At 46.3% G+C, this 230,686-nt stretch carries 197 protein-coding genes, 4 tRNA genes, 1 other RNA gene and 1 pseudogene; 113 read left to right on the forward strand and 90 right to left on the reverse strand.

Annotated elements, in window-relative coordinates:
- The first annotated feature begins 61 nt into the window (after positions 1 to 61).
- From guaB to L1N97_RS12335, 4 genes are all read left to right on the forward strand, one after another.
- Complete coding sequence (guaB, locus tag L1N97_RS12320; protein ID WP_226751108.1) at positions 62 to 1,531, forward strand: IMP dehydrogenase; 1,470 nt, start codon at positions 62 to 64, stop codon at positions 1,529 to 1,531.
- Positions 1,532 to 1,589: 58 nt separating this feature from the next.
- On the forward strand, positions 1,590 to 3,167 hold the full coding sequence (gene guaA / locus L1N97_RS12325; RefSeq protein WP_229586598.1) for a glutamine-hydrolyzing GMP synthase: 1,578 nt from the start codon (positions 1,590 to 1,592) through the stop codon (positions 3,165 to 3,167).
- 1,236 nt (positions 3,168 to 4,403) lie between these two features.
- Complete coding sequence (locus L1N97_RS12330; RefSeq protein ID WP_236129996.1) at positions 4,404 to 5,108, forward strand: aspartate/glutamate racemase family protein; 705 nt, start codon at positions 4,404 to 4,406, stop codon at positions 5,106 to 5,108.
- 39 nt (positions 5,109 to 5,147) lie between these two features.
- Positions 5,148 to 5,855, forward strand: a complete 708-nt coding sequence (locus L1N97_RS12335) for a lipase family alpha/beta hydrolase (protein WP_236129997.1) — start codon at positions 5,148 to 5,150, stop codon at positions 5,853 to 5,855.
- Positions 5,856 to 7,172: 1,317 nt separating this feature from the next.
- Here the strand turns inward: L1N97_RS12335 and L1N97_RS12340 are convergent.
- Positions 7,173 to 8,231, reverse strand: coding sequence for a S66 peptidase family protein (locus tag L1N97_RS12340; RefSeq protein ID WP_236129998.1), 1,059 nt, complete (start codon positions 8,229 to 8,231; stop codon positions 7,173 to 7,175).
- A 203-nt stretch (positions 8,232 to 8,434) separates the two neighbouring features.
- The gene (gene srmB / locus L1N97_RS12345) at positions 8,435 to 9,658 is read right to left on the reverse strand and encodes an ATP-dependent RNA helicase SrmB (RefSeq protein ID WP_229586610.1); all 1,224 of its coding nucleotides are present in this window, start codon (positions 9,656 to 9,658) and stop codon (positions 8,435 to 8,437) included.
- A 76-nt stretch (positions 9,659 to 9,734) separates the two neighbouring features.
- Here srmB and L1N97_RS12350 point away from each other — a divergent pair, with 76 nt between their 5' ends.
- Entirely contained in the window at positions 9,735 to 10,448 is a 714-nt protein-coding gene (locus tag L1N97_RS12350) for a tRNA1(Val) (adenine(37)-N6)-methyltransferase (RefSeq protein ID WP_236129999.1), read from the forward strand.
- A gap of 8 nt (positions 10,449 to 10,456) precedes the next feature.
- Here the strand turns inward: L1N97_RS12350 and fldB are convergent, their stop codons facing one another.
- Entirely contained in the window at positions 10,457 to 10,975 is a 519-nt protein-coding gene (gene fldB, locus L1N97_RS12355; protein WP_236130000.1) for a flavodoxin FldB, read from the reverse strand.
- Positions 10,976 to 11,096: 121 nt separating this feature from the next.
- Between fldB and xerD the strand changes: the two genes are divergently transcribed.
- From xerD to yghX, 6 genes are all read left to right on the forward strand, one after another.
- Positions 11,097 to 12,014, forward strand: coding sequence for a site-specific tyrosine recombinase XerD (gene xerD / locus L1N97_RS12360; protein ID WP_236130001.1), 918 nt, complete (start codon positions 11,097 to 11,099; stop codon positions 12,012 to 12,014).
- A gap of 18 nt (positions 12,015 to 12,032) precedes the next feature.
- Positions 12,033 to 12,764, forward strand: a complete 732-nt coding sequence (gene dsbC, locus L1N97_RS12365; protein WP_236130002.1) for a bifunctional protein-disulfide isomerase/oxidoreductase DsbC — start codon at positions 12,033 to 12,035, stop codon at positions 12,762 to 12,764.
- A 96-nt stretch (positions 12,765 to 12,860) separates the two neighbouring features.
- Positions 12,861 to 14,594, forward strand: coding sequence for a single-stranded-DNA-specific exonuclease RecJ (gene recJ, locus L1N97_RS12370; RefSeq protein ID WP_236130003.1), 1,734 nt, complete (start codon positions 12,861 to 12,863; stop codon positions 14,592 to 14,594).
- Between the two features lie 115 nt (positions 14,595 to 14,709).
- A protein-coding gene (gene prfB / locus L1N97_RS12375; protein WP_236130004.1) for a peptide chain release factor 2 occupies positions 14,710 to 15,808 on the forward strand; the annotation gives its coding sequence in 2 pieces (ribosomal slippage) (positions 14,710 to 14,784 and positions 14,786 to 15,808; 1,098 coding nt in all).
- 42 nt (positions 15,809 to 15,850) lie between these two features.
- Positions 15,851 to 17,371: a lysine--tRNA ligase gene (gene lysS / locus L1N97_RS12380; RefSeq protein ID WP_236130005.1), complete on the forward strand. Its 1,521-nt coding sequence runs from the start codon at positions 15,851 to 15,853 to the stop codon at positions 17,369 to 17,371.
- Between the two features lie 246 nt (positions 17,372 to 17,617).
- A complete protein-coding gene (gene yghX / locus L1N97_RS12385) occupies positions 17,618 to 18,508 on the forward strand; it encodes a YghX family hydrolase (protein ID WP_236130006.1) in 891 nt (296 codons plus the stop codon).
- Between the two features lie 85 nt (positions 18,509 to 18,593).
- Here yghX and L1N97_RS12390 read toward each other — a convergent pair whose 3' ends face one another.
- Positions 18,594 to 19,097, reverse strand: coding sequence for a lactoylglutathione lyase family protein (locus L1N97_RS12390; RefSeq protein WP_236130007.1), 504 nt, complete (start codon positions 19,095 to 19,097; stop codon positions 18,594 to 18,596).
- A gap of 89 nt (positions 19,098 to 19,186) precedes the next feature.
- Between L1N97_RS12390 and L1N97_RS12395 the strand changes: the two genes are divergently transcribed.
- Complete coding sequence (locus tag L1N97_RS12395) at positions 19,187 to 20,065, forward strand: LysR family transcriptional regulator (RefSeq protein ID WP_236130008.1); 879 nt, start codon at positions 19,187 to 19,189, stop codon at positions 20,063 to 20,065.
- 303 nt (positions 20,066 to 20,368) lie between these two features.
- Here the strand turns inward: L1N97_RS12395 and L1N97_RS12400 are convergent, their stop codons facing one another.
- From L1N97_RS12400 to L1N97_RS12410, 3 genes are all read right to left on the reverse strand, one after another.
- A complete protein-coding gene (locus L1N97_RS12400) occupies positions 20,369 to 20,590 on the reverse strand; it encodes a hypothetical protein (RefSeq protein ID WP_236130009.1) in 222 nt (73 codons plus the stop codon).
- A gap of 275 nt (positions 20,591 to 20,865) precedes the next feature.
- Positions 20,866 to 21,078 carry a hypothetical protein gene (locus L1N97_RS12405; RefSeq protein ID WP_226751123.1) on the reverse strand — a complete coding sequence of 71 codons (213 nt, stop codon included), beginning with the start codon at positions 21,076 to 21,078 and terminating at the stop codon, positions 20,866 to 20,868.
- Positions 21,079 to 21,089: 11 nt separating this feature from the next.
- Positions 21,090 to 21,314, reverse strand: a complete 225-nt coding sequence (locus L1N97_RS12410; RefSeq protein WP_229586696.1) for a hypothetical protein — start codon at positions 21,312 to 21,314, stop codon at positions 21,090 to 21,092.
- Positions 21,315 to 21,556: 242 nt separating this feature from the next.
- On the opposite strand from L1N97_RS12410, the gene tadA reads away from it, so the two are divergent.
- Positions 21,557 to 22,090, forward strand: a complete 534-nt coding sequence (gene tadA / locus L1N97_RS12415) for a tRNA adenosine(34) deaminase TadA (protein ID WP_226751125.1) — start codon at positions 21,557 to 21,559, stop codon at positions 22,088 to 22,090.
- Positions 22,091 to 22,262: 172 nt separating this feature from the next.
- Here the strand turns inward: tadA and mltF are convergent, their stop codons facing one another.
- Positions 22,263 to 23,699, reverse strand: coding sequence for a membrane-bound lytic murein transglycosylase MltF (gene mltF, locus L1N97_RS12420; RefSeq protein ID WP_229586707.1), 1,437 nt, complete (start codon positions 23,697 to 23,699; stop codon positions 22,263 to 22,265).
- Positions 23,700 to 23,862: 163 nt separating this feature from the next.
- Between mltF and purL the strand changes: the two genes are divergently transcribed.
- The gene (purL, locus tag L1N97_RS12425; protein WP_236130010.1) at positions 23,863 to 27,753 is read left to right on the forward strand and encodes a phosphoribosylformylglycinamidine synthase; all 3,891 of its coding nucleotides are present in this window, start codon (positions 23,863 to 23,865) and stop codon (positions 27,751 to 27,753) included.
- Positions 27,754 to 27,976: 223 nt separating this feature from the next.
- Here the strand turns inward: purL and L1N97_RS12430 are convergent, their stop codons facing one another.
- The 5 genes from L1N97_RS12430 to L1N97_RS12450 form a co-directional block, all read right to left on the reverse strand.
- Positions 27,977 to 28,894 (reverse strand): histone deacetylase family protein, encoded by a 918-nt coding sequence (locus L1N97_RS12430; RefSeq protein WP_229586711.1) that lies wholly within the window; start codon positions 28,892 to 28,894, stop codon positions 27,977 to 27,979.
- The gene (locus L1N97_RS12435) at positions 28,894 to 30,738 is read right to left on the reverse strand and encodes a bifunctional acetyl-CoA hydrolase/transferase family protein/GNAT family N-acetyltransferase (protein WP_236130011.1); all 1,845 of its coding nucleotides are present in this window, start codon (positions 30,736 to 30,738) and stop codon (positions 28,894 to 28,896) included. The genes L1N97_RS12430 and L1N97_RS12435 overlap by 1 nt, the downstream gene beginning before the upstream one ends.
- Positions 30,739 to 30,885: 147 nt before the next feature.
- Entirely contained in the window at positions 30,886 to 31,581 is a 696-nt protein-coding gene (locus L1N97_RS12440; protein WP_236130012.1) for an OmpW/AlkL family protein, read from the reverse strand.
- A 134-nt stretch (positions 31,582 to 31,715) separates the two neighbouring features.
- A complete protein-coding gene (locus tag L1N97_RS12445; protein WP_236130013.1) occupies positions 31,716 to 33,464 on the reverse strand; it encodes a DUF3300 domain-containing protein in 1,749 nt (582 codons plus the stop codon).
- Positions 33,465 to 33,580: 116 nt separating this feature from the next.
- Complete coding sequence (locus L1N97_RS12450) at positions 33,581 to 35,287, reverse strand: lysophospholipid acyltransferase family protein (RefSeq protein WP_229586734.1); 1,707 nt, start codon at positions 35,285 to 35,287, stop codon at positions 33,581 to 33,583.
- 231 nt (positions 35,288 to 35,518) lie between these two features.
- Here L1N97_RS12450 and L1N97_RS12455 point away from each other — a divergent pair, with 231 nt between their 5' ends.
- Positions 35,519 to 36,439: a 2-hydroxyacid dehydrogenase gene (locus L1N97_RS12455; protein WP_229586737.1), complete on the forward strand. Its 921-nt coding sequence runs from the start codon at positions 35,519 to 35,521 to the stop codon at positions 36,437 to 36,439.
- Between the two features lie 299 nt (positions 36,440 to 36,738).
- On the opposite strand, the gene smrA is transcribed toward L1N97_RS12455, so the two are convergent.
- From smrA to L1N97_RS12470, 3 genes are all read right to left on the reverse strand, one after another.
- Entirely contained in the window at positions 36,739 to 37,314 is a 576-nt protein-coding gene (gene smrA, locus L1N97_RS12460; protein ID WP_229586745.1) for a DNA endonuclease SmrA, read from the reverse strand.
- 65 nt (positions 37,315 to 37,379) lie between these two features.
- On the reverse strand, positions 37,380 to 37,673 hold the full coding sequence (locus L1N97_RS12465; RefSeq protein WP_226751135.1) for a hypothetical protein: 294 nt from the start codon (positions 37,671 to 37,673) through the stop codon (positions 37,380 to 37,382).
- Positions 37,674 to 37,857: 184 nt separating this feature from the next.
- Positions 37,858 to 39,186 carry a M20/M25/M40 family metallo-hydrolase gene (locus L1N97_RS12470; protein WP_236130014.1) on the reverse strand — a complete coding sequence of 443 codons (1,329 nt, stop codon included), beginning with the start codon at positions 39,184 to 39,186 and terminating at the stop codon, positions 37,858 to 37,860.
- Between the two features lie 125 nt (positions 39,187 to 39,311).
- Here L1N97_RS12470 and L1N97_RS12475 point away from each other — a divergent pair, with 125 nt between their 5' ends.
- Complete coding sequence (locus L1N97_RS12475; RefSeq protein ID WP_236130015.1) at positions 39,312 to 39,728, forward strand: response regulator; 417 nt, start codon at positions 39,312 to 39,314, stop codon at positions 39,726 to 39,728.
- A 66-nt stretch (positions 39,729 to 39,794) separates the two neighbouring features.
- Positions 39,795 to 40,091 (forward strand): ArsR/SmtB family transcription factor, encoded by a 297-nt coding sequence (locus L1N97_RS12480; protein ID WP_226751138.1) that lies wholly within the window; start codon positions 39,795 to 39,797, stop codon positions 40,089 to 40,091.
- A gap of 97 nt (positions 40,092 to 40,188) precedes the next feature.
- Here the strand turns inward: L1N97_RS12480 and rpsT are convergent, their stop codons facing one another.
- Positions 40,189 to 40,458, reverse strand: a complete 270-nt coding sequence (rpsT, locus tag L1N97_RS12485) for a 30S ribosomal protein S20 (RefSeq protein ID WP_226751139.1) — start codon at positions 40,456 to 40,458, stop codon at positions 40,189 to 40,191.
- Between the two features lie 176 nt (positions 40,459 to 40,634).
- Between rpsT and murJ the strand changes: the two genes are divergently transcribed.
- From murJ to L1N97_RS12585, 19 genes are all read left to right on the forward strand, one after another.
- A complete protein-coding gene (gene murJ / locus L1N97_RS12490) occupies positions 40,635 to 42,212 on the forward strand; it encodes a murein biosynthesis integral membrane protein MurJ (RefSeq protein ID WP_236130016.1) in 1,578 nt (525 codons plus the stop codon).
- Between the two features lie 53 nt (positions 42,213 to 42,265).
- On the forward strand, positions 42,266 to 43,216 hold the full coding sequence (gene ribF, locus L1N97_RS12495) for a bifunctional riboflavin kinase/FAD synthetase (RefSeq protein WP_236130017.1): 951 nt from the start codon (positions 42,266 to 42,268) through the stop codon (positions 43,214 to 43,216).
- A gap of 14 nt (positions 43,217 to 43,230) precedes the next feature.
- The gene (ileS, locus tag L1N97_RS12500) at positions 43,231 to 46,059 is read left to right on the forward strand and encodes an isoleucine--tRNA ligase (RefSeq protein WP_236130018.1); all 2,829 of its coding nucleotides are present in this window, start codon (positions 43,231 to 43,233) and stop codon (positions 46,057 to 46,059) included.
- Positions 46,059 to 46,550 (forward strand): signal peptidase II, encoded by a 492-nt coding sequence (gene lspA, locus L1N97_RS12505; protein WP_236130019.1) that lies wholly within the window; start codon positions 46,059 to 46,061, stop codon positions 46,548 to 46,550. The genes ileS and lspA overlap by 1 nt, the downstream gene beginning before the upstream one ends.
- Positions 46,547 to 46,978 carry an FKBP-type peptidyl-prolyl cis-trans isomerase gene (gene fkpB / locus L1N97_RS12510; RefSeq protein WP_236130020.1) on the forward strand — a complete coding sequence of 144 codons (432 nt, stop codon included), beginning with the start codon at positions 46,547 to 46,549 and terminating at the stop codon, positions 46,976 to 46,978. Before lspA ends, fkpB begins: the two co-directional genes overlap by 4 nt.
- Before the next feature lies 1 nt (position 46,979).
- Complete coding sequence (ispH, locus tag L1N97_RS12515; RefSeq protein WP_236130021.1) at positions 46,980 to 47,909, forward strand: 4-hydroxy-3-methylbut-2-enyl diphosphate reductase; 930 nt, start codon at positions 46,980 to 46,982, stop codon at positions 47,907 to 47,909.
- 12 nt (positions 47,910 to 47,921) lie between these two features.
- Complete coding sequence (locus L1N97_RS12520) at positions 47,922 to 48,971, forward strand: sensor histidine kinase (protein ID WP_229586828.1); 1,050 nt, start codon at positions 47,922 to 47,924, stop codon at positions 48,969 to 48,971.
- Positions 48,968 to 49,678 (forward strand): LytR/AlgR family response regulator transcription factor, encoded by a 711-nt coding sequence (locus L1N97_RS12525; protein ID WP_229586830.1) that lies wholly within the window; start codon positions 48,968 to 48,970, stop codon positions 49,676 to 49,678. The genes L1N97_RS12520 and L1N97_RS12525 overlap by 4 nt, the downstream gene beginning before the upstream one ends.
- Before the next feature lie 132 nt (positions 49,679 to 49,810).
- The gene (locus tag L1N97_RS12530) at positions 49,811 to 50,368 is read left to right on the forward strand and encodes a GspH/FimT family pseudopilin (RefSeq protein ID WP_236130022.1); all 558 of its coding nucleotides are present in this window, start codon (positions 49,811 to 49,813) and stop codon (positions 50,366 to 50,368) included.
- Between the two features lie 46 nt (positions 50,369 to 50,414).
- Positions 50,415 to 50,843, forward strand: coding sequence for a type IV pilus modification protein PilV (gene pilV / locus L1N97_RS12535; RefSeq protein ID WP_229586834.1), 429 nt, complete (start codon positions 50,415 to 50,417; stop codon positions 50,841 to 50,843).
- Complete coding sequence (locus L1N97_RS12540) at positions 50,840 to 51,826, forward strand: PilW family protein (protein ID WP_236130023.1); 987 nt, start codon at positions 50,840 to 50,842, stop codon at positions 51,824 to 51,826. Before pilV ends, L1N97_RS12540 begins: the two co-directional genes overlap by 4 nt.
- A gap of 5 nt (positions 51,827 to 51,831) precedes the next feature.
- A complete protein-coding gene (locus L1N97_RS12545; protein ID WP_229586845.1) occupies positions 51,832 to 52,335 on the forward strand; it encodes a pilus assembly PilX family protein in 504 nt (167 codons plus the stop codon).
- A gap of 187 nt (positions 52,336 to 52,522) precedes the next feature.
- Positions 52,523 to 55,681: a pilus assembly protein gene (locus L1N97_RS12550; protein ID WP_236130024.1), complete on the forward strand. Its 3,159-nt coding sequence runs from the start codon at positions 52,523 to 52,525 to the stop codon at positions 55,679 to 55,681.
- Between the two features lie 5 nt (positions 55,682 to 55,686).
- A complete protein-coding gene (locus tag L1N97_RS12560; RefSeq protein ID WP_329605557.1) occupies positions 55,687 to 56,100 on the forward strand; it encodes a type IV pilin protein in 414 nt (137 codons plus the stop codon).
- A gap of 80 nt (positions 56,101 to 56,180) precedes the next feature.
- The gene (locus L1N97_RS12565; RefSeq protein WP_236130025.1) at positions 56,181 to 56,663 is read left to right on the forward strand and encodes a type IV pilus modification PilV family protein; all 483 of its coding nucleotides are present in this window, start codon (positions 56,181 to 56,183) and stop codon (positions 56,661 to 56,663) included.
- 6 nt (positions 56,664 to 56,669) lie between these two features.
- Entirely contained in the window at positions 56,670 to 57,629 is a 960-nt protein-coding gene (locus tag L1N97_RS12570; protein WP_236130026.1) for a PilW family protein, read from the forward strand.
- Positions 57,630 to 57,671: 42 nt separating this feature from the next.
- Positions 57,672 to 58,049, forward strand: coding sequence for a hypothetical protein (locus tag L1N97_RS12575; RefSeq protein ID WP_229586876.1), 378 nt, complete (start codon positions 57,672 to 57,674; stop codon positions 58,047 to 58,049).
- On the forward strand, positions 58,046 to 59,095 hold the full coding sequence (locus L1N97_RS12580; RefSeq protein ID WP_236130027.1) for a hypothetical protein: 1,050 nt from the start codon (positions 58,046 to 58,048) through the stop codon (positions 59,093 to 59,095). Before L1N97_RS12575 ends, L1N97_RS12580 begins: the two co-directional genes overlap by 4 nt.
- On the forward strand, positions 59,095 to 59,496 hold the full coding sequence (locus tag L1N97_RS12585; RefSeq protein ID WP_236130028.1) for a type IV pilin protein: 402 nt from the start codon (positions 59,095 to 59,097) through the stop codon (positions 59,494 to 59,496). Before L1N97_RS12580 ends, L1N97_RS12585 begins: the two co-directional genes overlap by 1 nt.
- Positions 59,497 to 59,514: 18 nt before the next feature.
- On the opposite strand, the gene L1N97_RS12590 is transcribed toward L1N97_RS12585, so the two are convergent.
- Positions 59,515 to 60,012: a GspH/FimT family protein gene (locus L1N97_RS12590; protein ID WP_236130029.1), complete on the reverse strand. Its 498-nt coding sequence runs from the start codon at positions 60,010 to 60,012 to the stop codon at positions 59,515 to 59,517.
- Positions 60,013 to 60,094: 82 nt separating this feature from the next.
- Entirely contained in the window at positions 60,095 to 60,928 is an 834-nt protein-coding gene (nadE, locus tag L1N97_RS12595) for an ammonia-dependent NAD(+) synthetase (protein ID WP_236130030.1), read from the reverse strand.
- 462 nt (positions 60,929 to 61,390) lie between these two features.
- Here nadE and glnB point away from each other — a divergent pair, with 462 nt between their 5' ends.
- A complete protein-coding gene (gene glnB / locus L1N97_RS12600) occupies positions 61,391 to 61,729 on the forward strand; it encodes a nitrogen regulatory protein P-II (RefSeq protein WP_226751160.1) in 339 nt (112 codons plus the stop codon).
- Here the strand turns inward: glnB and L1N97_RS12605 are convergent.
- Genes L1N97_RS12605 through L1N97_RS12615 form a run of 3 tightly spaced genes read right to left on the reverse strand, consistent with a single transcriptional unit; the run spans position 61,726 to position 66,131 of the window.
- Positions 61,726 to 63,237 carry an FAD-binding domain-containing protein gene (locus L1N97_RS12605; RefSeq protein WP_236130031.1) on the reverse strand — a complete coding sequence of 504 codons (1,512 nt, stop codon included), beginning with the start codon at positions 63,235 to 63,237 and terminating at the stop codon, positions 61,726 to 61,728. The genes glnB and L1N97_RS12605 overlap by 4 nt on opposite strands.
- A 3-nt stretch (positions 63,238 to 63,240) precedes the next feature.
- Positions 63,241 to 64,605, reverse strand: a complete 1,365-nt coding sequence (locus L1N97_RS12610) for a DASH family cryptochrome (protein WP_236130032.1) — start codon at positions 64,603 to 64,605, stop codon at positions 63,241 to 63,243.
- Positions 64,602 to 66,131 (reverse strand): cryptochrome/photolyase family protein, encoded by a 1,530-nt coding sequence (locus L1N97_RS12615; protein WP_236130033.1) that lies wholly within the window; start codon positions 66,129 to 66,131, stop codon positions 64,602 to 64,604. The genes L1N97_RS12610 and L1N97_RS12615 overlap by 4 nt, the downstream gene beginning before the upstream one ends.
- A 128-nt stretch (positions 66,132 to 66,259) precedes the next feature.
- Here L1N97_RS12615 and L1N97_RS12620 point away from each other — a divergent pair, with 128 nt between their 5' ends.
- Positions 66,260 to 66,907: a ZrgA family zinc uptake protein gene (locus L1N97_RS12620; RefSeq protein WP_236130034.1), complete on the forward strand. Its 648-nt coding sequence runs from the start codon at positions 66,260 to 66,262 to the stop codon at positions 66,905 to 66,907.
- A 176-nt stretch (positions 66,908 to 67,083) separates the two neighbouring features.
- Here the strand turns inward: L1N97_RS12620 and L1N97_RS12625 are convergent, their stop codons facing one another.
- Entirely contained in the window at positions 67,084 to 67,629 is a 546-nt protein-coding gene (locus tag L1N97_RS12625; RefSeq protein WP_236130035.1) for a DUF3299 domain-containing protein, read from the reverse strand.
- Positions 67,630 to 67,696: 67 nt separating this feature from the next.
- Here L1N97_RS12625 and L1N97_RS12630 point away from each other — a divergent pair, with 67 nt between their 5' ends.
- The 3 genes from L1N97_RS12630 to L1N97_RS12640 are packed head-to-tail and all read left to right on the forward strand — an operon-like array spanning position 67,697 to position 70,148.
- Positions 67,697 to 68,389 (forward strand): ABC transporter ATP-binding protein, encoded by a 693-nt coding sequence (locus L1N97_RS12630; protein WP_236130036.1) that lies wholly within the window; start codon positions 67,697 to 67,699, stop codon positions 68,387 to 68,389.
- Entirely contained in the window at positions 68,383 to 69,639 is a 1,257-nt protein-coding gene (locus L1N97_RS12635; protein WP_236130037.1) for an ABC transporter permease, read from the forward strand. The genes L1N97_RS12630 and L1N97_RS12635 overlap by 7 nt, the downstream gene beginning before the upstream one ends.
- An 8-nt stretch (positions 69,640 to 69,647) precedes the next feature.
- A complete protein-coding gene (locus tag L1N97_RS12640) occupies positions 69,648 to 70,148 on the forward strand; it encodes a DUF1543 domain-containing protein (protein WP_236130038.1) in 501 nt (166 codons plus the stop codon).
- Here the strand turns inward: L1N97_RS12640 and L1N97_RS12645 are convergent.
- From L1N97_RS12645 to L1N97_RS12655, 3 genes are all read right to left on the reverse strand, one after another.
- Entirely contained in the window at positions 70,099 to 71,130 is a 1,032-nt protein-coding gene (locus L1N97_RS12645; protein WP_236130039.1) for a metal-dependent hydrolase, read from the reverse strand. The two genes, L1N97_RS12640 and L1N97_RS12645, sit on opposite strands and share 50 nt — an antisense overlap.
- Positions 71,131 to 71,165: 35 nt before the next feature.
- On the reverse strand, positions 71,166 to 71,975 hold the full coding sequence (locus L1N97_RS12650; protein WP_236130040.1) for a PEP-CTERM/exosortase system-associated acyltransferase: 810 nt from the start codon (positions 71,973 to 71,975) through the stop codon (positions 71,166 to 71,168).
- Between the two features lie 616 nt (positions 71,976 to 72,591).
- The gene (locus L1N97_RS12655) at positions 72,592 to 73,500 is read right to left on the reverse strand and encodes a LysR family transcriptional regulator (RefSeq protein ID WP_236130041.1); all 909 of its coding nucleotides are present in this window, start codon (positions 73,498 to 73,500) and stop codon (positions 72,592 to 72,594) included.
- 151 nt (positions 73,501 to 73,651) lie between these two features.
- On the opposite strand from L1N97_RS12655, the gene L1N97_RS12660 reads away from it, so the two are divergent.
- The 3 genes from L1N97_RS12660 to L1N97_RS12670 all read left to right on the forward strand — a co-directional run bounded on the left by L1N97_RS12660 (position 73,652) and on the right by L1N97_RS12670 (position 75,968).
- Positions 73,652 to 74,092, forward strand: coding sequence for a DoxX family protein (locus tag L1N97_RS12660; RefSeq protein ID WP_229587006.1), 441 nt, complete (start codon positions 73,652 to 73,654; stop codon positions 74,090 to 74,092).
- Positions 74,093 to 74,202: 110 nt separating this feature from the next.
- Positions 74,203 to 75,147: a glutathione S-transferase family protein gene (locus tag L1N97_RS12665; protein ID WP_236130042.1), complete on the forward strand. Its 945-nt coding sequence runs from the start codon at positions 74,203 to 74,205 to the stop codon at positions 75,145 to 75,147.
- A 17-nt stretch (positions 75,148 to 75,164) separates the two neighbouring features.
- Positions 75,165 to 75,968 (forward strand): DODA-type extradiol aromatic ring-opening family dioxygenase, encoded by an 804-nt coding sequence (locus L1N97_RS12670; RefSeq protein WP_236130043.1) that lies wholly within the window; start codon positions 75,165 to 75,167, stop codon positions 75,966 to 75,968.
- Here the strand turns inward: L1N97_RS12670 and L1N97_RS17080 are convergent.
- From L1N97_RS17080 to smpB, 3 genes are all read right to left on the reverse strand, one after another.
- Entirely contained in the window at positions 75,907 to 76,173 is a 267-nt protein-coding gene (locus L1N97_RS17080; protein ID WP_442967241.1) for an integrase arm-type DNA-binding domain-containing protein, read from the reverse strand. The genes L1N97_RS12670 and L1N97_RS17080 overlap by 62 nt on opposite strands.
- A gap of 137 nt (positions 76,174 to 76,310) precedes the next feature.
- Positions 76,311 to 76,670, reverse strand: a transfer-messenger RNA (tmRNA) gene (gene ssrA / locus L1N97_RS12675).
- A 158-nt stretch (positions 76,671 to 76,828) separates the two neighbouring features.
- The gene (smpB, locus tag L1N97_RS12680; RefSeq protein WP_226751171.1) at positions 76,829 to 77,311 is read right to left on the reverse strand and encodes an SsrA-binding protein SmpB; all 483 of its coding nucleotides are present in this window, start codon (positions 77,309 to 77,311) and stop codon (positions 76,829 to 76,831) included.
- 125 nt (positions 77,312 to 77,436) lie between these two features.
- On the opposite strand from smpB, the gene L1N97_RS12685 reads away from it, so the two are divergent.
- The gene (locus L1N97_RS12685) at positions 77,437 to 77,868 is read left to right on the forward strand and encodes a type II toxin-antitoxin system RatA family toxin (RefSeq protein WP_229586267.1); all 432 of its coding nucleotides are present in this window, start codon (positions 77,437 to 77,439) and stop codon (positions 77,866 to 77,868) included.
- The gene (locus tag L1N97_RS12690; RefSeq protein WP_236130044.1) at positions 77,861 to 78,214 is read left to right on the forward strand and encodes an RnfH family protein; all 354 of its coding nucleotides are present in this window, start codon (positions 77,861 to 77,863) and stop codon (positions 78,212 to 78,214) included. Before L1N97_RS12685 ends, L1N97_RS12690 begins: the two co-directional genes overlap by 8 nt.
- 279 nt (positions 78,215 to 78,493) lie before the next feature.
- On the opposite strand, the gene L1N97_RS12695 is transcribed toward L1N97_RS12690, so the two are convergent.
- From L1N97_RS12695 to nadK, 3 genes are all read right to left on the reverse strand, one after another.
- Positions 78,494 to 78,844: an outer membrane protein assembly factor BamE gene (locus L1N97_RS12695; protein ID WP_229586271.1), complete on the reverse strand. Its 351-nt coding sequence runs from the start codon at positions 78,842 to 78,844 to the stop codon at positions 78,494 to 78,496.
- A gap of 67 nt (positions 78,845 to 78,911) precedes the next feature.
- Complete coding sequence (gene recN, locus L1N97_RS12700; protein WP_236130045.1) at positions 78,912 to 80,585, reverse strand: DNA repair protein RecN; 1,674 nt, start codon at positions 80,583 to 80,585, stop codon at positions 78,912 to 78,914.
- 91 nt (positions 80,586 to 80,676) lie between these two features.
- Positions 80,677 to 81,558 (reverse strand): NAD(+) kinase, encoded by an 882-nt coding sequence (nadK, locus tag L1N97_RS12705; protein ID WP_229586275.1) that lies wholly within the window; start codon positions 81,556 to 81,558, stop codon positions 80,677 to 80,679.
- Positions 81,559 to 81,763: 205 nt separating this feature from the next.
- On the opposite strand from nadK, the gene hrcA reads away from it, so the two are divergent.
- The 3 genes from hrcA to L1N97_RS12720 all read left to right on the forward strand — a co-directional run bounded on the left by hrcA (position 81,764) and on the right by L1N97_RS12720 (position 86,323).
- Positions 81,764 to 82,783 carry a heat-inducible transcriptional repressor HrcA gene (hrcA, locus tag L1N97_RS12710; protein WP_236130046.1) on the forward strand — a complete coding sequence of 340 codons (1,020 nt, stop codon included), beginning with the start codon at positions 81,764 to 81,766 and terminating at the stop codon, positions 82,781 to 82,783.
- A 39-nt stretch (positions 82,784 to 82,822) separates the two neighbouring features.
- On the forward strand, positions 82,823 to 83,398 hold the full coding sequence (gene grpE / locus L1N97_RS12715) for a nucleotide exchange factor GrpE (protein ID WP_226751178.1): 576 nt from the start codon (positions 82,823 to 82,825) through the stop codon (positions 83,396 to 83,398).
- A gap of 162 nt (positions 83,399 to 83,560) precedes the next feature.
- Positions 83,561 to 86,323, forward strand: coding sequence for an FAD-binding and (Fe-S)-binding domain-containing protein (locus L1N97_RS12720; RefSeq protein WP_236130047.1), 2,763 nt, complete (start codon positions 83,561 to 83,563; stop codon positions 86,321 to 86,323).
- On the opposite strand, the gene L1N97_RS12725 is transcribed toward L1N97_RS12720, so the two are convergent.
- A complete protein-coding gene (locus tag L1N97_RS12725) occupies positions 86,320 to 88,767 on the reverse strand; it encodes a putative bifunctional diguanylate cyclase/phosphodiesterase (protein ID WP_229586281.1) in 2,448 nt (815 codons plus the stop codon). The two genes, L1N97_RS12720 and L1N97_RS12725, sit on opposite strands and share 4 nt — an antisense overlap.
- Positions 88,768 to 88,991: 224 nt before the next feature.
- Here L1N97_RS12725 and L1N97_RS12730 point away from each other — a divergent pair, with 224 nt between their 5' ends.
- From L1N97_RS12730 to L1N97_RS12745, 5 genes and pseudogenes are all read left to right on the forward strand, one after another.
- On the forward strand, positions 88,992 to 89,381 hold the full coding sequence (locus L1N97_RS12730; protein ID WP_229586283.1) for a response regulator: 390 nt from the start codon (positions 88,992 to 88,994) through the stop codon (positions 89,379 to 89,381).
- An 18-nt stretch (positions 89,382 to 89,399) separates the two neighbouring features.
- Positions 89,400 to 91,853: an ATP-binding protein gene (locus L1N97_RS12735; RefSeq protein ID WP_229586285.1), complete on the forward strand. Its 2,454-nt coding sequence runs from the start codon at positions 89,400 to 89,402 to the stop codon at positions 91,851 to 91,853.
- A 17-nt stretch (positions 91,854 to 91,870) separates the two neighbouring features.
- Positions 91,871 to 92,341: pseudogene (locus L1N97_RS17085) on the forward strand (GAF domain-containing protein); the annotation flags it as partial.
- A 51-nt stretch (positions 92,342 to 92,392) separates the two neighbouring features.
- Positions 92,393 to 94,657, forward strand: a complete 2,265-nt coding sequence (locus tag L1N97_RS12740; protein ID WP_420778858.1) for a PAS domain-containing protein — start codon at positions 92,393 to 92,395, stop codon at positions 94,655 to 94,657.
- Positions 94,650 to 96,290: a diguanylate cyclase gene (locus L1N97_RS12745; RefSeq protein WP_236130048.1), complete on the forward strand. Its 1,641-nt coding sequence runs from the start codon at positions 94,650 to 94,652 to the stop codon at positions 96,288 to 96,290. Before L1N97_RS12740 ends, L1N97_RS12745 begins: the two co-directional genes overlap by 8 nt.
- Before the next feature lie 54 nt (positions 96,291 to 96,344).
- On the opposite strand, the gene luxS is transcribed toward L1N97_RS12745, so the two are convergent.
- The gene (luxS, locus tag L1N97_RS12750) at positions 96,345 to 96,854 is read right to left on the reverse strand and encodes an S-ribosylhomocysteine lyase (RefSeq protein WP_229586291.1); all 510 of its coding nucleotides are present in this window, start codon (positions 96,852 to 96,854) and stop codon (positions 96,345 to 96,347) included.
- A 212-nt stretch (positions 96,855 to 97,066) separates the two neighbouring features.
- On the opposite strand from luxS, the gene dnaK reads away from it, so the two are divergent.
- From dnaK to L1N97_RS12780, 6 genes are all read left to right on the forward strand, one after another.
- Positions 97,067 to 98,974, forward strand: a complete 1,908-nt coding sequence (gene dnaK, locus L1N97_RS12755; protein WP_226751186.1) for a molecular chaperone DnaK — start codon at positions 97,067 to 97,069, stop codon at positions 98,972 to 98,974.
- Between the two features lie 64 nt (positions 98,975 to 99,038).
- Entirely contained in the window at positions 99,039 to 100,169 is a 1,131-nt protein-coding gene (gene dnaJ, locus L1N97_RS12760; RefSeq protein WP_236130049.1) for a molecular chaperone DnaJ, read from the forward strand.
- A 102-nt stretch (positions 100,170 to 100,271) separates the two neighbouring features.
- Positions 100,272 to 101,084, forward strand: coding sequence for a M48 family metallopeptidase (locus L1N97_RS12765; protein WP_229586295.1), 813 nt, complete (start codon positions 100,272 to 100,274; stop codon positions 101,082 to 101,084).
- 166 nt (positions 101,085 to 101,250) lie between these two features.
- Entirely contained in the window at positions 101,251 to 101,913 is a 663-nt protein-coding gene (locus L1N97_RS12770) for a hypothetical protein (protein WP_236130050.1), read from the forward strand.
- Between the two features lie 281 nt (positions 101,914 to 102,194).
- On the forward strand, positions 102,195 to 103,040 hold the full coding sequence (locus L1N97_RS12775; RefSeq protein ID WP_236130051.1) for an HprK-related kinase A: 846 nt from the start codon (positions 102,195 to 102,197) through the stop codon (positions 103,038 to 103,040).
- 68 nt (positions 103,041 to 103,108) lie between these two features.
- Positions 103,109 to 104,137, forward strand: coding sequence for a nucleotidyltransferase domain-containing protein (locus L1N97_RS12780; protein ID WP_236130052.1), 1,029 nt, complete (start codon positions 103,109 to 103,111; stop codon positions 104,135 to 104,137).
- Here the strand turns inward: L1N97_RS12780 and L1N97_RS12785 are convergent.
- Positions 104,134 to 105,450, reverse strand: a complete 1,317-nt coding sequence (locus L1N97_RS12785) for a Na+/H+ antiporter NhaC family protein (RefSeq protein ID WP_236130053.1) — start codon at positions 105,448 to 105,450, stop codon at positions 104,134 to 104,136. The genes L1N97_RS12780 and L1N97_RS12785 overlap by 4 nt on opposite strands.
- 213 nt (positions 105,451 to 105,663) lie before the next feature.
- On the opposite strand from L1N97_RS12785, the gene L1N97_RS12790 reads away from it, so the two are divergent.
- The 6 genes from L1N97_RS12790 to greA all read left to right on the forward strand — a co-directional run bounded on the left by L1N97_RS12790 (position 105,664) and on the right by greA (position 114,849).
- Positions 105,664 to 107,535, forward strand: a complete 1,872-nt coding sequence (locus L1N97_RS12790) for an MFS transporter (protein ID WP_236130054.1) — start codon at positions 105,664 to 105,666, stop codon at positions 107,533 to 107,535.
- A gap of 132 nt (positions 107,536 to 107,667) precedes the next feature.
- Positions 107,668 to 108,822, forward strand: a complete 1,155-nt coding sequence (locus L1N97_RS12795; RefSeq protein WP_236130055.1) for an iron-containing alcohol dehydrogenase — start codon at positions 107,668 to 107,670, stop codon at positions 108,820 to 108,822.
- A gap of 111 nt (positions 108,823 to 108,933) precedes the next feature.
- Positions 108,934 to 109,743, forward strand: coding sequence for a 4-hydroxy-tetrahydrodipicolinate reductase (gene dapB / locus L1N97_RS12800; protein WP_236130056.1), 810 nt, complete (start codon positions 108,934 to 108,936; stop codon positions 109,741 to 109,743).
- A gap of 250 nt (positions 109,744 to 109,993) precedes the next feature.
- A complete protein-coding gene (gene carA, locus L1N97_RS12805) occupies positions 109,994 to 111,124 on the forward strand; it encodes a glutamine-hydrolyzing carbamoyl-phosphate synthase small subunit (RefSeq protein ID WP_236130057.1) in 1,131 nt (376 codons plus the stop codon).
- 30 nt (positions 111,125 to 111,154) lie between these two features.
- Complete coding sequence (gene carB, locus L1N97_RS12810; protein ID WP_236130058.1) at positions 111,155 to 114,376, forward strand: carbamoyl-phosphate synthase large subunit; 3,222 nt, start codon at positions 111,155 to 111,157, stop codon at positions 114,374 to 114,376.
- A complete protein-coding gene (gene greA / locus L1N97_RS12815) occupies positions 114,373 to 114,849 on the forward strand; it encodes a transcription elongation factor GreA (RefSeq protein WP_226751199.1) in 477 nt (158 codons plus the stop codon). Before carB ends, greA begins: the two co-directional genes overlap by 4 nt.
- Before the next feature lie 100 nt (positions 114,850 to 114,949).
- Here greA and L1N97_RS12820 read toward each other — a convergent pair whose 3' ends face one another.
- The 5 genes from L1N97_RS12820 to L1N97_RS12840 all read right to left on the reverse strand — a co-directional run bounded on the left by L1N97_RS12820 (position 114,950) and on the right by L1N97_RS12840 (position 119,951).
- Entirely contained in the window at positions 114,950 to 116,104 is a 1,155-nt protein-coding gene (locus L1N97_RS12820; RefSeq protein ID WP_236130059.1) for an RNA polymerase sigma factor, read from the reverse strand.
- Positions 116,105 to 116,108: 4 nt separating this feature from the next.
- Positions 116,109 to 117,068 (reverse strand): alpha/beta fold hydrolase, encoded by a 960-nt coding sequence (locus L1N97_RS12825; protein WP_236130060.1) that lies wholly within the window; start codon positions 117,066 to 117,068, stop codon positions 116,109 to 116,111.
- A gap of 130 nt (positions 117,069 to 117,198) precedes the next feature.
- Complete coding sequence (locus L1N97_RS12830) at positions 117,199 to 118,356, reverse strand: metalloprotease (protein WP_236130061.1); 1,158 nt, start codon at positions 118,354 to 118,356, stop codon at positions 117,199 to 117,201.
- A gap of 100 nt (positions 118,357 to 118,456) precedes the next feature.
- Positions 118,457 to 118,530: transfer RNA gene (locus tag L1N97_RS12835), tRNA-Gly, on the reverse strand.
- A 203-nt stretch (positions 118,531 to 118,733) separates the two neighbouring features.
- Positions 118,734 to 119,951 (reverse strand): FIST signal transduction protein, encoded by a 1,218-nt coding sequence (locus L1N97_RS12840; RefSeq protein WP_236130062.1) that lies wholly within the window; start codon positions 119,949 to 119,951, stop codon positions 118,734 to 118,736.
- Between the two features lie 169 nt (positions 119,952 to 120,120).
- Between L1N97_RS12840 and L1N97_RS12845 the strand changes: the two genes are divergently transcribed.
- A complete protein-coding gene (locus L1N97_RS12845) occupies positions 120,121 to 122,799 on the forward strand; it encodes a DUF2339 domain-containing protein (RefSeq protein WP_236130063.1) in 2,679 nt (892 codons plus the stop codon).
- A gap of 11 nt (positions 122,800 to 122,810) precedes the next feature.
- Here L1N97_RS12845 and L1N97_RS17035 read toward each other — a convergent pair whose 3' ends face one another.
- Positions 122,811 to 124,541, reverse strand: a complete 1,731-nt coding sequence (locus L1N97_RS17035; RefSeq protein WP_236130064.1) for a DEAD/DEAH box helicase — start codon at positions 124,539 to 124,541, stop codon at positions 122,811 to 122,813.
- Positions 124,542 to 124,640: 99 nt separating this feature from the next.
- Between L1N97_RS17035 and L1N97_RS12855 the strand changes: the two genes are divergently transcribed.
- Positions 124,641 to 125,036, forward strand: a complete 396-nt coding sequence (locus L1N97_RS12855) for a hypothetical protein (protein ID WP_236130065.1) — start codon at positions 124,641 to 124,643, stop codon at positions 125,034 to 125,036.
- A 3-nt stretch (positions 125,037 to 125,039) separates the two neighbouring features.
- Here L1N97_RS12855 and yhbY read toward each other — a convergent pair whose 3' ends face one another.
- Positions 125,040 to 125,336 (reverse strand): ribosome assembly RNA-binding protein YhbY, encoded by a 297-nt coding sequence (gene yhbY, locus L1N97_RS12860; RefSeq protein WP_226751207.1) that lies wholly within the window; start codon positions 125,334 to 125,336, stop codon positions 125,040 to 125,042.
- Between the two features lie 82 nt (positions 125,337 to 125,418).
- On the opposite strand from yhbY, the gene rlmE reads away from it, so the two are divergent.
- The 17 genes from rlmE (at position 125,419) to L1N97_RS12945 (ending at position 142,894) form a co-directional block, all read left to right on the forward strand.
- Entirely contained in the window at positions 125,419 to 126,048 is a 630-nt protein-coding gene (rlmE, locus tag L1N97_RS12865; RefSeq protein ID WP_229586329.1) for a 23S rRNA (uridine(2552)-2'-O)-methyltransferase RlmE, read from the forward strand.
- Between the two features lie 59 nt (positions 126,049 to 126,107).
- Positions 126,108 to 128,027: an ATP-dependent zinc metalloprotease FtsH gene (gene ftsH, locus L1N97_RS12870; RefSeq protein WP_268964744.1), complete on the forward strand. Its 1,920-nt coding sequence runs from the start codon at positions 126,108 to 126,110 to the stop codon at positions 128,025 to 128,027.
- 80 nt (positions 128,028 to 128,107) lie between these two features.
- A complete protein-coding gene (gene folP / locus L1N97_RS12875; RefSeq protein ID WP_236130066.1) occupies positions 128,108 to 128,944 on the forward strand; it encodes a dihydropteroate synthase in 837 nt (278 codons plus the stop codon).
- Positions 128,944 to 130,278, forward strand: coding sequence for a phosphoglucosamine mutase (gene glmM / locus L1N97_RS12880; protein ID WP_229586333.1), 1,335 nt, complete (start codon positions 128,944 to 128,946; stop codon positions 130,276 to 130,278). Before folP ends, glmM begins: the two co-directional genes overlap by 1 nt.
- A 104-nt stretch (positions 130,279 to 130,382) precedes the next feature.
- Entirely contained in the window at positions 130,383 to 131,120 is a 738-nt protein-coding gene (gene tpiA, locus L1N97_RS12885; RefSeq protein WP_236130067.1) for a triose-phosphate isomerase, read from the forward strand.
- Between the two features lie 2 nt (positions 131,121 to 131,122).
- Positions 131,123 to 131,458: a preprotein translocase subunit SecG gene (gene secG / locus L1N97_RS12890; protein ID WP_236130068.1), complete on the forward strand. Its 336-nt coding sequence runs from the start codon at positions 131,123 to 131,125 to the stop codon at positions 131,456 to 131,458.
- Between the two features lie 9 nt (positions 131,459 to 131,467).
- Positions 131,468 to 131,552 (forward strand) — tRNA-Leu (locus L1N97_RS12895).
- A 64-nt stretch (positions 131,553 to 131,616) separates the two neighbouring features.
- Positions 131,617 to 131,693 (forward strand) — tRNA-Met (locus tag L1N97_RS12900).
- A gap of 286 nt (positions 131,694 to 131,979) precedes the next feature.
- Positions 131,980 to 132,435 carry a ribosome maturation factor RimP gene (gene rimP, locus L1N97_RS12905; RefSeq protein WP_229586339.1) on the forward strand — a complete coding sequence of 152 codons (456 nt, stop codon included), beginning with the start codon at positions 131,980 to 131,982 and terminating at the stop codon, positions 132,433 to 132,435.
- Positions 132,436 to 132,468: 33 nt separating this feature from the next.
- Complete coding sequence (nusA, locus tag L1N97_RS12910; RefSeq protein WP_229586341.1) at positions 132,469 to 133,965, forward strand: transcription termination factor NusA; 1,497 nt, start codon at positions 132,469 to 132,471, stop codon at positions 133,963 to 133,965.
- Between the two features lie 25 nt (positions 133,966 to 133,990).
- A complete protein-coding gene (gene infB / locus L1N97_RS12915; protein WP_229586343.1) occupies positions 133,991 to 136,675 on the forward strand; it encodes a translation initiation factor IF-2 in 2,685 nt (894 codons plus the stop codon).
- A 106-nt stretch (positions 136,676 to 136,781) separates the two neighbouring features.
- Positions 136,782 to 137,216, forward strand: a complete 435-nt coding sequence (gene rbfA, locus L1N97_RS12920) for a 30S ribosome-binding factor RbfA (protein ID WP_236130069.1) — start codon at positions 136,782 to 136,784, stop codon at positions 137,214 to 137,216.
- Positions 137,216 to 138,136, forward strand: coding sequence for a tRNA pseudouridine(55) synthase TruB (gene truB / locus L1N97_RS12925; protein WP_236130070.1), 921 nt, complete (start codon positions 137,216 to 137,218; stop codon positions 138,134 to 138,136). The genes rbfA and truB overlap by 1 nt, the downstream gene beginning before the upstream one ends.
- A 113-nt stretch (positions 138,137 to 138,249) precedes the next feature.
- Positions 138,250 to 138,519, forward strand: coding sequence for a 30S ribosomal protein S15 (gene rpsO, locus L1N97_RS12930; protein ID WP_229586349.1), 270 nt, complete (start codon positions 138,250 to 138,252; stop codon positions 138,517 to 138,519).
- A gap of 173 nt (positions 138,520 to 138,692) precedes the next feature.
- Positions 138,693 to 140,813: a polyribonucleotide nucleotidyltransferase gene (gene pnp / locus L1N97_RS12935; protein ID WP_236130071.1), complete on the forward strand. Its 2,121-nt coding sequence runs from the start codon at positions 138,693 to 138,695 to the stop codon at positions 140,811 to 140,813.
- Position 140,814: 1 nt separating this feature from the next.
- Entirely contained in the window at positions 140,815 to 141,711 is an 897-nt protein-coding gene (nlpI, locus tag L1N97_RS12940; protein ID WP_229586351.1) for a lipoprotein NlpI, read from the forward strand.
- On the forward strand, positions 141,689 to 142,894 hold the full coding sequence (locus L1N97_RS12945) for a hypothetical protein (RefSeq protein ID WP_236130072.1): 1,206 nt from the start codon (positions 141,689 to 141,691) through the stop codon (positions 142,892 to 142,894). Before nlpI ends, L1N97_RS12945 begins: the two co-directional genes overlap by 23 nt.
- On the opposite strand, the gene L1N97_RS12950 is transcribed toward L1N97_RS12945, so the two are convergent.
- From L1N97_RS12950 to leuS, 14 genes are all read right to left on the reverse strand, one after another.
- Positions 142,891 to 143,253: a PilZ domain-containing protein gene (locus L1N97_RS12950; RefSeq protein WP_236130073.1), complete on the reverse strand. Its 363-nt coding sequence runs from the start codon at positions 143,251 to 143,253 to the stop codon at positions 142,891 to 142,893. The two genes, L1N97_RS12945 and L1N97_RS12950, sit on opposite strands and share 4 nt — an antisense overlap.
- A 206-nt stretch (positions 143,254 to 143,459) precedes the next feature.
- Positions 143,460 to 144,437 carry a lipoyl synthase gene (gene lipA / locus L1N97_RS12955; protein ID WP_229586357.1) on the reverse strand — a complete coding sequence of 326 codons (978 nt, stop codon included), beginning with the start codon at positions 144,435 to 144,437 and terminating at the stop codon, positions 143,460 to 143,462.
- 1 nt (position 144,438) lies between these two features.
- Positions 144,439 to 145,092, reverse strand: coding sequence for a lipoyl(octanoyl) transferase LipB (gene lipB / locus L1N97_RS12960; protein ID WP_324295608.1), 654 nt, complete (start codon positions 145,090 to 145,092; stop codon positions 144,439 to 144,441).
- A gap of 77 nt (positions 145,093 to 145,169) precedes the next feature.
- Positions 145,170 to 145,451: a DUF493 family protein YbeD gene (gene ybeD / locus L1N97_RS12965; RefSeq protein WP_226751225.1), complete on the reverse strand. Its 282-nt coding sequence runs from the start codon at positions 145,449 to 145,451 to the stop codon at positions 145,170 to 145,172.
- A gap of 84 nt (positions 145,452 to 145,535) precedes the next feature.
- On the reverse strand, positions 145,536 to 146,699 hold the full coding sequence (locus tag L1N97_RS12970) for a serine hydrolase (protein ID WP_236130074.1): 1,164 nt from the start codon (positions 146,697 to 146,699) through the stop codon (positions 145,536 to 145,538).
- Between the two features lie 39 nt (positions 146,700 to 146,738).
- A complete protein-coding gene (locus L1N97_RS12975) occupies positions 146,739 to 147,599 on the reverse strand; it encodes a septal ring lytic transglycosylase RlpA family protein (RefSeq protein WP_236130075.1) in 861 nt (286 codons plus the stop codon).
- A 1-nt stretch (position 147,600) separates the two neighbouring features.
- Positions 147,601 to 148,722, reverse strand: coding sequence for a rod shape-determining protein RodA (gene rodA / locus L1N97_RS12980; protein ID WP_229586363.1), 1,122 nt, complete (start codon positions 148,720 to 148,722; stop codon positions 147,601 to 147,603).
- The gene (gene mrdA, locus L1N97_RS12985; RefSeq protein ID WP_236130076.1) at positions 148,715 to 150,586 is read right to left on the reverse strand and encodes a penicillin-binding protein 2; all 1,872 of its coding nucleotides are present in this window, start codon (positions 150,584 to 150,586) and stop codon (positions 148,715 to 148,717) included. Before mrdA ends, rodA begins: the two co-directional genes overlap by 8 nt.
- Positions 150,587 to 150,588: 2 nt before the next feature.
- A complete protein-coding gene (rlmH, locus tag L1N97_RS12990) occupies positions 150,589 to 151,059 on the reverse strand; it encodes a 23S rRNA (pseudouridine(1915)-N(3))-methyltransferase RlmH (protein ID WP_226751230.1) in 471 nt (156 codons plus the stop codon).
- A gap of 6 nt (positions 151,060 to 151,065) precedes the next feature.
- Complete coding sequence (gene rsfS, locus L1N97_RS12995; protein ID WP_226751231.1) at positions 151,066 to 151,386, reverse strand: ribosome silencing factor; 321 nt, start codon at positions 151,384 to 151,386, stop codon at positions 151,066 to 151,068.
- A gap of 63 nt (positions 151,387 to 151,449) precedes the next feature.
- Positions 151,450 to 152,088 (reverse strand): nicotinate-nucleotide adenylyltransferase, encoded by a 639-nt coding sequence (gene nadD, locus L1N97_RS13000; RefSeq protein ID WP_229586367.1) that lies wholly within the window; start codon positions 152,086 to 152,088, stop codon positions 151,450 to 151,452.
- Positions 152,078 to 153,118 (reverse strand): DNA polymerase III subunit delta, encoded by a 1,041-nt coding sequence (holA, locus tag L1N97_RS13005; RefSeq protein WP_236130077.1) that lies wholly within the window; start codon positions 153,116 to 153,118, stop codon positions 152,078 to 152,080. The genes nadD and holA overlap by 11 nt, the downstream gene beginning before the upstream one ends.
- Positions 153,118 to 153,531, reverse strand: coding sequence for an LPS-assembly lipoprotein LptE (locus L1N97_RS13010; RefSeq protein WP_229586371.1), 414 nt, complete (start codon positions 153,529 to 153,531; stop codon positions 153,118 to 153,120). Before L1N97_RS13010 ends, holA begins: the two co-directional genes overlap by 1 nt.
- Positions 153,532 to 153,595: 64 nt before the next feature.
- Positions 153,596 to 156,181: a leucine--tRNA ligase gene (gene leuS, locus L1N97_RS13015; protein ID WP_236130078.1), complete on the reverse strand. Its 2,586-nt coding sequence runs from the start codon at positions 156,179 to 156,181 to the stop codon at positions 153,596 to 153,598.
- Between the two features lie 152 nt (positions 156,182 to 156,333).
- On the opposite strand from leuS, the gene L1N97_RS13020 reads away from it, so the two are divergent.
- The 6 genes from L1N97_RS13020 to L1N97_RS13045 all read left to right on the forward strand — a co-directional run bounded on the left by L1N97_RS13020 (position 156,334) and on the right by L1N97_RS13045 (position 161,800).
- Positions 156,334 to 156,798: a zinc ribbon-containing protein gene (locus tag L1N97_RS13020; protein WP_229586375.1), complete on the forward strand. Its 465-nt coding sequence runs from the start codon at positions 156,334 to 156,336 to the stop codon at positions 156,796 to 156,798.
- Between the two features lie 241 nt (positions 156,799 to 157,039).
- The gene (locus tag L1N97_RS13025) at positions 157,040 to 158,524 is read left to right on the forward strand and encodes a SulP family inorganic anion transporter (RefSeq protein ID WP_236130079.1); all 1,485 of its coding nucleotides are present in this window, start codon (positions 157,040 to 157,042) and stop codon (positions 158,522 to 158,524) included.
- A 13-nt stretch (positions 158,525 to 158,537) separates the two neighbouring features.
- Positions 158,538 to 159,386: a universal stress protein gene (locus L1N97_RS13030; RefSeq protein ID WP_229586378.1), complete on the forward strand. Its 849-nt coding sequence runs from the start codon at positions 158,538 to 158,540 to the stop codon at positions 159,384 to 159,386.
- A 167-nt stretch (positions 159,387 to 159,553) separates the two neighbouring features.
- Entirely contained in the window at positions 159,554 to 161,005 is a 1,452-nt protein-coding gene (gene nhaD, locus L1N97_RS13035) for a sodium:proton antiporter NhaD (RefSeq protein WP_236130080.1), read from the forward strand.
- Between the two features lie 56 nt (positions 161,006 to 161,061).
- Entirely contained in the window at positions 161,062 to 161,412 is a 351-nt protein-coding gene (locus L1N97_RS13040) for a putative quinol monooxygenase (protein ID WP_229586382.1), read from the forward strand.
- Positions 161,357 to 161,800 carry a DCC1-like thiol-disulfide oxidoreductase family protein gene (locus L1N97_RS13045; RefSeq protein WP_236130081.1) on the forward strand — a complete coding sequence of 148 codons (444 nt, stop codon included), beginning with the start codon at positions 161,357 to 161,359 and terminating at the stop codon, positions 161,798 to 161,800. Before L1N97_RS13040 ends, L1N97_RS13045 begins: the two co-directional genes overlap by 56 nt.
- On the opposite strand, the gene L1N97_RS13050 is transcribed toward L1N97_RS13045, so the two are convergent.
- From L1N97_RS13050 to L1N97_RS13075, 6 genes are all read right to left on the reverse strand, one after another.
- Positions 161,797 to 162,753: a hypothetical protein gene (locus L1N97_RS13050; protein WP_229586386.1), complete on the reverse strand. Its 957-nt coding sequence runs from the start codon at positions 162,751 to 162,753 to the stop codon at positions 161,797 to 161,799. The genes L1N97_RS13045 and L1N97_RS13050 overlap by 4 nt on opposite strands.
- 1,075 nt (positions 162,754 to 163,828) lie before the next feature.
- Positions 163,829 to 164,611: an HvfC family RiPP maturation protein gene (locus L1N97_RS13055; protein ID WP_236130082.1), complete on the reverse strand. Its 783-nt coding sequence runs from the start codon at positions 164,609 to 164,611 to the stop codon at positions 163,829 to 163,831.
- Positions 164,608 to 165,453: an HvfB family MNIO-type RiPP peptide maturase gene (locus L1N97_RS13060; protein WP_236130125.1), complete on the reverse strand. Its 846-nt coding sequence runs from the start codon at positions 165,451 to 165,453 to the stop codon at positions 164,608 to 164,610. Before L1N97_RS13060 ends, L1N97_RS13055 begins: the two co-directional genes overlap by 4 nt.
- A gap of 7 nt (positions 165,454 to 165,460) precedes the next feature.
- A complete protein-coding gene (locus L1N97_RS13065) occupies positions 165,461 to 166,015 on the reverse strand; it encodes an HvfA family oxazolone/thioamide-modified RiPP metallophore (RefSeq protein WP_236130083.1) in 555 nt (184 codons plus the stop codon).
- Between the two features lie 149 nt (positions 166,016 to 166,164).
- A complete protein-coding gene (locus tag L1N97_RS13070) occupies positions 166,165 to 166,887 on the reverse strand; it encodes a cytochrome c biogenesis CcdA family protein (RefSeq protein WP_229586392.1) in 723 nt (240 codons plus the stop codon).
- Positions 166,888 to 166,902: 15 nt separating this feature from the next.
- Positions 166,903 to 167,307, reverse strand: a complete 405-nt coding sequence (locus L1N97_RS13075) for a TlpA family protein disulfide reductase (RefSeq protein WP_236130084.1) — start codon at positions 167,305 to 167,307, stop codon at positions 166,903 to 166,905.
- Positions 167,308 to 167,483: 176 nt separating this feature from the next.
- Between L1N97_RS13075 and L1N97_RS13080 the strand changes: the two genes are divergently transcribed.
- A complete protein-coding gene (locus L1N97_RS13080) occupies positions 167,484 to 168,002 on the forward strand; it encodes an RNA polymerase sigma factor (RefSeq protein ID WP_236130085.1) in 519 nt (172 codons plus the stop codon).
- An 18-nt stretch (positions 168,003 to 168,020) separates the two neighbouring features.
- Positions 168,021 to 168,650, forward strand: coding sequence for an NrsF family protein (locus L1N97_RS13085; RefSeq protein WP_236130086.1), 630 nt, complete (start codon positions 168,021 to 168,023; stop codon positions 168,648 to 168,650).
- Between the two features lie 14 nt (positions 168,651 to 168,664).
- Here the strand turns inward: L1N97_RS13085 and L1N97_RS13090 are convergent, their stop codons facing one another.
- Positions 168,665 to 168,940, reverse strand: coding sequence for a hypothetical protein (locus tag L1N97_RS13090; protein ID WP_229586399.1), 276 nt, complete (start codon positions 168,938 to 168,940; stop codon positions 168,665 to 168,667).
- 131 nt (positions 168,941 to 169,071) lie between these two features.
- Here L1N97_RS13090 and L1N97_RS13095 point away from each other — a divergent pair, with 131 nt between their 5' ends.
- Positions 169,072 to 171,462, forward strand: coding sequence for a Lon protease family protein (locus tag L1N97_RS13095; protein ID WP_236130087.1), 2,391 nt, complete (start codon positions 169,072 to 169,074; stop codon positions 171,460 to 171,462).
- A 129-nt stretch (positions 171,463 to 171,591) separates the two neighbouring features.
- Here L1N97_RS13095 and L1N97_RS13100 read toward each other — a convergent pair whose 3' ends face one another.
- The 11 genes from L1N97_RS13100 to L1N97_RS13150 form a co-directional block, all read right to left on the reverse strand.
- Complete coding sequence (locus L1N97_RS13100) at positions 171,592 to 173,256, reverse strand: S8 family serine peptidase (protein ID WP_236130088.1); 1,665 nt, start codon at positions 173,254 to 173,256, stop codon at positions 171,592 to 171,594.
- A 300-nt stretch (positions 173,257 to 173,556) separates the two neighbouring features.
- Positions 173,557 to 175,101, reverse strand: a complete 1,545-nt coding sequence (gene lnt / locus L1N97_RS13105) for an apolipoprotein N-acyltransferase (RefSeq protein WP_236130089.1) — start codon at positions 175,099 to 175,101, stop codon at positions 173,557 to 173,559.
- Between the two features lie 5 nt (positions 175,102 to 175,106).
- Complete coding sequence (locus L1N97_RS13110) at positions 175,107 to 175,976, reverse strand: HlyC/CorC family transporter (protein ID WP_229586404.1); 870 nt, start codon at positions 175,974 to 175,976, stop codon at positions 175,107 to 175,109.
- 33 nt (positions 175,977 to 176,009) lie between these two features.
- Entirely contained in the window at positions 176,010 to 176,471 is a 462-nt protein-coding gene (gene ybeY, locus L1N97_RS13115; RefSeq protein WP_229586406.1) for an rRNA maturation RNase YbeY, read from the reverse strand.
- The gene (locus L1N97_RS13120) at positions 176,468 to 177,466 is read right to left on the reverse strand and encodes a PhoH family protein (RefSeq protein ID WP_229586478.1); all 999 of its coding nucleotides are present in this window, start codon (positions 177,464 to 177,466) and stop codon (positions 176,468 to 176,470) included. The genes ybeY and L1N97_RS13120 overlap by 4 nt, the downstream gene beginning before the upstream one ends.
- Before the next feature lie 65 nt (positions 177,467 to 177,531).
- Positions 177,532 to 178,956 carry a tRNA (N6-isopentenyl adenosine(37)-C2)-methylthiotransferase MiaB gene (gene miaB, locus L1N97_RS13125; RefSeq protein WP_236130090.1) on the reverse strand — a complete coding sequence of 475 codons (1,425 nt, stop codon included), beginning with the start codon at positions 178,954 to 178,956 and terminating at the stop codon, positions 177,532 to 177,534.
- Between the two features lie 96 nt (positions 178,957 to 179,052).
- A complete protein-coding gene (locus L1N97_RS13130) occupies positions 179,053 to 179,901 on the reverse strand; it encodes a DMT family transporter (RefSeq protein ID WP_236130091.1) in 849 nt (282 codons plus the stop codon).
- Between the two features lie 106 nt (positions 179,902 to 180,007).
- The gene (locus L1N97_RS17040) at positions 180,008 to 184,501 is read right to left on the reverse strand and encodes an EAL domain-containing protein (RefSeq protein ID WP_236130092.1); all 4,494 of its coding nucleotides are present in this window, start codon (positions 184,499 to 184,501) and stop codon (positions 180,008 to 180,010) included.
- A 141-nt stretch (positions 184,502 to 184,642) separates the two neighbouring features.
- Positions 184,643 to 185,590: a cobalamin biosynthesis protein CobD/CbiB gene (locus L1N97_RS13140; RefSeq protein WP_236130093.1), complete on the reverse strand. Its 948-nt coding sequence runs from the start codon at positions 185,588 to 185,590 to the stop codon at positions 184,643 to 184,645.
- A gap of 12 nt (positions 185,591 to 185,602) precedes the next feature.
- Positions 185,603 to 186,313 (reverse strand): 5'-methylthioadenosine/S-adenosylhomocysteine nucleosidase, encoded by a 711-nt coding sequence (gene mtnN / locus L1N97_RS13145; protein WP_236130094.1) that lies wholly within the window; start codon positions 186,311 to 186,313, stop codon positions 185,603 to 185,605.
- A 100-nt stretch (positions 186,314 to 186,413) separates the two neighbouring features.
- Positions 186,414 to 187,298 carry a pirin family protein gene (locus tag L1N97_RS13150; RefSeq protein ID WP_236130095.1) on the reverse strand — a complete coding sequence of 295 codons (885 nt, stop codon included), beginning with the start codon at positions 187,296 to 187,298 and terminating at the stop codon, positions 186,414 to 186,416.
- Positions 187,299 to 187,485: 187 nt separating this feature from the next.
- On the opposite strand from L1N97_RS13150, the gene L1N97_RS13155 reads away from it, so the two are divergent.
- A complete protein-coding gene (locus L1N97_RS13155) occupies positions 187,486 to 188,025 on the forward strand; it encodes a porin family protein (RefSeq protein ID WP_236130096.1) in 540 nt (179 codons plus the stop codon).
- A gap of 136 nt (positions 188,026 to 188,161) precedes the next feature.
- Positions 188,162 to 188,512 (forward strand): HopJ type III effector protein, encoded by a 351-nt coding sequence (locus L1N97_RS13160; RefSeq protein ID WP_236130097.1) that lies wholly within the window; start codon positions 188,162 to 188,164, stop codon positions 188,510 to 188,512.
- A 60-nt stretch (positions 188,513 to 188,572) separates the two neighbouring features.
- Here L1N97_RS13160 and L1N97_RS13165 read toward each other — a convergent pair whose 3' ends face one another.
- Both L1N97_RS13165 and L1N97_RS13170 read right to left on the reverse strand, forming a co-directional pair.
- Entirely contained in the window at positions 188,573 to 188,767 is a 195-nt protein-coding gene (locus tag L1N97_RS13165; protein ID WP_226751264.1) for a hypothetical protein, read from the reverse strand.
- A 150-nt stretch (positions 188,768 to 188,917) separates the two neighbouring features.
- Complete coding sequence (locus L1N97_RS13170) at positions 188,918 to 189,580, reverse strand: DUF2726 domain-containing protein (RefSeq protein WP_226751265.1); 663 nt, start codon at positions 189,578 to 189,580, stop codon at positions 188,918 to 188,920.
- Positions 189,581 to 189,769: 189 nt separating this feature from the next.
- Here L1N97_RS13170 and aceB point away from each other — a divergent pair, with 189 nt between their 5' ends.
- Positions 189,770 to 191,371: a malate synthase A gene (aceB, locus tag L1N97_RS13175; RefSeq protein ID WP_229586425.1), complete on the forward strand. Its 1,602-nt coding sequence runs from the start codon at positions 189,770 to 189,772 to the stop codon at positions 191,369 to 191,371.
- A 40-nt stretch (positions 191,372 to 191,411) separates the two neighbouring features.
- On the opposite strand, the gene L1N97_RS13180 is transcribed toward aceB, so the two are convergent.
- Positions 191,412 to 192,350, reverse strand: coding sequence for a LysR family transcriptional regulator (locus L1N97_RS13180; RefSeq protein WP_226751267.1), 939 nt, complete (start codon positions 192,348 to 192,350; stop codon positions 191,412 to 191,414).
- 196 nt (positions 192,351 to 192,546) lie between these two features.
- Here L1N97_RS13180 and L1N97_RS13185 point away from each other — a divergent pair, with 196 nt between their 5' ends.
- Positions 192,547 to 194,139, forward strand: coding sequence for an isocitrate lyase (locus L1N97_RS13185; protein ID WP_236130098.1), 1,593 nt, complete (start codon positions 192,547 to 192,549; stop codon positions 194,137 to 194,139).
- A gap of 120 nt (positions 194,140 to 194,259) precedes the next feature.
- On the opposite strand, the gene L1N97_RS13190 is transcribed toward L1N97_RS13185, so the two are convergent.
- Positions 194,260 to 194,952 (reverse strand): tRNA-uridine aminocarboxypropyltransferase, encoded by a 693-nt coding sequence (locus tag L1N97_RS13190; protein ID WP_236130099.1) that lies wholly within the window; start codon positions 194,950 to 194,952, stop codon positions 194,260 to 194,262.
- A 126-nt stretch (positions 194,953 to 195,078) separates the two neighbouring features.
- Between L1N97_RS13190 and L1N97_RS13195 the strand changes: the two genes are divergently transcribed.
- Positions 195,079 to 195,987 (forward strand): pseudouridine synthase, encoded by a 909-nt coding sequence (locus tag L1N97_RS13195; protein ID WP_236130100.1) that lies wholly within the window; start codon positions 195,079 to 195,081, stop codon positions 195,985 to 195,987.
- Between the two features lie 9 nt (positions 195,988 to 195,996).
- Here the strand turns inward: L1N97_RS13195 and L1N97_RS13200 are convergent, their stop codons facing one another.
- The 3 genes from L1N97_RS13200 to L1N97_RS13210 form a co-directional block, all read right to left on the reverse strand.
- Complete coding sequence (locus tag L1N97_RS13200; protein WP_236130101.1) at positions 195,997 to 196,452, reverse strand: YaiI/YqxD family protein; 456 nt, start codon at positions 196,450 to 196,452, stop codon at positions 195,997 to 195,999.
- 18 nt (positions 196,453 to 196,470) lie between these two features.
- Entirely contained in the window at positions 196,471 to 198,201 is a 1,731-nt protein-coding gene (gene aceK, locus L1N97_RS13205) for a bifunctional isocitrate dehydrogenase kinase/phosphatase (protein WP_236130102.1), read from the reverse strand.
- A gap of 108 nt (positions 198,202 to 198,309) precedes the next feature.
- Positions 198,310 to 199,746, reverse strand: a complete 1,437-nt coding sequence (locus L1N97_RS13210) for a YfcC family protein (RefSeq protein ID WP_236130103.1) — start codon at positions 199,744 to 199,746, stop codon at positions 198,310 to 198,312.
- Positions 199,747 to 200,034: 288 nt separating this feature from the next.
- On the opposite strand from L1N97_RS13210, the gene L1N97_RS13215 reads away from it, so the two are divergent.
- Positions 200,035 to 202,062 carry a fused MFS/spermidine synthase gene (locus L1N97_RS13215; RefSeq protein WP_236130104.1) on the forward strand — a complete coding sequence of 676 codons (2,028 nt, stop codon included), beginning with the start codon at positions 200,035 to 200,037 and terminating at the stop codon, positions 202,060 to 202,062.
- Positions 202,063 to 202,115: 53 nt separating this feature from the next.
- Here the strand turns inward: L1N97_RS13215 and L1N97_RS13220 are convergent, their stop codons facing one another.
- The 3 genes from L1N97_RS13220 to gltB form a co-directional block, all read right to left on the reverse strand.
- Entirely contained in the window at positions 202,116 to 204,044 is a 1,929-nt protein-coding gene (locus L1N97_RS13220; protein ID WP_236130105.1) for a hypothetical protein, read from the reverse strand.
- A gap of 337 nt (positions 204,045 to 204,381) precedes the next feature.
- Entirely contained in the window at positions 204,382 to 205,794 is a 1,413-nt protein-coding gene (locus L1N97_RS13225; RefSeq protein ID WP_236130106.1) for an FAD-dependent oxidoreductase, read from the reverse strand.
- A 10-nt stretch (positions 205,795 to 205,804) separates the two neighbouring features.
- Positions 205,805 to 210,268 (reverse strand): glutamate synthase large subunit, encoded by a 4,464-nt coding sequence (gene gltB / locus L1N97_RS13230; protein WP_236130107.1) that lies wholly within the window; start codon positions 210,266 to 210,268, stop codon positions 205,805 to 205,807.
- A gap of 591 nt (positions 210,269 to 210,859) precedes the next feature.
- Here gltB and L1N97_RS13235 point away from each other — a divergent pair.
- Positions 210,860 to 213,160 carry an ATP-binding protein gene (locus L1N97_RS13235; protein ID WP_236130108.1) on the forward strand — a complete coding sequence of 767 codons (2,301 nt, stop codon included), beginning with the start codon at positions 210,860 to 210,862 and terminating at the stop codon, positions 213,158 to 213,160.
- Here L1N97_RS13235 and arcA read toward each other — a convergent pair whose 3' ends face one another.
- Both arcA and L1N97_RS13245 read right to left on the reverse strand, forming a co-directional pair.
- The gene (gene arcA / locus L1N97_RS13240; protein WP_226752290.1) at positions 213,161 to 213,868 is read right to left on the reverse strand and encodes a two-component system response regulator ArcA; all 708 of its coding nucleotides are present in this window, start codon (positions 213,866 to 213,868) and stop codon (positions 213,161 to 213,163) included.
- 186 nt (positions 213,869 to 214,054) lie between these two features.
- Complete coding sequence (locus L1N97_RS13245) at positions 214,055 to 215,683, reverse strand: sensor histidine kinase (RefSeq protein WP_236130109.1); 1,629 nt, start codon at positions 215,681 to 215,683, stop codon at positions 214,055 to 214,057.
- Between the two features lie 135 nt (positions 215,684 to 215,818).
- On the opposite strand from L1N97_RS13245, the gene L1N97_RS13250 reads away from it, so the two are divergent.
- Positions 215,819 to 216,220: a DUF3293 domain-containing protein gene (locus tag L1N97_RS13250; RefSeq protein ID WP_226752292.1), complete on the forward strand. Its 402-nt coding sequence runs from the start codon at positions 215,819 to 215,821 to the stop codon at positions 216,218 to 216,220.
- On the opposite strand, the gene L1N97_RS13255 is transcribed toward L1N97_RS13250, so the two are convergent.
- The 3 genes from L1N97_RS13255 to trmB are packed head-to-tail and all read right to left on the reverse strand — an operon-like array spanning position 216,217 to position 218,293.
- Positions 216,217 to 216,534 carry a hypothetical protein gene (locus L1N97_RS13255; protein ID WP_229586446.1) on the reverse strand — a complete coding sequence of 106 codons (318 nt, stop codon included), beginning with the start codon at positions 216,532 to 216,534 and terminating at the stop codon, positions 216,217 to 216,219. The genes L1N97_RS13250 and L1N97_RS13255 overlap by 4 nt on opposite strands.
- Positions 216,535 to 216,548: 14 nt before the next feature.
- Positions 216,549 to 217,556, reverse strand: a complete 1,008-nt coding sequence (locus L1N97_RS13260) for a methyltransferase (protein WP_236130110.1) — start codon at positions 217,554 to 217,556, stop codon at positions 216,549 to 216,551.
- On the reverse strand, positions 217,556 to 218,293 hold the full coding sequence (gene trmB / locus L1N97_RS13265) for a tRNA (guanosine(46)-N7)-methyltransferase TrmB (RefSeq protein WP_236130111.1): 738 nt from the start codon (positions 218,291 to 218,293) through the stop codon (positions 217,556 to 217,558). Before trmB ends, L1N97_RS13260 begins: the two co-directional genes overlap by 1 nt.
- A gap of 142 nt (positions 218,294 to 218,435) precedes the next feature.
- Here trmB and mutY point away from each other — a divergent pair, with 142 nt between their 5' ends.
- The 6 genes from mutY (at position 218,436) to rlmM (ending at position 222,819) form a co-directional block, all read left to right on the forward strand.
- On the forward strand, positions 218,436 to 219,494 hold the full coding sequence (mutY, locus tag L1N97_RS13270; RefSeq protein WP_236130112.1) for an A/G-specific adenine glycosylase: 1,059 nt from the start codon (positions 218,436 to 218,438) through the stop codon (positions 219,492 to 219,494).
- 12 nt (positions 219,495 to 219,506) lie between these two features.
- Positions 219,507 to 219,773, forward strand: a complete 267-nt coding sequence (locus L1N97_RS13275; RefSeq protein ID WP_236130113.1) for an oxidative damage protection protein — start codon at positions 219,507 to 219,509, stop codon at positions 219,771 to 219,773.
- Between the two features lie 68 nt (positions 219,774 to 219,841).
- On the forward strand, positions 219,842 to 220,780 hold the full coding sequence (locus tag L1N97_RS13280) for a transcriptional regulator GcvA (RefSeq protein WP_226752298.1): 939 nt from the start codon (positions 219,842 to 219,844) through the stop codon (positions 220,778 to 220,780).
- Entirely contained in the window at positions 220,773 to 221,393 is a 621-nt protein-coding gene (locus tag L1N97_RS13285; RefSeq protein WP_236130114.1) for an alpha/beta family hydrolase, read from the forward strand. The genes L1N97_RS13280 and L1N97_RS13285 overlap by 8 nt, the downstream gene beginning before the upstream one ends.
- On the forward strand, positions 221,365 to 221,736 hold the full coding sequence (locus L1N97_RS13290) for a DUF423 domain-containing protein (protein ID WP_236130115.1): 372 nt from the start codon (positions 221,365 to 221,367) through the stop codon (positions 221,734 to 221,736). Before L1N97_RS13285 ends, L1N97_RS13290 begins: the two co-directional genes overlap by 29 nt.
- A 3-nt stretch (positions 221,737 to 221,739) precedes the next feature.
- Complete coding sequence (gene rlmM / locus L1N97_RS13295; RefSeq protein WP_236130116.1) at positions 221,740 to 222,819, forward strand: 23S rRNA (cytidine(2498)-2'-O)-methyltransferase RlmM; 1,080 nt, start codon at positions 221,740 to 221,742, stop codon at positions 222,817 to 222,819.
- Here the strand turns inward: rlmM and L1N97_RS13300 are convergent.
- Positions 222,816 to 224,003 carry an endonuclease/exonuclease/phosphatase family protein gene (locus tag L1N97_RS13300; protein ID WP_236130117.1) on the reverse strand — a complete coding sequence of 396 codons (1,188 nt, stop codon included), beginning with the start codon at positions 224,001 to 224,003 and terminating at the stop codon, positions 222,816 to 222,818. The two genes, rlmM and L1N97_RS13300, sit on opposite strands and share 4 nt — an antisense overlap.
- A 389-nt stretch (positions 224,004 to 224,392) precedes the next feature.
- Here L1N97_RS13300 and L1N97_RS13305 point away from each other — a divergent pair, with 389 nt between their 5' ends.
- The 5 genes from L1N97_RS13305 (at position 224,393) to L1N97_RS13325 (ending at position 230,666) form a co-directional block, all read left to right on the forward strand.
- Complete coding sequence (locus L1N97_RS13305; protein ID WP_236130118.1) at positions 224,393 to 227,503, forward strand: TonB-dependent receptor; 3,111 nt, start codon at positions 224,393 to 224,395, stop codon at positions 227,501 to 227,503.
- A gap of 126 nt (positions 227,504 to 227,629) precedes the next feature.
- Positions 227,630 to 228,262, forward strand: a complete 633-nt coding sequence (gene udk / locus L1N97_RS13310; RefSeq protein WP_226752304.1) for a uridine kinase — start codon at positions 227,630 to 227,632, stop codon at positions 228,260 to 228,262.
- A gap of 18 nt (positions 228,263 to 228,280) precedes the next feature.
- Positions 228,281 to 229,489, forward strand: a complete 1,209-nt coding sequence (locus L1N97_RS13315) for a NupC/NupG family nucleoside CNT transporter (RefSeq protein ID WP_236130119.1) — start codon at positions 228,281 to 228,283, stop codon at positions 229,487 to 229,489.
- Positions 229,490 to 229,506: 17 nt separating this feature from the next.
- Complete coding sequence (locus L1N97_RS13320; RefSeq protein ID WP_236130120.1) at positions 229,507 to 230,454, forward strand: isopenicillin N synthase family dioxygenase; 948 nt, start codon at positions 229,507 to 229,509, stop codon at positions 230,452 to 230,454.
- Between the two features lie 126 nt (positions 230,455 to 230,580).
- A tRNA-Leu gene (locus L1N97_RS13325) sits at positions 230,581 to 230,666 on the forward strand.
- Positions 230,667 to 230,686: the final 20 nt, after the last annotated feature.

The raw sequence follows: 230,686 nt of genomic DNA on the forward strand, positions 1-230,686 counted from the left end.
TTCCGCTAAAATTGCACCGCAACATTCCCTATCTTTTCATCCACACAGCGAGATTGTTGCAATGCTCAGGATCATTAAAGAAGCTTTAACCTTTGACGACGTGTTATTGGTTCCGGCGCACTCAAATGTGCTACCCCACACCGCTGATTTACGCACTCAGTTAACCAAAACAATCACGCTTAGCATTCCTATGGTTTCCGCTTCAATGGACACTGTAACGGAAGCACGCCTTGCTATTGCCTTAGCGCAAGAAGGCGGCCTTGGTTTTATTCATAAGAATATGACCATCGAAGAGCAAGCAGCTAATGTACGCAAAGTAAAAAAATACGAGAGTGGCGTAGTATCCGATCCGGTTACCGCACTAGCGGATATGACGGTGCGTGATGTTCAAGCCTTAGCCGAACAACATGGCTTTTCAGGTTTCCCCGTTTTAGACAAACAAGGCGAGTTAGTCGGTATTGTTACCGGTCGCGACATGAGCTTTGAAGCAAATTTGCAAGCCAAAGTAACTGCGGTGATGACGCCACGGGAAAAACTGGTTACGGTAAATGAAAACGCGCCACGGGAAGATGCCTTAAAACTGATGCACCAACATCGGATTGAAAAGGTGTTAGTGGTCGATGATCATTTCAAATTAAAAGGCTTAATTACGGTTCGTGATTATTACAAAGCCGCCAGTAAGCCCAATGCCTGTAAAGACGAATTAGGTCGTTTACGCGTGGGTGCTGCGGTCGGTGTAGGCCCAGGTACAGATGAGCGCATCGCGGCGTTAGTTGAAGCCGGTGTGGATATTCTGTTAATTGATACCTCGCACGGTCACTCTGAAGGTGTGTTAGAGCGTGTAAGACAAACGCGTGCTCAGTATCCCGATCTTCAAATCGTGGCAGGTAATGTCGCAACAGCCGAAGGCGCTAAAGCGTTAGCTGAAGCGGGTGCCAATGCAGTTAAAGTAGGTATCGGTCCAGGCTCAATTTGTACTACGCGTATTGTTACTGGCTGTGGTGTACCACAAATTACCGCTATCTCTGATGCCGTTGAAGGTGTGCAAGGTTTAGATGTGTGCATTATTGCCGATGGCGGTATTCGCTTCTCTGGTGATATCGCAAAAGCTTTAGTGGCTGGTGCAAACTGTGTGATGGTGGGCTCTATGTTTGCCGGTACGGAAGAAGCTCCAGGCGAAGTTGAGCTATATCAAGGGCGTTATTACAAATCTTACCGTGGTATGGGCTCATTAGGCGCAATGGCGCAGCGCAATGGTTCATCAGACCGTTATTTCCAAGGCAGCAATAATGCCGAAAAACTGGTACCTGAGGGTATTGAAGGTCGAGTGGCTTACAAAGGCCCAATCGAAACCATCATTCACCAGCAAATGGGCGGTTTACGCTCTGCTATGGGCTTAACCGGAAGCCCAGATATCAACACGCTACGCACCAAGCCACAGTTCGTTAAAGTAACGTCTGCAGGGATGGGTGAATCGCACGTGCATGATGTGCAAATCACAAAAGAAGCACCAAACTACCGTTTAGGGTAACTGTTTTTTGCTATCAGGGCTGACTTAGGTCAGCCCCTGTACTTTTTAAAAGGTTAGTATGAACAAGAATATTCATCATCATCGCATTCTGATCCTCGACTTCGGTTCTCAATATACCCAGCTGATTGCCCGCCGCGTGCGTGAAATTGGTGTTTATTGTGAGTTGTGGGCGTGGGATGTTACTGAAGCACAAATTCGTGAATTTAATCCAACCGGTATTATTCTATCGGGTGGCCCAGAAAGCGTGACTGAGCAAAACTCGCCACGTGCCCCGCAATATGTGTTTGAAGCGGGTGTGCCCGTGTTGGGCATCTGTTACGGCATGCAAACCATGGCTGAGCAGTTAGGCGGCAAGGTGCAAGGCTCTGATCTACGTGAATTTGGTTATGCTCAGGTTGAAGTGGTTGCACCGAATGATTTATTCGCCAAGATTGAAGATCACATTGGCGCTAATGGTAATGCCTTATTAGATGTTTGGATGAGCCACGGTGATAAAGTGGTTGAAATCCCAGCTGGTTTTGAAACCTGTGCCAGCACGGCCACTTGTCCACATGCCGGTATGGTGGATGAGGCGCGTCAGTTTTACGGTGTGCAGTTTCACCCAGAAGTCACGCACACCCGCCAAGGCCTAAGGATGTTACAACACTTTGTTGTAGACATATGTGGTTGTGACCGCCTTTGGACACCCGCGACCATCATTGAAGATGCGGTGATCCGTTTAAAGCAGCAAATTGGTGATGACCAAGTTATTTTAGGTTTATCCGGTGGTGTCGACAGTTCTGTTGTGGCCATGTTGCTGCACCGCGCTATTGGTAAAAATTTGACCTGTGTCTTTGTTGATAACGGCTTGTTGCGTTTAAACGAAGGCAAGCAAGTGATGGATATGTTTGGTGATCACTTTGGCTTAAATATCATTAAAGTAGACGCCGAAGATCGTTTCCTAGACGCCTTAGCCGGTGAAAACGAGCCAGAAGCTAAACGTAAAATTATCGGCCGTGTGTTTGTTGAAGTGTTCGATGAACAATCGCAAAAACTTGAAAACGCCAAGTGGCTAGCGCAAGGCACTATTTACCCTGACGTCATTGAATCCGCCGGCTCTGCCACAGGTAAAGCCCATGTGATTAAATCGCACCATAACGTCGGTGGCTTACCGGCGCATATGAAGTTGGGCTTAGTTGAGCCGTTGCGTGAATTATTTAAAGATGAAGTGCGTAAAGTTGGTTTAGAGCTGGGTTTACCTTATGACATGTTGTATCGCCATCCGTTCCCAGGCCCAGGTTTAGGGGTTCGGGTATTGGGCGAAGTGAAAAAAGAATACTGCGACCTACTGCGCCGTGCTGATGCGATCTTTATTGAAGAGCTGCATAAAGCCGACTTATACAACAAAGTCAGCCAAGCCTTTACGGTTTTCTTGCCGGTAAAATCGGTAGGTGTGATGGGCGATGCGCGTAAGTACGATTGGGTGGTATCACTGCGTGCCGTTGAAACCATCGACTTTATGACTGCGCATTGGGCGCATTTACCTTATGATTTACTGGGTAAAGTGTCTAACCGTATTATCAATGAAATCAACGGCATTTCTCGTGTGGTCTATGATATCAGCGGTAAGCCACCCGCGACGATTGAGTGGGAATAAGTTTTATCGTTTAAACTGTTCAGTTTAAATGGTTTAAAAGGCGCTGAGGCGCCTTTTTTGTTGGGACTTTATTCGGGGGCAAATAGCAAGACTCTATTACGAAACGATTAACGTTTTCGCCATTGGCGAGGTACTTTCTTTTGTTTCGCCAAAAGAAAGTACCCAAAGAAAATGCGCCCCCACGTTGCTGCGAAAGCCCGGCTCAACCTAACCCGACCAAGGCGACGAGGTAACTCGTTCGGCACTACCGTGCCTCGCTCAAACACCCCTCGTCTTAAAACCTTGGCCGAGCTAGGTTGCCCGGCTTGCAACGTAAGGGGATTAACAGCGAAAAGCGGTTGCGCATTTTTTGCATTCGCAGAGATAAATGTTGGTCGAGTTAATAGCGAAGTACATGTTGGCTTAAGACGTCCTTTTCAGGGATGAAAAAGAGGAGCGTACAGGGAGGTATTTACCGCGTGCTCCAGCCGAAGCTTTACGGAGTGTTTAACGTTTTCGCCGAGGGCGAGGTACTTTCTTTTGTTTCGCCAAAAGAAAGTACCCAAAGAAAATGCGACCCCAATTTCGCTCGAAAGCCCAACTGCTCATGCGCTGTCCAAGGCGAAAACGTAACTCGCGCGGCGCTACCGTCGCCGCACTCAAACACCCGTTTTCTTAAAACCTTGGTCAACGATGATCAGTCGGCTCGCTACAAAGGGGGAATGAATATCCAAAGCGAAGATCTAGGGTCGGAGCAGAGCGAGTTAATAGCGAAGTAAACTTTGGCTGGAGACGTCTTTTTCAGGGATGAAAAAGAGGAGCGTACAGGGAGGTATTTACCGCGTGCTCCAGCCGAAGCTTTACGGAGTGTTTAACGTTTTCGCCGTTGGCGAGATACTTTCTTTTGTTTCACCAAAAGAAAGTACCCAAAGAAAATGCGACCCCACGTTGCTGCGAAAGCCCGGCTCAACCTAACCCGACCAAGGTGACGAGGTAACTCGTTCGGCACTATCGTGCCTCGCTCAAACACCCCTCGTCTTAAAACCTTGGCCGCGCTAGGTAACGTAAGGGGATTAACAGCGAAAGCTGCGATGATCCTCAAAATGCTTTTAATAGAGCGTTGTTGTTATTTATGTATATCGGGAAACGCCTTACAGACCTATAAGTAAACTGCTGTTTTAATGGCGTATTAATGGTATTGCAGAGAAAGGCCTTTTGCGTCATGGTATTGCTTCTGATAACCATTGGCGGTTTAACATGAAAACGATTGGTTTAATTGGCGGAATGAGTTGGGAGTCAACCATACCGTATTATCGGTTGCTTAATCAGGGGGTTAAGCAACAGCTGGGTGGGCTGCATTCGGCTAAATGTATTTTATACAGTGTCGATTTTCAGCAGATTGAACGTTTACAACATGCGGGTGATTGGCAAGGCGCCGGTGAGGTGTTAGCTGAAGCGGCTGTAGCACTGGCTGCAGCAGGTGCAGAGGTTATTGTGCTCTGTACCAATACCATGCATAAAGTTGCTGCTCAAATTGAAGCTGCAGTGGCTATCCCGCTATTACATATTGCCGATGCCACCGCAACCGCCTTGAGGCAAGCTCATTGTAGCCGTGTTGGTTTGCTGGGAACTAAATTCACCATGGAGCAGCCTTTTTATCGAGAGCGCTTAAGTGAAAAGTACGGTATCACAGTGCTGTTACCCACTGAAACTGAGCGGGATAGTTTGCATCAGATTATTTATCAAGAGCTCTGTCAGGGAATACTTAAACCGGAATCAAAGCAGTTAGTGCGGCGGATGATGGCCGGTTTAGCCTTGCAAGGTGCTGAGGGAATTATCTTGGGTTGCACTGAAATAGGTTTATTAGTCAGCCAAGCCGATGCCGCTGTACCGTTGTTTGATACCACGGTACTGCATGCACAAGCGGCTGTAGCATTCGCGTTAGCCGATACGGTGAGTTAAGCTGATAACACTACGTCGAACCACATAAAAAGAGACAGTATGAATTACCTGTTTGCCATAATTTTGCTTTGCTTTAGCGCGCTATTACAGGCTAAAAAGTGCGTGATTTTATTACACGGCTTAGCGCGTAGTGCTGATGCCATGCAGGTGTTAGAAAAACGCTTACAGCAGGCCGGTTATGTGGTCAGTAATGTCGATTACCCCTCAACGCAGTACCCTATCGAGCAATTAGCTGCATTGGCCATTGGGCAGGGGCTTCGTTATTGCCAGCAGCAATCCGCACAGCCAGTGCATTTTGTTACGCATTCGCTAGGTGGCATCCTTGTGAGATACTATTTAACGCAGCAGCCTATTGCTCATCTTGGCCGCGTGGTGATGCTTGGTCCGCCTAATCAAGGCAGTGAGGTCGTGGATAATTTAAAAGATGTGCCCGGGTTTGAATTATTGAATGGCCCAGCAGGTCAGCAGCTTGGTACGGATGAAGCGAGTATGCCGAAACGCTTAGGTCCGGTCGATTTTGAGTTAGGCGTGATTGCCGGTACGCAAAGTATCAATTTGTTGCTTTCGACAATGTTGCCCAACCCGGATGATGGCAAAGTGTCACTGGAGTCAACTAAAGTTAAGGGGATGACAGATTTTATTGCCTTACCGACTACGCATCCGTTTATGATGAAAAACGATGCGGTGATCGCGCAAACGTTGTATTTTTTGCAACACGGCGAGTTTGAACTGCGTCAGTCAGAATGATGGCTTTTTGCATCATTAAATAAATGCTTAACGTTTTCGCTGCTGGCGAGGTACTTTCTTTTGTTTCGCCAAAAGAAAGTACCCAAAGAAAATGCGACCCCACTTCCGCTCGAAAGCCCGGCTGATCATGCGTTGTCCAAGGCGAAAACGTAACTCGTGCGGCGCTAGCGTCGCCGCACTCAAACACCCGTTTTCTTAAAACCTTGGTCAACGATGATCAGTCGGCTCGCTACAAAGGGGGAATGAATATCCAAAGCGAAGATCTAGGTTCGGAGTAAAGCGAGTTAATAGCGAAGTAAACTTTGGCTGGAGACGTCTTTTTCAGGGATGAAAAAGAGGAGCGTACAGGGAGGTATTTACCGCGTGCTCCAGCCGAAGCTTTACGCAGCGTTTAACGTTTTCGCCGTTGGCGAGATACTTTCTTTTGCGTCGCCAAAAGAAAGTATCCAAAGAAAATGCGACCCCACTTCCGCTCGAAAGCCCGACTGCTCATGCGTTGTCCAAGGCGAAAACGTAACTCGCGCTATGCTTCGTCGCCGCACTCAAACACCCGTTTTCTTAAAACCTTGGTCAACGATGATCAGTCGGCTCGCTCTAAGGGGCGCTCATATTCTAAGCGGTATTCGCTTAGTTGAGCAGTTTGTATCAATTGCAACAGTGAGATTATCAGCATCATTTTTGCTGTAGTGGCAAATCAGGTTGAACGAGTTGACAGCGAAGTAAACGTTGGCTGGAGACGTCTTTTTCAGGGATGAAAAAGAGGAGCGTACAGGGAGGTATTTACCGCGTGCTCCAGCCAAAGCTTTACGCAGCGTTTAACGTTTTCGCCGAGGGCGAGGTACTTTCTTTTGTTTCGCCAAAAGAAAGTACCCAAAGAAAATGCGACCCCACGTTGCCGCGAGAGCCCGGCTCAACCTAACCCGACCAAGGCGACGAGGTAACTCGTTCGGCACTACCGTGCCTCGCTCAAACACCCCTCGTCTTAAAACCTTGGCCGCGCTAGGTTGCCCGGCTTGCAACGTAAGGGGATTAACAGCGAAAAGCGGTTGCCCATTTTTGCATTCGCTGAGATAAATGTTGGTCGAGTTAATAGCGAAGTACATGTTGGCTTAAGACGTCCTTTTCAGGGATGAAAAAGAGGAGCGTACAGGGAGGTATTTACCGCGTGCTCCAGCCGAAGCTTTACGGAGCGTTTAACCTTTTAGCCGCGGTCGAGAGGCTTTCTTTTTTTTCGATAAAAAAATATCTCACCACAAGGTCAGATCTTTACTCGCCGGTGAGACTGCTAGGAAATACCCTAGCAGTCAGCTTGTTCGGTTAGCGTTGAAATACCGGCTCGAGTAAGCGTAGGGTGCCGGCATTGGCATCCATTTCTACTTTTGCGCCTACCGGCAGAATAAATTGCTTGGGAATATGGCCAATCATCGCGCCGCGATAAGCTGGAATACCTAGCGGTTTAATAAAGTCGGCAAAAATCTCATCCAGCGTTAAGCTGCCCCAGCCATTGCCTGGGGTGCAGCGGTTACAATCGCCAAACACAAAGCCTTTGATTTTATCCAGCGCGCCCATCAATTTTAGCGTGCTCATCATGCGGTCAATGCGGTAGGGCTGTTCTTCAATGTCTTCTAAAAAGAGAATCTTATCTTGAAAATCAGGTAAGTAAGGCGTGCCAGCTAAGGAGGTCAAAACCGTTAAGTTACCGCCCATTAGCTCGCCTTGCGCCTTACCTGGGGTAATCACGCGAGTGCGGTTTTCGCGGTTAACCAGTTCACCTTTGCTTTCTTGTTCGTTTTGGTAAGTGAGCAATTCTTGCTGGAAAAACACTCGTTCGAATTGATCCACATTAAAGGCATTCCAACTACCAATACCATTGGGGCCATGAAAACTCACTAAACCGGCTTTAGCCAGCAAGGCATTATGCAGCGCAGTGATATCGGAATAACCGAGTAACGGCTTAGGGTTGCGCCGGATCATCTCATAATCAAGCAGCGGCAGAATACGCGCAGCACCTGAACCACCACGGGCACAGATAATGGCTTTTACCTCGGGATCGGCAAACATGGCGTTCAGATCACTGGCGCGATCCGCATCACGGCCAGCTAAATGACCATGACGCTCGGTATAAAAACGGCCGGCTTTAACGTTAAAGCCCAGCGCCTGCAGTACTTCAGTGGCGATAACTAAATCTTCTTGGTCGGCAACGGCGGCGGACGAGGCAATTAAGCCAACGGTATCGCCTTTTTGTAACCGTTTCGGCAAGATACGACCGTTAGTGGTTAAGGTTGTGCTGGCCGCTTGTGCTGTGAGGCTACAACCGACTAATGGCAGTACGCTAAGTGCGGCTGCACTGCTTTTTAGAAATTGACGTTTATCCACCGACCGCTCCGCTAATAATAATTTATTCCTATTGATAGCATGCTTTTGGAATAATTACAGCGGATTTGACTAAAAATTGCGTTGATGCGTTGGGCTAAAAAGATAAAAGGGAGTGGGGTAACGAACCTGGTGTTGAAAAGCATTGGGCGAGGGGAAGAAGGCCAATAAGTGCGATTACCTATTGGCCAGAAACAACGTAGCTATTATTTTTTAGGCGCTTTTTTTGCCAGCTTTTTGGCCGCTAATTTACCTGGCTTTTTCTTTTTACTTGCGACTTTCGCTTCTTTATTTTTGGCGCGAAGCCCTTCAATGTTTCGACGTTTAAGTTTTTGCTCAGTATAGCGTTCTACTTTGGCAACAATACTCATATCGTGTGCTTCGACTAACGAGATCGCCGTCCCTTTTTTACCGGCGCGACCTGTGCGGCCAATACGGTGCACATACACATCGGCGCTACGTGGCATATCAAAGTTAATCACATGGCTGATGTCGTCAATATCCAAACCGCGCGCCGCTACGTCAGTCGCCACTAAGATGCGTACTTGGTTATTGGTAAAACGTGCTAAAGCTTGCAGCCGTTTATCTTGCGGCATTTCACCTTGTAACCAGCAACAGCGTAAACCGGCCGTTTCTAATTGCCCCGACAACGTGGCTAAACGCTCACGGGTTTTCACAAAAACGATCGCCTTGGTCACGTCTTCTTGCTGCAAAATATGAATTAACATGGCGAGTTTGTGGTTAATGTCATCGGCTAAATGACACCATTGCAGTATTTTGGCTTTTTCTTTGCGCGACGGGTGCGCTTCAATCCGCTCTGGCTCTTTTAACGAATGACTGGCGAAACGCTCTAATGTGGCGCCTTCTAAAGTGGCAGAAAACAGCATCGTTTGCCGGCGGCGGCGCGCTTCTAACACGATACGGTTCATCTCGCCAACAAAGCCCATATCGAGCATCCGATCCGCTTCATCGAGGATCAGAACTTCCACTTCATCCGCTTGAAAGCTTTCTTCATCGAGATATTCAATCAGTCGACCAGGGGTGGCGACTAAGATGTCATTGTTTTTTTCAAGCGTATCTTTATGGCTACCATAGTTCACACCGCCGGTAATTAAACCGATGTTCAGAGTCGTATGTTGGCTGAACTGACGGAATTCATCATACACTTGGTAAGCGAGTTCGCGGGTTGGTGTCATCACTAACACCCGCGCAAAACCCGGATCGCGGCGCGAGAAATCTAATAAATATTGAATAGCGGGTAACACAAACGCCAACGTTTTACCCGTGCCGGTTGGGGCAGACGCCATAATATCGCGGCCCTCTAACGCCAGTGGCAGCGCCAGTTGTTGGATCTGAGTGGGCTCGCTAAAACCGGCCGTTTCGAGTGCGCGATTAAGGGCGTCGTCGAGTTGAAACTCGGCAAATGACATGGGTAGTACCTCAAAGTTATGCTGTTTCCTTATGACATCGGCTGGCACTCAGGCTAAACTGGCGCGCGGAGGACGTATGTCAGCAGGTTTTCAATGTAAACAATTTACTATTGCGCATCAGCATTGTGCGATGAAAGTCGGCACTGACGCGCTGCTATTAGGGGCCTGGGCCCGGCTGCCAGCCAAGGGTGCTATGTTAGACATTGGCGCAGGCAGCGGTATTCTTAGTTTAATGTTAGCGCAGCGCAGCCAGGGTAAACAGGCAATTACTGCCATCGAGCTGGATGCTGCCGCGGCGGCACAGGCTGCAGATAATGTGCAACACAGTCCGTGGCCATCGGCCATCACGGTGATAAAGGGCAATATTCTAACCTATCAACGCGCGCAACGTTACGCTTTAATCGTGTCAAACCCACCTTTTTTTCAAGCGGCTTTGCCCAGTATAGATCCATTACGACAACAAGCCCGGCATACCGATAGCTTGCCCTTTAGTGCCTTGTTACAACAAGCGGAAACGTTATTAAGCCCCGAAGGGGAATTTTGTTTAGTGTTACCTGCGGTAAGTCAGCCGGCTTTTGATGCAGCAGCAACCGAGGGAGGCTGGCATTGCTTGCGCCGCTGTGCCGTGCAAAGTAAAGCGAACAAGCCGGTCAGTCGTTACTTACAGAGCTGGCGCTTTGCTGGCGAGAGGCAAGCAGTTGAGCTAAGCAGCTTACTGATCCACGCTGAAAACGGCACTTATTCAGCAGAATATCGCGCCTTGCTACGGGATTTTTATTTGAAGTTTTAACCTGATGCTTAGCCGATGGTGGCGATTTCGGTTAACACCTGTTCGACCCAGCTTTGCAGCCGGGCATCAGTTAACTCATACTGATTTTCATCATCCAGCGCTAAGCCATAAAACCATTCGCCATCCGGCGTAAGCGCTTTTGAGGCGATAAATTCATAACCACTGTTTGGCCAGAAACCTACTCGGGTGATAGCCTGTGGTGCCAGCGCCTCATGTAACATGCCCAGCGCATCTTGAAACCATTCTGCATAACCAATTTGGTCGCCCATACCGTACAGGGCGATTATTTTTCCGCTTAAATCAACTTGACTGATCTCAGGCCAGCGTGCTTCCCAGTCTTCTTGAATTTCGCCGAAGTCCCAAGTTGAGAGGCCTAAAATCAAGATGTCGTAATCTTGCATGGCGGCCAAACCGGTATCTTTTAAGTTGTGGAGCGTTACTAACTCGGGGCCGAGTAGCGCTTGAATTTTCTCTGCCACCATTTCGGTGTAGCAGGTGGTGGAACCATAAAAAAGACCAATGTTCATCTGATAGCACGTGTAGTGAAACATGGTGCTATATTATCAGACTTGCCTGCGCTCGCCCATACACTATGCCTTGATGGCTAAATCCGCTACTATTGGCACACCTGAGATCGTTAAGCTTGCTATGAGCCAAACAATACATGCTGCCTTGACAGCCGATACGCAGCAGCGTATTCAACAATTTTTGGATCAACTTTATTTAGAGCAAGATGCCAGCCCGCACACGTTAAGTGCTTACGGCTCGGATCTGCGGCATTTTGCGCTGTTTTGTCAGCAGCAAAATATCAAACTGCTCAGTGTTAGCGGTGATGATGTGAATGCGTATTTAGCCACGCGCTACGATCACGGGATCAGCCCGCGTTCTGCCTCTCGGGTGCTAAGTAGTTTAAGGCGTTTTTATCGTTACTGGCAGCAGTTGGCGTTGATAAGTACGAATCCGCTGGAGCATCTATTAAATCCAAAAATTGGCAGTAGCTTACCGAAAACCCTATCAGAAGCCGATGTTGATGCTTTGCTAGGTGCACCGGATTTAAGCGAGCTGATCCAATTTCGTGATAAAGCCATGTTAGAGTTATTATATGCCACCGGCTTACGCGTGACCGAGTTGGTTAGCTTAACCATGCAGCAACTGTCTGTGCAACAAGGTGTGGTGCGGGTGCTGGGTAAAGGTCGTAAGGAACGCTTAGTGCCTATGGGGGAAGAAGCACAGCATTGGCTAAGTCGTTATTTACGCGAAGCACGGCCACAGCTGTTAGGGGGTGCGCAAGATGTGCTGTTTCCGAGTAATCGACAACAAATGATGACCCGACAGACCTTCTGGCACCGTATCAAATTTTATGCAACAGTGGCGGGCATTAAGGCAACCTTGTCACCTCATACTTTACGACATGCGTTTGCCACGCATTTACTGAACCATGGGGCCGACTTAAGGGTCGTACAGATGTTATTGGGCCACAGTGATCTGTCGACAACACAAATTTACACGCATGTTGCGCAAGTGCGCTTGCAGCAACTGCATCAACAACATCATCCGCGGGGTTAGTGCGGAACAAGGAACACTATGACATTCGGTATAAAAACTTTAGCGGCATTATTTATCGCCAGTAGCCTACCGCTGACCGCTTTAGCAAATGAGGCTAAAATTACGGAATCGTTGGCCCAAGTTGGGCTAACGGTGCAACAAGTCAGCCCTTCGCCAATGACTGGCGTATCGCAAGTACTGACCGATCGTGGTTTGTTCTTTATGTCAGACGATGGCCGGTTTTTGGTTGCCGGTAATGTGCTGGATATGCAAAATTGGCAGCAAGTTCGTGGTCAAAAAGTGCCGACTAACTTAAAAGAACAGTTAATGGCTCCGATAATTGTTAAAAAGCTGGCCGAGCAAAAAGACAACGTTATTGAATATAAAGCCCCGAAAGAAAAATATGTGGTGCATGTGTTCACCGATCCCAGTTGTGGTTATTGCCGCAAATTACACTCAGAAATGAAAGAGTATTTAAAAGCCGGTATTACGGTGCGTTACTTGGCTTATCCCCGTGCTGGTGTTGCTTCAGAAGTGGGTTTACAAATGCAGCACATCTGGTGCGCCAAAGATCAACGCGGTGCCATGGACAATGCCAAGGTGGATAAAACGGTGGCTAAAGCCATGTGTCAAAACCCTGTAGCCACGCATTACGAGCTGGGACAGTTTATCGGTGTTACCGGCACTCCTGCGGTGATCCTGCCTGATGGTCAGTTGATCCCAGGTTATATGCCCGCAGAAGCCATGATTAAAGAACTTAGCGCAGGTTAGAGCAAAATTAGCCATTACTTAGCAGATATTGTGCGCTATGGGTTGCCCAACACGGCAACCCGAGTAGCAAAGGTCCATACGCTCTAGGAGTTACGCTTGCAGCAAAAACAGATCCTGCGCCGCGCCTTGCCCACGGTAGCAGCCGAATTAGATAGCAGTTTGCATCCGGTGTTACGTCGGTTGTATTTAGGCCGAGGGGTACAGCATGCCGATGAATTGCAACGGCATGCCGCTGCCCTGTTGCCGTTTAATTTATTAAAGGGTATCGAAACTGCTGCTGCACTGTTAATTGAAGCACTTGTCCAGCAACAACGTATTGTTATTGTCGGTGACTTTGATGCCGATGGTGCTACCAGTACCGCAGTGCTGATGAGCGGTTTAAAAGCGTTTGGCTTTAAATACCTCGAGTATATGGTGCCGAATCGCTTTGAATACGGTTATGGTTTAACGCCAGAGCTGGCTGAGATCGTGGTGGCGCAGGGCGCAGAACTGATCATTACCGTCGACAACGGTATTTCGGCAATAGAGGGCGTTGCCTTAGCTAAAAAAGCCGGTGTGAAAGTGCTCGTCACCGATCACCATTTACCCGGTGCCGAATTGCCCCAAGCCGATGCGATTGTTAATCCAAATCAACCTGGCTGTACTTTCCCGAGTAAAGCGTTGGCCGGTGTTGGCGTGGCCTTTTACTTATTGTTGGCCCTGCGCGCGACCTTACGGGAGCAAGGCTATTTTCAACAGCAGGGTTTAACTGAGCCGAATGTGGCGGAACTGCTGGATTTAGTTGCCTTAGGTACGGTGGCCGATGTGGTGCCACTAGATACCAATAATCGTATTTTGGTGCATCAGGGCTTAATGCGCATCCGTGCCGGTAAATGTCGGCCGGGTATCCAAGCGTTAATTGATGTGGCCAATCGCACTGCCTTAAAACTTACAGCAGCAGATTTTGGTTTTGCGCTAGGGCCGCGCTTAAATGCCGCCGGGCGCTTAGATGATATGGCGTTGGGTATCAGTTGTTTACTGGCGCCGTCGATTGGTTTAGCACGGCAATATGCGGCAGAGCTTGACGCGTTAAATGCTGAGCGACGCAACATCGAACAAAGCATGCAGCAAGAAGCGCAGGCATTTTTAAGTCAGCTGTCTTTTGATGGTAGCGAGTTACCAGAGTGTTTATGTTTATACCGCGCCGATTGGCATCAGGGCGTGATCGGTATTTTAGCCGGCCGCATTAAAGAACAATTTAACCGGCCAACCATCGCTTTTGCTCAAGGTGATAACGGTGAACTAAAAGGCTCGGCGCGTTCGATACCCGGCTTACACATGCGCGATTTATTAGAAGAAATTGCCAGCCAGTACCCTGGGTTAATTAAAAAATTTGGTGGCCATGCCATGGCCGCCGGTTTAACTATTGCTGAAGAGCGTTTAGACACCTTTAAGGTGGCGCTGAGTTTTACCGCGAAAAAATATTTAACACCCGAGCAGTTAACCGCCGTGATCATGAGTGATGGCGAATTAGAACGTGATTGCTTTGAGCTCGATTTTGCGCAGTTACTGCAAAATGCCGGGCCTTGGGGACAGGCCTTTCCTGAGCCGGTCTTTGATGGTGAATTTAAACTGCTCAGTCAAAAGATGTTAGCCGACCGCCATTTAAAAATGTTACTGCAAGGCCCTGGCGGCAAGTTAGTGGATGCCATTTGGTTTAATGCCGATAACAAGGCTTGGCCCAATGTGAATATTCAGCAGGTACGCTTGGCTTATCAGTTAGATATTAACGAATATCGCGAGCAACAAAACTTGCAATTAATTGTGCGGCATATGGATGCCGTAAGCTAAGTTGCGGCTAGTTAAGCGCTTGTGCTAATTTTCCAGATAATAACTGCCCTAAGTGGCAGTTTTTTTGTTATAATCCGCGCCAATTTTTTGGTCGAATTACAGGTTTAACCACAACATGTTTGAAGTAAATCCGGTTTATAACAGTATTAAAGATCTGACTGAACGCACTAATGTGCTTCGGGGGTATCTTTGACTACGATGGCAAAAAAGAACGCTTAGAGGAAGTCTCGCGCGAACTGGAAGATTCTGCCATTTGGAACACACCGGATAAAGCTCAAGCATTAGGTAAAGAACGCTCGGCACTAGAGCAAGTGGTGGGCACTATCGATATGCTAGACCAAGGCTTAGAAGATGTCGCGGGTTTAGTGGAATTAGCGGTAGAAGCTGAAGATCAAGCGACCTTTGATGAAGCAAAAGGCGAATTAGCCGACTTAGAAAAACAATTGGCCTTACTGGAATTTCGCCGGATGTTCTCAGGTAAAAACGACGAGAACCATTGTTACCTCGACATTCAATCAGGCTCTGGTGGTACGGAAGCGCAAGATTGGGCCAGCATTCTCATGCGTATGTATTTACGTTGGGGTGAAGATAAAGGCTTTAAACCTGAACTTTATGAAGTGACCGATGGCGATGTGGCCGGTATCAAAGGGTGTACTATTAAATTTACCGGTAATTATGCTTATGGATGGTTACGTACCGAAACGGGTGTACACCGTTTAGTGCGTAAAAGCCCGTTCGACTCGGGTAATCGCCGCCATACGTCGTTCGCTTCGGTGTTTGTGTCACCGGAAATTGATGATGATATTGAAATCGATATCAACCCAGCCGATTTACGCATTGATACCTATCGCGCCTCGGGTGCGGGTGGTCAGCACGTTAACCGTACCGATTCTGCCGTACGGATCACGCACTTACCGACCAATATTGTGGTGCAGTGTCAAAACGATCGCTCGCAACATAAAAACCGTGACAACGCCTATAAGCAATTACGTGCTAAGTTGTACGAGTTTGAATTACAAAAACAAAATGCCGAGAAGCAAGCACTCGAAGACACTAAGTCGGATATCGGCTGGGGCAGCCAGATCCGCTCTTATGTGTTAGATGACTCGCGCATTAAAGATTTACGCACCGGCATTGAAACGCGTAATACGCAAGCCGTGCTAGACGGTGATCTGGATAAATTTATCGAAGCCAGCCTAAAAGCTGGTTTATAAACTATAACTGACTTATTTATAAACTCACTCAGGAATCAAAAAATGTCTGAACAGCATACTCAACATGAAGAAATTCAGGATGTTAACAAACTGATTGCTGAGCGAAAACAGAAGTTGGCGGCGATCCGCGAGCAAGGTAATGCCTTTCCTAACGATTTCCGTCGCGCCCATATTTCTGATGAAATTCACGCTAAATATGATGCGTTAAGCAAAGAAGAGTTAGAAGCGGACAAGGTGGAAGTGAGCCTTGCCGGTCGTATTATGACGCGCCGTATTATGGGTAAAGCCAGTTTTTGTACGCTGCAAGATATGGGCGGCAAGTTTCAGGTGTATGTGGCGCGTGATAGCCTGCCAGAGGGGCTGTACAACGAGCAATTTAAAAAGTGGGATTTGGGCGATATCGTTGGCGTTAAAGGCCATTTATTTAAAACGCAAACGGGCGAGTTAACTGTGTGGTTAAGCGAAATTCGCTTGTTGACGAAAGCGTTACGTCCGCTACCAGATAAATTCCACGGTTTAACCGACAACGAAGCGCGTTATCGCCAGCGTTATTTAGATCTGATCTCGAACGATCAATCTCGTAAAACCTTTTTAGTGCGTAGCAAAACGGTGTCTTATATCCGCCGTTTCTTCAATGAAGAAGGCTTCTTAGAAGTTGAAACACCGATGCTACAGGCCATCCCCGGTGGTGCCTCGGCACGGCCATTCGAAACACACCACAATGCTTTAGATATGCAGATGTTTTTGCGTATCGCCCCAGAGTTGTATTTAAAGCGCTTAGTGGTCGGTGGTTTTGAAAAAGTATTCGAGTTAAACCGTAACTTCCGTAACGAAGGCGTTTCAACGCGGCATAACCCAGAATTCACCATGTTAGAATTTTACTGGGCTTATGCTGATTACAACGATTTAATGGATTTAACGGAGAAGTTATTCCGTGGTTTAGCATTGGATGTGCTAGGTAGCACCGAAGTGCCGTATCAAGGTGAAGTATTCGATTTTGGTAAGCCGTTTGCGCGTATGTCGGTTACCGAGTCTATTTTACATTACAATCCAGAGCTAACGCTTGAGCAGTTAACCACGCGTGAAGCGGTAGCTGAGTTAGCGAAGTCACTGAAAATTGACGTTAAACCTAACTACGGTCACGGTCGTATTTTGATGGAAGTGTTTGACGAATTAGTTGAAACCAAACTGCGTCATCCTACTTTTATCACCGAATACCCCGCAGAAATATCGCCACTGGCGCGCCGTAACGACGACAATCCAGAAATTACCGATCGTTTTGAGTTCTTTATTGGTGGTCGCGAATTAGGTAACGGTTTTAGCGAGTTAAATGACGCTGAAGATCAAGCCGAACGTTTCCGTGAGCAAGTCGCACAAAAAGATGCTGGTGATGATGAAGCGATGTTCTACGACGAAGACTTTGTGACTGCGTTAGAGCACGGTTTACCGCCTACAGCAGGCCAAGGCATTGGTATTGACCGCTTGGTGATGTTACTGGCCGATGCCGCGTCTATCCGTGATGTGATCCTGTTCCCACATATGCGGTTACATCACGAAAAGTAAGCGCAAGATACACAATAACGATAAGCCAGGTTAAGCCTGGCTTTTTTATGCGTTGAACAAGGACTTCCTTGCGTTAAATCCCCCCTGAGCTAAGCAAACTAACTGCTAAGCTAAAGCGTAACTTATCATTGAAAGCTTCGGCTGATGTCGCACTGTGCTCAAAGGTACATTGCAGTAGCCTGTCGCGAGCTGTTGCCCTGAGGTAACACTGCAAATAAGAATAACCTTTATCTACAGGAGAGCCTTATGCCTCGTTTAACCGCGGCCGATTTCAGCCCCGAATTGCTAGAACTGTATGATTTTTATGTGCATGGCCAATTAACCCGGCGTGATTTTCTAGAAAAAGCCACCAAATATGCTATTGGCGGTATGACAGCCTTAAGCATTTTATCGGCACTCACGCCTAATTATGCGCTGGCCGAGCAAATCTCCTTTAACGATCCAGAAATTAAAGGCAGCTACATTACTTACCCATCACCTAACGGCCACGGCTCAGTGCGCGGTTATATGGTGGTGCCTGCAAATCATAGTAAACCAGTAGGCGGCGTTTTAGTGGTACATGAAAACCGCGGTTTAAACCCTTACATTGAGGATGTGGCAAGGCGCTTAGCCAAGGCGGGTTTTGTCGCGCTGGCGCCAGATGGTTTAAGCTCGGTGGGCGGTTATCCGGGAAACGATGAAGTGGGACGCGAGTTACAGCGCCAAGTTGATCCAGAAAAGCTGATGAATGACTTCTTTGCCGGTATTGAGTTTTTGCGTGACAGCGCACTCACGACCAATAAAATTGGTATCACCGGTTTTTGTTACGGTGGAGGTGTCTCAAATGCTGCTGCAGTGGCTTACCCAGAATTAGCGGCGGCGGTGCCATTTTATGGGCGGCAAGCACGCCCAGAAGATGTGCCTGCTATTCAAGCGCCGTTGCAGCTACACTTTGCTGAAACCGATCCACGGATTAATGAAACCTGGCCGGCCTATGAAGCCGCATTAAAAGCCGCGGGCAAAATCTATGAAGGGCATTTTTACCCTGGCACAAACCATGGTTTTCATAACGACTCAACACCACGTTATGACGAAGCCGCTGCTAATTTAGCGTGGCAGCGCACCCTAGGCTGGTTTAACCGCTATTTAGCTGATTAGTTCGGTCAAAATACTGGCAATAAAAAACGCGATTGGCATCCTGGCTAATCGCGTTTTTATATTGTTTTATGTTAGCGCTGTGAGTTTAGTAAGCGCCGGCACTGTAGATTAATTCATAGCTGTGGCTATAAATTTCTAAAATATTCCCAAACGGGTCTTCCATATAGATCATGCGATACGGCTTTTCGCCCGGATAGTAATAACGTGGCTTCGGCATGCGCTTTTTACCCCCAGCTGCAACAATACGTTCTGCCAATTCTTCAACGTTTGGATCTTGCACACAAAAATGGAAAATACCGGTTTTCCAGTATTCAAAGTTGTTTTCCGGGTTTTGCTGATTGGTGAATTGAAATAACTCTACGCCAATGCGATCGCCGGTGGATAAATGGGCGATGCGAAAACTGCCCCAGCCGGCACCAAACACGTCAGTACACATTTCACCAATGGCACTCGTGTCTTCTGTGATCTCAGTGGGCGTCATAATCAGATACCAGCCGAGTACTTCAGTGTAAAACTTTACTGCCGCTTCCAGATCAGGCACTGAAATACCGATATGTGAAAAATTTCTTGGATAAGTATTGCTCATCATTTAGCTCCTTTTTAACAGTGATCACAGTATATAAAGGCGCTATAATTATTTGAAATTATCATTTTTAATTAAAATAAGTATAAAACGTAATGATTAATCCGCAATGGTTACGCAGTTTTTGTACCCTAGTTGAAGTAGGGCACTTTACCCAAACCGCACAACGCTTGCATATGACGCAATCGGGTGTGAGCCAGCATATGCATAAATTAGAACAACAGCTTGGCGTGACGCTGTTAGATCGCCATGGTAAACAATTTACCTTAACGGATGCGGGGGAACGGCTGTATGTTGAGGCGCGTGAGTTGGTCGCGGCTTTGTCGAGTTTGCCGCAGCGCTTGGGGCATGATCCCGCTTTTCAGGGAGAAGTGAGACTGATGTCGCCGGGCAGCGTGGGCTTAAAGCTGTATCCGCATTTACTGAGCTTACAACAGCAGCATCGACAACTGATAATTGATTACCGTTTTGCGCCTAATCGCAGTATTGAACAGGCAGTCGCCAATGGCGAAACCGATATCGGTATTATGAGTTGTGCCGCCACACTCAGCAACGTCAGTTATGAAACCTTAACCACGGAGCCATTATTGTTGGTCACTCCGGCAGGTTGTGCTGATCTTAGCTGGTCCCATTTGCAACAACTTGGTTTTATTGATCATCCCGATGGCGCTCATCATGCGGCGCTGTTACTTTCGGCTAATTACCCAGAGTTTCAAGGCGTATCATTTATTGCAAAACAGGGCTTTTCCAATCAAATTGCTCTGATTTTAGAGCCTGTCAGTCGGGGGTTAGGCTTTACAGTATTACCGGCCTATGCAGTAGAGATGTTTGCGCAGCAAAGCCTCATTCAAGTTCACTCCCTGCCGCAGCCAGTCAGTGAAACCTTGTATTTAGCCACCCGTGCTCAGCAACCGTTGGCGAATAGAGTGCATACGGTAATCAAAGCGACTCAGGCAGGTTTAACCTGTCCATAGCGTGAATGTAAAGTCGTGATGTGAAGCGCCAGCGTGTATCATGCGCTCAGATCTTTAATTTAGCCTCATTCGGGCATTGCAGGGGCAACTGTTAGTAGTCAAAAATAAGCTCTGCATTTTAGACCTGATGTAGCGATGCGATCGTTAGATGGCGTCTCAGGTACGGCAAGCGTACCTGAGACGGGAGCGTTGTAGAGGGAGAGATCAAGGGAGTAGGTTTTGCTTTGGCTGTTCAAAGCATTTTTATCGCGTGCCTAACAATTAAGACTATCCCTTGAAGAGGCATCGTAATTAACGGATTACTTAGAACGATTGTGGCTGGCGCTTATCACGCACTAACCACCATACCAGATAGCCTAAAATCAGCAGGGGTAATACGGTGACGGCTAAGCTAATACCAATACCGATAATGGCAGCGATAACACCCACGACAACAGCAAATACCGTGGCTAAGATAGCGAGCAATGTAGGTAAGCAGTAAATACCGATAGCAATAATTAGTATGGTCGCGAGTGTTCTGTTCATGAGTCATTCCTTTTGATTAAGTGGTTTACCGCTGGGTTCAGCATGTTCCTTGTATAACAATCAAAAGTTATGCCAGAAAATAAATTAATTTATTTCAATAGCTTATGATTTAAGGTTGGAGGTTGTGACAAGTTAATCACACAGATGTAGTGATTTTGACTAAGAGTTGGTTAAAAATTTAAACGCTAAAATATTAGCTCAAACAAAAACGCCGATAATCATATCGGCGAGTGAACTTGTACTGGCAACATGCACCTTTACCTTTGGGGCAGGTGCTAGAGTTTATTGATTTTTTCTTTTAACTGATAGCTAGGCTCGGTGACAATGCTTTCGAGGGTGGCCACGCGATTTTTTAGTTTAGCAATCTCATTTTGTAACGCGCTAACATCTTCGTTGTTATGTTTTGCTTTGCCTTCCATATAGGTTTTATAGCCGGAAACGGCACAGCCACAGACGATAGCGATGGCGGCAATTTCAAAAGGTCCCATTAGTCACTCCTTTAACGATTTAAACGATTAATTTCTTCACTTAACTGATATTTCTTATCAGTGACGATACTTTCTAAAGCGGCAAGCCTAGCTTTAACATGTTGTAGCTCTTCACGTATTTCTTTATCACCTTTGCCTGATGCTAAATGTTGATACTTGTAACGCATTTTCATTGCATCATAAAAGCAGCCACCGACAATCGCGACGACGACAATAACCACCACTCCGATATCCACTTTTTTGTTCTCCTATGCGTTTGCCTAAGCTTTATGTTAACGAGGCTAATCTGTTGACTGATTCATTGGCTGTGTAAAAAACTAAAAATACTGCAAACAAAATGCCAAAGTTTAAATTGTTTAGTATCAATGTGTTATGTTTTGTTATTTTGCAAGGGTAGTGTATTCCCCAAAATAATGGTCAGCCTGACTTCAGTCTAGTGGTAAAATTCGCCAACGATAGCAAAACTTTGTAAAACTTTATGACTGATGAAGATTGGATGCGCCACGCCTTAATGTTAGCCGCTCGAGCAGAAGCCGCAGGCGAAGTACCGGTGGGGGCCGTGCTGGTGAAAGATCAGCAAGTGGTTGCTGAAGGCTGGAATCAGATGATCAGTTCGCACGATCCGTCGGCACATGCTGAAATGTTAGCCGTGCGCCAAGCGGGCCAATTACTGCAAAACTATCGGCTACCAGAGTGTACCTTGTATGTCACGCTAGAGCCGTGCAGCATGTGCGCCGGTATGTTGGTGCATAGTCGTATTAAACGGCTGGTGTTTGGTGCCAGCGATTATAAGACGGGAGCGGCCGGCTCGATCATGGATTTGGTGTGTCATCCCAAGTTAAACCATCAATTAGAGGTGACCGCTGGGGTGTTGGCTGAAGAGTGTTCGATGATGTTATCGACGTTTTTCCAGCGGCGTCGCGCTGAGCAAAAGAGGCTTAAACAGCAGAAGGGGCCGTTGGAAATTGTTGAAAAGACGTTTGGTAATGACGGCGACGTCGATTTAACTTAACGGTTTTCACACTGCGTTTCAGGCGTCGCCGACTTGACGAGACGGTCAGTAAACGCCGCCGCCGTTTTAGCGACGGTCTTTTTTTATTTAGCATAAGGTTACCTAAAGTGTTTACGATTTTGTTAATAGTATGACTGCGTAAGCTCAGTTACAAGCAGCCGGTATGAATTTATTATGAAGAGGGTGGTGCTAAGGCAGACGACTCTTCAGATCCATTCGTTTCTTCGACCAGTTTTTGACGTTGTTGTTCCATTCTATCTTCCAGTTGCTGCCGTTCGTCCACGCCCACAAGGGTGTCGTAATAGCGACGAATATTTTCGACATACATTACCGCTTCATCACCGCGGGCAAAGCCAAAACGCGTATGTTGATACACCGACTTTTTGCGTAATAAAGGTAAGCGCTGTTTCACTTCAAGCCATTTATCCGGATCGGCGCCATCTCTCTGGGTTAAACGTCGCGCATCTTCAACATGACCCCAGCCAATGTTATATGAGGCTAAGGCAAACCATAAACGGTCTGGCATCGGGATCCGCTCTGGAATTCGCGTTAATAACAGTTGCAGATAACGACTGCCCCCATCAATGCTATCTTGTGGGTCGAGCCGACTATCTACGCCCATTTGCCGAGCCGTGGGCATGGTTAGCATCATTAAACCGCGCACACCCGTGGGGCTGCGGGCTTTCGGGTTCCAGTGCGATTCTTGATAGCTTAACGCTGCCAATAAACGCCAATCCAATTCACCGGCATGTTGAAGAAACAGTGGTTTGAACTTCGGTAAGGTGTGGTCGATAGCCTGAATAAATTTAATGGTATCAACGTAATCAAACAGCTCAACATGGCCAAAATAACGATCCTCTAATGTCACTAAGTCGCCATTTTGATAAACGTGACCAAAATATTCGATCAAGACACTGTATAGGCTGTCATCTTGGCCTTTTTGAAGTAGCCAACCCACCGGCAAATTTTCATTGAGAGTAAAGGCAATACTGAGTTGCGGAAACAAACGGCGGTTGACCGCCAGTTGGTTTGAATCGGTCAGGGTATAGTTGATACTGCCGTCGATGACTTTTTGCAGTAATTCATCGGCATCTAATTCGGGATCTTCTACATACTGAAAGTCAGCGTTTTCTTGTTGTAAAATGGCCAGGCTTTCGGCATGACTACTGGCTTTCATCACCACAACCGGCCCGGCTAGATCGGCAAATTCACGCGGCCAAGTTGCTCCTTGTCGGTACACCACTACTTCATTGATCCAGCGATAAGGCGGTGCGGCACGAAAGCGTTCAGTACGTGAGGGCGTTAAGGTTAGACCTCCGGCGATAAAGTCAACTTGGCCGGTTTCCAGTTTATCGAGTAACTCATCCAGGTGAAAACTGGGGGCTAAACTCAGCTCGACACCGAGGCGGTCGGCCAGTGCTTTGGCCAGTTCGTATTCAAACCCAGTAGGGCCATCTACCCCAATATAATAACTTGTCGGGCCATGTAAAATACCCACTCTCAAGCTGTTGCGCTGATAAATGTCGGCCAATTGCCCGGTTGTCTCGACCGCCGGTGGCGTGCAAGCAAACAGTAAGCAACAGCAGAGTAATAACAGCGTTTTGTGCATAATGGCGGTCCAACCTCTTTGATGAATGGCTGTTATAGCAAACTTCTTGCCGTCAGTCAGGTTTTTCGCATATCCCTCGACGCGAATTTTCTTTATAATATGCCGCCTTTTAGGGTTTAAACGCCCTAGGTTCCACTGTCGTTCAACCAACGGAAATAAGCCTATGTTGATCCTGCGTGGTGCGCCTGCACTGTCCGAATTCAGAATTCAAAAGTTACTCGATCTTTGTGCCCAGCAAAATTTACCGGTAAGCGGAATTTATGCTGAATATATGCATTTTGCTGATCTTGCTGCACCGTTAAGTGCAGAGCAACAGGACACATTAGATAAATTATTGAGTTACGGCCCCACGGTCACCAGTCATCAACCGACCGGTTTGTTGTTACTCGTGACGCCGCGGCCGGGTACCATTTCGCCATGGTCATCAAAAGCGACCGATATTGCCCATAACTGTAACTTACCGCAGGTTAAACGCCTCGAGCGCGGTGTGGCGTATTATCTCCTAGCTGAGGCCTTAACTGCAACGCAGTTAACGCAGGTACAAGCCTTATTGCATGATCGGATGATGGAAACGGTGTTTACTGAGCTGCAGCAGGCAGAAGCATTGTTTGCTAAAGCTGCGCCAGCAGAGCTGAGTTCAGTTGATATTTTAGCCGGTGGTCGCGAAGCGTTAGTGCTAGCCAATCAGCAAATGGGTTTAGCGCTGGCGGAAGATGAAATTGACTATCTGGTCACTAACTTTCAGCAATTAGGCCGCAATCCGAACGACATTGAGCTGTATATGTTTGCTCAGGCTAACTCAGAGCATTGCCGGCACAAAATTTTTAACGCTGATTGGACTATCGACGGCGTAGCACAGCCTAAATCGCTGTTTAAAATGATTAAGAACACTTTCGAGCATTCGCCAGATTTCGTGTTATCGGCTTACAAAGATAACGCGGCAGTGATGGTCGGTTCAGAAGCGGGGCGCTTCTTCCCGCAAGCGGGTAGTAATGAATACCAGTATCACCATGAACCGATCCATATTTTGATGAAGGTTGAAACGCATAACCACCCAACGGCAATCTCTCCTTACCCAGGCGCGGCAACGGGTTCGGGTGGCGAAATTCGTGATGAAGGTGCTACCGGTGTCGGCTCAAAACCCAAAGCGGGCTTAGTGGGTTTCTCAGTATCTAACTTGCGTATCCCTGGCTTTGAACAGCCGTGGGAAACCGATTTTGGTAAGCCAAACCGTATTGTTAGTGCACTCGATATTATGCTGGAAGGGCCACTGGGTGGCGCGGCCTTTAATAACGAATTTGGTCGCCCAGCGATCAACGGTTATTTCCGTACTTATGAAGAGCAAGTACACAGCCATAATGGTTTAGAGGTGCGTGGTTATCACAAGCCGATAATGATTGCCGGTGGTTTAGGTAATATCCGTGAAGATCATGTACAAAAAGGCGATTTAGCACCTGGTTCTAAACTGGTGGTGCTAGGTGGCCCGGCCATGAACATTGGTTTAGGCGGCAGTGCGGCTTCATCAATGACCTCAGGGCAATCGAACGAAGATTTAGATTTTGCTTCCGTACAGCGCGAAAACCCAGAAATTGAACGTCGTTGCCAAGAGGTGATCGACCGCTGCTGGCAGTTAGGCGCCGATAACCCTATTTGCTTTATCCACGATGTGGGTGCCGGTGGTTTATCCAATGCATTCCCTGAATTAGTGAGCGATGGTGGTGTGGGCGGTAAGTTTGAGCTACGTAACGTACCGAACGACGAGCTGAGCATGTCGCCATTACAAATTTGGTGTAATGAGTCGCAAGAGCGCTATGTGATGGCCATTCCGGCTGACAAACTCGCGGTGTTTGAAGAGATTTGTAAGCGCGAGCGCGCACCTTATGCAGTCGTCGGTGAAGCCACTGCAGATAAGCATTTAACCTTAAGCGATCAGTATTTTGGTAATACGCCAATCGACTTGCCGTTAAATGTGTTACTGGGTAAAGCACCGAAAATGCACCGTGAAGTGCAAAGCTTACAAGCCGTTGGCAAACCGCTCGATCGCAGTGCCATTACTATTGCCGATGCCGCCGAGCGTTTACTGCGTTTACCTACCATTGCCGAGAAAACCTTTTTAGTGACCATTGGCGATCGCACGGTAACCGGCTTGGTGGCACGTGATCAGATGGTTGGCCCATGGCAAGTGCCGGTGGCTAACTGCGCAGTTACCGCAGCAAGCTATGATACTTATCACGGTGAAGCGATGGCGATGGGTGAGCGTACGCCAGTGGCACTGCTTGATTTTGCTGCCTCTGCCCGTTTAGCGGTAGCAGAAGCCATTACCAATATCGCGGCCACTGATATTGGCGATTTAAACCGGATTAAATTATCAGCAAACTGGATGGCCGCGGCCGGTCACCCAGGTGAAGATGCCGGTTTATACGCCGCGGTTAAAGCGGTAGGCGAAGAGTTATGCCCAGCATTAAATGTGACCATTCCGGTCGGTAAAGACTCGATGTCGATGAAAACGCGCTGGCAGCAAGACGGTGAAGAAAAAGTCGTCACTGCGCCATTGTCGTTGGTGATTACCGCTTTTGCTCGCGTTGAAGATATTCGTAAAACCGTTACGCCACAGCTTCGCACTGATTTGGGTGACAGCAGCTTGTTGTTAGTCGATTTGGGCCAAGGAGCCAACCGTTTAGGTGGTTCTTGTTTAGCGCAAGTGTATAAGCAATTAGGCGATACCGCGGCGGATTTAGATAGCCCAGAGTTATTGCTGAATTTCTTCCATGCGATGCAGCAATTAACCCGTGAGCAAAAACTGCTGGCCTATCATGACCGTTCAGACGGTGGTTTATTGGTTACGCTGGCCGAGATGGCCTTTGCCGGTAAAGCCGGTCTGCAAGCAGATATTAGCGGCTTAGGCGCTGATGCGCTTGCTGCACTATACAGTGAAGAGCTCGGTGCGGTGATTCAGGTGAAAACCGCGGATGTAGCTTATGTACAGCAAGTGTTAGCAAAGCATAACTTAGCGCCGTTAAGCCACTTATTAGGTGCAGTCAGTGCCAGCGATGAGTTTGTGATCACGCAGCAAGGTAAAACCGTCTTTAGTGATAGCCGTAGCCGCTTACGCCGCATTTGGGCGGAAACCACCTATCAGATGCAAGCGCTGCGCGATAACCCCGCTGGTGCTGAGCAAGAAATGGCGGCAAAAGCCGATCAGCAGGATCCGGGCTTAAATGTAAAATTAAGCTTTGATGCTAACGTTGATGTTGCCGCGCCTTTTATTTTAAAAGGTGCTGCACCGAAGATCGCCATTCTGCGTGAGCAGGGCGTGAACTCGCAACAAGAAATGGCCGCGGCGTTTAACCGTGCCGGCTTTAATGCGGTTGACGTTCACATGAGTGATATTTTAGCCGGTCGCGTGAAGTTGGCCGACTTTAACGGTTTAGCTGCCTGTGGCGGTTTCTCGTACGGTGACGTATTAGGCGCCGGTGAAGGTTGGGCCAAGTCGATTCTGTTTAACGCGCAAGCACGGGAACAGTTCCAAGCCTTCTTCGAACGGCAATCAACGTTTGCTTTGGGTGTCTGTAATGGTTGTCAGATGATGTCGAATCTGAAGAGCCTGATCCCCGGTGCAGAGCACTGGCCGCACTTTGTTCGTAATAAGTCTGAGCGGTTTGAAGCACGTTTTAGCTTAGTGGAAGTGCAGCAAAGCCCGTCGTTGTTCTTTAGCGGTATGGCTGGTTCACGTATGCCAATTGCGGTATCGCACGGTGAAGGCCATGCGGAATTTGCCAGCGCGGCGGCCTTTGCTGCGGCCAATCAAAGTGGCAATGTGGCGATGCGTTTTGTCGATAACTACGGTCAGGTAACAGAGCAATATCCGGCGAACCCGAACGGTTCACCTGCCGGTATTACCGCCCTGACCACCACCGATGGTCGCGTGAGTATTATGATGCCGCACCCAGAGCGGGTATTTCGTACCGTTGCGAACTCGTGGCACCCGGATGATTGGCAAGAAGATAGCCCATGGATGCGTATGTTCCGTAATGCGCGAGTGTGGTTAGGTTAACCTTTCGCTAAATGGAAAAAACGCCAGCAAAACGTGCTGGCGTTTTTGTTTCAAGTGATGACATTTTACGATATGTGCACCCGGCGTTGCTAACTCCGTGCGACGTTATAAGCCTTAGACCCACCCAATGTAGCTTTATCTTTAGCTTCCCGGCAAAAGACGCCTCCAGCCAAAGTGTGCTCAGTACTGGCCTAAATGTTAGGTGTCGCTGCTGTTTTGCTAGTTACATCATCCCTTTTAAAAAAGCCACCACACTGCGGCCGAGGGCGCTAAGTGCATAGCCGCCCTCTAGCATGGCGACAATGCGGCCTTCGCAATGCTTATCCGCCAGTTGTTTTAACTCGGTGCCGATCCACTGGTAATCGTCTTCGCGCAACATAAAGTGCGCCATTTCATCTTCGGCATGACCATCGAAACCCGCAGACACTAAAATGAGCTGTGGCGCGAACGCATCAATAGCCGGTATCCAATGCTCAGAGACTTGATCGCGCCATTGCTGGCTACGACAGCCACCGGCAAAAGGTAAATTGATGATGTGCTCATTCTCGGTATCCGCCCCGGTATATGGATAAAGCGGATGTTCAAAAGAGGAGCAAAACAGTACCCGTGGTTCGTGCTGGAAAATATCTTCGGTGCCATTACCGTGGTGGACATCAAAATCGACAATGGCTATGCGGGATAAACCATAGTGATTGAGTGCATGTTCAGCGGCAACCGCAATATTGTTAATTAAACAAAAGCCCATGGCTTGCTCACGGGTGGCATGATGGCCGGGTGGACGTACGGCACAAAATGCTTGTTCATTATTGCCCGCCATAACACGGTCGACCGCATTGATACCACTTCCTGCGGCATGCATGGCGGCTTCAAGGCTTTTCGGGCTCATCACGGTGTCAGGATCTAACCAAATATGCCCCTCGGTCGGCGCTTTGGCAAAGAGTTCATCCACATAATGTTTACCATGGGCTAAATACAAACTTTCACGACTGGCTGGGGTGGCATCAAACTGCATAACCACATATTCCATTCCCGAGCGGATGATTTGATCATTAATGGCCGACAGCCGTTCACCACACTCGGGGTGTTCGACGCCGTTGTCATGGTAATAGCAACTTGGATGACTAAAAATGGTAATAGCCATCAGTTTTCTCCTTTTGCGGGGATGGTTAATTTTAAATAGGCTTCTGTGGGGTCGTCACTTTTTAAACGCATAAAACCGGCATTTTCAAACACTTTTAGCATGGGTTTATTTTCAGAACGAACAAAAGCCTGCATGGAGTTAAGACCTCGGCTGGTTGCAATATTGATCATCTCGGCCAATAAGCGTTTAGCCATACCGCGGCCTTGTAATACTTCGCGAGTCACGAAGGCCACTTCGCAGCTATTTTCATTTGGGATCAAGTAATAACGTCCCACCGCTTGGATCTCCACCACCGAGCCTTTTTGTTTCACAATACACAAAGCCAAGTCTTTTGATTGATCAACGCTCACTAAGGTACAGGATTTTTCTCTGCTCATTTGTGTTGGCACAGAGTTGTAGCGCATTTGCAGCGTTTCTTTGGTGTGTGAATAAAAGAACTCTTGCAAACGCCGTTCATCAGACGGGTTTAGCGGCCGAATATCAAATTTTTCGCCATTAAAGGTTAACTCTTTAAAGCCGACTGGGCCAAGCTCAGGCACATCAACCGGTGTTTGTAATTGATAATGCGGGACCCAATAATTTTTGCGAACTTCGGCTAATAACTGATTCCGAAACTTTGGGTGTGCCACTCGAATTAACTCAAGCGCGCGCTCACGAATACTTTTACCGCGCAGTGAAGCAACGCCAAACTCGGTGACCACATAATGCACATGCGCACGGGTGGTAACTACGCCGGCGCCTTCTTTGATATGTGGCACTATGCGCGAAATGGTGCCGTTTTTCGCGGTAGAGGGCAGGGCAATAATTGGTTTACCGCCTTGGCTCATGGAAGCACCGCGGCTAAAATCGACCTGCCCACCGACGCCACTGTAAAACATATGGCCAATCGAATCAGAAACAATCTGACCGGTCAGATCCACTTCAATCGCGCTGTTAATCGATACCATGCGATCGTTGCGGGCAATATTAATCGGTGAGTTAACATATTCGCTGGGATAAAAACCGATATGAGGGTTTTTATCGACAAAGTCGTATAACCTTTTTGTGCCCATACAAAAGCTGGTGACGCTTTTGCCCGGGTGAAAGGTTTTACGCCGATTATTAATCACGCCTTTTTTAATCAAATCTAAAGCGCCATCAGTTAATAACTCGGTATGTAAGCCTAAATCTTTGTGATTGCTTAAATAACGTGTGACCGCCGCGCAAATTTTGCCGACACCAATTTGAATGGTGGCGCCATCTTCGACCAGTAGTGATACATATTGGCCGATCCGCTCGGTGCGCGCATCTAATTCGGGTGGTTCGATTTCCGGTAAGGCTTGTTCGGCATAGAAGAACGCATCAATGTCATCTTTATGAATAAAGGATTGGCCATAGGTTGTTGGCATCGCTGGGTTAACTTGCGCGATGACTATTTTGGCGGCTTTCGCTGCCGCCGAAATGACATCGACTGCCACCCCTAACGAGTGATAACCGTGCTCATCAGCAGGGCTGACCATAATTAATGCCGCATCTAAAGGTAAAATACCGTCCGTGAACAACGCCGGGATGTCTGTCATAAAGCAGGGGGTATAATCGGCACGCCCTTCTGCGACCGCTTGGCGAATAGTATGACCGCCGATAAATAGGGTATTTACTTTGAACAGATGCTGAAATTCGGGAGAGGCCCAACGGTTGTCAGAGAAGGTCACCAATTGCACAATTTCAATATCGTGCAGACTTTTGGCATTAGCAATTAAGTCATCAATTAATAACGTGGGGACAGCAGCATGCGAGCCAATAAAAATACGGCTGCCAGATTTTAATAACTGTTGCCAATTCAATGAAATGGTTTTTTGCGCCATGTGAACTCCGCAGCGAAAATGCTAGACCTTACTGTAGTCTAGATTGTGCAGCGGGAACAGACCCAACTTTGGTCGGATGCAGCTGGCTGCAGCCTTTGGTAAACCTGCTGGCAAGCGCCAGCAGGAGAGATTTAGCGCTTGAAAGTATTATAAGGTCCAGCGTAAGCCAATCATCGCAACAAAGGGATCAATATTGACATCCACTTGTTGAATGGTATTACCTTGTACTCGAACTTGCGCATCGGTATCGATGTCCATTTTACTGATCATCAGATGCAGCCCTAAGTTTTCGGAGAACTTGACATTAACGCCGGCTTGCGCCGCTAAACCCCAAGAGTTTTTCAGTTTGATGGTTACCGCATCACCACTGTTCGCTGCACCTAAAGCCACCAAGGTTGACACTAATTGTTGATCGGCTTCGGTATTAAAAAAGTTAGTGTAATTTACCCCTAAACCAACAAAGGGTTGAATGTGATCGCTACCTAAATCAAAGTGGTATTGCGCTAATAGCGTCGGGGGTAAATGTTTGGTTTTACCAATGTTTAGACCGTCTAAGGCGCCATCACCGCTGATTTTATGTGTAAAAGGCGTAGCCGCAATCAGTTGCACTGCCCAATTGCTTTCAAAGGTATAATCGAACGTTAAGCCAAGTTGGGTATTGTTGTTAACTTTAACGCCGGTAGAGCCTGCAGGTAAACCGGCAACGCTTTCCACAACATCAAGATGGCTGCTGCTATCTTTTGGCTGCACGCTAATTGCACCCACATTGACAGAAAAATCAGCTAAGGCGGTGCCACTAAACAGGGTTAAACTTAAGGCTGCTGCGGTAAAGATTGCTTTCATGGTGTTCTCCAGATAATTAACTGGCGCCATTGTGCGCTGTTCGTCTGCAGATACTTTGGGCTGGATCAAAAAAGCCTGTCGGTAGACAGGCTTTTTGGTTGGCAGTTTGTTTTAAATCAATAAAAAGGCCGCCGCTAGTTAAGTTGTTGTTGACGAGATGAATTGGCCTCCACTCGGGCAGACTGATTAGTATCTGGGCGCTGCCGGATCCGTTGTTCTTGCACGGGCCGTGCGCGTTGTTCTTGCGCTGGACGTGTTACAGGTTGAACACGCTGCTCTGGCGCATTGCGATTAACCGATTGCATACGTTGTTCTTGCACTGGACGTGTCACCGGTTGTACGCGTTGCTCAGGTGCATTGCGATTAACGGATTGCATACGTTGTTCTTGCACTGGACGCGTCACCGGTTGTACGCGTTGCTCTGGCGCATTGCGATTAACCGATTGCATACGTTGCTCTTGCGCTTGACGCGTCACCGGTTGAACGCGTTGCTCTGGCGCATTGCGATTAACCGATGGCATACGTTGTTCTTGCACTTGGCGTGTTATCGGCTGTACCCGTTGTTCTGGCGCGTTGCGGCTTAAGACACTTTTAATGCGTTGTTCCTGTTCAGCGCGGTTAACGGGCGGGATGCGTTGCTCAGGTGCATTTCGGCTCATCGATTGCGGCTGTTGTACGGTAGATGTGGCACGCTCAATCGGTTGGATCCGCTGTTCGCTTTGGCGATTAAAGGGTTGTATGCGTTCAGAGCCGACTCTGTCTTGCTGGCCTTTGACCTGAGAGGTCACAGGCGCAGGGATCGGTTGGGTCCGTTGCTCATTCTCTGCCCACTTCTCAGCAATCCGGCCAGTGTTGCGTTCTCGCTCATTCGGTCGGGTTGTCGACGCATTGCTGCGCTGCGCTTGTCGAGCCGCTTCTTGTTCACGTCTTACATTACTTTGACGTAAACGACTGTCGGCAGGGATAAAGCTTCCGCTGTTGCGTTCAGGCTGTACATTCGGACGATTCGAATGCTTACGCTCGTCACGCCAGTGGTTATTGCGGTGTACGATCTGGGGTTGACGATAATACACACCCCGGCGATGGTATTGATCATGTTGCCAGCGGGGGGCTTGGTGGAAATGCTGGCGCTTAGGGTAATAGCGTGGCGGTTGATAATAGTAATTATGTTGCACTACGACATGGCGATGCTGCCAATCGAAGATGCTGAAATAAAATGATGGCCGGATCCGAAAACCCGAGCCCCAGTAAAAGCTCACTTGATTACGGTATGCAGCAGGGCCATGCCAATAGACCGGTGGATGGGTAGGCCACCACCAGTTACCATAGACAACGCGGGTGTCGTAGTAGGGCACATAAATCACTTCGCGCCGCGCCGGTTCAATCACAATCACCTCACGCTGACGTTCTACGATGACATGTTCACTATTACGCAGTGAACCTTGCGCATAGGCGCGTTCACGTAAACGTTGGATACTGGCTAATAAGGCTGCTTCGTCGGTTAAAAAGGCTTCACCAAGTTGCTGTGTCCACTGCAGATCTTCATTTAAGCGGTTTAGCAATTGAGGAAAGGCCGTTAACGCTTGAACGCTAGGATCCCAATCTTGTAAGCTCGCCGCTTCAACCGCCATTTCTGCCGTAAGGTTGGGGTTTTGTTCTAACCAACGTGCCGCTTGCACCACTTCTAATGGATAGGTGGCGGCGATCAGCACATGCGTCAGTACACTGTCGGGATACAGGGCCACTGGGGCCAGCATTTGATCAAATTCTGCATCACTGATTTGCACAGTGGCATTGTTACTTTGCGTTTGCGAAGCACAGCCGGTGCTCACTAATAGCAGGGTGAGCAATAACACCGATTGCAAAGCTCGATAGACTTGCATAATTCCTCCTCAGTGCTGCGTTTGGCAACTGGCCCACAACACTCTTTGGTGTAGCATACACTCAGGTTATAAAGGAGGATGGCTGAATCTTGGCTGAACTTTACACAATCTTGGCACTAGTCTAGATAGCGAGCGCGTTTAGTTGCTGTTACTAAGGATAAATCGACTAACACTAAGCCATCAACACAATTGGCAAACTCAGGATCAACGCCAAAAGCTAAAAACGTTGTGCCACCCGGGGTGCAAAGCTCACTGTATTGCTTATAAAGCGTAGGTACACTGACTTTCATATTCGCTAGTAAATGTTTTAATTGGCTAAAGTCTGCAGCATAGTCGTTACCTGTAAAATGTTGGGCTAATTGCTGCACCGTTGGCGCCGCTAATGGGTAAGGGCGTTTTGCTTCAGCGCTTGGCATAGCCGACCCAAAATACAAACCATAGAAATACACTAATAAATCTCTGGCCGGTACGGGATAGCTATTTGACAAACTCACGCCGCCAAATAAATAACGCACCTGCGGATTTTGTTTTAAATAGGCACCAATGCCATACCATAAATATTCTAGGCTGCGCTTACCCCAATAGCGTGGTTGCACAAAACTTCGACCTAACTCTAAACCCTGAGCTAAGTAAGGCTGCATGGACGGAGAAAACTGAAATAAGGTTTGGGTATATAAGCCTGTTGGCCCTTGTTCTGCTAATACCTTGTTAGTATCAGCCAAGCGGTAAGCGCCTACAATTTCTAAATCTTCGTTATCCCATAACAGTAAATGAGCATAGTGGCTGTCAAAGCGATCAATATCTCGGCGTTGCCCGGTGCCTTCCCCGACGGCTCGAAAAGCTAGCTCTCTTAAGCGTCCTATTTCCCGCATGATGGGCGAGCTTTGTTGATGTTGATATAAGTAAATTAATTTCCCATCACGGGTTTCACCCAACCGTTGGCACTGACTCATTGCTTTTTTTAATACCGCTCTTGGTTCAGGCCGCGCTATTGCGGTTTGCGTGATGAAAAGTGAGGGGCGATCGGTAGCAAGCCGGTATAGCTGCTTTTTGAACAGTTTTACTTTTACTGGGACCGGCAATGATAACTGGCTAAAGCTGTTACAGGGGATTTGTTCGCCAATACGAACCGCCATGGTTCTCCCTTTTTGTTTAAACATCTCTCTTACCAGTAACATGCTGGCTAGGGGTTTGTATAAAGCTGAGGCAGCATAAAAAACCCATGAATTTCGTGCGGTCAGATGCAGTGGGACTATTGGTGCATTAGCCTGGCTGGCTAAGCGTAAAAAGCCACTGTGCCATTTACCATCGCGAACACCTTGCGGGCGTAAGCGTGATACTTCGCCAGCGGGGAATATTATCAAGGCCCCAGCTGCGGCTAGATGCTGTTGAATCGCCTCAAGCTTGTGCCGTTCTGTACCTCCGTTAAGGTTATTAACGGGCAACAATAAGTTTTGCATTGGCGCTAAGCTCATCAGCAGTTGATTGGCCATGATTTTCAGATCTGGGCGCAACCCACTGACCAGTTTTAACAGGGCTAAACCGTCTAACGATCCTATTGGGTGATTAGCAATCAGCAACACTGGGCCGGTCGAAGGGATATGATCTAGCTCATCATCACGCACGCTATAGCTAAACTGAAAGTATTCTAATACTTGCTCAACAAACTCCATGCCTTGTAAATGTGGATAGCGAGCGGCAAAAGCTTGGAATTCCTGCTCGTGCAATAAATAGCTGAGGAGCATTTTGCCGGGGCGATACCACCAGGGCTTTGGCTGATTGGACATGAAGTGCTGTTCTAATAGTTGCTCTACGTTAAGCATGGTTTATTCCCAAGGCAAGATAGACTGGCGATCTAGACGAATCCTTGTAGACTACTCATCGCAGATGACAAATAAGTGGCAGTTTTGTGGCAGTTTTGACACAGTAAACACATGAAATGCTGTAGCTGTTTTCGCAGTGAATGGGGATATTTAAGCGCTATCTTAGCGACCCATTTAACAGTGCTATGCTAAGATAAAACATTAATAACAAGTAGCATTATAGGGGTTGTTTTGAGTATTGCGCTGATTATTCCCGATAGAAAACTAGATGATTTACAGCAACGTTTGCAGCAAGCCTTACCCACAACGCCAATTGAAATTTGGCCCGATATCGCACAGCCAGAACACGTGACGTTTGCCGTGGTATGGAAGCAACCCGCAGGCTCGGTGGCCAGCTTGCCGAATCTTAAAGCTTTACAAAGTTTTGGTGCCGGTGTTGATGGGATCCTCAGTGATGCCAGCTTACCGCGTTTACCTTTGGCTCGGATTGTCGATCCGGCGTTAACCGAGGCCATGCTCAGTTATCTGGCGGGCATTGAAGCGTATTACCGTTTAAGGCTCGATCTGTTTCAGCAACAACAGCAACAAGCCTTGTGGCGACCGAAAAGTCCGCGGCGTTTAAGCACATTGTGTGTACTTGGCTTAGGTGAACTGGGTACGGCCACGGCATTGCATTTTAAAGCTCAAGGTTATCAAGTGAACGGTTGGTCGCGCCGCCCACAACAATTAGCTGGTGTTCATTGTTTTGCGGGTACCGAGCAATTGGCTGCTGCCGTCGGCTCAGCGGATTTGCTGATCTGTTTATTGCCTTTAACTGCACAAACTGAAAACCTGTTAAATGCTGACTTTTTTGCCATGATCAAGCCTGGTGCCATTCTGATTAATGTGGCGCGAGGCGCCATCGTCGATGAGCAGGCGCTGCTCGCCGCGTTAGACAGTGGGCAACTAGCGGCCGCCTGTTTAGATGTGTTCCGTCAAGAACCCCTTGTAGCGGAGCATGCGTTTTGGCGGCATCCTGCCATTATGATTACACCGCATATTTCTGCGGTGACTAAAGTGGAGACCGTGGTGGCGCAAATTGCGGAAAACTACCAACGCAGTTGTCAGGGGCAACCGTTAGTCAATGAAGTCGATTTACAACAAGGCTATTAACCCTATTGATAATAATGACTTGAATAGTAGTATTATCTTTATTAGACTGATTCTGCTAAAGAGATTTTGCAGTACTTAGTAAAAATAGAGAATAAGAAAAAGTAATTTGAGGTTTATTATGAGTAAAGCGTCCAATCGTGGTTTTGGCTTTACCACACTCGCTATTGCCGTGGTCCTTATGGCGTTGACAGCGTTTTTTACCAAAGCTGAAGCATTCAGTTGGTTGATCTAAAAAAAACAGGGCTGGTTATCCAGCCCTGTTTTTTTATACCTGATGATCTTATCAATTCGACGCGTCGCTATTTAGTATGCCGTTCACGGTTCTCGCGCTTTTGCTCCGCATTTTTTTGCAATAACACATAGGTAGCACTGTAACCCCCATGCTGGCGCTGCGCGGTATGAGCGGCTAATACGGGGGTAAAACTGGGTAACCACTTAAAAACATAGCTGCGCAAAATAGCAGGGTGTGGCTTACTGTTTCGGCCCATACCATGCTGGATCAATAAAGTTCTGACGCCACGTTTATGGCAGTCGGTAATAAATTGCAGTAACTGACTACGGGCTTCTTGCAAGCTTTTACCAAGCAGGTTAAGCGTAGCATCTAATTGATACTTGCCTAAGCGCAGATTGCGATACACACCTTGTTGTACGCCATCTTTACAATAGGCAAATACGTCGTCGGGCTTAACTAAATCAACGTATTCCATGCTCAAATAGTGCGGATCGTACTCCATCTCTTGTTCAGCGGCTTTGCGTCTGGCCTGCTGCGCTAAGGTAGGACTGAATTCGCCATTTTGTTGAAGTACCGCATCTTGCGGTAGGGGTTTAACATCGGCCATTTCGCTCAGAAACAGCTCAAATTCGTCTTGTGACATGCCTGACTCCGATGCTTACTGCTAAGGGCCGAGTATAGCCTGTCAGGCTGCTGGAAAAAAGCCGCTTATTTTGTTTGCGCTTGTAACTCAATATTCGCCAGATCATTGGCGGTTGCTGCGGCGGCTTGGGCTTTTTTACGGGCAGCAGCAAAACGCAGCAGGTAATAAGCATTGATCAATAAAACTAATAGGTTGGAAATCACCCCTTGCGGAATGGCGATGTGGCTGTAATACACAAACAATAAGCTGCAACCGATTAATGTAGCTAATCGAAGCCAGAACACATCTTTAATAAAAAAAGCGCCGATACAAATTGTTAGGCCAATCCAGCTGATAATGTCGTAGAACAGGTTTTCCATGTTAATGCTCCGGCATAGTGTGCGCAATGGCGCGCATTATGAGCAGAGTCGAGCGATTACTCAACTAAGATAAATTACATTTTTCAGATTAGTTTATGTAATGGATTTTTTGCTGGATTTGCCAAAGGCGATAACGCGAGTATAAAAGGAATAGCGCCGCAGCGAGCGGCGCTGATGTCACGAATTACTGACGTAAATTAACCTGACTATTGGCAATTTCACGCGTCATAATTAACCATGCTTCGAGGTTTTGCCGCAATGCAGTAGGATCAATTTTATCCAGTGTATCATTTGGGGTATGGTGATAATCAAAGTAATCCGTACCATCCTGCATCAGGCTAGCAACGGGTACGCCTTGTGCTTTTAACATCGACACATCTGGCCCCCCTGACGCGGTGTTCGGCCCCATAGCGATACCCAGCGGTGCTAACTTTTTTTGCAGTTCACGGGCAAAGGCTAATGCTTGTTCACCCATACCGGTGTCAAAGCGCCAAATACGACCTGCGCCAAAGTCTGATTCTGAAGCAAACACATGGGTGTGTAATTGCTGATGGTGTTTAGCGGCATAAGCGCGGGCGCCAATTAAACCGCCTTCCTCATTACCAAATAACACCACACGAATGGTACGCTCAGGTTTCTCTTGCTTTAATAAAGCGGCTGTTGCCATCACGATACCCACACCGGCGCCATCATCTAATGCGCCAGTACCTTCATCCCAAGAATCTAAGTGTGCACTGATTAGCACGATTTCATCGGGGCGTTTGCTACCCTTGATCTCGGCAATCACATTGTGGCTGGTCACAGTACCTGGGAGATTATTACTCATTTGCATGTTTAGCGTCAGTTCTGGGTTAATCGTCAGCATCTTGCTCAATTGCTGCGCATCGGGTACGGAAATGGCTGCCGCAGGAATACGTTCAATGCCTTCTTCGTAACGCATTTGACCGGTGTGGGCAAAACGGTTATTGCTGCTACCGACTGAGCGGATCACTAAGGCTTTTGCACCAAGTTTTGCCGCTTCAACTGCACCCGTGGCGCGTGCCCCCACGACTTGGCCGTAAAAACCACCGCGAATATCTTTCTCTAAGGCATGATTAATAAAAACAATACGATCTTTCACTTTAGAGGCGTCCGCTTTTTTAAGCTCTTCTAAGGTATTAAACATGACAACTTGGCTGTTGATGCCATCAAACGGGGTACCGACTGAACCACCTAAAGCGGTGACCACTAAAGATTGATGAAAAGGAGCTGCCACTTTTAAGCTAGCTTGCCCACGCTCCCAGTACAGCATATCAAAGGGTTCGCGCCAGACTTTATCAAAACCCAGTTCGGTAAATTTTTGCTCTGCCCACAGCACCGAGCGCATATCGGCTTCACTGCCGGCTAAGCGCGGGCCCACTTCCACCGTTAACGATTCAACTAATTTGTAAGCTAAATCTTTATCAATAGTTACATTTTGTGCATGCACATTTAGGCTAAAAGCTGCTAGTATTGTTGTTATCCACACTTTCATGGTTTGTTCCCGCTGTTTGGTTTTGACTGATGTGGAAACGTTATCATGTTTTACGGATGAAACCTATGTAACTCGCTGGACGTCAGTTTTTGCTCGACCAGCCGAAAAATGGAGACGCTGCAAGGATGCAAGCATTTATTCAAACCTGCTATAACCCCACTCTTGTAACCCAACAGTTAACGGCGCTTGTTGTTGATGATACGGTGGCTGTGCGTGCTTACCTTAAAAGTATCTTGCAGCAACTTGGTGTGACTAAGGTGCTAGAGGCAGCCGACGGCGCTAAAGGCGAAGCCTTGTTTATGCAGCATCAACCACAATTAGTTTTTTTGGATATTCAGCTACCAGACATAAACGGTAAGGTATTGTTGCAACGTTTCAGGTGTGTTGACCAGCAATCACATATATTTATGATCTCGGCTTATTCCAGTGTCGATAACTTGAAAGCAGCTGTAGCAGGCGGAGCAAAAGCTTTTGTAGTGAAACCTTTTACTGCAGAAAGAATCTCAAGTCTGGTTCAACCCTTATTGTCGTGTAGTGTCTGATCTCGACCAGCATTATTTTGTCATAATGAGATCAGGCTAGTATTAGTTTAATGAGCGGTGCAAAACATGAATTTAGAAGATATGCTGAAAAATTCAGCGGAAGCAGTGAAGTTACTGAAAGCGGTGTCGAATGAGCGCCGTTTAATTATTTTATGCCATTTGTTGCAAGGCGAGCTGTCGGTAGGTGAATTAAACAGCAAGTTGGATTTAAGCCAATCTGCACTTTCACAGCATCTCGCGTTATTGCGCAAAAATAAATTGGTGAAAACGCGTAAAGAATCGCAAACGGTGTTTTATCGCATCTCTAGCGATGAAGTAACCGAGGTCATTGCACTATTACACAAACTGTATTGCGCTGAGTAATTTGTCGCGCTGTGCACTGATTGTCGGCGGCTTTGTGTGGCCGAAATGAACATACAAAAAAACCAGCCGAAGCTGGTTTTTTGTTTTACATCGCCAATTAGGCTGCTTTTAACGCTTTTACATGGGCGTTTAAGCGAGACTTATGACGAGCTGCTTTGTTCTTATGGATCAGACCTTTGGCTGCCATACGATCAATAACAGGGACCATCTTGTTGAACGCTTCCTGAGAAGCTACTGCGTCAGCAGTTAATACTGCTGCGTAGGTTTTCTTGATGAAAGTACGCATCATAGAACGTTGACTGGCGTTTTGCTGACGACGTTTTTCTGATTGTATTGCGCGCTTCTTAGCAGACTTGATGTTAGCCAAGGTAACACTCCTAAAAACTTAAAACCGGACTCTTTAAAGGCCGCATAATATGCCTATTTACTGGCCCATTGTCAAATGCTTTAAACGAAAAGGCCCGTAATTAAATTGCAGTGAGCACTGGTAATTGATCTCAGTAACAGGTGAAAATAGCGCCGCAGCAAATAAAGGAGTCTCCTGTGTCAGGAAAATTACTAAAGTCAGGGCTGATTGTCAGCTTTATGACGTTGATTTCAAGAGTGTTAGGCCTGGTGCGGGATGTGGTGGTTGCCAATTTTGTTGGTGCGGGTGCTGCTGCTGACGTGTTTTTCTTTGCTAACCGTATTCCGAACTTTTTACGTCGACTCTTTGCCGAGGGCGCTTTTTCTCAAGCCTTTGTGCCGGTGTTAAGTGAAGTTAAAGCTAAACATGGTGATGATGCGGTTCGAGAATTAGTGGCCAAGGTGGCCGGAACGCTGGGTGTTATTGTCACTCTAGTGACGCTGGTGGGGGTGGTCGGCTCGCCGTTGATTGCTTTGCTGTTTGGTATGGGCTGGTTTATCGAATGGCTGAATGACGGGCCTGACGCGCACAAGTTTGAAATGGCCAGTGTGATGTTAAAAATTACCTTTCCTTATCTTTGGTTTATTTCTTTAGTCGCGTTATCGGGCGCGGTGTTAAATACTTATAACCGTTTTGCGGTAGCGGCCTTTACGCCCGTTTTCTTAAATATTGCGATTATAGGCTCGGCGCTGTATCTGGCCCCTGAGTTGGATGAACCCGCCATGGCATTGGCTTGGGGCGTGTTTATTGGCGGTATTGTACAGTTATTATTTCAATTACCGTTTTTAGCTAAAGCCGGTTTGCTGGTGCTGCCAAGATGGCATTGGCAAGATGAAAACGTGACAAAGATCCGTACTTTGATGCTACCAGCGCTGTTTGGTGTTTCTGTAAGCCAAATCAATCTGCTGCTCGATACCGTGATTGCCTCGTTTTTACTAACCGGGGCCGTAAGCTGGTTATATTACTCGGATCGGTTAATTGAATTTCCACTGGGCTTATTCGGAATTGCCATTGCCACGGTGATCCTGCCGAACTTATCGCGGCATCATGCCACGGCAGATACTGCGCGCTTTGCTCACACGCTGGATTGGTCAGTGCGCTTTGTGGCGATGTTTGGTTTACCGGCGATGCTGGCGTTAATGGTGCTGGCACAACCGATTATCACGGTGCTGTTTATGCGCGGTGAATTTACCCAGCAAGATGTGTTAATGGTGTCGTACAGCTTATTGGCCTATTGCTGTGGCTTGTTAAGTTATATGCTGATCAAGGTGTTAGCGCCTGGCTATTATGCGCGGCAAGACATTAAAACGCCGGTGCGAATTGGTATTATCGCTATGGTGGCCAATATGGTGTTTAATCTGATGTTGGCCCCCTTTTTAAGTTATGTCGGCTTGGCTTTAGCTACGGCGATGTCGGCAAGTTTAAATGCATTTTTATTGTATCGAGGTTTAAAGCTCGCTGGGGTGTATCAATTAAGCCGTTTTAGTATTGTGATGCTGGCTAAATTTGTTTTGGCCAGTGTATTGATGGCCTCAGCGCTCTATGTCGTTAGCCCAAGCTTAAGTGTCTGGGTGGAGTTGCCTTTAACGTCGCAAATTGTGCAATTATCCAGTTTGTGTCTGTTGGCTGTAATAGCGTACTTTGCCTTGCTGTTCCTGTTTGGGGTGCGTTTGGCTGATTTTAAAGCAAAAACTGTTGCTGAAAGCCAACGGTGATCGGGTTATAATCGTCAGTTGACAAGCAACCGCAGGCATAATTTAAGGCAGGCATGGAGTTAATTCGCGGCATCCACAACATATTACCGCAGCATAAAGGCTGTGTGTTAACCATCGGCAATTTTGACGGTGTGCACTTGGGGCACCAAGCCGTGTTAGCTCAAGTTAAACAACTGGCACAGTCGAAGCAGTTGCCGTCTTGCGTAATGGTGTTTGAACCCCAACCTCTGGAATTATTCGCGGGCAGTGATGCGCCGGCTCGGATCTCTCGCTTTCGTGAAAAGTATTTAGCGTTGGCGGAATTAGGCATCGACCGATTACTCTGCGTTGGCTTTAATCGTGCTTTTGCGGCACAAGCTCCAGAACAGTTTATTGAAGATTTACTGCTTGATAAGTTAGGCGTACAGCATTTGATAGTGGGTGATGACTTTCATTTTGGCCAAGCTCGTAGCGGTAATTACGCGTTATTAGAACGTGCCGCCTCAAAGTATGGTTTTGGTTTAAACAGCACCTCAAGTTTAAAACTGGAGCAGCAACGGGTCAGCAGTACGTTGATCCGCAGTGCCTTACAAGCCGACCAACTGCATTTAGCTGAAACGATGCTAGGGCGGCCTTTTGCTTTAACTGGGCGAGTAAGACATGGTCGTAAGTTAGGCCGAAACCTTGGCTTTCCCACTGCGAATGTCTGGTTGTACCGTAAAAAATTACCGGTATCAGGCGTTTATGCCATCACTGCCCGCACCTGTTTTGGGGTGTTTCAAGGGGTGGCTAATATTGGTAATCGGCCAACCGTACAGGGTGTGCGTGAACAACTAGAAGCACATTTATTTGATTTTAATCAAGATTTATATGGTAGTCAGATTGAAGTGGTGCTGCGGCACAAACTTCGAGCCGAACAGCGGTTCGACAATCTGGATGCATTGAAACAGCAAATCGCCGTCGATGAAGCGGCAGCGAAACAGTATTTTAGTCAGCAGCCTGCGCTACTGAACTCACTAACTTAACGGAATTTAAACGGATGAGCGATTACAAGCATACCCTGAATTTACCAGAAACGGCTTTTGCTATGCGCGGCAATCTGGCACAACGTGAGCCACAAATGTTGGCAAAATGGACCGAAGCCGATTTATATGGTCAGATCCGTGAGGCCAAAAAGGGTAAAAAAACCTTCATTCTGCACGATGGCCCCCCTTATGCGAACGGTAATATTCACATCGGCCATGCTGTTAATAAGATCCTTAAAGACATTATTGTTAAAGCAAAAACGTTATCTGACTTTGATGCACCCTATGTGCCGGGTTGGGATTGTCATGGTTTACCGATTGAATTGGTGGTGGAGAAAAAATACGGCAAGCCCGGACAAAAATTAACGCCTGCCGAATTTCGTGAGAAGTGTCGTGAATATGCGTTAACGCAGATTGATGCGCAGCGCACTGACTTTATCCGCTTGGGCGTATTGGGCGATTGGTATAAGCCATATCGCACCATGGACTTTCAAACCGAAGCCAATATTATCCGCAGCTTAGGTAAAATTATTGAAAACGGCCATTTGTTGCAAGGGTTCAAACCCGTGCATTGGTGTACCGATTGTGGCTCGGCCTTAGCCGAAGCGGAAGTGGAATACCAAGACAAGATTTCACCAGCCATTGATGTGCGCTTTAAGGTCGTGGATGAATCGGTCGTCGATCGCTTTGATCATCCAGAAGCGCATCGGGGGCATGGCCCGTTGGCCGTGGTGATCTGGACCACCACACCTTGGACCATTCCAGCCAACCGCGCCGTGGCGCTTAATGCCGAGCTGAGCTATTCACTGGTGCAGGTTGAGCAAGGACCACAAGGTGCTGAGCGCTTGATTATCGCTACCGATCTGGTGAAAGAGGTGATGGCGCGCGCTAATATTGAACATTATCACGCCTTGGGGTTCTGCCAAGGCAAGCAGCTAGACTTAGTCAAGCTGCAGCATCCGTTATACGATTTCCAAGTGCCGGTGGTACTGGGTGAACATGTTACGACTGAATCGGGCACAGGATGTGTACACACGGCACCAGGGCACGGTCAAGAAGACTTTGTTGTCGGTCAAAAATACCATTTAGAAGTGGCGAACCCCGTCGGTGCCAATGGCGTTTATCTGCCGGATACACCGATGTTTGCTGGCCAGCACGTTTTTAAAGCCAATGACACTATCGTTGAAGCATTAAAGGCGGCTGGTGCTTTGTTATTGCACAAAGCGTATAAGCACAGTTATCCCCATTGCTGGCGTCATAAAACACCCATTATCTTTCGTGCTACGCCGCAATGGTTTATCAGCATGGAGCAGCAAGGCTTACGACAAATGTCGTTAGAACAAATTGCCAAAACCCGCTGGATCCCTGATTGGGGTCAACAACGTATTGAAAACATGGTAGCAGGCCGGCCCGATTGGTGTATTTCACGGCAGCGTACTTGGGGTGTTCCTATTGCGTTGTTTGTGGATAAAGATACCGGCGCTTTACATCCTAAAACCGCCAGTTTAATTGAACTGGTGGCGAAACAAGTTGAGTTGGGCGGCATTCAAGCCTGGTTTGATCTGGATGCTTCACAGTTGCTTGGCGATGACAGTGAGCGTTATACCAAAGTGACTGACACGCTCGATGTTTGGTTTGACTCGGGCATTACCCATGCTGCGGTGGTGGATGCGCGCCCAGAGTTTCATCAGCCTGAGCAGATTGATTTGTATTTAGAAGGCTCAGATCAGCATCGCGGTTGGTTTATGTCATCCTTAATGACGGGCGTAAGCATGAAACAGCGCGCACCGTATAAACAGGTATTAACCCATGGTTTTACCGTTGATGGTGAAGGCCGCAAGATGTCAAAGTCGTTAGGTAATGTGGTATCACCGCAAGATGTGATGAACAAACTGGGTGCAGACATTTTACGCTTGTGGGTAGCAACAACGGATTACACCTCAGAGATGACGGTTTCTGATGAGATCCTTAATCGTGCGGCCGATAAATATCGCCGCATTCGAAATACTGCGCGTTTCTTGTTAGCAAACCTAAACGGTTTTAACCCAGAAACCGATGCTCTGCCATTTAACCAATTGGTCGAGCTCGATCTGTGGGTGGTTAATCGTGCTGCGCAGTTACAGCAAGAGATCATCGATGCCTACGACAACTATCAGTTCCATCAGGTTAGTCAAAAGCTGATGAATTTCTGTACTGTTGAACTGGGTAGTTTCTACCTAGACGTGATTAAAGATCGTCAGTATACCGCTCACAAAGACAGCCAAGCGCGTCGTAGTTGCCAAACTGCGCTTTATCATATTGTGCAGGCAATGGTGCGCTGGATGGCACCTATCATGAGCTTTACGGCACAAGAAATCTGGGAAGCCTTACCGGGTCAACAACACGCGTTTGTGTTCACGGATGTGTGGTACAGCGGTTTCACCGAGTTACCCGCAGGGCGTTTCAGTAATGCTTATTGGCAGCAACTGCTGCAGGTGCGGGACGAGGTGAACAAAGTGTTAGAAGCGGCACGTCGGGAAGAGCGGATTGGTGCCTCTTTGCAAGCCGAAGTCACCTTGTTTGCCGAGCCCAGTTTAGCAGCAGCCTTACAGCAGTTAGGTGACGAATTACGCTTTGTACTGATCACTTCTACGGCAACCGTTAGTGCACAAGCGCCGAGCGCTGACGCGATTGCTACGGCAATTCCGGGGCTAAGTGTATTGGTCACAGCGTCTAGCGCGGCGAAGTGTGAGCGTTGTTGGCATCACCGACATGATGTGGGTATTGATCCGGCGCAGCCGGGGATCTGTGGTCGCTGTGTTGATAACGTCAGTGGCCAAGGTGAAACACGGGAATTTGCCTAATGCGTTTATTTCAAGAAACTGCATGGCGTTGGTGGTGGTTAATTGCGCTGCTGATCCTATTGGATCAGCTGACTAAGCAGTTAGTGCACCAACAAATGGCCCTATTTGATTCAATTGAGTTGTTGCCTTTTTTTAACCTAACCTATGTACGAAATTATGGTGCAGCATTCTCCTTTTTAAGTGATGCGGGAGGATGGCAGCGGTGGTTCTTCACCGGTATTGCGATTGGGATCAGTGTGGTCATTGCCGTTTGGATGAGCCGATTAAAACGTCACGAAATCAAACTAAGTTTGGCATTAAGTTTGGTGTTGGCCGGCGCCATAGGTAATTTAATTGATCGTAGCATTTATGGTTATGTGATTGATTTCTTTCATTTGTATTATCAGGATTGGCATTACCCCGCATTTAATATTGCCGACTCAGTGATCTGTATTGGCGCTGCACTGTTAATTTGGGATAGTTTTAGCAGTGATTCTGGAGCAAAAAGATGAGTATGATTTCCCCAAGCAGCACCGTGGTGTTTCATTTTGATATTAAATTAACCGACGGCTCTGCCGCGGAAAGCACCCGAGTGCATAATAAACCGGCTAAAACCCAACTGGGTGATGGCAGTTTATCTCCGGCGTTTGAAGCACAATTATTAGGCTTACAGGCCGGTGATAAAAAAACCTTTACCCTAGCGCCAGAAGACGCTTATGGTACGCCAAACCCTGATAATATTTATTATGTTGACCGCAGTAAATTTTCGGCAGACGCCCCAGCCAAGGTTGGCTCTATTATTGGTTTCGCCATGCCAGATGGGTCTGAGTTACCGGGGCTCGTGCGTGAAGTGGTGGGCGACTCGGTGACGATTGATTTTAATCATCCACTGGCCGGCCAAACCCTAACTTTTAATATCGAAATTGTACAAGTGAGCTGAAATGGACATTTTGTTAGCTAATCCTCGTGGTTTTTGTGCCGGTGTTGATCGGGCGATCAGTATTGTAGAGCGTGCGTTAGAGTTGTACGAGCATCCGATCTATGTACGACACGAAGTGGTGCATAACAAATTTGTGGTTGATGGCTTACGCCGCAGCGGCGCCGTGTTTGTCGATGAGCTTGATGAAGTACCCGATGGCCATATCGTTATTTTTAGTGCGCACGGTGTATCGCAAGCGGTGCGCGAGCGGGCAAAACAGCGTGGCTTAAAAGTATTCGACGCGACTTGCCCATTGGTTACTAAAGTGCATATGGAAGTCACCCGTGCCAGTCGTAAAGGCATCGAGTGTATTCTGATTGGGCATGCTGGCCATCCTGAAGTTGAAGGCACCATGGGCCAGTATGACAATGCCGATGGCGGCATTTACTTGGTCGAATCGGTAGAAGATGTCCATACGCTGCAAGTTAAAAATCCCGCCTTGCTTTGCTACAGCAGCCAAACTACCTTGTCGGTAGACGATACTGCTGATGTGATTGATGCCCTAAGAACACGCTTCCCAGACATTGAAGGGCCACGCAAAGATGACATTTGCTATGCCACGCAAAATCGTCAAGATGCCGTGCGCGAGTTGGCATCAAAAGCGCAGTTAATGTTAGTGGTGGGAGCCAAAAACAGCAGTAATTCAAACCGCTTACGCGAGTTAGCTGAAAAACTGGGTTGTACTGCCTATTTAATTGATACCGCCAACGACATTCAACAAAGCTGGTTAGACGGTGTCACTAAAGTGGCGGTAACGGCCGGCGCGTCTGCACCAGAAGTACTGGTGCGAGATGTGATTGCCCAATTAAAAATGTGGGGCGGCAGCACCGTCACCGAAACGCAAGGTCGCGAAGAAGGGGTGGTGTTTGCTATTCCTGCTGAGCTGCGCTGAGTTAGGTTAAAGATGCATAACGCTGTCAAACACTCTTACCGACAGCCTTATCAAATACCCTCTTTATGCCGGGGTAAGATGTTATTCCGGCTACTTATTTTAGCGCAAGCTATCGCCATTCTTTTGGCTTTTTCGCCAGGCATTTCTTCTGATCCTTGGTTTAGGCTGGGGATTATATCGTTATATGTTCATTGGATCGCATTGTTAAGCCTTGCGGTACTTTGCCCACTTTTGCCCCAAATGGTGAGCCAATCGTTGGTTGTCAGATGGCTGGTCATCTGTTTAGTGTTACTGTTAATCACTGCAGGGGTATCCTTAATGGCTTGGCATTTTTCTGCAGATGTCTTAATTTATTATCATTCGGCTACTAATTTTGTTTTAGCAAACTTAGCGCTAGCGTTGGTTGTTAGCTTGTTAGTAGGGCAGTTGATGTTAATGCATGCAGAGCGCGCTCGCTTATTGGCAGCACAAAGCTCAGCTGAGTTACAGGCTTTTCAAGCCCGCATTCAACCCCATTTTTTGTTCAATAGCCTGAATGCGTTGGCCGAGTTGGTGCATCAATCACCACAGGATGCTGAACAAGCATTACTGGATTTGGCTGATTTGTTTCGTGCTGCTATGCATGCCGGCAGTTTGCTGACATTAGAGCAAGAGTTGGAATTAGCACGCAAATACCTTGCTTTAGAACGTTGGCGATTAGGAGATCGTTTACAAGTGGCATGGCAGTTGCCAGCAGTATTGCCTGCGGTAAAGCTACCTGCCTTAACGTTACAGCCATTATTGGAAAACGCCGTGCGCTATGGCGTTGAGCCGAGTCTTGAACCTGTAACTATTACCGTTGAAGTCTCCGTGGGTAAAAAACAGTTAGCAATAATTCTTACCAATCCGCTTAACGCGCAAAATGCGCGGCAGCGTGAACAAAATGGTATTGCCCTGCAAAATATTCAAGCACGTTTAGAATTACTGTTTGCCGACAAACAACAATTTTCTTGTCGCCAAGTGCAGGATACATTTCGCGTAAAGCTGGTATTACCGTTACTGGAGGGGAGTGAATCGCCATGAAAGCACTGATTGTCGATGATGAGCCTTTAGCGCGCGCGCGCTTGTTTCGTTTACTCACAGATTTACAGCAATTTAGCGAGATATTGCAAGCCGCCAATGCTGATGAAGCCTTACGATTAAATGCCGCGGCGCAACCAGAGGTGGTATTTCTTGATATTGCGATGCCTGGTTTGAATGGCCTGCAATTGGCAGAACGTTTAGCAACTCAAACACTGCCCCCTGCGGTGATTTATGTTACCGCTCACCCTGAGCATGCATTGGATGCTTACAATACTGCACCAATGGATTATTTGTTAAAGCCCGTCAGTAGTGTCCGTTTAGCCCAAGCGGTGGCTCGCCTGCATAAACCCACACTTACCGATCCGTTGCGTGGCCGCGATAGCGCTGGGGTATTGTCTTACCAGCAAGCCGGTGTGCAGCGGCAATTAGCGGTTACCCAAGTATTATATTTTCAAGCAGAAGATAAATATGTGAAGGCGGTAACAACAGAGGATGAAATATTACTGGAGCTGAGTTTACAGCAATTACAAGAAAGCTTTCCACAATATCTCATTCGTATCCATCGCAGCACATTGATTAATAAATTGTTTTTTGACAGCATTCAACAAAAAGAACAACGGCACTTTGTCACATTAAGGCAATGTCCTGTTCAGCTTGAAGTGAGTCGTCGCTTATTAACACCATTGCGCAATGCTTTAGGTCTGTAAATCCACCGTTTTTAACAGTAAAGTCCTTCTTGCCAACCGTTTATCAGTAAAATTAACCACTAATCAGATAGTACTGTTATTGCACGGTAATTACATTAAAGTGATAGTAAGCATTTTATTTATAGGTTTGCTATGACTTCACGTTCATTTTTATCTCTTAGAAAAGCCGCCGGTTTAACCTTGGTTGAATTAATGGTCACTGTTGCGGTGTTGGCAATAGTCGTATCGATTGCCATTCCTTCTTTTAACGGTATTGTTGCCTCAAATCAACTCACTGGGCCGGCGAATGAGGTCTTTTCAATGATGCATTTTGCCCGCAGTGAGGCTATACGATTAAACCAAAATATTGAATTTTGTAAAAGCAATGCTGATGGCACTGCTTGTAATACCAGCAATGGTAAATGGCCTGGTGTTTTAGTTATGCGTCCCAATACATCAGGTACGCCAACGCTACTTAGGCAATTAATGTTTGATACTACATTCAATGTTAATAGTACGCATCCACTGCTGGTATTTAATTCGCAAGGTTTTATTCGTTCTTCAGCCAATGCCGCGATTTCTGGCACCTTACGCGTTTGCTCTTCGTCTTCATCTTTAAAAGATAATAGCCGTGATTTGGCGTTTGTTTCAGGCGGACGTGTCAGTATCAGTAAAAATAACGTAACGGGCTGTACTGCACCTTCGCAATAGTAATGAGATTATCTAGCTAGATTTTAGAACTTATAGAGTGAAACAAATGATGAATAGACAACAGCAAAGCGGTTTTACCTTGCTCGAAGTATTAATTACCGTATTGATATTAGGCATAGGTTTATTAGGGCTTGCGGCCTTACAGAATGCCAGCGTTAAAAGTAATCAAAGTGCTTATGATCGTACTCAAGCCGTTATTTTTATGGACTCAATGCAAGAAACGATGCGCGCTTTTCGTCCGCAGGCAAGGACTGGGGTGTTCAACAAAAGCTGCACGGGGAGTATGCCAAGTTCAGGTATTGCTGGCACTGAAATGAGCTTATGGCATGCTCAATTGCAGCAAAAGTTAGGCCCAAGCGCCTGTGGTGCAATTAATTGTAATGGCAATATTTGTGAAGTCAGTATCAGATGGGATGACAGTCGAGGTTTACAAGGCAGTGAAACCATGACCATGAACACGAGGTTTTTCATATGAGTTTACAACCTATCAAATTGCACCAAGGCTTGTCTTTAGTGGAACTGATGATTGCTATGACGTTGGGCTTGTTGGTTACCGGCGGTGTGCTGGGGATCTTTATGGCGAATCAACAAACATATCAAGTTAATCAAACTATTTCGGCTATTCAAGAAAACTCTAGAGCAGTGTTCCAGTTGATGGCACGAGATATTCGCAGTGCCGGTTTTAGTGGTTGCACTAACAGTACGGTGATGGCAAATACGCTAAATAGTAACCCTAATACAGATTGGTGGGCCAGTTGGAATAACGGTATTCGGGGTTTTGATGACGGTCAACCCACTAGTTTTAATCCGGCTCGTGTGCCAGGCACGGATTCAATACAAGTGATGTATGGCGGCGGCAGAAGTATCAATGTGGAAGCGCATACGGCAAATTCTGCCAATTTTAAAGTGAATAAAGATAATCACGGTATTAAAGAGGGTGACATCATCGTGGCTTGTGATTCTGCGCATACAGCCATTTTTCAAGTTACCAATGCCAATCAAAACAATGGCACTATAGTTCACAACACCGGTAAAGGCACGCCGGGCAACTGTACAAAATTATTGGGCTTTCCGGTTTTGTGTGACGGTACTGGTTTAAAAGGCACCCCTTATGAATTTACTTCTAATGCCATGATGATGTCATTGCAATCACAAGCTTGGTATGTCGGTGTAAATCCACGTAATACAAATTCTTTATATCGTGTAGACATTCAAGATGGTAATCCAATTTACGAAGAAATTATCGATGGTGTTGAGGAATTAAATTTCCGTTATTTACGCTCAGGCAATACGGCTTATCAAACTGCAAATGATATCAATAACATCGGTGTAGATGAATGGGCTAATGTGATTGCAGTAGAAATTGAATTAATTCTGTTAGATGACCCTAAAATTAAGTTGCTCAAAGATATGCGACGAATGCGTCAGGTTGTCGCTATTCGGAATAGGGTGGAGTAGCCGTTATGCAAAAATCTTTTCGAACACAACAAGGTGTTGCTTTAATTGTGGGTTTGCTTTTGTTGTTAGCCATTACCTTATTGGCGATATCGAGTATGCGTGGTACTGCTTTACAAGAAAAAATGGCCGCCAATTTGTATGACCGTGAACTGGTGTTTCAACTTGCTGAAGCAGGGATTAGAGATGCAGAAGCGATTTTGGAGGGCGCGGCAAGTGTCAATGCTTTGTTGGCGCTACCGGGCTTTTATCCTGTGCCCGTTGCAAGCAACACTGAGCGTTGGTTAGATCCTCAAACAATATGGGCAACTTCATCAATGAATTTACAGCAAATGGGAGGAGGTAGTCCGCAATATATCGTTGAATATATGGGCTTTAGCCCTTCGCCTCCAGGCTGTGACCGTGCGACAACGATCCCACAAAACTGTTTAGCTGAAACTTTTCGCGTAACATCTCGAGTTAATCTTACAGACCGAGCCAATGTTACGATTCAAACCCTTTACCGGCGTTGAGGTTGGTATGAACAAAATGATGATGAAAAAAACGAAATTAAAGTTGTTTTTACTGGCGTTAACTTTTGGTATTGCTTCTGCTGAAGCGGCGGTGAACTTAGGTAATGTGCCGCTGCAAACCGGCAGTTCAGTTGAACCCAATATTTTATTTGTCTTAGATGATTCTGGCTCTATGCGCTGGGGTTTTATGCCAGATGAATTAGCCATTAGATTAACATCCGATGGACGTAATTTAGGGAGTTGTAGTTCTACAGTTTCTTTCGCGGGTTACTCCAACCTTTGTGCGTTGAGTAGTTCTAGTCTTACAGTTGATCGGGCTTATTTGGCTTCTAGCCATTTAAATAAAGCCTATTTTGATCCAACTAAAACATACAGCCCACCGTTCAAAGCCGATGGAAGCCGTTTTCCGCAAAGCGACTTTAATGCAGCATATGTAGATGGTTATGCTCAAAGTGGGACAAAAGTTGATTTAGATAAAGATTACAGAGCTTTAATGGATGATTTTTACTATTACGGGCAGAACGGCGGTTCAAATCGATTTGGTTTTACCATTAGCCCGTCAGCAGATAAGGGCAAAGCATTCTATTATGATTTCAATCCCACTTTATGTTTGAATCAATACAGTAATCTTTGCTACAAATATGAAACGGTATCGAGCAGTCAGAAAAACAACTTCGCTAACTGGTTTTCTTATTATCGCACTCGTATTATGGGGGCGAAAGCTGGTATCGGTGTTGCCTTTATGGAACAAAAAGATGGTATTAGAGTGGGCTACGGTACACTTAATAGTAGTGGTACGGTTATTAGCGGCGTACAAAAATTCGGTACTACGCGTAAACAAGCGTTCATGACTTGGCTTAATACCGCGAGTGCGAATGGAGGAACGCCTCTTCGTAAAGCATTAGTTGATGCTGGAGAGTACTATAAAACCAGTTCGCCATGGCGTGAGGATCCAACTAATCAACAGTCTGCCATTGTTTCTTGTCGTCAAAGTTTTACCATTTTAATGACCGATGGCTATTGGAGTACAGAGACAATCAGTGTTGGCAATAATGACAATACCGCAGGGGCAACGATTAATGGCAAAAACAATACTACTTATCGTTATCAACCTGGCCCCCCTTTCTCAGATTCTGTGAGCAATACTTTAGCCGATGTGGCAATGAACTATTGGAAAAACGATTTACGTCCAGAGCAAGAAAACAATGTACCGACTTCAACGATAAATCCGGCGTTTTGGCAGCATATGGTCACATTTGGTGTCGGTTTAGGGGTCAGTGGTTCTATCAACCCTGTTTCAGCTTTTGAGGCAATAGCTGCAAAATCTGCTATCAACTGGCCTAACCCATTTAATGATCCCTCATCGGCAAAAATTGATGACTTATTACATGCTTCAGTTAACGGTCGTGGTGGCTTCTTTAGTGCGGCAGATCCGTTAACCTTTGCCACTGAATTAAGCAAAACATTAACGCAAATTGTGGCGCGAGTAGGTTCGGCATCCAATTTAGCCGGGGCCACCAGCACTAGAGAAAGTGCCAAGCAGGTGTTTCAAGGGCGTTTCTTTTCTGGCGATTGGACCGGCGATTTATGGGCCTACAGTTTAGATAACAACACAACGCCGACATGGAAAGCCAGTCAACAATTGGATAGTCAGGATTGGACCACTCGAAAAATTTTCTACTCAGATGATGTTGGCAAAGATAAAGGCAAAGCTTTTGAGGGGAATAAGGTTGGGTCTTTAACTTTAGATCAAGTTAACTATCTTCGCGGTGATCGTAGTAAAGAGCTAAACAAAACGGGTGGCATCTTTCGCGTTAGAAACTCTATATTAGGAGATATCGCTTACTCGACACCCTTTTATGTGGGTGAACCTGATAATCGTTTTTACGAACGTTATAGTGGCTGGGACAAAGACGAGCTACAAGATTACGCACCATTTTTAACGGCCTATAAAAATCGGACTAAAGCAGTCTATGTTGGTTCTAATGATGGCATGTTACATGGCTTTAATGCGCTGAATGGTCAAGAGTTGTTTGCCTATGTACCTTTTGAAATGTTACCAAAGTTACCTGCGTTGACTAGTAAAGACTATCAGCATCAGTTTTATGTTGATGGTTCACCTACGGTTGCTGATGCTTATGTTAATGGTAAATGGCGCAGTATATTAGTGGGCACCAATGGTCGTGGCGGTAAAAATGTGTTCGCTTTGGATGTTACACAGCCAGCCTCATTCACCAAAGACAGCGTGTTATGGGAGAGAAGTATTCCTGAGTTAGGTAATTATACTGGTGAAGTGGTGATTGCTAAACTGGGTTCACCAGCCAAAGATGCTAAATGGTATGCTATTTTAGGTAACGGCGTTAATAGCCAAAATCATACGGCATCTTTGATTTTGCTGCCTTTGAATGGCGATTCACCTACAGTATTAACCGTTGATACCGGTACAGCGGCCAGTCCAAATGGCTTGTTTCAACCTGTTGGGTTTGATGCAGACAATACCGGTGCTATTACTAAAGTGTTTGCTGGTGATTTAAAAGGAAATGTTTGGCAGTTTGATTTCTCTGGGAAAAATGCCAGTGACGGTAAAGTTGCATACAGTGGTTCGCCGTTATTTACGGCTAAAGACGCTTCTGGCAACAGACAATCAGTAACCGGTGGATTGAGTATTGGCTTTGACAGTACGACAGGTAACTCTTGGTTATTTTTTGGTACAGGTAAATATTTAGAGCAAAGTGATCAATCTTCTACCAGTGTGCAGTCATGGTATGGATTAATCCTACCTTTTGAAACGGACGGTAGTAGCAGCAATGGTAATAGTAATAAGAATAAAAACACGGTAATTGAAACGTCGGTAATTAGTGGACGTAGTGACCTTGCACAGCGCACCATCACTAATGTTGGTAATGCTAGATCAGTGAATGAGGTTGGCTCATTGGATGGCAAACGTGGTTGGTATATGGATTTACCCGATAGTGGTGAGCGTGTAGTGTCGACTCCTCAGCTAATCGGTAATTCATTAATAGTTAATACAATAGTACCAACATCTGATATCTGTTCACCGGAAGGCTTCGGGTATGTAATGGCGATAGACCCCTACCAAGGCAAGCGTTTAAAGCGTAACTTCTTTGACGTTAATGGCGATAAAATTATAGATGACGATGATAAGATCACGGTCGACAGTGTTAAAGTACCAGCCAGCGGTTTGCGTTTTAGTAGTGCGCCTGGTGAACCAATATTTTATAAAGACATCATGAAAGTGGGTTTAGAAAACGCAGAAGTTATCGATGTATTGGTCGATACTGACGAACGGCTAGGCCGAGTTTCATGGCGCGAGGTGTTAAATTGAGAAAAGTGACAACGATAAAGCAAGGCTTTAGCCTAATTGAGTTGATGGTGGTGGTGGCAATTGTTGGAATTATTTCCGCTATTGCTTACCCGTCTTATCAGCAGTATGTGTTAAAAGCCAACCGTTCAGCGGCGACAGCCTGTTTATTGGAGTATTCGCAACATATGGAGCGCACCTTTACGCAGAATATGGCCTATAACCCAACAGGCTTTGCTTTTCCGTCCTTGCAGTGTGCAACCGATTTGTCTGCACGATATAGTTTTGGCTTCTCTGGTGCGACTACAGCTCGAACCTATACGTTAGCTGCAACACCAACCAGTTTACAAAATGATGGTTGTCAGGCCTTAACGTACAATCATGCGGGTCAAAAGGGCGCAAAGGGCGGCGTGACAGCTGCTGCAGTTAAAGCTTGCTGGTAGCAATATTTTTACAATATTAACTTGATCTATTAACCGCTGCTGCTATGTTTATTTTCCGAGGATAAAAAACCGAGGTCAATATGAAGCAGCAGCGTGGTGCAACATTGATCGAAGTATTGATCACCTTACTGATTATCAAAATTGGTTTACTGGGCGTGCTAGCTGGGCAACTACTGGCACTGAAGTGGGTTACTGATGCCACTCAGCGCACTACAGCTATTGCGCTCTCTCAAGAAATTGTGCAGCAACTGCATAGTTTTAATTCTCCTCACAAATCCAGCGATTTTCAGCTTACTGAACAGCCTGCATCTGAGTGCAGTGCTAATCTTCCTTGTCAATATACCGAGGCGCGCCAGTATCTTTTGTCACGCTGGCAAGCGAAATGGCAGGGCTCTGCCCATAGTTATGGTTTATTACTCGATCCACAGTTTTGTCTGCAGCAGCATAATGGCCAGCTGCAATTAGCGGTAAGTTGGCAGCAAAATGCAGCATTTGCAAAGGGCGTAGCGCCTACCTGTAGGGTAGGAAATGGCCGCTCTGGTTTATCTTTAGCCCAAGAGTAACGCCTGATGATCCGGCGGGAACCAGGTTTCTCTTTAGTGGAATTATTGATTGCAGCCGCGTTAGCCTTGATGTTGTTATTGTTGATGCTAACCACTTTTACTGCGCTAAATCAAAGTTCGACGCAAACACGGCAATTAGCCCAATTGCAGCAAAATGGGCAGCTGGTGTTAAATTTACTGCACAATGAATTAAAGAATACTGGGTTTTGGGGTGGGTTAGCGCAACAACAATTAGCCGAAGCCGCAACCTTACCTTTACCGGTCGGCGACTGTGCTGCGGAAGGGTTAGATAGCGGCAGTTTTCCGGTCAGTGGACAGTCTTTTCTCACCTTATATGCGGCCAGAGCAACCGGCGGTCGGCAATTAGGTTGCTTAAATAACCTGATTAGAGATACGGAGTTTTTACAGTTAAAACGTAGTATTGGCTTAATTGTGGCACCTGATGAAATGCGCGCGAATCGATTTTATTGGCAAGCTGATTGGCAGCAAGGTCGATTTGTTGCGGTTGATGCCGCACAACTGAATGCCGGGATGCTGTTTCCTTATCAGCACTTGGTATTGTATCTGCAGCAGCAAAACCAAAATGGTCAAACTATTCCGGTGTTAATGCGTAAAAGATTAATTCGCAATGCAGCGGGGGCGGCCAGTATCAGTACGGATTCCATTATTGATGGTGTTGAACGGCTGCACTTTGAATTTTTGATTGATAGTGATTTGGATGGGCGGCCTAACTTCAGTTTGGCGAGCCACCAAATGACAGTAGAGCATTGGTTGCAACAACAAAGCCGGATTGTGGGTCTGCAATATCATGTGTTGTTAAGGTCTCTCGAACCAGACCATCGTTATAACAATACACAGCAATATCAACTTGGTAGCATTCAGTTTGAGGCGCCAGGTGATGCCTATCGTCGCTTGCAGTTAAGTGGCGCTGTCTATTTTGAAAACGCTGTTCTAGCAGAGCAGTAAAACGGTTAGTTACATTATTGTTATTGATACATCGGAGGCACTATGAGAAATCGCGGCATGGTTTTACTCACTGCACTGTTGTTCTTAACGGTTATGTTATTAGTAGTAGGCAGTAATTTATTTATCAGCAAGTTAAGTGCTCAGTCTGCACAGGCGGCTCAGCAACAATTGCAGTTAGAGTTTCGTACTTTAGAACAACATTTGATGATGTTAAATAATGTTGATCCTGAAGAGTTACCTCGTAATAGCTGGGATATGCCTGCTTGTCCTGCCATTTACGCAGCGTGGAGTGATCCTGAATTGCAGTGTGAGCTGCTATTTGTCGAAACGGCTTTACGCAGTGATGAGCGGCCAGTGTTCGCCCGTTATAATAGCATTTTGCTGCGTAAACGCTTTCGGTTTGCGGAGGATCAGCCATGATGCGCTTTCTTCTGTTGTTAGCCATTTTAGCGTTACCAGTACATGCGCTTTGCCCACCTTTAACACCTGCGGCCACGCAAGTGAAGCTGCAGCATAATCTCAATGGGCAACTGTGGTTGCAAAGTAGTGAATCAGCTCAGCAGTTGCTATTAACTGAAGATAAACTGGGCAAGGTGGTCGCTCAACTTGAACTTACCACCACGGGTATTCATTCGCGTATTCAAGCTCAACCTTTAGTTGAAGATCGTAACCTTGATGGTATCGTCGATCATATTTGGTTACTCAGTCGTGAAGGTTTACTTTGGCGTTTGCCCTATGCCGATGGTCAGTTTGGTGTTGCCCGAGAAATGGCAGATTTAACCGCAAGTGGCCTACGCTTTATTGCAACCGCCGGCCTGCTTCGAACAAAGTTACCAACGACCATAGCGCCACCCAGTTGGGGTATTGCCGATCAGTATTTAGTGTTGGTTATTGGCCGTCACCCGCAAACCGGGCACGATAGCATTATGCTGTTACGATTTAGTTTAAATCGGCTGCAGCAAAGCGTGATTCATTATCAACACCTCGCCGACCGAACCTTATTAGATCCAGCAGAACAAGCGCAAACACTCAGTGCACAAGATTGGCGGGCATTACTGTCTAATGCCGGTTGGAAGATACATTTACCAGGCAAAATTAGCAGCAAGCCGCTAGTTGCTGCCGGAGTATTGTATGCCCCTGTCGCCAAAACAGACACTGCTACAGAGTGTGAAACAGAGCAAACTGACCAGTTATTATATGCGCTGCAAGTGCATACTGGCGGTCGAATTTATGCAGAGCGAATGATGACGGTGCCTTTTCTCGCGGATGCGCAGCTGCGTTTGCGTCAAAATGCCGATAAAAGCATTAAATTAGAGTTAGGTTCAGACTTTCAAAGCCGCTTGCTGTTAACGAATTTACGTAAAGTTAGTGCAGAGTGTTATCACTGCAGTGAGCCGTTAAGTTTGGATAAGTTTCCTATTTGGCAACGTTTAGCCACCTATCGAAGTGAACAAGGGGCTCACTAATGCAAGCGCGTGGTGTCACGCTGATTGAAATGCTGATTGTAGTGCTACTGATCGGCATATTAGGTGCTATCGCTTATCCCGCGTATCAGCAGTATGTGCTGCGCAGTTATCGCGCTGAAGCGGTGAAAACCTTGCTCATACTCGCGAATAGGCAAGAGCAAAGGTTAGCAGATTATGGTGCTTATACCGCTGATTTGGCGCAGTTAGGTTTTGCGCAAAGCTTATCTGAGTCAGGGCGTTATCGTATTACTGTTGAGCTCACTGCAGGGCAATTTGGCTATCAGTTGCGCGTAACGGCAGAAGGGCCGCAAACCCAAGATCGTGACTGTTTACGTTTTAGTCTTAATCATCTGGGGCAGCGCAATCATACTTTAACCGAGCCGCTGTCGTGTTGGAACTAACGGCCGTTTAGCGACCTGTTAAATCGGACAAGCCTGCTCATATCGTGTTAAACGATTGCGGCCAGCTTGGTTTAACACTAAGCGATAATGCCATTGATAGCGACTGGGAGGGCAGTAGTAAAAGGTGCCATTTTCAAGAGCATCTAAGCTACCGTCGCGCCGAAATTGTAATTGTTGTCGATGGTAGCTTAGCCGATGGTCGTTTTTTAGCGCGGGCAGTTCGCGTAACAGCACGGTTTCATTATTGATGGGATCAAGTAACAGCAATTGAATGGGATCGTGCTGCCAGTGTCCTTGACAGTGCTGACCTTGGATTGGACAGATCTTGACCGGTTGTTGGCTACTGCTCGCTTGGATCCTGGCGAAGTGTAAATGCCGACTGAACTGTTGCATATAGCTGCTGGCGTATTGCCGATGCATCAGTTCAGACATGGCCGGAGCGGCAATGGATAACAGGATAACCAGTACAAGTAGGGCAACTAGTAATTCGATTAGGCTTAAACCGCGTGAGATCATGGCGACACTCCTGCTGTATAAAACAATCAAGAGTGTAGCCAAGAATTCTATAAAGTTAAATTTAAATTAAAAAAATGTTTATTTATGGCAGATCATAAATAGTTGGGATCGGTTGACGCTTGTGTTGTGTCTTTTGGAAAATCTGCACTAAACGCTCTGAAACCGCAGCATCGACTGTTTTACCTTCCAGAAAATCATCAATTTGCTGATAGGTCAGGCCAAGCGCGGCTTCATCGGCTTTTTGTGGTGCTAGACACTCTAAATCAGCCGTAGGCGTTTTTTCAACCAGTGTGGCGGGTGCACCAAGATGTTTTGCCAAGGCACGAACTTGACGTTTGCTTAAACCAAATAACGGTGCCATATCGCAAGCGCCATCGCCCCATTTAGTATAAAAGCCGGTAATGTTTTCAGCAGAGTGATCGGTACCTATCACTAAACCACCTTGCAGGGCCGCGATATGATACTGTGCCACCATACGACAGCGCGCTTTAACGTTGCCTTTGGCAAAGTCGGCTTGTGCTGCATTGGCTTGAGGTAAGCCTTCAATACCTGCTAAGGTGCTTTGATGTAAGGCATCGGCGGCGGCTTTGATATTTACAGTGACAACATGGCTAGCTTGAATAAAGCTCAATGCCAGTTGTGCTTCGTCTTCGTCTTTTTGTGTACCATAAGGTAAACGGACAGCGATAAAGCGATAAGTATTTGCTGCGCCGGCATTCAGCTCATCAACAGCGAGTTGTGCTAAGCGGCCACAGGTCGTCGAATCGACACCGCCACTAATACCTAACACCAATGTGTTTAAACCTGATGCGGTAAGTCGCGATTTAATAAAATCAATGCGGCGACGGATCTCGTGTTCAACGTCAATTTGCGGCAATACCCGCATTTCCCGGATAATATGTTGTTCCATAGTCATAATAGCCTCATCGATTAGTACCTGTTTATCTTAACGTATCTCAGCAGAAGAAGATCAACTAATTACTAGGGCTTGTTGCCGTTTTCTGGTTGTTTTTGCAGCTGAGTGGCTGGTATTTATACAAGGCAGAGCTTGTGCCGTGTAGTTATTCTACATAAACAAGCGATAACGTAGTAGAAATGCCAGCCACACGCTGCCCGAAGGGTTCGTTTGGCGATGCTTTGCTCTTTGTGGCCTACATGGATGTAGGTCAGGGGCGAGAGCAGGACGCGGTAGCTTCTCTCGTCGTTTATTTAGAATAACAAACCGGGTACCGCGTACTGCACTTCTCGTTTCGCGATCAAAACATCGCCAAACGAACAAAATCTAAACAGAAAATGTCATCAAGCCCTAGACAAAAGCTGAAGCCTTATGCGGCTTGTATTATACTGCGGCTATCAATGAGGGAATGGACGAAAAAACATGAAAAAAATTGAAGCGATTATTAAACCTTTCAAGCTTGATGATGTGCGAGAAGCGTTAGCTGAAATTAACATCACAGGTATGACTGTCACCGAAGTAAAAGGTTTTGGTCGGCAAAAAGGCCATACCGAGTTATATCGTGGCGCGGAGTATATGGTCGATTTTTTACCCAAAGTGAAATTAGATATCGTCGTACCCGATGACCAAGTTGAGCGTTGTATTGAAGCGATCGTGACAACCGCACAAACCGGGCGTATTGGTGACGGCAAGATCTTTGTATTCGATGTAGAACGCGTGGTGCGTATCAGAACGGGCGAAGAAGACGAAGAAGCGCTTTAATCGTTAAATAACGCTAACTGCTTGCGTGATATGGGCTTGCTTCGTGTTGTCGGGCGCTTACGGCTAGCATGTTTACGTACAATCCGTTGTTTTTGCTCTTTCCAATCCGGTTGATGCTGTTGCAGCCAGTGTTTTAAACGCTGGCGAGCCAGTTTAATCGCTTGCTCGTGCGGCACAACGGGCGCGGGGTAATCGATATCTAATCGACATACATACTGTTGCTGCTGTTGACGGTTCAGCAACCAGGGTTGATGCAACCAGCCATCTGGCACCTGCTGTAATTCAGGCAACCACTGCCGTATAAACTTCCCTTCAGGGTCTTTTTGAATACTTTGTTTCACAGGATTGTACATGCGATTGGGATTAATGCCCGTGGTGCCCGCTTGCATTTGAATTTGTGGATAATGGATCCCGGGCTCGTAATCGACAAAACAGCGTGCTAAGTGCAAAGCAACCGGGCGCCAGTGCAGCCAAAGGTGATAACAGGCAAAAGCCACTAACATGGCTCTGGCACGAAAATGCAACCAGCCGGTAGCTAACAAACTGCGCATGGCGGCATCTATCATCGGGTAGCCTGTTTGCCCCGTAGCCCAAGCCTGAAATAATATCGCAGAAAAATCATTTTCTCTCATGCCATCAAAGCCACGATGCAGATTACGCATTTCTAGTTCAGGTTCATCTTCGAGCTTTTGCATAAAATGACAATGCCAACGCAGGCGACTATAAAAAGCATCAAGGCCGCGTTGTTGATTGTCGTGCTCAGTGGTCTTGCGCTGCTGCCAGGCTTGTTGTTGCAATTGGCGCATACTGAGCAGGCCATAACTTAAATAGGGGCTTAAGCGTGAACAGGCCTGCGGTGCTTTACTCGCATAAGAGATGCCACCCCGATAGCTTTTCACTCTAGTGGTAAGAAAGCTTTGTAAGGTGCCGCTTAGTGCTGTGGCTTGCTGGGGAGACTGACAAAGCGGCAAATCTTTACTGCGTATTGGCCATTGCAAAGGAGCTTGCCAGTTAGCGGCAGTAATAAAGGGAAGCTGTTTGGGAATAGGAAATAATGGCTGTGTTAACCACTCATCTGCTTGTTTAAACCAAAGATCACGATCGGCCAGCCGCCGAAATACCGCAAACTGCCGATACTGATGCCAAGGTATTGCTAGCTCATGCCATAGCTTTTCCACCGCCAGGTCGCGCTGATAACTCCATAAATTACCGGTTTCTTCATGGCTATACACCGCCGTAATGGGAAACTGCTCGGTCAGTTGTCGAAAGACTCGGCTTGCGGCGCCATAAAAAACCAATAAAGGCTGGCCCAAGGCAGAGAACTGTTGCTGTAGCTGTTCTAAAGCTGAACAAATAAAAGCCCAATGGCGCAAAGAGGTATCAGGTTGCTGCCAATAATCGGGTTCGATGATATACACCGGTAACACCGCTGCACCTTGTTGTGCAGCGTAGTGCAAGGCGGCATGATCGGCTAAGCGTAAATCGCGTTTTAGCCATAACAGATGCATGGGCTAGTCCAACTCTTTTAACCAATTATGCCATTGAGCAGGGATCGGTGTGTTGGCCTGTGGGCGATGGGCTGTTTTATCTTTAGCGGTGAGTTCGGGTAACATCTGTCGAACAAAATCGGCTTTTGGATCATAGGCCAATGCTTGCTTTATCATATTAAAAGGTCGCGCTTCACTATTACCATAACCGGCAATATAGGCCCAATTTCCCCAGTTGCTGGCGCATTCGTAATCGAGCAGTCGTTGTTCAAAATAAGCCGCACCCAAACGCCAATCTATGGCTAAATCATGGATTAAATAACTGGCCACATTTTGTCGACCGCGATTACTCATTAAACCGCTTTGATTAAGTAAGCGCATATTGGCATCAACAAAAGGAATACCGGTTTGACCAGCACACCATGCGGCAAACTTACGCCGTTGTGTTGTGGTCAGCTGCGGTGGTTGAAAATTCGGCTGACCTTTTATACCCGTTTGGCTAAACCAACGAGATTGGTATTTACGCATTTGCCAGCGAAAAAACTCTCGCCATAACAACTCGAACTTAAGCCAATAGGTTGAATCATTCGCTTGTACTTGTTGCTCAAATTCAACAATTTGTTGCCACAGATCGCGCGCGGATAAACTGCCCAGCGCTAAAGCGCTAGAAAAGAAACTGGCGTAATGCTCACCTTGCAGCGCATTACGCGTTTCTTTGTAATGTAAAATATGCTGTTCTTGCCAGATATACTGCTGCAAGCGTTGCCAAGCGGCTGTTTCAGTAATAATGGGTGGTTTAGCCGCACTGCTCGCATGTCGATAATCATCTAATGCTGACCATTCGGCGTGGTAATGCTCAGCCTGTTGCGGTGTTAGCCACTGTTGTTCAGCGCGGGGAGTAAAAGGTGTAACGGGTAACGATACTTGCAACAGCGGTTCGTGGTTTTTGCGAAACGTAGTAAAACGGTCTGGCATTCGACTGATGTCAGGCCGAAGTGCTGCACCGAATAAGCTGTTGCAATCGATCAGTGTTAACGTGAGCGGGTCTGCTAATTGCTGCAACGCAGCGTACTCGTGCGGTGAGGTCGGCTCGGCCGCAATCAGCGTTGTGGCATTCAGCTCATTTGCCAGTGCCTGCAAGGTACTGGCGGTATCGCCAAACCGTAATATTAAACCGATCTGCTGGGTAGCTAAGGCCTGTTGCAGATGCAAGATAGCCTGTATCTGTTGATTTAAACGCCATAAATTCGCGCGATAAAGCCCGTATTGTTGGCCAAAAAATTGGGCTTTATCCAATACTACTACCGCGTGTAAAGTACCGCTGCCAGCATTGAGCAACGGGTTATCACGTAAGCGTAATGCCTGATTCAGTAGAACTAGAGTGCTCATAATTGCTCCAGCTTATTCAGCAACACAGACGCGTGCTGTTTAATTGCAGCTTGTTGTTCAGGCGTTTTGCGTTGCCAGTTTTTGAAAGCCAGTTGCAGCCGAGCGTTTTGACCTAATTGCTCATGGTTTCGGTCTAAAAAGTCCCAATACAGTGCATTAAACGGGCAGGCTTTCTCACCGGTAACATCTTTTACTTTGTAATGGCAGTTTTTGCAGTAATTACTCATTCTATTTACGTAAGCGCCGCTAGCCGCATAGGGTTTTGATGCTAACTCTCCGCCATCGGCAAACAACGCCATGCCCATGGTATTCGGCAGCTCTACCCATTCATAGGCGTCGACATAGACCGCCAAATACCAATCACATATCGCTTGCACATCTAAGCCAGCCAAAAGAGCAAAATTACCGGTAATCATTAAGCGCTGAATATGATGAGCATAGCCGTATTCCATCGTTTGTGAGATGGCTTGCTGCATACAGCGCATCTTGGTTTTGCCACTCCAGAAATAACTGGGCAGCGGCGTCGTAGCAGAGAAATAATTTTGCGCGGCATAATCTGGCATTTTTAGCCAATACAGGCCGCGCACAAATTCACGCCAGCCAATGAGCTGGCGAATAAAGCCTTCGGCGGCATTTAAACTGACTTTCTCGCTACGCCAAGCGGCTTCGACTTTTTGGCACATCCAGCGCACATCCAGTAAACCCGCATTTAAATACATGGAGCAGAGGCTGTGAAATAAAAATGGTTGATCAACCAACATCGCATCTTGATAATCGCCAAAGTTGGCCAGTTGTTTTTCGATAAAATGCATAAAAGCTTGGCGCGCGTCTTTACCGGTTACCGCATATTGAAAATTGTCGACAGAGCCTGGATTATCAGCAAATTCAGTAGCAACCGTCTGACACACTTGCTGAGTAATGTCATCGTGGCTAAATTTAAGGGGTGGGATGGCCACTAAATCAGGTGGACAGGCTTTACGGTTTTCTTTATCAAAGTTCCACTGCCCACCAACCGGTTGTTGTTTAGCATCCAGCAGTAAGCCGGTGTAGCGGCGCATTTGCCGATAAAAGTACTCCATGCGCAGTTGCTGCCGGCCGCTAGCCCATTGGTTAAACATCTCTTTCGAGCAGAGAAAACGGTCGTCTTCGAGGATCGTCACCGGCCGCTGAAAATGCGCTGACCAGCCGAGAATTTCTTGATGCAGACGGTATTCACCGCATTCCGTAATGGCAATTTCTGACATATTGGTTTGTTCAAGCGCATAGGCCACGGCGTCTGTCATGCTATGGATGCCGGCTTGCTCGCCATATTTAACGTAGCAAACTTTGCGGCCCTGTTGCTCTAATACGGCAGCGAAATGGCGCATGGCACTGAAAATCAGCACAATTTTATGCTTGTGATGTTTTACATAGCTGGCTTCACTGCCAACTTCAGCCATTAAAATGACGTCATCCGCACTGGCTTCGCGCAGGCTGGCGAGCGCGGGGCTCAGTTGATCGCCTAGAATTACTATAAGTTTGGGCATTACGTCAGACCACTACAATCAATACCGCCTGATACGGGATTAACTGCCCATTTAGATCAGCTAGATCAGCATTGCGGCCAGACTAAATCTGAGTATGATGGTGGCAATAAATTTAAGAGGTATGTGCTGTGAAAAGAAAATTAGTTGCTTTGCTTATGGTTACAGGCAGTGTATTGGCTTATCAAGTTCAAGCTACCGAACAGGCATTAGCCGCATCAGCTGTTAACACTGAACGTCAGGTAGCCGCAGAGGTACCCGAGTTGCATCAGCATAATGCTGCCGATGAGCATACGCATGCTGCGGCAGAGCATTCACATGACGCCGATGATTTTACGCAGCTTGGTACTCATGTGCATGGGGTTGCCAGCCTGACATTGATTTTAGAAGGAAATGAGTTGCAGTTAGCATTGCAAGCTGCGGCGGCTACCATTGTGGGCTTTGAACACGCCCCGCGTACTGCCGAGCAAAAGCAAGAATTAACGCTGGCATTAGACATCCTATCCCAAGGCCAGTGGTTAAATTTAAGTAAGGATGCAAACTGTGAAATTCAAGGCAGTGATGCGAGCACGGATCTGACCGAGCGTACCTACAGTGGTCACGGTGATTTTTATGCCAATATCAGTTTTTTATGTCAGCGCCCAGCATTGTTACAACAGCTTGATGTGAGTTTATTTAATCTGCTCCCGTCGCTACAAACGATGGATGTGCAGTGGGTGTTAAATGGTCAACAAGGTGCCGCTAAAGCGACGTTGGGCAACAGCCAAGTGCGCTTTTAAATAAAGCCTAATGGATCCGCACAACAGTGCTGTAATGCGTATGAGCCTATTGCTTCTGTAGATAGTAGATGAATGCGTTTGTGCGCGCATTTATTGGTTAAAACAGGCACTAGCCGATAAAAAAACCGGTCATTTAACGTGACCGGTTTTTTTGTACGCAGATAAACGGAGTAACATTACCAAGTATATTCTTCTACTTTATCCGCTTTCATACTGTAAGCCGCATTTGCTAAATCGTGAGACATGCTTTCGGTCGTAATAGTACCAATTATCCAAAAGGGTGAATAAATCATATCTGCACGCAGGTTCGATGCACCACTGACATAAATAATTTGATTTGGTGGTGGTGGCGGTACGTGGATACAGGCACCAAAGTACGGTACGAGAAAGAAGCTCGTCACATTCTGATCAGCATCAAATTCCAGAGGTACAATAAAGCCAGGGATCTTGACTTTAACGTTATTGAACTCGGGTTTAACTTTGGCGGACTGCAAAATTTGCTGCCAAGCTTGTGCGGCAGGATCTTCACCATTGTAGTTTTCTTCAAACGGTGAGGGCTGGCTATAATCATGCGCCACTTCGGGCATGGCCATTAACGCCTGTAAATCATCTTCAGGCATTAAATCCGTCCACTCAATGGTTTTTACTTCGTTTGCATGCACGCTAAAAGCCAGACTTGCGGCCAGTACCAGAGAAAACGCAACAGACAACTTCTTGAACATTGGAGCTTCGCCTCTTAATTTTGCATAATAGCTGTAGGGCTATCATAGCATGCACAATGGAGTACCTGTGACCACCAAGCCGAAAATTCCTGCTATTGAACTCAAAGATCTGCAATTCTGGTATCGCGCCGGTGCTTGGCAATTGTCATTACCGGCAGTAACACTTGAACATGGCCAACATTTATTTATACAAGGCGCTTCAGGCTCGGGTAAAACGACCTTGTTAAACTTGCTGGCGGGCATCACAGCACCCAGTGCCGGAGAATTATGGGTGCAAGGCCATGCCATGCATCAACTTAGCGCAGCAAAACGCGATAAGCTGCGAGCCAGTCAAATTGGTGTGGTGTTTCAACAGCTCAATTTAATTCCTTATCTTTCAGTTTTAGATAACGTACTGTTACGCGCCACCTTTGCGGGTCAAGCGGCTATCACTTTACAGCAACGTGCCATCGATTTATTAAGGGCGCTAGGACTCACCGATGATTTACAGCGGCAGCGTGCCAGTGCCTTAAGTGTTGGCCAACAGCAACGGGTGGCCATTGCGCGCGCCTTGTTAACGCAACCCGCTTTGTTAATCGCTGACGAGCCGACTTCGGCGCTGGATGCGAATAATCGCGACGCCTTTATGCAAGTACTGTTAACCGAAGCGGATAAGTGTGCAACAACAGTTATTTTTGTTAGCCATGATCAGCAACTCAAGCGCTATTTTCACTTTGAGTTATCGATGGCTGATTTGGCCAAAGGAGTGGTGGCATGTTAATCAAACTGGCACGTCTGAGTTTATGGAACCGGAAAGGCACAGCGTTAATGACCTTATTGTCGCTAACGCTCAGTTTAGTGTTGCTATTAGGCATCGAACATATTCGCAAAGAAGCGCGCAGCAGCTTTACTAATACCGTATCGGGTACGGATTTAATTGTGGGGGCGCGCTCCGGGCAATTAAATTTATTGTTGTATTCGGTCTTTAGACTTGGCAATGCTACCGCAAATGTCAGTTGGGCAACCTATGAACGTATTGCTAAGCATCCACAAATTAGTTGGACCATCCCGCTAGCCTTGGGTGACTCGCATCGAGGTTATCGTGTGCTAGGCACAAATCAAGGTTACTTTGAGCATTATCGCTATGCCAACCAGCAAGGTTTAAGCTTTGCTGCTGGCGAGCAATTTGCAGGCGTCTACGAGGCGGTATTGGGGGCAGAAGTCGCTAAACAATTAGGCTATCAGCTAGGGCAAGAAATCACGCTGGCGCATGGTGTAGGCGCCGTCAGTTTTTCTGAGCATAAAGATAAACCTTTTGTGATTAAAGGTATCTTAGCGGCCACGGGCACACCGGTTGATCAAACCGTGCATATTAGCCTTGAGGGCATAGAAGCGATACATATCGATTGGCAGCAAGGTGCGCCAATGCCCGGGCGTAAAATTAGCGCTGAACAAACCTTAGAAATGGATTTAACCCCAAAGGCGTTAACGGCTTTTATGGTGGGGCTTAATTCAAGAATGGCCACTTTTGTTGTGCAGCGGCAAATTAATGAGTTTCGTGGTGAGCCGTTAACCGCCATTTTACCCGGCGTGGCTTTAGCTGAACTGTGGCAAATGCTCAGTATTGTTGAGAATATTTTGTTGTTAATCACGCTCATGGTGCTTGCTGCCGGTTTAGTTGGCATGATGACAACTTTACTGGCATCGATGCGCGAGCGGCAGCGTGAAGTGGCCATCTTACGTGCGGTAGGGGCGAGCCCGTGGTATGTTTTTTGGTTAATTCAATTAGAAGTGCTGTTATTAACCCTAGTTGCTATGTTGCTGTCGGCAGCGGTCTTGTTGTTAACGTTATTTGGTGTGCAAGATTGGCTAGCAGCACATTATGGCCTGTTTATCAGCGTGATGCCCTTTAGCACCGAAACGTTGTACTGGGCAGCCGGCATTTTAGCGGCAGCCAGTGTCTTGGCGTGCATTCCGGCATTTGTGGCCTATCGAAAAGCCTTAACCGATGGTTTAAGCGTAAAATTATAAGGTTTAACATGAAATTATTTATGGTGTATTTGGGTGGTACCGCTCCGGGCGCGAATATTGAAGTGCATGATATACGCTTTGTGGTCGGTGACAGTATTAAAGATACTTATCCGCAGTTACGGCAGCAATGGTTTGGTGAAGCCAAAGGCCTGCACCTAGATAGCTATTTAGAAGTGCATGATATTGATGGTTATCACATCACGTTGGTTGCCGAGCCGGTGCAGCAAGCGCAAAAGCTTTATTTTGTTAACTTTGGTGGCTATTACCCAGCGCAAATGGCAGAGCAGCACGAGTTTATGCTGTGTGTGGCAAGCTCTGCGGCTGAAGCTAAAAAGCGTGCCAAGGCGGCATTACTGATTAAAGCACAAAGCCCACATAAAGACGATTTACTGGAACTGGATGACTTGATTCAGCTCGATCAGCTGCAAGGTTACTATATTGAGTTACAACCGAGCGGAGCTAATCAAGCACAGCAGCCGGACTGGTTTGGTTATGAGGTGATTGGCTAAGCTCAGTAGGTGCCTCACCTTTTAGCGTTAACCAAATCCAATTGAGGGTAGCTGAAAGCTCTAATTTACGCGGTAAGCGTAATGAGGTTTCAGCTGCTTGCTCGGCCACCACAAAACTAAAAGCATAATTTTGTTGCTGTCCCATGCGCAGATCGGTTAACACAATTTGCTGTTGTTGCTGCTCTAAGGCATAAAAGCCATGGCTGAAACTGGCTAACTTTTGCACGTCAGGATGCAAAGCATATTGCTCAAGCAAAAGAGGATCTTGTTCAAAACGCACCAATTCAATGGTAGCTTCCTTTTTGAGTAATGAATAAAACCCTTCGTAATAGGCTTCATCCGTTCGGATCAACACGCGCCAAAGTAGCGTATTTAACGCGGTAGGTTGCACCAACAATTTCGTGGAGTGGTCATAAACCTCCGTTAATTGGCTTTTCACTACACCGGTTACATGTTGTTGCGCCGCCATACTCCACAACAGATAACAGCTTGAAAAGACTAATCCTGCCGTATTGGCTGCGAGTAGTGTTTTACCTTTGAGTAATACCCAAATAACGCCAAGTAATAGCGGTAAGGTATACAAGGGATCAATAATAAAGATACTGCCAACACCATACGGATAGTCAGAAAAGGGTAGCGCAAGCTGTGTCCCATAGATGGTCATGGTGTCGAGTAGTGGATGGGTGATCAATACCAGCCACAAGCCGAGTAACCAATGTTTGTAGTGGGCCATTTCATTATGAATGCGACAAACGAGCAGCGCGAGCAAAGGAGAGAATAAGGTTAGATAAAACAAAGAATGACTAAAACCGCGATGCTGTACCATATTGCTAAGGTCATCGCCGTAATCGATTAAAACATCTAAATCAGGCAGTGTTCCGGCAATAGCGCCCCATAGGGCGGCTTTTTTAATTGAGGTGTGTTTACCCACTACTGCAACAGCGACCGCTGAACCCAGTGCTATTTGAGATAGTGAATCCATATAAACAAGATGCTCATTAAAAAGGTTTAGGGGTGTTAAGCGTTATAATGCTCAAAAGAGCCATGTCGTAACTGTGCCGCAAGAACTCGCCATAACTCTCGATAATCATCGCAAAGTGTATGTATACACTTATCAATGTCTAGGTAATAGGCTGCACGTTTGCCATTTAGTTCAATCGGATTACTGATTTGCTGAAACTGAAACCCAACACGATTGAGCATTCGTGCTAAAGCGGGGGCAACCGCTACATAGGCATGCTTTAAATTTAATAAGCGTGCTTGCTCTAAGGCTGCAAGGTATAAACCGGCAGAGATGTAGCGATAGTGTGTTTGAGTATCGGTATCTGATACCGCAGCAACTTGTGACAAAATGGGGTTTTGTTGGCTTTGAATATTTCTTCTAAATGAAGCGGCAACCGCTAAACGAGAAAACTCACTCACGGCTTCACGATCAAAAGCGCTGGGTATTAAGTCAGGCTGCGTAAATTCGTCTTTGAAATAATGTTCGATAGGCAGCAGTTCAGCGTCATTGTTTGACGCGATTAACCGTAAAGTACCCGCAGATTCACCCGTTCTTCGATGTTGTAATAAGCAGTGAATAGAACGGCGGTCATAATGATCTAACTCTAAACCTGAAGGTCTGACAGGTTCATAAGCTAATTCTTCACAGTAGACTTGATGCCTTAAGCGGAAAACGCGGTCTCGATCTTCGCGGCTAAAGGCTTTTTTAAGCTCAAAATCTTGGCTAAAACAGGTGGTCCAATGTAAGTTGTGTGGTGCTTTTGCTGTAACAGTAGAAACACACTGTTCAGTCGGCGCGACAACAGCCTGATTATTTTGATACATAGCAAAAACCCTAAATGCGGCAAAAGTGTTTATTTTTTACAGCAGTTATACGTTCATTGGGTGAAAAGACTTAACACACCTGAATAAAAACATGCCGCGAGTCAACTACTATGCCGACAAGATGCCGCGAGATCAATGCAGAACAGCCATTTTTTTACCAGTATGAGCAGGATTTTACTTAATATAATGAAATATCTAATTAAATATTTTTAGGCTGAAAACGGGATCTGCTGTAACTATGTAAGAAATAGCTTAATAAAATTATTTTAAGGTTAACTTATGCTGAATCGCTCTGCAAAATCTACAGTTATATTGCAAAAAAGCACTTTTAGTAGGAAAGCTCAGTAACACAGAATGTTGTTGCTGAAATGAAAAACGGCGCTTAAAAAACGCCGTATTCAATGTGGTGGAGCTGGGAGGGCACCGGTTTGGTGTTTATTATAGTCGCCAAAATAGTTCATCCTTAGTTTAAGTAAGCTTCTTATGGTTTATGCTTGCGCAGGAGCTACGGAGTTCTATTTGTCAGAAGCTAGCAGATAGTCGTTTGACACGTATTTTTTACAGCAAGCTAGGACATTTCCAATCTCTGTTAATGCCTCTTAATAGTAGATTTTAATCAATAATCATCCCAATAAGGGGGGGCTCCAAAATAAGAGCTCATAAAATCGAGAAAGACACGTAGCTTTGGCGCCAGAAGTTTCCGATGAGGGTAAACTGCATATAAGCTCATCGCATCCACTTCAATGTCATTTAACATGGTTTTGAGCTTGCCTTGTTTTAGTGCTTCACCCACGATAAAAGTTGGTTGTAGAATATACCCTTCACCAGCAGTAGCTGCTGCCGTCAATATCTGACCATTGTTTGCAGTCAATCCTACTTGATTATTCTGTGAATTAGCGCGTAATACCCTCATGAGTGGGTGGTTGGATGAGGCGTAATCCGTGTAGCTGTAATGTAAGAAATGCGAGCTGTTCAATTCATCAGGCTGGCTGGGATTTCCGTACTTTTCAATGTATGAAGGGGCTGCGCAAAGCACAAGTTTTATTGGCGCTATTTTTTTTGCAATTAATGATGAGCTTTTTAAGTTCCCAATTCTCAGAGCTACATCAAACCCTTCTTCGATGACATCCACCTTACGATCACTCAACTCTAGGTTAACACCCACTTCCGGATACTTTTTTTTGAAATCCCGTATGAGGGGTGCAAGGTGCAATGTTGAAAAGTCTACTGGCGCACTGATTTGTAATAGACCTTTTGCAGTACTTTGCAACTCACCAAAGTGGTTTTCCATGTCATGAACACTCTCCAGAATATGCATGGCATGATGTAAACACTGTTCACCTTCTTGGGTTAAGTGAACGCGCCGAGTTGTTCGGTTAAACAGTCTTACGCCAAGCTGATCCTCAAGCTGCGATACATATTTACTTACTAGTTGATTTGATGTCTCTAGTTTCTCAGCAGCTTTGGTAAAGCTGCCTAGCTCTGCCACGGTAACAAACGCTTTCATTGTGTCTAATCGATCCATAGATAAATTCTATATTACAAATGATATGTTGATAATTATTCCATAATATCATTATTTATCCATTTTTATGTTGTTAGTAGTATAGATCTCAACCTGATTGAGGTGGTCAGCTCGGTCAGTCTTCAATAATTACTTAGAGAGGGATTCCATGATGAACAAGCAAACTATACATAATATATTGAAATCAGATGCAGGCGTTGCTGCGTTAGCTTTAAGAGTACCTGTTGGGATTATCCTAGCTGCTCATGGTGCACAGAAATTGTTTGGCTGGTTTGGCGGTTATGGTCTTGAAGGTACTGGGCAATGGTTGGAAAGTATCGGATTGGCGCCAGGGTATTTGATGGCCCTCTTGGCAGGTAGCGCAGAATTCTTTGGTGGAATAGCCTTGATTCTTGGCTTGTTAACCAGACCTGCTGCAGCGGTAAGTGCTTTTACTATGTTAGTGGCCATTTTTAGCGTGCACTTTGAGCATGGTCTTTTCTTATCAAACAATGGATATGAATTTGCTCTTGCTTTGTTAGCTGCAACAGTAGCGCTAACCATTCAAGGAGCTGGAAGCTATGCAGTGGATAATGCCATAACAAAAACGTAGTGGGTTGTGCTTCAAAAGATAATCTTTCGCTCTAAAAGCAAGCTGCTTGATTTTTATCAGTAGTGCCTTTCTGTGTAGCAGGAAGGCCATTTCTATGGAGGTATTAGCCAATGTTAGTCAATGGTGTTTGGCAAGAGAACTGGCAACCAGTTCAAAATAAGGATGAAAAAGGTCGCTTTATACGACAAACATCTTCATTTCGAAATTGGATTACACCCGATGGTTCTCCCGGCATAACTGGTGAGGGTGGTTTTAAAGCGGAGGCTAATCGATATCACTTGTACGTTGCCTATATTTGTCCTTGGGCAAGCCGCACCTTAATGGCGAGAGTCTTAAAAGGTTTGGAAGATATTATTTCTGTTTCAGTGGTTAACCCCAAACTAATGAATCAAGGGTGGCAGTTTGGTGGCTTTAAAGATAGTGACCATGATGATCTAAATGGGGCGACCTATTTACATGAGCTATACACCGAAGTCACACCAGATTTTACTGGCCGAGCAACCGTACCTGTTTTATGGGATAAAAAAACACAGACTATCGTAAATAATGAGTCAGCGGATATTGTTCGAATGTTTAATACCGCGTTTGTTGAGATTGTTGGCGAAGGTTTGGATTTGGTACCTAGGGCGTTAGAGGGGCAAATTGATGTGTTCAACGACTATATATATTCCAATCTCAATAACGGTGTTTATGAGGCAGGTTTTGCGTCCACTCAAGAAGCTTATGAAGAGGCTTATGAAAAAGTATTTACGGCGCTCGACTCGATGGAACAAAAGCTAGCAGATGGGCGTAAATTCCTTTTAGGTGAAGCATTCACTGAGTCAGATATACGTTTATTTGCGACCCTGATCCGATTCGATGTTGCTTATTACGGGCTATTCAAATGTAATCGAAACATGATCAAAGAGATGCCAAAGCTCCATGCTTATATGTATCGCATTTTGTCGATGAAGGGCATTGAGAGCACAGTCAATATTGAACACATAAAGGCAGGTTATTACTCGATAAAGGCGCTGAACCCAATGGGAATTGTTCCTGTAGGCCCTTGGTTTTAAAACTAACCGGAATTTATATGAAATCGAAACGAAGTATTGTCTACCTTTCTCATGGCGGCGGCCCCATGCCGTTATTGGGAGATCCTGATCATGACGAAATGATCAAAACTCTCAAAGAAATCGCGGCAGAAGTGGGTAAACCTAGCACAATATTGGTGATGAGCGCCCATTGGGAGGCACGTTTACCGACAGTAACGTCAGGAATAAGTCCTGGAATTATCTATGACTACGTTGGGTTTCCAAAAGAATCGTATGAGATCCAATATCCCGCTCCGGGTGAACCAGAATTGGCAGAGTGTGTTGTCAAGGCACTTAAAAAGCACGGTATCGACGCTGCGAAAGATGATCAACAGCGTTTTGATCATGGCTTATTTGTACCACTTAAGATCATGTACCCTGAATTTGATATTCCATGTGTGCAGCTTTCCTTAGAATACACTCTAGATCCCTTACTGCACATTCAGATAGGTAATGCATTGAAATCGCTGGATTGGGATAATCTACTGGTCTTAGGATCTGGCTCTTCATTCCACAACATACGTGCATTTTTTACCCCAGATGCTCAAGGCGCGCTCGCCAATAATATTGCTTTTGATGAGTGGCTCAGGGAAACGATAAATGATGAGAGTCTGTCAGAACAGGAAAGACTGGAAAGACTCGTAAATTGGACGTCGGCCCCAGGAGCTAGGTATTGTCATCCAAGAGAAGAGCACTTAATTCCTCTACACGTTTGTTACGGCATGGCTACGAAATCTAGCTCTAAAACGTATAGAGCGGAAATAATGAAAAAACAGTTTTCAATGTTTTATTGGGGGGAATGAGAACAGTTGCTTGCGAAATAGTGCGTTTGAAACTGTTCGAGAACTCATAATTTGCCAGCTTTAGGGCCTGTATTTCTGCGCTGGGTGCGATACCTTGTGCTAATTGCTTGCGTGCCTCGTCTCGAGCATGTCTCGCATCTTTTAAACTAACCTCCGATAATATAGTACTTTTTTGCTGTAGGGTATCGGTTTTGGCGCTGATCACGATACCCCGCAAAAATACCCTAAAACATACGGGGTATCTGTTAGAACATAGTAGACCAGCATAGAATGGCAGGCAATAAAAAACCCAGCAATTACGCTGGGTTCGTAGCCTGTTTTAGACTTGCTTAGTCTGTCATTTGGTGGAGCTGGCGGGAGTTGAACCCGCGTCCGAAAAACCTAGATCGTCAGTACTACATGCTTAGCCATTCATTTAGTTAACCCTATGAGCGCCGAGTGGCAGGCTATCGTCGGGCGAGCCTGATTGATTTTAACGGTTTGTCTCCAGGCGAAGACGCGACGCGATCCTATTAGGGGTGATCTTCCAGAGTCTCAGCTTATAGGCATGCGTGAGGGGAAGAGCTATCTACTGCCTATTAAGCAGCGATTGCGTAGTTTTCGTCGTTTGCGACTAGTTTTTTGCGGCTTTTTTACGAGGCCTACCGCACCTCGGCATGCACTTAAGATTTCGTGAGTCCCGTCGAATCCAGAATCAGCCCCGAATTCTGTGGTCTAACACTAACACCTTCAGTGAGTTTCTAGTATACGCCTTTAATATGCTAATTACCAATGGCACAGCAGCGTGTTACTACAAACATTTTTACTTTATAAGGTTCACTTGCACGCTTTTCAAGCGTCTAATCAAAATAAAAGCCAGTTTAGCGTTTTGAATGCTTCATCATGCGCTCTTTTTCACGAGACCAATCGCGATCTTTAATATCATCACGTTTGTCGAAGTTTTTCTTACCTTTTGCCAAGTGAAATTCTAATTTTACCCAGCAAGCTTTCCAATACATAGCCGTGGCGATAAGGGTATAACCATCACGTTCTTTTAAGCCAATTAACTTCATCAACTCGCGTTTATGCAGTAATAACTTACGGCTGCGGTCTGGATCGCAAATGACATGGGTAGAGGCGTTATTCAAGGGTTGGATCTGCGCGCCAAACAAATAAGCTTGGCCATCTTGTAAGATGACATAAGCATCCGATAAGTTAACCTTACCGTCCCGAATACTTTTTACTTCCCAGCCTTGTAGGCTAAGACCGGCTTCAAACCGTTCTTCTAGAAAGTATTCATGGCGCGCTTTACGATTTTGCGCGATGGTGCCATTGTTCTTTTTGTTTGTTTGCTTTTTACTCATAATTCACTTTTTTGGCTAGTTGCAGCCATCATGTATTCATATTCAGTTATGCAGGCTACACGGTGCAAGGTTGTCGCTGGGCGTTATTCTGTTACAATCTGTGGCCTGATGTAAGGGGAGTGAGTATGCCACAAATTGAGCGCAGTGCCTTGGTTTTTTACAGCGCGCAACAAATGTTTGAACTGGTAAATGATGTCGATGCTTACCCGCAATTTTTACCAGGTTGTAGTGCTGCCAACATTGTTAGTCGTGCTGAGAAAGAGGTGGTGGCGAAGTTACATATTTCCAAGGCCGGTATTGGTCAATCTTTTACAACTCGTAATCATTTGCATCCTTTTCAACGTATTGAGATGCAATTGGTCGATGGGCCATTTAAACATTTACGTGGTGGCTGGGAGTTTGAACCTTTAAACGATCAAGCCTGCAAAGTGATTTTAAAGCTAGAGTTTGAATTTTCTAGTCGGATAATACAGTTTGCTTTTGGTAAGATTTTTCAAGAGTTAACCGCGGCCATGGTGCAGGCTTTTACACAACGGGCAAAACAAGTTTATGGATAATTCCAGTGCGGGGGCGGCAGCTGCCGATCGTATTACGGTTGAAGTGGCTTATGCCTTACCTGAGCGTCAGGTGCTGTTAACACTTGCGGTAAGTCGTGTGGCAAGTATCGAACAGATTATTAAGCAGTCAGGTATTTTACAACAATTCCCACAGATCGATTTAACGTTGCAAAAAGTGGGAATTTGGAGTCGGCCGGTTAAGTTATCCGATCAGGTAAAAGAGGGCGATCGTATTGAGATTTATCGCCCATTAATTGCGGATCCGAAAGACTTACGGCGCCGCCGAGCAGAAAAAGCAAAAGAAGAAGGCCGCGCTGATAAAGTCACGGGCGGCCGGCCAAATTAACTACAGGTGCTTTTAAAAAGTGGTTGTGGTGATTATATGCCGAGTGAGATAAGTGAGTACACTTATCCGCTTGATACCGTGCTTAGCTCAGCGGTTTATAACGTGTTAGGCCTTTTTGTGGGTGTTTTGCCAAGCCGCTAAAGCGCTAAATTTAAACACTGCTTTATAAAGATGATGCATTGCTTGGGTCATACCCTAAACAACAAAAACCGCAGATGAAGTGCAAAGGCTTCATCTGCGGTTTTTTATATTAACAAGCTAAGCCGCTTTGCTTAAAAACTAAATATCCAGCGGTTTATCAAAGTCAGCGTGTTTAGTAAAGTCACCATTGATATTGACTAAGCGGTCTTCTTTAAACTCGACTACTAGCCGTTTTTCAAAGTTGTTACCACGACCACCTTTTAAGGCATAAAAATAATGCCAGGTGTTGGTATCAAACGGATTGGCGGCCACAGGGTTGCCTAGGACATAAATAACTTGCTCTTTTGTCATCGCTACTCGTAGCTTATCCACGTCTTTTTGCTCTAAAAAATTACCTTGTGGAATATCAATACGGTATACCCAGCTGCTACATGCCGTGCTTAAGCCTAAAGTGGCGACGAGTAATGCTGTCTTTAATACTGCTTTCATAATGATCATCAATTTAAAGTGAATAACGCTATCATACCCTATGATAGCTGTGCAGAAAAACCCTGAATCAGACTACAGGTGCACATAATAGTTCCCGAGCATTAGCTAAAGCATTGGCACTGATGTTTTCACCGGCGAGTAAACGGGCAATTTCTTGGATACGTTCATCATCAGATAGCTGGCGCATACGTGTTTCTGTGGCTTGGCCGTCAGTATATTTTTCAACAAACAATTGTTGGTGACCTTGGCTAGCGACTTGCGGTAAATGTGTTACGCAAATAATTTGTGTGCTGCGGCCTAATTGGCGTAACAGGCGACCGACACCGGCAGCCACTGGCCCACTGATCCCGACATCAACCTCATCAAAAATTAAGGTGGGTGTGGTGATCTTATCGGCTAAAATAACTTGAATGGCTAAACTGATCCGCGACAGCTCTCCACCCGAAGCGACTTTCGCCAGTGCTTGTAAGGGCTGGCCTGGGTTAGTGGAAACGGTAAAGCTAATTTGATCTAAACCCATGGCGCTAGCGTGTTCTAGTGGTAAATTTTGTAAATCAATAGCAAAGCGGGCATTAGCCATACTGAGTTCGTGCATATTTTGGGTGATTAACGCACTTAATTCTGTTGCGCCCAGTTGCCGAGCTTCTGTGAGCTTGGTTGCCGCTACTTGATACACGTCTGCCGCTTGGTTAATCGCCTGTGCTAATTCGTTTAGGCGTTTATCATGGCCGGTTAATTCAGCCAGCTGTTGGCTTAGTTGCTGATGTAACTCGGCCAGGTTTTCAACATTAACTTGATGTTTGCGAGCTAAATTAAGCCAAGTGCCCATGCGCTCATCAATTTCTTGTAAACGCTCAGGATCCAGTTCTACTTTATCGGCATAGCGGCGTAATTCACGACTGGCTTCTTCGGTTTGCAGCAAAGCGTCATTCAACATGTTTTGCACATCTTGCAAAGCCGGATCGAGCTGAACTAATTCATCTAATTGCTGAGTTAAATGCGATAACGCACGATAAATATTTTGGTTATCGTCATCGTACAGTTGTTGTAGGCATTGTTGGCTTTGTGTCAGTAGAGTATGGCCATGACTCAAGCGGCTGTGTTCGGCTTCAAGTTGGTCAAATTCAGTGGCTTGTGGCGCAAATTGATCGAGCTCAGCCACTTGATATTCCAACAATTGGCGCTGGGCATCACGCTGCTGCTGCGATTGCTCCAATTGGCTAAACTCTTGCTTGAGTTGTTGCCAATAGCGATAACTTTGACGGGTTTGTTGCAGTAACTCTGGCTTACCCACAAAAGCGTCTAATAATTGGCGTTGATAATCGGCTTTTTGCAGTAATTGATGTGCATGTTGGCCATGAATAGCGAGCAGATGCTGCCCTAGTAGTTTTAACTGCTGTGCCGGTACTTGTACGCCATTAATATAGCCGCGTGAGCGGCCTTCAGCACTGATCACCCGCCGGACAATACACTCATTGCCCATGAGTAAATCTTGCTGTTGTAGCCAATCTTTAGCGGCGGTCAGTTGGCTGATATCGAAGGTGGCAACAATATCGGCTTTGTCTGCACCAGGGCGCAGCACTGCCGCATCGGCACGCTCTCCTAAACAAATAGCAAGAGCATCAATAGCAATGGATTTACCGGCACCGGTTTCTCCAGTAATGGTTGACATACCTGCGGCCCAGTCAATTTCCAGCGCTCGCACTATAGCAAAGTTACTGATATGAAGATGACACAGCATAAACCCACTCCGGTTACTGTTTAAGTATACAGTGTAAATCTATACAGTATTTTCTGTTTTGGCAAGTTGTCGATGCAGAAATATTTGCCGGTTAATACAGTTTACTGCCCCAGCCTAATTTATTGCGCAGGACATGATAATAACTGTAGCCTGGTGGATGCACCAAGCGCAGTGGGTTGGGGTGTTTACGAATATAGATATCGTCGCCCGGCATAACAGCCAAAATAACATGGCTGTCGCAGCTTATTTGCAGATGGGCATCATTCGTTTCAGCGACTTTTAAGCGTATCTCACTGTTACCGGCAACGACTAAGGGTCTGCTACTTAAGGTATGTGGAAACATCGGCACTAAGCTCATGGCATCCAGATCCGGTGTTAAAATAGGGCCTCCACCGGATAAGGAATAGGCGGTAGAGCCTGTGGGCGTGCTGATAATTAAACCATCAGAGCGCTGGCTATAGACAAATTCATTATTGATATAGGCCTCAAATTCAATCATGTGGGCCACTTTGTCGGCGTGTAACACTGCTTCGTTAACCGCACTGTTACTACTTTTTATACTGCCGTGTCGATGCACGGAAATTTCCAGTAAGTTACGTTTTTCTGTAACAAAGTTACCGGCCAGAACATCTTTTAGCGGTTGCTCAAAATTCTCAGGCGCCAGATCGGTTAAAAAGCCCAGATTGCCACGGTTCACGCCAAGAACGGCCACATCAAAACGGGCTAACACCCGCGCGGCGCCCAGCATATTCCCATCGCCACCTACTACAATCGCTAAATCACAGGTTTTGCCCAATTCAACCAAATCAAGGATCACCGCATCAGCCAGTTGTAAGCTTTGAGCGACTTGCTCTTCGACAAATACACTGAGGCCTTGGGTTTTTAAAAAGTGATAAAGGCTGGCCAATGTTTGATTCGCGCCAGGGTGATGGGGTTTTCCAATTAAACCAACTTTGGCAAATGTAGAGCTCATAGCAACAGTCTTCCTTATCCAGACCCGTTCAGTATATACATAACCCACAAGAAGTTGCAGCCTTGTCAATCAACTAAGCTTTTGGGCAAAGCGCTATGGACTTAACTTTTTAGACAAAACAGCTTTATCGAGCGATTATGCAAAACTGCTTGAATTTGAAAATAAAAACCCCATTACCTCTTTAACTGAATTACAGGTATTGCGCATGGCTGTGGCATTAAGCAGAACAGAGCTAATTTTAAAGTTGATTGTGGAGCAATATTTGCTCGATGGTCAGCCCGTTGCGTCAAAGTTGATCGCTGAGCATAAACAGCTTGATGTGAGCTCGGCAACGGTGCGTAACACCATGGTGCAACTGGAACAACAAGGATTAATTCGCTCACCGCATACTTCGGCAGGGCGGATCCCTACCACCTTAGGCATTCGTTTATTCATTGATAAAATGCTGCAGCTAGCGCCCTTGAGCGACAAGTGGCAACATGAAATAACCAGCCGCTTACTACCGCAATTGCCGGTGTCCTTAATGTGTCAACAAGCCGGACAATTATTAGCGAACTTAACCGGTTGTGTGGCCATTGTTAGCGCTCCTAAAGCCGCAGGGCGCGAAGTGCGGCAAGTGGACTTAGTGCGCTTAGCCAGCGATCGTTTGTTGTTGGTGGTGGTCGATGAAGACGGTGACATCTTGCATCGTATTATTAATTGTGAGCAAAGTGTCGATTCAGCCACCATGAGTAAGGTGTTGTGCTTACTTAATGCCGCTTTAGCCGGTGGACAATGGCAAGATGGCATGGTGCGTTTAAACACGATTTTGCGCAATGAAACGGGCCTTGGCCAGATCCTCATTGAAAAAGTGTTAGGCCAATTAAGCTTAGACGAGTTTGTGCAGCATCAACCCTTGATTTATGGACAACATCAATTATTGCTAACGCCGGATTACCAGCAAAACTCTGCATTACAACAAGTCGTGCAAATGCTGGAACAACCCTCAGGTTTAATTACCTTGTTACAAACGGTCACCCGTGATGCTCAACCTAAACTCATCTTAGGTAAAGAGTCTGGATTTGTTGAGTTATCGCAGTTAAGTTTAATCGCCCAAAGCTATCAAACGCAGCCACATCGCTTTGTCGCTTTGCTTGGCCCGCGGCGGATGGACTACGCAAAATTAATCCCTTTACTCGAAGGATGCGCGGCACAATTAAATTTAAACTTGAATCGGCAGAATTGATCCCCATAATACCCCTACATTAATTGGAGTATTGTAACAATGACTGAGCAACAAAAGCCTTCCGAACCCACAGAAGCAACGAATCAGGCCACTAACGATGCTAATACCGATACGGTAGAGCTGTCTTCTGAGCAGACCATTATTGCTAAGCTGGAAGATGAACTGGCTAAAGCGCAAAGCCAGTTGGCCGAACAACACGAATTAATGCTGCGCATTAAAGCTGATGCTGAAAATGCTCGCCGTCGTGCTAGCCAAGATGTCGAAAAAGCGCACAAGTTTGCGTTAGAAAAATTTGCCGGTGATTTATTACCCGTTGCCGACAACCTTGAGCGCGCACTGAACTTTATCAACCGTGAAGATGAAGCGTTTAAAGGCATCATTGAAGGCGTAGAGCTAACCATGAAGAGCTTTTTAGATACGGTAGCTAAGTTTGGTGTGGTGCAAATTGACCCTGCGGGGCAGCCGTTTAACCCGGAACAACATCAAGCGATGAGCATTCAGCCGTCAAATGATGTACCGCCCAATACCGTGACCTTTGTTATGCAAAAAGGTTATGAGTTAAATGGTCGCTTGTTACGTCCGGCTATGGTCGGCGTATCAAAAGCAGCAGAGTAACGCCCTTCGTAGCAAAGCTAACGCGCTGTTAAGCGTTGGCTTTGCTGCATACCGCAGTTCATTGGTTTTTCTTCGCAAAATCACCCGCAAAGCACAACAAGCGCTAGCCTCTGTTCGAAAAAACTGTTAATTAGTATAAAACTGATTTCTTAGGTAAATGTTGTGAGTTGCCGCCCTGCTATTAGCCCTGCTTTTTTGGCCTCTGCCCGTGCAGTTATTCCTAGTGAACGCTGGTTTGACGATGCGTTATCCTGCTTAGCTTTTGGCACTGATGCCAGCTTCTATCGTTTAAATCCGCAATTGGTGTTGCGAGTGGAATCTGAGCTTGAAGTGGTGTCGTTGCTAAAACTGGCTTTGCAACACCAAGTGGCGGTGACGTTTCGCGCTGCGGGTACCAGCTTGTCAGGGCAAGCGGTAACGGATTCCGTGTTATTAGTGTTAGGCGAAAATTGGCAGCAATATCGCATTTTTGGTTTAGGGGAACAGATCCGTTTAGGCCCCGGCGTGATTGGTGCACAAGCGAATAAATGGCTAGCGCCTTATGGTCGAAAAATAGGGCCCGATCCTGCCTCGATAAGTAGTTGTAAAATTGGCGGTATCGTCGCCAATAATGCCAGTGGCATGTGCTGTGGTACGGCGCAAAACAGCTTTAATACCCTTGCGGGAATGCGGGTAGTGTTATTTGATGGCACCGTGCTAGACACCGAAGAGGCCGATAGTGTGGCGCGTTTTCGGCAATCGCATGCGGCATTACTGCGTCAACTGGCCGAACTGGCACAGCAAACTCAGCAAAACGCCGAGTTATTGGCGAAGATTCGCCATAAGTACCGCTTAAAAAATACCATGGGGTTTTCACTGAATGCCCTCACCGAATTTAGCGATCCTATCGATATCCTCAGTCATTTAATGGTGGGCTCCGAAGGCTGCTTGGGTTTTATCAGCAGTGTCACCTATCACACCGTGGCTGATCATGCGCATAAAGCGACAGCGTTGTGGGTTTTTCCTGATATTGTCAGTTGCTGTGCCGCAGTGAGTTTATTGAAAACGGCGCCGGTCGCGGCAGTGGAGCTGTTAGATAGACGAAGTTTACGCTCGGTAGCAGGTAAAGCCGGTTTACCCCCTTGGGTTAAAACGTTATCCGATGGTGCTGCCGCTTTGTTGATTGAAAGCCGAGCTAACTCACCGGCGGCCTTGCAGCGGCAATTAACCGAGATAGCCGCCTTATCCGCACAATTCAGCCTTGAGCAAAGCGTTGATTTTAGTACCGACGCTAAGGTATCAGAGCAATTGTGGGCGATCCGCAAAGGTACGTTTCCAGCGGTGGGCGCCGTTCGTGAAACCGGTACTACGGTGATCATTGAAGATGTCACTTTTCCGTTAGCCGATCTCGCCGCAGGTGTGCAGGCATTGCAGCAATTATTTGACCGTTATCAGTATCATGAAGCGATTATTTTTGGGCATGCGTTGGAAGGCAATTTACATTTTGTGTTCACGCAAAGCTTTAACGATGCTGAGCAAGTGGCGCGCTATGATGCGTTTATGCAAGATGTCGCGCATTTGGTTGCCGTTGAGTATGGTGGTTCATTAAAAGCCGAGCATGGTACTGGACGCAATATGGCGCCATTTGTGGAGTTGGAGTGGGGCAGTGCGGCTTATCAACTTATGTGGCAGCTTAAAAAGTTATTCGATCCTAAGCATATTCTTAACCCAGATGTGGTGCTTAGCCAGGATAAAACCTTACATCTGCAACATCTAAAAGCGTTACCTGCAACTCATGAGTTAGTGGATAAATGTATTGAATGTGGCTTTTGTGAGCCGGTGTGTCCGTCACGTAAACTCACTTTAACGCCGCGACAACGCATTGTGGTGCAAAGAGAAATTAGCCATTTACAAACAACAGGGCAAGCGCCGGCACGTTTAAAGCAATTAACAAAAGATTATGCTTATCAAGGTAATGCCAGTTGCGCAGCTTGTGGCATGTGTAGCACAGCTTGTCCGGTGGGTATCAACACGGGCGATTTAACGCGGCAATTGCGCAGCAAAGATAATCAGTTGTGGCAGCCAGTCGCAAGACAAGTTGTTACGCAATTTGCCAAAGTGACTCAGCTGGCAAAGTTGGGCTTGCGAGTGGGGCAACTGGCTTACGGTGTACTGGGTAAAAATACACCCATGTGGCACAGCGCTATGCCCACCGCCAACCGCATGCCAGTTTTGCCTGAGCAAACGGGTTTAAAACCGGTTTTGTATTTAAGCAGTTGTAGTAACCGGGTGATGGGGCCTGCTAAAGGTAGCAGTGATAGCCGCTCACTACAGCAGGTAAGCGCCAACTTACTGGCTAAGGCCGGCTATCAATTGATTTTGGCCCCCGATTTAGCCAGTCAGTGTTGCGGTATGCCAATGCAATCAAAGGGGCAATTTGCCGCGCAACAACAGCAACAACAGCAACTTAACGCCTGGTTGTTGCACCATAGTTTGCAAGGTCAGATCCCTATTTTTTCGGATACCAGCCCTTGTAGTTTAACCTTGCAAGGTAAACTCGATCCACGCTTAAAACTCTATGACAGTATCGACTTTATTACAGAGTTTGTGCTGCCAAAACTGACACTGAACAAGGTAAACCAGCCCATTGCGTTGCATATAAGTTGTAGTGCGCAGCAGTTAGGGCAAGCAGATAAACTGATGACGTTACTTCGCGCTTGTACCGAGCAGGTCGTGCTGCCTGACAATATCAGTTGCTGTGGTTTTGCCGGAGATAAAGGTTTCTTTATGCCTGAATTAAATGCGTCGGCTTTATCCAGTTTAGCTTCTCAAGTAAGTGAGTGCTCACGGGGGGTATCCAGTAGCCGAACCTGTGAAATCGGTTTAAGCCGACACAGTGGCTTAGCATATCAGCATCTGATGTATGTGCTAGATCAGTGCAGCTAATTATCAAGTAATTGCGAAGAGGGTTTTAGCCATTGGCTTTGCTCTAACTCGTTCACCGTGAGGGGTTTACTAAAGTAATAGCCTTGATAAAAATGGCAATATTCGTCTTGTAAAATGCTGAGTTGCTGCAATTGTTCCACCCCTTCTGCGGTCACTTTTAACTCCAGCTCTTTGGCCAGATGAATGATCGCTAGGGTGAGTCGTTTGGCTTTACGATCCGATAAATTACTAACAAAACTGCGGTCTATTTTTAAAATATCCACCGGGTAGTTATTCAAATAACTTAATGAAGAGTAGCCCGTACCAAAGTCATCTAAAGCGATGCTAAAGCCTTGCATTTTTAAATGCTCTAGCTTCTTCGTAATATGATCTTTTTGTTGAATTAAAATGCTTTCGGTAATTTCTAAGGTGAGCGCTGTTGCCGGTAATTGTTGTTTTTGGAGTAATTGTTGAAGCAATTCAGGCAGCCGCACATCGGCGATATCTGGCACACTCAAATTAATACTTAACGTCAGCTCTGGCAGGGTTTTACGCCAGTGAGCTAGTTGCGCTAAGCCCTTATGCAACATCTGTTGTGTGAGTTGGCTAATTAGCCCTTCTTCTTCGAGCAGCGGGATAAAAGTATCTGGACCTATCGGACCAAACTCGCTGTGCTGCCAACGTGACAATAACTCAAAGCCTTTTAACATACCTTGGCTATTTACGATCGGTTGATAAACGGGATAAAACGCCTCGTCTAATAAGGCTTGTTTTAAGCTTTGTTGTATTTGATAACGCTTGCTGATATTCGATTGCATCGCGCTGTTATAGCAGCGAATTTGATAACCCGGCGTTTTCTTTGCCTCATGTTGCGCCATATTGGCCTGTTGCATTAACGTTTCGGCATTAGCTGTTTGATCAAGAGAAGCGCATAAACCAATACTTGCCGATAAATTAATATTGGCATGTAACGCCTCGGAGTGTTGCGAGAGTTGGAATAGCAGTTTTTCTGCCAGTTTTTGCACTGCATTGACATCTGCTGAGTGAATTAAAAGCCAAAACTCATCGCCACTTTGCCGATACAATTTATCTTCAGCACGCAATTGCTGTGCTAATTTCCATGCCACTGTTTGCAACAGTAAATCACCTGTGCCATGGCCATATACATCATTGACCAAATGAAACTTATTGAGATTCAATTTCAGAATATAAAAAGGCTGGCGATCCTGCTGCAAATGCTCAATATCTTTTTTCAATAGCCATAAAGTGGGCAGCGCAGTAAGGGTGTCGAGGTGCTGCACTAATTCGGGCTGGCGCATTATTTGGCGCTTTTGCTGTTGAAGCAATCGGCTGCGCTTAACGCGGGCTTCAACCACCATTAACAAACGCCAGGGGGCAATGGGTTTATGAATAAATTCATCGCCTGCTAAACGCACGGCAGCGAGTTTTTCATCGGTGCTCTCGTCTGCCGACATAAACACAATAGGAATGTCGACTAATTGACTGTGTTGGCGAATAACTTGCCCTAGCTCTAAACCATGACAACCCGGCATATGTAAATCGATTAAAACCAACTCTGGCTGGTGTTTAATCATTAAAGTTAGGGCGTTTTCGGGCTCGTTAGTACAGAAAACTTGATAGCCTGCCAGCTGTAAGGCTTGACGATAAAAGCGTAATACATCGGTATCGTCATCAACTAATAAGATCCGATAAGGGTTTTCTTCCGGTTGTTGTAACAGGTTCAGCAGCATCTGAATTAATGCCTGCGAAGAAACCGGTTTCGCTAAAAAATGACTACTGCCAGCCCGCACTGCAGCCAACCGGCTGTCAAAGGTATCAAAAGCAGAAATGAAAATAACAGGGAAATTAACACCTTGCTGCTCGCGCAGCGCTTTTAGATAATCGGCTCCTGCCGTTTCGCCTTCAGGGAACACCATGTCGCAAATAGCAGCAATAGGCTGCTGTTCAGCAACGGTCGCAGCAAGTTGTTTAATATCTTGCAATTCAATTACGTGATAGCCAGCCGCCTCTAAAGGTGCTCGATGATACTGCAGCATGTCAGCATCATCATCAACAAACACTATTTTAGCTTGGTTAAAACCTAACGCGGCTAAAGCTACTTCAGGCTCATCAGCAACGTATTCATCGGTATAGTGGTTATTAAGCTCTTGAAGTAAATCGGCTAGTTGCAGTTTTATCGTGGTGTCATTACTCACTTTAGTCGGTTCAACACTCTGTAACAAATGGTTGAGCGACTGGGCATAACGAGAAACATCCGGAAAGCCATAAATGCTGCCAGAACCAGCAAGTTGATGAGAGAGATGTTGCAGTTGCGTCAAAGCAGCGAGATCGGTGTTTTGCTGCAGTGCCATCCAGTATTGCTGAATGCTTTCTGCTTTATGTCGCAAATTCAGTCGATATTGAATTTGCATGGCTCGCCATTTATTTTTGTCTGTCTGCTTCATGCGGTTTCATTCTCTACTTCCTTTACATAACCTTAGCAAATTTCTCTGAGAAAAAGAGAGTTTTTTTAAATTTGTCGCAAAAATAGTGACGAAGCGCGAAATCATGCTGAGCACGGCCAGATCAAAAAGCGCTATACAGGTGCTATTGTTAGAGTATGCTAGAGTTGATTAGTATTTAATGTATTTGCAAAGTGAGTTGGTTAGAGAAAATAAGTGAGGCATTTATGGCATTAAAACGGATAATGCATGTAGAAGATGATGAGTCAATTCGAGCGGTAGCTGAAATAGCCTTGGTTGATGTTGCTGGTTTTGAGCTACTGAGCTGTGACAGCGGTGCAAGTGCAGTGGCTCAAGCATCTGATTTTAGTCCAGAATTAATATTATTGGATGTGATGATGCCTCAAATGGACGGCATGCAAACTTTAGCCGCATTGCGCGCTATTCCAGAACTGGCGAACGTACCTGTGGTCTTTATGACCGCAAAAATTCAACAAGCTGAGAAACAGCATTATCTGGATGCCGGAGCTATTGCCGTGATCGATAAACCCTTTGAACCCATGGCTTTGGGCGACAGATTACAGCAGCTGTTTGAGCAAACACAAATGAGTCATTAAGGTAACAAATTTGTCCTTATGCCATATTTAAATTATGCCCAAGGTTGGTTAGCGTTGGCTGTATTGCCAAGATGGTCGTTGATACTGCTTTTTTCACTGCTGGGTTTTGGCTTTAACTTTTTACGTTTGCCGCTGCTTTTTGACATCGATTTTATTTTTGGTTCTGTTTTTGCGCTCTTAGCGCTGGTACTACTGGGGGGGAAAGCGGCTATTATTGTCGGTATTTTTGCGGCTAGCGCAACGGTACTGATATGGCAGCACCCCTTTGCTTGGCTGATTTTTAGCAGTGAAATACTCTGGTTAAGCTTACGCTATGGTAAAAACAATCAGTCTAATTTAGTTTTATTAGATCTGCAGTTTTGGTTATTCGCGCTGCCAGCAATCATCGGTTGTTATGCCGTTGTACTGGACTCTTCTTTACAAACCGCCGTGCTAATTGTGCTAAAGCAGATTAGTAATGGTATTTTTAATACCCTGGTTGTTGCCGTGTTTGTGGCGATGCTGCAACTTAACAAACCCCTGAGTAAAAAACTGGCCTTACCCGAAATCAGTTTAAGGCAGTTAGTTTTTCTCACGTTGCTTAGCTTAACGCTGCTCTCTGGTGCGATGCCAGTGATCCTTGATGCCAAGAAATCAAAAGCAGCTTACGAGTTAGCCGTGGCAGATCGTTTGGCCGAGATCTCTGCCATCATGGCGTTGCAGTTGGATAATATCCCAAAACCCAGCTCAGCATTGCTGCCCAGTATGTTACAACCACTTGCAGCAAGTTTACCCATTGAACGTGATTACGCGCTCGCGCTTGTAAACAGTCAAAAACAATTTACTCAGTTGGTGGGGCAAAACCAAACTATTTCTTTTAAAGAACCCATAAGCTTATTGGCAGGTTTTGCACACTGGAAACCCAGTTCAGAACCGCTCCCCATTCAACGATGGCGTAAAAGTCGCTACGTTTTTACCTACCCTGCGCGCTGGCAAAACGAAGCCGTCTGGCTGGTGCTTGAGCAGCCTGCCGCGCCAGTGGTGACTGAATTAGAGCAAGACAGTGCGCAGCAATTAGTGCGTTTAGTGTTGTTTTTAGGGCTGACCATCGGGATCAGCGCTTTGCTCAGTAAAGCGATCAGCTTACCTTTAAGGCGCATTGATGTGGCTAGTCAGCGCATACAAGCCGATCTTACTCAGCAACAAAAAACCGTTATGCCGCAAACTCGCGTGTTGGAATACAGCAATTTATCGCACACCTTGGCACAGATGAGTGCTCGTTTAAATGAGGCTTTTCAGCGCAGTCGAATGATGCAATGTGAATTAGAGCAACAGGTAACACAACGTACTGAGGCTTTACAACAAAGTCATAGCCAACAAAATGCCATCTTATCTGCCGCTTCCGATTTTTCGATTATTGCTACGGACCCTAACGGTGTTATTCAGTTTTTTAGTGTTGGTGCAGAGAAAATGCTCGGCTACCAAGCAGAAGAATTGATCGGAAAGCACACCCCAGAAATGTTACATCGATCTTCGGAAGTGGTTAACCGCGCTAAAGAACTGAATGCCGAGTTAGCACAGCCGGTGAAAGGTTTTCGTGCTTTTGTTATTAAGGCTGAGCAAGAGGGGAGCGAAACACATGAATGGACCTACCTGCATAAGTCTGGGCAAGCCATTCCGGTATCCCTTACGGTAACGGTTATTCGAGATCATTCAGGCGAGATCAGCGGCTATCTTGGCATTGCGCGTGATGTATCAGAGTTGCAGCGTACAGAACGCTTGAAGAACGAATTTATTGCGACGGTAAGCCATGAGTTACGCACTCCTTTAACCGCGATTTATGCATCTTTACGTTTGGTAAATTCTGGCAAAATAGGCGAATTGAACAGCAAAACCTCAAAGTTATTATCGATAGCTGAGCAAAACAGTGAACGACTGACCCTGTTGATTAATGATTTGCTGGATATCGAAAAGTTGATCTCGGGAAAATTTGTTATGCCATTGCAGATACAGCCATTGCAGCCACTGTTAGAGGCAGCAGTTGAAGGCGTTTTGAGTTATGCTAACGAGTATCAGATCCGTTTTAGTATCGATGTGTTGGACCCGACGATTCAGGCTAATGTTAATGCAGAGCGACTTATTCAGGTTATTGTTAACTTGCTTTCTAATGCGATTAAATTCTCACCGAAGGGTGCTGAAATAAAGCTCGTGTTGCGAGTGAAAGACCATCACGCTTTGCTTGAAGTGACAGATCGAGGTGAAGGCATTAAGGATGAGTTTAAACCACGCATTTTTCAAAAGTTTGCCCAAGGCGATGCCGCGAGTAATCGAAATAAAGGCGGTACAGGTTTAGGTTTAGCCATCACAAAAGAGCTGACAGAAAAGATGGGGGGGCAAGTGGGTTTTGATTCTCAATATGGTCTTGGCAGTACTTTCTGGCTGGCCTTTGCGCTGGCTGAGCCAGAATCCTGTTTAAATGATGAAACTAGCTAGGGCTGTAACGAGGCATTATGCAAAAACCAGAAATCCCTTTATCAGAAGAACATCGATTACAGATATTACAGCAAACACAGCTGTTAGACACCGATCCCGAGGCTAGGTTTGATCGCATCACGCGTTTAGTACAGCAATGTTTTGATGTGAAAATTGTGCTCATTTCATTAGTCGATCGAGAACGTCAGTTTCTGAAATCACGCCAAGGTTTAGAGGTGTGTGAAACACATCGGGATATTTCATTTTGTGGGCACACCATCTTAGGTGATGATGTTTTCGAAGTGTACGATGCGCAGCAAGATGCACGGTTTGATGATAATCCGTTAGTGACAACGTCACCTTTTATTCGTTTTTATGCTGGCGCACCATTAACCTTAGCGAATGAACGTATTGGCACCTTGTGTTTAATTGATGAGTTACCGCGTCGTTTATCTGAACGGGAGCGTCATAGTCTCAAGCAGTTTGCGGCGCTTATTGAACAAGAAATTAAAGATCGACTGCAAGAGCATGCGCATGAACAGCTTGCGGCAAGAGAATTAATGTATCGTTCGGTATTAGAAGGTACGCGTATTGGGACTTGGCAATGGAATGTCCAAACCGGCGAAACCATTTTTAACGAACGCTGGGCTGAAATGGCGGGATACACCTTAGCTGAGTTAGCGCCTATTTCCATTTCTACTTGGTTTGATCTTGCACACCCTGAGGATGTTGAACAGTCTAACAGCTTGTTAGAACAGCATTTTCGCGGCGAGTCCGCCTTTTATGACTGTAAATGTCGTATTCGACATCGAGCCGGCCATTGGATTTGGGTGCATGACCGAGGTCGGGTGATTTCATGGACAGATGATGGTAAGCCGTTAATGATGTATGGCACCCATGCTGATATTACTGCCCAAAAACAGGCAGAATTAGAAATCAAGGCCAGCCGCGATCAGTTTCAAGCACTGGTATCAAATATCCCTGGCATTACTTATCGCTGTAAGGTAGACGCAAACTGGACCATGCTGTTTATGAGCAGCAGTATTGATCCAGTTTCGGGTTATCCAGCCAGTGACTTTATTAACAACAAGGTCCGCACCTATGCCAGCGTGATCCATCCTGCAGATCGCGCTTGGTTAGAAAAGGCCGTGAACCAAGCCGTGGCTGAACAACAAAGCTGGAAATTGCAGTACCGTGTTATGCACAAAAACGGTGAGATCCATTGGGTAGAAGAGCGTGGTAAAGCCGATTACAGCGAAGATGGCAAGGTGCGTTATCTCGATGGTTTTATTTTGGATATCTCCGAAGAAAAGCTCGCCAAGCATAAGTTGTCTGTTTTAGCGTCACAATTACCTGGCATGGTGTATCAATATCAACAATGGCCTGATGGGCGAGTTGCCTTTCCTTATGCTAGCCATGCCATTGAAAAGATTTATGGCTTAAAACCGGCTGAAGTAAAAAAAGATGCCTCTGCCGCGTTTCAGAAAATCTATGCCGAAGATTTACCTGCACTGGTTGAAAGCATTGAGCACTCACGTTTGAACTTAACTGAATGGTTTAATGAATATCGGGTAATAAAAGAAGATGGCTCATTTATGTGGTTGTCTGGCAGTGCCCAGCCAGAAGCCATGCCCGATGGCAGTACCTTGTGGCATGGCTATATTCAAGATATCACCACTACTAAACAATACTATTTACAGTTAGAGCGGGTAAACCGTGAATTAAAAATGGCTCAGCAACGGCTTGATAGTGCCAGTAAAAATGCCGCTATCGGTTTTTGGCAGGCATCACTAGTTAGCGGTGAGTTATGGTGGTCACCGATGATTTATCAATTATTTGGTTTTAACGAGCAAGATACCAAGCCGAGCGTAGCCTTGTTTAAAAGTACTGTGCATCCGGATGATCGTCAGTTAGTGGAACAAAGTGAGCAAATGGCGCAAGAAACGGGCGTGCATGATGTTATCCATCGCATTATTCGCCCCGATGGCACCATTCGCTGGGTGCATGAAGTGGCTAAATTGTTGCCACTGACCGAAAACCCCGAAAAATTGTTGGTAGGTTCGGTGCAAGATGTCACTGAGCAAATGAAATTACAACAACTCAAAGATGAATTTATTTCGACGGTAAGCCATGAATTACGCACACCCCTGACGGCGATTAAAGGGGCGTTAAGTTTATTGAATGCCGGCGCCAGGGACCAGCTGTCGGATAAAATGCAAAAGATGCTGCAAATTGCGGCCAGTAATACCGAACGTTTAGCTAACTTAATTAATGACTTACTCGACATTGAAAAGTTAACTGCGGGTAAGATACAGCTTAATATCCAACCTTTGCATGTTGCAACAGAACTGCAGCAGGCCCTAGAAAATTTATTACCTTACGCTGAGCAACATCAAATCACTTTAAATATTGAACAGTGTGATAACAGTCTGTGTGTGTTAGCCGATGCGATGCGTTTACAACAAGTACTGACTAACTTAATATCTAATGCTATTAAGTTTTCACACCATGAGGGGGAAGTGGCTATTAACGCAGAGCACTTAGGGGACAAAGTGCAAATTGCCATCACGGATCACGGTATTGGTATCAGCCCAGACTTTAAACATCGTGTGTTTGAACGTTTTGCTCAAGCTGATGGTTCCAATAATCGACAAACCGGCGGAACCGGCTTAGGTTTAGCCATTTGCAAAGAATTAATTGAGCAAATGCAGGGAACCATTAGTTTTGACTCTGTTCTTGCCGAGGGCAGCACCTTCCGTTTTGTGTTACCGTATTATCAAAAACCTGAATATATCTCTGTTGTACAGGAAGACCCAGATGAATAGTACTCCGGCTAAAAGATCACCGTCAGAAGCGTTTGCACAGTTACGACAGCGTTTTGAACACGGTTTGCCAGAACGATTAGCGCGTATGGTAAAGCTTGCTAAGGCCGATGCCAGTAAAGAGTCGTTAACATTATTAATGGCAGAAGCCCACAAACTGGCGGGTGCATGTGGCACCTTTGGATACGCCAGTTTAGGCACACAAGCCCGGCAAATTGAGCAATTAACCTTAATTATTATTAACAAAACTGAGCTTGAGCAGAACCAAGCTATACCCTCGTTAAAACGCGCGGTAATAGAGTTCGAAATTGCTATGGACAAAGCTTTACGCAATAAATACAGTGAATTAGGCATTCCAGATCCAATAATCTTACAACCGAACACCATTTGGTTAATTCTCGATTCTAAAACCATTATTGATGAATTAAGCCAGCAGTTAACCGCATTTGGGATGCAAGTTGAGCTATTTACTGCCTTTGATGACTGTTTACAGCGGCTGCAAAATACCGCACCCACTATTTTATTGTCAGCTATTACTTTAGCCGACGGCAGCCTGTTGTTTGAACAGACGCTACTATTAGACCAGTTAGTTAAAAAGCATGCGCGTTTGCTGGTTTTATCTGCTAAAGATAATTTTGATTTACGTATTAAAGCAGCACAACAGCGTGCCGATGCTTTTTTTGTCGCGCCTTTAGATATTCCTAGCTGTATTTCTACCATTACTGAGTTACTTGAAACCCACAGTGGCAGTATTGGCCGGGTGTTTATTGTTGATGATGATACCTTACTGGCTGAGCATTACGCTTTAGTTTTGCAAAATGTCGGTATTGAAACGGCGATTGTCAATAATGTCCGCGATATTGTGAACGAGTTAATGCGCTTTCAGCCTGATCTGGTATTAATGGATATTTACATGCCAGAGATTTCTGGTGCTGAACTGGCAGGGCTGATTCGGCAATATCCCTCATTGAAGCGTATACCTATTGTTTATCTTTCTTCAGAGGTAAACAAATCCCTGCAGTTGCGTGCCATGGCGCATGGTGCAGATGATTTTTTAACCAAGCCGATTGACGATACGCAGTTAACACAAGCAATAAAAGTGCGGTTGGCGCGCAGTATTCAGATTAAAAACTTAATTGAAAAAGATGGTTTAACGGGCTTAATTAAACACAGCTCGATTAAAAGTGCGGTGGAGATAGAATTAGATCGTACCGGGCGCGAACAGCAACCGCTTAGTGTTGTGATGGTTGATATCGATTTGTTTAAATCGGTAAATGATAATTATGGTCATGCGATTGGTGACGTGGTTATTTCAGCCTTAGCGACATTATTACGCAAGCGTATTCGTAAAACGGATCGCGCCGGTCGCTATGGTGGTGAAGAGTTTTTACTGGTGTTACCCGATTGCGGTGCCGAAGAAGCCAAAAAAATAACTGAAAGTATTCTCGATGCCTTTAGAAAGTTAAAGTTTACGGCTGATGATAACACCTTTAGCTGTACTTTCTCTGCGGGCGTGGTTTCAACCAGTAACCAACGTTTTAGTGATGCGGCAACAATGATTGTTGCGGCGGATGACGCACTATATCACGCAAAAGAAACGGGCCGAAACCGCATTTGTCTTGCTGAGGATGATTAACAGTACAACACCCTACAAAAGGTCAGCAAGCTGACCTTTTTGTGAGCGATACCCTTATAACTTGCTGAGTACTTCAGCCGGTAACGCCAATTCATCATTACGGTTCACACCGACACCGCGAGTTAAAATGTTTTGTGCGATTTGCTTGGCTTCTTCTAATGAATGCATTTGTGCGGTGCCACACTGATAGATATTCAGCTCAGGAATATCCTGTTGGCTTGCAACCTGTAACACATCTGTCATGGCGGCTTGCCAAGCTTGGCCAACACGTTGCTCATCAGGCGTACCAATTAAGCTCATGTAAAAACCAGTGCGGCAGCCCATTGGCGAGATATCAATAATTTCAACGTCAGCACTGTTTAGGTGATCCCGCATAAAACCGGCAAATAAGTGCTCTAAAGTGTGAATACCTTTCTCAGATAAGATCTCTTCGTTCGGTACACAAAAACGTAAATCATAAACGGTGATCGCATCACCCTTAGGCGTGTTCATCTTCTTCGCAACCCGAACGGCAGGCGCTCGCATAATGGTATGGTCTACGGTAAAGCTATCAAGTAATGGCATAGCGGATCCTATTTAGAAAAAAAGTGTTGGTCGATTATAGCCCTGAGCGGTGGCTTAAGTTAACCGCTTTTCAACAAAAGCCGCGTTAAAGTCATTTAACTTAGACAAAATCAAAAAAAATCACGTTGATAACCTTGAATAGATCAGGGCTAATCCCCACTAATTTACCATCGCAACGATACATTGTTCAGAATATTAGGTGGAGAGAAATTATGGGTAGAATTATTGGTATTGACTTGGGTACAACCAACTCTTGTGTGGCTATTTTAGATGGCGATAAGCCAAGAGTATTAGAGAATGCTGAAGGCGCTCGTACTACGCCATCCATCATTGCTTATGCAGAAGATGGTGAAGTTTTAGTAGGGCAACCAGCAAAACGTCAAGCGGTGACCAACCCTAAAAATACTCTGTATGCAATCAAGCGTTTAATTGGCCGTCGTTTTGAAGACGAAGAAGTACAACGCGACATCAAAATCATGCCGTTCAAAATTGTTAAAGCAGACAATGGTGACGCTTGGGTTGAAGTAAAAGACCGAAAATTAGCTGCGCCACAAATTTCAGCTGAAATCTTGAAAAAAATGAAGAAAACCGCTGAAGACTATCTTGGTGAAGCGGTTACTGCCGCAGTCATTACGGTTCCAGCTTACTTCAACGATGCGCAGCGCCAAGCGACGAAAGATGCTGGCCGTATCGCAGGTTTAGACGTTAAACGTATTATCAACGAACCGACAGCCGCGGCATTAGCCTACGGTATGGATAAAAAGAAAGGCGACACCAAAGTTGCAGTATATGACTTAGGTGGCGGTACTTTCGATATCTCTATTATTGAAATTGATGATGTGGATGGCGAGCAAACGTTCGAAGTATTAGCGACCAACGGTGATACTCACTTAGGTGGTGAAGACTTTGATAACCGCGTAATTAACTACTTAGTTGAAGAGTTTAAGAAAGAGCAAGGCATGGATTTACGTAATGATCCTTTAGCCATGCAACGTTTAAAAGAAGCAGCAGAAAAAGCTAAGATTGAGCTGTCATCTGCTTCACAAACTGAAGTTAACTTACCGTACATCACCGCAGATGCCTCAGGTCCAAAACACCTGAACATCAAAGTGACTCGCGCTAAATTAGAATCTTTGGTTGAAGATTTAGTACAACGCACCTTAGAGCCATTGAAAAAGGCGCTTGCTGATGCCGATTTAAGCGTCAGCGAAATCAACGAGATTATTCTGGTTGGTGGTCAAACGCGTATGCCGAAAGTACAAGAAGCCGTTACCGCTTTCTTCGGTAAAGAGCCTCGTAAAGACGTTAACCCAGATGAAGCCGTTGCGGTTGGTGCGGCCATTCAAGGTGCGGTGCTGTCAGGTGATGTTAAAGACGTTTTATTACTGGATGTTACCCCGTTATCACTAGGTATCGAAACCATGGGTAGCGTGATGACAGCTCTGATTGAGAAAAACACCACTATCCCGACGAAAAAGTCGCAAGTGTTCTCAACGGCGGATGATAACCAATCTGCGGTGACGATCCACGTCATTCAGGGTGAGCGTAAGCGCGCTTCAGATAATAAATCTCTGGGGCAATTTAACTTAGAAGGTATTCGCCCAGGTCGTCGTGGCGAGCCACAAATTGAAGTAACTTTCGATTTAGATGCGGACGGTATTTTACACGTGTCGGCGAAAGACAAAGACACCGGTAAAGAGCAAAAGATCACCATCAAAGCTTCTTCAGGTTTAAGTGAGGAAGAAATCGATAAAATGGTGCGTGATGCCGAAGCGAATGCTGAAGAAGATAAAAAGTTCGAAGAAATGGTGCAGGCACGTAACCAAGCCGATGCTATGGTACACTCTACCCGCAAACAGCTGGAAGAAGCCGGTTCTGCGTTAGCTGCCAATGATAAAGAAGCTATCGAGAACGCGATTACCGATCTGGAAAAAGCGATGAAAGGCAGCGATAAAGCTGACATCGAAGCGAAAACCCAGGCCTTGTTACAAGCTTCGCAAAAACTGATGGAAGCAGCACAAGCTAAAGGTCAGCAGGGTGGTGAAGAAACCGCTCAGCAGTCTGGTGGCGATGATGTTGTTGACGCTGAATTTGAAGAAGTTAAAGACGACAAGAAGTAATTATCACCCATATCGGGCTGCAGCATAATCTGTAGCCCTTTTACTGAGAATTAAGCACAGATCTATGTCCAAGCGTGACTATTATGAAGTATTAGGTGTCGCTAAAGGCGCCGATGATAAAGAGATCAAAAAGGCTTATAAACGCCTCGCCATGAAATTTCACCCCGATCGCACACAGGGTGATAAAGCCATGGAAGAGAAGTTTAAAGAAGTGCAAGAAGCCTATGAGATTTTGTCTGACGACCAGAAAAAAGCCGCCTATGATCGCTTCGGCCATGCCGGGGTAGATCCGAATCGTGGTGCGGGTGGTGGCGGTAATGCTGACTTTGGTGATATTTTCGGCGACGTGTTCGGCGATATCTTCGGAGGCGGTGGCCGTCGCGGTCAATCACGGGCACAGCGCGGCTCAGATCTTCGTTATAACTTAGAACTGACATTAGAAGAAGCCGTTAAAGGTAAATCAGTCGACATTAAAGTGCCGACAATGGTCGGTTGTGATAGTTGTGATGGTTCAGGTGCTAAAAAAGGCACTTCAGCCAAGAGCTGCCCAACCTGTCATGGTGCTGGCCAAGTGACGATGCGCCAAGGCTTTTTCGCGGTACAACAAACCTGTCCTACTTGTAGTGGGCGTGGCAAGATTATTCCTGATCCTTGCAGCAAGTGTCATGGTGAAGGCCGCATCGAAAAAACCAAAACGCTGGCAGTTAAAATCCCTGCGGGTGTGGATACCGGTGACCGTATTCGTTTAACCGGCGAAGGCGAAGCAGGTATGCATGGCGCTCCGGCGGGTGATTTGTATGTGCAGGTTAGCGTTAAGCAACACGCTATTTTCCAGCGTGATGGTAACAACCTGTATTGCGATGTGCCGTTAAGCTTTGCGACCGCAGCTTTAGGTGGTGAAATTGATGTGCCAACCCTAGATGGCCGGGTTAAATTAAAGATCCCAGCCGAAACACAAACTGAGAAAATGTTCCGCCTACGTGGCAAGGGCGTGCAATCAGTGCGTGGTGGTGGTGTCGGTGATTTAGTGTGTAAAGTGGTGATCGAAACGCCAGTGAATTTATCTGAGCGGCAAAAAGAGCTACTAAGACAACTGGACGATAGCATGGCTGGCGACAGTGAAGCCAAGCATCGGCCGAAGTCAAAAGGGTTCTTCGATGGTGTGAAGAAGTTTTTTGATGATTTAACTAACTAATCTAATTAGTAAAAAAATAAACCACCCATAATCGGGTGGTTTTTTTATGCCAGCAGAGTAAACTGGTCAAATGTGTTCGATGAGTTTGCAAAAGGATTTAAGATGATAAAGAAATTATTGGTGTCAGCCATTTGTACCGTGTTACTGGTGGCCTGTGCTGAGTCACCGACCGGACGTCGTCAAGTGATGTTGTACGATAACCAGCAATTAAGCACCATGGGTGCACAAACCTTCGAAGAAATGAAAGCCGCTGAAAAAATCAGCAACGATGCTGAAATTAATCGCTACGTGTTATGTGTCAGCAATGCCTTACTGAAAGTGACCCCTGATGAATATCAGCAACAAAGCTGGGAAATTGTGGTTTTTGATAGCGAGCAAGTGAATGCCTTTGCATTACCTGGAGGCAAAATTGGTGTTTATACCGGCTTGTTAAAAGTGGCAGAAACACCAGCACAATTAGCTGCCGTAGTAGGGCATGAAATTGCACACGTGATGGCGGGCCACAGCAATGAGCGGCTCTCTACCAATCAATTCTTACAAATGGCCCTAGCCCTAGGCGATGCCGGCTCTAAAGCCTACGGCGTGCAATATCAGCAAGAATTAATGGCGGCCTTAGGTGTCGGTGCGCAATTAGGCGTAGCTTTACCGTTTAGCCGGGCCCATGAAACAGAATCTGATATAATTGGCCTTGAATTAATGGCAAAAGCGGGTTTTGACCCAAGCGAAGCGGTTAACTTATGGCGTAATATGGCGAAGGCCAGTGGCCCTGCTGGCCCACAATTCTTATCGAGCCACCCTGTACCCGAAACCAGGATTACGACCTTACAAGACATGATGCCTGAGGCGAATGGTTTTTATACACAGCGCAAAGCAGCTGGCAATTTGCCAAGTTGCCGCAAACCGGCTAAATTATAGGTAAGCTATTGTAATTAAATAACGTCAGCTTTTTTTACACTAACCTAATAGTACTGATATCGGGTTTAAAATAACCCCATAGAAATCAGAGATCTGTATTTTTGGTGTGTAAATTGCATGTTTAATTGTAAGCTCACAGAATTCAACTTGTTGTAGGAAGGTTTATATGCAAGGAAATAACCCGAAAGACCAACACGACGCTAAAGTAAGTCGTCGTAAGTTTTTGACCAAAGTCGGCACTGGTGTCGTGATTTCTGCATTGCCTGCTAAGTCAGTTTGGGGAGCTTGTTCTGTTTCAGGAGCATTGTCTGGTAATTTATCGCACAATACTAATAATGACCACTGTATAGTTCCAACGCTAACGAATGGACGTTCTCCAGGCGGTTGGTCAAATATTAGCAGTAATAATATTAATTCTTTTTTCATTGAACTAGACCGGATTAAATCTTCTTATGGCAATAAATCAAATGAGTTTAATAATGCGGTAAAAAAATATTTAGATTTCGTTAATACTGTTAAAAATCATACATTACCTGTACCTAAAGAACTTACTACTAGAAATTATACTATTAAAAGTGGGCTGTCTTCTAACGGCTCAGGTGATAATAATATTTTTTATCATTTGTCTGCCGTCTACCTTAATGCTTATTTTGGTTTTTATAAAGGTTACCTCGGAAAACAATCTGCAGATGAGTTAGTAAATACTATATTTATGGTCTGGTATATTCAGCTAAGTAATACTAACACGAGAAGTCGTAGCTCAGTAAACTTTAGTGATACAGTTCTGGGTTATAATGATGGTAGTACTGATTGGAAACTACCTATCTAATTAATAAATTTTAAATGACAAACTACTGTTTTAATATGAATGCTGAGCTTTTAGCCTTAACTGATGGCAGTGGTTTGGTAATTTATAACCTATATTCTGGCAACACATTATTTTTGCGTTCTAATTCATTCAGCTTCAATAATTTAATCGAGCTTACTCAATCACCCAAGTTTAATAAGGTCGTACTATGTCGTCTAATAGCAGTAGATGAATCTGAAGCTCAGCAAATGTTAGGCTATTTGCTTAATAATAATTTGATATCCATAGCTAGTGAGATGTGAATGCTGATTAATTGTGGTCAATATAGTTTCGACCTAGCCACATCTCTTCCATTAATACAGAAAAGCGCCAACTTAATTTATGGTGATGCGCCGGTATCTGGTGTTATTTCAGATTTTAATCTTTCTTTAAACGCTAGCTCTTTGCTACGGCGATTTGTAAAGCCGCAAGTAAGTTTTCTTTGTGACCAACATTCACCTTTTAAACCTTTACCATTAAACCAAGGTTATGCTTTATTAGAGTGGGGTATGAATTGGTGTATTGCTGCGCATGAATATACTCGATTCTTAATACATTCCGCAGTTTTAGTAAAAAATGACAAAGCTATTCTATGCCCCGCTTCTCCGGGGTCAGGTAAAAGCACTTTGAGTGCTTATCTTGGTCTAAGTGGTTGGTATGTTTACAGCGATGAAATGGCGATTATTGATATGGATGAGCAACGTGTCCTTCCGATGTTTCGACCGGTTTGTTTAAAAAATGAAAGTATTTCGTTGCTGCAAAGTTGGCATCCAAGCGCAACAGTTACGCCTGTTTGCCGTGACACCCAAAAAGGTGATGTGGCTCACGTAAAGGTTCTTTCTTGGTCTCAATATCAACAATTACGACCTGCTCCCATTGCTGGGTTAGTTTTTCCAAGATATAAAGTAGGTTCAGATCTGAAAATTTATCAGCTTGACCAATTAGATTCCTTTAATCAATTGAGTCACAATGCTTTTAATTATAATGTTTTAGGTAAATCTGCTTTTAAAGCAGCTGCACAAATAGTTGGCAATGCAAAATCATTTGAAGTTGAGTATAGCAAATTGACTGATTTAGCGTTATTTTTTGATGAGTTGGTCCAAGATTAATGTCTATTGCCCCAAAACAAATTCTACACTATCTCGCGCAGCCAGAACGATGTACATTGATATCTTTAGTGCAGTGGCAACAACTAATATGGCTATTTCGTGAAGCCAAGCTTTTGTCCTCGCTTGCGGCAGTTCTTGAACGTAGAGCGTTGTTATGTTCTTTACCAGTTTATGCGCAACGTCATTTACAGTCTGCGTTAGTATATGCCGATAGACAGGCACAACAAATTCGTTTTGAATGTGATGAGTTACAGACTATATTCCTGAACACGGATATTAAAGTTTTATATCTTAAAGGTGCGGCTTACACTTTAGCTGATACTGAGAATAGCAGAGGTCGAATTTGCAATGATATCGACGTGCTTGTAAATAAATCACAGCTTGCAGCGGCCGAGGCTTTATTAAAAAGAAATTATTGGAAATCAGATAAGCTTTCTTCACATGACGAGCGTTATTATCGTGAATGGAGCCATGAAATCCCACCAATGGTTCATATTCTAAGAGGGACCGTACTCGATCTGCATCATAATTTGTATTTGCCGATTAGTGGCCGTTCGGCAGATATGGCTAAGTTTTTTGAGTTAGTAAAAACGACGAATTCTGGCGCCTTAGTGCTCAATCAAGAAGCAATGGTACTTCATAGTATCATTCATCTTTTCATGAACGAAGAAACGCAAAGCGCAATGCGTGATTTATGGGATATTCACTTACTGACGGCGCAATATAGTACCGCAGATTTTTGGAATAATTTACATAACCTTGCACTCTCAACGGGGTTTGAGCTTGAGTTTAGGTACTGTTTAACCGCATTAAAGTATTATCTTGGTTCGGCTCTGGACCCTTTAACAAAAAATCAATGTGAGCAATATTTCGAAGATAACTGGTGGGTCCGTAAGGTGTTGTTACCGGCTCTATTACCTGATCACCCTTTAGTTATAGGCTGGCAGCAACGTTGGGCCAAACGTTTTATGTATTTTCGCGGCCACTTTTTAAAAATGCCATTGCATATTTTGCTCGGGCATTTAACGATGAAAAGCTTTTTCGGGCTTAGAGATGCCATTTTTGGTAAGCATCAATTTAGCCCGAAAAAAAATTAGGCACTTTGTGCCGGGCGACGCAGCACTATTACACCCAGTGCTACGATGAAAAGTAACATACAGTAGTAATTATAAGTAATGACCTGCCACGGTGAAATGCCAAAGCTCGCGCCTAACAGCAACGCCTGCGCACCATAGGGTACCAAGCCCTGACTGATACAAGCAAAGATGTCCAATAAGCTCGCGCTGCGTTTCGGGGTGATTTGGTGTTGCTTTGCTAAATTGCGGCTCACATCACCCGTTAATACGATCGCCACTGTGTTGTTGGCAATACACAGGTTACTGATAAAGGCTAAAGCGGCGATGGCCAATTGCTGAGCTTTGTTACCGGCCAGTTTAATACTTGAGGTTAACTTCTGTATTTGTGATGAAATCCACTGTAAGCCACCTTGTTGTTTGATGAACTCACTCAGCGCACTAACTAACATCGCCAGCAAGAAAATCTCCTGCACGTTGGCAAAGCCGGTAGCAATATCGGTACCTAAACCGCTGATCGCGTAATCTGCAAAAATACTGCCTTGCAAAGCAGCCAGTAAAATACCCAGCAGTAGCACCACAAACACATTCAGCCCCATTACGGCTAAAAATAAGATGGCGGCATAGGGCAGCACGCCAGTCCAATTAACCGTTTCGCTGACAATGGCTGTGGGTTCAGTGGTCATTAGGCTAAAAGCGATGAGGGTGAAAAACGCTGCTGGCAGAGCGATTTTAATGTTCTCTTTAAATTTGTCTGCCATCTTGGCACCTTGCGTGCGAGTTGCGGCAATGGTGGTGTCTGAGATAATCGACAGGTTATCGCCAAACATGGCGCCGCTGAGTAACACACCGGCTACCAAAGCCGGCTCTAAATCCGCTTGGTTGGCTAAGCCAACGGCAATTGGTGCTAAAGCGCCTATCGTGCCCATCGAAGTGCCCATCGCGGTGGAAACCAGTGCTGCAATAATAAATAAACCGGGCAATAAAAATTGTGCCGGGATCACACTGAGACCGGCATTAACCACCGCATCAACCCCGCCAGTGGCTGTCGCCACACTAGCAAAAGCACCGGCAAGCAGATAGATTAAGCACATCGTAATAATATTATGATTACCCGCCCCCTTAACCATTACCTCTATTGATTGGGTTAACGGCGCGCGATGTAACCAAATGGCTAAAATTAACGCAGGGATAATGGCGACATGGCCAGGCAATTGATAGAACGCATAATCGACGTTTTGGCTTTGGAAATACAAGCCGCTACCGAGAAACAGCAGGATAAAAAACAGTAATGGCAGCAGCGAACGGCGCGCGCCAACAGTGGCAACAGTATTCAATTTAGCGACCTCATAAAATGGCTGCGCAATATATAGATGGCCAGACGTCTTGTCAATGCGGCCGCGTTGGCTGCAGGCCATTTAGGTTGCAGCTATGTGCATTTGAGTTTACACCGCTAAGGTAAAGTATTCTTGATCATAAAACCAAGTATTTACCGCAAGCGATGCAGAATAAAAAACTATTAAGGCTAGATTGTCTAGCTAGGAGCAGTGATGGATCCGCAGCAAAAGCTATCATCTAAACGATTTATCCCCTTTTTCTTTACTCAAGCCTTGGGCGCGTTTAACGATAATGTATTTAAAAACGCCTTGATGCTGCTTCTCACCTTCGGCGCTGCCAGTGCCATGCCTTGGAGTGTTGATGTCAGTATGAACTTGGCTGCAGGCTTATTTATCTTACCTTTTTTATTGTTCTCTGCGACTGCCGGAACTTTGGCTGACAGTTTATGTAAAACACGGCTGATCCAGCGCTTAAAGCTGGTAGAAGTGGGGTTGATGTGTTTGGCGGCACTGGCCTTTATGTTTGAGCAATATGTGTATTTACTAGGTGTGCTGTTTTTAATGGGCGCGCAATCAGCATTTTTTGGGCCAGTGAAATACGCCATATTGCCGCAGTTGTTAACGGACAAACAGTTACTCGGGGGGAATGCTTGGGTAGAAATGGGCACGTTTATTGCTATTTTACTCGGTACTGTCGTCGGTGGTTTATTGGTGGGTATTAACAATGCGCATACCTGGATTGGCTTAATGGTGATTTGCTTTGCGCTTTCGGGTTATCTGGTGAGTTTGCAGATCCCTAAAGTGGGGGTAGTAGAAAATGCGCCTCACTTTCGTTTTGCGCCGTGGCAGCAAACCTTAGCAACGGTGCGAATTAGCTATCAAAATCGCACTTTATATTTGGCGATTATGGCCATTAGTTGGTTTTGGTTTTTAGGTGCCAGCTATTTAACGCAATTTCCAAACTTTACCAAAACCGTTTTAGGAGGCGATAACACCGTCGTTACCGCATTACTGGTGGCGTTTTCTGTCGGTGTGGGTATAGGTTCTTTGTTGTGTGAGCGCTTGTCGGGTAAGCGTGTCGAACTGGGTATCGTACCCATTGGCTCTATCGGTTTAACGTGTTTTGGTATCAGTTTATATTTTAGTACCCCCGCAACAGTGTCATCTGAGCTATTAAGCTTACCGGCGTTTTTAAGCAGCAGTTTTGGCTGGTGGGTGTTACTCGATCTGAGTTTAATTGGGTTGTTTGGAGGGCTATTTATTGTGCCCTTGTATGCGTTATTACAGCAACGAGCTAATCCTACCGAGCGCGCCCGCATGATTGCCGCTAATAACATCTTTAATGCGCTGTTTATGGTGGTAAGTGCTATCGCCGGCATTGTGTTCTTAACGGTATTTGAGCTAAGTATTCCGCAGTATTTTTTAATTCTAGCGCTGATGAACGCCGTGGTTGCCGGTTACGTTTATAGCCAAGTGCCGGAGTTTGCGCTGCGCTTTGTTATTTACTTATTAAGCCACACGCTGTATCGCGTTAAAGCAAGCGGTTTAGAGCATATCCCAACTGAGGGGCCTGTTGTCTTAGTCGCTAATCATGTGAGTTATGTTGATGCTCTTTTAATTGCGGGTGCGGTGCGCCGACCCGTTCGCTTTGTTATGGATCAGGGTATTTTTAAGATCCCCGTGGCCAATTTACTGTTTCGAGCAGCAAAAACCATTCCGATTTGCAGTAAGCATAAAGATGAAGCTGTGTATGAAGCTGCCTTTTCGGCGATTGCGCGCGAGTTAGCTGAAGGAAATGTTATTTGCATCTTCCCGGAAGGGCACTTAACCAAAGATGGTGAAATTGATCGGTTTCGCCCGGGTATTGAGCGAATTATTGCTGAGTCGGCTGTGCCTGTGGTGCCGATGGCGCTGCAAGGATTATGGGGGTCGTTCTTTAGTCACCATGGCAAAGGCGCATTTAAAATTAAAGGTCGTTTTTGGTCAAGGGTAAAGCTGCATGTCGGCCCCAGTATCGCAGCAGAACAGGTCAGTGCTGCCGAGTTAGAGCAGCAAGTCAGGCAGTTGCGAGGCGAGCATCGCTAATGACATTAAGGCCGAGTTTAAACAACATGTTCATGCGCTAATAGCGCTCTTTTTTGTACTAAACCTTGAATCTGTGCAGTAACGCTCGCATTAAGTTTACTGCACATCATCTTGGTATTAGCGGAGTTCAACATGTTTAATTTTTCTTATCAAAATAGTACTCGTATTCTTTTTGGCCAAGATCAGATAAAGCAACTGGCAGAATTAATTACACCAGAGCAAAAAGTGTTGCTGTTGTATGGTGGCGGATCGATCAAAACCAATGGTGTTTATCAGCAGGTGACCGCAGCTTTGCAGGCGGCTGAGGTTATCGAATTCTCGGGTGTTGAGCCTAATCCTAATTTTGAAACGTTAATGCGCGCCACCGATATTGCGCGTCGTGAGAAAATAGACATCATTCTAGCGGTGGGCGGGGGTAGCGTGATTGATGGCGCTAAATTTGTTGCAGCCGCCGCTTTATTTGAAGGTGATGCTTGGGATATTTTGGCAAAAGGCGCCAACGTTGAGCAAGCGCTGCCGATTGGTTGTGTTTTAACGTTACCGGCCACCGGTTCTGAAAGTAATGGTAATTCGGTCGTCACGCGTTATGAAACCAAACAAAAATTAGCGTTTTCCAGCCCATGGGTTTACCCACAGTTTGCCATTCTTGATCCCACCGTGACCTACAGTTTACCGCCGAAACAAGTGGCAAACGGTGTGGTCGATGCCTTTGTACATGTGATGGAGCAATATTTAACGTATCCGGTGAATGCGCCGGTGCAAGATCGTTTTGCAGAAGGGTTATTATTAACTTTAATTGCTGAAGGGCCCAAAGCCCTGTCTGATCCACAAAACTATGCTGTGCGCGCCAATGTCATGTGGGCCGCAACGATGGCGTTAAACGGTTTAATTGGCCAAGGTGTACCGCAAGATTGGGCAACGCATATGATAGGCCATGAAATTACTGCCTTGTTCGGCCTGGACCATGCACAAACCTTAGCCATAGTGTTACCGGCTTTAATGCAACAGCAACGCAGCCAAAAGCGCGAAAAGCTGTTGCAGTATGCAACGCGGGTTTGGCAGTTACAGCATCAAGATGAAGAGCGTTTAATTGATGAAGCCATTAGTCATACGCGTTATTTTTTCGAGCGCATGGGGATACCGACGCGTTTAGCCGATTATGGCATACAAGCTGAAGCGATAGAGCAGTTAGTGAGCAAGTTAGTGCAGCACAACATGCTGGCATTAGGCGAACATCAAGATATTACACCCGAGGTGTCTCGCCGTATTCTGCAACTGGCGCTGTAAGCCATTTCAAATAAAAGCCGTCTTTCATTTCAGGCGGCTACACTTCTTTCTTCTATCTGTCGCTGTTTTTTGGTCTAATAGTCAATATTCAGATTAACAGCAGAGTAAGTGATGAGTACGATCGGTATTTTTGGCGCTAATGGCCGTATGGGGCGGGCGCTGGTCAGTGTCGCAAAAGAACAACAATTGTCTTTAACGGCAGCAACGGTGCGTAGTGGCTCTGCTGTCTTAGGCCTAGACGCTGGCGAATTAAGCGGTTGTGGTGCTGTGGGTGTGTCATTAGAAGCGACTTCTGCTAACGCTGTAGCAAAAGCCGATGTATGGATCGACTTTACTATGCCTGAACCCATGTTAGCGCACTTACAGCTCGCTGTGGCTGCAGGTAAAGCCATGGTCATTGGCGTGACCGGCTTAACGGATCAGCAGTATGCGCAAATCCAACAAGCCAGTCAGCATATCGCCATTGTTTGGGCCCCTAATATGAGTGTTGGTGTGAATTTAATGCTGCATTTAGTGCAAACTGCCGCCAAGGTGATGGGGAATACGGCCGATATTGAAATTATTGAAGCGCATCATCGCTTTAAAAAAGACTCGCCTTCGGGTACGGCGATGGCCATTGGCGCGAGCATTGCGCGCAGCTTAGATCGCGATCTTGCCGAGGTTGCGGTGTATGGTCGCGAAGGCATGATTGGTGAGCGCTCACAGCAAACTATTGGTTTTGCTACGGTAAGAGGCGGTGACATTATTGGCGATCATACTGCACTATTCGCTGATATTGGTGAAAGACTGGAAATAAGCCACAAAGCTTCCAGCCGAAACACCTTTGCGCAAGGCGCACTGCGTGCTGCTTTGTGGTTGCAAAATAAACAGCCAGGACTTTATACCATGCAACAAGTGCTCGGATTGCCGCAGTTAGATTAAACTTTTGCGGCATTTAGCTAAAAATAATGTTAAAGGCTGTGTTTTTGTAAAATAACAAAAAAATCATGGCTAATTTCGCGCTGATCGCCTAAAATATCGAGGTTTGCCTGTAAGCAGAGAAATTATCTCGCTCGCGACTGGTTCTTTGAGATCATTAGGCGAAGGCAAATACGGGTATCAGAATTTTAGGTCAAAACGGGTTGTAAAACGTCTGTGGTTTTCACCCGTTTTTTGCTGTTTGGAGGTTATTTTGACTAAGTCCGCCCTGCTCGTACTGGAAGACGGCACCGTATTTCACGGTACAGCCATTGGCGCCGAAGGAGTTTCTGTTGGTGAGGTAGTGTTTAATACCTCGATGACCGGGTATCAGGAAATATTAACTGATCCCTCTTATGCAGAACAAATTGTAACACTAACTTATCCTCATATAGGAAACACCGGAACGAATGAGGAAGATGAGGAATCCGGACAGGTATGGGCCAAAGGCCTTATTATCCGTGACCTCCCGCTGTTAGCCAGTAATTTCCGTAATCAACTCTCGCTTAGTCAATACCTTAAAAATCACAACATTCTCGGCATCGCCGACATCGATACTCGCAAACTGACTCGCATCCTTCGTGAAAAAGGCGCTCAAAATGGCTGCATCATGGCAGGTGATAATCTGGATGCCGCGGTTGCCTTGCAACACGCTAAGGCTTTCCCAGGTTTAGCGGGGATGGACTTAGCTAAAGAAGTGACCGTTAAAGCCCCTTATCAGTGGACTGAAGGCAGTTGGACGTTAGGTGAGGGCCACAAAACCATTACCGAACATCCGTTTCATGTGGTTGCTTACGATTTCGGTGTTAAACGCAACATTTTACGTATGTTAGCGGATCGTGGTTGTAAACTCACTGTTGTTCCGGCACAAACACCGGCTGCTGAGGTGTTAGCGCTGAACCCAGATGGTATTTTTCTATCGAATGGTCCAGGCGATCCAGCACCTTGCACTTACGCCATTGAGGCGATCAAAACCTTTTTAGAAACAGACATTCCGGTGTTTGGTATCTGTTTAGGTCATCAACTGTTGGCGTTAGCCAGTGGTGCGAAAACGGTCAAAATGGGCCATGGTCACCACGGTGCTAACCACCCAGTGCAAAACTTAGACACTCAGCGCGTGTTAATCACTGCGCAAAACCATGGTTTTGCGGTTGAAGAAGCCACCTTACCGGCTAATTTACGCGCTACCCATAAATCGCTGTTCGACGGCACCCTGCAAGGGATCCACCGTACTGATAAAGCGGCATTTAGTTTTCAAGGGCATCCCGAGGCCAGCCCAGGCCCGCATGAAGCCTCTGAACTGTTTGACCATTTTATCAAGCTGATGCAACAACATCAGGCTTAAGCCGACACGAATTACGGAGACTGAGACGCAATGCCAAAACGTACCGATATAAAAAGTATTCTGATTTTAGGCGCTGGCCCGATCGTCATTGGCCAAGCCTGTGAATTTGACTATTCAGGCGCACAAGCCTGTAAAGCTTTAAAAGAAGAAGGTTATCGAGTTATTTTAGTTAACTCTAACCCCGCGACTATCATGACTGATCCAGAAATGGCTGATGCGACCTACATCGAGCCTATTCATTGGCAAGTGGTAGAAAAAATCATTGAAAAAGAACGCCCTTGTGCGGTACTGCCTACCATGGGCGGGCAAACTGCATTGAACTGTGCGTTAGAGTTAGAACGCCAAGGTGTTCTGGCAAAATATAACGTGGAAATGATTGGTGCTACCGCTGACGCCATCGATAAAGCAGAAGATAGAAATCGCTTTGATAAAGCGATGCGCTCAATTGGTTTAGCCTGCCCACGTGCCGGTTTTGCTCATTCCATGGAAGAAGCTTATCAGGTACTCGATGATATCGGTTTCCCTTGTATTATTCGCCCATCGTTCACAATGGGTGGCTCGGGCGGTGGTATTGCTTATAACCGCGAAGAGTTTGAAGAAATTTGTACCCGTGGTTTAGATCTGTCTCCGACCAAAGAGCTGTTAATCGACGAATCGTTGATTGGTTGGAAAGAATACGAAATGGAAGTGGTACGCGACAAAAACGATAACTGTATTATTGTATGTGCCATCGAAAACTTTGATCCTATGGGTGTGCATACCGGTGATTCGATCACTGTGGCGCCAGCGCAAACACTGACCGACAAAGAATACCAAATTATGCGTAATGCTTCGTTAGCGGTATTGCGTGAAATTGGCGTAGAAACGGGTGGTTCAAACGTACAATTTGGTATTAATCCAGCAGATGGCCGTATGGTCATTATTGAAATGAACCCACGGGTATCGCGCTCGTCGGCATTAGCTTCCAAAGCAACCGGTTTTCCTATTGCTAAAGTTGCCGCCAAGTTGGCTATCGGTTACACCTTAGATGAATTGGCTAACGACATTACGGGCGGGATCACGCCGGCTTCATTTGAGCCAAGTATCGATTATGTTGTAACTAAAATTCCACGTTTTAACTTTGAAAAATTTGCTGGCGCTAACGACCGCTTAACGACCCAAATGAAATCGGTTGGTGAAGTCATGGCGATTGGTCGTAACCAACAAGAGTCGTTACAAAAAGCGCTACGCGGTTTAGAGATTGGTGTATCGGGCTTAGATCCGATTATTGATATCAATGCACCAGAAGCGAAAGAAAAAATCATTCGCGAATTACGTGAGCCTGGCGCACATCGTATTTGGTACATTGCCGATGCATTCCGTTTTGGTATGACCTTAGATGACATTTACAACCTAACCAAAATTGACCACTGGTTCTTAGTGCAAATTGAAGACTTAGTGAAAGAAGAACTGGCTCTAGGTACTGATGGCTATGCGGCCTTAGACGAAGCACGTTTATCTCGCTTAAAACGCAAAGGTTTTGCTGATGCTCGTATTGCTGACGTTTTAGGTGTGAGTGAAACCGAAGTACGCAAAAAACGTTATAGCTACGGTTTACACCCAGTGTACAAGCGGGTAGATACCTGTGCCGCGGAATTTGCCTCTAACACCGCTTATATGTACAGCACCTATGATGAAGAGTGTGAAGCGGCACCTACCGATCGTGAGAAAATCATGATTATCGGTGGCGGGCCAAACCGTATCGGCCAAGGTATCGAATTTGATTACTGTTGTGTGCATGCGGCTTTGGCGTTACGTGAAGACGGTTACGAAACTATAATGGTCAACTGTAACCCAGAAACCGTTTCAACCGATTATGACACCTCAGATCGCCTGTATTTTGAATCTATCACCTTGGAAGACGTACTGGAAATCGTACGCAAAGAACAGCCTAAAGGGGTAATTGTGCAATACGGTGGCCAAACGCCATTGAAATTAGCCCGTGCCTTAGAAGCCAACGGTGTGCCAATTATTGGTACTTCGCCAGATGCGATAGACCGTGCTGAAGACCGTGAGCGCTTCCAACAAGCCGTCACTCGTTTAGGCTTAAAGCAGCCTAAAAACGTCACGGTAACGAGCTTTGATGAAGCGATCGCCAAAGCACCAGAAATCGGTTATCCGATGGTGGTTCGCCCGTCTTATGTTTTAGGTGGCCGCGCCATGGAAATCGTTTATGACGAGCAGGATTTACGCCGTTATATGAACGAAGCGGTTAGCGTATCAAATGACTCGCCAGTCTTATTAGATAACTTCTTAGATGATGCGATTGAAGTCGACATTGATGCTATTTGTGATGGTAGCGAAGTGATTATCGGCGGCATTATGGAACACATCGAGCAAGCCGGTGTGCATTCGGGCGATTCTGCCTGTACCTTACCACCACACAGCTTATCGCAAGCCATTCAAGATGTGATGCGCGAGCAAGTGAAAAAGCTGGCGTTAGAGTTAGGCGTGGTCGGCTTAATGAATACCCAGTTTGCGGTTAAAGATAACGAAGTTTACTTAATTGAAGTGAACCCACGAGCGGCACGTACCGTACCCTTCGTTTCTAAAGCAACGGGTGTCGCAATTGCTAAAGTGGGGGCACGCTGTATGGCGGGTAAGTCGTTAGCCGAGCAGGGTATCACCAAAGAAATTATTCCACCGTTTTTCTCAGTGAAAGAAGTGATGATCCCGTTTAACAAATTCCCAGGTGTCGATCCTATTCTTGGCCCTGAGATGCGTTCAACGGGTGAAGTGATGGGCATTGGCGATACGTTCGCCGAAGCCTTTGCTAAAGCTGAGTTAGGCTGTGGCACGCTGATTCCAACGGGTGGCCGTGCCTTGCTTTCTGTACGTGACAGCGATAAAGTGCGCATCGTTGAACTGGCTAAACTAATGGTTGAATCGGGTTTCGAGTTAGATGCCAGTGGTGGTACAGCCAAAGCATTAGCGGATGCGGGTATTCCATGTCGGGTTGTTAACAAGGTATTTGAAGGTCGGCCTCATATGCTTGACCGTATCAAAAACGGCGAGTATAGCTATATTGTTAACACCACTGAAGGTCGTCAGGCGATTGAAGACTCTAAAGTACTGCGTCGCGGTGCCTTACAGCACAAAGCGAACTACACTACGACCTTGAATGCCGCTTTTGCTACTGTCAAAGCGAATGCTGCCAGTGCCTTTGCTAACGTAAATTCTATTCAGGAATTGCATAAGAGAGTAAACGGATGAGCTTAATTCCAATGACAGTGCAAGGCGCAGAAGCGCTGCGCATTGAACTGAATGAGTTAAAAAGTGTAAAACGGCCTGCGGTAATTCAAGCTATCGCTGAAGCACGTGCGCACGGCGATTTAAAAGAAAACGCCGAATATCACGCGGCTCGCGAACAGCAAGGTTTTATTGAAGGGCGTATTCAGGATATTGAAGGCAAATTATCCAATGTGCAGATCATCGATGTCACTAAGTTGCCTAACACGGGTAAAGTGATTTTCGGTTCAACGGTAACCATTCTTAATCTGGAAACAGAAGAAGAAATGACTTACCGCATTGTGGGTGATGATGAAGCGGATATAAAAAATAATCTGATTTCAGTTAACTCACCGATTGCACGGGGTTTAATTGGCAAAGTAGCCGATGACGTGGCGAATATCACCACGCCTAAAGGCGTGGTTGAATTTGAAATTGTTGACGTGAAATACCTGTAATAACGCGACAACTCACTTGAGCAACCCTGTTGTCTCAAACGTAAAAACGCCAGCATCTTCGCTGGCGTTTTTGTTTCTAACGGCTAACTGACTGCCATGTTTAACCGAAAAACCAGCGGCCGTTTTTGATCAGGCCAGCAATCAAGCCGGCAAAGCCAGCTGTTGTTCCACCGAGCATCCCAAACCAACACCAGAGTAGATTATTGCGATACTGCCGTTTTGCTGGTGTACTCTGCGCTGCTTTTGCCAACAAGCGTGGTTTAATCGTTTGCCATACCCGAACTTGTAAATACGCTACGCCGGTCATAAAAAGGCCAAAGGCCAGCAGCGGTGCTATGGCACCGGCGGTAAATTCGTATGCTGCAGCCAGTAATAAGCCTGAGAGGCCAACCCAAACCAAAGCCTGATTGCGATAACGTAATAAGCGATTACGCTCGGTATCGCTGGCAGCGTTTTTTAGTGGCGCGCGCATGCCCAGCAACACACCAAGCATGCCGCCGAGCGCGCCAAGTAGTGCTCCACTCAATAGCCAGCCAAATTTTGCCAAGCCGCTGCTGTGTGCTGTCATGGCACTAGCGGTCGCGGCAGCTGCAGGTGGGCTACCGATCAGTAAAGCACTGATGATGGCGCTAGTTAAGCCGATGTTTGGCGCCGTGCTTAAAATCAGCTTACCGTAACGGTTTAGTAGCTGTGTTTTTAACAACTCACGTACCCGTTGCAGCTTTTTACGTACGCTATTTTCGGTTATGCCTAGTAACGCCGCGACCTGCTGGCTATTTTGCTCTTCCCGATAAAACAGCAGTACAATTTCACGACTTTCACTCGGTAATTCGGCTAAAAACTCGCGGATAATATCGGCTTGCTCGTCGCGAAGTAACTCTTCATCGGGAAAGGTGTCACTAGCAAAAGCGGCGAGCAAGGTTTCGGCTTTCTCACCACGCTCGATACGATGCTCTTGCCGTTCGCGTAAATAGCTATAAGCACGGTAGCGCGTAATTTGACGAAGCCAAGGCAAAAAACTGGTGGTGTTTTGTAAGCTACTCAGTTGTTGCCAAGCCGCAATAAATACCTGCTGGCAAATATCCTCACTGGCATCCAAGTCTTGCACAATGGCTAAGGCAATGCTGCTGACACTGTTTTGGCAGCGCTGAATTAATCGGCCAAAAGCCTGCATATCACCTGCGATGGCTGCCATCACATCAGGCTGTAATTGTTGTTCTAGGGTGTTTTTTGGGCTCAGTTGTGCATGGTGCATGCCATTACTCCTTTAATGCCACACGCAGCTGAGCGATAAACCACTCGGGTTCATCCAGCATGATAAAATGGCGACTGTCAGTATTCATCAGTAGTTTTGCATTAGCAATAGACTCAATTTGTTGTTGGTACAGTGCTGCTGCCAGCACTTGCTGATCCGGTGCTAGCGCTCCACTGGCGCCAAGTAAGTAGACTTGGCTTGTTATTGCTGTCACTTGCGGTCGTAAATCGGTGGTTAATAGTTCATACATAGCTTGGCCGACTGTCTGGCTATCCGAGGCCGCGGCCATGTCCAACACTAATTGTTGATGTTCTGCAGATCGCGCCTGAATAGCGATGCCTTGTGTTGCAACGGCTTTTAATTGTGCGCTAGAAAGCTGTTGATAGTAGGCTTTTAATTGCAGTGCTTGTGCTTGCATGTCGGCCACTTGCGTTGCTGAGTTGCGGCTAAAAATCGGCGCGATATAAGGCAAACCATCTACCGCGATAACGGTGCCAATCTGCTTAGGAGCAGAACTTGCCAATGAAAAAGCGAGAAAAGCGCCTAGGCTATGGCCAATCACTGCTGGCTGTTGCAGTTGCTGCTCTGTCACATAACCCAGCAGCTCTTGCTGCACTTTGGGTAAAAACTCACCATCCAGAGTGCTAGGCGTACCAGCAAAACCGGCTAAGCTAATCAGATGTAATTGAAAATCGGCTTGCAAGGCGCTAACTGTGCTTTGCCAAACACGGCGGTCCGACATTAAACCGGGAATGATTAAAACCGGTTTACCTTGTCCTACCACCTCAACGGTAAAACTTACCCTCGGTTGCGGTTGCTCAATCGCTTTGATTTGCGGTGCTACCGCACCACCTATAATGGTTAGGACAATGGCAAAGTAGGTCCAAAAGCTTGGTTTGTTTTGCTGAGTTTTTTTGGCAATGTTGTTGTTAGCGTTTTGGTTTGTGTGCTGTGGTGCGTTCATGATAAATCCTTAGTTAGTGGTGATGACCTAACTAAGTCGCATCAACCTCAGCAGTTGTGACAAATTATTTTAATTATTTTTAATAAACGCGATAACGGGTCTTACCGCGTTCCAGATAGGGTGGTTGTAATTAGCTGGAAATAAAAATCAGGGGTAAAGTTGTTCCTGGGATCCCGCTATCTGCCATGATGGTTGATAGCCACAGTAACACTGCTAATAAACATAGGTAACTGACAATGGTTATTAATATGCCTGTATTACTCATAGGTAAAACGTTTTTTGCTTGTTCATCTGCTTCAAACCATAAATCTAGCGTACCGAGTAGGCCAAACAGCATTAACAGATAAAAACCAAAGTACCATGCGGCGAATGACAAACTGCCAGTAATGAATAATAACGCTAGTTTGGCTGCTTTTCCGTTACGGCTATAAACAGCGGCTTGGATAACGCGCCCCCCATCTAATGGCACCATGGGCAATAAGTTAAATAGGTTAAGTAATAAACTGATGGCAGCAAATAATGCTAAGGCGGCATGATGCGTTTCAAGCCAAAGCCCGTAGGCGATGACGGCACCTAAGGTACCAAAAGCCGGGCCGGCAACAGCAATCTTAAAGTCTTGCCAACGACTGGTCGCGCGTTCACTGACTGCAACTCCGCCAACAAACGGCAGTAAATAGACCCCTTTAACCTTAAGGCCGGAGCGCTTCATCGCATAAACATGGCCATACTCGTGAATAATTAATGCGGCAATTAAGCCTACAGCAAATTCTAGATTAAATAGCCAAGCCCAGCCAGCAAGAGATGTACCTGCTAGCGCAGCCTTTATCGCTCCCGCACTTTTTGACAGCTTAACTAACACTAAACCGATCACGAAAAAGGGTTTAAACCCTTTTTTTAGTAAAGAAGGGGTGGTTGATTGCTGCACTTCAGTCTGCTCATTAAGCACTGATGTTTGCTCAGTTCGTGCGGTTACTTTTTCTGCGGATGAAAGTTTGCTTTCTAATTTGTGCAGCCATGCAGGTGGCCTGGCGACCGTTTCGCCCTCGCACAACAATGTTTCAGGTGTTTCTAGCCAGTAATGCACCTGGTTATTTCGTATGGCTAGCTTGAAGTGCAAGCGCACTGGGCCATGTTTAGGGCACAAAAAACGGTGATCATAGCTATGACTTAATAACGCTCGCCCTTCAGAGACGAGAACACCATTACGCCAGACTTGCTCTTTACCAAAGTTATTTCCTTTGATCCGATAATGGTCTTGGTCATGGCAGAATTCAAATAACGTTTGCATATTTAATGTTAAAAAAGGGTAATAAATATGCGTAGTTTAGCAGCGGGGGTTAGAAAAGACAGGCTGGCTTGGTTAAAAATATCGCTCAGTGAGCAAGGCGTGGAGCGGGTGGCGGGAATCGAACCCGTGTCTAAACCTTGGGAAGGTCTCATTCTACCATTGAACTACACCCGCGCTCTGTCGCTAAATTATAACTGCTAAGACCTGAAGTCAACTGCTATAAAGTGTGTTTTACCGCGTCGGCTGCTGCATAGATGGCCGTTGTAACCACCAAAAAAGACGCACCTTAGCTGCGCAAAGCTGAGTAAAGCTGAGTAAAGAAGCTTAAATTAAGTGCTTAGCCTGCTCCATCTAAGTGACTTACCTGTCCACCCGCCTTAATTCGGCGTGGTTAAAATCACGAGCACACCACTCCAATCTAGGCTACGGCTTTTATTACCGATAGGCGCGATTTCAACGCCGGTGTAAATACCCAGCAAAGGGATCTTTGCTGCAGTTAACTGTTGCTGCAGTTCGCGCGCTTCTTGCGGGGTGGCTATGCGCCCAGCACAATCAAAATACAGAGCCACAATAGGAGTGTGTTGGTCTTGTTTGATTTGCGTGAGCAAGGCACGGGTTTGTTTAGCGGTTTGTGCAACAATATGCTGTGGATCGCGCTGCATAATCTGAATTTGCATGCCTTCACGAAAATCTGGTTCAAATAAGATTATCCCTTCATCATTTGGCAGTATGCCATTGATGAGGCGTGTAACATAAGAAGAACTGTAATCGGGCTTACCAGAAGTTGCGCCATTAAAGCCTAAGGCCAGTTCGGTCACCGGTGTTTGCCTACGCCAATCTGAGCTACCGGTTACCCGATCGATAACCTGGGTAACGGGCTCATCGTTCAATTGATACAGAAATTGTTCAAAAATCTTGGTAATGGTAAAACGCTCAGCACTGAGCGGTGAACACCCATGCATATTGCTGATATAGGGTTTAACATGGCCGCTGATCAGTAAAGCTGTCGCGAGCTGGCTTTGCACTTGTGAATCGTAAAACAATTTAGTGGAGCTAAATTCTTGATCGGCGAGTAAGCCGGCGCCTGCAATAGGGACCTTTATCGGTAAAGTGTTATAGAGGCCGTTAAGTATTGGACGTGAAGCATTTAATACGGCTGGGTTTTGCAAATTACCGGCGTAACGCACTGAATCAAAAAATAACAGGAGGAGAGCAGGTGATACCACTTGTTGCAGTTTCGCCCCTAACTGTTGCCCAGCTAAAAACGGGTTCTGGGCGATCAGCTGTGAGCAAGCACGACTAAATGTAATATTGTCGTTATCCGATACTATTGCTAAGGCGGCCGCGGGAGCTCCTTCGATCATAATCTGATCGTGGCTGATAATACCTGCAGCTGAACCTCCCAAGATGATGGTATCTGTGCCGCAGACTAATCGGGCGCCATCTAATAAGCGTTGATAATCAGTTTTTGCTGTGCAAAACAGCAGTAGAAGCTGTGCAGCAGAACGGCCGGTTTGGGCAATAGCTTCACGAGCAAGTTGTTGACCTGCGGCAAAAGCCGCATTGGTCTGAGAGAACGCAATCCCTGCGAACATAGTTTAATCCTTTTGTCACAAAACCTTCATTACTACGTAAGCGATGAAAAGCTAGCTCACTGCTCAGTATAGAATATTTCTGTAAACAGATTGTATCATTAACAATGATATATTGGTAATTCGGCGAAACTCCCTTATGCTAAGTAAAAATGTGTTGATGGTCTGAGCTATGTTTGAATTATTGGCGGTAATATTGGTGCTTGCCGTAATTGTTGGCACCTTTTGTGGCTTTATCGCTTTAGTTCGGCTTAGCGGCTTAGAAGCTCAAATAAGAATGCTGCAACAGCGTATACAGCAATTGCAAGCAGAGCTAAAACACATACATACCCGCTCAGTGGGCGCTGCTGAGAATGCTAATGTGTCTCAAGTTGACGCTCCGCTGCCATCTTCGGCTGCCCCAGCAACCCCCCTAACAGAACCCACCATCGCAGCACAAACGGCAGAGCCTAACACGGCAACAACAACCGTTTCTCCGGCAGCGTTCTTTGCTATGAGCAAGCAGCATGCAGAGCCGACAGAGCCGGTTAAACCCAAAGCAGAGGCAAGCCAATGGCTAAGTTGGTTAGAGCGGCAGTTTATTGATCGCGGCATGGTTTGGTTGGGTGGGGTGGCTTTAGCATTTGGCGGTATTTTTTTAGTGCGGCATTCGTTAGACGCGGGTTGGTTTTCTCCAGAGTTACGCGTGTTCAGTGGTATTAGTTTAGGCCTGTTACTCTTAGTGGTAAGTGAGTGGCTGCATCAGAAAAAGCAGTTAAGTCAGGTCTTAGAAAACTACATTCCTGCGGCATTAGCTAGCGCAGGCTTTGTGACCTTGTATGCGGTGCTATTGATGGCCCAGCATTTTTATCAGCTGATCAGCCCAACACTGGCTTTTGCTTTACTGGCTTTAGTCGCGCTTTGCGCGTCTTGGTTTTCTTTACGGCAAGGGCCTATTTTAGCGGTGATCGGCATTGTTGGGGGATACGCAGTACCGATTTTAGTGTCATCGGGTAGCAATAATTGGTTAGCACTGTTGTTATACATTGCCTTAATTACAACGTCGTCGTTATTGGTTGAACGCAGGGTACAACGTTTTTGGTTATGGTTAATAACGGTTGTGGCACATTGTGGCTGGTTATTGTTGGCAATCACACAGGCTGGCGCAAACAACATCATGGTGCTGTGGGCTGCCTTATTACTTAGCTTTATTGGTATGGTTGCCTTACCTCGCTTAGGCTGGCCGTTACGCTGGCAAAAAGCGGTGTTACCGATGCGCCAATGGTGGCCGCTATTGCGCGAACACTATCTTGGCGTCGTGTTACTAGCCTTTGCAGTGGTGCTGCAACTGCAGTTTAGTAGTTACAGCCATCTGTGGCCTTGTGTGTTGTTAGTCAGTGTTTTATATGCGGCAGCCTTAAGTGAAAATCGCTCTGAGCTGTGGTTATGGGCGGCGGCGCTGCTGGCATTGGTTTGGCTATTACTGGGGCCTGCACTTAATGCTGACAACTTTAGCTGGACGGACGGCATACTCTTTAATTGGCAGTTATGGGTGCTGCTGCTGACAATTCCTGCGGCTTTTGTTAGCGTGCTACTGCCAGCAAGACAACATTGGGCGGCTTTTTTAGCGATCGCACCGATACTATTTCTGGCCGTATCTTATCAATTAGTGCCGAGTACACTGCAACCGTTAATTCAATTAGGTTGGATGCTATACGGCGCATTGTTAGTGATCCTTCAAAGTATTCTAGCGAAACAGACAGCAAGTAAAGCGTTGGCTTTTATTCATGCGGCTGGCGCTAACCTCGCGTTAAGTTGGTGTTTTAGCTTATACCTGTCGGCAGCCGCTTTCACGGTAGCCATGGCGTTACAGTTAGTTTTTATTACACAATTAAGCGTTAAACAACGTTTTCCTATCCCGTCTTGGCTGATCAAGGGGATGGTCGCCTTTGTCTTATTACGTCTTACTTCAGCCCCATTGTTGGGCAGTTATGAAGGCATCAGTATTCTGGGGTTGCACTGGTCATGGATCGTCTATCCGCTGGTGTTAGCGAGTTTTGGCCTTGCAACCTGGTTATGGCGGCATAGCAGCTTGCGTGGTTGGCTCGAAGGGGCTTGCTTGCAGTTAACGGCGTTATTCGTCACGGTGCAAACGCAATTAGGGTTGCATCCGGAGGCGCTTGATTTTTCTGTAATGGATTTTTACAGTTTAGCGTTACACAGCGCTAATTGGTCTATTTTAGCTTGGGTCTATCAGTGGCGCAGTTATCGGGCCGCGAGCATGCAAACTTTATATCGTTTTGCCGCAGGCTGTTTAGTGGTGCTGGTGTTATTTACGCAACTGACCTTAAATGTAAATTATAACCCCTTGCTAAGTGCACAAGACGTAGGGCAGTGGCCGCTATTGAATTGGCTATTCATATTGTGGGCCGTGCCTGCCTTGTGTGCAGCGGGTTTAGCTAACATGCCGCTGCCGCAGCGTTATCGACCTACTGGCTATTATGTGGCTGCGGCCGGTTTGCTGTTGTACCTACTGAGTTCGGTACGGCAGTTTTGGCAGGGGGCGCAAATTACCTTAGGTTTAGCAACCAGTAATGCAGAGCATTATAGTTATTCTTTAGTGTTGTTGTTAACGGCGGCGGGGCTAATTGTGCTGGCGCAATGGCGTGTTTGGGGCATGCTGCGTAAAGTGGGGTTCTTATTGCTCAGTGCAGTGGTCGTTAAAGTATTTGTGTTTGATTTAAATGAGCTGCAAGGTTTATTCCGTGCGGCATCATTTATGGGGTTGGGGTTAAGTTTAGTGTTGTTAAGTGCTATGTTTCAGCGCTTGCAGCAAAAAATGCTTGATCGGCAAGCCCATGCCACAGAATAAGAAAAAGAGCGTTACTGTTCAGTGAACTGCTGATAGCGCCCCTGGTAATCAAAATAGCTTTCGACATGCTGCCAGCTATGTTTCTGTTTTTGTAATAATATCAGCTGCGGCGGCCGAAACCGCTCAGCTAAAGCCACCAGTTGCGCGGCTGTTTTAATGGTGGGTAAAGGTGTTCCGGGCGCTTTGCTGTGCGGTTTAATAAACAAGGCGTAAAGCGCACGGCGCTGAGCCGGGCTTTGTAACTTAAACCAACGATAAAACGGGTTACCTTCGATATCGTAATAACTTACCTTTAAATCGCCGTTATCATCGGATAGCTGCATGTTATGGCAGCGAAAAAGGTGATGATGCTGCTGGTTTAACACTTCGCGTAATCGTTTATCGGGATCAACTAACACCGACTCACATTGCTGACAGCTGCGTGCGGCGATGTCATTCTCGGCGCCACACTCTGGGCAATTGCGGCTCCGATAACGATACTGACATTGTTGAGCTGTATCTTCGATTAAGCCCTGACAACGCCTGCCGTAATGCTCAATAATGTCGCCATCTTGGTCGGTTAACCCCCAAAAAATATTAGCAAAGCCGCATTCAGGGCAGAGAACTTGTACCGGCACCGATTTACTGTTTGGTTTTGCTTGCCCCACTTCAGGGCTAAATAAATCATAACCATTTGCGGCATAATCAATAATTAAACATTCTGTTTTGCCTGCGGCGATGCGTAAACCTCGGCCCACCATTTGTTGAAATAAACTGACTGAGGCGGTAGGGCGTAAAATAGCTATTAAATCAACATGGGGGGCGTCAAAGCCCGTTGTTAATACCGCCACATTTACCAGAAACTTGATTTGTCGATCTTTAAAGGCGTCAATCAATTGATCGCGTTCAACTGTGGGTGTTTCCGCGGTCAGGATGGCAGCGCTTTGCTTACTGAGTAACTGCATAATTTCGTTGGCATGTTTTACCGTAGCCGCAAAAACAATGATGCCTTGGCGTTGCGTCGCCAAAGTGATTAATTGTTGCATGATCAGTGAGGTTGCCCGACCACTTTTTCCTAAGATAGAGTTCACTTCTGTTTCAGTGTAATCGCCTTCAGCTTTGGGTTTTAGCGAGCTAAAATCGTATTGTGCACTTAAGCCATCATATAAACGTGGCGTTGTTAGGTAACCTTGTTTAATTAAGGGCCTTAGCGGCAAGTCAAAAATACAATATTCAAACGTGGGGTTAAGTGTATTCCCCACCCGGCCATGATAATGTTGCCGATAGATCCAGCCACTGCCCAACCGAAATGGGGTTGCGGTAAGTCCCAACAACTTTATCTCGGGATTGTGTTGTTTCAGTTGGCTAAATAGTTGTTGGTATTGGCTGTCGGTGCTCAGGCTAACGCGATGGCACTCATCAATAATCACTAATGAAAAAGCGCTGGCAAAGGCATCTAAATTACGTACGGCAGACTGTACACTAGCGACCACCGTTTTCGCGCTAGCATCTTTTTGTTGCAGGCCTGCTGCATAAATACTGGCTTTTGCGGTTAAAACGGCCACTTTTTCCGCATTTTGTGCAACCAATTCTTTAACATGCGTTAAAATAAGAACACGTCCTTTGGCACGACGAGCTAGCTCGGCAATAACAATGCTTTTACCTGCCCCAGTTGGTAATACTAATACCGCTGAGACCGAACGTTGTTGGAAATGGCTAATAGCGGCATTAACGGCCTGTTGTTGGTAATCTCTGAGTTGCACGGGAGGTTCGTTGCTTAGCTAAATTGTCGATAGGTTAGCATAGCCATGGCCATTCGTAGCAAGTTTCCGCCAGATTAGTACAGTAGTAGGAGCCTTATCATGGCAAAACATACCGCCTTTTCCTTACGTTTAGAGCAGCGAGTCTTGTGGGTATCCGCCAACGGTTTTTGGACTAAAGCGATCGCGCAACAGTACGTTCGTGAAATGCGTTCATTAATTTTGCCAATAAGCGCAAAACCTTGGGCAGTAGTATTGGATATTCGGCAGTGGGAAATATCTCCAGCCGAGGTGTTTGCGCTATTAAATGAAAACACGGCTTGGTGCTTTGCCAATAATCTAAAGCATGTCGAAACTATTGGCGCTGATAATACAATGGTGATGTGGCAGTTTGCCAAGGCGACACAAGCAGTAAAGCCCGCCGATGTTGTAAGTACATTAAAAGATGATGAACTCGCAGCCCGGCAGTCATTGCGAGCTGCCGGGTATCTGTTTTGATATTTAACCGCGTGGCAAATGGATCTTTTTTTCTTGCGATTGGCGGAATAAAACCAAGATTTTGCCGATAACCTGAACTTTTTCAGCGTTGGTTTCTCTGACTATCGCGTCCATAATCAACACTTTTTGTTCTCTATCTTCGCCTGGCACTTTAATTTTAATTAATTCATGAAAGTTTAGAGCGTTATCAATTTCAGCAACCACACCCTCTGTTAAACCGTTACCGCCTAGTAAAATAACGGGTTTTAAATCATGGGCTTTGGTTTTTAAAAATTGTTTTTGTTTATTGGTTAAACTCATAAGGTTAGAATGTCCGTAGAAAAGCTTGAATTATGCCTATTGTAGCGCCATCTACAGCATAAGACTATTTAAGAGTAGTAACATGACTAAGAAAAAACGCTCAGCCAGTTCATCGCGTTGGCTAAAAGAGCATTTTGATGATCACTTTGTACAAAAAGCGCAAAAGCTGGGATTACGTTCGCGCGCTGCGTTTAAATTAGAAGAGATCCAGCAACAAGACAAATTGGTTAAACCGGGTATGACAGTGGTAGATTTAGGCTCAGCCCCTGGTAGTTGGTCTCAGTTTGTGGTGGGATTAGTGGGTAAAGAGGGCACGGTCATTGCCTGTGATATTTTACCCATGGATCCGCTGGCCGGGGTCGCTTTTTTACAAGGTGATTTTCGAGAGGAAGCGGTTTTAGAGGCATTACTGAGCCGGATCGGTGGTAAAACCGTAGATGTGGTATTATCGGATATGGCACCGAACATGAGTGGCAATGACACTACCGATCAAGCCCGTTCTGTTTATTTAGTTGAGTTGGCATTAGACATGTGCCAAAAAGTTTTGAAGCAAAATGGCAGTTTTGTAGTCAAAGTGTTTCAGGGAGAGGGTTTTGAGCAATTCCTGAAAGATGTACGCGCCGCCTTTAGTAATGTGAAAATTCGTAAGCCTGATTCGTCGCGTGCCCGTTCACGCGAGACATATATCGTGGCCACCGGCTTTAAACTTTAGTAAAGTAGTCCGGTATTAATGATTTTTAGAGTAAAGATGAGGTTATAACCTTGAGTGACATGGCAAAAAATCTGATTGTCTGGTTAGTCATCGCGGTAGTACTGATGTCAGTATTCAATAGCTTTGGCCCGAGTGAAAACACGGATCGCATGACCAGTTACACCCAGTTCGTTAAAGAAGTAAATCAGGGAGTGATCCGTGAAGTTAAAGTAGAGCGCACGGGTGTGATTACCGGTGTAAAACGCAGTGGTGAACGCTTTGAAACCGTGATCCCTGGTGGCTACGACGAAAAACTTCTGGATGATTTAATCAAAAATGACGTGCGCACTTTGGGTAGCAAACCTGAAGAGTCCAGCTGGTTAGCAACCATCTTTATCTCTTGGTTCCCAATGCTGTTGTTAATCGGTGTCTGGATTTTCTTTATGCGTCAGATGCAAGGCGGCGGTGGCAAAGGCGCCATGTCGTTTGGCAAAAGCAAAGCGCGCTTAATGGGTGAAGACCAAATTAAGACTACGTTTGCTGATGTTGCCGGTTGTGATGAAGCGAAAGAAGAAGTTTCAGAACTGGTTGAATATCTACGCGACCCTTCACGTTTCCAGAAGCTCGGCGGTAAGATCCCTAAGGGTATCTTAATGGTGGGCCCACCAGGTACAGGTAAAACGCTGTTAGCAAAAGCGATTGCTGGCGAAGCGAAAGTGCCTTTCTTTACCATTTCTGGTTCTGATTTCGTTGAAATGTTTGTGGGTGTTGGTGCTTCTCGGGTACGGGATATGTTCGACCAAGCCAAAAAAGCCGCACCTTGCATTATCTTCATCGATGAGATTGATGCCGTAGGCCGTCAGCGTGGTGCCGGTTTAGGTGGTGGTCACGATGAACGCGAGCAAACGCTTAACCAGATGCTGGTTGAAATGGACGGTTTTGATGGCAACGAAGGCGTGATTATTATCGCTGCAACGAACCGTCCCGATGTGCTTGATGCAGCGTTGCTGCGTCCTGGCCGTTTCGATCGTCAAGTCGTGGTCGGTTTACCTGATGTGCGCGGTCGTGAGCAAATTTTAAAAGTACATATGCGTAAAGTACCTATTGCAGATGATGTGAAAGCCAGTGTTATTGCTCGAGGTACACCAGGTTTTTCGGGTGCTGACTTGGCAAACTTGGTTAACGAAGCAGCGCTATTTGCCGCTCGTGGTAATCGCCGAGTCGTTAGCATGGAAGAGTTTGAGCGTGCTAAAGACAAGATTATGATGGGTGCAGAGCGCCGTTCCATGGTAATGACAGATGCCGAGAAAGAAATGACGGCATATCATGAAGCGGGGCATGCCATTATTGGTTGTTTAGTTCCTGAGCATGATCCTGTGCACAAAGTGACGATTATTCCGCGTGGCCGTGCCTTGGGTGTGACCTTCTTCCTACCAGAGCAAGATGCTATTAGCGTCAGCCGTCGTAAGCTAGAAAGTAAAATTTCCGTCGCTTATGGTGGGCGTTTAGCCGAAGAAGTGATTTACGGTTTAGATGCGGTGTCGACCGGTGCTTCGCAAGATATTAAATACGCGACCTCGATTGCCCGTAACATGGTGACACAATGGGGTTTCTCTGAGAAGTTAGGGCCATTGTTATATGCTGAAGAAGAAGGTGAAGTATTCTTAGGCCGCAGCATGGGCAAATCGAACAATATGTCAGATGAGACCGCCTCGATTATCGATTCGGAAATCAAGGCCATTATCGATCGTAACTATAATCGGGCAAAACAGCTGCTAGATGAAAACATGGACATTTTACATGCCATGAAAGATGCGCTGATGTTGTACGAAACCATTGATTCACGTCAGATTAAAGAGTTGATGGAGCGTAAAGCAGTTAGCCAGCCTGAAAACTGGGAACCGCGTGATAAGGATAGTAAAGGCGGTGATGATGATAAGTCAGCGCCATCTGCTGCGCCTACCGCAACGGATAAACCCTCTGAAGGCAGCGTGCACTAAGTCACTTACATGCCTTTGCAAAGCAGTTATAATAACAACCCCGGCTTGTCCGGGGTTTTGTTTTTAGCGGAGTAAGCCACATGCAGTTACAGTTACCTCGGCAACGTTCTCTTATTTTAGATCGACCACAGATCATGGGCATATTAAATATTACCCCTGATTCATTTTCTGATGGTGGTAAACACCAAGTACTGGATCAAGCCTTATTTAGTGCGGAGCAAATGTTGCGTGACGGCGCAACCATTCTCGATGTCGGTGGTGAGTCCACACGACCTGGCGCTTCAGCCGTTAGCTTAACTGAAGAATTAGCGCGAGTTATCCCCGTAATCAGCGCTTTACGCCAACGTTTTGATTGTGCCATTTCGATTGATACCAGTAAAGCTGAGGTGATGTCAGCGGCCGTTCAGGCTGGCGCCGATATGATTAATGATGTCTGTGCTTTGCAAGCTCCGGCGGCGCTAGAAACTGCCGCTGCGTTGCAAGTTCCCGTTTGCATTATGCATATGCAAGGGGCGCCTCGTACCATGCAACATGATCCACAATATGAGCAACTGGTACCTGAAGTACTGGCGTTTTTATTGGCCAGAGCCGAGGCATGTCAGCAAGCGGGCATTCCTGCGAGTCAAATTGTGCTCGATCCTGGTTTTGGTTTTGGTAAAACCTTAGCGCATAATTATCAGTTGTTAGCCGCATTAGATCAATTTGTGGCAAGCGGTTATGCGGTGCTTGCCGGTATGTCACGTAAAAGTATGATTGGCCAGTTACTAGGGTTACCAACGTCAGAAAGGCTTGCTGGCAGTCTTGCATGTGCCAGCTTAGCGGCTTATGCTGGCGCACAAATTATTCGTGTGCATGATGTTAAAGAAAGTGTGCAAGCAGTACGCGTTGCTGCTGCGGCCCGTTATGGAGTTAAATAATGACAAGAAAATATTTTGGAACTGATGGTGTACGCGGTCGCGTTGGTGAATTTCCTATTACCCCTGAATTTGCCATGAAATTGGGTTGGGCCGCGGGTCGAGTATTATCTCAGCGCGGTACACGCAAAGTATTGATCGGTAAAGATACGCGCATTTCAGGTTATTTATTAGAAACGGCATTAGAAGCAGGCTTAATTGCCGCCGGTATTGATGTGCGCTTATTGGGCCCAATGCCCACACCTGCCGTCGCCTATTTAACGCGAACTTTCCGGGCCGAAGCCGGTATCGTGATCAGTGCTTCACACAACCCTTATTATGACAATGGCATTAAGTTTTTCTCCGCTGATGGTATGAAACTGGCGGATGAAATTGAATTGGCGATTGAGCACGAGCTTGAACAACCGATGATTTGTGAATCGTCAGAAAAGCTCGGTAAAGCAGAGCGTATCAATGATGCGGCGGGTCGTTATATCGAATTCTGTAAAAGCCACCTTAACAACAACTTGTCGCTCAGTGGGTTAAAAATCGTCATCGATTGTGCTCATGGAGCAACTTACCATATTGCGCCTGCGGTTTTTAAAGAACTGGGTGCTGAAGTTATCGCGATCGGCTGTAAGCCAGATGGTTTAAATATTAATGAGCAGTGCGGCGCAACCCATACTGATTTATTACGTGCAACCGTGTTAGAAAAACAAGCTGATCTGGGTATTGCCTATGATGGCGATGGTGATCGCGTGATGATGGTCGATCAACATGGTCGCGTGCTTGATGGTGATGAGATTGTTTATATCATTGCGCGTGCTGCGAAAGAAGCCGGTACATTAAAAGGCGGCGTAGTCGGGACCTTAATGAGCAATATGGGTTTAGAGCTGGCTTTAGCTAAATTAGATATTCCGTTTGCGCGCAGTGCCGTAGGTGATCGTTACGTTATGGAATTACTCCGAGAAAAGAACTGGCGCATTGGCGGTGAAAACTCAGGCCATGTGTTAAATCTTGATTACACCTGCACCGGTGATGGCATTATTGCCTCACTTCAAGTCCTCACTGCCATGCTCTCTAGCGGCAAAAGCTTGGCGCAATTGATGAGCGATATGCGTAAGTTACCGCAGGTACTGGTTAACGTGAAATTTGCTAAAGGTTCTACGCCATTAGATAAAGTTAACGTAAAAGAATGTATTGCTGCAGTAGAGCGCGATTTGGCAGGAAAGGGCCGCGTGCTGATCCGTAAATCAGGTACCGAGCCATTGATCCGCGTGATGGTTGAAGGCGAGGATGCCGACACCGTTCGCCAATATGCTGAAAAAATTGCTGATGCGGTAAAAATTGCCAGTTAAGATCAGTTAATAAATAGACAATTAGCCGCGTTGTCGCGGCTAAAGCTTGTTCTAAAGCAGAAGCTTAGTTACTATCAACAGGTGTAAGCTAAGGATACTGCCTAATGTCACGTAAAAAGCTTGTTGCCGCCAATTGGAAAATGAATGGCTCATCAGCGCTGATCAATACGATCAGCACAACATTGCAATCAATAGCACCGCAAGTGGATATTTTAATTTGCCCTCCCGCTACGTTGTTAAGCGCTTTTCCAACAGCGCGTGCTTTTCAGCTGGGTGGTCAAGATATCAGTGCGCATTTAGCGGGTGCCTACACCGGCCAGTTAAGTGCGGAATTGTTGTTAGCGGCAGGCGCTCGTTATGCGCTAGTAGGGCACTCTGAACGTCGTGAATATCAATTTGAAACTGATCAGCTAATTGCTGCAAAAGTAGCCACTGCAGTCGCTGCAGGCTTAACACCCCTCTTATGTATTGGTGAAACGTTAGCAGAACGGCAGCAAGAAAAAACCGAGCAGGTTATTGCGAAACAATTAGCAGCAGTGTATGCTTCGCACCCCGAATTGCTGCAGAAATCGGTCGTTGCATATGAACCGATTTGGGCGATAGGTACTGGTGAGTCAGCAACACCGGAGCAGGCGCAACAGACACATGCCTTTATCCGTGCTGAGTTAGCTAAGTATGATGCCGACGCAGCGCAACAGGTGAAAATTTTATATGGTGGCAGTGTTAATGCGGAAAATTGTGCTGCATTATTTACTCAACCAGACATAGACGGTGCTTTAGTTGGCGGTGCTAGCTTAAAACCCGAAGAATTTGCGCAAATTTGCCTTAGTGCAAAGGAATAAGCATGTACGATTTATTTGTAATTTGTTATTTGTTAGTTTCGCTAGCCCTTATTTTATTAGTGTTAATTCAACACGGTAAAGGCGCTAGCATGGGCGCAGCATTTGGTGCTGGTGCTTCTGGTACAGTATTTGGTTCAAGCGGTACAGGTAATTTCTTAACGAAAACCACTACCTTTTTGGCAATTTTATTTTTTATGTTGAGCTTAGTATTAGGCAACTTAACCGCTAAGCAAAGCAAGCCAGATGATGGCTCAGATTTTTTCCAATCTGTTCCGGTAAGCACCGAACAGGCCCCTGCCAAGAAAGATGACGTTAACGACATCCCGGTAGGTAATTAAGTTTTATACGCCGAGGTGGTGAAATTGGTAGACACGCTATCTTGAGGGGGTAGTGTCTTCGGACGTGCGGGTTCAAGTCCCGCTCTCGGCACCAAATTAACGTAAGCAGTAGCTTGCGCTATCAGTACAGGCACTATATAATGTGCACCAGTTACGGACGCGGGATGGAGCAGCCTGGTAGCTCGTCGGGCTCATAACCCGAAGGTCGTCGGTTCAAATCCGGCTCCCGCAACCAACTTTCAGTTTAAACTTATTACTAACAGTTGTTGTAACAACTCTTTATCTCAACAGTTTAGACTCACTGCTACAAGCTTAATAAGTTTTTGAAAGGGGTTTCGTAACAGCGGTCGTAGATGTTGATACAACTCCCGCCCTATTAAATATTCATTGCGCATTGGCGATATGCGTAATGATTGGATGTGAATTCGCCCCGCTTGTTCGGGGCTTTTTCGTATCTGGAGTTAGTGTTTATGCAGTAATGGGCGCTTTGCCCATTTTTTATTTGTGTTTCGGAGGTTTTTTTGGCTAAACAAGAACAGCAACTAACAGAGCTGCTGACGCCGACTGTGGAGACAGCCGGTTATCAATTGTGGGGTATCGAACTGGTGCGAGCCGGTCGTCATACCACACTGAGAGTGTTTATCGATAAAGCAGATGGCATTACAGTCGAAGACTGTGCCCTGATCAGTCGAGAAATCAGCGCTTTGCTGGATGTTGAGGATCCAATCCCAACAGAGTATACCCTCGAAGTATCTTCACCAGGCTTGGATCGGCCGTTGTTCACCGAAGCACAATTCACCCAATATGTTGGCCATAAACTTGAGGTTAAATTAACGATACCTCAAGACAGTCGACGTAAATTCAAAGGGTTACTAACAAGCTTCGATGGCGACATGTTAGTAATGGAAGTGGATGGCAAACCCTATAGTTTGCTTTTCGATAATATTGATAAAGCAAACGTGGTACCGGTTTTTTAAGCGTCCCGGGTTAGCGTCAAAGCGAGGCATATAATGGCAAAAGAGATATTATTAGTTGTTGATGCGGTTTCAAATGAAAAATCAGTGCCACGGGAAAAGATTTTCCAAGCACTGGAGTTTGCATTAGCCGCCGCCACTAAAAAGAAAAATGAAGGCGATATTGAAGTTCGGGTTAGCATCGATCGCAAAACCGGTAGTTATGACACTTTCCGCCGCTGGGAAGTGATCGCAGATGATGCCGTCATGGAACACCCATACCGTGAAATGACCTTTTCAGCAGCACAGTATGATGAGCCAAACATTAAGTTAGGTGATTTTGTTGAAGAGCAAATCGACTCTGTCGAATTTGACCGTATCACCACGCAAATGGCGAAACAAGTTATCGTACAAAAAGTACGTGAAGCTGAACGTTCACAGGTTGTTGAAGCGTATATCGACCAAGTGGGTGAGCTAGTCACCGGCGTGGTTAAAAAAGTGAATCGTGAAAGTATTATCGTCGATTTAGGTAACAACGCTGAAGCCATGTTACCACGCGAAGAAATGTTACCGCGTGAAACCTATCGCCCAGGTGACCGCATTCGTACGTTATTATTTGATGTAAAACCAGAAGCTCGTGGTGCACAGCTGTTTTTAAGCCGTGCTAAGCCAGAAGTGCTGTTAGAGTTGTTCCGCATTGAAGTGCCAGAAATTGGCGAAGAAATGATAGAACTTCGCGGCGCAGCGCGCGATCCCGGTTCACGTGCCAAGATTGCTGTTAAAAGTAATGACCGTCGCATTGATCCCGTGGGTGCTTGTGTTGGTATGCGTGGTTCACGTGTTCAAGCCGTATCAAACGAATTAGGTGGTGAGCGGGTTGATATCGTGTTGTATGACGATAACGATGCTCAATTTGTGATTAACGCCATGGCGCCAGCTGAAGTTGCTTCTATCATTGTTGATGAAGATGCTCACTCTATGGATATCGCTGTTGAAGAGTCAAATCTGGCGATGGCGATTGGTCGTAATGGTCAAAACGTGCGTTTAGCAAGCCAATTAACAGGTTGGGAACTGAACGTTATGTCAGTTGCTGCCATGAAAGCGAAGCATCAAGAAGAAACGGCTAAAGTTCGTCAGGTATTTATGGACGCACTTGAAATCGATGAAGACTTTGCTGATGTGCTGGTTGACGAAGGTTTCTCTACGCTAGAAGAAGTGGCTTACGTGCCTATTAGCGAATTGTTGTCAATCGATGGTTTAGATGAAGAAACGGTTGAGTTACTGCGTAACCGCGCCAAAGATATTCTGACCACACGCGCACTGGCCAGTGAAGAATCACTGGAAGATGCCAAGCCAACAGAACAATTGTTGGCCTTAGAATGTTTAGATACGCATACCGCTTATGTTATCGCCAGCAAAGGGGTGACCACCCTGGATGATTTGGCTGAACTGGGTGTGGATGATTTATTAGAATTAGTTGAAATGACAGAAGATAAAGCTGCAGAGTTAATAATGGCTGCTCGTAATATTGTCTGGTTTAATGAAAGTAACTGAGTAGTCAACGGAGGTAACAACACAAATGGCAGAAGTCACCATAGAAAAGCTGGCCAGTGATGTCGGTACAACTGTTGATCGGTTAGTCCAACAATTTGCTGATGCAGGTATTACCAAGGCCAAAGGCCAATCGGTAACTGAAGAAGAGAAAAAACAATTGCTAGAGCACTTGAGCAAAGCCCATGGCGGAAAAGCGCCTGAGCCAGCCAAGTTAACGCTGAAGCGCAAAGAAAAGAGCACCTTGAGTGTAGCAGGCGGCGCAGGCCGTAACCGTGAGATCCAGGTTGAAGTGCGTAAGCAAAAAACCTTTATCAAAAAACCGGTTGTTGATGCTGAAACATTGAAAGCGCAAGAAGAAGCGCGTTTAGCTGAAGAAAAAGCCAATGCTGAAGCCAACCGTGCTCGTCAAGAAGCGGAACAAAAAGCCCGTGAAATAGAAGCGGCTAAAGCGAAAGAAGAAGCGGAACGCAAAGCCGCTGAAGCGAAAAAACGCGAAGAAGCCAAGCAAGCACAATTATTAAAAGACGATCCGGAAGAAGCGGCTCGTCGTGCAGCGAAAGAAGAAGCGCGCAAAGAAGCTGAACATATTCGTCAGCAACAAGAAGCTGAATCACTGCGTAAGCTAGAAGAAGAAGCCAAGAAGCAAGCTGAAGCCGCGCGTAAATTAGCGGAAGAAAACGGCGAGCGTTGGGCTTTAGAAGAAAAAGCGAAGTCGACTGAAAAAGACGATTATCACTTAACCAGTAATGAATTTGCCAAGCAAGCTGAAGACGAAGTGGACGCCAAAGAAGAGCGTGCCGGTCGTCGTGGTGTGGGTAAAAAAGCCCCACCAGCTAAAGGTAAAAAGAAAGACGATGGTAACGATAAAGAAGCCTTTAATCGTGCTAATCGCCACACCAAGAAAAAGAAAACGCCTACCAGTATGCAGCATGGCTTTAATAAGCCGGCACAACCTGTTGAGCGTGATGTGAAAATTGGTGAGACCATTACGGTTGCTGAGCTGGCCTCGAAAATGGCCGTTAAAGCTTCAGAAGTGATTAAGGCGATGATGAAGATGGGCGCTATGGCGACTATCAACCAAGTTATCGACCAAGAAACTGCCGCGATCGTTTGTGAAGAGATGGGTCATAAATTTACCCTGACGAAAGAAAACGAGTTAGAAGAAGCGGTTATGTCTGATCGTGAAGGTCAGGGCGAATTAGAATCACGTGCGCCGGTTGTGACTGTTATGGGTCACGTTGACCATGGTAAAACCTCATTACTGGATTACATCCGTAAAGCGAAAGTGGCTGCAGGCGAAGCCGGTGGTATTACTCAGCATATCGGTGCTTATCACGTAGAAACTGAACGTGGCATGGTGACTTTCCTTGATACACCCGGTCACGCGGCCTTCACTTCAATGCGGGCTCGTGGTGCGAAAGCAACCGATATCGTTATCTTAGTTGTTGCGGCGGACGATGGCGTAATGCCACAAACTCGCGAAGCTATCCAACATGCTAAAGCCGGTAACGTGCCTTTAGTGGTTGCGGTGAACAAGATTGATAAGCCTTCAGCGGATCCAGATCGGGTACGTAATGAATTATCACAGTTCGATGTTATTTCAGAAGATTGGGGTGGCGATACACAGTTCGTTCCAGTATCTGCAAAAACAGGTGAAGGTATTGATGATCTGTTAGAAGCGATCCTGAACCAAGCCGAATTGTTAGAACTGAAAGCCGTACATAAAGGTTTAGGTCGTGGTGTGGTTATTGAATCACGCTTAGACAAAGGCCGTGGTCCTGTGGCGTCTATCCTGGTTCAGGAAGGCACCTTAAAGCAAGGCGATGTCGTGCTGTGTGGTTTTGAATATGGCCGTGTGCGGGCAATGCGTGACGAAAACGGTAAAGAAATCAAAACTGCTGGGCCGTCAATTCCTGTTGAGATCTTAGGTTTATCTGGCGTACCAGAAGCCGGTGACGAAGTCACCGTGGTGAAAGATGAGCGTAAAGCCCGTGAAGTGGCCTTGTATCGTCAAGGTAAATTCCGTGATGTGAAACTGGCTCGTCAGCAGAAATCTAAACTGGAAAACATGTTTGCTAACATGACGGAAGGTGACGTTTCTGAGCTGAATATCGTTCTGAAAGGTGACGTACAAGGTTCGGTGCAAGCGATCACTGAATCCTTGATGAAGTTGTCTACAGACGAAGTGAAGGTTCGGATTGTTGGCTCAGGCGTGGGTGGTATTACTGAAACTGACGTGACCTTGGCTGCTGCATCATCAGCAATCGTCATTGGTTTCAACGTACGTGCCGATGGTACTGCGCGCAAACTGGTTGAAGAAGAAGGCTTAGATTTACGTTATTACAGCATCATTTATGAACTGTTAGACGAAGTCAGAGCGGCGATGACGGGTATGTTAGCACCAGAGTTTAAACAGCAAATCATTGGTTTAGCACAGGTTCGTGACGTATTCCGTTCACCGAAGTTTGGCGCTGTTGCAGGCTGTATGGTTACCGAAGGCTTAATCAAGCGTAATGCCCCAATTCGCGTACTGCGTGATAACGTGGTCATTTTCGAAGGTGAGCTAGAATCACTGCGTCGCTTTAAAGACGACGTGAACGAAGTTAGAAATGGCTTTGAATGTGGTATCGGTGTGAAGAACTATAACGATGTGCGCGAAGGCGATCAGATCGAAGTGTTCGAGACTATTCAGGTCGAACGTACTCTATAATAGATGACGTGACACGTTAATACAGGGGCACGTGTTGCCCCTGTTGTGTTTATGCCAATATGACTCAGTGGCAAAAATGCTGAGCAGGGCAACAAGGAAATAAGGTATGGCCAAAGAATTTTCCCGGGTAGACCGGCTTTCACAGCAAGTGAAAAAAGAAATGGCGGTGATCCTGCAACGTGAGATTAAAGATCCACGCTTGCACACCATGATCACCGTCTCTGATGTTGAAGTGTCTCGCGATTTATCGCATGCCAAGGTATTTGTCACCTTTTTAGGTATGGATAACGAGAAAGTCGAAGACAACTTAAAGATTTTGAATGATGCCGCCGGTTACGTGCGCAGTTTAATTGGTAAACGTATTGAAACGCGCATCGTGCCACACATTCGTTTTGCTTTTGATCAGTCGCTAAACGAAGGTATCCGGATGGCCACCTTGGTGGCATCGGTACGGCAAGAAGATCAACGTAAACGCCAAGAAATCGGTCACAACGACGATGAGCCAGCGCCAGATCAGCGTAAAGGCGGCGAGGAAGAGTAATGCGGGCGCGGAAAAACGCTCGGCAAGTGCATGGTATCTTGTTGTTAGACAAACCTTTAGAAGTGAGCAGTAACGGTATTTTGCAGCGAGTGCGCTGGTTATATCAAGCGGCCAAAGCCGGCCATACTGGCGCCTTAGATCCGATGGCGTCGGGTTTACTGCCCATTTGTTTTGGTGAAGCCACTAAGTTTAGTCAGTTTTTACTGGATACCGATAAAACCTATCAAGTGACTGCCCTGTTTGGTGTTCGTACTAGCACCAGCGATGCTGAAGGGGAAGTGATCAGTGAAAAGCCGGTACAGTTTACTGACAGCGATCTCGAACAGGCTATGCAAGCGTTGCGAGGTGATATTTTACAAGTGCCGACCATGTTTTCAGCGCTTAAATACCAAGGCCAACCCTTATACAAATATGCACGCCAAGGTATTGAAGTTCCGCGCGCGGCACGGCCTATCAGTATTTTTCGTTTCGAGTTAGTCCAGCGTACAGGTGATCGTGCCGATTTTATTGTGCATTGCTCTAAAGGGACTTACATTCGCACGTTAATTGATGATTTAGGTGAAGCTTTAGGCTGTGGTGCGCATGTGGCTGCGCTGCATCGGATCCAAGTAGGTCCTTTTACGGCTGCGCAAATGCTCGCGCCAAGCGCACTGGAACCACTCAACACCGCTGCAGATTGGGCCGCGCTGGACAACTTATTATTGCCGATGGACGCGGGTTTAGTTGCTATGCCAGCGTTGACCTTGGATGCTCAGCAAGAGCACGCACTTATGCATGGCCAAACCTGTCAGCTAAGCCATGCCGATATTGACAGTATTAAACTGTATAATCAGGCGGCACAGTTTATTGGCATTGGCACGATTGAGAGCGGAGAGCTTCGTAGTCGTCGTTTAGTCAATTTATCGTTACTGAGCGCTTAACTTACCTTGTAAAGCTCGTCAAGGGCGGGTAAAATGCGCAACTGTTTTTGCTGCCGCTGGATGAGTGATCGGCGGTGAGCGTATCTTAGTTCACTCACATTTGGAGACATACCATGTCATTAAGCGCTGCCGTTAAGGCACAAATCGTTGCTGATTACGCTGTTAAAGCTGGCGACACCGGTTCACCAGAAGTACAGGTTGCCCTGTTAACTGCGTCAATCACTCACCTGCAAGGTCACTTTGCTGAGCACAAACACGATTTCCACTCTCGTCGTGGTTTGTTACGTATGGTTAGCCAGCGTCGTAAACTTTTAGATTACTTAAAAGGCAAAGACCAGACGCGTTACGCGACTCTGATCGGCCGTTTAGGCTTACGTCGTTAATTATTAACGCTGTAATAAAAAGAGGCTTTTTAGCCTCTTTTTTTATGCCTTTTAAAATAAGTTAGTCCAAGTGTTGAACTATCTTTTGTAACAGGTTACAGAGTATACTGTGTAGGTAAAAAACACAGAGAAAAACATCGCAATTCGGCGATTAAGATTAAGGAAATACACACGTGACTCCCATCGTAAAATCATTTCAGTTTGGCCAACATACTTTCACTTTAGAAACCGGCGTAATTGCCCGTCAGGCAGATGCCGCAGTACTGGCCAGCCTGGGAGATACTTCTGTTTTAGTAACTGTCGTTGGTAAGAAAGAACCTAAACCTGGTCAGGATTTCTTTCCTTTAACCGTAAACTACCAGGAAAAAATGTATGCAGCTGGCCGTATCCCGGGTGGCTTTTTTAAACGTGAAGGTCGGCCAAGTGAAGGTGAAACTTTAACCAGTCGTTTAATCGACCGTCCGATCCGTCCATTGTTCCCAGAAGGCTTCACTAACGAAGTGCAAGTTATCGCCACGGTTGTGTCGGTACAGCCTGAAATTCAACCGGATATCGTAGCGTTAATTGGTACTTCTGCTGCGTTAGCTTTATCAGGTATTCCATTTGCAGGCCCAATCGGTGCTGCCCGTGTTGGTTATATCAATAATCAATATGTGTTAAACCCATCTGAAGAAGAGCTAAAAAGCTCGAAATTAGACTTGGTTGTTGCCGGTACGCACAACGCAGTATTAATGGTTGAATCTGAAGCGGGCATTCTGTCAGAAGACGTGATGTTAGGCGCAGTCATGTATGGTCATGAGCAATTTCAAACGGCCATTACTGCCATCAACGAATTAGCGGCTGAAGCGGCAAAAACACCTTGGAACTGGCAAGCTCCAGCGAAAAACTTACCGTTGATTGCTAAAGTTGCTGAACTGGCGACGGCTGATCTGGGTGAAGCTTACCAAATTACAGAAAAAGCCAAACGTTACGAGCGTATTGCTGAAATTAAAAATGCCTTATTAGCGAAGTTAACAGAAGAGTTAGCGGAAGGCGAAGAGCTGAATAAAAACGAATTTGGCGATATCTTCCACGACTTAGAAAGTAAAGTAGTTCGCAGCCGTATTACTAAAGGCGAGCCGCGTATCGATGGCCGTGATCCAGAGATGATCCGTGGTTTAAGCGTAATGACGGGCGTCTTACCACGTACGCACGGTTCATCTTTATTTACTCGCGGTGAAACGCAAGCGTTAGTTACCTGTACCTTAGGTACTGCGCGCGATGCGCAAAACATCGACGACTTGTTAAGTGCGAAAACTGATACCTTTATGTTGCACTACAACTTCCCGCCGTACTGTGTGGGTGAAACCGGTATGGTTGGTTCACCGAAGCGTCGTGAAATCGGTCATGGCCGTTTAGCGAAGCGCGGTGTGTTAGCCGTAATGCCTGATTTTGAAGACTTCCCGTACACGGTTCGTATCGTCTCTGAAATCACTGAATCAAACGGCTCAAGCTCAATGGCTTCAGTCTGTGGTTCATCATTAGCCTTAATGGATGCGGGTGTACCGATCAAAGCGTCTGTAGCGGGTATCGCTATGGGTCTGGTGAAAGAAGGCGACAACTTCGTTGTATTATCTGACATCTTAGGCGATGAAGATCACTTAGGTGACATGGACTTTAAAGTGGCCGGTACTACGGAAGGTATTACTGCTCTACAAATGGACATCAAGATCGACGGTATTACCAAAGAGATCATGCAAACGGCGTTAAAACAGGCGAAAGCCGCGCGTTTACATATCCTGAACGTAATGGATCAAGCCATTAGTGGTCACCGTGAAGAGATGTCTGAATACGCACCACGTATTTACACCATGAAGATTAATCCGGAGAAAATCCGTGAAGTTATCGGTAAAGGTGGCGCAGTGATTCGTCAAATCACTGAAGAGTCAGGTACAACGATTGAGCTGGAAGACGACGGTAGCATCAAAATTGCTGCAACCACGGCTAAAGCGGCGCAAATCGCTATCGACAAAATCAATGCGATTACTGCTGAGATCGAAGTGGGTACCATTTACCAAGGTGAAGTGGTGCGTATCGTTGATTTCGGTGCTTTTGTTAACGTGTTACCTGGTAAGGATGGCTTAGTGCACATTTCACAAATCTCGGATGAGCGCGTGCAAAATGTGGCTGACCACTTACAAGTAGGCCAGAAAGTTGACGTTAAAGTGTTAGAAGTTGACAAGCAAGGTCGCGTACGTTTAAGCATCAAAGAAGCGGCGGCTAAGCCTGCTGCTGAAGCGCCAACAGAAGCTTAACGTGAAAAGAGTGCTCTTACCGCTAGCCCTGATCACGGGGCTAATGAGCTTAGCAGGTTGCGCTCAGCAACCTGCAGTCACTATGCAACAAGCTTGGCTAACACCAGAGCCTTTGCCAGTGCCTTATCGTAATGAACTGGCCATTGCCCGTTTAACGGAAATTCTACAACGGGCTGAGCTGACTGATGAACAAAGTGCCCAGTTGTTTTATGACCGTGGCGTGATGTACGACAGCGTTGGTTTGCGTTCGTTGGCGCGTTTAGACTTTATGCGCGCTTTGCGTTTTAAGCCTGACATGGCCGATGCCTATAATTTTATGGGTATTCATTACACGCTTAGCGGTAATTTTGATCAGGCGTATGAAGCTTTTGATTCTACGCTTGAGTTAGCGCCGGATTATGATTTTGCTTATCTTAATCGCGCTATCGCCTTTTATTACGCAGGCCGTAATGACCTTGCGCAAGCTGATTTTCAACAGTTTTTGCAAGCGAAGCCTGACGACCCTTACCGGATCTTATGGCGCTATATTGGCTTTGCCGAAACCGATGCAACTGCTGCACTAGCCAGTTTAACGGCGCAACTTGCTCGCTTAGAACCCACAGATTGGAGTACCAATTTGGTACGCTTTTATGCGGGCCAACTCAGTGAAGAAGCGTTATTGCAAAGCATGTTGCAAGATGTCAGCGATCGTAAACAGTTAGCGGAACGCCTATGTGAAAGCTACTTTTACTTAGCGAAATGGCATCAAGCCCAGGGTAATAATGCCCAAGCGATGATCTACTACCATCAAGCCTTGGCAACCAATGTTTATGAGTTTGTTGAACATCGTTATGCACGATTAGAAATGGCGCGCCTTCGTGGTGAAGCACTCAGTGATGCCCAAGTTGATCTTAACTAAGTTAAGTCATTTCCTGAAAAAAAGCCGGCTTGCTGGCTTTTTTGTTTTTCTATGCCTGTTGGGTTGTCAGCCGTCATCGCCGACAACCGAGCAACAATTACTGGGCAAAGCGCAAACCGATGCCGTAGCGGCCCGCACCGTGGCACAGCAGCGCTTAGCAAGCAACGAGTTAGAAGCCTCGCTGCAGTGGTGGCGCCATGCTGCTAAGCTGGGGGCGAGCGATGCCTTTTTACATGCTATTCAATTGCAGCAGCGACTTGAAGGGCCCTTAGCCACCGCGCATTGGTTGCAACAGCAGTTAGTAGAGCAACCCCACTTAACCGCAGAGTTACCGAACAGTATCTTGTTGGAGTTAGGCTTATGGCCAGAAAGCTCGCGTCGTGTGTCTGTTGCTTGGCAAAGCCCGGCAGATTGTCGTTTAACGCTGCAACCGGTTGTGACGCAAGCCGAGGGCGAACGTAGCTGGCACAGCCTGCAGCAAGCTTGGCAGGCTGATCCGCAATTGGCGAGTTTGCCGGTGTGTTTTAAGCCGTTGCTGCGTATTACCAGCACCGCCTTAAATTGTTCAGAGGTAACGGCTGCTAGAATACACTGTGATTATCAAGCGTTAAGCGATGCCGTGTTAGCGGGCGATTTTCAGCAGTTACTCGTGATCGCGGGACGCGGCGTGGCCAGTTACAACAACGGTATTGTGCAGTTACCGGCACAAGCTAATTTAGCCTTACTACGCCATGAGTTTCTACATATTGCCGGTTTTTTAGATGAGTATGCGCTGTCAGCGCTCAGTGCGCGTGCGGTGTGTCGGGCGGGTCGTATAGCACCGAATTTGTTGATCGGAAATAGCCCTGAGCTGGTTGCCCGTTATCAACAGCAATATGGCATTGATAACCGTACTGATTTAGCGCTTACACCGGTAGACACCTGTCGCGCGGTGAATATGCAGGCTTATCGACCGATCGCGGCGCTTAACCCAATGCGCCATCTTGAGGCGCCATTACCGCCGTTATATTGGCAGCTGTTACAGCAGCAATTAGCACAGCCGGAGCAATTAATGCCCGTACAATATTATTTTGCATTTTTAGCGCGGCAACAACAGGCGTGGCAGCACTGGCAAAGCTATATGCAAGCGGCGGCCGCCTTTGGTTATCCGGCCGCGATTGCGGCGTTACAGGTGGAAGGTTAGTCGAGATCACTCAGCTCAGCTAATTCACGGCTTAATAGCTCAGGATCACCAAGATTCAATTCTAATAAACGCCGCAGATGGCTGATGCTATCAATATCAATCTTTGTGCAATGTAGCCCTAAGTAGTCGGCATGCTCATGTGCAATGGTAACTTGCATGGTCAGCACTTCGGTCGAGCCACTTAATTGCAATTGCAGCAACATGGGCTCAGTTTTGTTTGGTAAGGGCTCGCTGGGTTTTTTGACTAAAGCACCTTTTAACGATAAGTCAAAAATCTCGGTAGGATAGCGTTTACCTGCAGCTGCTAAAAAGACTTCGCTAAAAAATCTCACACGCTTGTTATGCCGTTGCTCCATCATACCCACCTTTTAATTAGTTACTTTAAGCTTAAACCATCAGCGGCTATAACGGAAATCGCTTTGTATAATTTAATCAGGCTCTGTCGATTTTAATAAGGCAGTTAATAAGCGAGAGATCGGTTGTCGCAATAGGCTTCAGATGGTGTAAAAGCTTTTTAGCAAAACGCCGCGATACACGCGGCGTTTTTTACCAAGCAAAACCTTAGTTAGATTTTATGACTAAGAATATCTTCACCTGCTGCTTGGCGATCAGCATGATAGCTTGAGCGTACAAAAGGACCGCAGGCGGCATGTTTAAAACCGATGCTGTCGGCAAAGGTTTTGATTTCATCAAACTCGGCCGGCGGCATATAACGTTTTACCGGTAAATGGTGTTTGCTTGGCTGTAAGTACTGACCTACGGTGAGCATATCGACGTTGTGTTCACGCAGATCACGCAGTACTTCAAGCAATTCTTCTGTGGTTTCACCTAAACCCACCATCAAGCCAGATTTAGTCGCTACGTTTGGGTGCGCTTCTTTAAAGCGCTTTAACAGCTGCAGTGACCATTTGTAATCGGCACCCGGGCGAGCCAGTTTATAGAGGCGTGGCGCCGTTTCCAGGTTGTGGTTAAACACATCCGGTGGGCTTTTGCTTAAGATGTCTAATGCCACATCCATCCGACCACGGAAATCGGGTACCAATACTTCAATTTTGATCTCGGGGTTGTACTTACGGATGGCGTCAATACAATCCGCAAAATGCTGTGCACCCCCATCGCGTAAATCATCGCGATCGACTGAGGTAATCACCACATATTTTAATTTCATATCGCGAATGGTTAGGCCGAGTTTTTCTGGCTCTTCGGCGCTCGGTGGTAATGGCCGACCGTGCGCGACATCACAAAATGGGCAACGACGGGTACAGATAGCACCCAAGATCATAAAGGTTGCCGTACCATGATTAAAACACTCAGAGAGGTTAGGGCATGATGCCTCCTCACAGACCGAATGCAAACCGTGTTTGCGTAATGCCCCTTTAATTTCGTCGATACGTTCAGAGCTTTTCGGTAATTTGATTTTTAGCCAGTCAGGCTTGCGCAGCATTTCTGCTCGCTCGGTGGGTAACACTTTAACAGGGATCAGCGCCATTTTTTCGGCATCGCGCAATTTAACGCCGGGTTCCATACGTGCTGTTTTGGTCATATTAATTTTCTAACCCCGTTTTGAACACTGGTACCGTAATGGCCAAGTGCTGTTGAAATAATTCTGCGATCAGTTTACTCGCTTCGGCGATGCTTTGTGGTCCACCCAGATCAGCGCTACGGATCATTTGCATGCCGGCATACCCACAAGGATTAATACGTTGAAAGGGGGTTAAGTCCATATCAACATTCAGTGCTAAGCCGTGAAAGGTGCAACCCTTGCGCACGCGTAAGCCTAATGAAGCAATTTTAGCCCCATCGACATAGACGCCAGGCGCATCCGCTTTAGCCGCGGCATTAATCTGGTAGCGCTGTAGCAGTTCGATCAATATTTGCTCTAGCATGGTAACTAGGTTTCTGACACCAAGCTGACGCCGCTTGATATCTAACAAGACATAAACCACTAACTGGCCAGGGCCATGATAAGTAACTTGACCGCCGCGATCGACTTTAACCACCGGAATATCGCCTGGAAATAACAGATGTTCTTCTTTCCCTGCTTGGCCTTGTGTAAATACCGGCTGATGTTGCAATAGCCAAATTTCATCGGGTGTGTCGCTATGCCGATTATCGGTAAATTGCTGCATCTGTTGCCAGATGTGAGTGTAATCTTGTAGCCCTAAATCACGGATCACAAGTTGTTCATTGACAGACACGGCTAACTCCGTAAAAAACTGGCTGCATTATAATGAATTATCTGGCTAATACGAACTTTATGGCATGTTTAGCTGCTTTACAGGACGTAACGAACCAGTTCAATTTTGCCAAGTTCGGTGTACAGCAATTCAATATGTTCTTTACTGGTTACCGTGACTTTTACCGAGACGGAATGATAATTACCTTTGGCGCTAGGTTTAACCAATGGGCTGTAATCGGTGGCCTCAGTATGTTGCTGGATCACCATCATCACATCGTCAACCAAACGGCTTTCTGCAATCCCTAGCACTTTAAAATTAAATTGGCAGGGGAATTCCAGATACTCATCAAATTTGGTGTTTTTTACTTCAGTAACCATGTTGTTGTCTCTTTTGCATTGTCATAGGCATTTTAACAAAAAATCCCGACAGCTGCCGGGACTCTTTTCTTGCCGCACCTAGACTTAGTTGAATTTCATTTTAACGTAGTCAACTAACCGACTGAAAAAACCACCTTGTTCAACGGTTTCCAGTGCAACCAGCGGGTAGATAGCCACATCTTGTTCTGCTACCTGCACATATAATTGACCGACTACTTGTCCCGCAGATATGGGGGCAACCAGTTGCTGATCCAAGCGCACTTCGGCTTTTAAACTTTTACGCTGCCCGCGTGGCAACGTAATGCTGTTGGTTTTAGCTAAACCGAGCGCAATGCTTTCTTTGCTGCCTTGCCATATACGTTGTTCACTGATTTTTTCACCAGCTTGATAAGGGGCAAAGGTTTCAAAAAAGCGAAAGCCATAAGTTAACAGTTTTTTGTTTTCTGCGGCACGAGCGCGCTCGTTGGCCGTACCCATTACCACAGAGACTAAGCGCATATCTTCACGCACCGCTGAGGTGATCAGGCTATAACCGGCTTCTTTGGTATAACCGGTTTTAATACCGTCGACTTCTAAACTGCGATCCCATAACAAAGAGTTACGGTTTGATTGACGGATATTGTTGTAACTAAATTCTTTTTCAGAATACAGCGCATACAAATCAGGTACATCACGAATTAACGCTTGTGATAACAAAGACATATCACGAGGCGTGGTGTATTGGTCTTCTAAATGTAGGCCGTGGCTGTTACTAAAACGGCTGTTGTTCATACCCAAACGTTCAGCATGGGCATTCATTAAATCAACAAAAGCGCCTTCGGTACCGGCAATATGCTCAGCCATCGCCACACAAGCATCATTACCAGATTGGATCATGATACCGCGGCTTAAATCAGCAACGGAGACCTGAGTGCCCACTTCAATAAACATTAAGGATGAACCCGGGAAGTTTTTCGACCAGGCGCGCTCGCTGATGGTGACCATATCATCAAGGCTGATATTGCCTTGTTTTAATTCCATGCCGATAACGTATATCGTCATCATTTTGGTCAAGCTGGCAGGGGCTAAAGACATATCGGCGTTTTCTTCCGACAGTACAGTACCCGTATGATAATCAATAAGAATATGGCCTTTGGCAGCAACCGTTGGCGCTTGTGGCGTCACCGTTTGTGCTGTTAATGAGGCAGTAAAACAAAGGCTGCTAATAGCCAGCGTAGCGGCAGTAATAAATTGTGGGTAACTAGTCATGGCACCTGTTCTTTGAGTTGGGTTTCCGGGTTACACATCTTAGCCGCATTGGCGGCCATCGATAAAAAAGGCTTCCGGGTAACTTGCTGACCGGAAACGGTTAAGCCAGTTTTGCGCTAATTGCAGATCAGCGGTTGGGCCAACTAACAGTCGATATAAGCCATTACCGGCTCGTACTTCGGTAGGCACAGACCATTGTTTAGCTACCTGCTGCTGTAATTGTATCGCTTTGTTGTTATCACTGCTGGCAAACAGTTGAATATAACATTGGCGGTTAAGCACAACACCTGTGCTGATCGCACTGCTTGATTGTTGCGCCAGCATCGCCGGCGATTTTAACAACTCAAGCTTAACCCTTGCTGTACCGCGCTGCAACATGCCTATTTTATAAGCAGCGGAATAAGACAAATCAATCACACGGTCTTGATGAAATGGGCCACGATCATTCACTCGAACAATGGCACTTTGTTTCGTGTCTAAATTAGTGACTCTAACATAAGAGGGTAAGGGCAGCGTTTTATGTGCGGCGGTCATGGCAAACATATTATAAGTTTCACCATTTGACGTGTAATGACCATGAAACTTGTTGCCATACCAAGAGGCAATGCCGATCTCTTCATGCTCGGTGGCTTGTGCCATCGGTAAGTAATCGATGCCAAAAATGTTGTACGGTTTATTCCCCCCGCGGCTTAATGGTTCCGCATTGGGGGTGGGATCGGTCATTTCTAATAGCGTCGGTAACCTATCGGGTTTGCTGTCGCTATCTTGCTGATAACGGCCGGCATTCGGCGACATTTGTTTTTCAATGCCGGATTGATTGGATGGCGGCGATTTGCTGCTACAAGCATTGAGCAGCAAGCTGCTTAATATTATTAAACTAACTAGGCGAATAGTGTTCATATTAGGTCTTGGCTATACTACGTTTATGCGTACTAACGGACATGATAATACCGAATGCGGCCATCATGGTTACCATGGATGTTCCACCGTAACTCACCAGTGGTAAAGGCACGCCGACTACGGGCAACAGACCTGACACCATACCGATATTTACAAAGACATAAACAAAGAAGGTGAGGGTAAAGCTGCCTGCGACTAACTTACTGTAATTATCCTGTGCGCGGGCTGCGATTAGCAAGCCCCGGCCAATAATAAAAAGATAGATGGCTAACAACACTAAAACGCCAATTAAACCAAACTCTTCACTGAGTACTGAGAAGATAAAGTCAGTATGGCGCTCGGGTAAAAACTCTAGTTGCGACTGGGTTCCTTGCATCCAGCCTTTACCATCCACACCGCCAGAGCCAATCGCGATTTTTGACTGGATAATATGATAGCCCGAACCGAGCGGATCGCTTTCGGGGTTGATAAAAGTCAGTACGCGCTTACGTTGATAATCATGCATTAAAAATAGCCACATCACTGGGGCAAAAGCCGAGATCAGGGCCGCAATAAAACCGATCAATCGCCAGCTCATTCCGGCCATAAACAACACAAAAATGCCCGCGGTAGCAATCAGGATCGAAGTGCCGAGATCCGGTTGTTTCGCGATCAGTAGTGTAGGGATCAAACACATCAGAAAACCCACCAGCAAATGATGCAATCGTGGGGGTAAGTTATGCGAGGAAATAAACCAAGCAATAGCCATTGGCACTGCCAGCTTCATAATTTCTGAAGGCTGAAACTTCATAAAACCCAAATCAAGCCAACGTTGCGCACCTTTACCCACGTGGCCAAACAACAACACACAAACCAATAGAATGGTGCCGAAGATAAATAATGGAAATGACCAGCGCCGAATAGTTTGAGGGTTAATTTGTGCAAATGCGATCATCACGGTTAAAGCTAAGCCAAGCCGAATTAACTGACCTTCTAGCATACCTTCGTTTTGCCCTGAGGCGCTGTAAAGTACAATCAAGCCGTAGCACATTAAGGTCAGCAAACCTAACAGTAACGGCGTATCAATATGAAAAAAAGCCAATTTACTGATGCGATTAGGTGGATTCACTAAACTATTATTCATCGTTGTTATTTACCTCAGCGCTAAAATAATAGTCGAGCATTTGCCTCGCGATGGGCGCTGCGGTACTGCCACCACCACCGGTATTTTCTACTGTTACTGCAATCACGATAGTGGGAGCATCCGCAGGGGCATAACCAATATACATGGCATTATCGCGCAGCCTTTCGTCTAACTTACTCGCATCGTATTTCGCATCTTGCGCGATACTAACGACCTGGGCGGTACCGGTTTTCCCCCCTGAGGTATAGGCGGCACCTTTAAAGGCATTAAAAGCCGTACCTTTTTGCGTGGCAACGGTTTGCTGCATGGCATCGCGGACCACTTGCCAATTACGAGGGTTCACAACCTGCATTACCTCTTGGGGTGTAGTGTCGATCGATTCTGTGCCCAAATCATTGCTCAGTTCCCGCACAATATGTGGTGTGGGCTGTAGGCCATTATTGAGCAGTACGGCAGTAGACACTAATAGCTGTAGCGGTGTGATGGTCCAATAGCCTTGGCCGATACTGATGGCCACGGTATCACCATGGTACCAAGGTTGGTTATGCCGGGCGCGTTTCCAACCGCGAGAGGGCATTATCGTGTTTGATTCTTCATGAATATCAATACCACTTTTTTCGCCAAAGCCCATCTTTTGCATATAGTCAGATACCCGATCAATACCTAACTTAACGCCCATGTCATAGAAAAAAGTATCACAGCTTTCGACTATCGCGGTATAGACATCAACCCAGCCGTGGCCCCAACGTTTCCAGTCGCGATAGCGATGCTCTACGCCGGGTAATTGAAAGAAACCCGGATCCCAAATGCGCGTGTTGGCTGAAATCGTATTGGTTTCAAGCCCGAGTAGTGCTAAATGCGGTTTGATGGTTGAGGCTGGCGGATAGACACCTTGGGTGACACGGTTAATCAGCGGCCGATCGGCTGAGTTGAGCAAAGCATTATAGTTTTTACTGCTAATGCCATGCACAAATAAATTCGGATCGTAACTTGGGTTACTGTAAAAGGCTAAAATAGCACCATCGCGCGGATCCATCGCCACAATGGCGCCACGTTTTTCGAGTAAAATTTGTTGTGCGGTTAATTGCAAGCCAACATCGATATTCAGCTTAATGTTTTTACCTGAACTTGCGGGGACAGAGCGTAGCACGCGGATCAGTCGCCCACGGTTATTCACTTCGACTTCTTGATACCCCATCACGCCGTGCAATTCCGTTTCGTAAAAGCGCTCTAAGCCGATTTTACCAATATCACGAGATGCAGCATAATTGGCCAGTTGCTCGTTTTCTTCTAACTGTTTTAAATCATTGGTATTAATGCGGCCGATATAACCGAGTGCGTGGGTAAATAAATCGCCAAAAGGATAATAGCGGCTTAAGCGGGCTTCAACGGTCACCCCAGGTAAGCGGTGCAGGTTAACTGAGATGCGCGCCACTTCTTCGTCATTTAATTGCTCTTTTAAGGCAATGCTATTAAATCGACGTTGTTGGCGAACCTCTTTTAAAAAATTCGTTTGTTGCTCTTCACTGATCTCAATTAAGGCACTGAGTTCTTGCAGTGTGGTCGGCATATCACTGATTTGCTCGGGCACTAGCTCTAACGAGAATACCGGGCGGTTTTCTGCCAATAAGATGCCATTTCGGTCGGTGATTAATCCGCGATTGGGTGCCAGCGGCAACACTTTAATGCGGTTGCCTTCTGAGCGCGTTTGATAAGCTTGATAAGAGGTGACTTGCAAGTGATACATATTGACCACGATCACCGCGAACATCAGCACCACAAACACCATAGCAAACACGGCTCGATGATTAAACAAGCGATGTTCAGCTTCGACATCCTGCATGGCCACGCGTTTTTTTAACATGCTTACTCGCGATGATAAGGGTGGTTGGTACTGATACTCCAAGCGCGATACAAGGCTTCCGCCATAACCACACGCACCATGGGGTGGGGCATGGTTAGTGCCGACAATGACCACTTGGCTTCACTGGCATCGATACAGGCAGGAGACAGACCTTCAGGTCCGCCGATCAGAAAACAAACATCTCGGCCATCATGTTGCCATTCTTGTAGTTTGCCCGACAACTGCGGGCTACTCCAGTTGGCACCGGTAACCTCTAAGGTCACAATCCGACTACCTTTAGGCACGGCAGCCAGCATTTTTTCACCTTCGAGTTCTAAAATACGTTTGATATCAGCGTTTTTACCACGCTTGCCGGCACTGATCTCAATTAATTCAAAAGGCATATCACGCGGAAAGCGCCGCGCATACTCCTCAAAGCCGCTTTGCACCCAACTTGGCATTTTGGTGCCAACGGCAATCAGGATTAACTTCATACTAAGTTAACCGCCCCAGAGTTTTTCCAGTTGATAAAAGTTACGGCTTTCTTCCAACATAACATGGACGACAACATCTCCAAGATCGAGCAGCACCCATTCACCTGATGCTTCACCTTCTATGCCTAATGGCTGCACGTCGATTTTTTTCACTTCGGCGGCCAAGTATCCAGCAATAGACTTGGTATGGCGGCTAGAAGTTCCTGAACAAATTACCATAAATTCAGTGACGCTTGATTTACCGCGTACATCTAACGTGACAATGTCACGGGCTTTCATATCGTCGATTTTGTCAGTAACAAAAGCAACCAGTTCGTTTGTTTGCACCCTTGATCCTCAGTAGCAATGAAAAAGCGGCATTTTACCACATTTTATCTAGGTAAACAGAACTCAACAGCCATAGAGTGCATGTTGACGAATATATTCTAGAACTTGGGCAGGTAACATGGCTTGCACACGACGATCACTGGCAAGTTGTTGTCTGACAAAGGTGGCGCTTTCGTAAAAATCAGGGTTATCTAAAAGTAAAATTTTTCCGGCATCTTGTTGTTGCAGCTGGCTCAGCGTGGCGCCATAGCGTGCGAGTAACATGGGGGCATCACCTTGATCGGCGCTATACCCTGGGCGGCGACAAACAATTAAATGCGCCAGTTCGAGGATTTGCAGCCATTGATGCCATTTCGTGAAATACTGTAAAGAATCCATGCCAATAATAAACGCCAGCGTGGTATCGGGTTGCTGTTGTTTCAACGCTCTTAAGCTATCGACGGTGTAACTTGGGCTAGTGCGGTTGAGCTCTAAGCGCTCCAGCCGCATAGTCGGTTCGTTAGCAATAGCCAACTTTACCATAGCGGCCCGTTGTTCACTGCTCACGCCGGGGGTCGCACGATGCGGCGGCAAATGGCAAGGCATCAACGCTAATTGCTTTAAAGCACAATGTTCAACAACGTAGCGGGCACAAGCCAGATGGCCTCGATGGATCGGATCGAAAGTGCCACCAAAGATACCGAGTAGGGGCTTAGTCATCATGCTGCTGCAAAGAGAAAGTGCGTGACAGTGGATGACAGAATAAGGTGGCCAGATGGGCCAGCGCTAAACTGGGATCGCTCATTTTGCCGGCTTTATATAAACGATCAAAGGCTGCCAGCTCTTGCAGTAAATAATCTTGCCAGCGCAGCGTCAGCCTTTTAATCGCTTGCAGATACAAAGGTTGGCGTTTTGGCCAAATAGCGAGTTGTTTAAACATGGCGCTAGTATGACCACTTTGCTGTGCTACTGAGAGTTGGCGTAACTGCAATAACTCTTTTTGTAATTGCCAAGCAATAATCACGGGCTCGGTATCTTGATCGAGCAGCCGAGTTAAGCGATGTAAGGCATCGGCACTGTGCCCTGTTAGCAAGGCATCCACCAATTGAAATACGGTATAACTGGAATGGTCAGCTAAAAAGCGACTAAATTGCTCGGCATCAATCCGTTCATGGGGATGGGTAAGGCAAAGCTTTTCTAATTCCTGGCGCGCAGCCAGTAAATTACCCGCACAATGTTGTTGTAATAATTGCAGGGCGTCACTGGTCAGTTGCAGATTTAACTGCTGGGCTCGTTGTTGTAACCATTGCCGCTGCTGCCGCTCATCTAAAGCATATATCGGTACTTGTACTGCGCTGTTCTGCAGTTGTTTAAACCAAACCAGTTTACTCACTTCACTGTGATTACGATTGCCGTGCACTACTAAAATAATATCAGGGTGCAATTGTGCCGCGAGCTGTTTTAAGGCGTCATTGGCCGCAGCCGCTAATTTATTTTGCGCCAGTTCAAGCTCAATCAGTCGGCGCTCGGCAAACAGCGACATCGCGCTTAATTCATTTTGTAAATCTTGCCAATCAAATTGCGCATCGGCACTAAAGCTCAAGCGTTCTAAATAGCCTTGCTGTTTAGCGGCAAGACGGATTTGCTCGATGGCTTCGAGTTTTTGCAGTGGCTCTTCACCAAACAACAAATAACAGGGTGCGAGACCCTGTTGCAGTTGTGCTGGCAGTTGATTCACGTAGAGTTTTTGCATTAGCCCAAACGCGCAAGCTGACGAATAATCCGGTTAGCCGCTTGTTGTCTAAGCTCTTTAAGCAGCAGCTCAAGCTCTTGCGCTTTGGCTAAAGCCTGATTCGGATCGTCTTGATAATCGCGGAACAGTTCAAACTGATATTTTTGTGGTTCTTGATCCGGTAGTTGGATCTGATACTCCACTTTGTAGATCAGTTCGTATTCGGCAACCTGACCATTGGCAAACAGCGATAGGGTTCGACGCTCAAGCGTGTCTTGCTGTAACACCAATGATGGCCGATTGCTTTGATAGCTGCTCAGCAGTTCAACGTCGTTTTGTTGAAAACGCTGATTAAGCAAAGCGGCTAACTCTGAATGCGCATCACTTTGCAGGTAAATGGCCGGAAATTGACTTAACGGCAAGTTACCGCGCAAGTGAAAACCGCAGCCCGTGAGCAGACTTGCGACGAAGCAAAGGCACAGCAGACGGGCCCACATATTACGCTACCACCAAGTTAAGTAACTTACCGGGAACGTAAATGATTTTACGCGTTTCGCCTTCCGCTAAGTAACGTTGCACATTGTCATCTAACTTTGCCATCTCGAGTACTTGCTGTTGGCTGGCATCGGCAGGCACGGTGATTTTTGCCCGTACTTTACCGTTAATTTGTACCACTACCAGCTTTTCATCTTCAACCAGAGCTGCGCTGTCTACTTGTGGCCAAGTGGCTTGCTCAATAGCTTGCTGATGGCCCAACTGTGCCCACAAGTATTGTGCAACATGAGGGGTGATCGGGTTAAGCAGTTGCAATAGCGCAGTGCAGGCTTCGCGCATGACGGCGCGGTCTAGCGGGCTGGCTAAACTGGCTTTTTGTAATTTATTGGTCAGTTCCATTACCGCTGCAATTGCCGTGTTAAAGGTATAACGGCGGCCGATATCATCGGTCACTTTGGCAATGGTTTTATGCAGTTCACGGCGCAGTAATTTTTGTTGGTCGTTCAACGCACTGATCTCTAATGCACCCGGTTCACCTGCCGCTTGCACATCGCTGATTAAGCTGTAAACCCGTTTGATAAAACGGTGCGCGCCTTCAACGGCCGAATCAGACCATTCTAACGTTTGCTCTGGCGGTGCGGTAAACATCATGAATAAGCGCACGGTATCGGCACCATATTGGTCGATCACTTTTTGCGGATCGATGCCATTGTTTTTCGACTTTGACATCTTGCTCATACCGGCAGATAACACGGGCAGGCCATCGGCTTTTAGTGTCGACTGAATGATCCGGCCTTTTTCATCCCGCTCAATGTGCACATCTTGCGGTGAGAACCAGATTTGGCCGCCATTTTCAGCTTCGCGGTAAAAGGTTTCAGCCAGAACCATACCTTGACATAACAGGCGTTTGAAAGGCTCATCACACTGCACTAAGCCAACGTCACGCAACAGTTTATGGAAGAAACGCGCATACAATAAATGCAGGATAGCGTGTTCGATACCGCCAATGTATTGATCGACGGGCAGCCAGTAGTTGGCTTTTGCGGGATCAAGCATGGCTTGATCGTAATCAGGGCTGCAATAGCGGGCGTAATACCAGCTCGATTCCATAAAGGTATCGAAGGTATCGGTTTCATGAAACGCAACCTGACCCTGATAATCGGTTTTTGCCCACTCGGCGTCAGCTTTGATGGGTGAGGTCACACCATTCATTACCACGTCTTCGGGCAAAATAACCGGTAAACGATCGGCCGGCACCGGCACAACAGAACCGTCTTCTAGGTTCAGCATCGGGATCGGTGTGCCCCAATAACGTTGCCGTGACACACCCCAATCGCGCAGGCGATAGTTAACCTTAACATCACCCTTACCTAGGGTGGCTAGCTTGGCAGCAATGGCGTTAAAGGCGTCTTGAAACGCTAAACCATCAAACTCGGCTGAGTTTACCAAAATGCCTTTTTCAGTATAGGCTTGGCTGTTTAGATCGGTCACACTGCCATCGGCAGCCGTGACAACTTGTTTAATTGGCAGTTGATACTTGCTGGCAAATTCATAATCGCGCTGATCATGCCCCGGCACTGCCATGACAGCCCCTGAACCGTAGTCCATTAAAACAAAGTTAGCGACCCATACCGGGACTTGCTCGCCCGTTAACGGATGTATCGCGAAAATACCGGTAGCGCAGCCTTTTTTCTCCATGGTTGCGAGTTCGGCTTCGGCCATCTTGCCGCCTTTGATTTCTTCAATAAAGGCTGCCAGGGTGCTATTAGTTTTAGCGGCTTGCTGCGCTAAAGGATGCTGTGCCGCCACGGCCACGTAAGTAACGCCGTAAAGGGTGTCTGGGCGCGTGGTGTAAACTTCTAATTCACCGTCTTGACCGGCAATGTCAAAACGAATATTGATGCCTTCAGAACGACCAATCCAGTTTTTCTGCATGGTGCGTACTTGCTCTGGCCATTCGGTCAGTTGCTCTAAATCTGCTAATAACTCTTCTGCATATTCGGTAATGCGGATAAACCACTGAGCCAGTTCGCGTTGCTCAACCAGCGCGCCTGAGCGCCAACCGCGACCATCAATAACTTGTTCGTTAGCCAACACACATTGATCAACGGGATCCCAGTTAACCGTGGCCATTTTTTTGTAAACTAAACCTTTTTCATACAGCTTGGTAAAAAACCATTGTTCCCAGCGGTAGTAATCCGGTTTACACGTCGCCACTTCGCGATCCCAGTCGTAGCCAAAACCTAACCGCTTCAGCTGCGTTTTCATATAATCAATATTTTCGTACGTCCACTTAGCCGGCGCCGTTTTATGGTTAATCGCGGCATTTTCGGCCGGTAAACCAAACGCATCCCAACCCATAGGCTGCATGACGTTTTTACCTTGCATCCGCTGAAAACGGCTGACAACATCGCCGATGGTATAGTTACGCACATGGCCCATATGCAAACGGCCACTGGGATAAGGAAACATCGAGAGACAGTAAAACTTTTCTTTATTAGGATCTTCCGTTACTTTAAAGGCGTTAGTGTCTTGCCACTGTTGTTGCAGGGTGGTCTCAATTTGCTGAGGATTATATTGCTGTTGCATTTACGTCTTCCAGAAAAGTCTTAGTGCGGGCCTGAGCGGTTGCAGTTCGCAAGGTTCGGGCAAAATTCGCTATAGCATACCTTAGGCGGGTTTTGACAACAATAAGCAGCATCTTGTCTATACTTGATTTAACGCGCTAAAAGGAGTTTGAAATGGCTGAATTTAAAAAGAAGTACCAACAATGGCTGGCCGAGCTAACCGACACCCTTGAACAGGCCGGTCAACGTCAGCTCGATAATATGCTGGAGTTCAGTGAAATATTGCAGGCCTACCTTAAAGCCGGTAAGGATCTCAGTGCTTATGAAAGCCAATTGTTTGTCGAAACACTGAAACAACAATGGCAAGCGGCGAATACGGCGGAGCAGGCGCCATCGATGTGGAGCGAGGAATTATGGCAGCAGCTTAGCCAAATTACTGATCGCACTCAGGTCGAATGGGTTGAACTGTTAGAAGATTTCAATCATCAAGGTGTTTATTATCAAGGAGAATATGTTGGCATGGGGCGCTATCGTTGTAGCGAGTGTCAGCAGAGTATTGATTACACTCACCCAGCTGAATTGCTGTGTTGTGCCACGTGTGGTGGTGTGCAATTTTTCCGAGATGGCTTGCCAGTTTAACCCGTATGGTCATGCCATAGCCTTTAACGGCAAAAAACTGTACAATCTCGCCCCTATTTTAATCTTGAGCCGCGTGATACACGGGGCGAGTGAACGAGGATAGACCGGTGTAACACTGATCAATTGAAGCTAAGCAGCGCTAATCTGCTGTTTCAACATTAAAGCTCGCCTTAGATGGCGCGACATTGTTACAACAGACAATTTAGTCTGTTCCCTCTTATTACTTCTGTTGGATATTTCTATGCTAAGTTCAATTCGTCAAAACTGGTTTTCGAACACCAGAGGCGATGTGTTATCAGCGTTAGTGGTTGCACTGGCTCTAATCCCTGAGGCGATCGCCTTTTCTATCATTGCCGGTGTGGATCCTAAAGTCGGTTTGTATGCCTCTTTTTGTATTGCGGTAATAACGGCTTTTGCCGGCGGTCGTCCAGCGATGATTTCTGCCGCGACCGGTGCCATGGCACTGTTAATGATTACCCTGGTGCGTGAGCATGGTTTGGAATATTTGCTGGCCGCCACCTTATTAACGGGTGTACTGCAAATTGCCTTTGGCCTTTGTAAGTTAGGTGAGTTGATGCGCTTTGTCTCGCGCTCGGTGGTGACCGGTTTTGTGAATGCCTTAGCTATTCTTATTTTTATGGCACAACTTCCTGAGCTGACTGGCGAGCATGGCACCACCTTGGTATACGGCATGACTGCGCTGGGCTTGGCGATTATTTATTTGTTTCCTTACGTTACCAAGGCCATTCCCTCGCCATTAGTTTGTATCGTGGTATTAACCGCCATTGCCGTGTACTTCGGTTTAGATATTCGTAATGTGGCGGATATGGGCGAACTGCCAGACAGCTTGCCTATTTTCTTATGGCCTGACGTACCGCTAAATATTGAAACACTGGTTATTATCTTCCCTTACGCGTTAGCCTTGGCCATTGTCGGTTTATTAGAGTCACTGATGACGGCCACCATCGTTGATGATTTAACCGATACCAGCAGTAACAAAAACCGTGAATGTGTCGGCCAAGGTGTGGCAAACATTGGTTCAGGTTTATTAGGGGGTATGGCCGGTTGTGCGATGATTGGTCAATCCGTTATTAACGTCAAATCAGGTGGCCGTACTCGTTTATCTACCTTATTGGCAGGTGTTTTCTTATTGATTTTTATCGTATTTCTGAGTGATTATGTTGGCATGATCCCAATGGCAGCCTTAGTGGCGATTATGATAATGGTATCCATTGGTACCTTTAGTTGGGCTTCAGTTAAAGATCTGCAAAAACACCCGAAAAGCTCATCAGTGGTGATGATTGCCACGGTATTGGTGGTGGTATTTACCCATAACTTGGCTTACGGTGTGTTAGTGGGTGTGTTGTTAAGTGCGCTATTCTTCGCTAATAAAGTGGGGCAAATTCTGGCGATTACTGCTGAGTTATCAGCCGATGGTCATCAGCGTACTTACCGTGTCGTTGGCCAAGTGTTCTTTACCTCGGCTGAGCAATTTATTGCCAGTTTTGACTTTAAAGAAGCCATAGAGAAGGTGCAGATTGATGTTAGCCGCGCGCATTTTTGGGATATTACCGCCATAAGCTCTTTAGACAAGGTGGTACTCAAATTCCGCCGTGAAGGGACTGAAGTCGAGTTGCTGGGCTTAAATGCTGCCAGTGCGACACTGGTTGATAAATTTGCGGTGCATAATCGTCCTGATGCCATAGAAAAGTTGATGGGTCATTAACAGGAGTAATTCCATGACACAATTTGTTATCGCTTGTATCGATCCTTCGCCGTATGCTGAAGCCGTTTGTGATTATGCCGTCTGGGCCGCCAAACAACTGCAAGCCCCCTTAACGATGTTGCATGCCATTGATAAAGCGCAGCATACGCAAACGCCTGATCTGAGTGGCAGTATTGGTTTAGGTTCACAAGAAGTGTTATTGCAGCAATTAGCTGAGTTAGATGAAAAACACAGTAAGTTAGCACTAGAGCGTGGCCGTTTAATGTTAGATGCGGCCAAAGCCCGTGCAGAGCAAGCCGGCGTTGCCAGCGTTGATGAACGTTTACGCCATGGCAGCTTAGTCGAGTCGTTAAAAGCAACAGAAGACGACACGCGACTAGTGGTGATGGGTAAGCGGGGCTTAAGCAGCGCCGATGCACACGGTCAATTGGGCTTACATGTTGAGCAAGTGATCCGCAGTTTGCATCGGCCTATTTTGCTCACCCAACAACACTTTAAAACGCCGCAGCGCATTATGTTAGCGTTTGATGGTAGTGCTACTGCGCAAAAAAGTTTAGACATGCTCGCTGCTAGCCCATTGTGTAAAGGTTTACCGGTGCATTTAGTGTTTGCCGGTATGCCTGAGCAGGCGCCAGCGCTAGATGAAGCCGCGATCTTGCTGCAACAAGCGGGTTTTGAAACGAAAACCGCAGTGGTTGCGGGCGATCCAGAAGAAGTACTGCACCAGTACCAACAAGAGCATCATATTGATTTGTTGATTATGGGCGCTTATGGCCATTCGCGGATCCGTCAGTTTATCGTCGGCAGTACTACGACCGCGATGTTAAGTAAGGCGAAATGCTCGTTACTGATCCTGCGCTAAGGGGTTAGAGATCAAAACCGTTAAGACTAAAAGCTAGCGACAATTTAGCGTGCAGAGCAGAATTAGCTCTGCACGCTATGAAAAAAGGGCGTATCATATGCCCTCAATACCAGCGCTGAGGCGCAGGTAGAGACCCCCCGCATAAATTGACCTAAATAGAAGCCATCATGTTAAACCTCAGATCCCTTTTGGTGTTATTGAGCTGCCTTGCCCTTTACCCATCCACGGCGTTAGCCGAGACAGGACCCATAAATTTAACTGCAAGCCCGATTGGTATTATTGCCTTAGGACTCTTCTTTTTAGCTTATTTACTCGTTATGGCTGAAGAGAAAATTCAATTACGCAAATCGAAACCGGTATTAATTGCTGCTGGTGTTATTTGGGCCATGATTGGCTGGCGCTATATGCAAGCTGGCTTGGCTGTTGAATCGGAATCCGCGTTTCGACATACCTTATTAGAATTTTCAGAGTTAATGCTGTTTTTATTGGTGGCGATGACCTACATCAACGCCCTAGAAGAGCGACGTTTATTCGATGGTTTACGCGCTTGGCTTATTCGCTCTGGCTTTAGCTATCGCACCTTATTTTGGATCAGTGGTATTTTAGCCTTTGGTATCTCTTCTTTTGCCAATAACATGACTACCGCTATGCTGATGTGTGCCGTGGTAATGAAGGTGGCCGAGGGTGACAAGCGTTTTATCAACTTATCTTGCGTGAATATCGTGGTGGCCTCTAATGCCGGTGGTGCGTTTATTCCGTTTGGTGACATTACTACGTTGATGGTGTGGCAGGCGGGTATTATTACGTTTAATGAATTCTTTACCTTGTTTATTCCGGCCGTGGTCAACTTTTTGTTACCTGCGGTCATTATGAGCTTGTTTGTCGAGAAACGCTCGCCTAGCGGCCACTCTGAAGCGGTGGAATTAAAGCGTGGCGCTTTACGTATTATGTGCTTGTTTCTACTCACCATCGCCACCGCGGTGGCCTTTCACTCATATTTTGGTTTACCACCGGTACTTGGCATGATGACGGGTTTGGGTTACTTACAGTTTTTTGGTTTCTTTTTACGAAAAACCTTACCAGGCTCTTTGGCTCGCAAAAAGGCCATGGCGGAAAGAGCCGGCGATATCGAACGGATCCGCTCGCTGGGTCAAGTCGTACCTTTTGATGTGTTTAGCCGGGTTGCCCGCGCCGAATGGGACACGTTACTCTTCTTCTACGGGGTAGTGGTATGTGTCGGTGGTTTAGGTTTTATTGGTTACCTCGAGTTATTATCGACGGCACTTTACACTAACTGGGATCCGACATCGGCTAACGTGGTATTAGGCCTGATGTCGGCCGTAGTGGATAACATTCCGGTGATGTTCGCTGTATTAACGATGAACCCTGAGATGTCGCATGGCCATTGGTTGCTGATTACATTAACGGCGGGGGTAGGCGGTAGTTTATTGTCTATCGGCTCTGCGGCAGGGGTAGCGTTAATGGGCCAAGCCCGGGGTAATTATACTTTTGTTGGTCACTTAAAGTGGGCGCCGGTCATTTTATTGGGCTACGCTGCCAGCGTGATGTGCCATCTGTGGCTTAATGCTGAGTTGTTTACTATTTTCGGTCGGCTTTAATGTTTGCCGCCTCGCCTGATGTCTCGGGCGAGGCGGTTTTTTATAGCGAGTGAGTTATGTCAAAAAAAGTTTATTGTGTGGCACAGTTTCTGCCAAAAGCGGGTAAAGAAGCGGCTTTATTTAAGGTATTACAAAGCCTTGAGCCAAACACGCTGCGTGAGGATGGTTGCTTGCAATACATTGTGACACGTCAAGTAGCCAGCCCCTTTGCCGAAGGTAAAAGCTTCCCTATTGCCTTTAATGAAATTTGGGCGGATATGGCCAGTTTTGAAGCGCATTGTCAGCGTGCCGAAATCAAACATTTCTTTGAAACCTACTGTGTTGCGGCTGATGGGTTAGCCGCAGATTGGAATGTCTGTATTTATACCGATGAACCTGCTGAGTATGACGCACCCCAACTTGGCTGAAGCCGCGCTTGCTGAGTCAGTTTCAAGCTTAGCACTGTTTTATGATGAGGGCTGTCCGGCGTGTCGGTTTTACAGTCGACGTGTGCAGTTACAAGCCTCTTTGGGGCAATTGCAGCTCATCGATGTAAGGGCTGAACCCCACTATGCACGGTTGTTAGCTGGCGCAGGGTATCAGATTGAGCAGGGGATGGTGCTGCGCGTTGCTGACAGTTGGTATGGCGGTGCGGATGCCTTGCAGATGCTAGCGTTACTCAGTAGCCGTAGTAATGTTTTTAATCGATTTAACTTTTGGTTGTTTAAATCGCCGCGTCGCGCCAAAGTGTGGTACCCCGTGCTACGCAGGGCCCGTAACAGCTTGCTTTGGCTGTTACGGTTGCCAAAAATTTAGGCCACTTGCTTCTCTGCTAAATGTAACTCCATCATCGCTTTCAACAACCGGAATAAACGAATAGCGGCGTCAATTTCTTCGCGCCGGTTTGTTAAACTTTCAACATTCAAACCCAAGGGTAAGTCTAAGGCGGCACAATGTTGCAAAATTTGCTGCAAGTTATCTCGGCAAATTTTAATCGATTCATTCAACGGATTGGCCGCATCTAAAATACGATACTTACTGCCCTCAGGCACAGAAATACCCAGCCACTGCATAAATGTTAAAGTTTGCTCACCGCCACAGGGGGTAAAGGTCAAAATAATGCGTTTGGGGCTGATACCTTGTTGCTTACAGCTTCTGGCATAGCTGGTAAGTAAATCAATAGTGGCTTGCGCGTTATACACCGCTTGCGAAATAAAGAACTGACAACCTTGTGCCGATTTCTCAATTAGTCGCAAATGTTCGTTGCCTTTTTTAGCATGGCGCTCTGCAATGGCCACACCGCCTAAATGAAACTGAGCATCGTGTGCGGCTAACTGCTGATAAGCTTCTGGCAAGCTGAGTTTGATATCACCATTAGAGGAGGGGCTACCCACTAACACAAGATTACGTAAAGCATATTGCTGCTCTGTTTCGGTTAGCCAGGTATTAAATTCCGCAGCATCACGCTGGGCTACACTCTTATAAGTGATCACATCTTGTTGTGCGAGTTCACGTAACAATACGCTGTAATCACGGGGATCTAAGGTACTGTGAAAAGGAAAAGGCCGCTCTGCAGCTACGCGGCTGCTTTCATCTTGAATATCATAAACAATTAACCCGTCGTACTCGATTTCGTTTAAACGGGCCAACAGCTTTTTAGCGATACGTGTGGTTTTTTCGATATCCGTGCCGGCTTTTGGCGGTGTGGTGCCAATCAAATAGACACCCTGTGCCGGATCAGTGATTTTTTGCTGTAAGGATAATGCCATGATACTTATACCCCAAATTGCGATTCCGGTAGTATACACCTATCTGGACGTCTGGCCATCTAAATTTTTGGTTTTTTAATCTGTTAATCCCATCACACTGCGAAGGTTTGTATTTACGTTTTGTATCTGACAGCGAAGCTTGCAGCTTGCAAAACGTTAAACGTTGCGTAAAGCTTCGGCTGGAGCACGCTGTAAATACCTCCTTGTACGCTCCTCTTTTTCATCCCTGAAAAAGACGTCTTAAGCCAACGTTTACTTCGCTATTAACTCGTCCAGCATCAATCCGAAGTGTTTGTGCTTTTAATCCCATTACGTTGCAAGCCGGGCAACCTGGCGCGGCCAAGGTTTTAAGACGAGGGGTGTTTGAGCGAGGCACGGTAGTGCCGAACGAGTTACCTCGTCGCCTTGGTCGGGTTAGGTTGAGCCGGGCTTTCGCCGCAACGTAGGGTCGCATTTTCTTTGGATACTTTCTTTTGGCGACGCAAAAGAAAGTATCTCGCCGCAAGGTGAAATACTGACTAGCCTATGGCTTAGTTATTGAAATTGTTAAATTAAAAGTTAGAAACTGAGTGTTAAGCTGATTTGCTCGGTATCTGACCCCGAAGCTATGTATTTACGTTTTGTATCTGACAGCGAAGCTTGAAGCTTGCAAAACGTTAAACGCTGCGTAAAGCTTCGGCTGGAGCACGCTGTAAATACCTCCTTGTACGCTCCTCTTTTTCATCCCTGAAAAAGACGTCTTAAGCCAAAGTTTACTTCGCTGTTAACTCGTCAAGCATCAATCCGAAGTGTTTGTGCTTTTAATCCCATTACGTTGCAAGCCGGGCAACCTGGCGCGGCCAAGGTTTTAAGACGAGGGGTGTTTGAGCGAGGCACGGTAGTGCCGAACGAGTTACCTCGTCGCCTTGGTCGGGTTAGGTTGAGTCGGGCTTTCGCCGCAACGTAGGGTCGCATTTTCTTTGGATACTTTCTTTTGGCGACGCAAAAGAAAGTATCTCGCCGCAAGGTGAAATACTGACTAGCAGTTAAGGCTTAGTTATTGAAATTGTTAAATTAACAGTCAGAAACTGAGTATTCAGCTGATTTGCTCGGAATCTGACCCCGAAGCTATGTCTGGAGCACGCACAATAGCCCCTGCGGTAGCCCATTGCTGCAATAACGGCAAAGCCGCTGCCGTTAATTGCGCTGGGCTAAGTTGCGGCAGCATTGGAGCAAGCTGCTGAATATGCTCGGATAGGGGCTGACCGGGTTGTTGTTGGATATTATTTAATAGCAATAAGGTAGCCTGATTTAAACTGACAAAAATCACCTCATCAGCCAAATCGCGATAGATCAAAAAACACTGTAGCTCACCTGGCGTGCTCGGTTGAAAGTCTTTACTAATTTGCTGTACCGGAAATTGGTAGGCGCTCAGTAGTGCCAGTTCTGACAAGGCCAATGCTGCCGTGCTGACGTCATCTGCAGCAAGTGGTTCAACCGCTTGGGTGGCTTTGACGGTGCCGACATAGAGTTCTGCCCATTCATAATGCGCCAGTTCAGCCAGAAAAGGCGGATCCTCGGCGGTCAATGTGTATTGTTGTAAAAAACTGACAAATTGCTCGGCGATATGCAAAAAATAAGGTGAATGACAGGCATAGTCACGAAAAAATGCGGTTTGTAACGCCAGCCAGGCTTTAGCTGGGTACAGGCTGTGTAATACCGGGAAGGCATTATCAATAAAGCCGCGCACATTATTAAAAAACAATTCTTGGTAAACCTGCAAGCGCTCAGGCGCTAAGGTTGCTACGGCACTAGGAGGTTTATCAGGATTGCGGATAGCCTTGGCAAAATCTCGTTGCATTTGAGCTAACTGGCTCATGAGGCTTGCCGCTCTAATTGACGTTGTGCGTGTTGCAACTGCTTGATATAACGAAGCTCCTGACAAAGCTGCGGCATGGCCGGTACGTTAAAATCACGTTCATATAAAGTGGGTTTTACACCATGGTGTTGATAAGCCGCTTGCAGCAGTTGCCATACTGGATCGGGCACATCGGCGCCATGGGTATCAATTAATAGGTTTGCTGTTTGCTGGTAGTGCCCGGCAACATGATAGTAGGCAATGCGCTCGGTTGGCATCGCTTGTAAAAAGGTGTTGGCGTCATAACCATGATTAACCGCATTAACGTAGATGTTATTCACATCCAGTAACAGCTGACAGTCGGCTTCTTCTAATACCGCCTGTAAAAACTGTTGCTCGCTTAATTGCTGATCGGGTGCAACATAGTAGGAGACGTTCTCTAAGATCAGCGGGCGCTCTAAAATATCTTGCACCTGCTGGATGCGGCCAGAGACATAATGGATGGCTTCTTCAGTAAAAGGGATTGGCATTAAATCGTACAGATGGCCATTGGCAGAGCAATAACTCAAGTGCTCGCTATACTGCAAAATCTGATGTTCATCCAAAAACTGTTTTACCTGTTTAACAAAGGCCACATCTAAGGGATCGGGGCTGGCAATCGATAGCGATAAGCCATGACAAAAAAACGGATACTGTTCGGTTAAGCGCCGAAAATCGCGCTGCAGTTTGCCACCGTAAGGTAACCAGTTTTCTGGCGCCACTTCAAAGAAATCAATGTCTGCCGGTTTTTGCTGAAGCAATTCCGGCAGCATTTCACGGCGCAGGCCAAGGCCCGCGCTGTGCTTGTCGAGTGACAAGGGCATGAGTGACTTAGATAGAGCCACACTTACCTTCGCCACATTTCATTTCTTTGGCTTTATCACTGGCTTTTTTCTTGGCATCCATGGCTTTGTCAGCACCCGCCGCTTTCGCTGAGTCGGCTTTATCATGGGCGTGTGCTTTCATCTCTGCGCCACACTTGCCTTCACCACACTTCATTTCTTTGGCTTTGTCGGCCGCGGCTTTTTTCATGTCGGCACCACATTTGCCTTCACCACATTTCATTTCTTTGGCTTTATCGGCAGCGGCTTTTTTCATGTCTTCGCCACATTTACCTTCGCCACACTTCATTTCTTTGGCTTTATCGGCAGCGGCTTTTTTCATGTCTTCGCCACACTTGCCTTCTCCGCACTTCATTTCTTGCGCTTTATCTTTCACTTTAACCTTTACGCCTGTGCCGGTTTCGGTGTGATTGTGCAGTTGATAGGCCATGGTCAGTTGTTGTGCTTGAAACGGGTTATTGTTCGTTTCGGCATTTACAGTAGCTGAACCCAGTGCTAAAGCACCTAGGGCTAGGGTAAGTTGTGTTTTGGTTAAGCTGTTCATGTGAGATCCTTGTTGTTTGTTACATCAGCGCCCGTTGCGGCACTTTTTATCGCCACTCTGTTTTGTCTTAGCCTAAACAGAAGCGGGTTATCTGTAAAGTATAGCTTGTTCGTGTCTGAATGGCTTTGCTGCGACACGATTCAAACCGCTTAATAGGTGGTAATTAAATTTAACCAGGTGTCAGGCAGGTTATCCGTAGCCCAAATCAGTATCATTTGATCGGCTCCCGTTAAGATCAGTAGACCCACCAACAATAAACTGTAGCCAAGAACTTGCCGTGCTTTTTCTCCACCAGCGGCGATTTTGGGTAAAAAACGTCGAGCGGAACCGGCAAACAGATAAGCGATAGCAATGAGCGGCAGTGCGGCGCCAATACCAAACACCAGCATTTGCACGCCCGCGTTGACTAAACTACCGGAGTTACCGGCGAGGCCCAATGCCGCACCGAGAATAGGGCCTGCGCATGGACTCCAAATGGCGCCCAGCATTAAACCTAACCAAAAGGCACCACCGGGTTTTTGTTCCAAGGTTGTAGCCAGTTGGTCCGCTTTAGCGGCCAAGGGCGCAAAAAAGCCGCTGCTGCCTTGCTTGAACCAAGGCAACACTAAGGCTAAACCAAATAATACCAATAAACTGGCAAACAATGGCCGGGTAACACTATCACTTAGCCCAAGCACACTGCCAAGACCATGCAGCAGCATGCCCATCAAAGCAAAACCAATGGCCAAACCCATACCCGTAAATACGGGAGCCAATTTATGTTTTGCTAAGCCAGAACTGGCCATTACGGGCAGCACCGGCAAAATGCACGGTGATAACGTAATTAACATACCCGCCAGTAATAGCAGTGGTAACAGGCTAAAATCAATCATTAACCGACTCCCGTGTTATAGCGCTTTTAGCATTTCAGCTTTAATCGCTTGCTCGTCAGTTAAGCCTCGGGTTAAGGACACTAATTCGCCTTTATTCACGACAATAATGGTGCTTTGACCGGTAACGCCATAGCGATTGTTTAATGCTTTCTCTGTTACTTGGTTATATTGCAGCACTTTAAGATCGCTAAACGCGGGGTCCTTTAACAGTGCCTCAATCACCGGCACTTGTTTCGCACACACTGGGCAACCGGGTTTAGTGGCAACTAGTACAAAGCTACCTTGTTGCTCTGCCTCGACTAATTGTGCTGCAGAGTAAGCGGGTAAGACAAAGTTAGTGGCATTCGCTTGCGGGGCAGTGAATAGTGCTACGGCGAAAGTTGATGCTAGGGCGAACGTTTTTAAAGAAGTACTTAACATAATAAAAATCCTATTGTGAGAGAAATAAACCACAAAGTGCGGTGTGTTCAGGGGTAATTGGCGAGAAAACTAGAAAAGGTTACAGAAAAATAATTTATTTTTGCTGTAACTTTTTGTCGTGTTATCGTCAATAACAAAGCAATTGGCCGTCGACAGCCATAGAAACAGGATTAAACATGAACGACTGGCAGGTTCTGCTAGAACGAGCCCAGCAGGGAGATAAGCAAGCTTACAGTGCTTTTTTAAGCGCCATTTTACCGTTTTTGCGCATGCGAGCTCGGCGCTATGTGCCCGCGCAACATTTAGACGACTTTGTGCAAGAGACGTTATTAACGGTACATCGCATTTTGCATACGTATCAAGTTGGCTTACCCGTTGAACCCTGGCTTAGTGGCATTTTGCGGCATAAATATTTTGAAAGTCGTCGTCAACTAGCGGCGAATGAACATCAATCGTTAAGTGATGAAGACAGCTGGCAGCCCAGCGTGCCTTTGGATGAAGATGAGCAATATCAAGCTGTTAGTCATTTACTGGCACCGCTAAATGCGGCACAAGCACAGGTGTTGTATGCCACCAAGGTAGAAGAATTGTCGATAGATGAAACCGCCAACCTGATGCAGCGCAGTTCGTCTTGGGTTAAGGTTAATGTGTTTCGAGCTATTCAGCTGTTACGCAGCGAATTAAATGAAAAATAAATAAGGTTAATTAGTCAGATGGCGGATAAAACAGAGCAACTTATCGCGAAACTGGTCGACTCACATCAGGCGGTGCGGCCATTTCTAGCACCGCAAATTACCTATTTAACCTTGGGCATGGTGTTGATGTGCGCATTGTTATTGATGCTGCCTTTTGGTTTACGTTTTGATTGGCCGCTGGCTGGGATGCTGAAAACCGCTGCCTTATTCATGCTAGTGGTGACGTTGCTGCAACTGACTTTATTGCTTAGTCAGCCGTTGCTGCCACAATGGCGCAAAGCCCCGCTCTTATGGTTGTCACTTGCTAGTAGCGTTGGGTTATTGATCTGTTTAGGTAATATGGGTGAGCCGCTGAGTTTCGGGCAAGCCGCCCAAGTTTCTTCATTTTGGGCCTGTATTGCTTGGATAGCGCCAGTGGGTATGGCGGCAGGCTGGATATTATCAAGAATGTTACGCCGAGCGCGGCCTTTGCACCGCATGGCTTTGCGCTTGGTGGTAGGAGGCCTAGCCGGTAGCTTAGCCGCCTTAGTGTATAGTTTGCATTGCCGCGTTGATGCCCTTGCATACTTACTGTTAGCTTATGGTTTAGCGGCAACCCTCGCCTTGCTGGGGAGCTTACTTAGCAGCCACCGGCTGTGGCGCTGGTAGCCCCTACTGCATTATTAATGCACCCGATAATAACGGCAGAAGTAATCAATCACACTATTCGCATCTAAATGTGAAAAGGTCAGATGATGTTTTGCCATAACGGCTTGCCCCAAGGTTTGTAAAATCGTCTCTAAACCGGCCCCACTTGGGCGTTCTAATTGATGTTGCTGAAATAAAAAGTCTAAGGCCGCTGAGGTATAAGATTTACCTGGCAAAGGCTGGGTTAATTCCAGCTCATGAAGCCGTGCTCCTAAGTTGCGTATTTTTTGTAAACAGTTGCGTTCGTCCATTGCCGGCCTCCGAAATGCTAAATGATGGATATTTTGTTTATCGGCAGCCGCATAATAAACTTTAGCGCTGGGCAGAGCGCGACGCTTTTTGGTAGTATAGCGGCCAATACGTAACCCTTTTAAGGCGATGCATGACGCAGCTTAATCAGTCACTGGCGCTCCACCCGACACAGTTGTGTCCTCAATTAGATCCCCAATTAATTGCAGCCGCACTGCAACAACCGGCCTTGCCGTCGGCCTTTATTGGCCAAGACCGTGCGCGCTCTGCGTTAGAGTTTGCTATTGGCATGGATATGCCGGGTTATAACTTGTATGTCATGGGGGAACAGGCGTTAGGGCGTTCCACCCTAGTGCATGATATTTTGCATCAAGCCGCCAGTGAAAAAGCCACGCCAGATGAGTGGTGTTACCTGAATAACTTTGATGATGAGCGTGTACCCAGTACCTGTCGTCTATTAGCCGGAGAAGGCCGCAAACTGGTCAAAAAACTCGAAGCGCTGATTGATGAGTTAATGGATACCTTTCCGGCCGCTTTTGATAACCCAGGTTATCAACGGAAGAAAAAAGCCATTCATCGTACCTTTGATAAGCGCTATGAAGAGGCTATTGATCGGGTTGAAAGCAAAGCCTTAGAAAAACAAGTGGTGTTGTACGAAGAAAACGGCGCCGTCAGTTTTTCACCGATCATTGATGGTAAACCCTTAGATGATCAAGAGTTTTCTAAGTTAACGGAAGAACAGCGCCAATATTTTTATGGTTTAGTTTCAGAGCTAGAAACCATCCTCAATGAAGAGTTATTAGAATTACCGCGTTGGAAACGTGAACTCTCCGAGAGCCTGCGAGGGTTGTGCAAAGACACCATTGAGCAAGCCATTAAACCGATGCTGAAGCAGCTAGAACATGACTACAATGCTGAACTTGGCGTATTAAAATATCTGCGTGATATGCGTACCCCTTTAATTAAAGCGGTGCTGGAATTATTGCCGGATGAATCAGACGGCGAAAAAAACGAAGAGCCGATTAGCCGCGAATTTTTTATAGAAGAGTTTGTGCCCAATGTGCTTGTGCATTATGAAAGCATGTCTGGCGCTCCCATTGTGTTTGAAGCTAATCCTAGTTACGGTAATTTGTTTGGCCGCGTCGAATATAACTCCTCTAGTGGTTCACTTTACACCAACTATCGAATGATCCGCCCAGGGGCATTACACCGGGCCAATGGCGGCTATCTTATTTTAGACGCCGATCGCTTATTGTCACAACCGGCGCTTTGGGATGCACTAAAGTTAGCGCTAAAAGCGGGCGAAGTCGTGATCGATACCCTTAGTGAACATGCGGTAACTAACTCGACGATTATTACCCCCAAAGCGATCCCGCTGAATGTTAAAGTGGTGCTGCTCGGCTCGCGCGATCTGTATTATCTGGTACAAGATCTCGATGATGAATTTAACGAGCTGTTTCGCGTACTGGCCGATTTTGAACATTACTTGCCGTATCAAGCCGAAACGGTCAGTGATATGACGCAGCAAATTCAGGTACAGATGCGCCAAATGCACATTGCCCAGCTATCAGCTTGCGGTTTGCAACAGCTGTTGTTATTTAGTTTTCGTCAAGCTGAACATCAAAGCAAGTTATCGGCCCGTTTTGCCGATGTGTTGGAATTAGTGCGTGAGGCGTGTTATTTCGCGCAACAGCAACAAGCTGAAGAATTAACCGCTGAGCATGTTAAACAAGCCTTAGCGGGTAAGCAATATCGTACCGGGCGTATTAGTGAAGCCTTTTTAGAAGATATTCAAGAAGGGCAGATCCTCATTGATACCGATGGCGCTGGCGTGGGTAAGATCAATGGTTTAACCGTATTAGAGATTGGCGATACGGCTTTTGGTACCCCTGCGCGGATCAGCGCGACCGTGTTTGCGGGCTCGAGTGGCGTGGTCGACATAGAGCGAGAAGTAGAACTCGGTAAAGCCATTCACTCGAAAGGCGTATTACTCCTGACCGGTTATTTGGGTTCTAAATATGCGCGAGACTTCCCGCTGACACTTAGCGCCAATATTGCGATGGAACAATCTTATGGCCATATCGATGGTGATAGTGCTTCTTTAGCTGAGGTGTGTGCCTTAATTTCTGCTATTACTGAAGTCCCCATTTTGCAAAGCTTAGCGGTAACGGGGTCGATCAACCAATATGGTCAGGTACAAGCGATTGGCGGTGTTAACGAAAAAATTGAAGGCTTCTTCAGACTGTGTCAATCGCGTGGTTTGACGGGGCAGCAAGGTGTGATTATTCCTGCCAGTAACCAAATAAATTTGGTATTACGTCATGAAGTGGTCGAAGCGGTAGCGACAGGCCAATTTCATATTTACGCCGTGCGTACTGTTGATGAAGCACTGGAGCTGTTAACGGCGCAATTGGCCGGGGAGCGAAATGCACGTGGCCAATACCCGAAAAAATCAGTCAATGCCAAGGCGCGAGCGCGTTTAGCCTTGTTGGCGGAATTAGTTAATGGCAGTGCCGAAGAGTAAGCTATCGGTGGCGTGCTGCATAGCTGTTAGCTCGCTTTCAAAAAAGAACGCTGACTTAAGCTGCAGAAAAAGGTGATAACACAAAATAAGAAAGCCGCTTAACAGCGGCTTTCTTTATTTAGCGCGGGTTTAACCACATTTTCTTGGACCGCCTTTACATGGCTCTGGTTCTGGCTCTGGATCACCACCACCTGAACCACCACCGTTGCCGGCACAACCATAAGTGGTGAGGTAATCATAAGCCGCTTTGGCTTTAACAATACCTTTACCAAATTTCTGTGGATCGCCACCGCTAGGTAAGCTGGCTGTTGCTTTCAGCGCACTGCGGATTTGCGTACCGGTACATTGGGGGAAGTTAGACCATACACGCGTGGCTAAACCGGCTACTGCTGGCGTGGCCATCGAGGTACCGCTCATATAACCGTAATCTGAAGCACCTACGCTGATGCTGGCTGTGGCGGCACTCAGTAAGGCTGAACGATCTTCAAAGGCTGCGCCCACGGCGGGGATTGACGTCGTATTCGCAGTGCCCGCACCTAAAGTACCGTATAACATGCCCGGCGCATTATTAATTAAAATAGCACCGATACCACCGGATAACTGGCAGTTTTTCACTTTGTCATGGAAAGAAATAGTACCACGGTCAATCACACAAACTTTACCTGATGCGCCGCTGTTAGTGGCAGTGGCTTCACCCATAAAGAAAGTGCTGCCTGAAGCCTCGCCGGTATTTTCCATGGCAGAGGCGGCATAACCGTTATTACCTGCGGTTAAGGCTGCCATTGAGGCACCACCAGAAGGGTAGGTAGAAAGCGTATCTACACCGCCTGCGGCCACTTCAACACAAAAGCCTTCATTGGTGACACTGCGTTTACCTTGGCCTGAGCTACAAGAGGGATATTGCGAGAAAGAAGCAATTTGATTATTGGCATCATTCGCGCCAATCATCATTACCGAGGCATAACCTGCCGGATAAGAGCGCACTGAGTTACCGTCGTTACCAGCTGCCGCTAACACTAAGCCGCCATTATTGGTAAAGTTATTAAAGGCGTTTTCTTCGGTGCTGTTGGCACCGCCACCGCCTAAACTCATGTTAATCACTTTAGCGCCATTCGCTGCACAGAGGTTGGCCGCTTGTGCCAGATCGGAGGAATACCCCCAACCAGCGGCGTTAAATACTTTAATGATATGCATCGGCGTTCCCGGTGCCATACCAATCACACCTTCGCCATTATTGGCGGCGCCGATGGTGCCGGCAACGTGAGTACCATGTGGGCCACCATCGCGGAACCAGTCATTGGTGCCTGAGTTACTCGTACCGGTAATGCTACCCCAGTTAAAGTCTGGGTTGTAACCGCCGGTTTCACCATTATCACGGGCAATACCGGAATCGATGACACATACCTTAAGTGACGTACCCAAGCTGAACGGGGTTAAATTCGCTTGTGATTGGTAAAAAGCATAAGGCGTTAATTGCTGTTGCGTAGGGTTACCCGCATCATCTTGATACAGGGCCAACGGGTAACGCTTAACATCTTGTTCAATTAATTTGATATGCGGGTTATTTAATAACCCTTTGACTTCGCTTAGATCTTTATTCAAGAACGTAGCGGCAATAAAGCCATCAGAATCGACATGGATTTGACCACCGAGCTTAACGGTCAGGGCTTTGACAATACCCTTTTTGTCGTTATCCACTTGGATGATGTAACGGTCAGAAGCCACGGCGTGGCCGGCTAAGCTCAGAGCAACTAAGGTTGCTAGCGTTAGAGGAGTGAGTTTATTGAGAGTCATGGTACTTCCTTCACTGCTGTATGAATGGCTGTTAAATCAGCCTTCTAGTTTTTATCGCAATTAAATTGCTATTTATCGCAAAGAGTAGCGGTTTTAGTTTTGGCACGATACCGCCCAAAAAGCAAACATAAATAATCTTTTTTATAAAATTAATCGCTAATGTACCTAGAACCTAAACGCATAGCGTCAAATTTGTTACAAGGTCACATCGGGTTAGAGCAAACCGATGTTAGCGTGTAGCACGGGGTGGGCAGGGGCAAAATGAAGATGACGGCGAGTGGAACAATCGCCAAGTTAAAGCTACAAACTGTGCTGCTGGCGACCACGCCAAGCTGCTGTTAGCAAGCTCAGTAGGCTAAGTAGAAACACCGGCAGATCCCCCAGCGTACTGTATAGCGTACGTCCGGTGGCTAAGGGTAACTGATCACTCACCAGTGCTTCGGTAAATTGGGGGGCGCGCTCCCGGATCTCTCCGGATGCGGCAATAGAAGCGGTAATGCCATTGTTGGTCGCTCGTAGTACTGGGCGGCCAAATTCTAAAGCGCGCATGCGCGCTATTTGCAAATGCTGATGGGGGCCAATGCTGTCGCCAAACCAAGCATCATTACTGACTGTCAGTAATACCTGGGTATCGGCAGTGAAATTGGCACGGATCTGTGCCGGAAACGCAATTTCAAAACAGATAGCGGGCAATAAATGTACACCATTGGCGATAAGGTTCGGTTGTACATAGCTACCTCGGCTAAAGGAGCTCATCGGCAGATCGAAAATCGGAGCGAGCTGACGTAATAGCTGCTCAAACGGCACAAATTCGCCAATCGGTAACAAATGATGTTTGCTAAAACGATTAGCATGGCCATAAAAATAGTGACCGCGCTCAGCATCGGGCTGTTGCTTACCCAGCACAATAAGATTATTCCAAGCTTCGCCGGTTTTATGTCGATAATCGATAATGCCGCTGATAATAGCGGTGTCGCTGTAGGTCGCAGAGCTATCGAGGTTCTCTAGAAAATCGATGGCTAACGGTTCTAATTGCGGTATAGCCGCTTCTGGCCAAATAATAATATGGTGTTCGCTTAAATGTGGCCGAGTGAGATCAAGGTATTTCAGCATGGTCGGCCATTCTTGCTCTGGCGCCCAGCGCAGATCTTGTTTGATATTGCCTTGTACCAATAGCACCGGCACCGTCTGACCACTTAACTGCCAGCCTTTTAGGGGGGCAAGCAACGGGCTGATAGCAACAAGCATAACGGCAATGCTTAGAAAACTGGCTTGTTGCCAGCGTGCTAAGGAAGATTTGTACAACAAACTGCCGCTAGCGGCGATAAACACCATTAGCCAACTGAGCCCAATTTCGCCAATTAATGGTGCCCAATGCCGTAATAACGAATCCGTTTGGCTGTATCCAAGCGATAACCAAGGAAAACCCGTTAGCATCACACTGCGTAGCCATTCAGCGAAAATCCAGCTAGCCGCGAATAATAACGGCAAGGGCAGTGCATTGGCAAAACGGCGGGTTAACCAGGCAGCGAGAGCTGGGAATAACGCGAGGTAGCCCACTAACAGCGCCATCAAGCCTAAACTGGCAATCAGCGGCAAGCCACCAAATTGATCAATACTGACATGCACCCAGCTAATACCGACACCAAACCAACCGATACCATAACTAAAACCGGCAATAGCGGCTTGACGTGGTTGCTTACTGTATCGAATGGCCAGCGCTAATAGCGCTAAGGTAAAAAACGGCAGCCACCACAAATGATAGGGCGTAAAAGCTAGGGTATTCAGTGCGCCTGCCGCCAGTAAAACCAGCGGCAGTGCCAAGCGAGATAAGCCAGAACGCAAAATGATTAGTTTCCTTCTTCTTCCGATTTGCGCGGTTGAATCACTTGAAGTTGCATTAAACGCCGGCTGTTGGCTTTGCTCACTTTGAATTTAAGATCGCCCAGCGTAATGCTTTCACCTCGGGCGGGCATATGTCCAAAAGCATGCAACACGATACCGCCGATGGTATCGGCATCTTCTTCGTCAAAAGAGGTGCCGAAGCTTTCATTAAATTCATCTAAAGGGGTTAACGCACTGACTTGAAATACCCGAGAGGCCATCTTTTTGATGTCATGATCTTCGTGATCATCATGTTCATCTTCAATTTCGCCGACGATTTGTTCCAAGATATCTTCAATGGTTAATAGGCCTGAAACACCGCCGTATTCATCAACCACAATGGCCATATGATAGCGTTTTTGCCGAAACTCACGCAGTAAGGCATCGACCTTTTTGCTTTCAGGAATAATCACAGCAGGGCGGACTAAATTGCTCCACTGCCAATCGTTATTCGTGTCATCCAACGCATATTGCAGAATATCTTTTACGATCAGAATGCCTTCGATATGGTCTTTATCTTCATTGACCACCGGATAACGGCTATGATTGTTTTCCAACAAGATGGGTAGTACTTCAGACAGGGGCTGCTCAATGTCAATGGTCGCCATTTGTGAGCGTGGGATCATAATGTCCCGAGCGCGCATTTTTGACACGTCCAAAACACCTTGCAACATATCCTTGGTATCGGTATCAATTAGCTCACGCATAGCCGCTTCGCTAATAATATCTTCCAAATCAGACAGATCTTGAGGCTCTGCGTTGAAAATGTTGGCGATACGTTCTAACCAACTGCGACTCGCAGAACCGCGACTAGAGTGGGGGTTGTCTTCACTCATCAGTGAACTTGTGCTCCGTTAAAATAATAAAAACTATTCATCATCCAATAAATAGGGATTGGCTATGCCTAACTGCGCGAGGATCTGAATTTCTTCGGCTTCCATTTCAACGGCATCCTCATCATTTATATGGTCAAATCCCAATAAATGCAAGCACCCGTGCACCACCATATGGGCCCAATGTGCAAACAAGGGTTTTTCTTGTTCGCTCGCTTCGGCGGCCACTACGTCGGCAGCAATGATTAAATCACCGAGCAAACTTAATTCTACGCCCGGTGGACATTGAAATGGAAAACTCAGCACATTGGTGGGCTTATCTTTCGCGCGATATTGGGCATTCAGTTGTTGGCTTTCGGCATTATCCACCACACGAATGGTCACTTCAGCCTCAGCTTGAAATGGCGTTACAGCTGCGTTTAGCCATTGTTGAAATTGCGCTTCGCTAGGTAAATTTTTCGCAGAGCTGGCCAGCTGTAAATCTAAGGTGATGCTCATTTTGCTCTAAATTCTCGCTGCTCAGGGCCATTCGGTTTTGGGTTTGCCGCTTCAAAAGCTTCATAGGCTTGCACAATACGTTGCACAATAGGGTGGCGTACCACGTCTTTGGCATTGAAAAAGTTAAAACTGATTTCTGGCACGGCAGACAGCACATCTATGGCATGTTTTAAACCGGAGTACTGGCCACGCGGTAAGTCGACTTGCGTTATATCACCGGTGATCACGGCTTTGGCACTAAAACCAATGCGGGTTAAAAACATTTTCATTTGCTCGGTGGTGGTATTTTGGCTTTCATCCAAGATGATAAAGGCATCATTTAAAGTTCGCCCCCGCATATAAGCCAAGGGGGCAATTTCAATGACGCCGCGCTCAAGGTATTTTTCAACCTTTTCAAAGCCGAGCATTTCAAATAGCGCATCATACAAAGGCCGTAAGTAGGGATCGACTTTTTGGGCTAAATCACCAGGCAAGAAACCGAGCTTTTCACCCGCTTCGACCGCGGGCCGCGTTAAGATAATGCGTTTAACCAGGCCGCTTTCTAGGGCATCAACGGCACACGCTACCGCTAAATAGGTTTTGCCGGTACCGGCAGGGCCAACACCAAAACACACATCATGTTGCAGCACATTAGCAACATAAGCCGCTTGGTTAGGATTACGCGGTTTAATCAGGCCTTTTTTGGTTTTTAGGCTAAATTCTTTCTGGCGGCTGCCGGGTTCAGCATCTTGATACTCAATTTCAACGTGTTCGCTGATCATCAAGTGCACTTGTTCTGGGGTAATACCGTCTTGTTGCTGCTCGACATTCGCGGTCAGTAAATAGAGTTCTTGCAAGATGTCGATAGTGGCGTCGACATTCGGCTGTTGGCCTTCAATCCGCATGGTGCCATTACGGTGGCTAATATTTACCTGTAAACGGCGTTCTAAGTGTTTCAGATTATCGTCGTACGGGCCACAAAGTAGCGTCAGGCGCCGGTGATCAACCGGCTCCATCAGCAATTCAGTGCTATAACTACTGTCACTATTCAATATAAATTTCTCTTTATTGTCCAGTTCGCTTAGGGAACAAAGTGAGTTACACCGAGATCGTCAGTTTTTGGCTGACGTGCAAGAATTTGTTGCGGCGCAATTTCACGGCGCAAGCCCATCTCCGCTTCAGTACGAATTAAGGTGCCACGTAAAGAATTACTGAACACATCGGTAATTTTCACGTCAACAAAACCGCCAATCATATCGGGTGAGCCTTCAAAGTTGACTACGCGATTATTCTCGGTTCGGCCGGTTAATTCCATAATATTTTTCTTAGACGGGCCTTCCACCAAAATACGCTGTTCGGTACCTAACATGCCACGGGCAATTTTCAGTGCCTGTTGGTTGATACGATCTTGCAGGATATATAAGCGCTGCTTTTTCGCGTCTTCGGTGACATCATCCGGTAAATCGGCTGCTGGCGTACCTGGGCGGGCGCTATAGATAAAACTAAAGCTCATATCAAAGCCAATGGATTGAATTAAATCCATGGTCGCTTGGAAGTCTTCATCAGTTTCACCAGGAAAGCCGATAATAAAGTCGGATGACATACTCAGGTTAGGCCGTATTTTCTTTAATTTACGGATCTGCGCTTTGTACTCTATGGCGGTATGGCCGCGTTTCATCAAGTTTAACACCCGGTCTGAACCTGACTGCACCGGTAAATGCAGATGATCGACCAGTTCAGGCACGTCTTTATACACTTCAATAATATCGTCGGTAAATTCAACCGGGTGTGAAGTGGTATATCGAATGCGGTCAATACCATCAATGGCGGCCACTAAGCGCAGCAGCTCAGAGAAATGACAAATACTGCCATCATGGGTGGCACCGCGATAACCGTTGACGTTTTGTCCCAGTAAGTTAACTTCACGCACACCTTGTTGCGCCAATTGGGCAATTTCAAATAACACGTCATCTAACGGTCGGCTGACCTCTTCACCACGGGTATAAGGCACGACACAAAAAGTGCAGTATTTAGAGCAGCCTTCCATCACCGAGACAAAAGCGCTTGGACCATCGGCCTTTGGCTCAGGTAAGCGGTCAAATTTTTCGATTTCAGGGAACGACACATCAACCACAGGAGAATGTGAGCCGCGCACTGAATTGATCATCTCGGGTAAGCGATGCAGCGTTTGTGGGCCAAACACGATATCGACATAGGGCGCGCGCTCACGGATCGCTTTGCCTTCTTGCGAAGCCACGCAGCCGCCGACACCAATGATCAAATCGGGATTTTTTTCTTTCAGTGGACGCCAGCGACCTAACTGATGGAACACTTTCTCCTGGGCTTTTTCCCGAATAGAGCAGGTATTAAGCAGAATCACATCAGCTTCTTCTGCCTCTTCGGTCAAAGTGTAGCCATGCGTTGCATCCAGTAGGTCGGCCATTTTTGATGAGTCGTATTCGTTCATCTGGCAGCCCCAGGTCTTAATATGCAGCTTTTTACCCATTGTCAGTGGTTACCTGTGTTAATGCGTCTAAAAAAGGGAGCGTATTTTAGCCTGTCTGACCGCTCAGTGCCAGAGACAGCTGCAAAAGTCTTTTAATCAAATTAATCGCTGTCGGGTAGTGATGTAACCCGCATAAAAAATCACCAGTACGCCCGCTGCCCAACTCATGGTGACGGGCTCTTGCCAAATCAAATAACCAAAAGCACCGGCAAACACCACGCTGCTGTAGGTCCACATGCCAATATCACTTGCTGGAGCAATGGCATAGGCGCGGGTCATCGCCAGTTGACCAATGGCGGCTAAGATGCCCATAGCAATAAAAGCAAGCCAAACGTCTTGGTTTAGTGGCTGCCAATAGAAAGGGAGCGGGATGGCCGATAAGATGGCGGTAAGCAGTGAAAAATAAAAGACGATACGCACAGCCGGTTCGGTATCCGACATATAACGAATGGTGGTTTTGGTAATGGCCACTAATACTGCCGAGCAAAGTGCAACGAGCAACACTGCATTTAACGCCGCATCGGGTGTCGGTAAAGCTAACACTACGCCGACAAAGCCCAATAAAATAGCAAATAAGGTCAAACGCGATGGGCGTTCCTTTAACCAAAAACGGGCAATGATCGGCACGACAAACGGCGAGAGTAATAATACCAACATACCTTGTGCCAGTGGCAGGCGCGCGAGCACATAAAAAAAGCAATACATACCCGTAATGCCGGTTAACGCTCGACTAGCATGCAGATACCAACGCTGCGTTTTCAGCATTTTAAAGCCATGTTTGTATAAAAAAGGCAGCATCAGCAGTAAGGCAAAAAAGTTGCGGAAAAACACCACTTGCGCTTCGCTAGCGGTTTCACTGGTAAATTTTACTACCGCACCTATGCCAGCAAAGCAGGCTTCAGCTAACAGCAAAAGTAGAGCACCTTTTAGCAGGTGAGGAGCCATGGCGTGTTCCATAAAACATCAAGGTGCTTAGTATAACGCGGTGACGACTTGAAAATCTGCTCGCGCTTTGCGAATCACGAAAAAATCAGTTTATATTCGACAGCGACTAACCGGCAAACCGCCCCGAGTTAAGTAAGGCGATAAACTCAGCATTAGGTAGCGGTTTGCTGAATAAAAAGCCCTGTATTAACGAGCAATTACGTTGCCTAAAAAATGATAATTGTTGCTCGGTTTCAACCCCTTCGGCAACACAGTACAACCCAAGGCTGTAAGACATGCTCAGCATGGCATCGATAATGGCTTCATCGTTATGATCCACGCCAATGTCTTGCACAAAGCTGCGGTCGATTTTAATCGCATCCAGAGGCAATTCTTTTAAATATTTTAACGAGGAATAACCGGTACCAAAGTCATCCAAGGCCAATTTAATGCCGGCATCGCTTAACGATTGCATGGTCAGGATGGCACTTTGTTGGTCGCGCATCAGCGCGCTTTCAGTAATTTCAAAGCGCAAGCACTGTACGGGTAACTGGTACTTGTTTAATAATTCGATCACAGTTTCCGCGAGTTTCGGTTGCTCTAAATGCTGCGTTGATAAGTTAATCGATAAGTAAACCTCATGCTTATCGGCCCGCCAACTGACCATATCTTGCAAAGCTCGCTCGATTAGCTGCTGTGTCATATTAACGATTAAGCGTAAATCTTCTGCAAGTGGAATAAAGTCTGCCGGTGAAATCATGCCGTCTGGGCTTTGCCAACGTAACAGTACCTCAGCACCGACCAGGCGATTGGTATTGGCATCGATGATGGGTTGATAGTAGTTAATAAACTCTTGTTTTTGAACCGCCTTACGTAAGCGTGATTCGCGAGCCAGTTGCATGTGGGCTTTTTCGTTCATCGCTTTCATAAAAAACTGAAAATTATTGCGACCGGCTTCTTTGGCATGATACATCGCCACATCGGCGTGTTTCATTAACTCCGTGCCATTTAAAGCGTCGTCAGGGAAGACCGCTATGCCAATACTGGGCGACACACCAATATTTTCTGAACCCAGTTGCATGGGTTCGCTAATCACCGCCAGCATTTTACGTGCAACATGGCTGAGGTTATCTGCAGATTTATAGCCTTCAAGTAACACAACAAATTCATCACCGCCCAAGCGTGCAACCGTATCGGTATCGCGCAGCGTTAATTTTAAGCGTCGAGCCACTTCTTTTAGCATTAAGTCGCCAATATCGTGACCAAGAGAATCGTTAATATGTTTAAAGCGATCTAAATCTATAAAATATAAGGCTAAAGAACGCTGTTCACGGCGAGTTTTATCAATACCGTGCATAATGCGATCCATTAACAATGCTCGATTAGGTAAGCCGGTTAACGCATCGTAATTAGCCAGATAGCGCAGTTCAGCTTCGGCGGCTTTTTGTGCGGTGATATCCGTAAACACCAACACAAAGAAAGACAAGCCTTGCTCACCCACCGCACTAATATTGATTAAGGTTGGCCGTTCTTTGCCATCTGGCGTGATCACGCGCTCTTCGCCTTGCCAATGCTCGCCTTTTTGCATGCTACGTAATAAACGAGTGTAAAAGCGTCGGCGTACCAAGCTGATACCCAAATGATGCACTCGTGGTGTGTCGACATAAGTATCGACACTGCCAAAAGCCTGCGCAAACGAATGGTTAGCGGCAATGATACGTTGCTGTGTATCGAGGATCACCACCCAATCCCGCGTTTGTTGGAAGGCTTCACCAAAGAGCCGTGCTTTTTCTTTATTGGCTTTGGTTTCTGTAATGTTACTAAAGGTGCCTAAGATTTTTTTCGGTTTGTTGTCATCGTCAACTGCGGTAACCCGCGCTTGATCGCGGAACCATAACCAACGGCTATCTTGATGCTGGATACGGTAAGTGACATCTAGCATAAAACTAGGATCGTCTAGCAGTTTTCGCCATTGCTGTAAAAATTCTTGTCGATCATCTTGGTGGATCAACTGGCAATGTTGTTCTAAGTGCATGCTTTGTGGTGGATTTTCGAAGCCTAATACTGACTCGTAACGATTTGAGACTAGGTGGTTATGCTTAGCCAGCCACTCAAATACGCCACCATTTACCGAGGCTAAAGCTTGTGTTAAGCGTTGCTCACTCAGTTGGATTTGCCGATTGGCTTGACGTAATAAACTTTGCTGTTGCCGGCGTTTTCGCCAATACAATAAAAAAATACTGCCAAACAACAGGGCATACATAAAATAGGCAGGAGTCGAGCGCCAGAGCGGGGGCTCAATAATAAAGCTAAGGCTTGCCGGAGCACTCTGCTCTCCGGTTAATGGGGCAATGGCACTGACATAAAATTGATAATGACCTGGGGGTAACTGGGGAAACAGTACCTGATTGGTAAATTGTTCTGGATAGATATTATTTTGCTGGCCCGTTAGCCAATAACGATAAGCAATTTTATGGTTATTATGAAAAGACATGGCGCTAAAATGAATTTTTAAGCCAGTATCATTATGTGATAACTGAAATTGACGATTATTTAACTGACCTTGAATGGTTTGAGGCTTACCCGATAACACGTTAAATTCTGTAATGGTCATTTTTAACGGAGCAGTATTGGCGGTTAACAGCTTAGGCTCGACGATAATGGCACCGCGCATCCCCCCATAGACCAAACGACCATCCGCTAATTTGGTGGTGGCTCCATCATAAAACTCGTTAAAGGCTAGGCCATCGGCTTGGTTAAAAAATTCCAGTTGTAGGTTGTCATGCTCCAGTCGAAATAAGCCTTTACGCGAGGCAAACCAAAGATCGCCAGCATCATCCAGTTGTAACGAAAAAACCTCATTACTCATCAGCTTGTTATCAACCGAAAACAATTGCTGCAGCGTTAAATTCTCTAAATTGAAACTGAGTAAGCCAATGCCTCGCATACCTACCCACAAGGTGCCGTTATGATCAATTTGCATTGAAGTAGCATAACGATTTAGCTGTGGTTGATAATCACTGTGTTGATAAATTAAACGCAGTTTTTCGGTATCAGGCTGATAATGCCAAAGTTGACCTGCCAGGCTAAGTAGCCAGCTTTGATCCGGTAATTGGCCGAGAATACGCCCCCAATATGCCATCGGCAGTTGTTGGTTAAGCTGCTCTAGAGACGTAATGTGCCCAGTATCAATGTGATAACGATAAAGGTTTTTTTGTTGACTTATAATCAGGCTATTATCGGCAGCATGATAAAGTTCTAATTTTGCACCTGAAGCGAGAAGCTTTTGCTGGCTGCTATCTGCCAGGCTTGGCACACTCACACTGAGTGTTTGAGTATCAAAACGTCGGATCCCCATGCTGACTTGTAACCATAACTCACCTTGGCTGCCAGGCAAGAAATGGTGAATGTGGCTTTCGCGCATTCGGATGTAAGGGCTTTCCGTTGCTAAAAAGCTTTGGTTTTCGTCGGTGGCTAAATTGTAGCGATTAAGGCCATTAAAGCTGCTAAGCCATAGATACTGATCTTGTTGCCATAGTTGAGTAGTGCGATCACTGCTAAAGCCGCTACCTTGGCTTGCTGCCAGATAACGAAATGCTTGGGTTTTCGGATGCCAATAATAAGCGCCATCTTCACGACTCGCCAGCCAGATGCCGTTTTGTTTATCGTGTACAAAATCTATCACTGAGTTATCGGCTATCAGCAGATCACTGTCAGAAAAACGTAAAGCCAACTCGGGTTGCTTGGCAGAGAGCGCCAATTGATAGAGCCCCTGATCGGTTCCGATCCAGACGTGATTGTCGTGGGTTTTTAACTTCCAAATATTATGTTCAGCAAGCATCGGCATTGCCGCAATGGGCGTACCTTGCTCAACATAGGCGGAAATGGCGGTAAGTGGCAGTTGAAATAAACCAGAAACCGTACCGACATACAGCTGATCATCACTAAGCAACAGGCTTTTGACATGAGATTGGTCTGCATTGATACTCGCTTGGTTCGCGGGCAAATAGGGAATATAGTGATGTTCATTGCTTTGTAAATCAAACAAGATCAAGCCGTTAAAGGCACCAATGAATAACTGCTGTTGCTGTAACGCGATATGGCGGATCCAACCTTGGTCTTGGCCTATCTGCGTTAAATCAAATATTTTTTGCCAAGATTTGTCACTGAGTTGTAACTGATACACTGCATCATTGACGACCAATAATAGCCTGTCGGCATCACGTTCGATCACGCTCATAATCGTCGATTCTATTGGGTGGCCAATCTTTCGCGGTGGGGTGAAAAATAACTCAAATTGGCCGGCTGCAGGGTCTAACAGATATAAGCCCGTATGGTTTGCACTGGCCCAAAGCCGCCCTTGGCTGTCTTCTAATAACTCACTAAAGGCAATTTCAGAAAGGCGATATTGTTTGGCGTGTAATTCATGAACGTTATTGCCGTCAAAGCGGTTAATACCCCCGGCGGTGGCGAGCCAAAGAAAACCGTCTTTATCTAGATGCAGTTTTCGCACCGCGCCCTGAGACAAGCCTTGCTCTGGCGTTAATGGCATAAACTGAGTTCGTGCATTGAGCACTAGACTGGTAAACAACAGTAAAAACACAGTGAGGAGCCATTTCACAACTCGATTTCCCTTGCCCTTGTTAATTTCTTTGCAAAAAAACACTGATTACTTAAGTTTATGCAACATATACCTTGCAAGCGCTGTTTGTCCAGTTTTGTTATTCGGTGCGGTAAGTCATTTTGGCAGCGTATAGAAGGCTTACCCTAAATTAAAGAACAAGATTAAACCGGCGATTGCCGTAAAACAGAGTAATAACAAATTAAACTGATGCTGTTGTAAGCGCAAAATACGCCGCAAATCGGCGATATCCGGTTCATAAGCTTGTTGCAGACGCGGGCGATCGACCCGTTGTTTTCGGTAATAGAGTGGCCCAGCTAAACTTACCTGCAAGGTTTGGCTTAGCCGAGTTAATAACCTTAATTTCGCTTTGGGCATCGGTGCACCTTTGGACGCTAACAGCGTTGGCGCTCGGCGAGAATGACGCTGTAGCCAATACAGCGCAGTACTCAGCCAATAAGGTAACAGGTTCAACCATTGCTGCACTTGCGCTGCGGCTAGGCCAAAATGTTGGTTCTGCTCTAACTTAACGGACCATTGCTGGCTGGCTATTTGACTCAATCGATAACACAACACCCCCGCGGCGCCGGCGAGCAGATACCAAAACATGATACCGATGATTTGCTGGCTAAACCGCAGACAAAGGCTTTCGAGTAATGCTTTGACTAAGCCCATTTGGCTTAACTGCGCGGTATCTCTGAGCAGCAATAAGCGCGCTTGAGTTTTCGCTAAGCTTAATAAGGACTTTTCTAAGCTGATGATGATTTTTTCGGTTTGCCGCACATAAGGTTGCCAGTTTAAACAACAAAGTAACACGATCACATCAATCAATGGCGGCCAACTGGCCAGTAGGTATAAACCAACCAGCAAGGCTAAAGGTATGCTAACGGCGACAAATAAAGCCAAGCCACCGGAGAGACGTTGCTGACTGCTGGCACGTGTTGGATCAGGGTGAACCTTGCGCGCTAAAGCTCGGCAAAATGCGGCATAAAAGCTGAGTGGATGATAAATCAGTGGAATAGGTAGCAGCCGAGCAAACAGCAGGGCCGCGACCAGTATGATCAGCGATAGGGCAAATTCGTTTGCCATCAGCAAAGCAGGTTACAGGTTTAAGTCAGCGATAGCGCCCAACATTTCAACCACCATGGCTGAACTGTTTTTGGCTGCAACTTCTAAGTAGGCTTCAAAAGAATCGGGGGATTCTTTACCGGCAATATCACTAAGGCTGCGGATCACCACAAAAGGGGTATTCAGCATATGACAGCTTTGTGCAATGGCCGCGCCTTCCATTTCAACCGCTAACATGCTGGGAAAATGTTGTCGTGTTTGGGCAATCCGTTCAGGATCACACATAAAGCTATCACCGGTGGCAATTAAGCCTTTTTTGGTTTTACAAAAGCCTAACGCAGCAATGCTTTGTTCAGCGGCAGCAATTAACGCAGGGTGCGCTTTGTAGGCGGCGGGCATTTGTGGTACTTGGCCTATTTCATATCCAAAAGCGGTCACATCAACATCATGATGCCGTACTTCGGTACTGATCACGACATCGCCGACGCTTAATTCAGGATCAAAACCGCCAGCCGACCCCGTATTGATGATGCAGTCAGGTTTAAATTGGCAAATCATTAAGGTTGTGGCCACGGCTGCGGCAACTTTACCAATACCTGATTGCACTAAAACGACATTTTTACCGGCTAAAGTACCGATGTAAAAAGTATAGCCGCCTAACTTTTCTGTACGATTTAATTCAATTTGTTGCTGTAACAGCGCAATTTCAGGTTCCATTGCGCCAATAATGCCGATTAATTGCATGGTCCCGCCTAGGCAAGTAAAAAAACACTAGTATAAACGGGGTGGCAGTGAAAAGCATTGCCTTTCCTGCCGAACGTGGGGATTACGCTAAAACAACCGGTTATTGCTGCAACGGGATCGGCTGCATGGCCTGACCAGAGGTCAGGCGGCCATGTTGATAATCGCTAACCGCCTGTTGGATCTCTGCGATAGTGTTCATTACAAAAGGACCATATTGCACAATAGGTTCAGCAATGGGCCGGGCGGCGAGCACGAGAAAGCGTACCTCGGTTTTCGCGCTGAGCGATACCGCACCTTGTGTTGATAATACTGCCGCTTGATGCTCAGGTAAGGTAACCTGCTGCTCAGCGCTGTGCAGCTCTATAGTTCCTTCATAAGGATACAGTAAAGCGTTATGACCATCAGGCAGCGGTAACTGTAGCTGAGCACCTGGTGATAAATGAATATCAAAATAGACCGGTTCCGTACTTAAACCTTGGATTGGACCTTGCACCTGTTGGTCTTGATAACAAAAGTTGCCGGCAATCACTTTAACGCGAATACCGTCAGCGGCGTGCACTACCGGTATTTGCGCGGGGTTGATATCAACGTAAGCGGCTTCTTTCATTTTTTCTTTGGCGGGCAAATTAATCCACAGTTGAAAGCCGCGCATTAATCCAGATTCTTGTTGCGGCATTTCTGAGTGAATAATGCCTCTTCCGGCACTCATCCATTGTACACCGCCGCTTTTTAGGTGACCTTGATTACCCAAGTGATCTTTATGCAACATATGGCCATCAAGCATATAAGTCACCGTTTCAAAACCGCGGTGAGGGTGTGCGGGGAAACCGGCAATATAATCATCCGCTTTCTCCGAGCCAAAACAGTCGAGCATTAAAAAAGGATCCAACCTAAAATCAGCAGATTGTCCTAAGCTGCGTTTTATTTTTACCCCAGCACCGTCTGATACTGTCACTGCTGGTATAAGCGTTTTTAATTTACGCATAATGTCTCCTTAAATAGTTAATACGATTAAACCGGATAAACAATCGAATGAAAATTGCAAAAATTGCTGGCTAATATTCAATAAAGTAGAACGATGGCAGTTCAGTTAGCATTAAGGCGTGAGCGCTAAAGTGCCAGTCAGTAACCTTGCTGTATCGGTCATGCCGATAAGATGATTGGAGATTGTCATGAAAAAACAACTAATTTGTATAATGTTATTCAGTAGTGCTGCGGCCACCGTACAAGCGAACTCAGATATTCGTTGGGATTATCTTGGTTTAGGTTATACCGATGCGGCAGGAGACGGACCTTATATCGAAGGGTCATTACGCGTAGCGCCTTCCTGGGTTTTACAGGGCGAGTTCAGCCCACAAACGGTGGCATCACAAGACTTTAATGCCTTTCGTTTCGGCGTGACTTATCTCAGTGGGTTTAAACTCGACTTTACACCCAACAGCCAAACTTACTTGCAAGCGGGTATTGATGGCGTCAGCGGTGATCGTGATGATACCGGTGCTTTTTTCGGTATAGGCGCTCGCCATCCGTTAACGCCACAAGTTGAATTATTAACAGAAGCCAGTTATCACACCTTAGGCGATAACTATGGCAGTGCTACGGCCGGAATTGCTTATTACTTTAGCCCAGACTGGGCCATAAGAAGTACGTTGTCGTTAAATAGCGGTGACACGAAAAACGTTTTTCGTTTTGGTATGACCTATCAGTTTTAAATCAGCCAACAGTTAGTCGTTGTTGCCCGCAGCTTGCACAGAATATATTTACCCGTGGCTGGCGCAAAGCATTGCAGTTGCGTCAGCCAACTCTTAATATTAAGCACTTGGCTAGCGCGACAGCGGAAGTGATACTATGTTAGACGATTTTTTTATCCAGTTAAGTACCGAGCCTGACAGCATTAGTTTTGCGCAAACTATGGCCGTTATTGATAAGCACTATGACTTTACTGCCGTGGCCTTTGAAAACGGCGAAGTGACTAATGCCGCCGATCAGAGCAACGGTTCCTGCAAAATTTTTGCATTTGGCCTGTTACACCAGTTATCGGAACCGCAAACTTTACAGTTATTTGGTGAGCATTATCGCCAGGTAATGGCCACTCCTAGTGGTACCGATCATCAAAATATTCGCAATTTTTTGATCACCGGTTGGAATGGCATTCGTTTTTCAGGTAACGCCTTACAGCTGAAAAGCACCGCTGTTTAACTCAAAAAATAAGGCCAGCAACTGCTGGCCTTATTACTTAACCGCTCTTCCTGAGCTGCGTTATACCGTCACATTAATGTTCTGGCCAAGATTTCCAACAGATTGTGCAGCGGCAGTAGGCTCAATACTTTGCATAGCATTTTGTACTAAGCTCGTGGCCATTTGCCCTTGCTGTTCTTGTTGTTTCTTTGCCATCACAGCGCCCAGCACTTCAAAAGCCTGAGCAGACGCAAGTGCGCCAACGGATTGACTCATAGAACCTCCTATTAGCAACAGGTCATCTCGTTATCGGCAAGCGGTTGGCAAACTTTAGGCATTTTTTTGCCTTATTAAAAAAGGTGAATGCCGCCTGTTGCAGCAGGCGGCATTCGATCTTAGCGCGGAGTGACTCATTTCTCCAAAGCGTTAAGAAACTTGGACTAGCGCGGTAGATTGCGCTTTAATTTGTGACTTTGATAAAGCCGGTGACATTAAACGGCCTGATAGGGCGGTATTCACCAAAGCCGGCTTAACAGTACGGATTGGCCGGGTAGGGCCTTTTTTCACTAAACCTTTTAATAAGGGTTCCACTTTTGGAGCCGGTTTACCCAGTTTAACCGCGAGTGCCGCTTGTAATTCGGTTACGGTGTAACCCGCCTTAATAGCAATACGCAAATAAGGCACGCCAGCTGCATCAAGCGCACCACTCACAAACCAATCTGGTACGGCTTTGTGCCCTTCTTTATTTTGTGGATTAACTAAGTCAAGTACCGCCACCACTTTCATCGTTTCAGGTTCGCACAAGACATAATCGAGATATTTGGCATTAAGCTTTAACTGGGTGCTGCGCCGGTTTTTGTCAGAGACACTGGCCTTGATATCTAAGACATCGGCTAAGCGCACTCTGTTCATAATACGATAGTCATTTTGTACTGCTTTATCTAATAAACCCAAAAAAGAACGTTCAACCGGACTAAACAACGCAGCCTTCCGCTGCACTTGGAACGGGTTACTATTGTCAATAAAGCGACTGGCAACCAAAGCAATAACGACGACCAGTAGCACTAATAACAGCATGATAAACTCCATGCTTACCTCCGACAAAGAATTGACAGCAAGAACGATGAGTTCATACAAGCATAAGCTGTGCCAATATTTTTAATGTGGTGCTAACAGGGTTATTTTTTGAATTGATGCCAGCCATCATCTTCATTAATGGTATTTATATGTGATTTAGGCTTATAGTTACTGCATCTGAAATAGTACAAGGACACGATCATGGCAGCAGTAACAACTTGTGGCGCGCTGACTATTAAAGGCGCAATGCCTGAAGCCTATCAAGAAATTTTAACGCCAGCGGCTTGCGAATTTGTCGCAGAGCTTGCTCAATTATTCCGCCCGCCGTTAAAAGCGCTGTTAAGCGCACGGCAACAACGCCAAGCCAAATATGATGCCGGTGCTTTACCTGACTTTTTAGCAGAAACGGCAGCGATCCGCCAAGGCGATTGGCAAGTGGCCGCTTTACCCGCTGATTTGCAAGATCGTCGTGTTGAAATTACTGGGCCGGTAGAACGCAAAATGATCATAAACGCGTTAAATGCGGATGTTAAAGTGTTTATGGCCGATTTTGAAGACTCGCAAACACCCAGTTGGGATGGCATGGTGGAAGGGCAAATCAATTTGCGCGATGCTAACCTTGGCACGATCAGTTATACCGATCCACAAAGCGGCAAACATTATGCGCTAAAAGAGCATCCCGCTTTATTAATTGCCCGTGTGCGTGGCTTGCATTTATGGGAAAAACACATTGAGTTGGCAGGTGAACCGATCCCCGGTGGCTTGGTCGATTTTGCTTTATATTTTTATCATAACTATCGCACCCGCCTGAAAAATGGTACCGGTGTGTATTATTACGTACCCAAATTACAAAGCCATTTAGAAGCCAAATGGTGGGATGATATCTTCCGTTACACCGAGCAACGTTTTGCTGTGCCTATTGGGACGATCCGCGCGACCGTGTTGATCGAAACGCTGCCAGCGGCCTTTGAAATGGACGAAATCCTTTATATGATGAAAGATCATATCGTGGCACTAAACTGTGGTCGTTGGGATTATATCTTCAGTTATATCAAAACATTAAACAACCATCCGGATCGCGTGTTACCCGATCGGCAGGTCGTTTCTATGCATAAGCCTTTTTTAAGTGCTTACTCTCGCTTACTGATTAAAACCTGTCATAAACGTGGCGCTTTAGCCATGGGCGGCATGGCGGCCTTTATTCCGGCAAAAGATCCGGCGGTGAATGCCGCGATTTTAGAGCGCGTGACCGCCGATAAAGAATTGGAAGCGAGTAATGGCCATGATGGTACTTGGGTGGCACACCCTGGTTTAGCCGCAACGGCCAACGGTGTGTTTGCCAAGTACTTAGGTGATAACACTAACCAGTTAGCCGTATCACGTGCTGACGATGCACCGATCACCGCTGCCGAGTTACTCGCGCCCTGTGATGGTGATCGTACGGAAGAGGGCATGCGTACTAACATCCGCGTTGCCTTGCAATACTTAGCGGCGTGGATCAGCGGCAAAGGTTGTGTGCCCATTTATGGCTTAATGGAAGATGCCGCCACAGCGGAAATCTCTCGCACTTCCATTTGGCAATGGATTAAACATGGTAAAGAGTTAAGTAACGGTAAACTTGTTACCAAAGCCCTATTTGCTTCTTTTTTAGAGGAAGAGGCAAAGGTGGTGTTAGCAGAAGTTGGGGCAGAAGTGTGGCAAAGCCAGAATTTTGCTCGGGCGCAAGCCTTATTGCTAGACATTACCACAGCTGATGAACTGACAGATTTCCTAACCCTGCCAGCTTATCAGTTGCTTGATTAACCTGACGTAACCATTTTTGGGCGCGAGTTAGCGCCCTTTTTTATTTGAGCTCTTCGGCTGTTTCGGCAATTAAGCGTCGAAACCAGATATGGCTGGCATCCTGGTGTAACAAGGGGCTCCAGATCATCTTCAGTTCAATCGGTGGGATGGCAAAGGGCGGATCCATGATGGCCATGTTAGCGTCGTTCTCATATAGTCTAGCGGCTCTACTGGGCAAGGTGGCAATCAGATCGATACTAACCGCTAAATGCATGGCAACATGATAGTTACGGGTAAAAACGGTAATATTACGCTGCTTACCTAATTTGGCCAGCGCTTCATCAACCCAACCGAGCTTCTGTACGTCTTTCGGATCCATCCCTACGCCAACACCAAAACCGGTTTTACTGACCCAAATATGTTGGGATTTTAAATAGCTATCCAAATTGAAGCTCTGTAAAACAGGATTTTGACGGTTGATCAAACAAGAAAAACTATCTCGCCAAACGGTTTTTTGATGGAACGACTGCGGTAAATGATCAAAGCGGTTAATGGCCATATCGACCTTACCATTTTCCACATCATGAAAGTTAACATCTGACGGTGTCATTATATCTAAGCTGCTGAACGGCGCTTGTACGCGTAGCTTTTTCAACAAGGCTGGGATCAAGGTTGAGGCCGCATAATCACTGGCCATAATACGAAAAACCCGTTGGCTTTGTGACGGTTCAAAGTCTTTATTGGGCTGTAAGGTTTCTTCTAGGGTGAGCAATACACCACGCACTATAGGCGCTAATTCACGGGCGCGTTCAGTGGGCACCATGCCTTCTGAGGTGCGCACTAATACCGGATCGTTTAACAAATCACGCAAGCGTTTTAAACCATTACTCATCGCTGGCTGAGTGATATTTAATTGGTTCGCCGCTCGAGTCACATTCTGTTCTCGTAGCAATACATCCAAGTAAACCAACAGGTTTAAGTCCATCTTATTAATATTCATCAGTAAAATACTCAGCAGCAATATTATTCGTGTTCTGAATCATAACATTGGCCAGAGCAAGACCCAAGCTGTGGTACTAACATTCACAAAATAAATGACGAGCATCATAAAAATCAGCTTTATGAATTACAGTTTTGTTGGCTATAGTGAAAGCACACCAACCCAGTTACGAAAAATTGTTTAAGAGGGAAACACTATGTCAGCTTACTCAGATCACGTGCAACAAGTCGAAGCGTTATGTGGCAAAGAAAAAGGCTGGAATGCTATCAGCCCAGAGTATGCAGCTCGCATGCGTTTACAAAATCGTTTTCACACGGGTTTAGATATTGCGAAATACACCGCAAAAATTATGCGTGAAGATATGGCCGCTTACGATGCGGATAGCAGCCAATACACCCAGTCATTAGGTTGCTGGCATGGTTTTATTGGTCAGCAAAAACTGATCGCCATTAAAAAGCACTTTGGTAGCACCAAGCGTAAATACTTATACTTATCCGGTTGGATGATTGCAGCACTGCGTTCAGAGTTTGGCCCTTTACCTGATCAATCTATGCATGAGAAAACTTCAGTACCGGCCTTAATTGCTGAATTGTACAACTTCTTAAAACAAGCTGATGCGCGTGAGTTAGGCGGCTTGTTCCGTGATCTAGATGCCGCACGTGCTGCCGGTGATGCCGCTAAAGCTGCCGCAGTACAAAACAAAATCGATAACTTTGAAACGCACGTAGTACCGATCATTGCCGATATCGATGCCGGTTTTGGTAACGAAGAAGCCACTTACTTACTCGCGAAAAAAATGATCGAAGCCGGTGCTTGTGCCATTCAGATTGAAAACCAAGTATCGGATGAGAAACAGTGTGGTCACCAAGACGGAAAAGTCACCGTGCCGCATGCCGACTTCTTATCAAAAATTAATGCCGTACGTTACGCTTTCCTAGAGTTAGGTGTGGATGACGGTGTTATCGTTGCCCGTACCGATTCATTAGGTGCTGGTTTAACCAAGCAAATTGCCGTAACCAACGAGCCAGGCGACTTGGGCGACCAATACAACAGCTTCTTAGATGGTGATTATATTAGCAGCGCCGATGATATTGCCAACGGTGATGTGGTGGTCAAAGCCAATGGTAAGCTGTTAAAACCAAAACGCTTAGCCAGTGGCTTATTCCAGTTCAAAGCCGGTTCAGGTGTGGATCGTGTGGTACTAGACTGTATCACATCACTGCAGAACGGTGCTGACCTACTGTGGATTGAAACTGAGAAACCACATATTGGTCAAATCAAGGATATGGTTGACCGGATCCGTGAGGTGGTTCCTGGCGCTAAGCTGGTTTATAACAACAGCCCATCTTTTAACTGGACGCTTAACTTCCGTCAACAAGTGTTCGATGCATGGAAAACTGCAGGTAAAGACGTTTCAGCTTATGATCGTGCCGGCTTGATGGCAGAGCAATATGATACAACGGAACTAGCCCTAGAGGCCGACAACCGTATCCGTACTTTCCAAGCTGATGCGGCGCGTGAAGCGGGGATTTTCCACCACTTAATTACTTTACCTACTTATCACACGGCAGCGTTGTCGACAGATAACTTGGCGAAAGAGTACTTTGGTGCCGCCGGTATGCTGGGTTATGTTGCAGGCGTACAACGTAAAGAAATCCGTCAAGGTATCGCCTGTGTGAAACACCAAAACATGTCAGGTTCTGATATTGGTGATGATCACAAAGAGTACTTCTCTGGTGATGCCGCGTTAAAAGCCGGTGGTTCGCATAACACGATGAACCAGTTCTAAGCGTTAAATTGTGTCTTACTTTCGCAACGTGGTCAGGTTAATCTGACGTTGGGCAGCCAGTGGCTGCCCTTTTTTATGCCGCTAATCACAGCGCAAGCGGATAAAACGCTAATGCTCGCTTTAGAAACGGCTATCAGGCTCAACCAGATGCGGCTTACCTTTTATATAGGCACGGCGAAACTGCACAAAGTAGTCACGCAGGGCTGTGGCTGCCAGCGGTTCAGCTGCCAGCTCTAACACGGCAATAGCGACCTCAGCGGTACAAAGTTGATGTAAATGAGCGGCTTCACGCAGCACATAATCACTGGCTTGAGTGGGTTGAATACCCAGCACCGGTAATGTTGCTAAATACGGGCTGCGAAACATTTTTTTGGCTTCGCGCCAAGTGCCATCTAGCATCACAAACAGTGGAATGCGCTCAGCGGTGGCTTGCGCCAACGCGTTGGCGTCAGCTATACAGCGCTCTGGCGCAGCATATTGTTGTGGGAACACCACAATAGGCACATATTTGGGATCGTGGAGTAGTGCTAATAAAGCGGCATCTGGCTGGGTGCGATCCCAAACAAAGGCATGGCTATCGGCGGCAATATCACAAATCAGTCGGCCGGTATTGGTGGGTTTGTAACATTCGCCGGTGTACATAATAAAGCAGAAAGCCGCGCGCGCTTGTGGCGCGGGGCGAAGCGCACAAATACATGCCGTGGCGGGCAATAAACAGTTTTCACAGCGGCGCACCTTACTCCCCCGAGCATTAAATACCCGCGTGGCTTTAAGTAGCTCACGTTGTCGTAATTCTAAGATGGCGTTGGCCATGATGGTGCATCCTCTTGCGCGTGTGTTTGCGGTGCTGTGCTTGCTAACAGGCGCGTATTGTACGGACTTTTATGCTAAAATTCGCGCTCTTTTTGTGAACGGCAGGCCTTAGGCGCGAGTGACTTTGTGAGTATTGCAACCCAAGCTTCAGAAATTACCCTACCGGCAAATAATGCGGGATGGCCGACGGTTTTGGCTTTTTTAATCGCGAAGTTTCCAGGCGTCTCGGCTGCGGTTTGGCAACAGCGCATTCAACAGGGTAAAGTGCATTGGTATCAAGGCGAGTGTATTAACGAACACAGCGCTTTTTTACCCAGTCGGCGGCTTTGCTATTACCGCGAAGTCGAAACCGAGCCGGTGATCCCGTTTGCGCATCGTATTATCTATCAAGATGCGCACCTGTTAGTGGCCGATAAACCGCATTTTTTGCCGGTTACCCCAGGGGGCAGCTTTGTTAATGAATGCCTGTTGCAACGTTTAAAAACAGACACCGGCAATCAAGATTTAGTGCCTCTGCATCGTTTAGATCGCGATACCGCGGGTTTGGTGCTATTTAGCCTGCAAGCCGACAGCCGTGCGCTTTATAGTCAGTTATTTAGTGCTGGGCAGATCAGTAAAACCTATTATGCGGTGGCAGAGGTGGCGCAGTTTCATGATGCACTGCCGCAACAATGGCAGCTGCATAATCGGATTGAGAAAAGCCAGCCCCGGTTTTTAAATAAAATTTGTGCTGGCGAGCCAAACGCCTCATCAACGATCCGCTTGCTTAAGGTTGAGGCCGGTTTAGGGGTGTTTCAGTTACAAGCACATACCGGCAAAACGCATCAACTACGCTTACATATGCAAAGTTTAGGCTGGCCGATTTTACACGATGCCTATTATCCCGTGTTAAAAGCTAAAAACAGCGGCGATTTTAGCCAGCCGTTGCAATTATTGGCCGCTGAAGTCAGTTTTATCGATCCGATCAGCGCCGAGTTACGGCGCTTTTACTCTGAGCAAAAACTCGCCTTTGGCCCCGCTTTAGCCGCAGATTAAGCCAGCGGCTTAGCGCGTGCGGCTTTGTAAAATACGATCTAATTGATTGGCAAAGGCTTGTCGATCAGCCTGATTGAGCGTGGCGGGGCCACCCGATTGAATACCGCTGGCGCGCAGCGTTTCCATAAAGTCGCGCATCGTCAGTTTTTGCTTGATGGTATCGGCGTGATAACGCTCACCCCGAGGGTTGAGTGCCAAGCCGCCTTTGGCGATAACCTCGGCAGCAAGCGGAATATCCGCCGTGATCACCAGATCGTCCACTTGGCAACGCCGCACTATTTCATTATCGGCTTCATCAAAACCTTTACTGACGGTCAGGCTACTAATATAAGCCGAGGGTGGCGTCCGTAGCGGTTGATTGGCTACCAGAATGAGCGGGCATTGTTTACGCTCGGCAGCGCGATATAAAATTTCTTTAATCACAGTAGGGCAAGCGTCAGCATCAACCCAAATGGTAAAAGACATAAGTGTTCTCAGCTTAATTTAACGGGAATAACGTTGGCTAAAGCGCATCGCCTGCGGGTAGGGGAAAATATCCTCCACGATGCCTTGGCGAATATGATACTGCTTTTTTCGCCAATAGGCGGCATCCAATAATTCGGGATGCTGACTAAACAGTAACTCACGGATCTGGGCTTGCGGTGTCACAAAGGTGGCGATTTGTTCTGGAAAAACATCGCCGGGCTCGGCCCAGCAATTCGCTTCTGCGTTTATTGCATCTTCAAAACTATCGGTTTTGGGCAAAGAACGAAAATTCACATCTAACAAATACTGCACTTCGTCATAATCATAAAATACCACGCGGTTATGTCGGGTAACGCCAAAGTTTTTCAAGAGCATATCGCCAGGAAAGATATTGGCGGCGATCATTTCTTTAAGCGCGAGGCCGTAGTCATCCATAATTAAGGCTTTTTGCTGATCAGTGGCCTGCTCTAAATACAAGTTCAATGGCACCATGCGTCGTTCGATATATAGGTGCTTAATCACGACTAAGTCATCTTCGATCTGCAAGGAACCGGCAATACTGTGTTGTAACTCGGCTAATAAATCGGCATCAAAGCGGTTTCTGGGTAGGGCAACATCGGAATACTCTAAGGTATCCGCCATCCGGCCGACCCGGTCGTGTCCTTTTACTAACTGATAGCGGGCTTTGACGGTCGCACGGTCAAACGGCTTACTTTCAGCAAATTTATCGCGGATCACTTTAAAAACATAAGGAAAAGACGGCAGCGTAAATACCATCATCACCATACCCCGGGTACCTGGCGCGGCGACAAACTGATCTTTACTGCGGCTTAGGTGTGACAAGAGCTCTCGATAAAATTCGGTTTTGCCTTGTTTATGTAAGCCAATCGCGGCATAGAGTTCAGCTAGGGTTTTATGCGGGATCAGTTCACGTAGAAAATGCACCAGCGCTGAGGGCACGGGGCACTCCACCATAAAATACGCGCGTGAGAAGCCAAAGATAATACTCATTTGTTGCGGATCGGTCAGTAGGGTATCGAGGTACAAGCCTCGCTCGGTGTCATGCAATAGCGGAATAATAAAAGGTTGTTGTCCTTCTGGGCTGACCACTCGGCCCACTATATAGGCCGCTTTATTACGAAAAAACGGTGTGCGTAAAATATCTAAACGCAGTAAATGAACCGGATAAGCGCCATGGCTGGATTGGGCAATAAAGCTGCGCAAAATGCAGCGAATATCATGCTCTAAATCGATAAAGGGCGTGTTAAAACCAAAGGCTCCAATAATATTACGAATAGACTGCTTCAAGCCGGCTTGGGCCGGAAAATAGCTTTCATATACGGATGAAATAGGGGCGGGTAGATGCTGTTTGTCTAAGGTTGATTCGACAAAGATATTTTGATTATGAAAGTATTTGCGGGCAAATAAGCGACAAAACACCGAATTATAGAAGGTTTCAGCCAATTCGGCTTGCGGGTGAAATAACAGGTATTCTAAATAATGCTGCTTCACTTGCTGCCATAGCGGTTCGTTTAAGCATTCGGCAGGTAACTGGGCTTGCAGGTTAGCGATGGTTTCATTCACCCGTATATCGTAAAACTGGATGCGCTCAGAACTATCTTGCTGATAGGCTTGCCAATCGGCTTGTTCAAAACGTTGCCAAGCTCTGCCGGTGACTTGCTGAAATAAACGAAAGTGTTTGCGAAAGCCTTTTAAGATAATCTCGGCAATTTGCCGGGCTTGCTTCATAGCGGAAACCTAAAAATATAGAATACCGTTACTGTATGACAAAGCCTGCATGGCGGCAAGTTAACGTCACGGATGCAAAGTGATACGCTAACTTGCCTGCGTTGCTGCTTAAGCCGCGTTCTCTAACACGGTGGTCTGTTGCGTGCTTAGTTCAGGCTGCACATCATCACCGTAATCAAACATCACGGCTAAAACCAAAACAACGGATGATGCCAACATTAACTTGAAGATCAGCGGCAAGCAGAAGCGGAACCAATGGCCATAAGGAATACCGGCAATACCAATAATGCCCATTAAAATCGCATTGGTGGGAATAATCATATTAGAAAAGCCATCACCAAATTGGTAAGCCAACACCGCCACTTGCCGTGGTATTTCTAACAGATCGGCCAGCGGCACCATCAGCGGCATGGTGACATAAGCTTGACCACTACCAGAAGGGATAAAAAAGTTTAACAGCGTTTGAATGACCAGCATGCCGATGGCGGCAATTTCAGCCCCAACATACGACAGTGGCATCGACATGCCATGCACCAGTGAATGCAGTACCTGACCATCTTCTAAAATCAATGAAATACCGCGAGCAACGCCAATTAAGATGGCAGTAGTGGTCAGATCCATGGTGCCTTCAATAAATTTCTTGGCCGCCGTGTCGGCGGAAATATTGCTAACTAATGTGGTAAATAGCCCCCAAGCAATAAACGCAGCGCCCAGTTCATATAAATACCAGCCATTAACCCGAATATTGTAAGCCACGATACCAATCGTCAGCACAAAACTGCCCAGTACCATGCGGTGTGCCAAGGTTAGCGCTGGATAATTGACTGCGGCCTTGTCACCTAGCGGGCAGGGCAAATCTTTGAGCATCGACTGGTTGGGATCGGCGAGCACTTTTTTAGAGTAAGACCAGACATGGTGAAAGCCGATTAATACAAAGGGTAAGAAGATCGCTGCGCGCAGCGGCCAGCCGGATAAAATAGGAATATCAGCAATTTGCTGAGCAATAACCAAAGTAAATGGATTGACCGCAGAGATACCGTAGCCAATACCATAACCGGCAACGGTCATACCCACTGCGGTCATCGCATCGAGTCGCATCGCTTTACACAGCGCCACTAAAATCAACACAAATGGAATATATTCACCCGCTGTGCCAATAAAGCTCGAGGCCATGGCAAAGCAAAATACCACCATAAAAATCAGCAGTTGAGGTTGAGTACCAAAGCGCTCTAACAAACGGCCGATCAGCGCATCGACCGTGCCGGTGGCGCGGGCAATGGATAACACACCGCCTAAAATCATCACAAAAAAGATTACATCTTGCGCTGAAGCAAAAGCTCGAGGTATGGCGGTTAATAATTGCCAAGGTGATAAATAGCTACGCTCTTCCACCAAGGTAAAAGTGCCTGCTTGCACGACAGAGCGGCCATTGGCCAGCGTCTCGGTTTGAAAGAAGCCTTGCGGCACAATCCAGGTGGCGATTAGCGCAAGCACCATCATGCTAAAGAGTAACGTCAGGGTGTGCGGTACTTTAAATTTTCCCATAATAAGACCTTTGTTGTGCGCTTGGCGCATCTTAGTGATAATTTTTGTTTAGTGTTTAGTGTTTAGTGTTTAGTGTTTAGTGTTTAGTGTTTAGTGTTTAGTGTTTAGTGCTTAGTGCTTTAAGGCAGCACCCAGTTGAGCCGCGGGGCCTCACTACAAAAAAGCAAGTCTACCCGATGTGGTATTAGTCGACAAATTTAGTGACTTTGTACCTTTGCACAGGAGTAGTACTTGCTGCGATGGCTTGCTTTGTATAGGCTTGGCGTTTTTTCTTGCAAGGGGCTCGTTTTGGCACTGTTTCCGCTGACCATTTTGTTAAGTGCAACCCTGTTATTTTTAGTGCAGCCGATGTTAGCGCGTTGGCTGCTACCGCAGTTTGGTGGGGGCGCTCAAGTATGGGCGGCCTGCTTATTATTTTTCCAAACACTGTTATTGGCCGGCTATGCATACACCCATTTACTGACGCGTTTTGCTAATTTAAAACAACAGCGATGGCTGCATGCGGTATTCGTTTTAATGGCGCTGGCCAGTTTAGCGGGTTTAACTCACCCCAATGCCAGTGCTGCCAGCGCCTATCCGCTGTTGGATATTTTATGGCTGTTAACTCGTACCGTGGGCTTGCCTTATTTCGTGTTAGCAGCAACCGGGCCCTTATTACAATATTGGTTTGCTAGTGTCTTTCCGCTGCGCTCACCGTATCGGTTATATGCCTTATCAAATTTAGGCTCATTTGCTGGTTTATTGCTTTATCCGTTTTTAGTTGAGCCTTATTTAGCGCTAGATCTGCAACGTCAAAGTTGGGCTCTGGGCTTTGTGTTGTTCAGCCTAAGTATGACTTTGCTGCTATGGCGAAGCTTGCAAGGCAGCAAAGCAGAAGCGGTCGCACCTTTACAATTACGCGGTCAGCCTTATGGCTATTGGCTGGCATTAGCCGCTGCGGGCGTGATTTTACTGTTAGCGGTAACGCAGCAAATTACTCAAAATATCCCACCAGTACCGTTTTTATGGGTGATCCCGCTGGCATTGTATTTATTAAGCTTCAGCTTAGTCTTTAACCGTGATAGCTGGTATCAACGCTCGGTATGGCTTTATCTGTTTGCTATCTGCTTGTTAATGGCGCTGTTGTTGTATTTTCTCGGCCGTCAGTTTGATCTGTACTCGCAATTATTACTTTATTTATTGTTGTTATTTAGCGGCTGCATGCTTTGCCATGGCGAGCTGGCGCGCAGCAAACCGGCTCATGGTGCTTTAACGGCTTTTTATTTGGTACTGGCGGCAGGTGGCATGCTCGGTGGCATCTTGGTCAATTTACTGGCTCCTTTTCTATTCACTAAATATTGGGAGTTTCCGTTAGTGTTGTTGGCCATTTTATGGTTGGTCACGTTAGTGAACTGGCGACAACAAGCCCGCTGGCAAACGGCGCTTGCCTTGTGTTCTGGTGTGCTGTTTATCGGGGTGTTTTGGTCGGCGGAATCCTGGCTAGGGCAGCATGATGTCAGTAAAAGTCGAAACTTTTATGGCAGCTTAACCGTGCGCGATACCAATGTTGCCGGACAGTGGCAACGCCAACTCATTGATGGCACAACCAGTCATGGTGCTCAGTATTTAGCGGTTGAGCAAGCACAGCAGCCGCTGAGTTATTATCGGGCAGGCACCGGCGTGGCACTGGCGTTGCAACACTTTATACCCGCTGATCCCAGTCGCACCGCGGCGCAGTTGCAAGGGCGCAAAGTCGGTTTGGTCGGTTTGGGGGCGGGGGCTTTAGCGGCTTATGGCCAAGCGGGCGATGATTACCAGTTTTATGAAATCAATCCTGCGGTAATACGTGCCGCGCAGCAGCATTTTAGTTATTTAGCCAATAGTGCGGCCAAGCCGCAGGTGATATTAGGCGACGCTCGCCAGGTGCTGGCAAAGCAATGGCAGCGTAGCGGCAGTCAGCAATTTGATTTGTTGGTGTTGGATGCTTTTAGCAGTGATGCTATTCCGGTGCATTTGCTCACTGCAGAAGCGATGGCATTGTATTGGCAGCATCTGATGCCAGATGGCGCACTGTTGGTGCATATCTCGAATAACTATTTAGACCTGAGCAGTGTGCTGCGTAATCATGCAGCCCAGCTGGGTTTACAAGCGCTATTTTTACCCACTGCGGCTGATGCACAAAACCCAGCGGCGACAGAGTGGGTGATTTTAAGTCGTAATCAACGTTTTTTAAGCCAAAGTATCCTACAACAGCACAGCAAAAATTGGCCACGACCGCTGCAACCTCATGTGTATTGGACCGATCAGCGTAGTAATTTGTTCTCAGTGTTAAAATAAAGCCGCCGGGGCGAAATGACAATTGCGCCCCTGGGTCAAGCCTATCATCGCCGTTAATCCGGGTTAATAATGCGGAACAATTGCCGATAGCTCAGCTTACCTGTCTCGGCTTGATAACAGTTATCCTGCTTCGTCAGCTTAATCGTGTAAGGCGGCTCACTGATGCTGGCACTGATTAAGTTACTGCGGCAGAGCGAACGGCTAAACTCACGGAAATGACTTCGAGTAAAAATCGGGCTTTTACTGCGCAACGGCTCGGCTAATTGTGTTAATGCCATTTTGTCGTTTGCCGGAAACAGTTGCGGTTCGGTTGTTTGCCACAGCATAGTATCGCCAGCACTAAGCAAGTAATGGCTTGCCAATAGCACATTGGGCGTCGATTCTGGCTGCAGTACGCTAAGGGTCACATCACCACTGCCGACCACCGTTAACTGGGCCTTTGCCTCAGACCACTGGCCTAAATCAACTAATAACGCCGTGTTCTCGTCAATGCCAAAACCAAAGCGGCTTTGGCTGGCTTGTTGCAGCACCAGTAATCGGGCTTGACGGCCACGCTCAGCAAACTGTGTGTCTACGATACCCAATGGAAATAAGCCTAAGCCGCCATCTGTGGCATAAGTCAGCTGTCGCTCACTGCTATTATTTGGGCAGCGCTGTTCTTTCTGACAGCCCTGCCAAGGCGCCGCGGCGGCTTTGGCACCATATTGCAGGGCATGATAACTGTCGCCACTGCTTAACATCGGGATCGGAGCAGTAGCAAATAACTGACCGCCACTCAAGGCCGCTGCGGCGTTATTGCTTGCTGCAAGCAGTAGGCTGTTTTGTTGTAAAGCGGCCAAAATAGCATTAAGCGCGGCGGTTGCGGTACCGTCAGCTTGGCGCAGTGCCGCGGTTAATAGCGTTACATCACCATCACTAAAAAATAAGGCATCGGCTTGCTGGATGTGTTTAATCAGCTCGTTTTCGCCTTTTTGACAGAGCTGTTGTTGATAAGCAAAGCGATCGGCATACACTTGCTCGCGACGATAGCGGGCATGCTGCTCGGCGAAAGCGTCAGCTAAAGCTGCACAATTTTTACTGCTGAGCGCCTGGGTTAACGCTGCGTTTAGCGGTAGCCAAGCCACTTCTGCGCCCGCTTGTCGAAAAATATCTAAATACAGATCGACGCTGGCAAAGGGGTCACTTGCTGCAGCGGTGATCAGCAATACTTTTGCTTGGCTGCGGCCTTTGCTAGTGGCTTTCGCTGTCGCTAAGCTCACTAACTGTTGGTATAAGGCCACGGCTTGTTGATCAAGCGAATTGGCTAAGTCTGCTTGCTCGGTTAAGCGATATTGCCGATCAGCGCTGAAAGTCGCCACTTCAAGGTAATCTAAAATTGCTTTGTGTTCACGCTCTGAAAGCGCTTGCCATAAGGCTTCGCCACTGAGTGCATCGCTCTCGGGCTGTGCGGGTAAGGCTCGCCAAAGGGTCGTCAGTTCTGTTGCTGTAAATTCACCATTAAAGGTGGTTTGTAACAGACTGAGCAAGGCCACCACTTGTTGCTGTAAAACTTGACGCTCGCTGCTAAAAATAGGTGCAGCAGCCAATAATTGTAATTGACTCGGATCTAAGGCATAGCGCAGCTGCGTTTTAGCCAGCGCACTAAAACTCGCCTCTTCAGCACAATGGGCCGGGGCCAGTGAGCTACAAATCGGCATACCGCCGCCGAGTAACATCACATCGTAATCTGCAGCCGGCAGCATGGGTAATTCCGGCTTTGATATCGGAAGGACTAAGGGCTCAGTCGCTAGAGCGGGCAGCGGCGCGTTTAAACTGTTCGACGCCTCATCTGTCTCGGGGAGGCTGGTTTGAGTCGTCTCTGCAGAGCGAGTTTCAGGTATTGGCTCTGCGGCAGAGGTGACAACCTGCACTGGCGTTGACAGGGGTTGCTCAGCACTGAGTAAGGTCGAAAAAAGTAACACACTCAAACATGATAAACGCATTTATTCCCCTGTTAGCTAACGTTGGTGCTGTTGGCCATGCGATCCGCCTGAGCGGAGTTTTACGCCATAATCGACAGCTATTTTAGCATTTTTTGTTGAATGAAATGGCGCTTTTATGCCAGTAAAACGTACATTTATTTTACAGCGATGAAGCATGATGTCGCAGGGTACTTTCCTAAGCCTTGTTAGCTATGTAATAAGGCTAAACGAGTCGTTAAAAGCTGAACGGCAATAGCGAGTGACCGGAAATAGCCATAGATAAAAGGCATATTTAAGGGGAAGAGCTCACCGCTATTGTGCTTAACACAACAGCGGTGAGCGACAACTTAGGTGTTAATTAGACTTGCAGATAATCTAAAATACCTTCTGCGGCTTTACGGCCTTGGGCGATGGCGGTCACCACCAGATCAGAGCCTAATACCATATCACCACCGGCAAACACTTTTTGCTGATTGGTTTGTAAAGCATAAGGGCTTTGCTCACTGGCGACTACCCGGCCTTTGTTATCCAAGGCGATACCCATATCAACTAACCATTTTGGTGGGCTTGGTTGAAAACCAAAAGCAATGACCACCGCATCGGCGGGGAGTATCTTTTCTGAACCTGGCACCGGCTCGGCACTGCGACGCCCTTTGGCATCTGGCTCACCTAATTGTGTGCTGATCACTTTAACACCACACACTTGGCCCGCGTCGTTTAACTCGATACCCAAAGGTTGTAAGTTAAATAAGAACTCAACACCCTCTTCGCGGGCATTTTGCACTTCTTTGCGTGAACCAGGCATATTGGCTTCATCGCGGCGATAAGCACAACTGACTTTATGCGCGCCTTGGCGGATCGAAGTGCGAACACAGTCCATCGCCGTATCACCGCCCCCTAATACCACGACCGTTTTGTCTTTTAAGCTGACAAAAGGATGCTCGGTTTGCCAACCCATAAGGTTATTCACATTACCAATTAAAAATGGCAAGGCTTCATAAACGCCAGCGGCGTCTTCATTAATTAAGCCACCTTTCATCGGGGTGTAGGTGCCTAAGGCTAAGAAAACCGCATCGTATTCATCCAGTAAGCTGTCGAAGCTGACATCCACGCCGACGGTGGTATTAAGCCTAAATTCGATACCCATTTCGCTGAAAATTTCACGGCGCAGTTGTAATACGCTTTTTTCCAGCTTAAACGGCGGAATACCAAAGGTCAGTAGGCCGCCAATCTCAGGATAACGATCAAATACCACCGGGCTAACACCATTGCGAACCAACACATCCGCACAGGCTAAACCCGCCGGGCCTGCACCTATAACCGCGACTTTCTTATCGGTTTTAACCACCGCCGATAAATCGGGCCGCCAGCCCATCGCAAAGGCTTTATCGGTAATATATTTTTCAATACTGCCGATAGTTACCGCACCAAAGCCTTCATCCAAGGTACAAGCACCTTCGCATAAACGGTCTTGTGGGCAAACCCGGCCGCACACTTCAGGCAAGCTGTTGGTTTTATGCGCCAATTCTGCCGCTTCAACAATTTTGCCCTCGTTAGCCAGCTTTAACCACTGCGGAATATAGTTATGCACGGGGCATTTCCATTCGCAATAGGGGTTACCGCAATCTAAGCAGCGGTCAGCCTGACCCTCTGCCTGAGTGGCGGTCAGAGGTTGATAAATTTCAACGAACTCAATCGTTCTTTCTGTTAGTGAGCGTTTTGGCGGATCAATCCGTTTTACGTCAATAAATTGGTATACATTCTGAGCCATAACGTCTCCCTTACATCGCTTGAACACGCAGCTCTGCTGAAGAGCGAGCGCGGTGGCCAAGCAAGGTATTTACATCGCTGGTTTTAGGTTTAACCAGCTTAAACTTCGGTAAATAATGCGTAAAATCATTTAAAATACGCTGCGCTTTGTCACTGCCTGTTTCTTCAACATGTTGATGTAACAAGCTGCGCAAATGTTCTTGCAGGATAGGTGTTTCGACCTCGAGGGCTTCAACCAATTCGGCATTTAAGCGTAATGCTAAATCATCTTGCTCATCTAACAAATAGGCGAAACCACCAGTCATACCTGCGCCAAAGTTCACGCCGGTGCAACCCAGTACCACCACAACACCGCCTGTCATATATTCACAGCAGTTATCGCCGGTCCCTTCGACTACCGCCAAGGCACCCGAATTACGCACCGCGAAACGTTCACCTACCTGACCTGCGGCATATAAACGGCCACCAGTCGCACCGTATAAGCAGGTATTACCGGCAATGGTAAAACCGTTTTTAGCAAAGCTGGCGCCTTTTGCTGGGAAGATGGCAATTTGACCACCGGTCATGCCTTTGCCGACATAATCGTTGGCATCGCCTTGCAAAGATAAGTGCAAGCCACCGGCATTCCACACACCAAAGCTTTGACCCGCAGTACCCACAAACTTAACGCGGATCGGATCGGTTGCCATGCCCTGATTGCCATGCTGGCGAGCAATTAAGCCGGACAAGGCGGCGCCGACGGAACGATCGGTATTGCGGATCGGTAAGTTCAATTGACCACCGGTTTTACGGCTGACCATTTGCTGGCACTTTTCAACCAATAACTGGTTTAACGCACCCGGATCGAATGGCGTGTTGTTTTGTACACAAAACAGTGGTTTATCCGATTTAACACCACTAGATTCGAGGATCGGTGATAAATCTAAACGGCTTTGTTTCAGTGTTTCGGTAGCTTTATGGTCGAGTAAATCAGTGCGACCAATTAGCTCAGTGAGTTCAGTTACCCCTAACTGCGCCATCAGTTCACGAACTTCTTGGGCTAAGAATATGAAATAGTTCATCACCATTTCAGGTAAGCCATTAAAGTGATCACGGCGTAGCGTGGCATCTTGGGTGGCCACACCCGTAGCACAGTTGTTTAAGTGACAGATCCGCAGGAATTTACAGCCCAGCGCCACCATAGGCCCAGTACCAAAACCGAAGCTTTCAGCGCCTAAGATGGCTGCTTTAACCACGTCTAAGCCGGTTTTTAGGCCGCCATCAACTTGTAAGCGCACTCGATCCCGTAAACCGTTATCCACTAAAGCTTGATGAACTTCTGCTAAACCCAGCTCCCATGGACTACCGGCATATTTTACTGAGGTCAGTGGGCTAGCGCCCGTGCCGCCGTCATAGCCAGAAACAGTAATTAAATCGGCATAGGCTTTCGCCACACCGGTGGCAATAGTACCGATGCCAGGCTCTGATACCAATTTAACTGAGATCAGCGCTTGTGGATTAACTTGTTTTAAATCGAAAATCAGCTGCGCTAAATCTTCAATCGAGTAGATGTCATGGTGCGGAGGAGGCGAAATTAATGTCACGCCCGGAACCGAATAACGTAAACGGGCAATTTCGGCGGTGACTTTTTCGCCCGGCAGCTGACCACCTTCACCCGGTTTAGCACCTTGCGCAACCTTGATTTGAATAACTTCGGCATTGACTAAGTAATGCGGAGTGACACCAAAACGACCGGAAGCCACTTGCTTAATTTTCGAGTTCTTTTCTGTACCGAAACGCCGTGGATCTTCACCGCCTTCGCCAGAATTAGAACGACCGCCTAAACGGTTCATGGCAATCGCTAAGGCTTCATGCGCTTCTGGGCTTAAAGCTCCAATCGACATTGCCGCACTATCAAAGCGAGGATATAGGTGTTCTGCAGCAGCAACTTCGGCTAATGGCAGCGGTGTTGCTACCGGTTTTAGTTGAAATAAATCACGAATATGCGCGATCGGCCGCTGATTAACTAAAGCACTGTACTGTTGATATTCTTTGTAATCGCCACTGCGCACAGCCTTTTGTAGCGTTTGCACCACATCAGGGTTGTAAGCATGGTATTCTCCATCGTGTACATATTTTAGTAAGCCACCATGATTCATCGGTTTGCGTTTTAACCAAGCGATATTCGCCAGTTGTTGCGCATCTTGCTGGAAGTCGGCAAAACTTGCACCACTGATGCGTGAAGAAATATCAGCAAAGCATTGCTGTACCACTTCGGCATGAATGCCCACGGCTTCAAATAGGTTTGAACAACGGTAGCTTGCCACCGTAGAGATCCCCATTTTCGACATGATTTTGTACAAGCCTTTGTTGATCCCTTTACGGTAATTCAACACCGCCTGACGTGCACTTAGCGTCAAATTACCTTTCTCAACCAGCTGTTCAACGGTTTCGTAGGCTAAAAACGGGTAAATGGCCGTCGCGCCTAAGCCAATTAATACCGCGAAATGGTGAGAATCACGGGCGGCGGCAGTTTCAATGATGATGTTTGAGTCACAACGTAACTGTGCATTCACCAAAGCTTGTTGCACGGCACCGACCGCCATGGCTGCGGGGATGGGCAATAATTCTTGGCTGATCCGGCGATCGGTTAAAATCACCAAAACCACTTGCTGCTCACGCACCGCGGTAACAATGTCTTGGCACAAATTGGTCACGGCTTGCTGCAAGTTTAGCTTGGCAGGATCAAAATTTAGCGAGAAAATTTGATGGCGATAATATTTATCGTCGGCTTGTTTCAGTTGTTTTAAATCTGAATACATCAGTACCGGAGATTCAAACTGGATGCGCCGTGCATAACCGGCGGTTTCTCTGAACACATTGTGCTCTCGACCAATACTGGTCGCTAATGACATCACATGCGATTCACGTAACGGGTCGATAGGTGGATTAGTCACCTGTGCAAACTGCTGGCGGAAATAATCAAACATGGTGCGTGGCTTGCGCGATAACACGGCCATTGGCGTATCATCACCCATAGAGCCAACGGCTTCTTGACCATCTTTAGCTAATACCGTCATCACTTGGTCGATTTCTTCATAACTGTAGTTAAACAGTTTATGCATCACCAACATTTCATCGTCAGTAAAGGCCCGCTTACCAATTAAGTCTGTTTCATACTGCTCATAAGGCACCAGCCGCTGCACGTTTTCGGTCAACCAACTGCGATAGGGGTGACGTTGCATTAAATCTAAATCGATTTCATCTGAGCGCCAGATCTTGCCATTGATGGTGTCGATTGCCAGCATTTCGCCTGGGCCAACTCGACCTTTTTCCACCACTTCGTCTGGGGTGTAGTCCCAAATACCTACTTCAGAAGCCAAGGTAATTAATTTGTCGCGCGTGATCACAAAGCGAGCAGGGCGCAGGCCATTTCGATCCAGGTTACACGCCACATGCTGGCCATTGGTTAACACGATACCCGCTGGGCCATCCCATGGCTCCATATGCATGGAGTTAAATTCGTAGAAGGCTTTAAGATTATCATCCATCACCTTATTACCCTGCCAAGCAGGCGGCACGAGTAAACGCATCGCACGGAATAAGTCCATACCGCCGGCTAATAGCAACTCAAGCTGATTATCTAAAGAGCTTGAGTCCGAGCCTGTCTGGCCGACAAAGGGCGCTGCATCTAATAAGTCAGGTAATAGTGGCGAGGCAAATTTGTATTGCCGGGCGCGAGCCCACTGCCGGTTACCCGTGATGGTATTAATTTCGCCATTGTGCGCTAAGAAACGGAAAGGCTGTGCTAACTTCCAGCGCGGCATGGTATTGGTAGAAAAACGTTGGTGGAACACGCAAATGGCGGTTTCCATGCGAATATCGGCTAAGTCGAGATAATACTTTGGCAAGTCTGCCGGCATCATCAAGCCTTTAAACACCGTGACCAGTGAAGAGAAGCTGGGGATATAAAAATCGTCATCTTCAGCCAGTTGTTGTTCAACCCGGCGACGAACCATATAAAGTCGGCGTTCTAAATCGTGATCACCCCAGCCGTGTGGCGCATTAACGATCACTTGTTCAATTTTTGGCATTGAGCTCAAGGCCAAAGGGCCGAGCACATTGGCATCAACAGGTACGGTGCGCCATGCTACTAAAGTGAGTGTTTCACGGGCAATTTCTTTGTTGATAATGTCTTTAGCAAAGGCCGCTTTAACCGGATCGGCGCTTAAAAAGATCATTCCTACGCCATATTTTTTGGCCAGGTTCCACTGATTTTCTTCTGCTATCGCCCGAAAAAAACTGTCGGGTTTTTGCATTAATAGGCCGCAACCATCGCCGGTTTTACCGTCGGCAGAAATACCGCCGCGATGTTGCATGCGATCCAGACCATTGATAGCTGTTCTAACAATGCGGTGACTGGCGACACCCTCTAGGTGCGCAATCAGCCCAAAGCCACAGTTCTCTCTTGCCTGACTATGCTGATATAACGCCATGACACGCCTCCAAACTTATCCTGAAAAAAATAAATATTTACTATTTTTGAATTATTATTCTGATTTTTATTTGTGATGCTACGGTGAAAACCGTGCGGCAGTGTTAAAAGAAGAGCTAGTTGTAGCGTGCTTTTATCTGCGTTTTTAGCCATCTATACTTTCAAAGGCTAACAGGTATACCGATATTTTAGTGAAATTGCAAGCGAGATTTACCCTTTGAATGCGGCATTAATGCTGAGCTTGTGCAGTTTTCACTTAAGTTATGCGCTACCTTGTAAAGCTGTAATCCAAGCTGGTGACTTTTAACCGCTACAACAAAGTAGCCCTTACAGATCCAACTGCTTGTTATTAATCACAGTCAAATAATTATGCGTTACTTACTACTGAGTCCGCGAGCTGAACGCCACGGCCACAGCATTGGCAAAGCAAGCAATAACCGCTACTCTAGGTCAATCTTAACCTTAGTAAGTTTAGTGGCTGTTTTCTTATCTGGTAAAATTTATTCAGCCTTTCTTTTAAGGTGATTTCTTTTGCTTTAATAGCGATGTTATCGCTGGCCGCGTAGCCCAAAACAGCAGGAATGTGTTCCATATGCAAAACCCCGTTCACCCTCAAATTAAAGCATTTGCCAGCCGAGTGCGGCATTGGGGGCATTGGCCATTAGGCATATTATTAGTGGTGCTGTTAGCGACGCTGGTATTACTCAGTTATGTTGCTTATACCGCGGTGTTTGATCGTGAAGTGATCTTGCACGAATTACAGTTATTACTGATTTACGTTGTACCGCTATTGTCTTCCGTGATGATGGTGGTGTTTTACTTAGTGCTGAAACTCGATGGCGCTTTGCGTTTTGTTGATGATTCTGCGCAAGCTGAGCGGCAACTCAACCAATCGATGCAAGAAAATATACGCCAGCTTAACTTTGAAATTGAAGAGCGGAAAAAAGCGTTTGAAGCAAAACGCCGAGCCATTGAAGAGTTAAGAAAAGAAATTAGCGAGCGGCGCAAAACTGAGCAGGAGTTAGCTGAGCAAAGCTTATTAATCCGCTCGATTGTTGATAGCTCACCCGATCTTTTTTATTACCGCGATGAAAAGGGCTTATTAGCCAGTTGCAATAAAATGTTTGAAAGCATTATGGCGCGGCCAATGCACGAATTAATTGGGCAAGATTTAACGAAGCTGTATGCTTTTGATAGCCCACAAGCGGCAATCTTGTCTGAGTATGGCTTACCATCACCTGAAACCGAATTAACGCTAGATATCGAATTTAAACAAGCTGACGATTCTGTCAGTTGGTTTGAAATGCGTCATCTGCCTTTTTATGATCGACAAGGGCGGTATATCGGTTTGTTAGGGTTTGGGCGCGATATCACCTCGCGTAAATTAGCCGAACAAGCCTTAGAAAAAGCCTATCAAGATAAAGGCCAATTTATTGCCACTTTAAGTCATGAACTGCGTACGCCGTTAAATGGCATTGTCGGTTTATCGCGCCGTTTACTCAGCAGCAATTTGTCGACCGAGCAATTTAGCTGGGCCAATACTATTTTTACCAGTGCCGAGACGTTGGGTAATATTTTTAACGATATTATCGATCTCGATAAAATTGATCGGCGTGAGCTCGATATTATTTATCAAAGTGTTCACCTGCAGCGCTTTTTACAAGATATCGCCAATTTTGCTGAGTTAATTTGTCAGCAAAAGGGGCTTGAGTTTAGCCTAACCACCAGCGGCAACCCGGATTGTTATTTATTGTTAGATGCCACGCGACTGCGGCAGGTGTTATGGAATTTACTGAGCAACGCCGTTAAGTTTACGCGTCAAGGTCGGGTACAGTTAGACTGTCAAATTATTGATGAGTCGTTACTGCTTAGCGTCAGTGATACCGGTATTGGCATTGCGCAGCATGAGCAAGAGCGGATCTTTGATATGTATTATAAATCGCAAGATGGTCATCGCTTAAGTATTGTCGGCTCAGGTATTGGTTTATCGGTATCACGCGCGCTGGTTGAAGCGATGCAAGGGACTATTCGCGTGCAAAGCCAACAAGGCACGGGTAGCTGCTTTATTGTCGGTTTACCGATTATTAGTGCCGATGCACCCGCCAAAGTTGAGCCGGTTGCGTGCCCTGAGCTCACCATCTTACTCATTGAGGATGTGCCGCTAAACGCCGATATTGCCATTGCCTTACTCGAGCAACGTGGTCATAGCGTGATCCACGCTGAAACAGGCGAGGATGCCTTAGCCTTACTGGATACAGAAGATGATTTAGATTTGGTGTTACTCGATATGCAATTACCTGATATGGATGGGGATGTGATTGCCAGACATATTCGTGCCGAGCCGCATTTGGCGAATTTACCGATTGTCATGCTCAGTGCTAATGTCCGAAAAGCGCAGCAAGCACTAAGCGACATTCGCTTAGATGGTGCTTTAAGTAAGCCACTAAATACGGATAAGTTAGATTTATTATTAGCTGAGCTGTTTTCACCCAGTGCGTTAAAGCGCTTACAGTTAGAGCAGGCTCAGACTAAAGATGATAAGGCAACGCAAGATGATGCCATGCTTGATGATAAAACCTTACAAAGTTATCTGCAGTCATTAGGTAAAGAGGGCATGCAACGCAGCGCGACGTTGTTTGCGCAGCTGTTACCGGGTTATATCAATAAATTATTAGAGGCGGTAGTGCAACAGCATCAAGAAGATCTTGCAGCTAATGCGCATAAGCTTAAAGGCGCTGCGGCAGCGGTGGGTTTACGTTGGGTGCAAGAGCAGGCACGACAATTAGAAGAAACGAGTTTACAGCAAGCAGGTTTAGAGCGAAGGATCTTGGAGTTACATTTTACTACAGAGCAGCATTTAACTGCTCTGCAGCAATATATCGAACGTTACTAATTACTTCTCGAGTTTACCCACAAAGCGGTAACCTTCACCATGGATGGTGCTGATTAACTCTGGGCTATCCACGTCAGATTCGAAATGTTTACGAATACGGCGGATAGTCACATCGACAGTCCGATCGTTTGGCCGTAAATCACGACCTGTCATATGACGGATCAGCTGCTCGCGAGTAAAGATTTTACCTGGGGTGTCTAACATCAGACGTAATGCCCGATACTCACCTTTTGGTAGCCGACGTGCAACGCCGCTTGGTGACGTCAGATTGCGGCTGTTTTCGTCTAATGTCCAACCATTAAACTTTAAGACACTTTTATGTTCTTCCACTACAGGCTGAGCAGAGGTACGGCCTAGCAGGTTACGAGCACGGATGGTCAATTCCCGCGGGTTGAACGGTTTAGTTAAATAATCATCCGCGCCAATTTCTAAGCCTAAAATGCGATCGACTTCGCTATCCCGACCGGTTAAAAAGATCAGACCGATATTTTCTTTTTGGCGTAACTCCCTCGCCAGAATTAAGCCATTCTTACCAGGCAGATTAATATCCATCACGATTAGATTGACTTGATTTTCCTCCAGTTTTTTGTGCATCTCATCGCCATTAATGGCTTCGATCACATCATAACCTTCTCCCTGGAACAGACTTACCAGATTTAATCGGGTAACTTCTTCATCTTCAACGACTAGAATCACAGGTGTTTGCATTGGAGTTAAACCTTATATAGGAAGTGTAAAAGTTAAGTTTTTAAATGCAGGAAACTTGACGTTGTGTTGTCAAATTAGTGCTAATTATAGCGTAAAACGGCAAATGTTAACAAGATTTTTGTTAACATTTGCCGATACTGCCGATTAGAGTATGACTAAGTCTATATAATTCAATCGTTAATGAAATTACTTATTCAGCGGCTGTGCGCTGGTGGGGAAGTCGATATCAATTGTTACGCCGTTTCCTAATTGACTATCCAGGTAAATATTGCCATTTAAAGCTTGAGTAACAAGGTTGTAGACCAAGTGCATACCCAAACCGCTGCCCCCCTCTCCGCGCTTAGTGGTAACAAAGGGATCAAAAATACGTTTACGAATATGCTCAGGCACACCTTTACCATCATCTTTGTAACACAAGTAACAGCGATTTTGGCGCTGCTCGGCACTGATCAGAATATGGCCTTGGCTAGTAGGCTCGTAAGCATGAATAAGACTGTTCATAATCAGGTTAATTAAGATTTGGTTGATGGGCCCAGGTTTGCTGATAATAAATAAGTCGTCTGGACATTGCACCGTCAGTTGATGCGGTGTTTTTTTCAAATGAGGTCTTAATGACAATAACACCTCATTGATCAGCTGTTTTAAATTAAAACGCCGCTGATTTTCGTTGGACTGATCTACCGCTACCTGTTTAAAGCTGCTGATCAAACCGGCCGCTCGTTCTAAATTTCGATAAATGATGCCAAGGTTTTCTTTGCTATCAGCCAAAAAGCGTTCTAACTGATTAGCCGTGAGTTTTTTATCGGCAAAAGCCCGTTCGATATCTTGAATACGATCTTGCATTAAGGTTGACGCGGTCACGCCTAGCCCGATAGGGGTATTCACTTCATGGGCAATGCCCGCCACCATTTGCCCGAGACTGGCCATTTTCTCGGTTTCGACAATTTGCGTTTGATATTTATGTAAGGTTGCGAGGGTGTTCAATAACTCTTGATTGGAGGTTTTTAATGCCAGAGTACGCTCAGTCACTGTCTGCTCGAGGTTTTGGTTTAATTGTTTAATTTCTTGCTCGGCGTGTTCGCGTTTGTGCAGCTCATTTTCAATACGATCCATCATGGTATTAAAGGCCCGGTTTAGCTGATTAAACTCGGTTAATTCGGTGGCTGGGGCACGCACACTGTAGTCTTTACTGCGTGCGACCTGATGCACTAATGCCAATAAGGTATTAATAGGTTTGGTAAAGTATTTTAAAAGCTTAAATGCCAGAAAAAAGCATAACATCAGCGCCATGGCGGCAATCAGCAGGTTTATCAGTGTTTGCTGGCGCTGCGAGCTTAACAGTTCTTGGCGGCTGGCTCTTAAATAAACATAACCAAGCAAGTTGTTATTAAGCATGATGGCTTTGCTTTGTTCCATTAAATCATCATTAACCGCTAGCGTGGTTAAGTGTTCGACTCGATGCTGTTGGGATGGCAAAGCAGCGCTATCTGCTTTATTAAAACTGGCAAAAAAATTGAGTTTGTTCTCAGTGGCATCCCATTGATAAATATGGACATATTTAATCATTGGTATCGAGTTTAACGCTTTTAGGCGTTGTTCTTCTCGTTCTGGATTATGGCTCTGTAAACTGGATTGGGCATTCACCGCAATAATGTTGAGCAAGGAACTGAATTGGTTTTGTTGTTGCGTGTTTTGTCGCAGGTAATCCAGATAATTCGTCAGAAACAAGGTTAACGCCAACGTAATGCTACAAATCAGCATGACTAACCAAATTAAAGCGGCTTTCATTGAGGTGGCTCGGGCTTTAACTGTCATATTGTAGGCAGGACTTCCTTGTTGACACACTAAACTAGCGTTTGATGCTAAACATATATTGGCTTTTTGCAAAGAGTTACTGGAAAAATTATTTTCGCGGTTTATAGTAATCACGAGCAATCAGTAAGGAGCGTGATGATGGAACTGTGGCAACATTACAAAAACAGTATCTTTTTATGTCATCAACGTTTAGCCACGCATCTTAGCTTTGCCATTGTCAGTGCACAAAACCCCGCAGGAGTAAATGCACCAGCCGTGTACAACCGCTTGCTGGATAAACAACTGCAAGCACAGCTGCAGCAAACCGGCTTAGCGTATCGCTCGGTTATCGGCTCGGCCCCAGATCGTTCCTTTGAAGAAAGAAGTTGGATGGTGTTGTGCGATAAAGTCCAAGCGATTGCACTTGGGAGATTGTTTACGCAAAATGCTATTTTTTGGGTTGATAAGAACGAGCTGTATCTCGTGCCAGTTTTAATGCAACAGCCAGAAGAGCACTTAGGGGGTTTTGCTAATCGTCTGGTGCTGTTACCGGCTTAACGTTCACGTCGTAACACTTGTAATATCGCTTCAACCTCAATCGGTAAATCGCTTTGTAATTGCTGCTTTAAACGTAGTTGAGCAAGTCGCGCTTCAGGTGTCGTTGCGGGGGCGAGCAGTGGGCTAAAATCGGTTACGCAAATACAGCGTACCGCCATTTTATTCACATCGGGCAATTGCACGGCTCGATAAATTTGATGTGGGCAGGCGGTAGTACGCAAACTGGACTGTAAGCAACTCTTAACCTGCTCAGCCGATAACTCGGCGCTGCAGGCTAAGAGTAACAGTAACAATAATCGTGCTCCAATCGGCATAATTAACCTTTAAATTAATGCTTTACCACTTGGTATATCACAAAACCATGGCGTTTCGCCAGAACGTTAACTTTACCAAAGGCTTGTTCAAACAGTTGCTGATAAGCTAAGTGGTTATTGGCCACTACCGTCAGCGTTCCGCCTTTTTGCAGGCGTTGTACGCTTTGACTGATCAAGGCTTCGCTGATGCTGTAATCGGTTTTAATCCCAGTATGAAACGGCGGGTTGCTGACAATATGTTTAAAGGTTAAGGGCTGTGCCGGCAAACCATCTGCCGCGACCACTTCGCCTTTTAAACCATTCGCTTTTAACGTCGCAACCGTTGCCTTTACGGCTAACGCGGAGATGTCAGAGCAGTATAATTCAATGGCCGGTGCCTGCTGTTTTAAATAGGCACCAATAATGCCGGCACCACAAGCAAAGTCGAGCACCATGCCATCTTGAATATGCGCTACATGTTCAAGTAGCAATGCCGTGCCTTTATCCAGTTTGCCATGATTAAACACGCCGGGTAGCGAACACACCTTAAGGGGGCTATTAGCTAAGGTAAGTGAGAACTCACTTAGCCGGTTTGCAGGAAGAGAATCAAGCGCCCCGCTTAATGAAAACCATAAACAATGCTTGGCATTATCTAATTTGTGCGCATGCAAACCCAATTTCTCGGCGTGCGTGACCAGACTTTTAATACCGCCTTTATTATCACCCACTAAGAATAGCTGTGCGTCCGCGGCTAAAGCGCCGCTAATTAATTGCAGGGTGCCCGCCAGTTGCTCTTTGCTTTTGGGGTAGAAAAGCACCACGGTATTAAATTGTTCTGTAAACTTCGGCTCGGCGCTAAAGTAAACGTTTTTAGCTGCGCGTTGCCATTGATGATTGACCGCCGCATCAGTGGTAAAACAGCTGAACGAAGACAGTTCGTGCAACTGATGCGACAGTAGGTCGGCTTCAGGCTCAACAAAAAGAACAGCGCCAGTTAAATCGGCGAGGTTACGTAAAATCAGCTGACTGGTGTTAGCAAGCATTAACTTATCCTTTTAAACATAAGATCCCAAACACCATGCCCAAGTTTCTGCCCACGTTGTTCAAATTTGGTCAGCGGGCGATGTTCTGGTCGCTCGACATAGTTATTGCTCGCCGATAAATTAGTAAATCCCTCGGCATGTTGCATGACTTCAAGCATATGCTCAGCGTAGTTTTCCCAATCGGTGGCCATATGAAACACGCCACCTATTTTCAGTTTACTGCGCAGTGCTTGCACGAATTCAGCTTGAACAATGCGACGCTTGTGATGGCGTTTTTTATGCCATGGATCGGGGAAAAACAGCTGCACGGTATCCAGGCTTTGCTCTGGGATCATATGCGCTAAAACCTCTACCGCATCATGCTCAAATACTTTTAAGTTTTTAACTTGTTGTGTTACCGCTTCTGATAAACAAGCGCCCACACCAGGCCGATGCACTTCAATGCCGATAAAATCATGATCGGTCGCCGCTTGCGCCATCGCCACCAGCGATTTACCCATACCAAAACCGATTTCAAGTACTCGTGGCGCTGAGCGCGCAAACACTTGGTCAAGGTCAAGTAAACTGGGTTGATAATCAATGCCGTATTCTGACCAATAGTTATCTAGAGCATGTTGCTGACCTTTAGTTAGGCGGCCTTCACGCAGCACAAAAGAGCGGATCCGTCGCAGATAGGGGGTTTCAGTTGATGGCGATGCATTTTGCTCGCGCTGCGCGTTGTTGTCCTCTGTGCTCATTTTTTGCTCCGTACACTAAATGGGGGCGTATTATCCTTGGAATAGCCTTCAAGCTCAACCTAATAAAATAGCGCTGATCTGCTACACTGCGCCGCAGCATAATTAGGCGGCGCATAGCAAGCGGTTTTGAGGAGAATAAATAGTGCAGTACGCAACGTGGTTTGCCGAGCAATTGGTGCATTGGCAACGGCAACATGGTCGCAATAACTTGCCATGGCAAGTGCAAAAAAGCCCTTATAAAACCTGGCTATCGGAAGTGATGTTGCAACAAACACAGGTAGCAACGGTGATCCCGTATTTTGAACGTTTTGTGCAGCGTTTCCCTGATATTCAAAGCTTGGCGCAAGCGCCGATTGACGAAGTGTTACATCTGTGGACTGGCTTAGGTTATTACGCTCGAGCCCGCAATCTGCATAAAGCGGCGGTTGAAATTGTTATCGCGCATGCGGGGCAATTCCCTACTGATTTCGAGCAGATTGTTGCATTGCCTGGCATTGGGCGTTCTACGGCGGGCGCCATCTTATCGCTGGCGCTGGGTCAGCATTACCCCATTTTAGATGGTAACTGTAAAAGAGTCTTAGCGCGTTTCGCCGGTATTGCCGGCTGGCCAGGACAAAAACAGGTAGAGCAACAACTTTGGCAGTTGGCAGAGCAATTGACCCCAGCCGACACTTTTGCTGAATTTAACCAGGGTATGATGGATTTGGGCGCCTCACTTTGTAGTCGCAGTAAACCTCGCTGCGCCGAGTGCCCACTGCAACGACATTGTTTGGCGGCATTACAAGGTGATCAAGCCTTGTATCCGGGCAAAAAACCGAAAAAAACCATACCCGAGAAGCAAAGTTTTTGGTTGCTATTACAACATCAGCAGCAAGTTTATATGTTGCAGCGCCCAGCTAGTGGTTTGTGGGGCGGCTTATTTGGTTTTCTAGAGTTTAACAGTGCCGAGTTACGTGATGAGTATCTTGCACTGCAAGGTTTAGCCGCAATGCCACAGCATGAGTTGGCCGGGTTTCGGCATACTTTTAGCCATTTTCATTTATGGATCCAACCCATACTGCTCAAGCTTGAGCGCTTACCCGCAATGGTACAGGAGCAATCTACAGCAACTTGGTTTACAATAGACCCCATACCTGAGGTTGGCTTGTCTGCTCCGGCAAAACAACTGCTGCAGCAACTCGCTGTGTATTCGCCTGATTAAGGAAATGAGTTTATGAGTCGTACGGTTTATTGTCAGTTTTTGAAAAAAGAAGCACCGGGTTTAGATTTTCAGTTCTACCCAGGTGAATTAGGCAAAAGAGTCTTTGATAACATCAGTAAAGAAGCCTGGGCGCAATGGCAAACCAAGCAAGTGATGCTGATTAACGAAAAAAAATTAAATATGATGAACGTTGAACACCGTAAACTGTTAGAAGAGCAAATGATTGCTTTTTTATTTGAGGGTCAAGACGTTGAGATTGAAGGCTACAAACCGCAGTAATCACCGTGCTAAACCGCATTGCTGCTTAGCGTGAACTTGCCTGATGACTAATTAATGAATGGATTTTTATGGCTCGCCGTCTGCCACCGCTTAACGCTTTAAAGGCATTTGAAACTGCCGCCCGGCATCTTAGTTTTACCAAGGCGGCAGAGGAAATGTATGTCACTCAGGCTGCGATTAGTCATCAAATTAAAGCGCTTGAAGATCATCTTGGGCTGAAACTTTTTATGCGTAAAAACCGCTCTTTACTCTTAACGGAAGAAGGGCAGAGTTATTTTTTAGACATTAAAGAGATTTTCCTACAATTACACGACGCCACTGAAAAGCTGTTAGCGCGTGGTGCCAAAGGCGCGTTAACGGTTAGCTTGCAGCCAAGCTTTGCTATTCAATGGTTAGTGCCGCGTTTGAACCAGTTTAGCGAGTTGCACCCTGATATCGATGTGCGTATTAAAGCGGTTGATTTAGACGAAGGCTCTTTGACCGATGATGTCGATGTCGCGATTTATTATGGCCGTGGCAATTGGCGTAATCTGGTGGCCGAAAAGCTGCATACCGAATACTTATTACCGGTATGTTCACCGCTGTTACTTAACGGCAGTAAGCCATTACTTGAGCCAGACGATTTACGCTTTCATAACTTATTGCATGATGGCTCTCGCCGCGCTTGGAAATCGTGGTTTTCAAGCCAAGGCTTTAAAAACTTTAACGTGAATCAAGGGCCTATTTTCAGTCACTCGTCGATGGTGCTGCAGGCTGCTATTCATGGTCAAGGTGTTGCCTTGGCACATAATGTGTTAGCGCGACCCGACATCACTTCTGGCCGATTGTTTGTGCCGTTTAATCATGTATTGATCAGCAAAGACTCGTACTACTTAGTGCATCGTGAAAGCCAAACCGAATTGGGGAAAATTGCCGCGTTTCGTCAATGGATGCTTGATATGGTGTTGGCCGAGCAAGCCGATTTTACCGAGCAGCATTTTACCAATGCGGTAGCGCTGGATGAGTAAAACAGCGGTAAAGTTGTTATTAGCACATGGGGCGGGGGCATCTTGTCACAGCGACTTTATGCAGCAACTGTGTTCAGCGCTCTTTGCAGAGCAAATTGAAGTAAGCTTATTTCATTTTGGTTATATGCAAACTCGACTAGACGGTGGCAGTCGACGGCCGCCGCCCAAAGCCACTTTGTTGCAACCTGAATTAATGGCGGCATTACAGCAGTTTACCCGCGATGGTCAGCCTTGTTTTATTGCGGGTAAGTCAATGGGAGGGCGTATTGCCTCTATGTTAGCGGCAGATCCAGAGGCTACGGCAATGTTGGCGGGCTGCTTTGTTTATGGTTATCCGTTTCATGCGCCGGGTAAAAGTGTTTGGCGAACGGCGCATTTTAGTCAACTGACTGTCCCCTTAGTGATTTTGCAAGGCGAACGCGACCCTTTTGGCAAGCGAAATGAGGTGGCCGCTAAACATTGGCCTGGCGTAGTTCTGCACTGGTTAAACAGTGGCGACCATGATTTTAAACCGTTAAAAAGCAGTGGTCAGTCGCAAGCTTCGCTTATTATTGAAGCGGCTAGCATTACTCGAAGGTACATTGATGCAATTTTGGATGAAACTCAGCCGTAGTTTAGCGGCATTATATGGTGCGGCGGTGGTGGCTTTAGCGGCTTTGCTGATGCATTTATGGCAAAGCGCACTGCCACCCGATGCGGCAACACGTATCGTGATTGCCTTGGCATTACTGGCGTTGCATAGCTTAGCTTTGCTGCAACTAGATAGTAAAACCGGCAGTCGCTTATTAGCCTTAACCGCAGCGTTATGGCAGCTGGGAATTTGGTTATTTTGTTGGACGTTACTTGCCGGGGCTTTGCAATTACCCGGTTATTTTTCTGCTTTGGCGCCATTAGGCGGTCAAAGTTTTATTTTAGGCTGGCTGGTTTTGGCAATCGCCAACTGGCGCAGGGATTAATCAATGAAACAGTTAATGCTTTATTGTCGTGCAGGTTTTGAGAAAGAATGTGCGGCAGAAATTCAAGATCAGGCAGCAGCCTTTAACGTCTTTGGCTTTTGTAAATTAAAAGCCAATAGCGCTTTTGTTATTTTCGAGGCTTACGACGCAGACAGTTTACGAGCGTTTTATCGTGATTTTGACTTTCGTGACTTTATCTTTATCCGTCAATGGATCCTGTTATTGGCCGAGCCCTTAACCTTACCGGCAACCGATCGTATTGCACCGGTGTTAGAAGCCGCTTTAGCTCAAGAAGTAACCAGTTGCGGTGAGCTACGGGTGGAATTTCCAGATACCAATGATGGTAAAACCTTGTCGACGTTAGCGCGTAAATTTACGGTACCTTTGCGTCAAGCTTTACGCCAAGCGGGCGTGATGTTACCCAAAGAGCAAAAGCGTGCTGCAGTGCTGCATTTGTTTTTAATATCAGGTAACGAAGGCTATTTGGGCCTGTCTTACCCAGAGAATAACTCTCCGTTAGAAAACGGCATTCTACGCTTAAAGTTTCCAGCAGAGGCGCCCAGTCGCAGTACCTTAAAACTAGAAGAAGCGTTTTTGAGTTTTATTCCGCGCGATGAATGGGAGACCCGTTTAGCGCCGGGCATGAATGCGGTAGATTTAGGCGCAAGCCCAGGAGGTTGGACTTACCAATTAGTCAAACGCAGCATGATGGTTACGGCTATTGATAACGGTCCGATGGCGGATTCATTAATGGACACCGGGCAAGTTAAACACCAGACGGTGGATGGCTTTAAATTTGAACCGAAGAAACGTAATGTCTATTGGTTGGTTTGCGACATGATTGAACAACCACAGCGGGTTGCTCCTTTAATTGCGTCGTGGTTAGTGAAAGGCTGGTGTCAGGAAACGATCTTTAACTTAAAATTGCCGATGAAACGCCGTTACGAAACGGTCAAAGAAGTCCTTGCTGATTTTGAACAGATTTTACAGCAGGCCGGTTTAGGTTACGAGTTACAAGTAAAACACTTGTACCATGACCGAGAAGAAGTCACAGTACATGTGTTGTCGTTGGCTAAGCGTTAATTCGCGGTAAGTTCGAGTTCCAGCCAGACTAAACGATGGTCTGAGCTGGCTTCTCGGGTGCCAATTAGATAATAATCAGCGGTATCTTTTGCGGGCCAAAATACACCTGCGTCTTTAATGTTAAATCCCTGCTTCGATGGTAAAACATAATCAGCACGCATCCGCCAACTGGCAGTGTGACTTGCCGCAAATTCACGATCTGGGCTGTGCTCTAACCCACCTGCACTTTGTGGCACCACGCTATTGTTAACGCTCGGGTGGCTTGTTAAGCCCGCAATGCCGGTTAATAAGGCATCCCCTTCGCCTTCGGCTGAGGCATTTAAATCACCCAAGATCACAAAGGGTTGCTGTTGTGCAATACCACCGAGCTGTCCTTGATCATCGTAAATATAACCTGAAGTCTCAGCGGATAGATAATCAGTCCAGAAGCGAATTTCGTCGTGATTACGTTTGCCATTGCGATTTTCCGGGCCGTCAAAAACAGGGGGCGTAGGGTGACTGATCAGCAAATGCACCGTTTTGCCGCCCACTAACACCGGCACATCCCAATGTGACTTTGATGATAACGGAAACTCTTGCCAAGCTTCTTTACTATACCAAGGCTTGCCATCCGCTTGTAACGTGGGCAAATGTTGTGGCATGTCTTTCCATTTGAAATGCTGAAATGTGCGCACTTGCTCAGTAACGATAGGGTATTTAGACAACAAGACCATGCCATATTGTCCGGGATAAAAACCAAAGCCCCAAGCATCGTTGCCAACCCCAGTCGCTTTACCGTTGTTATCCAAATCATAAGGGCTGGGTTGGCCGGTATTAACGGTATGGTAATAAAAGTAGGGATAATCGATAGCTTTACTACCGGCTTGAGCTTGCTGCAGATAATTATTGATAAACGCCTGCACGCCTTGCTCAGGATCGGCAATATAGTCAAATTCATTGAGTAACAGGATATCAGGCCTGACGCGCTGAATAATCGCCGCAATGTTTTTTACTTGCGGATGATTTTTGCTGGCGAGCACATCCATTAATACCTCTGGGCTGCCTTTTTCACCCTTTTTCAGATAATTGTCGGCTTCCATACTGACATTAAAGGTGGCAACTTTCAGCGTTTGTTGTGCTAAGAGTGAGCTGGGTAGCATAGTGAACATCGCCATAATAAAAACATTAATTACATTTATATGCATAACGTTACCTAAAGATTAACAGCCTATCGTTAGACTCGCCAAGTGAGTGAAGCTATCGAGAAGTGATGAGGTTGTCTAAAGATTTGTTAAGCAATTTTACAGTAGAAATATGAATAGCTTATGAAGAAAAGCGCTTATCGGTAATTAATCGCCAAAAAAAGATATTTTTTGAGCGTTTTTGCCTCATATTATTCGCATCAGAAATCAGTCATGTTACAATCGTATGACGGGATTTGCTTTGGCAATAGAACAATAGAAAAGTTCCCGTAATTTGGTAAACGTAACGAAAATGACATATTTGTCCGTTATGCTCGCCAGCAGATTGATAGCAATCTTACAAAACTAAATCGGATTTAGCTAAGAACCCACAACTACCAGGTGAAAACGATATGAAAATTAAACATTTAGCGTTGGCAGTGACACTCGCCTTGGGTGTCAGTAATTTGGCTTATGCCGATACATCTTCTGCCATTCGCGGCAATATTGTCAGCCCTACTGGACAAATTGCTTCTAATGCACGTGTAGAAATTCTGCACGTACCTTCAGGTACTCGTTCTGTTGCTGTGTCTAACGACTCAGGTGCTTTCTCTAGTTCTGGTTTACGTGTTGGCGGCCCTTACACTGTAACCATCACCAGCAACGAAGGTACAAAAACTTACGAAAATATTTTTATTTCCTTAGGTGAGACATTTCGTTTAAATGCACAGCTTGAGTCTTCTCAAGTTGAACGTATTGCAGTTACAGGCAGTGCGCTTTCTACTGGTAATAACACAGGTAGCAGCAGCTACTTTGGCGCGGCTGACATTGCCAACGCACCAAGTTTTGACCGTGACATTAAAGATATCGTTCGTAACAACCCATTAGCGGTTTTATCGTCTAAAGACGGTGAGTTAAGCGTTGCCGGTACTAACCCACGTTTTAACAGCATTTCAGTTGACGGCATTGCGCAAAACGATGACTTCGGTTTGAACGCTAACGGTTACCCAACGACACGTTCACCTATTTCTTTAGATGCTATCGATCAAGTTACTATCGACGTTTCCCCTTTTAACGCTAAAGACAGCGGTTTCCAAGGTGCAAAAATTAACGCGGTGACCAAGTCAGGCGCGAATGACATGTTTGGTTCTTTGTTCTATGAAACGCAGAATGACAAACTGGCCGGCACGCCGAAAAACCGTGGTCAAGATATTCCGTTAGCCTTTGATGAAACAACCTATGGTGCGACCTTAGGCGGCGCTATCGTTCAAGATAAATTGTTCTTCTTCGCGTCTTACGAGTTTTATGAAGCGGATACGCCAATTGAGTGGGGCCCAGCAGGTTCAGGTGCGCCTAACCAAACTGACGCAACAAATGCTCAGTATTTACAAGTTCAACAAATTGCCCGTGATGTGTACGGTGTAGATGCCGGTGCTTGGGATATCTCTCCTGTCACTGACGACGAAAAGTTCTTGTTAAAGTTAGACTGGAACATTAACAATGACCATCGTGCTGCTTTTACCTATCAATACAGTAAAGGTAACCGTACGTCTAACACCTCAGGTTTTGCTGGTGAATTACGTTTATCTTCTCACTGGTACGATCGGGTAGAAGAGTTAAACAACTATGCGTTTAAACTCTACTCAGATTGGAATCCAGATTTCTCCACCCAGTTCAGCATTACTTATATCGATAACCCGACAACACAAGCGTCATACGGTGATTTCGGTGATGTCACCATTTTCACCCCAACCGGTAACATTGCTATTGGTTCAGATGTATCACGTCACTCAAATGAACTGAAAAAAGAATCATTAATCTTAGCTATGGATGCCGATTACTTGTTAGGTGATCACAGCATTAATTTCGGTTATCAGTATAAAAGCTTAGACATCTATAACTTGTTCTTACAGCGCACTAAAGGTGAATATCAATTCGCAAGTATCGCTGATTTTGCAAATCGTCAAGCTTCTTTCTTACGTTACCAAAACGCCACTAGCTTAAACCCAGTTGATGCTGCAGCAGCGTTTACTCGTGATGAGCATGCTATTTATGTTCACGATGAATGGGCTGTATCACCAGAATTAGTGTTAGATATGGGTATTCGTTATGAGATGCTTGCATCAAGTGACACACCTAAAGCTAACAGCCAGTCTGAAGCGCGCACGGGTTTCCCTAACACTGAAAACTTAGATGGCACGGGTATCGTGTTACCACGTTTTGGTTTTACTTGGGATGCCGCTGATGACTTAGTGGTTCGCGGTGGTGTCGGTCGTTTCTCTGGTGGTCAGCCTACCGTTTGGGTATCTAACTCTTACTCAAACCCTGGTGTAGGTATTGGTGAAGTGACGTTAAGAAGTGGCGCAGATTTATCTAACATCAATATCACTGAGATCCCACAAAATGTGTTAAACACCGTTGCTAACTCAACACGTTTCGCAGGCACTAACTTCACCGATCCTAATTTTAAACTACCTTCAGATTGGCGTTTCCAGTTAGCGACTGATTACAGCTTCGATCTACCGATTATTGGTGACAATATTCTGTGGACAGCTGAAGTAATGTATAAAAAAGCTGAAAACACCGCATTCTGGATTGATGCGAGCTTAACGGGTGATGAAGATGGTACAACGCTGGATGGCGGCCGTATCATTTATAACGACCCAGATGGCACAACGACCGACTTAATGCTGACCAACGCAGACAAAGACGGCCGTTCTAAAATCTTCAGCACGGTATTATTTAAAAAGTGGGATAGTGGTGTTTCATTAACTACGTCTTACACCAATCAAGATATTACGGATTCACACACCAGCACCAGTTCAACTGCCGGTAGTAACTACGGTTTCAACACCGCAATTAACCGTAACGAAGCTATCGTAGGCCGTTCAGCGTTTGAAACTGAGCACCGTTTCGTGATTAACTTCGGTTATGAAACTGAACTGTTCGCCGGTTACAAAACTAACGTGAACATGTTCTTCGAGCGTCGTTCAGGTAAGCCAATTACTTATTATGCTGATGGTAATGCTGTTGCAGGTCTGCCAGATCCATATGGTTTGATCAGCCCGGGTACCTTTGGTGATGCATTGTTACCGTACATCCCAACTCAAGGTGATCCAAATGTGCGTTTTGCCTCAGCAGCAGCTGAAGCCACATTCTTCAACACCCTCAATACACTTGGCTTAGATAAATACGCCGGTGGTTATTTACCACGTGGTGTCAGCACCACGCCTTGGGTAACCACGCTTGATTTAAGCATCCGTCAAGAAATCCCAGGTTTAGTTGAAGGCCATAAAGGTTTAGTTTACTTCACTATCGATAACTTCCTGAACTTACTGGATAGCACCAAAGGTAAGGTATACGGCAGTAACTTCGGTACTATCGAGTTGTTTGAATTCACTATTGACCCAGCAACACGTCAATATGTGTATGGCAACCCATCTACCAACACCAACAACTGGGATACTTTCTACACGCAAGATTCCGCTTGGCGTTTAAAAGTAGGTGTGAAGTACACTTTCTAATGTTTGCTTAATTGCATGCTAAAAATGCCAGTCAATTGACTGGCATTTTTTTTAGTAGTTTTTTATTTATATCTGCAGCGTAATTAGCGATAATCGCCAACTGTTTTCTTTAAAGTAAGTGATCTTGTGGGTAAGAATACCATTATCGCCATAGCGGGCGCTTCGGCTTCCGGTAAAAGCTTATTTGCATCAACTGTTTACCAAGAACTAGTAGCTGAACTAGGTGGTGAGCGTATTGCTATTCTGTCTGAAGATGCCTATTACCGTGATCAAAGTCATTTGTCTTTTGATCAACGTATACTGACGAATTATGATCATCCCTCTGCGTTTGAACATTCGCTGTTAGTAGAACATTTAAAATTATTGCGGGCCGGTCAAAATATCGCCATGCCGCAATACAGTTACAAGCTTCATACGCGTTTAGACGAAACAATTAAAGTGCAGGCTGCTAAAGTAATTTTAGTAGAAGGTATTTTATTATTAACTGACGAGCGCTTGCGCGATGAGTTTGATATCACGGTGTTTATGGATACTCCGCTTGATATCTGTTTATTACGTCGAATTAAAAGGGATCTAGAAGATCGTGGCCGCAGCCTAGCCTCTGTTACTGAACAGTATGAAAGCACCGTTCGCCCCGCCTTTTTTGAGTTTATTGCACCTTCAAAACAGTATGCCGACTTGGTGGTTACCCGTGGTGGTAAAAATCAGATAGCGATTGATATTATAAAAGCAAAAATTCGCCAGTTACTGGCAGAATAACAATCAGGGAAATTACGTATGATGGGATTAGTGGGCATTGTTGCCCTGTTACTGGTTGCGTATGTGGCATCGGCACATCGTAGCAGAATCAACTGGCGAACCGTAGGTGGGGCTTTTGCCATTCAAATAGCTATTGGCGCTTTTGTGTTGTATGTGCCTTTTGGACAAGATGTTTTATACAATGTCTCGCAGGTGGTCGCTAACGTGATTGGTTATGCCAATGCCGGCATTCTATTTTTGTTTGGCGACTTGGGTAATTTCTCGCAAGGCTTTATCTTCGCGATCCATGTGCTCACCATCATCATCTTTTTCTCATCGTTAATCGCGGTGCTGTATCACATAGGTGTTATGACGTGGGTGATCCGCTTGATCGGTGGTGGTCTACAAAAACTGCTGGGCACTAGTCGGCCGGAATCGATGTCAGCCGCAGCGAACATCTTTGTTGGTCAAACCGAAGCACCATTAATTGTGCGTCCTTTTATTCCGACGATGACCCGTTCAGAATTATTCGCCGTAATGGTAGGGGGCTTAGCTTCCGTTGCTGGTTCAGTATTAGCAGGTTATGCAGGTTTAGGTATTGAATTAAAATACTTAATTGCAGCTAGTTTTATGGCCGCACCTGGGGGCTTTTTAATGGCAAAAATTATTTTGCCGGAAACTGAAGAGCCAAAAAACGAATTGACAGAAATTGGTGGCGAAAAGCCGCATACCAATTTAATTGATGCCGCGGCATCCGGCGCGTCAAGCGGTATGCAGTTGGCTTTGAATGTCGGCGCGATGTTGTTGGCTTTTGTTGGGTTAATTGCATTAGTAAACGGCATTGTTGGCGGTATTGGCAATTGGATAGGTGTTGAAGGCCTAACCTTACAATTAATCTTTGGTTATGTGTTTCAACCTTTAGCTTTTATTCTGGGTGTGTCTTGGGATGAAGCCCGTGCTGCTGGTAGTTTTATTGGCCAGAAGTTGGTCATTAATGAATTTGTCGCATACCTCGACTTTGTGCAAGTGAAGGAACAGCTAAGCGCGCATACGCAAGTTATTGTAACGATAGCGTTATGTGGTTTTGCTAACTTTTCTTCTATTGCCATTTTATTAGGCGGTTTGGGCGGTATGGCTCCATCTCGTCGCGCTGATATTGCTGAGCTAGGCTTAAAAGCTTTGCTTGCGGCAACATTAGCGAACTTAATGAGCGCTGCTATTGCAGGGTTCTTTTTTTACTTAGGCTAAAAAAACAGGTCTTTTATATGACACAGCATGTTCCAACGTTAGATATAAGACGGTTTGCCACCGACAAAGAAAACTTTGTTGCCGAAATTGGCAAAGCCTACACTGAATTTGGATTTTGTGGCATCAGTGGCCACGGTATTCCAGATGAAGTGGTAGAGAATACCTATAAGGTCATCAAGCAATTTTTTGCCTTACCGACAGAGCTGAAAGCTTCGTATGCCAAACCTGAACAAGGTGGTGCTCGGGGTTATACCGCAGTGGGTGTTGAGAAAGCAAAAGATTCCAATCATCCCGATTTGAAAGAGTTTTGGCATGTTGGTCGTGAATTGGATGGTGCAGCACCGCATCCCAGTTTATATCCAAATATGTGGCCGGCTGAAGTACCTGGCTTTAAAGAAGCCTCTTCAACCTTATTTACTGAGTTAGAAAAACTGGGTAATCGTGTATTAGAGGCGTTAGCCTTGTATCTACAGCAAGATCAGCACTATTTTGCAGATAAAGTGAATTATGGTAACTCCATTCTACGAGCTATCCACTATCCACCGATTAAAGATACGGAAACCCAATCGATCCGTGCAGGCCAGCATGAAGATATTAATTTAATCACTTTGCTCGTTGGTTCAAACGAAGCCGGTTTAGAGATTTTACGCCGTGATGGTAGCTGGTTACCGGTTACCACCATTGAAGGTACTATAGTGGTGAATATCGGTGATATGTTGCAGCGCTTAACTAACCATGTGTTACCGTCGACAACACATCGAGTGGTTAATCCAGCGGGAATGGCAGCGAGCGAGCCACGTTATTCTATTCCGTTTTTTATGCATCCTAATCCTGACTTTGTTATTGAAACGTTAGACAGCTGCATTAGTGAAAAACGACCAAACTTATATCCAGAGCCGATTAACTCAAATGATTATTTGATGCAGCGGCTGGAAGAGATTGGTTTGCTGAAAAAAGCGAAGTAATAAAGGCTTTGCTCAGCAAATAACCGAACATGAAAAAACGTGCAGAATAGTTGAATCGAGTAGTTGACTAGTTTATTTGAATCGCTATACTGCACGCCATGTTAGGTGCTGTGCACAAAACATAACGCAGATGTGGTGGAATTGGTAGACACGCAAGCTTCAGGTGTTTGTGCCCACAAGGCGTGAGAGTTCGAGTCTCTCCATCTGCACCAATTAACCGGCTATCGCCGGT

Origin of the sequence: Rheinheimera sp. UJ63 (assembly GCF_021568285.1) — a bacterium.
GTDB lineage: Bacteria > Pseudomonadota > Gammaproteobacteria > Enterobacterales > Alteromonadaceae > Alishewanella > Alishewanella maricola.

Bases quoted from the DNA above. Each gene is read 5' to 3' on its own strand.
- L1N97_RS13200 (WP_236130101.1), bottom strand. From the start codon at position 196,452: ATGTCTTTTACCATTTGGGTTGATGCTGACGCTTGCCCTACTGTGATT.
- L1N97_RS13255 (WP_229586446.1), bottom strand. From the start codon at position 216,534: ATGCCGATTGGAGCACGATTATTGTTACTGTTACTCTTAGCCTGCAGC.
- L1N97_RS12585 (WP_236130028.1), top strand. From the start codon at position 59,095: ATGCAAGCGCGTGGTGTCACGCTGATTGAAATGCTGATTGTAGTGCTA.
- grpE (WP_226751178.1), top strand. From the start codon at position 82,823: ATGACTGAGCAACAAAAGCCTTCCGAACCCACAGAAGCAACGAATCAG.
- L1N97_RS12825 (WP_236130060.1), bottom strand. From the start codon at position 117,068: ATGAACGCACCACAGCACACAAACCAAAACGCTAACAACAACATTGCC.
- L1N97_RS12945 (WP_236130072.1), top strand. From the start codon at position 141,689: ATGCCCAAGTTGATCTTAACTAAGTTAAGTCATTTCCTGAAAAAAAGC.
- L1N97_RS12550 (WP_236130024.1), top strand. From the start codon at position 52,523: ATGCCAGATGAATTAGCCATTAGATTAACATCCGATGGACGTAATTTA.
- L1N97_RS13110 (WP_229586404.1), bottom strand. From the start codon at position 175,976: ATGAGTGAAGACAACCCCCACTCTAGTCGCGGTTCTGCGAGTCGCAGT.
- dnaJ (WP_236130049.1), top strand. From the start codon at position 99,039: ATGTCCAAGCGTGACTATTATGAAGTATTAGGTGTCGCTAAAGGCGCC.
- L1N97_RS12840 (WP_236130062.1), bottom strand. From the start codon at position 119,951: ATGTTCGCAGGGATTGCGTTCTCTCAGACCAATGCGGCTTTTGCCGCA.
- L1N97_RS12465 (WP_226751135.1), bottom strand. From the start codon at position 37,673: ATGGAAAACCTGTTCTACGACATTATCAGCTGGATTGGCCTAACAATT.
- leuS (WP_236130078.1), bottom strand. From the start codon at position 156,181: ATGCAACAGCAATATAATCCTCAGCAAATTGAGACCACCCTGCAACAA.
- L1N97_RS13170 (WP_226751265.1), bottom strand. From the start codon at position 189,580: ATGGAGTTTATCATGCTGTTATTAGTGCTACTGGTCGTCGTTATTGCT.
- L1N97_RS13030 (WP_229586378.1), top strand. From the start codon at position 158,538: ATGACACAATTTGTTATCGCTTGTATCGATCCTTCGCCGTATGCTGAA.
- L1N97_RS13285 (WP_236130114.1), top strand. From the start codon at position 220,773: ATGAGTAAAACAGCGGTAAAGTTGTTATTAGCACATGGGGCGGGGGCA.
- L1N97_RS13095 (WP_236130087.1), top strand. From the start codon at position 169,072: ATGACGCAGCTTAATCAGTCACTGGCGCTCCACCCGACACAGTTGTGT.
- L1N97_RS12650 (WP_236130040.1), bottom strand. From the start codon at position 71,975: ATGTATCAAAATAATCAGGCTGTTGTCGCGCCGACTGAACAGTGTGTT.
- L1N97_RS12470 (WP_236130014.1), bottom strand. From the start codon at position 39,186: ATGAAAGTGTGGATAACAACAATACTAGCAGCTTTTAGCCTAAATGTG.
- infB (WP_229586343.1), top strand. From the start codon at position 133,991: ATGGCAGAAGTCACCATAGAAAAGCTGGCCAGTGATGTCGGTACAACT.
- fldB (WP_236130000.1), bottom strand. From the start codon at position 10,975: ATGAACATTGGTCTTTTTTATGGTTCCACCACCTGCTACACCGAAATG.
- smrA (WP_229586745.1), bottom strand. From the start codon at position 37,314: ATGTCACAAGACGAATTTGAGCTGTTTCTGAGCGAAATGGCCGATGTT.
- L1N97_RS13280 (WP_226752298.1), top strand. From the start codon at position 219,842: ATGGCTCGCCGTCTGCCACCGCTTAACGCTTTAAAGGCATTTGAAACT.
- rbfA (WP_236130069.1), top strand. From the start codon at position 136,782: ATGGCCAAAGAATTTTCCCGGGTAGACCGGCTTTCACAGCAAGTGAAA.
- L1N97_RS13080 (WP_236130085.1), top strand. From the start codon at position 167,484: ATGAACGACTGGCAGGTTCTGCTAGAACGAGCCCAGCAGGGAGATAAG.
- mrdA (WP_236130076.1), bottom strand. From the start codon at position 150,586: ATGTTAAAAAAACGCGTGGCCATGCAGGATGTCGAAGCTGAACATCGC.
- L1N97_RS13120 (WP_229586478.1), bottom strand. From the start codon at position 177,466: ATGGAGCCGGTTGATCACCGGCGCCTGACGCTACTTTGTGGCCCGTAC.
- L1N97_RS12950 (WP_236130073.1), bottom strand. From the start codon at position 143,253: ATGATGGAGCAACGGCATAACAAGCGTGTGAGATTTTTTAGCGAAGTC.
- L1N97_RS12820 (WP_236130059.1), bottom strand. From the start codon at position 116,104: ATGCACCATGCACAACTGAGCCCAAAAAACACCCTAGAACAACAATTA.
- L1N97_RS12975 (WP_236130075.1), bottom strand. From the start codon at position 147,599: ATGAACACTATTCGCCTAGTTAGTTTAATAATATTAAGCAGCTTGCTG.
- folP (WP_236130066.1), top strand. From the start codon at position 128,108: ATGCAGTTACAGTTACCTCGGCAACGTTCTCTTATTTTAGATCGACCA.
- L1N97_RS12530 (WP_236130022.1), top strand. From the start codon at position 49,811: ATGACTTCACGTTCATTTTTATCTCTTAGAAAAGCCGCCGGTTTAACC.
- trmB (WP_236130111.1), bottom strand. From the start codon at position 218,293: ATGAGCACAGAGGACAACAACGCGCAGCGCGAGCAAAATGCATCGCCA.
- L1N97_RS13220 (WP_236130105.1), bottom strand. From the start codon at position 204,044: ATGCGTTTATCATGTTTGAGTGTGTTACTTTTTTCGACCTTACTCAGT.
- L1N97_RS12615 (WP_236130033.1), bottom strand. From the start codon at position 66,131: ATGCCCAAACTTATAGTAATTCTAGGCGATCAACTGAGCCCCGCGCTC.
- ftsH (WP_268964744.1), top strand. From the start codon at position 126,108: ATGGCAAAAAATCTGATTGTCTGGTTAGTCATCGCGGTAGTACTGATG.
- L1N97_RS13235 (WP_236130108.1), top strand. From the start codon at position 210,860: ATGCAAAACCCCGTTCACCCTCAAATTAAAGCATTTGCCAGCCGAGTG.
- L1N97_RS13090 (WP_229586399.1), bottom strand. From the start codon at position 168,940: ATGGACGAACGCAACTGTTTACAAAAAATACGCAACTTAGGAGCACGG.
- L1N97_RS12445 (WP_236130013.1), bottom strand. From the start codon at position 33,464: ATGCAAGTCTATCGAGCTTTGCAATCGGTGTTATTGCTCACCCTGCTA.
- arcA (WP_226752290.1), bottom strand. From the start codon at position 213,868: ATGCAAACACCTGTGATTCTAGTCGTTGAAGATGAAGAAGTTACCCGA.
- L1N97_RS13140 (WP_236130093.1), bottom strand. From the start codon at position 185,590: ATGGCAAACGAATTTGCCCTATCGCTGATCATACTGGTCGCGGCCCTG.
- nusA (WP_229586341.1), top strand. From the start codon at position 132,469: ATGGCAAAAGAGATATTATTAGTTGTTGATGCGGTTTCAAATGAAAAA.
- L1N97_RS13160 (WP_236130097.1), top strand. From the start codon at position 188,162: ATGTTAGACGATTTTTTTATCCAGTTAAGTACCGAGCCTGACAGCATT.
- L1N97_RS12655 (WP_236130041.1), bottom strand. From the start codon at position 73,500: ATGGATCGATTAGACACAATGAAAGCGTTTGTTACCGTGGCAGAGCTA.
- L1N97_RS12565 (WP_236130025.1), top strand. From the start codon at position 56,181: ATGAAGCAGCAGCGTGGTGCAACATTGATCGAAGTATTGATCACCTTA.
- L1N97_RS13300 (WP_236130117.1), bottom strand. From the start codon at position 224,003: ATGCATATAAATGTAATTAATGTTTTTATTATGGCGATGTTCACTATG.
- rlmM (WP_236130116.1), top strand. From the start codon at position 221,740: ATGAAACAGTTAATGCTTTATTGTCGTGCAGGTTTTGAGAAAGAATGT.
- L1N97_RS13060 (WP_236130125.1), bottom strand. From the start codon at position 165,453: ATGCCCTTGTCACTCGACAAGCACAGCGCGGGCCTTGGCCTGCGCCGT.
- L1N97_RS13320 (WP_236130120.1), top strand. From the start codon at position 229,507: ATGACACAGCATGTTCCAACGTTAGATATAAGACGGTTTGCCACCGAC.
- yhbY (WP_226751207.1), bottom strand. From the start codon at position 125,336: ATGAGTTTAACCAATAAACAAAAACAATTTTTAAAAACCAAAGCCCAT.
- rlmH (WP_226751230.1), bottom strand. From the start codon at position 151,059: ATGAAGTTAATCCTGATTGCCGTTGGCACCAAAATGCCAAGTTGGGTG.
- L1N97_RS12350 (WP_236129999.1), top strand. From the start codon at position 9,735: ATGTCAGCAGGTTTTCAATGTAAACAATTTACTATTGCGCATCAGCAT.
- L1N97_RS12790 (WP_236130054.1), top strand. From the start codon at position 105,664: ATGGATCCGCAGCAAAAGCTATCATCTAAACGATTTATCCCCTTTTTC.
- yghX (WP_236130006.1), top strand. From the start codon at position 17,618: ATGCCTCGTTTAACCGCGGCCGATTTCAGCCCCGAATTGCTAGAACTG.
- L1N97_RS12440 (WP_236130012.1), bottom strand. From the start codon at position 31,581: ATGAAAGCAATCTTTACCGCAGCAGCCTTAAGTTTAACCCTGTTTAGT.
- guaA (WP_229586598.1), top strand. From the start codon at position 1,590: ATGAACAAGAATATTCATCATCATCGCATTCTGATCCTCGACTTCGGT.
- L1N97_RS12540 (WP_236130023.1), top strand. From the start codon at position 50,840: ATGAGTTTACAACCTATCAAATTGCACCAAGGCTTGTCTTTAGTGGAA.
- L1N97_RS12740 (WP_420778858.1), top strand. From the start codon at position 92,393: ATGTATCGTTCGGTATTAGAAGGTACGCGTATTGGGACTTGGCAATGG.
- rlmE (WP_229586329.1), top strand. From the start codon at position 125,419: ATGACTAAGAAAAAACGCTCAGCCAGTTCATCGCGTTGGCTAAAAGAG.
- dapB (WP_236130056.1), top strand. From the start codon at position 108,934: ATGAGTACGATCGGTATTTTTGGCGCTAATGGCCGTATGGGGCGGGCG.
- L1N97_RS12770 (WP_236130050.1), top strand. From the start codon at position 101,251: ATGCAAGGAAATAACCCGAAAGACCAACACGACGCTAAAGTAAGTCGT.
- xerD (WP_236130001.1), top strand. From the start codon at position 11,097: ATGAGCCAAACAATACATGCTGCCTTGACAGCCGATACGCAGCAGCGT.
- L1N97_RS12590 (WP_236130029.1), bottom strand. From the start codon at position 60,012: ATGATCTCACGCGGTTTAAGCCTAATCGAATTACTAGTTGCCCTACTT.
- L1N97_RS13040 (WP_229586382.1), top strand. From the start codon at position 161,062: ATGTCAAAAAAAGTTTATTGTGTGGCACAGTTTCTGCCAAAAGCGGGT.
- L1N97_RS12685 (WP_229586267.1), top strand. From the start codon at position 77,437: ATGCCACAAATTGAGCGCAGTGCCTTGGTTTTTTACAGCGCGCAACAA.
- L1N97_RS12335 (WP_236129997.1), top strand. From the start codon at position 5,148: ATGAATTACCTGTTTGCCATAATTTTGCTTTGCTTTAGCGCGCTATTA.
- nadD (WP_229586367.1), bottom strand. From the start codon at position 152,088: ATGATGACTAAGCCCCTACTCGGTATCTTTGGTGGCACTTTCGATCCG.
- L1N97_RS13085 (WP_236130086.1), top strand. From the start codon at position 168,021: ATGGCGGATAAAACAGAGCAACTTATCGCGAAACTGGTCGACTCACAT.
- mtnN (WP_236130094.1), bottom strand. From the start codon at position 186,313: ATGCAATTAATCGGCATTATTGGCGCAATGGAACCTGAAATTGCGCTG.
- lspA (WP_236130019.1), top strand. From the start codon at position 46,059: ATGCGTTTATTTCAAGAAACTGCATGGCGTTGGTGGTGGTTAATTGCG.
- L1N97_RS12570 (WP_236130026.1), top strand. From the start codon at position 56,670: ATGATCCGGCGGGAACCAGGTTTCTCTTTAGTGGAATTATTGATTGCA.
- dsbC (WP_236130002.1), top strand. From the start codon at position 12,033: ATGACATTCGGTATAAAAACTTTAGCGGCATTATTTATCGCCAGTAGC.
- L1N97_RS12430 (WP_229586711.1), bottom strand. From the start codon at position 28,894: ATGGCTATTACCATTTTTAGTCATCCAAGTTGCTATTACCATGACAAC.
- L1N97_RS12795 (WP_236130055.1), top strand. From the start codon at position 107,668: ATGTTTAATTTTTCTTATCAAAATAGTACTCGTATTCTTTTTGGCCAA.
- L1N97_RS13130 (WP_236130091.1), bottom strand. From the start codon at position 179,901: ATGGCTCCTCACCTGCTAAAAGGTGCTCTACTTTTGCTGTTAGCTGAA.
- L1N97_RS12605 (WP_236130031.1), bottom strand. From the start codon at position 63,237: ATGCATCTGTTATGGCTAAAACGCGATTTACGCTTAGCCGATCATGCC.
- tadA (WP_226751125.1), top strand. From the start codon at position 21,557: ATGACTGATGAAGATTGGATGCGCCACGCCTTAATGTTAGCCGCTCGA.
- L1N97_RS12450 (WP_229586734.1), bottom strand. From the start codon at position 35,287: ATGCTTAACGTAGAGCAACTATTAGAACAGCACTTCATGTCCAATCAG.
- L1N97_RS12730 (WP_229586283.1), top strand. From the start codon at position 88,992: ATGGCATTAAAACGGATAATGCATGTAGAAGATGATGAGTCAATTCGA.
- glmM (WP_229586333.1), top strand. From the start codon at position 128,944: ATGACAAGAAAATATTTTGGAACTGATGGTGTACGCGGTCGCGTTGGT.
- L1N97_RS13155 (WP_236130096.1), top strand. From the start codon at position 187,486: ATGAAAAAACAACTAATTTGTATAATGTTATTCAGTAGTGCTGCGGCC.
- L1N97_RS12400 (WP_236130009.1), bottom strand. From the start codon at position 20,590: ATGAACAGAACACTCGCGACCATACTAATTATTGCTATCGGTATTTAC.
- ribF (WP_236130017.1), top strand. From the start codon at position 42,266: ATGGAGTTAATTCGCGGCATCCACAACATATTACCGCAGCATAAAGGC.
- L1N97_RS12660 (WP_229587006.1), top strand. From the start codon at position 73,652: ATGAACAAGCAAACTATACATAATATATTGAAATCAGATGCAGGCGTT.
- L1N97_RS13070 (WP_229586392.1), bottom strand. From the start codon at position 166,887: ATGATTGATTTTAGCCTGTTACCACTGCTATTACTGGCGGGTATGTTA.
- L1N97_RS12855 (WP_236130065.1), top strand. From the start codon at position 124,641: ATGGCAAAACATACCGCCTTTTCCTTACGTTTAGAGCAGCGAGTCTTG.
- L1N97_RS12330 (WP_236129996.1), top strand. From the start codon at position 4,404: ATGAAAACGATTGGTTTAATTGGCGGAATGAGTTGGGAGTCAACCATA.
- L1N97_RS12670 (WP_236130043.1), top strand. From the start codon at position 75,165: ATGAAATCGAAACGAAGTATTGTCTACCTTTCTCATGGCGGCGGCCCC.
- truB (WP_236130070.1), top strand. From the start codon at position 137,216: ATGCGGGCGCGGAAAAACGCTCGGCAAGTGCATGGTATCTTGTTGTTA.
- L1N97_RS13055 (WP_236130082.1), bottom strand. From the start codon at position 164,611: ATGAGCCAGTTAGCTCAAATGCAACGAGATTTTGCCAAGGCTATCCGC.
- glnB (WP_226751160.1), top strand. From the start codon at position 61,391: ATGAAAAAAATTGAAGCGATTATTAAACCTTTCAAGCTTGATGATGTG.
- L1N97_RS13165 (WP_226751264.1), bottom strand. From the start codon at position 188,767: ATGAGTCAATCCGTTGGCGCACTTGCGTCTGCTCAGGCTTTTGAAGTG.
- tpiA (WP_236130067.1), top strand. From the start codon at position 130,383: ATGTCACGTAAAAAGCTTGTTGCCGCCAATTGGAAAATGAATGGCTCA.
- guaB (WP_226751108.1), top strand. From the start codon at position 62: ATGCTCAGGATCATTAAAGAAGCTTTAACCTTTGACGACGTGTTATTG.
- aceK (WP_236130102.1), bottom strand. From the start codon at position 198,201: ATGAAGCAAGCCCGGCAAATTGCCGAGATTATCTTAAAAGGCTTTCGC.
- L1N97_RS12775 (WP_236130051.1), top strand. From the start codon at position 102,195: ATGCTGATTAATTGTGGTCAATATAGTTTCGACCTAGCCACATCTCTT.
- ybeY (WP_229586406.1), bottom strand. From the start codon at position 176,471: ATGAGCATCACCTTAGATTTACAGCTGGCCAGCTCTGCGAAAAATTTA.
- L1N97_RS12735 (WP_229586285.1), top strand. From the start codon at position 89,400: ATGCCATATTTAAATTATGCCCAAGGTTGGTTAGCGTTGGCTGTATTG.
- L1N97_RS12395 (WP_236130008.1), top strand. From the start codon at position 19,187: ATGATTAATCCGCAATGGTTACGCAGTTTTTGTACCCTAGTTGAAGTA.
- L1N97_RS12765 (WP_229586295.1), top strand. From the start codon at position 100,272: ATGATAAAGAAATTATTGGTGTCAGCCATTTGTACCGTGTTACTGGTG.
- lysS (WP_236130005.1), top strand. From the start codon at position 15,851: ATGTCTGAACAGCATACTCAACATGAAGAAATTCAGGATGTTAACAAA.
- smpB (WP_226751171.1), bottom strand. From the start codon at position 77,311: ATGAGTAAAAAGCAAACAAACAAAAAGAACAATGGCACCATCGCGCAA.
- L1N97_RS12525 (WP_229586830.1), top strand. From the start codon at position 48,968: ATGAAAGCACTGATTGTCGATGATGAGCCTTTAGCGCGCGCGCGCTTG.
- ileS (WP_236130018.1), top strand. From the start codon at position 43,231: ATGAGCGATTACAAGCATACCCTGAATTTACCAGAAACGGCTTTTGCT.
- L1N97_RS13210 (WP_236130103.1), bottom strand. From the start codon at position 199,746: ATGGGAAAATTTAAAGTACCGCACACCCTGACGTTACTCTTTAGCATG.
- L1N97_RS13260 (WP_236130110.1), bottom strand. From the start codon at position 217,556: ATGCTTGCTAACACCAGTCAGCTGATTTTACGTAACCTCGCCGATTTA.
- L1N97_RS12665 (WP_236130042.1), top strand. From the start codon at position 74,203: ATGTTAGTCAATGGTGTTTGGCAAGAGAACTGGCAACCAGTTCAAAAT.
- recN (WP_236130045.1), bottom strand. From the start codon at position 80,585: ATGCTGTGTCATCTTCATATCAGTAACTTTGCTATAGTGCGAGCGCTG.
- L1N97_RS12635 (WP_236130037.1), top strand. From the start codon at position 68,383: ATGTTAATCAAACTGGCACGTCTGAGTTTATGGAACCGGAAAGGCACA.
- L1N97_RS12575 (WP_229586876.1), top strand. From the start codon at position 57,672: ATGAGAAATCGCGGCATGGTTTTACTCACTGCACTGTTGTTCTTAACG.
- dnaK (WP_226751186.1), top strand. From the start codon at position 97,067: ATGGGTAGAATTATTGGTATTGACTTGGGTACAACCAACTCTTGTGTG.
- L1N97_RS12645 (WP_236130039.1), bottom strand. From the start codon at position 71,130: ATGGATTCACTATCTCAAATAGCACTGGGTTCAGCGGTCGCTGTTGCA.
- L1N97_RS12610 (WP_236130032.1), bottom strand. From the start codon at position 64,605: ATGAGCACTCTAGTTCTACTGAATCAGGCATTACGCTTACGTGATAAC.
- L1N97_RS12845 (WP_236130063.1), top strand. From the start codon at position 120,121: ATGTTTGAATTATTGGCGGTAATATTGGTGCTTGCCGTAATTGTTGGC.
- L1N97_RS13245 (WP_236130109.1), bottom strand. From the start codon at position 215,683: ATGACAGTTAAAGCCCGAGCCACCTCAATGAAAGCCGCTTTAATTTGG.
- luxS (WP_229586291.1), bottom strand. From the start codon at position 96,854: ATGCCATTACTTGATAGCTTTACCGTAGACCATACCATTATGCGAGCG.
- L1N97_RS13100 (WP_236130088.1), bottom strand. From the start codon at position 173,256: ATGACTCTCAATAAACTCACTCCTCTAACGCTAGCAACCTTAGTTGCT.
- rodA (WP_229586363.1), bottom strand. From the start codon at position 148,722: ATGAATAATAGTTTAGTGAATCCACCTAATCGCATCAGTAAATTGGCT.
- holA (WP_236130077.1), bottom strand. From the start codon at position 153,118: ATGCAAAAACTCTACGTGAATCAACTGCCAGCACAACTGCAACAGGGT.
- hrcA (WP_236130046.1), top strand. From the start codon at position 81,764: ATGGCTGTGGCATTAAGCAGAACAGAGCTAATTTTAAAGTTGATTGTG.
- L1N97_RS13020 (WP_229586375.1), top strand. From the start codon at position 156,334: ATGGCTGAATTTAAAAAGAAGTACCAACAATGGCTGGCCGAGCTAACC.
- L1N97_RS12435 (WP_236130011.1), bottom strand. From the start codon at position 30,738: ATGGCGCAAAAAACCATTTCATTGAATTGGCAACAGTTATTAAAATCT.
- L1N97_RS13075 (WP_236130084.1), bottom strand. From the start codon at position 167,307: ATGTTAAGTACTTCTTTAAAAACGTTCGCCCTAGCATCAACTTTCGCC.
- L1N97_RS12690 (WP_236130044.1), top strand. From the start codon at position 77,861: ATGGATAATTCCAGTGCGGGGGCGGCAGCTGCCGATCGTATTACGGTT.
- L1N97_RS13180 (WP_226751267.1), bottom strand. From the start codon at position 192,350: ATGAATATTAATAAGATGGACTTAAACCTGTTGGTTTACTTGGATGTA.
- carB (WP_236130058.1), top strand. From the start codon at position 111,155: ATGCCAAAACGTACCGATATAAAAAGTATTCTGATTTTAGGCGCTGGC.
- L1N97_RS13185 (WP_236130098.1), top strand. From the start codon at position 192,547: ATGTCAGCTTACTCAGATCACGTGCAACAAGTCGAAGCGTTATGTGGC.
- L1N97_RS12625 (WP_236130035.1), bottom strand. From the start codon at position 67,629: ATGTTCAAGAAGTTGTCTGTTGCGTTTTCTCTGGTACTGGCCGCAAGT.
- L1N97_RS13250 (WP_226752292.1), top strand. From the start codon at position 215,819: ATGATGGAACTGTGGCAACATTACAAAAACAGTATCTTTTTATGTCAT.
- ybeD (WP_226751225.1), bottom strand. From the start codon at position 145,451: ATGGTTACTGAAGTAAAAAACACCAAATTTGATGAGTATCTGGAATTC.
- nadK (WP_229586275.1), bottom strand. From the start codon at position 81,558: ATGAGCTCTACATTTGCCAAAGTTGGTTTAATTGGAAAACCCCATCAC.
- secG (WP_236130068.1), top strand. From the start codon at position 131,123: ATGTACGATTTATTTGTAATTTGTTATTTGTTAGTTTCGCTAGCCCTT.
- greA (WP_226751199.1), top strand. From the start codon at position 114,373: ATGAGCTTAATTCCAATGACAGTGCAAGGCGCAGAAGCGCTGCGCATT.
- rpsO (WP_229586349.1), top strand. From the start codon at position 138,250: ATGTCATTAAGCGCTGCCGTTAAGGCACAAATCGTTGCTGATTACGCT.
- purL (WP_236130010.1), top strand. From the start codon at position 23,863: ATGTTGATCCTGCGTGGTGCGCCTGCACTGTCCGAATTCAGAATTCAA.
- gltB (WP_236130107.1), bottom strand. From the start codon at position 210,268: ATGGCGTTATATCAGCATAGTCAGGCAAGAGAGAACTGTGGCTTTGGG.
- L1N97_RS12725 (WP_229586281.1), bottom strand. From the start codon at position 88,767: ATGAAGCAGACAGACAAAAATAAATGGCGAGCCATGCAAATTCAATAT.
- L1N97_RS12830 (WP_236130061.1), bottom strand. From the start codon at position 118,356: ATGCAAACGTTATTTGAATTCTGCCATGACCAAGACCATTATCGGATC.
- pilV (WP_229586834.1), top strand. From the start codon at position 50,415: ATGATGAATAGACAACAGCAAAGCGGTTTTACCTTGCTCGAAGTATTA.
- aceB (WP_229586425.1), top strand. From the start codon at position 189,770: ATGGCAGCAGTAACAACTTGTGGCGCGCTGACTATTAAAGGCGCAATG.
- L1N97_RS13150 (WP_236130095.1), bottom strand. From the start codon at position 187,298: ATGCGTAAATTAAAAACGCTTATACCAGCAGTGACAGTATCAGACGGT.
- L1N97_RS12970 (WP_236130074.1), bottom strand. From the start codon at position 146,699: ATGACTAGTTACCCACAATTTATTACTGCCGCTACGCTGGCTATTAGC.
- L1N97_RS13025 (WP_236130079.1), top strand. From the start codon at position 157,040: ATGCTAAGTTCAATTCGTCAAAACTGGTTTTCGAACACCAGAGGCGAT.
- ispH (WP_236130021.1), top strand. From the start codon at position 46,980: ATGGACATTTTGTTAGCTAATCCTCGTGGTTTTTGTGCCGGTGTTGAT.
- L1N97_RS12580 (WP_236130027.1), top strand. From the start codon at position 58,046: ATGATGCGCTTTCTTCTGTTGTTAGCCATTTTAGCGTTACCAGTACAT.
- L1N97_RS12745 (WP_236130048.1), top strand. From the start codon at position 94,650: ATGAATAGTACTCCGGCTAAAAGATCACCGTCAGAAGCGTTTGCACAG.
- L1N97_RS13275 (WP_236130113.1), top strand. From the start codon at position 219,507: ATGAGTCGTACGGTTTATTGTCAGTTTTTGAAAAAAGAAGCACCGGGT.
- L1N97_RS13045 (WP_236130081.1), top strand. From the start codon at position 161,357: ATGTCTGTATTTATACCGATGAACCTGCTGAGTATGACGCACCCCAAC.
- L1N97_RS12475 (WP_236130015.1), top strand. From the start codon at position 39,312: ATGCAAGCATTTATTCAAACCTGCTATAACCCCACTCTTGTAACCCAA.
- L1N97_RS13305 (WP_236130118.1), top strand. From the start codon at position 224,393: ATGAAAATTAAACATTTAGCGTTGGCAGTGACACTCGCCTTGGGTGTC.
- L1N97_RS13225 (WP_236130106.1), bottom strand. From the start codon at position 205,794: ATGGCTCAGAATGTATACCAATTTATTGACGTAAAACGGATTGATCCG.
- L1N97_RS12640 (WP_236130038.1), top strand. From the start codon at position 69,648: ATGAAATTATTTATGGTGTATTTGGGTGGTACCGCTCCGGGCGCGAAT.
- L1N97_RS13315 (WP_236130119.1), top strand. From the start codon at position 228,281: ATGATGGGATTAGTGGGCATTGTTGCCCTGTTACTGGTTGCGTATGTG.
- L1N97_RS12545 (WP_229586845.1), top strand. From the start codon at position 51,832: ATGCAAAAATCTTTTCGAACACAACAAGGTGTTGCTTTAATTGTGGGT.
- lipA (WP_229586357.1), bottom strand. From the start codon at position 144,437: ATGACCAAAACAGCACGTATGGAACCCGGCGTTAAATTGCGCGATGCC.
- L1N97_RS12520 (WP_229586828.1), top strand. From the start codon at position 47,922: ATGCATAACGCTGTCAAACACTCTTACCGACAGCCTTATCAAATACCC.
- nadE (WP_236130030.1), bottom strand. From the start codon at position 60,928: ATGACTATGGAACAACATATTATCCGGGAAATGCGGGTATTGCCGCAA.
- nhaD (WP_236130080.1), top strand. From the start codon at position 159,554: ATGTTAAACCTCAGATCCCTTTTGGTGTTATTGAGCTGCCTTGCCCTT.
- L1N97_RS13290 (WP_236130115.1), top strand. From the start codon at position 221,365: ATGCAATTTTGGATGAAACTCAGCCGTAGTTTAGCGGCATTATATGGT.
- L1N97_RS12480 (WP_226751138.1), top strand. From the start codon at position 39,795: ATGAATTTAGAAGATATGCTGAAAAATTCAGCGGAAGCAGTGAAGTTA.
- L1N97_RS12390 (WP_236130007.1), bottom strand. From the start codon at position 19,097: ATGATGAGCAATACTTATCCAAGAAATTTTTCACATATCGGTATTTCA.
- miaB (WP_236130090.1), bottom strand. From the start codon at position 178,956: ATGGGTAAAAAGCTGCATATTAAGACCTGGGGCTGCCAGATGAACGAA.
- L1N97_RS13190 (WP_236130099.1), bottom strand. From the start codon at position 194,952: ATGGCCAACGCCATCTTAGAATTACGACAACGTGAGCTACTTAAAGCC.
- L1N97_RS13065 (WP_236130083.1), bottom strand. From the start codon at position 166,015: ATGAACAGCTTAACCAAAACACAACTTACCCTAGCCCTAGGTGCTTTA.
- L1N97_RS13050 (WP_229586386.1), bottom strand. From the start codon at position 162,753: ATGGCATTATCCTTACAGCAAAAAATCACTGATCCGGCACAGGGTGTC.
- fkpB (WP_236130020.1), top strand. From the start codon at position 46,547: ATGAGTATGATTTCCCCAAGCAGCACCGTGGTGTTTCATTTTGATATT.
- L1N97_RS12695 (WP_229586271.1), bottom strand. From the start codon at position 78,844: ATGAAAGCAGTATTAAAGACAGCATTACTCGTCGCCACTTTAGGCTTA.
- L1N97_RS12405 (WP_226751123.1), bottom strand. From the start codon at position 21,078: ATGGGACCTTTTGAAATTGCCGCCATCGCTATCGTCTGTGGCTGTGCC.
- mltF (WP_229586707.1), bottom strand. From the start codon at position 23,699: ATGCACAAAACGCTGTTATTACTCTGCTGTTGCTTACTGTTTGCTTGC.
- srmB (WP_229586610.1), bottom strand. From the start codon at position 9,658: ATGTCATTTGCCGAGTTTCAACTCGACGACGCCCTTAATCGCGCACTC.